General features: G+C 44.1%; 239 protein-coding genes and 2 pseudogenes (2 of these 241 cut by a window edge). 199 read left to right on the forward strand and 42 right to left on the reverse strand.

From position 1 onward, the window contains the following. The 44 genes from fliI to IGI78_RS00730 form a co-directional block, all read left to right on the forward strand. A protein-coding gene (fliI, locus tag IGI78_RS00515; RefSeq protein ID WP_195265588.1) for a flagellar protein export ATPase FliI crosses the window boundary here: on the forward strand, positions 1 to 178 show its final stretch. Its footprint begins 1,175 nt before the window's first position; only the last 178 of its 1,353 coding nucleotides appear in the window; its start codon lies off the left edge, out of view; its stop codon occupies positions 176 to 178. A gap of 22 nt (positions 179 to 200) precedes the next feature. After that, positions 201 to 620 (forward strand): flagellar export protein FliJ, encoded by a 420-nt coding sequence (fliJ, locus tag IGI78_RS00520; protein WP_005226592.1) that lies wholly within the window; start codon positions 201 to 203, stop codon positions 618 to 620. Positions 621 to 685: 65 nt separating this feature from the next. After that, a complete protein-coding gene (locus IGI78_RS00525; protein WP_195265586.1) occupies positions 686 to 2,023 on the forward strand; it encodes a flagellar hook-length control protein FliK in 1,338 nt (445 codons plus the stop codon). 12 nt (positions 2,024 to 2,035) lie between these two features. Continuing rightward, entirely contained in the window at positions 2,036 to 2,467 is a 432-nt protein-coding gene (locus tag IGI78_RS00530; protein ID WP_003129052.1) for a flagellar hook capping FlgD N-terminal domain-containing protein, read from the forward strand. After that, entirely contained in the window at positions 2,464 to 2,826 is a 363-nt protein-coding gene (locus tag IGI78_RS00535) for a flagellar protein (RefSeq protein WP_081117651.1), read from the forward strand. The genes IGI78_RS00530 and IGI78_RS00535 overlap by 4 nt, the downstream gene beginning before the upstream one ends. Positions 2,827 to 2,904: 78 nt before the next feature. Further along, positions 2,905 to 3,801 carry a flagellar hook-basal body complex protein gene (locus IGI78_RS00540; RefSeq protein WP_005232786.1) on the forward strand — a complete coding sequence of 299 codons (897 nt, stop codon included), beginning with the start codon at positions 2,905 to 2,907 and terminating at the stop codon, positions 3,799 to 3,801. Positions 3,802 to 3,836: 35 nt separating this feature from the next. Beyond that, positions 3,837 to 4,034, forward strand: a complete 198-nt coding sequence (locus IGI78_RS00545; RefSeq protein ID WP_005226609.1) for a flagellar FlbD family protein — start codon at positions 3,837 to 3,839, stop codon at positions 4,032 to 4,034. 11 nt (positions 4,035 to 4,045) lie between these two features. Next, positions 4,046 to 4,549 (forward strand): flagellar basal body-associated FliL family protein, encoded by a 504-nt coding sequence (locus IGI78_RS00550; protein ID WP_142426398.1) that lies wholly within the window; start codon positions 4,046 to 4,048, stop codon positions 4,547 to 4,549. A 14-nt stretch (positions 4,550 to 4,563) separates the two neighbouring features. Beyond that, entirely contained in the window at positions 4,564 to 4,929 is a 366-nt protein-coding gene (locus IGI78_RS00555; RefSeq protein ID WP_005231716.1) for a flagellar biosynthetic protein FliO, read from the forward strand. Next, positions 4,926 to 5,690, forward strand: a complete 765-nt coding sequence (gene fliP, locus IGI78_RS00560; RefSeq protein WP_005232783.1) for a flagellar type III secretion system pore protein FliP — start codon at positions 4,926 to 4,928, stop codon at positions 5,688 to 5,690. Before IGI78_RS00555 ends, fliP begins: the two co-directional genes overlap by 4 nt. A 25-nt stretch (positions 5,691 to 5,715) precedes the next feature. Beyond that, positions 5,716 to 5,979, forward strand: a complete 264-nt coding sequence (gene fliQ, locus IGI78_RS00565) for a flagellar biosynthesis protein FliQ (RefSeq protein WP_005226613.1) — start codon at positions 5,716 to 5,718, stop codon at positions 5,977 to 5,979. Between the two features lie 12 nt (positions 5,980 to 5,991). Further along, on the forward strand, positions 5,992 to 6,741 hold the full coding sequence (fliR, locus tag IGI78_RS00570) for a flagellar biosynthetic protein FliR (RefSeq protein WP_005232781.1): 750 nt from the start codon (positions 5,992 to 5,994) through the stop codon (positions 6,739 to 6,741). A gap of 30 nt (positions 6,742 to 6,771) precedes the next feature. After that, positions 6,772 to 7,839, forward strand: a complete 1,068-nt coding sequence (locus IGI78_RS00575; protein WP_081117653.1) for an EscU/YscU/HrcU family type III secretion system export apparatus switch protein — start codon at positions 6,772 to 6,774, stop codon at positions 7,837 to 7,839. Between the two features lie 19 nt (positions 7,840 to 7,858). Beyond that, complete coding sequence (flhA, locus tag IGI78_RS00580) at positions 7,859 to 9,934, forward strand: flagellar biosynthesis protein FlhA (RefSeq protein WP_195265584.1); 2,076 nt, start codon at positions 7,859 to 7,861, stop codon at positions 9,932 to 9,934. 30 nt (positions 9,935 to 9,964) lie between these two features. Further along, positions 9,965 to 10,672 carry a FliA/WhiG family RNA polymerase sigma factor gene (locus IGI78_RS00585; RefSeq protein ID WP_195265582.1) on the forward strand — a complete coding sequence of 236 codons (708 nt, stop codon included), beginning with the start codon at positions 9,965 to 9,967 and terminating at the stop codon, positions 10,670 to 10,672. Continuing rightward, positions 10,669 to 11,370, forward strand: a complete 702-nt coding sequence (locus IGI78_RS00590; RefSeq protein ID WP_077453119.1) for a flagellar hook-basal body protein — start codon at positions 10,669 to 10,671, stop codon at positions 11,368 to 11,370. Before IGI78_RS00585 ends, IGI78_RS00590 begins: the two co-directional genes overlap by 4 nt. A gap of 10 nt (positions 11,371 to 11,380) precedes the next feature. Further along, positions 11,381 to 12,163 carry a flagellar hook-basal body protein gene (locus IGI78_RS00595; protein WP_142426403.1) on the forward strand — a complete coding sequence of 261 codons (783 nt, stop codon included), beginning with the start codon at positions 11,381 to 11,383 and terminating at the stop codon, positions 12,161 to 12,163. 12 nt (positions 12,164 to 12,175) lie between these two features. Continuing rightward, positions 12,176 to 12,886, forward strand: coding sequence for a cell division ATP-binding protein FtsE (locus IGI78_RS00600; protein WP_005226626.1), 711 nt, complete (start codon positions 12,176 to 12,178; stop codon positions 12,884 to 12,886). A 154-nt stretch (positions 12,887 to 13,040) separates the two neighbouring features. After that, the gene (locus IGI78_RS00605) at positions 13,041 to 14,336 is read left to right on the forward strand and encodes a methyl-accepting chemotaxis protein (protein WP_005226627.1); all 1,296 of its coding nucleotides are present in this window, start codon (positions 13,041 to 13,043) and stop codon (positions 14,334 to 14,336) included. Between the two features lie 18 nt (positions 14,337 to 14,354). Then, positions 14,355 to 14,858 (forward strand): chemotaxis protein CheW, encoded by a 504-nt coding sequence (locus tag IGI78_RS00610; protein ID WP_159161152.1) that lies wholly within the window; start codon positions 14,355 to 14,357, stop codon positions 14,856 to 14,858. After that, entirely contained in the window at positions 14,842 to 15,339 is a 498-nt protein-coding gene (locus IGI78_RS00615; RefSeq protein WP_005232766.1) for a chemotaxis protein CheD, read from the forward strand. Before IGI78_RS00610 ends, IGI78_RS00615 begins: the two co-directional genes overlap by 17 nt. A gap of 15 nt (positions 15,340 to 15,354) precedes the next feature. Beyond that, on the forward strand, positions 15,355 to 16,365 hold the full coding sequence (locus tag IGI78_RS00620; protein ID WP_016609024.1) for a protein-glutamate methylesterase/protein-glutamine glutaminase: 1,011 nt from the start codon (positions 15,355 to 15,357) through the stop codon (positions 16,363 to 16,365). A 5-nt stretch (positions 16,366 to 16,370) separates the two neighbouring features. Then, on the forward strand, positions 16,371 to 17,144 hold the full coding sequence (locus IGI78_RS00625; RefSeq protein WP_195265580.1) for a CheR family methyltransferase: 774 nt from the start codon (positions 16,371 to 16,373) through the stop codon (positions 17,142 to 17,144). Between the two features lie 21 nt (positions 17,145 to 17,165). After that, complete coding sequence (locus IGI78_RS00630; RefSeq protein ID WP_195265578.1) at positions 17,166 to 19,217, forward strand: chemotaxis protein CheA; 2,052 nt, start codon at positions 17,166 to 17,168, stop codon at positions 19,215 to 19,217. Beyond that, entirely contained in the window at positions 19,214 to 19,801 is a 588-nt protein-coding gene (locus IGI78_RS00635; protein WP_005226634.1) for a chemotaxis protein CheC, read from the forward strand. The genes IGI78_RS00630 and IGI78_RS00635 overlap by 4 nt, the downstream gene beginning before the upstream one ends. 14 nt (positions 19,802 to 19,815) lie before the next feature. Further along, entirely contained in the window at positions 19,816 to 20,178 is a 363-nt protein-coding gene (locus IGI78_RS00640; RefSeq protein ID WP_003129084.1) for a response regulator, read from the forward strand. 19 nt (positions 20,179 to 20,197) lie between these two features. Then, on the forward strand, positions 20,198 to 20,587 hold the full coding sequence (locus tag IGI78_RS00645; RefSeq protein ID WP_430618192.1) for a chemotaxis protein CheW: 390 nt from the start codon (positions 20,198 to 20,200) through the stop codon (positions 20,585 to 20,587). 17 nt (positions 20,588 to 20,604) lie between these two features. Further along, positions 20,605 to 21,615 carry a flagellar motor switch protein FliM gene (gene fliM, locus IGI78_RS00650; RefSeq protein WP_008376586.1) on the forward strand — a complete coding sequence of 337 codons (1,011 nt, stop codon included), beginning with the start codon at positions 20,605 to 20,607 and terminating at the stop codon, positions 21,613 to 21,615. Beyond that, positions 21,612 to 22,670, forward strand: coding sequence for a flagellar motor switch phosphatase FliY (gene fliY, locus IGI78_RS00655; protein ID WP_086293583.1), 1,059 nt, complete (start codon positions 21,612 to 21,614; stop codon positions 22,668 to 22,670). Before fliM ends, fliY begins: the two co-directional genes overlap by 4 nt. Positions 22,671 to 22,765: 95 nt before the next feature. After that, a complete protein-coding gene (gene flgM / locus IGI78_RS00660) occupies positions 22,766 to 23,041 on the forward strand; it encodes a flagellar biosynthesis anti-sigma factor FlgM (protein ID WP_086293585.1) in 276 nt (91 codons plus the stop codon). Continuing rightward, entirely contained in the window at positions 23,042 to 23,398 is a 357-nt protein-coding gene (locus IGI78_RS00665) for a hypothetical protein (RefSeq protein WP_016609029.1), read from the forward strand. An 11-nt stretch (positions 23,399 to 23,409) separates the two neighbouring features. Next, positions 23,410 to 24,933 (forward strand): flagellar hook-associated protein FlgK, encoded by a 1,524-nt coding sequence (gene flgK, locus IGI78_RS00670; protein WP_016619540.1) that lies wholly within the window; start codon positions 23,410 to 23,412, stop codon positions 24,931 to 24,933. A gap of 3 nt (positions 24,934 to 24,936) precedes the next feature. Beyond that, positions 24,937 to 25,857, forward strand: coding sequence for a flagellar hook-associated protein FlgL (flgL, locus tag IGI78_RS00675; RefSeq protein ID WP_016619541.1), 921 nt, complete (start codon positions 24,937 to 24,939; stop codon positions 25,855 to 25,857). 136 nt (positions 25,858 to 25,993) lie between these two features. Further along, a complete protein-coding gene (locus IGI78_RS00680; protein WP_005226642.1) occupies positions 25,994 to 27,076 on the forward strand; it encodes a flagellin in 1,083 nt (360 codons plus the stop codon). 102 nt (positions 27,077 to 27,178) lie between these two features. Beyond that, complete coding sequence (locus IGI78_RS00685) at positions 27,179 to 27,592, forward strand: flagellar protein FlaG (protein ID WP_077453101.1); 414 nt, start codon at positions 27,179 to 27,181, stop codon at positions 27,590 to 27,592. A 4-nt stretch (positions 27,593 to 27,596) separates the two neighbouring features. Further along, positions 27,597 to 29,018, forward strand: a complete 1,422-nt coding sequence (gene fliD, locus IGI78_RS00690) for a flagellar filament capping protein FliD (RefSeq protein WP_195265687.1) — start codon at positions 27,597 to 27,599, stop codon at positions 29,016 to 29,018. A gap of 75 nt (positions 29,019 to 29,093) precedes the next feature. Further along, positions 29,094 to 29,423, forward strand: a complete 330-nt coding sequence (locus IGI78_RS00695) for a hypothetical protein (protein WP_195265576.1) — start codon at positions 29,094 to 29,096, stop codon at positions 29,421 to 29,423. A 13-nt stretch (positions 29,424 to 29,436) separates the two neighbouring features. After that, positions 29,437 to 29,805, forward strand: coding sequence for a flagellar export chaperone FliS (gene fliS, locus IGI78_RS00700; protein WP_008376567.1), 369 nt, complete (start codon positions 29,437 to 29,439; stop codon positions 29,803 to 29,805). Positions 29,806 to 29,970: 165 nt separating this feature from the next. Continuing rightward, on the forward strand, positions 29,971 to 31,722 hold the full coding sequence (locus IGI78_RS00705) for a hypothetical protein (protein WP_288362208.1): 1,752 nt from the start codon (positions 29,971 to 29,973) through the stop codon (positions 31,720 to 31,722). A gap of 166 nt (positions 31,723 to 31,888) precedes the next feature. Continuing rightward, positions 31,889 to 32,329: a MarR family winged helix-turn-helix transcriptional regulator gene (locus IGI78_RS00710; RefSeq protein WP_195265572.1), complete on the forward strand. Its 441-nt coding sequence runs from the start codon at positions 31,889 to 31,891 to the stop codon at positions 32,327 to 32,329. Next, positions 32,326 to 34,068 carry an ABC transporter ATP-binding protein gene (locus tag IGI78_RS00715; protein ID WP_288362207.1) on the forward strand — a complete coding sequence of 581 codons (1,743 nt, stop codon included), beginning with the start codon at positions 32,326 to 32,328 and terminating at the stop codon, positions 34,066 to 34,068. The genes IGI78_RS00710 and IGI78_RS00715 overlap by 4 nt, the downstream gene beginning before the upstream one ends. After that, positions 34,034 to 35,800: an ABC transporter ATP-binding protein gene (locus tag IGI78_RS00720; RefSeq protein WP_195265568.1), complete on the forward strand. Its 1,767-nt coding sequence runs from the start codon at positions 34,034 to 34,036 to the stop codon at positions 35,798 to 35,800. The genes IGI78_RS00715 and IGI78_RS00720 overlap by 35 nt, the downstream gene beginning before the upstream one ends. Positions 35,801 to 35,967: 167 nt before the next feature. Then, a complete protein-coding gene (locus IGI78_RS00725; protein WP_195265566.1) occupies positions 35,968 to 37,404 on the forward strand; it encodes a glycoside hydrolase family 1 protein in 1,437 nt (478 codons plus the stop codon). A gap of 262 nt (positions 37,405 to 37,666) precedes the next feature. Then, positions 37,667 to 40,129 carry a heavy metal translocating P-type ATPase gene (locus IGI78_RS00730; protein ID WP_195265565.1) on the forward strand — a complete coding sequence of 821 codons (2,463 nt, stop codon included), beginning with the start codon at positions 37,667 to 37,669 and terminating at the stop codon, positions 40,127 to 40,129. Between the two features lie 73 nt (positions 40,130 to 40,202). On the opposite strand, the gene IGI78_RS00735 is transcribed toward IGI78_RS00730, so the two are convergent. Together IGI78_RS00735 and celB are read right to left on the reverse strand one after the other, a co-directional pair. Continuing rightward, on the reverse strand, positions 40,203 to 40,919 hold the full coding sequence (locus IGI78_RS00735; protein WP_142426412.1) for a GntR family transcriptional regulator: 717 nt from the start codon (positions 40,917 to 40,919) through the stop codon (positions 40,203 to 40,205). 108 nt (positions 40,920 to 41,027) lie between these two features. Beyond that, positions 41,028 to 42,299, reverse strand: coding sequence for a PTS cellobiose transporter subunit IIC (celB, locus tag IGI78_RS00740; RefSeq protein WP_005226670.1), 1,272 nt, complete (start codon positions 42,297 to 42,299; stop codon positions 41,028 to 41,030). A 159-nt stretch (positions 42,300 to 42,458) separates the two neighbouring features. On the opposite strand from celB, the gene IGI78_RS00745 reads away from it, so the two are divergent. The 3 genes from IGI78_RS00745 to IGI78_RS00755 all read left to right on the forward strand — a co-directional run bounded on the left by IGI78_RS00745 (position 42,459) and on the right by IGI78_RS00755 (position 46,301). Beyond that, positions 42,459 to 43,847, forward strand: a complete 1,389-nt coding sequence (locus IGI78_RS00745; RefSeq protein ID WP_010748556.1) for a glycoside hydrolase family 1 protein — start codon at positions 42,459 to 42,461, stop codon at positions 43,845 to 43,847. Positions 43,848 to 44,093: 246 nt separating this feature from the next. After that, positions 44,094 to 45,374: a PTS sugar transporter subunit IIC gene (locus IGI78_RS00750; RefSeq protein WP_061053571.1), complete on the forward strand. Its 1,281-nt coding sequence runs from the start codon at positions 44,094 to 44,096 to the stop codon at positions 45,372 to 45,374. A 186-nt stretch (positions 45,375 to 45,560) separates the two neighbouring features. Beyond that, entirely contained in the window at positions 45,561 to 46,301 is a 741-nt protein-coding gene (locus tag IGI78_RS00755) for a GntR family transcriptional regulator (RefSeq protein ID WP_008376546.1), read from the forward strand. A 74-nt stretch (positions 46,302 to 46,375) separates the two neighbouring features. Here IGI78_RS00755 and uvrC read toward each other — a convergent pair whose 3' ends face one another. Next, complete coding sequence (uvrC, locus tag IGI78_RS00760; protein WP_015508751.1) at positions 46,376 to 48,166, reverse strand: excinuclease ABC subunit UvrC; 1,791 nt, start codon at positions 48,164 to 48,166, stop codon at positions 46,376 to 46,378. A gap of 233 nt (positions 48,167 to 48,399) precedes the next feature. Continuing rightward, positions 48,400 to 49,251, reverse strand: a complete 852-nt coding sequence (locus IGI78_RS00765) for a LysR family transcriptional regulator (RefSeq protein ID WP_140965215.1) — start codon at positions 49,249 to 49,251, stop codon at positions 48,400 to 48,402. 65 nt (positions 49,252 to 49,316) lie between these two features. Between IGI78_RS00765 and IGI78_RS00770 the strand changes: the two genes are divergently transcribed. Then, positions 49,317 to 50,339 carry a YeiH family protein gene (locus IGI78_RS00770; protein ID WP_060791641.1) on the forward strand — a complete coding sequence of 341 codons (1,023 nt, stop codon included), beginning with the start codon at positions 49,317 to 49,319 and terminating at the stop codon, positions 50,337 to 50,339. A 165-nt stretch (positions 50,340 to 50,504) separates the two neighbouring features. Here the strand turns inward: IGI78_RS00770 and IGI78_RS00775 are convergent, their stop codons facing one another. After that, on the reverse strand, positions 50,505 to 51,272 hold the full coding sequence (locus tag IGI78_RS00775; protein ID WP_081117676.1) for a DeoR/GlpR family DNA-binding transcription regulator: 768 nt from the start codon (positions 51,270 to 51,272) through the stop codon (positions 50,505 to 50,507). Between the two features lie 329 nt (positions 51,273 to 51,601). Here IGI78_RS00775 and ulaG point away from each other — a divergent pair, with 329 nt between their 5' ends. Genes ulaG through araD form a run of 7 tightly spaced genes read left to right on the forward strand, consistent with a single transcriptional unit; the run spans position 51,602 to position 57,225 of the window. Continuing rightward, a complete protein-coding gene (gene ulaG / locus IGI78_RS00780) occupies positions 51,602 to 52,666 on the forward strand; it encodes an L-ascorbate 6-phosphate lactonase (protein WP_195265563.1) in 1,065 nt (354 codons plus the stop codon). Between the two features lie 45 nt (positions 52,667 to 52,711). Further along, positions 52,712 to 53,185, forward strand: a complete 474-nt coding sequence (locus tag IGI78_RS00785; RefSeq protein ID WP_081117734.1) for a PTS sugar transporter subunit IIA — start codon at positions 52,712 to 52,714, stop codon at positions 53,183 to 53,185. Next, on the forward strand, positions 53,186 to 54,652 hold the full coding sequence (locus IGI78_RS00790) for a PTS ascorbate transporter subunit IIC (protein WP_142426415.1): 1,467 nt from the start codon (positions 53,186 to 53,188) through the stop codon (positions 54,650 to 54,652). A 23-nt stretch (positions 54,653 to 54,675) separates the two neighbouring features. Beyond that, on the forward strand, positions 54,676 to 54,969 hold the full coding sequence (locus IGI78_RS00795; protein ID WP_008376531.1) for a PTS sugar transporter subunit IIB: 294 nt from the start codon (positions 54,676 to 54,678) through the stop codon (positions 54,967 to 54,969). 56 nt (positions 54,970 to 55,025) lie between these two features. Then, positions 55,026 to 55,664 carry a 3-keto-L-gulonate-6-phosphate decarboxylase UlaD gene (locus IGI78_RS00800; protein ID WP_010748564.1) on the forward strand — a complete coding sequence of 213 codons (639 nt, stop codon included), beginning with the start codon at positions 55,026 to 55,028 and terminating at the stop codon, positions 55,662 to 55,664. Between the two features lie 6 nt (positions 55,665 to 55,670). Next, complete coding sequence (locus IGI78_RS00805; protein ID WP_142426416.1) at positions 55,671 to 56,570, forward strand: L-ribulose-5-phosphate 3-epimerase; 900 nt, start codon at positions 55,671 to 55,673, stop codon at positions 56,568 to 56,570. Continuing rightward, positions 56,542 to 57,225 carry an L-ribulose-5-phosphate 4-epimerase AraD gene (gene araD / locus IGI78_RS00810; RefSeq protein WP_140965243.1) on the forward strand — a complete coding sequence of 228 codons (684 nt, stop codon included), beginning with the start codon at positions 56,542 to 56,544 and terminating at the stop codon, positions 57,223 to 57,225. Before IGI78_RS00805 ends, araD begins: the two co-directional genes overlap by 29 nt. Before the next feature lie 46 nt (positions 57,226 to 57,271). Here araD and IGI78_RS00815 read toward each other — a convergent pair whose 3' ends face one another. The 7 genes from IGI78_RS00815 to IGI78_RS00845 all read right to left on the reverse strand — a co-directional run bounded on the left by IGI78_RS00815 (position 57,272) and on the right by IGI78_RS00845 (position 64,106). Next, positions 57,272 to 57,775, reverse strand: coding sequence for a GNAT family N-acetyltransferase (locus tag IGI78_RS00815; RefSeq protein WP_195265559.1), 504 nt, complete (start codon positions 57,773 to 57,775; stop codon positions 57,272 to 57,274). A gap of 205 nt (positions 57,776 to 57,980) precedes the next feature. Then, positions 57,981 to 59,420 carry a 6-phospho-beta-glucosidase gene (locus tag IGI78_RS00820; protein ID WP_279612815.1) on the reverse strand — a complete coding sequence of 480 codons (1,440 nt, stop codon included), beginning with the start codon at positions 59,418 to 59,420 and terminating at the stop codon, positions 57,981 to 57,983. A gap of 32 nt (positions 59,421 to 59,452) precedes the next feature. After that, positions 59,453 to 60,763, reverse strand: a complete 1,311-nt coding sequence (locus tag IGI78_RS00825; RefSeq protein WP_140965210.1) for a PTS sugar transporter subunit IIC — start codon at positions 60,761 to 60,763, stop codon at positions 59,453 to 59,455. Between the two features lie 158 nt (positions 60,764 to 60,921). Continuing rightward, positions 60,922 to 61,680 (reverse strand): MurR/RpiR family transcriptional regulator, encoded by a 759-nt coding sequence (locus IGI78_RS00830; protein ID WP_081117684.1) that lies wholly within the window; start codon positions 61,678 to 61,680, stop codon positions 60,922 to 60,924. A 57-nt stretch (positions 61,681 to 61,737) separates the two neighbouring features. Then, complete coding sequence (locus tag IGI78_RS00835; RefSeq protein ID WP_081117685.1) at positions 61,738 to 62,664, reverse strand: ROK family protein; 927 nt, start codon at positions 62,662 to 62,664, stop codon at positions 61,738 to 61,740. Between the two features lie 75 nt (positions 62,665 to 62,739). After that, positions 62,740 to 63,291, reverse strand: coding sequence for a GNAT family N-acetyltransferase (locus tag IGI78_RS00840; protein ID WP_195265556.1), 552 nt, complete (start codon positions 63,289 to 63,291; stop codon positions 62,740 to 62,742). 161 nt (positions 63,292 to 63,452) lie between these two features. Continuing rightward, positions 63,453 to 64,106, reverse strand: a complete 654-nt coding sequence (locus IGI78_RS00845) for a GntR family transcriptional regulator (protein ID WP_195265554.1) — start codon at positions 64,104 to 64,106, stop codon at positions 63,453 to 63,455. Between the two features lie 142 nt (positions 64,107 to 64,248). On the opposite strand from IGI78_RS00845, the gene IGI78_RS00850 reads away from it, so the two are divergent. The 9 genes from IGI78_RS00850 to IGI78_RS00890 all read left to right on the forward strand — a co-directional run bounded on the left by IGI78_RS00850 (position 64,249) and on the right by IGI78_RS00890 (position 71,784). Next, complete coding sequence (locus tag IGI78_RS00850; RefSeq protein ID WP_015508762.1) at positions 64,249 to 65,169, forward strand: phosphate/phosphite/phosphonate ABC transporter substrate-binding protein; 921 nt, start codon at positions 64,249 to 64,251, stop codon at positions 65,167 to 65,169. Between the two features lie 2 nt (positions 65,170 to 65,171). After that, entirely contained in the window at positions 65,172 to 65,990 is an 819-nt protein-coding gene (gene phnC / locus IGI78_RS00855; RefSeq protein WP_140965206.1) for a phosphonate ABC transporter ATP-binding protein, read from the forward strand. Next, positions 65,977 to 66,771, forward strand: coding sequence for a phosphonate ABC transporter, permease protein PhnE (gene phnE, locus IGI78_RS00860; RefSeq protein WP_195265552.1), 795 nt, complete (start codon positions 65,977 to 65,979; stop codon positions 66,769 to 66,771). The genes phnC and phnE overlap by 14 nt, the downstream gene beginning before the upstream one ends. Before the next feature lie 15 nt (positions 66,772 to 66,786). Next, on the forward strand, positions 66,787 to 67,572 hold the full coding sequence (locus tag IGI78_RS00865) for a PhnE/PtxC family ABC transporter permease (RefSeq protein ID WP_195265550.1): 786 nt from the start codon (positions 66,787 to 66,789) through the stop codon (positions 67,570 to 67,572). A gap of 14 nt (positions 67,573 to 67,586) precedes the next feature. Further along, positions 67,587 to 68,303: a tyrosine-protein phosphatase gene (locus tag IGI78_RS00870; protein ID WP_195265548.1), complete on the forward strand. Its 717-nt coding sequence runs from the start codon at positions 67,587 to 67,589 to the stop codon at positions 68,301 to 68,303. 188 nt (positions 68,304 to 68,491) lie between these two features. Then, positions 68,492 to 68,860 carry a YxeA family protein gene (locus tag IGI78_RS00875; RefSeq protein WP_195265685.1) on the forward strand — a complete coding sequence of 123 codons (369 nt, stop codon included), beginning with the start codon at positions 68,492 to 68,494 and terminating at the stop codon, positions 68,858 to 68,860. Between the two features lie 296 nt (positions 68,861 to 69,156). Beyond that, positions 69,157 to 70,503, forward strand: a complete 1,347-nt coding sequence (locus IGI78_RS00880; protein WP_195265546.1) for an amino acid permease — start codon at positions 69,157 to 69,159, stop codon at positions 70,501 to 70,503. Positions 70,504 to 70,610: 107 nt separating this feature from the next. Then, entirely contained in the window at positions 70,611 to 71,039 is a 429-nt protein-coding gene (locus IGI78_RS00885) for a DUF1761 domain-containing protein (protein ID WP_086293648.1), read from the forward strand. 244 nt (positions 71,040 to 71,283) lie between these two features. Further along, positions 71,284 to 71,784 carry a hypothetical protein gene (locus tag IGI78_RS00890; protein ID WP_195265544.1) on the forward strand — a complete coding sequence of 167 codons (501 nt, stop codon included), beginning with the start codon at positions 71,284 to 71,286 and terminating at the stop codon, positions 71,782 to 71,784. A gap of 109 nt (positions 71,785 to 71,893) precedes the next feature. Here the strand turns inward: IGI78_RS00890 and IGI78_RS00895 are convergent, their stop codons facing one another. After that, positions 71,894 to 73,030 carry a serine protease gene (locus IGI78_RS00895; RefSeq protein WP_195265542.1) on the reverse strand — a complete coding sequence of 379 codons (1,137 nt, stop codon included), beginning with the start codon at positions 73,028 to 73,030 and terminating at the stop codon, positions 71,894 to 71,896. Positions 73,031 to 73,450: 420 nt separating this feature from the next. On the opposite strand from IGI78_RS00895, the gene IGI78_RS00900 reads away from it, so the two are divergent. Both IGI78_RS00900 and IGI78_RS00905 read left to right on the forward strand, forming a co-directional pair. Further along, positions 73,451 to 74,836: a hypothetical protein gene (locus tag IGI78_RS00900; RefSeq protein WP_195265540.1), complete on the forward strand. Its 1,386-nt coding sequence runs from the start codon at positions 73,451 to 73,453 to the stop codon at positions 74,834 to 74,836. 4 nt (positions 74,837 to 74,840) lie between these two features. Further along, entirely contained in the window at positions 74,841 to 75,593 is a 753-nt protein-coding gene (locus tag IGI78_RS00905; RefSeq protein WP_195265538.1) for a hypothetical protein, read from the forward strand. A gap of 82 nt (positions 75,594 to 75,675) precedes the next feature. On the opposite strand, the gene IGI78_RS00910 is transcribed toward IGI78_RS00905, so the two are convergent. Next, positions 75,676 to 76,605: a methyl-accepting chemotaxis protein gene (locus tag IGI78_RS00910; protein WP_081117692.1), complete on the reverse strand. Its 930-nt coding sequence runs from the start codon at positions 76,603 to 76,605 to the stop codon at positions 75,676 to 75,678. Positions 76,606 to 76,823: 218 nt separating this feature from the next. On the opposite strand from IGI78_RS00910, the gene IGI78_RS00915 reads away from it, so the two are divergent. The 3 genes from IGI78_RS00915 to budA all read left to right on the forward strand — a co-directional run bounded on the left by IGI78_RS00915 (position 76,824) and on the right by budA (position 80,424). Continuing rightward, on the forward strand, positions 76,824 to 77,783 hold the full coding sequence (locus IGI78_RS00915; RefSeq protein WP_086293658.1) for an alpha/beta hydrolase: 960 nt from the start codon (positions 76,824 to 76,826) through the stop codon (positions 77,781 to 77,783). 253 nt (positions 77,784 to 78,036) lie between these two features. Then, positions 78,037 to 79,689 (forward strand): acetolactate synthase AlsS, encoded by a 1,653-nt coding sequence (gene alsS, locus IGI78_RS00920; protein ID WP_142424709.1) that lies wholly within the window; start codon positions 78,037 to 78,039, stop codon positions 79,687 to 79,689. 18 nt (positions 79,690 to 79,707) lie between these two features. Further along, the gene (gene budA / locus IGI78_RS00925; protein ID WP_081117695.1) at positions 79,708 to 80,424 is read left to right on the forward strand and encodes an acetolactate decarboxylase; all 717 of its coding nucleotides are present in this window, start codon (positions 79,708 to 79,710) and stop codon (positions 80,422 to 80,424) included. A 143-nt stretch (positions 80,425 to 80,567) separates the two neighbouring features. Here the strand turns inward: budA and IGI78_RS00930 are convergent, their stop codons facing one another. Further along, the gene (locus tag IGI78_RS00930) at positions 80,568 to 82,055 is read right to left on the reverse strand and encodes a helix-turn-helix domain-containing protein (RefSeq protein WP_195265536.1); all 1,488 of its coding nucleotides are present in this window, start codon (positions 82,053 to 82,055) and stop codon (positions 80,568 to 80,570) included. Positions 82,056 to 82,507: 452 nt separating this feature from the next. Between IGI78_RS00930 and IGI78_RS00935 the strand changes: the two genes are divergently transcribed. Further along, complete coding sequence (locus tag IGI78_RS00935) at positions 82,508 to 84,001, forward strand: helix-turn-helix domain-containing protein (protein WP_349702066.1); 1,494 nt, start codon at positions 82,508 to 82,510, stop codon at positions 83,999 to 84,001. A gap of 234 nt (positions 84,002 to 84,235) precedes the next feature. Here the strand turns inward: IGI78_RS00935 and IGI78_RS00940 are convergent, their stop codons facing one another. The 5 genes from IGI78_RS00940 to IGI78_RS00960 all read right to left on the reverse strand — a co-directional run bounded on the left by IGI78_RS00940 (position 84,236) and on the right by IGI78_RS00960 (position 89,023). Next, positions 84,236 to 84,613, reverse strand: a complete 378-nt coding sequence (locus tag IGI78_RS00940) for a DUF7006 family protein (protein WP_096742070.1) — start codon at positions 84,611 to 84,613, stop codon at positions 84,236 to 84,238. Positions 84,614 to 84,909: 296 nt separating this feature from the next. After that, positions 84,910 to 86,109, reverse strand: coding sequence for a sensor histidine kinase (locus IGI78_RS00945; protein WP_430618197.1), 1,200 nt, complete (start codon positions 86,107 to 86,109; stop codon positions 84,910 to 84,912). Positions 86,110 to 86,215: 106 nt separating this feature from the next. Beyond that, positions 86,216 to 86,884, reverse strand: a complete 669-nt coding sequence (locus IGI78_RS00950) for a response regulator transcription factor (protein WP_195265532.1) — start codon at positions 86,882 to 86,884, stop codon at positions 86,216 to 86,218. 19 nt (positions 86,885 to 86,903) lie between these two features. Then, positions 86,904 to 87,533 carry an ATP-binding cassette domain-containing protein gene (locus IGI78_RS00955; RefSeq protein ID WP_195265531.1) on the reverse strand — a complete coding sequence of 210 codons (630 nt, stop codon included), beginning with the start codon at positions 87,531 to 87,533 and terminating at the stop codon, positions 86,904 to 86,906. Between the two features lie 83 nt (positions 87,534 to 87,616). Continuing rightward, positions 87,617 to 89,023: an ABC transporter permease gene (locus IGI78_RS00960; protein ID WP_195265530.1), complete on the reverse strand. Its 1,407-nt coding sequence runs from the start codon at positions 89,021 to 89,023 to the stop codon at positions 87,617 to 87,619. A gap of 310 nt (positions 89,024 to 89,333) precedes the next feature. On the opposite strand from IGI78_RS00960, the gene IGI78_RS00965 reads away from it, so the two are divergent. The 18 genes and pseudogenes from IGI78_RS00965 (at position 89,334) to IGI78_RS01050 (ending at position 105,619) form a co-directional block, all read left to right on the forward strand. Next, on the forward strand, positions 89,334 to 90,821 hold the full coding sequence (locus tag IGI78_RS00965) for a phytoene desaturase family protein (protein ID WP_195265529.1): 1,488 nt from the start codon (positions 89,334 to 89,336) through the stop codon (positions 90,819 to 90,821). Between the two features lie 11 nt (positions 90,822 to 90,832). After that, the gene (locus tag IGI78_RS00970) at positions 90,833 to 91,939 is read left to right on the forward strand and encodes a glycosyltransferase (RefSeq protein WP_194194988.1); all 1,107 of its coding nucleotides are present in this window, start codon (positions 90,833 to 90,835) and stop codon (positions 91,937 to 91,939) included. A 12-nt stretch (positions 91,940 to 91,951) separates the two neighbouring features. Next, positions 91,952 to 92,464 carry a glycosyl-4,4'-diaponeurosporenoate acyltransferase gene (locus IGI78_RS00975; protein ID WP_228078839.1) on the forward strand — a complete coding sequence of 171 codons (513 nt, stop codon included), beginning with the start codon at positions 91,952 to 91,954 and terminating at the stop codon, positions 92,462 to 92,464. 294 nt (positions 92,465 to 92,758) lie between these two features. After that, positions 92,759 to 93,822 (forward strand): annotated as a pseudogene (locus IGI78_RS00980) (bifunctional transcriptional activator/DNA repair enzyme AdaA). A gap of 296 nt (positions 93,823 to 94,118) precedes the next feature. After that, positions 94,119 to 94,547, forward strand: a complete 429-nt coding sequence (locus IGI78_RS00985; protein ID WP_016611544.1) for a MarR family winged helix-turn-helix transcriptional regulator — start codon at positions 94,119 to 94,121, stop codon at positions 94,545 to 94,547. A gap of 10 nt (positions 94,548 to 94,557) precedes the next feature. Then, positions 94,558 to 95,520 carry a ring-cleaving dioxygenase gene (locus tag IGI78_RS00990; RefSeq protein WP_195265528.1) on the forward strand — a complete coding sequence of 321 codons (963 nt, stop codon included), beginning with the start codon at positions 94,558 to 94,560 and terminating at the stop codon, positions 95,518 to 95,520. 13 nt (positions 95,521 to 95,533) lie between these two features. Beyond that, a pseudogene (locus tag IGI78_RS00995) lies at positions 95,534 to 96,426 on the forward strand (VOC family protein). Positions 96,427 to 96,443: 17 nt separating this feature from the next. Next, entirely contained in the window at positions 96,444 to 97,052 is a 609-nt protein-coding gene (locus IGI78_RS01000) for a flavin reductase family protein (protein WP_195265526.1), read from the forward strand. Positions 97,053 to 97,065: 13 nt separating this feature from the next. Continuing rightward, complete coding sequence (locus IGI78_RS01005; protein ID WP_195265525.1) at positions 97,066 to 97,662, forward strand: alpha/beta hydrolase; 597 nt, start codon at positions 97,066 to 97,068, stop codon at positions 97,660 to 97,662. 646 nt (positions 97,663 to 98,308) lie between these two features. Next, entirely contained in the window at positions 98,309 to 98,740 is a 432-nt protein-coding gene (locus IGI78_RS01010) for a PTS sugar transporter subunit IIA (RefSeq protein ID WP_195265523.1), read from the forward strand. 2 nt (positions 98,741 to 98,742) lie between these two features. Further along, positions 98,743 to 99,018 (forward strand): preprotein translocase subunit YajC, encoded by a 276-nt coding sequence (yajC, locus tag IGI78_RS01015; RefSeq protein WP_195265521.1) that lies wholly within the window; start codon positions 98,743 to 98,745, stop codon positions 99,016 to 99,018. A 19-nt stretch (positions 99,019 to 99,037) separates the two neighbouring features. After that, positions 99,038 to 99,520, forward strand: coding sequence for a PTS N-acetylgalactosamine transporter subunit IIB (gene agaV, locus IGI78_RS01020; protein ID WP_195265518.1), 483 nt, complete (start codon positions 99,038 to 99,040; stop codon positions 99,518 to 99,520). 26 nt (positions 99,521 to 99,546) lie between these two features. Continuing rightward, a complete protein-coding gene (locus IGI78_RS01025; RefSeq protein WP_005226770.1) occupies positions 99,547 to 100,353 on the forward strand; it encodes a PTS mannose/fructose/sorbose/N-acetylgalactosamine transporter subunit IIC in 807 nt (268 codons plus the stop codon). Continuing rightward, a complete protein-coding gene (locus IGI78_RS01030) occupies positions 100,343 to 101,371 on the forward strand; it encodes a PTS system mannose/fructose/sorbose family transporter subunit IID (RefSeq protein ID WP_077453025.1) in 1,029 nt (342 codons plus the stop codon). The genes IGI78_RS01025 and IGI78_RS01030 overlap by 11 nt, the downstream gene beginning before the upstream one ends. Before the next feature lie 214 nt (positions 101,372 to 101,585). Continuing rightward, complete coding sequence (locus tag IGI78_RS01035) at positions 101,586 to 102,320, forward strand: GntR family transcriptional regulator (RefSeq protein ID WP_195265516.1); 735 nt, start codon at positions 101,586 to 101,588, stop codon at positions 102,318 to 102,320. Between the two features lie 179 nt (positions 102,321 to 102,499). Further along, positions 102,500 to 103,669: an SIS domain-containing protein gene (locus IGI78_RS01040; RefSeq protein WP_195265515.1), complete on the forward strand. Its 1,170-nt coding sequence runs from the start codon at positions 102,500 to 102,502 to the stop codon at positions 103,667 to 103,669. Positions 103,670 to 103,854: 185 nt separating this feature from the next. Then, positions 103,855 to 104,850 (forward strand): tagatose-bisphosphate aldolase, encoded by a 996-nt coding sequence (gene lacD / locus IGI78_RS01045; RefSeq protein ID WP_288362199.1) that lies wholly within the window; start codon positions 103,855 to 103,857, stop codon positions 104,848 to 104,850. A gap of 280 nt (positions 104,851 to 105,130) precedes the next feature. Then, positions 105,131 to 105,619, forward strand: coding sequence for a GNAT family N-acetyltransferase (locus IGI78_RS01050; RefSeq protein ID WP_195265511.1), 489 nt, complete (start codon positions 105,131 to 105,133; stop codon positions 105,617 to 105,619). Positions 105,620 to 105,789: 170 nt separating this feature from the next. On the opposite strand, the gene IGI78_RS01055 is transcribed toward IGI78_RS01050, so the two are convergent. Further along, positions 105,790 to 106,737, reverse strand: a complete 948-nt coding sequence (locus IGI78_RS01055) for an HNH endonuclease (RefSeq protein WP_195265509.1) — start codon at positions 106,735 to 106,737, stop codon at positions 105,790 to 105,792. 455 nt (positions 106,738 to 107,192) lie between these two features. Here IGI78_RS01055 and IGI78_RS01060 point away from each other — a divergent pair, with 455 nt between their 5' ends. The 4 genes from IGI78_RS01060 (at position 107,193) to IGI78_RS01075 (ending at position 112,864) form a co-directional block, all read left to right on the forward strand. Continuing rightward, positions 107,193 to 108,959, forward strand: coding sequence for a DUF2264 domain-containing protein (locus IGI78_RS01060; protein WP_195265507.1), 1,767 nt, complete (start codon positions 107,193 to 107,195; stop codon positions 108,957 to 108,959). Then, positions 108,934 to 109,761, forward strand: coding sequence for a hypothetical protein (locus IGI78_RS01065; protein WP_195265505.1), 828 nt, complete (start codon positions 108,934 to 108,936; stop codon positions 109,759 to 109,761). Before IGI78_RS01060 ends, IGI78_RS01065 begins: the two co-directional genes overlap by 26 nt. 150 nt (positions 109,762 to 109,911) lie before the next feature. Continuing rightward, the gene (locus IGI78_RS01070) at positions 109,912 to 111,075 is read left to right on the forward strand and encodes a glycoside hydrolase family 88 protein (RefSeq protein WP_195265503.1); all 1,164 of its coding nucleotides are present in this window, start codon (positions 109,912 to 109,914) and stop codon (positions 111,073 to 111,075) included. A gap of 13 nt (positions 111,076 to 111,088) precedes the next feature. Continuing rightward, positions 111,089 to 112,864 (forward strand): glycoside hydrolase family 35 protein, encoded by a 1,776-nt coding sequence (locus IGI78_RS01075; protein WP_195265501.1) that lies wholly within the window; start codon positions 111,089 to 111,091, stop codon positions 112,862 to 112,864. A gap of 24 nt (positions 112,865 to 112,888) precedes the next feature. On the opposite strand, the gene IGI78_RS01080 is transcribed toward IGI78_RS01075, so the two are convergent. After that, the gene (locus IGI78_RS01080) at positions 112,889 to 113,596 is read right to left on the reverse strand and encodes a GntR family transcriptional regulator (protein WP_195265499.1); all 708 of its coding nucleotides are present in this window, start codon (positions 113,594 to 113,596) and stop codon (positions 112,889 to 112,891) included. A gap of 190 nt (positions 113,597 to 113,786) precedes the next feature. Between IGI78_RS01080 and IGI78_RS01085 the strand changes: the two genes are divergently transcribed. The 3 genes from IGI78_RS01085 to IGI78_RS01095 all read left to right on the forward strand — a co-directional run bounded on the left by IGI78_RS01085 (position 113,787) and on the right by IGI78_RS01095 (position 116,471). Beyond that, positions 113,787 to 114,749 (forward strand): PTS mannose/fructose/sorbose transporter subunit IIAB, encoded by a 963-nt coding sequence (locus tag IGI78_RS01085; protein WP_195265497.1) that lies wholly within the window; start codon positions 113,787 to 113,789, stop codon positions 114,747 to 114,749. Positions 114,750 to 114,889: 140 nt separating this feature from the next. Continuing rightward, positions 114,890 to 115,678, forward strand: coding sequence for a PTS mannose/fructose/sorbose/N-acetylgalactosamine transporter subunit IIC (locus IGI78_RS01090; protein WP_195265495.1), 789 nt, complete (start codon positions 114,890 to 114,892; stop codon positions 115,676 to 115,678). After that, the gene (locus tag IGI78_RS01095) at positions 115,662 to 116,471 is read left to right on the forward strand and encodes a PTS system mannose/fructose/sorbose family transporter subunit IID (protein WP_005226799.1); all 810 of its coding nucleotides are present in this window, start codon (positions 115,662 to 115,664) and stop codon (positions 116,469 to 116,471) included. Before IGI78_RS01090 ends, IGI78_RS01095 begins: the two co-directional genes overlap by 17 nt. Positions 116,472 to 116,936: 465 nt before the next feature. Here the strand turns inward: IGI78_RS01095 and IGI78_RS01100 are convergent, their stop codons facing one another. Beyond that, positions 116,937 to 117,410, reverse strand: coding sequence for a hypothetical protein (locus IGI78_RS01100; protein WP_430618201.1), 474 nt, complete (start codon positions 117,408 to 117,410; stop codon positions 116,937 to 116,939). A gap of 315 nt (positions 117,411 to 117,725) precedes the next feature. On the opposite strand from IGI78_RS01100, the gene IGI78_RS01105 reads away from it, so the two are divergent. The 11 genes from IGI78_RS01105 (at position 117,726) to IGI78_RS01155 (ending at position 125,294) form a co-directional block, all read left to right on the forward strand. Then, positions 117,726 to 117,899 carry a hypothetical protein gene (locus IGI78_RS01105; RefSeq protein ID WP_430618202.1) on the forward strand — a complete coding sequence of 58 codons (174 nt, stop codon included), beginning with the start codon at positions 117,726 to 117,728 and terminating at the stop codon, positions 117,897 to 117,899. A 98-nt stretch (positions 117,900 to 117,997) separates the two neighbouring features. After that, the gene (locus IGI78_RS01110; protein WP_430618203.1) at positions 117,998 to 118,330 is read left to right on the forward strand and encodes a hypothetical protein; all 333 of its coding nucleotides are present in this window, start codon (positions 117,998 to 118,000) and stop codon (positions 118,328 to 118,330) included. 18 nt (positions 118,331 to 118,348) lie between these two features. Next, positions 118,349 to 118,582, forward strand: coding sequence for a hypothetical protein (locus tag IGI78_RS01115; protein ID WP_430618204.1), 234 nt, complete (start codon positions 118,349 to 118,351; stop codon positions 118,580 to 118,582). A 384-nt stretch (positions 118,583 to 118,966) separates the two neighbouring features. Then, entirely contained in the window at positions 118,967 to 120,343 is a 1,377-nt protein-coding gene (locus IGI78_RS01120) for an FtsK/SpoIIIE domain-containing protein (RefSeq protein WP_430618206.1), read from the forward strand. 464 nt (positions 120,344 to 120,807) lie between these two features. After that, complete coding sequence (locus IGI78_RS01125; protein WP_430618208.1) at positions 120,808 to 121,353, forward strand: hypothetical protein; 546 nt, start codon at positions 120,808 to 120,810, stop codon at positions 121,351 to 121,353. Then, positions 121,337 to 122,353 carry a replication initiation factor domain-containing protein gene (locus tag IGI78_RS01130; protein ID WP_430618209.1) on the forward strand — a complete coding sequence of 339 codons (1,017 nt, stop codon included), beginning with the start codon at positions 121,337 to 121,339 and terminating at the stop codon, positions 122,351 to 122,353. The genes IGI78_RS01125 and IGI78_RS01130 overlap by 17 nt, the downstream gene beginning before the upstream one ends. A 196-nt stretch (positions 122,354 to 122,549) precedes the next feature. After that, positions 122,550 to 123,017 carry an HD domain-containing protein gene (locus tag IGI78_RS01135; RefSeq protein WP_430618574.1) on the forward strand — a complete coding sequence of 156 codons (468 nt, stop codon included), beginning with the start codon at positions 122,550 to 122,552 and terminating at the stop codon, positions 123,015 to 123,017. Between the two features lie 4 nt (positions 123,018 to 123,021). Then, on the forward strand, positions 123,022 to 123,240 hold the full coding sequence (locus tag IGI78_RS01140) for a DUF3173 family protein (RefSeq protein WP_349706774.1): 219 nt from the start codon (positions 123,022 to 123,024) through the stop codon (positions 123,238 to 123,240). Next, the gene (locus IGI78_RS01145) at positions 123,230 to 124,432 is read left to right on the forward strand and encodes a tyrosine-type recombinase/integrase (protein WP_430618211.1); all 1,203 of its coding nucleotides are present in this window, start codon (positions 123,230 to 123,232) and stop codon (positions 124,430 to 124,432) included. The genes IGI78_RS01140 and IGI78_RS01145 overlap by 11 nt, the downstream gene beginning before the upstream one ends. A 93-nt stretch (positions 124,433 to 124,525) precedes the next feature. Beyond that, entirely contained in the window at positions 124,526 to 124,954 is a 429-nt protein-coding gene (locus IGI78_RS01150) for a hypothetical protein (RefSeq protein WP_349706772.1), read from the forward strand. Continuing rightward, on the forward strand, positions 124,947 to 125,294 hold the full coding sequence (locus IGI78_RS01155; RefSeq protein ID WP_430618214.1) for a hypothetical protein: 348 nt from the start codon (positions 124,947 to 124,949) through the stop codon (positions 125,292 to 125,294). Before IGI78_RS01150 ends, IGI78_RS01155 begins: the two co-directional genes overlap by 8 nt. A gap of 87 nt (positions 125,295 to 125,381) precedes the next feature. Here the strand turns inward: IGI78_RS01155 and guaA are convergent, their stop codons facing one another. Beyond that, the gene (gene guaA / locus IGI78_RS01160; RefSeq protein WP_195265493.1) at positions 125,382 to 126,947 is read right to left on the reverse strand and encodes a glutamine-hydrolyzing GMP synthase; all 1,566 of its coding nucleotides are present in this window, start codon (positions 126,945 to 126,947) and stop codon (positions 125,382 to 125,384) included. An 80-nt stretch (positions 126,948 to 127,027) separates the two neighbouring features. Then, the gene (coaA, locus tag IGI78_RS01165) at positions 127,028 to 127,951 is read right to left on the reverse strand and encodes a type I pantothenate kinase (protein ID WP_005226828.1); all 924 of its coding nucleotides are present in this window, start codon (positions 127,949 to 127,951) and stop codon (positions 127,028 to 127,030) included. 337 nt (positions 127,952 to 128,288) lie between these two features. Between coaA and IGI78_RS01170 the strand changes: the two genes are divergently transcribed. The 13 genes from IGI78_RS01170 (at position 128,289) to IGI78_RS01230 (ending at position 142,043) form a co-directional block, all read left to right on the forward strand. Further along, positions 128,289 to 128,894 carry a class I SAM-dependent methyltransferase gene (locus IGI78_RS01170; protein ID WP_140965163.1) on the forward strand — a complete coding sequence of 202 codons (606 nt, stop codon included), beginning with the start codon at positions 128,289 to 128,291 and terminating at the stop codon, positions 128,892 to 128,894. A gap of 249 nt (positions 128,895 to 129,143) precedes the next feature. Further along, entirely contained in the window at positions 129,144 to 130,163 is a 1,020-nt protein-coding gene (locus IGI78_RS01175; protein WP_005226832.1) for a LacI family DNA-binding transcriptional regulator, read from the forward strand. A 123-nt stretch (positions 130,164 to 130,286) separates the two neighbouring features. Next, positions 130,287 to 131,588, forward strand: a complete 1,302-nt coding sequence (locus IGI78_RS01180; protein WP_005226834.1) for a pyrimidine-nucleoside phosphorylase — start codon at positions 130,287 to 130,289, stop codon at positions 131,586 to 131,588. A 13-nt stretch (positions 131,589 to 131,601) separates the two neighbouring features. After that, entirely contained in the window at positions 131,602 to 132,264 is a 663-nt protein-coding gene (deoC, locus tag IGI78_RS01185; RefSeq protein WP_005226835.1) for a deoxyribose-phosphate aldolase, read from the forward strand. Between the two features lie 46 nt (positions 132,265 to 132,310). Further along, a complete protein-coding gene (locus IGI78_RS01190; RefSeq protein WP_005226837.1) occupies positions 132,311 to 132,709 on the forward strand; it encodes a cytidine deaminase in 399 nt (132 codons plus the stop codon). 64 nt (positions 132,710 to 132,773) lie between these two features. Further along, on the forward strand, positions 132,774 to 133,892 hold the full coding sequence (locus IGI78_RS01195; RefSeq protein ID WP_194194971.1) for a BMP family lipoprotein: 1,119 nt from the start codon (positions 132,774 to 132,776) through the stop codon (positions 133,890 to 133,892). Between the two features lie 137 nt (positions 133,893 to 134,029). After that, positions 134,030 to 135,640: an ABC transporter ATP-binding protein gene (locus IGI78_RS01200; protein ID WP_005232559.1), complete on the forward strand. Its 1,611-nt coding sequence runs from the start codon at positions 134,030 to 134,032 to the stop codon at positions 135,638 to 135,640. Continuing rightward, a complete protein-coding gene (locus IGI78_RS01205; RefSeq protein ID WP_005226844.1) occupies positions 135,633 to 136,784 on the forward strand; it encodes an ABC transporter permease in 1,152 nt (383 codons plus the stop codon). Before IGI78_RS01200 ends, IGI78_RS01205 begins: the two co-directional genes overlap by 8 nt. After that, positions 136,784 to 137,737: an ABC transporter permease gene (locus IGI78_RS01210; RefSeq protein ID WP_005232556.1), complete on the forward strand. Its 954-nt coding sequence runs from the start codon at positions 136,784 to 136,786 to the stop codon at positions 137,735 to 137,737. Before IGI78_RS01205 ends, IGI78_RS01210 begins: the two co-directional genes overlap by 1 nt. Positions 137,738 to 137,931: 194 nt before the next feature. Next, positions 137,932 to 139,098 (forward strand): phosphopentomutase, encoded by a 1,167-nt coding sequence (gene deoB / locus IGI78_RS01215; RefSeq protein WP_005232555.1) that lies wholly within the window; start codon positions 137,932 to 137,934, stop codon positions 139,096 to 139,098. A 10-nt stretch (positions 139,099 to 139,108) separates the two neighbouring features. Further along, a complete protein-coding gene (locus tag IGI78_RS01220) occupies positions 139,109 to 139,927 on the forward strand; it encodes a purine-nucleoside phosphorylase (protein WP_008376402.1) in 819 nt (272 codons plus the stop codon). 25 nt (positions 139,928 to 139,952) lie between these two features. Beyond that, a complete protein-coding gene (gene deoD / locus IGI78_RS01225; protein ID WP_005226852.1) occupies positions 139,953 to 140,657 on the forward strand; it encodes a purine-nucleoside phosphorylase in 705 nt (234 codons plus the stop codon). Positions 140,658 to 140,855: 198 nt separating this feature from the next. Continuing rightward, positions 140,856 to 142,043: an iron-containing alcohol dehydrogenase gene (locus IGI78_RS01230; RefSeq protein WP_201705640.1), complete on the forward strand. Its 1,188-nt coding sequence runs from the start codon at positions 140,856 to 140,858 to the stop codon at positions 142,041 to 142,043. A 53-nt stretch (positions 142,044 to 142,096) separates the two neighbouring features. Here IGI78_RS01230 and IGI78_RS01235 read toward each other — a convergent pair whose 3' ends face one another. From IGI78_RS01235 to rpiA, 4 genes are all read right to left on the reverse strand, one after another. Continuing rightward, complete coding sequence (locus tag IGI78_RS01235) at positions 142,097 to 142,744, reverse strand: SGNH/GDSL hydrolase family protein (protein ID WP_429967606.1); 648 nt, start codon at positions 142,742 to 142,744, stop codon at positions 142,097 to 142,099. Positions 142,745 to 142,845: 101 nt separating this feature from the next. Further along, positions 142,846 to 143,532, reverse strand: a complete 687-nt coding sequence (gpmA, locus tag IGI78_RS01240) for a 2,3-diphosphoglycerate-dependent phosphoglycerate mutase (protein ID WP_005226871.1) — start codon at positions 143,530 to 143,532, stop codon at positions 142,846 to 142,848. A gap of 192 nt (positions 143,533 to 143,724) precedes the next feature. Beyond that, complete coding sequence (locus IGI78_RS01245; RefSeq protein ID WP_077453912.1) at positions 143,725 to 144,306, reverse strand: recombinase family protein; 582 nt, start codon at positions 144,304 to 144,306, stop codon at positions 143,725 to 143,727. Positions 144,307 to 144,458: 152 nt separating this feature from the next. Next, positions 144,459 to 145,133 carry a ribose-5-phosphate isomerase RpiA gene (gene rpiA / locus IGI78_RS01250; protein WP_194194968.1) on the reverse strand — a complete coding sequence of 225 codons (675 nt, stop codon included), beginning with the start codon at positions 145,131 to 145,133 and terminating at the stop codon, positions 144,459 to 144,461. A gap of 304 nt (positions 145,134 to 145,437) precedes the next feature. Here rpiA and rpsL point away from each other — a divergent pair, with 304 nt between their 5' ends. From rpsL to tuf, 4 genes are all read left to right on the forward strand, one after another. Further along, positions 145,438 to 145,851: a 30S ribosomal protein S12 gene (rpsL, locus tag IGI78_RS01255; RefSeq protein WP_003127956.1), complete on the forward strand. Its 414-nt coding sequence runs from the start codon at positions 145,438 to 145,440 to the stop codon at positions 145,849 to 145,851. A 70-nt stretch (positions 145,852 to 145,921) separates the two neighbouring features. Then, complete coding sequence (gene rpsG / locus IGI78_RS01260; RefSeq protein WP_003127957.1) at positions 145,922 to 146,392, forward strand: 30S ribosomal protein S7; 471 nt, start codon at positions 145,922 to 145,924, stop codon at positions 146,390 to 146,392. Between the two features lie 80 nt (positions 146,393 to 146,472). Next, the gene (gene fusA / locus IGI78_RS01265; protein WP_077453910.1) at positions 146,473 to 148,557 is read left to right on the forward strand and encodes an elongation factor G; all 2,085 of its coding nucleotides are present in this window, start codon (positions 146,473 to 146,475) and stop codon (positions 148,555 to 148,557) included. A gap of 148 nt (positions 148,558 to 148,705) precedes the next feature. Beyond that, on the forward strand, positions 148,706 to 149,893 hold the full coding sequence (gene tuf, locus IGI78_RS01270; RefSeq protein ID WP_005226902.1) for an elongation factor Tu: 1,188 nt from the start codon (positions 148,706 to 148,708) through the stop codon (positions 149,891 to 149,893). Between the two features lie 129 nt (positions 149,894 to 150,022). On the opposite strand, the gene IGI78_RS01275 is transcribed toward tuf, so the two are convergent. Then, a complete protein-coding gene (locus tag IGI78_RS01275) occupies positions 150,023 to 150,748 on the reverse strand; it encodes a nitroreductase family protein (RefSeq protein WP_430618216.1) in 726 nt (241 codons plus the stop codon). Further along, positions 150,732 to 152,177, reverse strand: a complete 1,446-nt coding sequence (locus tag IGI78_RS01280) for a PLP-dependent aminotransferase family protein (RefSeq protein ID WP_430618217.1) — start codon at positions 152,175 to 152,177, stop codon at positions 150,732 to 150,734. The genes IGI78_RS01275 and IGI78_RS01280 overlap by 17 nt, the downstream gene beginning before the upstream one ends. A 107-nt stretch (positions 152,178 to 152,284) precedes the next feature. On the opposite strand from IGI78_RS01280, the gene thiD reads away from it, so the two are divergent. The 34 genes from thiD (at position 152,285) to truA (ending at position 171,123) form a co-directional block, all read left to right on the forward strand. Then, entirely contained in the window at positions 152,285 to 153,115 is an 831-nt protein-coding gene (thiD, locus tag IGI78_RS01285) for a bifunctional hydroxymethylpyrimidine kinase/phosphomethylpyrimidine kinase (RefSeq protein WP_430618220.1), read from the forward strand. A gap of 340 nt (positions 153,116 to 153,455) precedes the next feature. Further along, positions 153,456 to 153,764 carry a 30S ribosomal protein S10 gene (gene rpsJ, locus IGI78_RS01290; protein ID WP_003127966.1) on the forward strand — a complete coding sequence of 103 codons (309 nt, stop codon included), beginning with the start codon at positions 153,456 to 153,458 and terminating at the stop codon, positions 153,762 to 153,764. A gap of 22 nt (positions 153,765 to 153,786) precedes the next feature. Next, positions 153,787 to 154,416 (forward strand): 50S ribosomal protein L3, encoded by a 630-nt coding sequence (gene rplC, locus IGI78_RS01295; protein ID WP_003127967.1) that lies wholly within the window; start codon positions 153,787 to 153,789, stop codon positions 154,414 to 154,416. A 29-nt stretch (positions 154,417 to 154,445) separates the two neighbouring features. Further along, positions 154,446 to 155,069 (forward strand): 50S ribosomal protein L4, encoded by a 624-nt coding sequence (rplD, locus tag IGI78_RS01300; protein ID WP_005226910.1) that lies wholly within the window; start codon positions 154,446 to 154,448, stop codon positions 155,067 to 155,069. Further along, entirely contained in the window at positions 155,069 to 155,362 is a 294-nt protein-coding gene (locus IGI78_RS01305) for a 50S ribosomal protein L23 (protein ID WP_005226911.1), read from the forward strand. The genes rplD and IGI78_RS01305 overlap by 1 nt, the downstream gene beginning before the upstream one ends. Before the next feature lie 39 nt (positions 155,363 to 155,401). Continuing rightward, the gene (rplB, locus tag IGI78_RS01310) at positions 155,402 to 156,235 is read left to right on the forward strand and encodes a 50S ribosomal protein L2 (RefSeq protein ID WP_005226912.1); all 834 of its coding nucleotides are present in this window, start codon (positions 155,402 to 155,404) and stop codon (positions 156,233 to 156,235) included. 42 nt (positions 156,236 to 156,277) lie between these two features. Next, positions 156,278 to 156,556 carry a 30S ribosomal protein S19 gene (gene rpsS / locus IGI78_RS01315; protein WP_005226914.1) on the forward strand — a complete coding sequence of 93 codons (279 nt, stop codon included), beginning with the start codon at positions 156,278 to 156,280 and terminating at the stop codon, positions 156,554 to 156,556. Between the two features lie 23 nt (positions 156,557 to 156,579). Further along, positions 156,580 to 156,927 (forward strand): 50S ribosomal protein L22, encoded by a 348-nt coding sequence (gene rplV / locus IGI78_RS01320; RefSeq protein ID WP_003127973.1) that lies wholly within the window; start codon positions 156,580 to 156,582, stop codon positions 156,925 to 156,927. Positions 156,928 to 156,940: 13 nt separating this feature from the next. Next, positions 156,941 to 157,597, forward strand: coding sequence for a 30S ribosomal protein S3 (gene rpsC, locus IGI78_RS01325; protein ID WP_005226916.1), 657 nt, complete (start codon positions 156,941 to 156,943; stop codon positions 157,595 to 157,597). 2 nt (positions 157,598 to 157,599) lie between these two features. Beyond that, on the forward strand, positions 157,600 to 158,034 hold the full coding sequence (rplP, locus tag IGI78_RS01330; protein WP_005226918.1) for a 50S ribosomal protein L16: 435 nt from the start codon (positions 157,600 to 157,602) through the stop codon (positions 158,032 to 158,034). Further along, on the forward strand, positions 158,024 to 158,212 hold the full coding sequence (gene rpmC / locus IGI78_RS01335) for a 50S ribosomal protein L29 (protein ID WP_002288664.1): 189 nt from the start codon (positions 158,024 to 158,026) through the stop codon (positions 158,210 to 158,212). The genes rplP and rpmC overlap by 11 nt, the downstream gene beginning before the upstream one ends. A 24-nt stretch (positions 158,213 to 158,236) precedes the next feature. After that, positions 158,237 to 158,503 carry a 30S ribosomal protein S17 gene (gene rpsQ / locus IGI78_RS01340; protein ID WP_003128005.1) on the forward strand — a complete coding sequence of 89 codons (267 nt, stop codon included), beginning with the start codon at positions 158,237 to 158,239 and terminating at the stop codon, positions 158,501 to 158,503. Positions 158,504 to 158,563: 60 nt separating this feature from the next. Then, positions 158,564 to 158,932 carry a 50S ribosomal protein L14 gene (gene rplN / locus IGI78_RS01345; protein ID WP_003128006.1) on the forward strand — a complete coding sequence of 123 codons (369 nt, stop codon included), beginning with the start codon at positions 158,564 to 158,566 and terminating at the stop codon, positions 158,930 to 158,932. A gap of 35 nt (positions 158,933 to 158,967) precedes the next feature. Next, positions 158,968 to 159,279: a 50S ribosomal protein L24 gene (rplX, locus tag IGI78_RS01350; protein ID WP_003128007.1), complete on the forward strand. Its 312-nt coding sequence runs from the start codon at positions 158,968 to 158,970 to the stop codon at positions 159,277 to 159,279. 27 nt (positions 159,280 to 159,306) lie between these two features. Beyond that, positions 159,307 to 159,846, forward strand: coding sequence for a 50S ribosomal protein L5 (gene rplE, locus IGI78_RS01355; protein ID WP_005227088.1), 540 nt, complete (start codon positions 159,307 to 159,309; stop codon positions 159,844 to 159,846). A gap of 18 nt (positions 159,847 to 159,864) precedes the next feature. Next, positions 159,865 to 160,050, forward strand: a complete 186-nt coding sequence (locus IGI78_RS01360; protein WP_003128010.1) for a type Z 30S ribosomal protein S14 — start codon at positions 159,865 to 159,867, stop codon at positions 160,048 to 160,050. Between the two features lie 32 nt (positions 160,051 to 160,082). Then, positions 160,083 to 160,481 (forward strand): 30S ribosomal protein S8, encoded by a 399-nt coding sequence (gene rpsH / locus IGI78_RS01365; protein ID WP_005227093.1) that lies wholly within the window; start codon positions 160,083 to 160,085, stop codon positions 160,479 to 160,481. A 31-nt stretch (positions 160,482 to 160,512) separates the two neighbouring features. Next, positions 160,513 to 161,049: a 50S ribosomal protein L6 gene (gene rplF, locus IGI78_RS01370; protein ID WP_005227095.1), complete on the forward strand. Its 537-nt coding sequence runs from the start codon at positions 160,513 to 160,515 to the stop codon at positions 161,047 to 161,049. A gap of 57 nt (positions 161,050 to 161,106) precedes the next feature. Further along, positions 161,107 to 161,463, forward strand: coding sequence for a 50S ribosomal protein L18 (rplR, locus tag IGI78_RS01375; RefSeq protein WP_081118833.1), 357 nt, complete (start codon positions 161,107 to 161,109; stop codon positions 161,461 to 161,463). Positions 161,464 to 161,483: 20 nt separating this feature from the next. Further along, entirely contained in the window at positions 161,484 to 161,984 is a 501-nt protein-coding gene (rpsE, locus tag IGI78_RS01380) for a 30S ribosomal protein S5 (protein ID WP_003128014.1), read from the forward strand. A 13-nt stretch (positions 161,985 to 161,997) separates the two neighbouring features. After that, positions 161,998 to 162,177, forward strand: a complete 180-nt coding sequence (gene rpmD, locus IGI78_RS01385) for a 50S ribosomal protein L30 (protein WP_003128015.1) — start codon at positions 161,998 to 162,000, stop codon at positions 162,175 to 162,177. 40 nt (positions 162,178 to 162,217) lie between these two features. Continuing rightward, on the forward strand, positions 162,218 to 162,658 hold the full coding sequence (gene rplO, locus IGI78_RS01390) for a 50S ribosomal protein L15 (protein ID WP_003128016.1): 441 nt from the start codon (positions 162,218 to 162,220) through the stop codon (positions 162,656 to 162,658). Beyond that, positions 162,658 to 163,953: a preprotein translocase subunit SecY gene (secY, locus tag IGI78_RS01395; protein WP_005227099.1), complete on the forward strand. Its 1,296-nt coding sequence runs from the start codon at positions 162,658 to 162,660 to the stop codon at positions 163,951 to 163,953. Before rplO ends, secY begins: the two co-directional genes overlap by 1 nt. 60 nt (positions 163,954 to 164,013) lie before the next feature. Further along, positions 164,014 to 164,658 carry an adenylate kinase gene (locus IGI78_RS01400; protein ID WP_005227100.1) on the forward strand — a complete coding sequence of 215 codons (645 nt, stop codon included), beginning with the start codon at positions 164,014 to 164,016 and terminating at the stop codon, positions 164,656 to 164,658. A 188-nt stretch (positions 164,659 to 164,846) separates the two neighbouring features. After that, positions 164,847 to 165,065 carry a translation initiation factor IF-1 gene (gene infA / locus IGI78_RS01405; RefSeq protein WP_002288695.1) on the forward strand — a complete coding sequence of 73 codons (219 nt, stop codon included), beginning with the start codon at positions 164,847 to 164,849 and terminating at the stop codon, positions 165,063 to 165,065. A 32-nt stretch (positions 165,066 to 165,097) separates the two neighbouring features. Further along, positions 165,098 to 165,214: a 50S ribosomal protein L36 gene (rpmJ, locus tag IGI78_RS01410; protein WP_002288710.1), complete on the forward strand. Its 117-nt coding sequence runs from the start codon at positions 165,098 to 165,100 to the stop codon at positions 165,212 to 165,214. A 17-nt stretch (positions 165,215 to 165,231) separates the two neighbouring features. Next, positions 165,232 to 165,597 carry a 30S ribosomal protein S13 gene (gene rpsM / locus IGI78_RS01415; protein ID WP_005227102.1) on the forward strand — a complete coding sequence of 122 codons (366 nt, stop codon included), beginning with the start codon at positions 165,232 to 165,234 and terminating at the stop codon, positions 165,595 to 165,597. A 27-nt stretch (positions 165,598 to 165,624) separates the two neighbouring features. After that, positions 165,625 to 166,014, forward strand: coding sequence for a 30S ribosomal protein S11 (gene rpsK, locus IGI78_RS01420; protein ID WP_005227104.1), 390 nt, complete (start codon positions 165,625 to 165,627; stop codon positions 166,012 to 166,014). A 79-nt stretch (positions 166,015 to 166,093) separates the two neighbouring features. Next, positions 166,094 to 167,032, forward strand: coding sequence for a DNA-directed RNA polymerase subunit alpha (locus tag IGI78_RS01425; RefSeq protein ID WP_008376367.1), 939 nt, complete (start codon positions 166,094 to 166,096; stop codon positions 167,030 to 167,032). A 70-nt stretch (positions 167,033 to 167,102) separates the two neighbouring features. After that, complete coding sequence (gene rplQ, locus IGI78_RS01430; protein ID WP_003128038.1) at positions 167,103 to 167,483, forward strand: 50S ribosomal protein L17; 381 nt, start codon at positions 167,103 to 167,105, stop codon at positions 167,481 to 167,483. Positions 167,484 to 167,755: 272 nt separating this feature from the next. After that, positions 167,756 to 168,592: an energy-coupling factor ABC transporter ATP-binding protein gene (locus tag IGI78_RS01435; protein WP_077453906.1), complete on the forward strand. Its 837-nt coding sequence runs from the start codon at positions 167,756 to 167,758 to the stop codon at positions 168,590 to 168,592. Then, entirely contained in the window at positions 168,568 to 169,434 is an 867-nt protein-coding gene (locus IGI78_RS01440; RefSeq protein WP_142424739.1) for an energy-coupling factor ABC transporter ATP-binding protein, read from the forward strand. The genes IGI78_RS01435 and IGI78_RS01440 overlap by 25 nt, the downstream gene beginning before the upstream one ends. Beyond that, positions 169,424 to 170,221 (forward strand): energy-coupling factor transporter transmembrane component T family protein, encoded by a 798-nt coding sequence (locus tag IGI78_RS01445; RefSeq protein WP_005227113.1) that lies wholly within the window; start codon positions 169,424 to 169,426, stop codon positions 170,219 to 170,221. Before IGI78_RS01440 ends, IGI78_RS01445 begins: the two co-directional genes overlap by 11 nt. 155 nt (positions 170,222 to 170,376) lie before the next feature. Then, positions 170,377 to 171,123 carry a tRNA pseudouridine(38-40) synthase TruA gene (gene truA / locus IGI78_RS01450; RefSeq protein ID WP_077453904.1) on the forward strand — a complete coding sequence of 249 codons (747 nt, stop codon included), beginning with the start codon at positions 170,377 to 170,379 and terminating at the stop codon, positions 171,121 to 171,123. Positions 171,124 to 171,181: 58 nt separating this feature from the next. Here the strand turns inward: truA and IGI78_RS01455 are convergent, their stop codons facing one another. Then, a complete protein-coding gene (locus IGI78_RS01455; protein WP_195265481.1) occupies positions 171,182 to 172,495 on the reverse strand; it encodes an MFS transporter in 1,314 nt (437 codons plus the stop codon). A 303-nt stretch (positions 172,496 to 172,798) separates the two neighbouring features. Between IGI78_RS01455 and IGI78_RS01460 the strand changes: the two genes are divergently transcribed. Beyond that, positions 172,799 to 173,785 (forward strand): Rgg/GadR/MutR family transcriptional regulator, encoded by a 987-nt coding sequence (locus IGI78_RS01460; protein WP_195265479.1) that lies wholly within the window; start codon positions 172,799 to 172,801, stop codon positions 173,783 to 173,785. A gap of 201 nt (positions 173,786 to 173,986) precedes the next feature. Here the strand turns inward: IGI78_RS01460 and IGI78_RS01465 are convergent, their stop codons facing one another. Together IGI78_RS01465 and rpmB are read right to left on the reverse strand one after the other, a co-directional pair. Then, on the reverse strand, positions 173,987 to 176,635 hold the full coding sequence (locus IGI78_RS01465; protein ID WP_288362195.1) for a YfhO family protein: 2,649 nt from the start codon (positions 176,633 to 176,635) through the stop codon (positions 173,987 to 173,989). Positions 176,636 to 176,797: 162 nt separating this feature from the next. Beyond that, positions 176,798 to 176,986, reverse strand: coding sequence for a 50S ribosomal protein L28 (gene rpmB / locus IGI78_RS01470; RefSeq protein ID WP_003128045.1), 189 nt, complete (start codon positions 176,984 to 176,986; stop codon positions 176,798 to 176,800). Between the two features lie 266 nt (positions 176,987 to 177,252). On the opposite strand from rpmB, the gene IGI78_RS01475 reads away from it, so the two are divergent. The 14 genes from IGI78_RS01475 to ftsY all read left to right on the forward strand — a co-directional run bounded on the left by IGI78_RS01475 (position 177,253) and on the right by ftsY (position 195,500). Beyond that, positions 177,253 to 177,615 (forward strand): Asp23/Gls24 family envelope stress response protein, encoded by a 363-nt coding sequence (locus tag IGI78_RS01475; protein ID WP_005227125.1) that lies wholly within the window; start codon positions 177,253 to 177,255, stop codon positions 177,613 to 177,615. Positions 177,616 to 177,661: 46 nt separating this feature from the next. Next, the gene (locus IGI78_RS01480) at positions 177,662 to 179,344 is read left to right on the forward strand and encodes a DAK2 domain-containing protein (RefSeq protein WP_086293769.1); all 1,683 of its coding nucleotides are present in this window, start codon (positions 177,662 to 177,664) and stop codon (positions 179,342 to 179,344) included. A 77-nt stretch (positions 179,345 to 179,421) separates the two neighbouring features. Continuing rightward, complete coding sequence (recG, locus tag IGI78_RS01485; RefSeq protein ID WP_267472746.1) at positions 179,422 to 181,488, forward strand: ATP-dependent DNA helicase RecG; 2,067 nt, start codon at positions 179,422 to 179,424, stop codon at positions 181,486 to 181,488. 45 nt (positions 181,489 to 181,533) lie between these two features. Beyond that, entirely contained in the window at positions 181,534 to 182,553 is a 1,020-nt protein-coding gene (gene plsX, locus IGI78_RS01490; RefSeq protein WP_430618222.1) for a phosphate acyltransferase PlsX, read from the forward strand. A 110-nt stretch (positions 182,554 to 182,663) separates the two neighbouring features. Continuing rightward, entirely contained in the window at positions 182,664 to 182,906 is a 243-nt protein-coding gene (gene acpP / locus IGI78_RS01495) for an acyl carrier protein (RefSeq protein WP_005227129.1), read from the forward strand. Positions 182,907 to 183,229: 323 nt separating this feature from the next. Further along, complete coding sequence (locus IGI78_RS01500) at positions 183,230 to 184,237, forward strand: ABC transporter ATP-binding protein (protein WP_060791587.1); 1,008 nt, start codon at positions 183,230 to 183,232, stop codon at positions 184,235 to 184,237. Continuing rightward, complete coding sequence (locus IGI78_RS01505; RefSeq protein WP_074934440.1) at positions 184,238 to 185,182, forward strand: ABC transporter ATP-binding protein; 945 nt, start codon at positions 184,238 to 184,240, stop codon at positions 185,180 to 185,182. Further along, positions 185,182 to 186,138, forward strand: coding sequence for an oligopeptide ABC transporter permease (gene opp4B / locus IGI78_RS01510; protein WP_086293775.1), 957 nt, complete (start codon positions 185,182 to 185,184; stop codon positions 186,136 to 186,138). The genes IGI78_RS01505 and opp4B overlap by 1 nt, the downstream gene beginning before the upstream one ends. 63 nt (positions 186,139 to 186,201) lie before the next feature. Then, entirely contained in the window at positions 186,202 to 187,071 is an 870-nt protein-coding gene (locus IGI78_RS01515; protein ID WP_153883525.1) for an ABC transporter permease, read from the forward strand. Positions 187,072 to 187,087: 16 nt separating this feature from the next. After that, positions 187,088 to 188,875 carry an oligopeptide ABC transporter substrate-binding protein gene (locus tag IGI78_RS01520; protein ID WP_195265472.1) on the forward strand — a complete coding sequence of 596 codons (1,788 nt, stop codon included), beginning with the start codon at positions 187,088 to 187,090 and terminating at the stop codon, positions 188,873 to 188,875. A 213-nt stretch (positions 188,876 to 189,088) separates the two neighbouring features. Then, positions 189,089 to 189,781 (forward strand): ribonuclease III, encoded by a 693-nt coding sequence (gene rnc / locus IGI78_RS01525; RefSeq protein ID WP_005227136.1) that lies wholly within the window; start codon positions 189,089 to 189,091, stop codon positions 189,779 to 189,781. Between the two features lie 15 nt (positions 189,782 to 189,796). Beyond that, a complete protein-coding gene (smc, locus tag IGI78_RS01530; RefSeq protein ID WP_195265470.1) occupies positions 189,797 to 193,375 on the forward strand; it encodes a chromosome segregation protein SMC in 3,579 nt (1,192 codons plus the stop codon). Between the two features lie 12 nt (positions 193,376 to 193,387). Next, a complete protein-coding gene (locus IGI78_RS01535; RefSeq protein WP_005227138.1) occupies positions 193,388 to 194,206 on the forward strand; it encodes a Cof-type HAD-IIB family hydrolase in 819 nt (272 codons plus the stop codon). A 1-nt stretch (position 194,207) separates the two neighbouring features. After that, on the forward strand, positions 194,208 to 195,500 hold the full coding sequence (gene ftsY, locus IGI78_RS01540) for a signal recognition particle-docking protein FtsY (RefSeq protein WP_430618224.1): 1,293 nt from the start codon (positions 194,208 to 194,210) through the stop codon (positions 195,498 to 195,500). A 282-nt stretch (positions 195,501 to 195,782) separates the two neighbouring features. Here the strand turns inward: ftsY and IGI78_RS01545 are convergent, their stop codons facing one another. Next, positions 195,783 to 196,151, reverse strand: a complete 369-nt coding sequence (locus IGI78_RS01545; RefSeq protein WP_077453891.1) for a BlaI/MecI/CopY family transcriptional regulator — start codon at positions 196,149 to 196,151, stop codon at positions 195,783 to 195,785. Between the two features lie 246 nt (positions 196,152 to 196,397). On the opposite strand from IGI78_RS01545, the gene gshAB reads away from it, so the two are divergent. Beyond that, the gene (gene gshAB / locus IGI78_RS01550; RefSeq protein ID WP_430618226.1) at positions 196,398 to 198,662 is read left to right on the forward strand and encodes a bifunctional glutamate--cysteine ligase GshA/glutathione synthetase GshB; all 2,265 of its coding nucleotides are present in this window, start codon (positions 196,398 to 196,400) and stop codon (positions 198,660 to 198,662) included. 71 nt (positions 198,663 to 198,733) lie between these two features. Here gshAB and IGI78_RS01555 read toward each other — a convergent pair whose 3' ends face one another. Both IGI78_RS01555 and IGI78_RS01560 read right to left on the reverse strand, forming a co-directional pair. Continuing rightward, positions 198,734 to 199,153 (reverse strand): hypothetical protein, encoded by a 420-nt coding sequence (locus tag IGI78_RS01555; RefSeq protein WP_005232469.1) that lies wholly within the window; start codon positions 199,151 to 199,153, stop codon positions 198,734 to 198,736. A 14-nt stretch (positions 199,154 to 199,167) separates the two neighbouring features. Beyond that, positions 199,168 to 199,620, reverse strand: coding sequence for a YueI family protein (locus IGI78_RS01560; protein ID WP_081118846.1), 453 nt, complete (start codon positions 199,618 to 199,620; stop codon positions 199,168 to 199,170). A 107-nt stretch (positions 199,621 to 199,727) separates the two neighbouring features. Here IGI78_RS01560 and IGI78_RS01565 point away from each other — a divergent pair, with 107 nt between their 5' ends. The 6 genes from IGI78_RS01565 to IGI78_RS01590 all read left to right on the forward strand — a co-directional run bounded on the left by IGI78_RS01565 (position 199,728) and on the right by IGI78_RS01590 (position 203,234). Continuing rightward, positions 199,728 to 200,297, forward strand: coding sequence for a GNAT family N-acetyltransferase (locus IGI78_RS01565; protein WP_081118847.1), 570 nt, complete (start codon positions 199,728 to 199,730; stop codon positions 200,295 to 200,297). Between the two features lie 15 nt (positions 200,298 to 200,312). Then, entirely contained in the window at positions 200,313 to 200,690 is a 378-nt protein-coding gene (locus IGI78_RS01570) for an iron-sulfur cluster biosynthesis family protein (RefSeq protein ID WP_005227145.1), read from the forward strand. A 1-nt stretch (position 200,691) separates the two neighbouring features. Continuing rightward, positions 200,692 to 201,585, forward strand: a complete 894-nt coding sequence (locus tag IGI78_RS01575; RefSeq protein ID WP_081118848.1) for a metallophosphoesterase — start codon at positions 200,692 to 200,694, stop codon at positions 201,583 to 201,585. Positions 201,586 to 201,669: 84 nt separating this feature from the next. Then, entirely contained in the window at positions 201,670 to 201,891 is a 222-nt protein-coding gene (locus tag IGI78_RS01580) for a DUF2829 domain-containing protein (protein WP_430618227.1), read from the forward strand. After that, entirely contained in the window at positions 201,888 to 202,637 is a 750-nt protein-coding gene (locus IGI78_RS01585) for a 3-oxoacyl-ACP reductase (protein ID WP_081118849.1), read from the forward strand. The genes IGI78_RS01580 and IGI78_RS01585 overlap by 4 nt, the downstream gene beginning before the upstream one ends. Positions 202,638 to 202,667: 30 nt before the next feature. Beyond that, complete coding sequence (locus IGI78_RS01590; protein ID WP_081118850.1) at positions 202,668 to 203,234, forward strand: nucleotidyltransferase family protein; 567 nt, start codon at positions 202,668 to 202,670, stop codon at positions 203,232 to 203,234. 91 nt (positions 203,235 to 203,325) lie between these two features. On the opposite strand, the gene IGI78_RS01595 is transcribed toward IGI78_RS01590, so the two are convergent. The 4 genes from IGI78_RS01595 to acnA form a co-directional block, all read right to left on the reverse strand. After that, positions 203,326 to 203,865 (reverse strand): biotin transporter BioY, encoded by a 540-nt coding sequence (locus IGI78_RS01595; protein WP_081118851.1) that lies wholly within the window; start codon positions 203,863 to 203,865, stop codon positions 203,326 to 203,328. 106 nt (positions 203,866 to 203,971) lie between these two features. Further along, positions 203,972 to 204,826: a helix-turn-helix domain-containing protein gene (locus IGI78_RS01600; protein WP_430618229.1), complete on the reverse strand. Its 855-nt coding sequence runs from the start codon at positions 204,824 to 204,826 to the stop codon at positions 203,972 to 203,974. Positions 204,827 to 204,930: 104 nt separating this feature from the next. After that, positions 204,931 to 206,181, reverse strand: coding sequence for an NADP-dependent isocitrate dehydrogenase (icd, locus tag IGI78_RS01605; protein ID WP_430618231.1), 1,251 nt, complete (start codon positions 206,179 to 206,181; stop codon positions 204,931 to 204,933). Then, the gene (gene acnA / locus IGI78_RS01610) at positions 206,174 to 208,870 is read right to left on the reverse strand and encodes an aconitate hydratase AcnA (RefSeq protein ID WP_081118854.1); all 2,697 of its coding nucleotides are present in this window, start codon (positions 208,868 to 208,870) and stop codon (positions 206,174 to 206,176) included. The genes icd and acnA overlap by 8 nt, the downstream gene beginning before the upstream one ends. 234 nt (positions 208,871 to 209,104) lie before the next feature. Between acnA and IGI78_RS01615 the strand changes: the two genes are divergently transcribed. The 4 genes from IGI78_RS01615 to spx all read left to right on the forward strand — a co-directional run bounded on the left by IGI78_RS01615 (position 209,105) and on the right by spx (position 213,350). Beyond that, on the forward strand, positions 209,105 to 210,466 hold the full coding sequence (locus tag IGI78_RS01615; RefSeq protein WP_185932301.1) for a citrate/2-methylcitrate synthase: 1,362 nt from the start codon (positions 209,105 to 209,107) through the stop codon (positions 210,464 to 210,466). A 253-nt stretch (positions 210,467 to 210,719) separates the two neighbouring features. Beyond that, positions 210,720 to 212,162, forward strand: a complete 1,443-nt coding sequence (locus IGI78_RS01620) for a peptidoglycan DD-metalloendopeptidase family protein (protein WP_430618232.1) — start codon at positions 210,720 to 210,722, stop codon at positions 212,160 to 212,162. Positions 212,163 to 212,448: 286 nt separating this feature from the next. Beyond that, entirely contained in the window at positions 212,449 to 212,850 is a 402-nt protein-coding gene (locus tag IGI78_RS01625) for an Asp23/Gls24 family envelope stress response protein (protein WP_005227156.1), read from the forward strand. A 50-nt stretch (positions 212,851 to 212,900) separates the two neighbouring features. Continuing rightward, positions 212,901 to 213,350 (forward strand): transcriptional regulator Spx, encoded by a 450-nt coding sequence (gene spx, locus IGI78_RS01630; RefSeq protein WP_010748641.1) that lies wholly within the window; start codon positions 212,901 to 212,903, stop codon positions 213,348 to 213,350. A 154-nt stretch (positions 213,351 to 213,504) separates the two neighbouring features. On the opposite strand, the gene rpsD is transcribed toward spx, so the two are convergent. Next, positions 213,505 to 214,116, reverse strand: coding sequence for a 30S ribosomal protein S4 (rpsD, locus tag IGI78_RS01635; RefSeq protein ID WP_005227158.1), 612 nt, complete (start codon positions 214,114 to 214,116; stop codon positions 213,505 to 213,507). A gap of 368 nt (positions 214,117 to 214,484) precedes the next feature. Between rpsD and IGI78_RS01640 the strand changes: the two genes are divergently transcribed. The 16 genes from IGI78_RS01640 to IGI78_RS01715 form a co-directional block, all read left to right on the forward strand. Then, positions 214,485 to 215,282: a formate/nitrite transporter family protein gene (locus tag IGI78_RS01640; protein WP_077453877.1), complete on the forward strand. Its 798-nt coding sequence runs from the start codon at positions 214,485 to 214,487 to the stop codon at positions 215,280 to 215,282. Positions 215,283 to 215,499: 217 nt separating this feature from the next. Continuing rightward, positions 215,500 to 216,276: a Cof-type HAD-IIB family hydrolase gene (locus IGI78_RS01645; RefSeq protein WP_081118860.1), complete on the forward strand. Its 777-nt coding sequence runs from the start codon at positions 215,500 to 215,502 to the stop codon at positions 216,274 to 216,276. A 119-nt stretch (positions 216,277 to 216,395) separates the two neighbouring features. Next, on the forward strand, positions 216,396 to 216,818 hold the full coding sequence (locus IGI78_RS01650; protein WP_008376307.1) for a methylglyoxal synthase: 423 nt from the start codon (positions 216,396 to 216,398) through the stop codon (positions 216,816 to 216,818). 37 nt (positions 216,819 to 216,855) lie between these two features. Beyond that, positions 216,856 to 218,091, forward strand: coding sequence for a peptidase T (gene pepT, locus IGI78_RS01655; protein WP_220426291.1), 1,236 nt, complete (start codon positions 216,856 to 216,858; stop codon positions 218,089 to 218,091). Between the two features lie 150 nt (positions 218,092 to 218,241). Continuing rightward, positions 218,242 to 219,039, forward strand: a complete 798-nt coding sequence (locus IGI78_RS01660) for a TIGR00282 family metallophosphoesterase (protein ID WP_005227163.1) — start codon at positions 218,242 to 218,244, stop codon at positions 219,037 to 219,039. Between the two features lie 7 nt (positions 219,040 to 219,046). After that, positions 219,047 to 219,436 (forward strand): YlbF family regulator, encoded by a 390-nt coding sequence (locus tag IGI78_RS01665; protein ID WP_142424756.1) that lies wholly within the window; start codon positions 219,047 to 219,049, stop codon positions 219,434 to 219,436. Next, positions 219,420 to 221,972, forward strand: coding sequence for a DNA mismatch repair protein MutS (mutS, locus tag IGI78_RS01670; protein WP_096742126.1), 2,553 nt, complete (start codon positions 219,420 to 219,422; stop codon positions 221,970 to 221,972). Before IGI78_RS01665 ends, mutS begins: the two co-directional genes overlap by 17 nt. 15 nt (positions 221,973 to 221,987) lie before the next feature. Continuing rightward, positions 221,988 to 224,096: a DNA mismatch repair endonuclease MutL gene (gene mutL / locus IGI78_RS01675; RefSeq protein ID WP_096742127.1), complete on the forward strand. Its 2,109-nt coding sequence runs from the start codon at positions 221,988 to 221,990 to the stop codon at positions 224,094 to 224,096. Then, a complete protein-coding gene (locus IGI78_RS01680) occupies positions 224,093 to 224,653 on the forward strand; it encodes a Maf family protein (RefSeq protein WP_195265436.1) in 561 nt (186 codons plus the stop codon). Before mutL ends, IGI78_RS01680 begins: the two co-directional genes overlap by 4 nt. A 2-nt stretch (positions 224,654 to 224,655) precedes the next feature. Next, the gene (locus tag IGI78_RS01685) at positions 224,656 to 225,054 is read left to right on the forward strand and encodes a GFA family protein (RefSeq protein ID WP_195265434.1); all 399 of its coding nucleotides are present in this window, start codon (positions 224,656 to 224,658) and stop codon (positions 225,052 to 225,054) included. A gap of 88 nt (positions 225,055 to 225,142) precedes the next feature. Continuing rightward, positions 225,143 to 225,574: a peptide-methionine (R)-S-oxide reductase MsrB gene (gene msrB / locus IGI78_RS01690; protein ID WP_195265432.1), complete on the forward strand. Its 432-nt coding sequence runs from the start codon at positions 225,143 to 225,145 to the stop codon at positions 225,572 to 225,574. A gap of 181 nt (positions 225,575 to 225,755) precedes the next feature. Beyond that, complete coding sequence (gene ruvA, locus IGI78_RS01695; protein ID WP_005232405.1) at positions 225,756 to 226,346, forward strand: Holliday junction branch migration protein RuvA; 591 nt, start codon at positions 225,756 to 225,758, stop codon at positions 226,344 to 226,346. Positions 226,347 to 226,360: 14 nt separating this feature from the next. Beyond that, complete coding sequence (ruvB, locus tag IGI78_RS01700; RefSeq protein ID WP_005227171.1) at positions 226,361 to 227,362, forward strand: Holliday junction branch migration DNA helicase RuvB; 1,002 nt, start codon at positions 226,361 to 226,363, stop codon at positions 227,360 to 227,362. Positions 227,363 to 227,714: 352 nt separating this feature from the next. Continuing rightward, on the forward strand, positions 227,715 to 228,626 hold the full coding sequence (locus IGI78_RS01705) for an ABC transporter permease (RefSeq protein ID WP_005232388.1): 912 nt from the start codon (positions 227,715 to 227,717) through the stop codon (positions 228,624 to 228,626). Between the two features lie 11 nt (positions 228,627 to 228,637). After that, a complete protein-coding gene (locus IGI78_RS01710) occupies positions 228,638 to 229,519 on the forward strand; it encodes a carbohydrate ABC transporter permease (protein WP_005227173.1) in 882 nt (293 codons plus the stop codon). Positions 229,520 to 229,533: 14 nt separating this feature from the next. Further along, positions 229,534 to 230,686, forward strand: partial view of a sugar ABC transporter substrate-binding protein gene (locus IGI78_RS01715; protein WP_195265430.1) — the 5' portion only. The gene runs 449 nt beyond the window's last position; only the first 1,153 of its 1,602 coding nucleotides appear in the window; it begins with the start codon at positions 229,534 to 229,536; the stop codon falls past the right edge of the window.

Consider the following 230,686-nt stretch of genomic DNA (forward strand, 5'->3'; position numbering starts at 1 on the left):
TGCTTACAAAAGCGGCAGTAATGCGTTGACCGACCAAGCGATCGCGCTGCATCACCCCATCCTGCGGTTTTTACAGCAAAAAGTGGATGAGCGGATCCCATTTGAACAAACGATTTTTGAACTGGCGCATTTGTTCAGTGAAGAAGCGCTGATCGAGCGCCAGCGTTCGACCATGTAAAACAGATCATAAAGGAGCAGCTATGCAAGCATTTCACTTTTCCTTAGAAAAAGTATTGGATCACCGAAAAACCATTGAGCAAGAAGCCAAACGGGCGTACGCCCAAAAACAACAATTGTTGATTCAGCAAGAACAGCACCTGAATACGCTGACACAGGAAAAAGCCCAGCTTTTTGATGTCAATGAGATGACCATTGGGCGGATGCAAGTGCAGCAACGCTATTTGCTTGCTTTGAATGCCACCATCGATGAGGTTCAGAACAAAATGTTTCACGTGAAGCAAGAATTGGCAGAGTCTTTATCGGTGGTGGTAGAAGCGCAGCAGGAACGCAAGATCGTGGAAAAGCTGCGAGAAAAACAATTTGCTGAATACACCTATGAACAGCAATTGGAAGAGCAAAAACAATTGGATGAGTTCGGCAATCGCGCCTTATTTTCTTAAAGCACTAATGGTTTTAGTGATGAGAAGACTTTGGTTTCAAAGCATCAGCTGAGAGGAGGTGAACAATGAAAGAGATCACAACAAGTGCCGCAACCGCTGTACCTGTCGGTAGCAAATCAAAAAAGACGGAGGCGTCACCAGAAGTCTTCAGTTTGCTGATGCAACAGCTGACGGAACAGAGCGAAAACAACCTGCCAGACCCTATCGAAACATCAGGGATGACGGAGCAAACTGCCGCCGCACCAGAAATGGGCACGGCCAGCAGCATGGAACATCTGCCGCAGGAGCCAGAAATCACTCCAGCAGTCGAACAACCTGCAACGACACAAGCGCCAGGAATGAGCCAGATCAGCCAGGCACCTTTTGCAGGCTTGGTTCAAGAAGCGCCACAGGCATCAATGGCAACGACGGAGCAGAACCAAACGAGCGCCACAGCAACTTTAGCACCAATAGACGTAGCCACCACAGTCATCGACCCCTCCGAGTCTACGCTTGAAGGTCTGGATTTGATGACAAATGACAGAAGTGAAGCCGCAGCACCAACCCTTGAAACGCCTTTGCCAGAAGACTTAGTAAGCGAAGAGCAGTCCACGGCAAAAGGGATCGCGACTTTCAAGGAAATCGATTTAGTAACAAAAGCCGCGATTGCGCAGACGACAGAAGCACAGCGGAAACAGTCCACCGAAGGGACCGCGCAATTGGGCCAAACGGGACCATTAAATCAAGTGTCGCCAGTGACCAACCAAGCGACGGATACGACTAGCACCTTGCAACGCACGAATGAAACAGTCGCCAAAAAAGCGGAAGCTGTTTCTGCACAAGCCATTGCTTCTTCGGCAGTAACCGACAATGAAATGGCGACACCAGCACTGCAGCTGCTTGATGTTTCTCCCCTTTTGACCAAGCAAGGACCAACGCCAACAAAAGCGAATATGGAGCAAGCGGTCCTGCCCTTAGCAAAAGCGACTGCCCAACTCGTCCAAACGAGCAGCACGGCAAGCGAGAAAAAAATCACGCTGCAATTCGTTCCCGAAAAATTAGGCACGATCCAGCTTTCCCTAGAAACGAATGCCCAAGGCAGCCGCTTAGAACTGACCGTTCAGCAGCCGCAAGCCAAAGAATTATTGCTGTCCATCAAGCATGAGCTAGAGCAAGTTTTGCAAAAGCAAGAGCAGCCGATCCTAGCAATCAAAGAACCTACGTTAGCTTCTGTCCAGCAGGCTGGTCCGCTGGCAAATCAATCCTTTGCCGGCAGTATGATGGCAAGTGACAGTCAGTTAAACCAACAGCGTTTTTTACAGGCTCAAAAAGGACAAAGCAAAAAGCCGTTTCATCAAAGCAATACGGCTGAAGAAGAGCCGCAATTAGCACCGATCGATCATGCGATCAGTATTTTAGTGTAAAGGAGGAGACCTATGGCAGATGAAATTACAGCAGCTGCGGCCGGTATTGCCAATACATCGGCATTAACGCAAACAAAAAAATCTTCAGATATCTCCATGGATGATTTTTTGAAGATCTTAGCAGCATCTATGAGCAACCCATCGATGGGAGGCAGCGATTCTTCTGGTGGTGGTAGCACCGACTATATCTCGCAACTGGTTCAATTTACGACCTTAGAGAGCTTGAATGAATTGAGCGAAACGTTGACGACCTCGGTGATTTTACAGCAACAGCAGCAAGCCTTTAGCTTGATCAATAAACAAGTCACCCTGATGGACGGCACAGAAACATTGTCAGGAACCATCGAAAAGGTCCGTTTTGCCAATGGCTACGCCACGATCGTCGTAAATGGCAAAGAATACAGTATGAGTGCGATCCAAGAGATTGGCGGCGAAGCAAAATGAGTTTGACGATTCAACAGGGGCTGCAAAAAGTTGCCGGGGAGCCTTATCAAAATCCCCGCAAAGCCGTGGACAAACAAGCCTTTTCTGCAATGCTTGAACAAAAACAAAACGACATCAAAGTCTCCCATCATGCGCAAAAGCGTTTGACTGCAAGGGAATTGACCTTACAAGACGATGATTACCAATCCCTTTCAACGGCGCTTAGCGAGCTAGCGGAAAAAGGCAGCAAAGAATCACTGCTTGTTTACAAAGATATGGGCTTGATCGCCGATGTCCATTCACGAACCATCATTACGGCGATGGGGATGAATGAGCTTCACACCGTCACCAATATTGACAGCGCCACATTTATCAAATAGCAGCTGGACTGAAAAGGGGCTGCAAGTATTTTCTGAATGACAGAGGAAAATACGCCAACCATAAGGAGGAAAATAAGCATGTTACGATCATTATATTCAGGTGTCAGTGGAATGAAAAATCTTCAAACGAAAATGGACGTGGTTTCCAATAATATCGCCAACGTCAATACGGTCGGGTTCAAATCAAGTCGAGTCCTTTTCCAAGACATGATGAGCCAAACGATGTCTAACGCAACTGCACCAGGCAACGGCTTAGGCGGGATCAATGCAACGCAGATCGGTTTAGGGGTTCAGACGGGCTCCATCGATACCATCAATACAGTCGGTGCCCCGCAATCGACTGGTCGCAGCATGGATTTTTATATCAGCGGACAAGGCTACTTTATGGTACAAGGACCAGGAGCAAATGGCGAAACCTATTACACACGAGATGGCGCATTCGTTCGCGACAGCAACGGAACCTTGACCAATAGTGATGGGATGCAAGTCTTAGGTCGTTCAGTCAATGGCGGTCAACCAGTTGTCTATGATGACAACTTTGATGAAAACACGGCATTGAGCGGACAAGGTGCCGTATCTCCCTTGTCGATCCCAAGCACACTGACCGTCAATGGGGAAACCTTGACCTATAACTCCATGGCGATCGATGCCAATGGCTTAGTGTTGGCAAAATACGGCAATCAAACCTTTGTGATGGGAAAAGTCGGTGTTGCAACCTTCAATAACCCAGAAGGTTTAGAAAAAGTCGGCGGCAACAACTATATCCAAACCAGCAACTCAGGAAATGCGATCGTTGCAGGCCCTGGCAATAATGGAGCGGGAACGCTGCAAGCAGGTGCCTTGGAAATGTCGAATGTCGATCTTTCGACAGAATTTACCGAAATGATCATTGCGAGCCGTGCCTATCAAGCAAATTCAAGAAGTATTACGACTTCTGATGAAATGCTGCAAGAATTATTGAATCTAAAACGTTAAGAACGTGACGCTTCACCATTGAGAGGAGTTTGACCATGATTCTAGTGACAGCATTGAATGGCAAGCCATTCTATTTAAATCCAACATTGATTTATCGGATCGAAGAAATGCCGGATACATTGATCACACTGACAGACGGCAAAACATTAGTGGTGACGGAAGCTGCGCAAGAAGTTGCGCAGCGGGTGATCGAGTATCATACGGTGATCCATTCGAACCAAGTGAAAACGTAAGGGTGGGAAAGATGGCAAAAGAAGAAAAAGCACCAAAAGCAGAAAAAGAGAAAAAAGGCTTGAGTATGGTTGTTTTACTGCCGATCCTCTTGATCGTGGTAGTCGGCGGCAGTATCGGTGGGACCTTAGTGACGAATCACTTTTTGACGGGGGAAAAAACAGCAGCTGCTGAAACAGCAAAAGACAGCAGCAAAATCTCCTCAGACGAAGCGATCGTGGCATTGGATGAATTTTTAGTCAATCTGGCCAAAGAAGACAACCAAGAGCAGCAATACATGAAGGTCAATTTATCGATTTTAGTGGCAGATGAGGAAAAAAGCACGGAAGCCACGAAAAATGTGGCGGTCATTCGTGACAGCGTCGTAAATTTATTGCGCCAACAAAAGGCTAGCGGTATTTTGAGCTCCGCCGAAAGTGTACCGAATTTAAAAAAAGCATTGAAAGAAACAATTAATCAGGAATACGGATCAGAAATCGCCAAGGATGTTTATGTGACGGATTTAGTGATCCAATAGAAAGAGGCATGTTGATGGAAACATTTTTATCGCTGGTCAAAATGATTGGGTTTTTGCTGCTTATTCTTTATTTGATCAACATCAGTTTGAAATATTTGAATCGTTACACGAACCAGCACAATCACCAGCTGCGTATTTTGCAAAAAATCGCCGTCAGCAAGTCGTCTTCGATCGGGATCGTCCAAATCATGGACAAATGTTATGTCATGAGCTTTTCTGAACAGCAAAACCAAATCATCAAAGAGTTGACGCCAGAAGAAACGGCCGCTTTTTTACAGCAAAGCCTAGAAAGCACCCAAGTGCAAGCTGGCAAAGACTTTTCTGAATGGCTCAACAAAGCCAAAGCGGAAATTGCTGGAAAACGAGGCAAGCAAAAATGAAGATCAAAGGCAGAGATATCAAGATCATGGCTGCGGTCCTTTTCAGCAGTCTGATGCTTCCGCAGACGGCGTTTGCGCTAGACACGGAAGACGTCAGTTCCACCATCAACAATTTATTGTCGAATGGGAATGGCTCAAGTGATACGATCAATACCTTCTTGTTGCTGACGCTGCTTTCCCTTTTACCAGTCTTGCTGATCATGATGACTTCTTTTACTCGTATCATCATGGTCTTGTCCTTTGTGCGCAGTTCGTTAGGTACACAGCAAAACCCGCCCAATCAAGTGTTGATCGGGTTGGCCTTATTCTTGACATTTTTTATTATGAAACCTGTGTATACCGACGTCTACCAGCAAGCGATCGAACCGTTTGATCGACAAGAGATCAGCCAAGCCGAAGCCTTTGACCGCTCAGAAAAACGGATCAAGGCCTTTATGATGGTACAGACACGGGAAAAAGACATTGCCTTGTTTGCGGAAGCTGATGGGGAGACCGAAAAATATCATTCTTCTGACGATGTTCCTCTGACCGTTATGGTACCGGCGTTTATTATCAGTGAGTTACGAACGGCTTTCAGTATCGGCTTTTTGATTTTTATCCCCTTTTTGATCATTGATCTGGTCGTCTCCAGTATCTTGATGTCGATGGGGATGATGATGCTGTCGCCGATCATGATCTCACTGCCCTTCAAGATCTTACTATTTGTTTTAGTGGATGGCTGGTATCTGATCGTGGAGTCGCTGATCAAGAGCTTTCAATAGCCGCTAAGAAAGGAGCCAAGAGGAAATGACAGTAGAAATGGTACTTGATGTGCTAAGGGAAGCCTTTCTTCGAATTTTAGCGATATCTGGCCCTGCCTTATTGGTTGGCATGCTCGTTGGATTGGTGATCAGTATTTTTCAAGCCACTACCCAAATCCAAGAACAAACGTTGAGCTTTGTGCCGAAACTATTAGCGATTTTTTTGACCTTGATCTTGGCGGGGAATTTTATGCTGAATCTCTTGTTGAATTTTACCAAAATGATTTTCAAGATGATTGCGGCAATGTAAGGAGGAAACCTGATGGCGCCGATTCAAGCGACGGTGTTGATTTTTTGTCGAATATTGGCGTTTGTCGTCCTTTGTCCGATCTTCTCACAGCAAAATTTTCCGTCACTGGCAAAAATCGTGATCGGCATGGCGTTGACGGTCCTATGTCTGCCGACGGCACCTGCGATTCCCGAGCTTTCCCTCTTTATGCTGACGGTTTTCGTCATCAAGGAAGTACTGTTTGGGATGGCGATGGGCTATTTGAGTCAGCTGGTCTTTACCGGTGTAGAAATTGCGGGTCAACTGATCGACTTTCAAGTAGGCTTTTCGATGGCGCAAGCCTATGATCCGACGTTGCAAATCGCCTCTTCCCAGTATGGCAAAACGTACTATTGGCTGACGATCGCTGTGTTTTTTGGACTTGATCTGCATCATCGACTGATCACAGCACTGCTGTTGTCTTTTCGGATCGTGCCCTTAGGTTCTGTGGTGATCCAAGGCACGACGGTTGAAGGCATCGTTAAACTTTTCAGCCAAATGATGGTGATGGCTGTCAATCTTGCGGCACCAATGATCATTGCGCTGCTGTTGGTGGACCTGGTGCTAGGTGTGATCTCTCGTTCGATCCCCCAGATCAATATTTTGATGATGAGTCTCTCGATGAAAACTGCCATCAGTTTTGTGGTGTTTCTCTTGCTATTACCCAATGTCCTTTCGTACTTAGGCAAACACTTGCCAGATACAGTCCGCTACTTGCAGGAGTTTATCGAGTCCTTTCAATAAAGTAACAGGTAGCCAGTAGGAGGTGAGAAGATGGCAGAAAAAGATGGCAAAACCGAACTACCCAGTGCCAAGCGGCTGCGGGATGCCCGCAAACGCGGGGAGGTCCCTAAGACCCAGGAATTAGCAGCAGCTGTTTCGCTATTGGTCTTCTCGTTTTTGATCCTGTCTTTATGGCAGTTTTTCGCCGCTTCTTTTTTGCCTTATTTTTCCCGAAGTTTGGCGCAGCTGGCTGATTATCAAACCAGTTTGGCGGATCTGCCGAAACTAGGGGTGCAGAGTATCTTGCTGCTGCTTTTGTTGTGTGCACCCGTCTTTCTGGTCGCGCTCGGAGTCGGGCTTCTCACGAATTATGCCCAAGTCGGTCTGTTGTTTTCTGGCAAGACCGTCAAACCAGACTTTAAAAAGCTGAACCCTATCAGCGGGATCAAGCAGCAATTCAGTTTGCGCTCGTTGATGAATTTAGGCAAAACATTGGCGAAATTCGGCGTGATCGTCTACTTGTGCTACCAACAATTTTTAGCCGCCGTCCCTGTTTTACTGGGTTTGAGTGAAGTGGGGTTGGAAAAAACGATCCTGTTCATGCTGCTGCGGGCCAAAGAATTGTTTTTACAGATCTCGATTTTTTTGATCATTTTGGCCGTAGTCGATTACGGCTACCAACGCTATAGCCATCGCAAGAACTTGATGATGAGCAAGCAGGAAGTCAAAGAAGAGTTCAAGCAAATGGAAGGTGATCCGCAAGTCAAAGCACAGCGCAAAGCGAAGTACCGTGCGATGACCCAAAATGCCATCGCCAACGTCAAAGAAGCGACGGTTTTGATCACCAACCCGACCCATTTCGCCATTGCGATTCGGTACGATGCCAGCAGTGAAGGGGTGCCGCGGGTCTTGGCCAAAGGGGCAGATCAGCTGGCGCAGCGGATGAAAGCAGAAGCCCTGAAAGAAAATATCCCACAGATCGAGAACCGTGAAGTGGCACGGGCCCTTTATCGTCAAGTAGAACCCGGGGATCTGATCCCTGTTGAAATGTATGAAGCCATTGCCGAAATCATCGCTTTGGTCTATCAGTTAGAAGAAAGCCAACGCGGCAAGATTTAAGGAAACAGGAGGAACAAAAATGAATGAGGCTGCCTCAAAACCGAAAAAAGGCATTGGTCTGGCGGATATCTTAATCTCGGTAATCGTCCTAGCTATTATTGGTTTAATTATTATTCCATTACCGAGTGCATTATTAGATATTTTGATCATTATCAATTTGACGATCGCGATCAACATTTTACTGATCACCCTGTTTACCAAATCAGTGTTGGAATTCACTACGTTTCCAACCTTGCTGCTGATCACAACGATGTTTCGTTTAGGTTTGAACTTATCTTCCACTCGTTTGATCTTGACCCAAGGAAATGGCGGACACGTGATCGATGCCTTTGCCAATGTCGTTGCCGGCAGCAATTATATCGTGGGGATCATTTTGTTCGTGATCATCATGGTGGTTCAGCTAGTCGTCGTGACCAATGGTGCAGGGCGTGTCTCAGAAGTGACTGCTCGCTTCACATTGGATGCGATGCCCGGCAAGCAAATGGCGATCGATTCCGACCTAAATGCCGGTTTGATCACGGAAGCGGATGCCCGCAAACGACGAAAAGATCTGCAGCGAGAAGCTGACTTCTTTGGTTCGATGGATGGTGCCAGCAAGTTTGTCAAAGGGGATGCGATCGCAGGGATCTTGATCACTGTCATCAATTTAGTCGGTGGGGCGATCATTTTCTCCATGGCCGGACAAATGACCGTCATGGAAGCCTTCGCCCAATTCGGGAAACTGGCGATCGGGGATGGCTTGGTCAGCTCGATCCCCTCTTTACTGATTTCGATTGCTTCTGGGGTGATCGTGACTCGTTCCGATAACGATAGTTCCTTTGGTTTGGATATTGCGGCAGATGTGATGCGTAATCCCCAACTGTTTCGGATCGTGGGGGCGATTCTCTTCGTTTTAGCCTTAGTTCCCGGGTTTCCTTTTGTGCCTTTTGTGTTGATTGGCTTAGGCCTTTTCGCAGCCAGCTTTCTGGTGACGCAAAAAGAAGAAAAGCAGCGAGTGGAACAAAAACAATGGGAACAAAAACTGGCACTGGAACGCAAAAAAGAAGCACAGGAAGAAGACGATTCCGTGGCTTCCTTCCAAGTGGAACCAATCTCAGTGGAAATCGGTTATGGTCTGATCCCTATCGTGGATCGTTCGATCGACAACAGCTTGATGAACCGCATCGTGGCAATCCGTAAACAGAGTGCTAGAGAATTAGGGATCTTAGTCAGTCCCGTTCGTATTCGCGACAATCTCTATTTGGATGCCAACGATTACGTGATCAAGATCCGCGGCAACGAAGTCGGCCGCGGCGATATTTACCCGAATAAAGTCATGGTGATCAGTCCGAATGAAGAGCCGTTTCCTTTTCAAGGAATCGCAACAAAAGAACCAGCCTTTCATCTGGATGCTATGTGGATCGATGAATCCGATAAGGAGATGGCGGATCTGCAAGGGTTTACGATTATCGAGCCGTTGACCGTGATCGCAACACACTTAAAAGAAATCATCTATGCCCATGCACCAGAGCTGTTAGGTCGCCAAGAAGTCAAGAAATTATTGGAAGGCATCAAAGAGCAGTACAATGTCGTGATCGATGAATTGATCCCCGATATTTTGCGGCTCGGCGAGGTCCAAAAAGTTTTACAAAATTTATTGGATGAACAAATTCCCATCAATGACTTAGCAACGATCTTAGAAACCTTAGCCGATTACGGCGTTGTCACGAAAGACGTAGAAGTTTTGACAGAATATGTCCGCCAAGCATTGAAACGGACGATCGCTGCCAAGTATGCCAATGAAAACCACGAGCTGCAAGTGGCGGTGATCCAGCCGAAACTAGAAGAAATCATCGCTCAAAGTATCCAAAAAACCGCAACTGGCTCGTACCCGGTCTTAAAACCTGATACCGTGACCAAGCTGTTGGATGCCATCAGTGGGATCCAACATGCGGCGATCGCTCAAAATATCAATTTCGTGATTCTAGCATCGCCTAAGATCCGGTTAGCATTCAAAAAAATGATCGTTTTTAATTTCCCAGATATCGCCGTTCTTTCTCTGAATGAGATTCCCAATGAAATTGCGATCGAAACGGTGGGCAGTATTGACATTTAAGCAGAATTTTCTTAGGAAGGGGCATCGCCGATGTATGAAGTCGATCGAGAAGCGGAGATCATCAAGTATCTGCCGCTAGTGGAACGGGTGGTTCAGCGCCTGTCTATCAAAACCGCCGATTATGAATCAGGCGATCTCTACAATATTGGGGTGATTGGGTTGATGGATGCCTTGCGGAAATTCGATCCCTCAAAAAAAGTTCCTTTTGAAAGCTATGCAGCGATTCGCATCAAAGGGGCTATCATTGATGAAGTACGCAAGCACGCTAAAATCTCCCGTTACAAAATGGCGGCAGTCAATCAGTTTTATCAAGCGCGGCAAGAGTTGGAGCAACGCCTCAAAAGAGAAGCGACCGACACCGAGATCTGCAAACAGTTGGGAATCAACCAAAGTCAACTAGCGGATATTTATGAGAGTCTGCACTACTTAGCCAGCGTCTCTTTGGAAGATACCTTGTTTGCTTACCAAGAAGAAGGCATGACGTTAAAAGATATGGTTCGGGATCCTGCCGAGAATGTCGAAGATATCTTGGTCGCCGAAGAAAAACGCACCGCCTTGGTGGCGTGCATCAAAAAATTAGGGGAACGAGAACAATTGATTTTAAGTTTGTACTATACCGAAGAACTGACGTTAAAAGAAATCGCTGAAATCTTAGAAGTCTCGATTCCGCGAGTTTCACAAATTCACGGCAAAACGATTGCCAAATTGCGCACATTGATTGAGGAGGAACTGGCATGATTCGAGGATTGGATGTCTTATCACGGAACATTTCATTATTACAAAAGCGACAAGAGACGACGAGCGGCAATATTGCTAATGTCAATACAACAGGGTATCAAGCAAAAACTTTGTTCCAGTCGGCGCTAGATGAAGTGGCATTGCATAATTACCAAAGCGGGCCCAATGCGGATACCCGCCGTGACATCGGTGGATTGTCTTTAGGGACCCAATTGGCAGGCAGTACCATCAGTCAAGACCAAGGTGCCGTCAAACAGACGGGACAAGCCAGCGATTTTGCACTGCTTTCCGAAGGCTACTTTGTCGTTCAAAACAATGCGGGGCAGCGGTTGTATACGAGAAATGGCGACTTTACCGTCAATCAGCAGAATCAATACGTAACACAAGAAGGCTATCTTGTCTTAGGTGCCAATGGACAAGCAGTCAGCGCCTTAGGACCAGCGAACTTTCAGATCCAAACATTCCCCCAAGAAGCATTGACTACAGCTGGTCAAAACTACGTGACTAGCAACGCAGCAGGAACCACGGTGAATGCACCCGTGATCCAGCAAGGTGCCTTAGAACAAGCCAATGTAGCGGTTGCCGATGAAATGGTGGCGATGATCCAGACTTCTCGGGAATTTGAAGCCAATCAGAAAGTCTTGAGTTCAACGAATCAAACATTGCAAAAAGCGGTCAACGAATTAGGAAAGATTTGAGGATGAGTCAATGAATATCAGTGGATTATTAGGAATCAGCCGTTCTGGGTTGAATCATTTGCAGACAAACTTAGACACGACAGCCAACAACATCGCCAACGTCAATACCAATGGCTACCAAGCACAAACGACGCACTTTCAAGCATTGATGGAAAATGCCATCGGTGCAGAAGAAACGCTATTTAATGGCAACGCCGCCCAATATGGTGCGTCAATGGGGGCAAAAGCGACTACGACTACCAGTTTTGCCCAAGGCAATCTGGCGGGCACTGCTCAGCCATTAGATCTCGCGATTCAAGGCAATGGCTTTTTCGGGGTTCGGGACCAAACCGGTCAATTGCTGCTGAGTCGAGCAGGCAATTTTCATTTAAGTGAGAACAAGCAATTAGTCAATAGTGAAGGGTACCCTGTGGCAATGACCACAAACGTACCAACCGCGCAGTGGCCAGATGCGCAGCAAATCGCAATAGATGCCAGCGGTCAGTTGACGACGGAAGAAAATGGTCAGACTCGCGTGTTGGGACAGCTGACCCTTTATCAGCCGACGAATACAGAAAACATCACGCCAGTGGGCAACCAACTGTATAGTGCCGGTGATCAAGCGTTGCTTACTTCGCAAACCAATCCGGCAGCCTTTGGCAGCGTCTTGCAAGGACAGTTAGAACAGTCGACGGTGGATCTAGCGACGTCCATGACAGACTTGTTAACGACCCAGCGTGCGTATGGATTGAATACGAAAGCCATGCAGACAGCCGATGAGATGTGGTCCGTGATCAATCGTTTTACAGATTAGAGGAGAAAGAACATGATTCGCTTAACCAAGGTCAGTAAAAAATTCAGCAATGGCACGTTGGCATTGGCCGATATTTCTGTTGCGATCCCTCAAGGAGAATTTATCTATGTGGTGGGTCCCAGCGGTGCGGGCAAATCGACCTTATTCAAATTACTCTTGAAAGAAGAAGAGCTTTCGGCTGGTTCTATCCAAGTCGGCAATGTCTTGTTGGAACAACTCAAAGACCGTCATCTCTATATGGTTCGACGACAAGTCGGTATCGTCGGACAAGAAGACCTTTTGCTTCCTTATCTGACGGTTGCCAAAAACGTTGACTATGCGCTGCAAGTACTAGGCACTCCCCGTAAGCTGCGTCAGGAAAAAACCGCCAAAGCGCTGCAACTGGTGGGCATGTTTCCTCAAAAGGATCATTATCCCGAGGAGCTTTCCGTGGGACAGCGCAAAAAAGTAGCAATCGCGCGGGCGATCGTCACAGAGCCAGCAGTCTTGATCGCCGATGAGCCCACCGCCAATCTGGATGCCAAATCAGCCGTCGAAGTCATGAAACTACTCTTGCGGATCAATCAAGTCGGTGCCACGATCCTCTTGGCGACCCACGACAGCACGATGGTCAATACGGTCCGTAATCGGGTAGTCGAACTGCAAAACGGTCGTTTGGTTCGTGATGAATACCAAGGCGGCTATACGCGCTTTGCTGATCCAAAAGATACATATGTCTGGTGAAGATGCTTAACTTTTCTAGCAAAAGATCCGATTAAAGAACTAGAAGATTGTTTTCATAATCGGATAAAGAAGGAGTGACCCAACGATTATCAAGTGAAGAGCGAATCTTGATAAACAGCACGACTGATCATTTTGCATAGGAAAGGATACTGTTATGAAGAAGAAGGTACAAGCTATCATCAAAAAAATCCGCTTGGCGGCGTTGATTCCGCTAGGATTTACCCTGATCGTATTATTAGGATGCTATTTCTTCGTGATCCGCACCCACGGAGACGGACAAGCAGCAAAAAGTTTCTTTATTTTTTCAGTGATCGTACTGCTGCTAGAAATCGCAGTGTTAGTAGGAATGACCTATTTGGTAAAAAAAGAGACCCACTCAGGCATGGATACGTTATTGACAGAACTAGAAGCAGTCGGTTCTGGCGATCTGTCGCATATCGATGAGATCGGCAGCAGCGATCAGACTTCTCTTTTTGGGCAAGTTCAAAATCGTTTTCAAGGGGTTTTAAACACCTTCAAAGCGGTGATCGTTGGCATGCACGAAGAAAGCAGCCGAATGGAAAAAATGGTAGGCGGCCTAACGACAACCTCAAAAAATGCCAAAAATTCAATTGAAAATGTGCGTCAGACGATGAATGCCATCGCAGATGCCACTAGTTCACAAGCCTCCGAAGCGGAACAAACCTCCTTTGATATGGACGAGCTAGCCTTAAGTATCGAAGAGATCCACAAAGAGATCGAATTGATGAATGGCTATGTCGGTCAATCCCAAAGCAGCAATGTCCACAATTCGGAAATGATGTTCCATGTATTTGAAAGCTGGGAGATCGAACGGCAAAACCAAGCAGAATTAGTAGAAAGCATGAACGACATGAACGAAGATGTCCAAAGCATCGGTAAGATCGTTCAGCTGATCAATGACATTTCTGATCAGACCAACTTACTGGCATTGAATGCATCCATCGAAGCAGCTCGAGCTGGAGAAGCAGGCCGAGGGTTTGCCATCGTTGCGGAAGAAGTCCGTAGCTTGGCGGAACAAAGCAGTCAATCAACGAAAAGCATTCGTTCGATCATTGAAACGATCCGCAAAAAATCGGAAAAAGTGGTCTCTGCAGTGACGGATTCCTTTGAAAGCGGCGAAAAACAAACCAACAATATCAACAAAGCGATCGAGTCAGCCAATGAGATCTCTGATATTGTCGAAAAATTGGTTTCAAGTATTCAAGCCGTGGAAGCCCATATTACGGGGATCGTTGAGAAAAAAGACATGGTTCAAGTTTCCGTCAGCAACATTTCGGCTGCTGTTTCGGAAACCTCCGCCGGCACCCAAGAAGTAACGGCAAACTTAGAAGACTTCTACTTAGTCATCGAAGACTTTGAACGGAATGTGCAAGAGATCGAAACGATCGCCACTATCCTTAAGTTCCAAGTGGATAGTTTCAAATTCTAAAAAGGAGCAGTGACGCCAATGGAACAATACGTTGTATTTAAAAGTCATCAACAACTCTTTGCCTTGCGTATCGACTATGTGGTACGGGTCATTGAGGCTGCTTCTTTTACACAGCTGCCAGAAGTGGCGGATTTCGTGCTGGGGATCCAGCCTTTTGAAGAGGCGATGGTGCCGATCATTGACATCCGCAAAAAGCTGTTTGATGAATTTACACCGGAAACTGGGCAAAATGTGGTCTTGTTGTGTCACTGGCAAGAGCAGGCGATCGGCCTATACGTGGAAGAGATCGTCGGCATTTTACCGCTAGTTGAAAGTCCTAGCAATGCGGAACTAAATACATCAGGACTCAAGCAAAACTATATCGAAGCCTTTCTGAAAAAAGACGATGAACTTGTGTTGGCATTGGAGCTGCCGTTTCTCTTCAGCTATGAACAAGCCGCTGAGATGACGGCGGAGTTAGACGCCTATCAGACAGAGGAATTGGCAGCCGCCAAAGACCATGACAATGATGACCGTGAATGAGGAACTGCATGTGGGGATCTCGGAGTATAAGATCGCCCAAGCGCCGACGCGTTTGATCACGGTGGGTTTAGGTTCTTGCATCGGCACGATCATTTACGATGAAGCCAGTCATATCGGCGGCTTGAGTCATATTATGCTGCCAGATAGTCAGCCTTTTTTGCACAAGCGGGAAATCAAGCCCGAGAAGTTTGCGGACTTGGCATTGCCAGCGATGGTGGCTGAGCTGGAACAAAAGATCCGTCGGCCTCGCTTTCAAGCGAAAATCGTTGGCGGCGCCAATATGTTTCAGTTCCAGACGCTTAACGCTGCCAGCAATATTGGTCAGCGCAATATTGAAGCCGTCGAGGAAGTCTTGGCTCGGCTAAACATTCCGATCGTAGCCAAACATGTTGGCGGCAGCGCTGGTCGAACGATGATCGTGGATCTTCAGGATTTCAAGACCATGGTTCGGCAAGTCAAACAAGAAATCGTTTATTTGTAAAAGGAGTACAGGGACATGAAAAAAGTAATGATCGTCGATGATTCGGCATTCATGCGGAAAGTAGTGACAGATTTATTGAATCAGCTGCCTGATATCGAGGTGACCGTCGCTGCCCGCAATGGCAAACAAGCATTGGACTATCTGACCAAAGAAGCGATCGATTTGGTAGTAATGGATGTGGAGATGCCAGTGATGAACGGATTAGAGACCTTGCGGAGGATGAAACAGCAATCAGCCATTCCCGTCATCATGCTTAGTTCATTAACCAATCAAGAAACCACGATTGAGGCTTTGGCGCTTGGCGCCCGAGATTTTGTGGAAAAACCCGTCAGTCTATCGATGATCGAAAAAGAATGGATTGCTGAATTTCATCAAAAGATTTTGGCGATGGATCATGAAGTCGGTACGGTTCACCCGCCAGTACCAACGATTGCCCAGCCCACTAAGCTGACGCAAAACAGCTTGCCGGTATCACTTGATGCGCTAGTCATTGGTGCTTCAACAGGCGGACCGCGTGCCTTGCTGGGGATAATCCGCCGTTTGCCTGCGCGTTTGCGTTGTCCCATTTTGATCGTTCAGCATATGCCGGCGGGCTTCACGGCTTCCTTTGCAAAACGCTTAGACACAGAGACAACCGTCCGAGTACAAGAAGCAGTCGACGGCATGCGGATCGAAAATCAAGTGTATCTTTGTCCAGGGGATTACCACATGACGGTCCAACAAGGGCACCTGCAGCTGGACCAGCGAGAAAAACGGCATGGGACGCGGCCAACCGTCGATTATCTTTTTTCCTCAGCAGCTGACTACTATGGCCCGCAACTAGCGGCAGTGGTTTTGACGGGGATGGGAAAAGACGGCACCGCTGGCTTACGACAGATCCAAGCGGCTGGGGGCTATACGATCGTTCAAGACAAAGAAACGTGTACAGTCTTTGGGATGCCGCGGTATGCCATTGAACAAGGAGTCGTGGATGAAGTCCTGCCATTGCAGGGCATTGAAGCAAAAATTGCACAGATGGTCAGGTGAAGAAGATGGAAGAAGAATTTGCCTTATTTAATGCGTGGGTGGATCGCCGATTAGGGATTCCCTTAGCCGCATACAAAGAAAATCAAATGCAGCGCCGCATCCTTACGATCATGGAAAACAGCGGGGCAAAGACGTTGAGGGAATACCAGCAATTGATCGAAGGCGATGAAGGGGTGCGGGCGGCTTTTTTAGCCCATATCACCATTAACGTAACGGAATTTTATCGCAACAAAGAACTGTTTGACGCCTTTGAACGCGTCTTGAAAACCATTGTTCTCCCGAAAACCACGCTGCCCAAAATCTGGAGTGCCGCATGTTCGATTGGGGCAGAACCCTATACGATCGCGATGCTGCTAGAAAAAAACCAAATTGCCACAGCCAATGTCTTGGCTACCGATATCGATACGCAAATTTTGGCAAAAGCCAAGCAAGGACTCTATCGAGACCACGAATTGCGGAATGTCTCAGCGGCAGAACGTACCCGTTTTTTTGATGCAAAAGAAAAGAACCAGTTTCAGATCAAACCAGAAATCAAACGGCGGGTTCATTTTAAGCAACACGATCTTTTGAAAGACCCGTACAATGGGCCTTTTGATGTGATCGTTTGCCGTAATGTGACAATTTATTTCAAAAGTGATGCTCGGGATGCCGTCTATCAAAAATTCAGCGATGCATTGGTCCCAGGGGGCATTTTGTTTACGGGAGCGACAGAAACGATCAATTTTGCGGAACAATTCGGTCTCAAGAAAATCGATTCGTTTATCTATCAAAAAGTATAATTTTGTAAAGGAGGGACCCATTTGGATGACAATAGTGTCTATCGTACCCTTTTCTTTGAAGAAACAGACGATCATTTAGCGCAGTTGAATGATCATGTCTTGCAATTGGAAAACGATCCACAAGATAGCGCCTTGCTGAATGATATTTTCCGTTCTGCCCATACCCTTAAAGGGATGGCGGCAACGATGGGCTATGACGTCATGACGCAGCTGACCCATAAAATGGAAAATATTTTTGAGTTATTTAAAACTGGGACCTTGCAAGTGACCCAGCAATCGATCTCATTGATTTTCAAATGTCTGGATCGCCTGTCAGAACTTGTGGAGGACTTGCGGGAAGAACGAGACCTGCAGCCAGCTCAAATTGCCGATTTATTGGCCGAACTTGACCAAACGGAACATTCTGGCGGTATATCAACCGAGACAGAAGTAAGCCAAAAACCCACCGCAGTAGGCGCGTTAACCCCACAGCTTCAACAGATCGATCCTTCTGATCTGTATGTGATCGAGCAAGCGGCTGGAGATGGCTATCAAGCGGTCCAAATTGCTGTTCGCTTAGATGCCCAATCCATGTTAAAAGGTGCTCGTGCCTTCTTGATCATGGAAAAGCTTGGCCAAGCAGGGGATGTTCTTTATACAGAACCAGATGCCCAAACACTCGAAGAAGGCACCTTTGAATCAGATTTTTCACTGCTGTATTTGACGCAGCAAACACTGGCTGATGTCGAGCAAAACATCGCCAGCAATAGTGAGATCGAAGCCTTCGTGGTGGCACCGTTTGATCCATCAGCCGCTGTGTTGGAGGAGGCAGAAGAGCTGCTTCAACCAGTGCCGACCCCAGAGTCAGAGACTTCTGCTCTTCAACAAGCGACAACAGAAACGAAAGAAAAATCGCCGGCGCCCGCGCATCATGCGTCCGCCCAAAATCAATCGATCCGAGTCGACTTGAATCGCTTAGATTCATTCTTGGATCTCGTGTCCGAATTGGTGGTCTATCGCAATCAATTGGAAGATGTCAGTGAGCGGGAAAACATCGAAGCAGTCAAAGACCCCTTAGAGCAAGTTTCGCGATTGACCTCTGAGCTGCAAGATTTGGTCTTGCGGATCCGCATGCAGCAAGTCAATGTCGTCTTTAGTCGCTTTCCACGAATGGTTCGGGACTTATCCAATGAACTGCAAAAGGAAATGGAACTTGTCATTTTTGGGGAAGAAACGGAATTGGATAAAACAGTGGTTTCTGAGTTGAGCGAACCTCTGGTCCATCTGTTACGTAATTCTGTCGATCACGGCATCGAAGCACCCGATGTTCGGGAAAAACTGGGCAAACCGCGCAAGGGCACGATTCGCTTGGCGGCCTATCAAGAAGGCAATCGCGTGATCATTACTTTAGAGGATGATGGCAAAGGCCTTGATCCGCAAGTAATCAAAGCAAGTGCTGAAAAGAAAGGCTTAGCAACGGAAGGCCTTTCCGATGAAGCGTTGCAGCAGTTGATTTTCCATCCTGGTTTTTCAACGGCACAAGAAGTGACTAACATTTCTGGGCGCGGTGTCGGGATGGATGCCGTGCAATCCAAGATCACCCAACTAGGGGGTACGATCGAAATGAAGAGCCAGCCAAATAAAGGCACGCAGTTTGTGATCAAATTGCCATTGACTCTGTCGATCATTCAAGCGTTGATGGTTCGCGTCGGAGCAGAAACCTTTGCGATCCCACTAAATCTCGTCGAACGCGTGGTGATGGTCAAAGAAGAAGAGATCATCCAGACGGTCTCAGATGAGGTCTATCGTTTTCAAGAGGAGTTGATTCCCTTGGTTCGGACCGATCAACTCTTAGCGATCGAAGGCGATCCATCTGAGAAAAAATTCGCCATCATCGTCAACAATGACCAGCAGTTTCACGGCATTTTGGCAGATGAGCTGATCGGCCAGCAAGAAATCGTCATCAAGAAAATCGATCCATTGCTGCAAAAGCTGAATCGCTATCAAGGGGCAACGATTATGGGCAACGGCTCGATCGCACTGATCCTAGACATTCATGCCATCTGTCAGGAAAAAAAGGATGACCGCTTATGAGCTATACAGCGCTGCAGATCGATGGCCTAAAAGAACTGATCAATATCGGCGGTGGTCACGCTGCGACTAGTTTATCAAAGCTCGTCCAACAACCGATCGATATGCGGGTACCGGAAGTCGAGATTCTAGCTTATGAGGACCTGTATCAGCAGATCATGGCGGAAGACAAAGAAGTTCATGTGGTGATGAGCCAGATCGAAGGGGCATTTCGAGGGATCTTCTTGTTTGTCTTAACGGATGAATCCGCCGCAAAATTGCGTCAGTTGATGATCCAAGAAAGCGATCCGTCTGAAGAATTGAAGCAATCGGTCATCAACGAGTTGACCAACATCCTTACCAATTCTTTTTTGATCGCGATCGGGCAACTGTTGGAAACCCAACTGAGTGCGTCTTTACCAAGCGCCAGCTATGATTTCTTTGGCGCAGCGATCAGCTCCATCTATTTGGCGATGGCCCAGTATGATGAGCAGGTGATGGTGATCCGTAATGAGTTCGTCTACGCCAAAGAAACATTAGAGGCATCGTTATTTTTGATTCCAGAAATCGGTGTACTAGAAAACATATTTGATTCATTAGGAATTTGAAAGGGGCAAATACAATGTCAAAAAAAGTATTGATTGTTGATGATGCGGTATTTATGCGCATGAAATTAAAGGATATTTTAGAAAAAAACGGCTATGAAGTCGTGGGGGAAGCCCAAAATGGCCAAGAGGCTTTTGAAAAATACCAAGCAACGACACCAGACTTAGTGACCATGGATATCACGATGCCAGAAGTGGATGGCTTAGAGGCATTAAAAATGATCCGCACGTTTGATGCGCAGGCCAAAGTCGTAATGTGCAGTGCCATGGGACAACAAGGAATGGTGATGGATGCGATTCGCGCCGGTGCGGTGGACTTTATCGTGAAGCCCTTTGACACGGACCGCGTAATCACTGCCATCGACAAAGCCTTTGCCTAATGCCTAGGAGGATAGCGACATGCAGATGATTCTTTTCAAAATAGCCCAGCAGTACTATTTGATCTCGGCGGACTCGGTGGACGAGGTCATTGATGCCCCTTCCTTTACGAAGGTGCCATTAGCACCGGAGTGGGTGGAAGGGTTGATCAATCTGCGGGGGTCTGTCGTAACGGTGATTCGTTTGGCAAAATTGATTCCCATCATGGAACCAGCCTACGAAAAAAACATATTGATCATGAAGAAGCAAGAGGAGACCAAAGGGGTCCTCGTAGAAGAAGTAATTGAAGTACTTGATATCACTGAAGACGATATCCAACTGGGCAATCAAGAGACAGAACATGCCGTTGGGGTCGTGACGATCGGTGAAAAAGTAGCCAGTGTGATTCAAATCGATCACATGATTTTTTAAAAAAATGGGGGATTAGTGTGGATCAGGTATTGACGCAGCAAGAGATTGATTTATTGTTGAATGCGATGAGCAGCGGAGAGATCGATCAAGAAATTATTGAGATAGAAGACAAACAAGCCAAAGTGAAAGCCTACGATTTTCGCCGACCAACAAAGCTGTCGAAAGAATACGTCAATACCCTGCACATGATCTTCGAGGATTTCTCGAAGATGAGCAGCAGCATGCTTTCTACCCAACTGCGAACCAATGTTTCTTTGCAGTTGGCAGCTATCGAACAAGTCAGTTATGACGAATTTATCCATTCGATACCAAAATTTACTTTGTTGGGGCTCTTTCATTCTCAGCCTTTGAGCGGGATCCAGATGATCGAGATGAACCCACAACTGTGTATGATGTTGGTGGAGTTGTTGTGCGGCGGCTTGGATGTTTATCAAAACAAGCCGATCGAAATGGATTTTAGCGAGAAAAAAAGTTTTACTGATATTGAAACAGCGATCTTGGAAGAAGTAGTAGCACAATTTGTACGGGTCTACCAAAATGTTTGGAAGGACATCGTTGCCTTGGATTCAGTTTTGGATGGAATCGATACGAATCCGCAATTGATGCAAAACATGTCGCCCAACGAACCCGTCGTATTAGTGACCTTTACTATCAAAATTTTTGAAGTGAAACATTTCATCAATCTATGTATCCCCTATGTCTTTTTTGAAGGGATCATTGATAAATTAAGTTTCCGCAATTGGTTTGATAGCAATCAGCCAGTCAACCAAGACGATAGCCGCGAGTTGCAAAAAAGTTTGAATGGGGTCGGATTGAATCTAGAAGTTCTGCTGGGTCATGCTCAAATGAGTCTTTCAGAGTTTCTCCACTTAGAAGAAGGCGATGTCATCAAACTAGACAAAAAAATTACTGAACCATTAGAGACCTTCATCGATGGAAAACCTTACTTCCGAGCAAAACCTGGGAAGCAAGAGGACCATTTAGCCATTGAATTATTAGACAAGTTAGAAGAGGAGCAAGAACTATGAGTGAACGTTTATCCCAAGCAGAAATCGATGCATTGTTGAATCAAAGTGCCCCAACCCAGCCGCAAGGATTAGAAGAGCAAGTCAAAGTCGACATTATCGGCGAAGTTGGCAATATCTCCATGTCGCAAGCGGCGACGACGTTGTCTTCCATTCTTGATCGTCGGGTCAGCATCACGACTCCCCGGGTGTCTAAAATCAAATTTGGTGAGATCTTAAACGACCTCGTTGCACCAAAAGTAGCGACGACAGTTGAATTTAAAGAAGGCCTTTTAGGCAGTAATTTGATGCTGTTAGAAGTCAAGGATGCCATCGTGATCGCTGATTTAATGATGGGTGGAACCGGTGAAACCAGCAACACTCAATTTACAGAATTAGAGCTAAGTGCTGTGGCCGAAGCCATGAACCAAATGATTGGGACGGCCTCGACTTCGATGGCAACGATGATCAGCCGCAAAGTGGATATCTTACCGCCGATCGTCAAACTATGGGAGACGCCAGAAAACATTGAGTATAGCGGGATCGAGGCAGAGGAAGAGATTTATTGTATCTCATTTTCTTTGCGCGTCGAAGGTTTGATCGAAAGCAAAATCATGCAGATCTTTACGGATCCGGTGGTCAACGATATCGCCAGTGCGATGCTGTCCGATGAAGCGACTGTCGTTACTCGGGAAACACCAACACCGCAGCCAACGGCACCCGTTGCTGCACCTACGCCAGAACCAGCGGCTGCATCAAAGCCCGTAGAAGTCAGCAAACCGGCGTTTCAAACATTGACCTCCAGCGGAGTGAGCGATGGGGATAATTTGGACTTGATCCTTGATGTGCCATTGGATCTAAGTGTCGTGTTAGGCCGCAGCAAAAAAACCATTAAGGACATTTTATCTTTCAATACAGGGTCCGTCATCGAACTGGAAAAACTGACGGATGAACCGCTAGAGATTTTGTTGAACGGCAAACTGATCGCCACTGGGGAAGTCGTGGTCATCAATGAAAACTTCGGTGTGCGGATCACCAACATTCTTTCGCAAAAACAACGCATCCACAATTTGCATTAATTTGAAGAAATCGCAAAAAGTTAAACATATGGGTTTAACTTTTTTGTGATTTGACCGATAGTAGAGGGTAGAAGAATGAGAACGGAGGAGAACCTATGAAAATCGAAAGAGGTTACGCAGAATACAGCGACAAGGCCATCAAACGTGAAGCGGTCAAACAAGAAAAGCCAACTGCTGCTCAGACAGAAAAAACCGTCGATGTTCAATTGTCCGAAACAGCTCAAGCCATTCAAAAGAGTGCCAATCAAATAGCCAGTCGCAGTGAACGAGTGGCAGAATTGAAACGAGCGATCAAAGAAGGCACCTACCAAGTATCTGCCGAAACAATCGCCGATAAAATGCTGCAACAAGATGAAAAGCAGGTCGACTAGATGACAGAACGGGAATTTGAGCGTCAGCTACAGCAGTTCTTGCGGTTGCTGCAAAAAGAAAAGACCTGCTTGATCAAAAATCAAGCAGAAAAATTACCAGAACTCGTCGAGAAAAAAACCGCCTTCGTACCCGTTTTTTCCACGTATGAAGGAACTCTTTCAGTGGCGATCAAAGAACTCATCCGCCAGATCCAAGTGCAGCAAGCCGAGAATCTCCTGCTGACGGAACAAGCCATTAGTTTCCAAACTGTTTTGATGGATGCAGTCAAAGAAAATATCAAGACACCGGCAAATACTTATTCGAAATATCAAGAAAAACAAGCAGTCTCAACAGCGATCATCGATCAAAAAATGTAAGGAGTACTTCTATGACAGGACTATTTGGTTCATTAGGCACCGCAACCCGGGGCATGACCGCCAATCAAGCAGCGTTGCAAACCAGCAGCCACAACATTGCAAATACCAATACAGACGGCTACTCAAGACAACGAGTCAACTTGCAAGCTGAAGCGTCTTACCATCTAGCGGGTGTCGGCAGCATCGGTATGGGTGTGAAAGTCGGCAGTGTCGAACGGATCGTCGATGATTTTGTCATTGGACAAGTACGCAATGCCAATTCTACCTATACATATTATGAACAAAAAGCAGACATATTAGGACAGCTGGAAAGTTTAATGAATGAGCCTTCTGACAACGGACTGTCCAAACAGCTGGCAACGATGTTTGATTCTTGGACCGCATTAGCCAACAATCCTGAACTGGATACGTCTAAGACCCTCGTGCTGGAAAACAGCAGTACGTTTGCCGATACCATCAACCAAATGGGCAAACAAATGACGCAGTTGCAAAGCGATACGCTGGATACCATCGAAAAATCCGCGCTGGACTTCAATGAGAAGGTCAAACAGCTACAATCCTTGAATGAACAGATCTATGGGTTGACGACGAGTGGTGAGACACCCAATGATCTTTTAGATCGTCGAGACAGTCTGTTGAAAGATCTCTCGGGTCTAGCAGGGATCGAAACCAAGACCGATCAATATGGCCGTGGGTTTGTATCCATGAGCGGACAGACGATCTTAAGTGCGGAGGAACGCAATACCCTTAGTGTGGTGGTGGGACAAAGCGACACAGGCGCCTTAGTTTCCAAAGACGGCAACGCCTTGAATCCTGCCGAAACCATCACAGGGTCTTATCCAGCAGGAACCGTCTTGTTGACGAAAACCACCGACAATGGCGACACCGCCTATACAGAATTGCCGATCAAAGAAGGCGCGATCGGGGGCCTGCAAGCATCATCTAGTGAAATCGGCAGCCGCTTGACGGAATTGAACAACTTTACGACGACGATCGCGCAAGCCATGAACATGGTCTTTACCGGCGGCGCTTCTCGTACAAGCGGACTATTTGAGATCGGCCAAGATGATACCGGCACAGCGACGACGATTCGGGTCAGCCAAGCACTGTTAGATAACCCAAGTCTGGTGACCGGCGGAACGAGCAATGCAGCAGGAGATGGTTCAAGAGCTGCTGCAATGGCGAAACTCAGCAGTGCCAAATTGGATTTCCCGTTGTCAGAAAAGACGATCGCTTCTTTTGATTCTGAGACATTGACGTTTGCCAATGCAGCATCTGGCATGAGTGTCAGCAGCTATTTTAACAGCATCGTCACCAAAAACGGGATCTCAAAACAGCAAGCCGACAATACAGTCAGTGCCCAATTGTCGCTGCTGAATCAACTAGAATACAAAAATCAATCGGTGTCTGGGGTTTCATTAAATGAAGAAATGTCAGATGTGATTCGTTTCCAACAAGGATTTCAGGCCAATGCCCGCATATTATCGGTCGTTTCTGAAATGTTAGACACATTGATCAATCGAACAGGAGTGTAGACCATGCGTATTTCCAATTCAATCACCTACAATGATTTTTTACGAAATCTAGGAACCAACGCCTCCAAAGTCCAATCCACGTTGAATCAGCTATCGAGCTTGAAAGAAGTCAGCAAGTCCTCGGATAATCCACTGCTGGTTTCAAAAATCATGGATCTCAATGTGTCGTTAAATCAAAACAAAACTTACAATAATACGATTAAAGACAGTATTTCTTGGACAAAAGCCCAAGATTCTGCTTTAGAAAGCGTCAGTACCTCGATGCTGCGGATTCGCTCATTGGTTCAATCTTCTGCCAATGCGACAGCTGGCAGTGAGGAATTAGGGGCAAATCGTTCAGAGATCGAGCAAGAGATCGAAGGCATCGTTGAATCATTAAACACCAACTTTGATGGCCGCTATCTATTTAGCGGAACGAATACAACGACGGCGCCTTTTGAGATCGTCAAAGAAAATGACGCCATCGTCGGTATCAAATACAATGGCACCAGCGAAGACTTGCCGCGAGAAATCGCAAACGGGGTCTCGGTGGATCTGTTAGCCAGCGGTGATCGACTGATGAACGAGACGGGCACCGCTACGGATCCCCAAAATTTAAGCACCTACTTCAATGATTTATTGTCTGCGTTGCGCAGTGATGATAAAGATGCCTTAGGGGGCGAGCTTTTAACCGCTCATGACCAGCATGCCACTAATGTGGTGAATGTACGGGCGCAGATCGGCACCCTCTACAATCGCTTGGAGGCGGCAGCTGATCGAAATGAGACGGAAAAGCTGAACTTGACCGAAACACTGTCTAACAAACAAGACGTCGATATTGCGGAAAAGTATATGGAATATCAAAATCAAATGACTGCCTACCGTTCAACACTAGCGATGGGAACAAAGATCATGCAGATGTCCATTCTAGATTATTTAAATTAACCCAAAAACTTTTGTTCTTTGCTGAGAGCAAAAGTTTTTTATTTTTTTTAGAAAAAAGGCTTAACCCTGAACGGTTTCTTCCGATAAATAGTAGCAGAGGGAAACCTTAGCGAATAAAAATTAGGAGGAACTACACATGAGAATCAATACAAACGTTTCAGCATTGAATACTTACTCACGCCTAACGGCAGCAAATGCTTCTAAAAGCAATTCTTTGTCTAAATTATCTTCAGGCTTACGCATCAACAAAGCTGGGGACGACGCAGCTGGCTTAGCAATTTCTGAAAAAATGAAAGGCCAAATCGGCGGTTTGTCACAAGCAAAAAGCAATGCACAAGATGGTATTTCATTGATCCAAACAGCAGAAGGTGCATTAAATGAAACCCACAGCATCTTAGGTCGTATGCGTGATCTTGCGGTTCAAAGTTCAAACGGTACGTTAAGTGATGACGACCGCAGTGCGATCAACAAAGAATACACTGCATTGTCTGATGAAATCGACCGTATCAGCAATACCACTGAATTCAATACAAAAAGCTTGTTAACTGGTGAAGGCGATGATGCGAAATCATTCACTTTCCAAATCGGTGCCAACGCAAACCAAACAATGAGCGTTTCAATCAACAACATGAGCTCATCTGCCTTGAAAGTAAAAGGCTTAGATTTAACACAAGCCATTGACACAAGCGATGCTAAAGCTGTTGCTGCAGCAAAAGATAAAGCAGTAGCGACTGCCTTCAAAGCAGATGCTACAACAAAATATGCAGCGGACGGCACAGTTGATGCGGCAGCTGGTAAAACAGTTGCTGAATTACAAACAGCCATCGATACAGCAGCGGATGATACAGCAAAAGCAACAGCTCAAAAAACATACGATGATGCTTTAGCAACATTTACCGCTTCTGATGAAGGCAAAGCAGCAGCGGCAACTGTCAGCGTTGAAAACAACCCAATCACAAAAATCGATGAAGCGATCAAAGCAGTTTCTGCACAACGTGCGGATCTTGGTGCGGCGCAAAACCGTCTAGAACACACAATCAACAACTTAGGTACAACACAAGAAAACCTATCTGAAGCAAACTCACGTATCCGTGACGTTGATATGGCGCAAGAAATGATGAGCTTTACGAAGAGCAACATCCTTTCTCAAGCAGCAACTTCAATGTTGGCACAAGCAAACTCAATGCCTAACAGCGTATTGAGCTTGTTACAAGGATAATTTTTGATCAAGTGAACCACTGACACAAGGACTGCCTAGGGGAAGCGCAGTTCTTGTGTTTTACATAGCAGCACAAAAACGTTTAGAAATGAGGAAGCTCTGATGGATATTCAGCCAATGTCAGGAATACACCCGATCGAAGCCGTTGCGTCGGTCGCTAAAACACGTCCGATCGAATCCCTAGATCAAGAGACCGCTAACCTTCAGCCGCAACAGCAAGAGGGGAAACTGGCGGAGAAAAAGGAACGGACAGTGGCAACCGAACCGCCGATCCACTATTTTTCAGTAGCCGATCAGCACAAGATCGCAGCCTCCGTGGCGGAAGTGAATCAGCGACTACTTGGCAAAGATATGAAATTGGCTTATGAAGTACATGAGCGCACAGGGCGTACGATGGTGCGTTTAGTGGATATGCAGACCAACGAAGTGATCAAAGAGATCCCACCAGCCAACATGCTAGATGTGATTGGAAAAATATGGGATGACATGGGCATCGCGGTCGATCGAAAGGGATGAAAACATGGCAAGTGTAACCAGCAGTTCAGGAATCAGTACAACGCTAGGGAGTTATTCTGGCGTGACTTCAGAAGATATTGAAAAATTATTGGCGGCAGATGCGATCAACAAGACCCGCGCTGAGAATAAAATCACGTCGCTAAAAGCACAAAAAACGGCGTGGAGTGATATCAGCACTCGCTTGTCTAACTTTTTGTCAAAAGTCGATGCATTACAAAAAGATGATGCTTATCAAACGAAAAAAGCGACGACCACCAATAGCAGCATCGCTTCAATTGCAGGAACAACGGAAGCTCCAGAAGGCACCTATGATCTAAAAGTCAACCAACTAGCAACAGCCACGAAGGTGACGGGGAGTCAAGTAGCTCAAAGCAGCAAAACGGCCCTAAATGTCAGTGGTCAGCTGTCATTGACCAGTTCGGAAGTCGATGAAGATGGCAAACCGATCACCGCTTCGATCGAGATCACGGCCGAAGACAGCTTAAAAGATGTGGCAGCCAAGATCAATAGCCAAAGCAAGACGACCTTCGTCGCGGCGAGCATCGTGGATAACCGTTTGATTTTAACGAATACCAAAATGGGCGACAAGAACTTTTTGATCGACGGCAATGCCGCCGAAGGGTTAGGGATCGGTTCAACTGCGACAACGACGCAGGGCCAACCGGCTATTTTTGAGCTAGACGGCATGAAGATCACTCGCGACAGCAACAGTGTGACGGATGTTATCGATGGTGTCACGTTGACGTTAGCGAAAAAAAGCGAGGAGCATGTAACGCTTTCTTTAGCCAATGATACCTCGAAAGTCGTTGATGCAGTGCAAGGATTAGTGGATCAATACAATAGCTTGATGAGTTTTATCGGCGACAATTTGACCGTGGGAGATCCTAGTAGTGAAAACAACAAGACGGGGACCTTGGTGGGAGACAGTGCGTTGACCCGTCTACAGACCCAATTGCGAAATTTGATCACCATTCCAGCCGTCAGCGGCTCAAAGCTGACCGCCAATAAGCTAGGCATCTCCACCGTCGATAATGATGGTACATTGGGATTGGATACGACAAAGTTAAAAGAAGCCTTAGCGGAAGATCCCGCTGCTGTGAAGTCTTTCTTTTATGCAAGTACGAAAACCAAAGAAGCTGATGGCACTGCGAGCACGAAAGAGACTGGCTATACACTAGCCCTAAAAGAATTAGCCAACAGCTATGTCGTCAATACTTCAGCCAATAAAGGGATCATTGCCACCAAATCTGCGACCTATGACAGTACCATCAAGGATTTAAACAAACAGATCACACGGTTTGATGATATTTTAACAATGAAAAAAGAACGTTACATCACAATGTTCACCAAATTAGACTCCGTGATGATGGAGGCTGAAAATCAGCTGAGCTACCTAAGCAATCAGTTTGCCAATACGTCAAACTAGGCAGGATAGCCGATTAAAGCAGTCATTTTTTTCATTCGCATAAGAAACCCTCGTCAACATGAAAGGAAACAACCTATGGAGCCACACGTATCATTAGATGAACGTTTGAATCAGATCTTAACTGGTTTTGCCCAATGGCGCGGCGACAGCGAAGAAGCCAGTCGTTTGATGGCAGCCAATGCAGCGGTCATAGCAGCCATGCAAGCAGAAGAACAGAGCCATAGTCCACAAACCAGTGTATTGGCGCAACAAGTGATCCAAGCGTATCAAGCGTTCTTAGACCAGGTCAAAGCCCAGCAGCAAGAGATCAAACAAGAATTGGGGCGTTTGAACCGCAAAAACAATCTTGTCAAAACGTATTTGCAGCAAGAAGACAGTGCCGCCTTCGTCGAATTTGATTTATAGTGAGGAAAAAAAGATGAATTATCAAAAAATGCAAAACAACTATTTGCAGAACCAAGTAATGAGTGCCTCCCCCAACAAACTGATTGAAATGCTGTTGCAAGCAGCGATCAAAAATATCAAATTAGCAGTGATCGCATTGGAAAAAGAAGAGTTGAGCCAAGCTCATCAGCAATTTGTCAAGGCGCAGAATATTTTATTGGAATTACGGGTCTCTTTAGACCGTGAGCAAGGCGGCGCTATCGCTGAAGATCTCGATCAGCTGTATGGCTATATGTACGATCAGCTAGTCAGTGCCAATGTCCAAAAAGAGGCAGCCCCTGCAGAGACGGTCGTCCCGCTTTTAAGCGAACTACTGGAAAGCTGGCAAACGATCACCCAATAAATTTGAGAAAAAGCAAAGAAACGACCACCTAAAACCTAGAAAAGTTTAGTAATTGGTTAAATTTTTACCATGTATCCCTTTTCACTAAGCTTTCTTTTTCCCCTCCTCGTCCCTATCTGGTACTCTTTTTATGAGCGTACCGAAAAGGTGCAAGGAGGTTTTTTTTTGAAACAAAAAATAGTACAAAAGCCGCTTTTCTGGCAAGTGGTGATTCTGATTACAATGAGTGGTGTTTTTTTATTACCGCAGATTTTAGGCCAAGGCATGATTTTGGGCTCTGATGTGGTCTTTCACTTCAATCGTTTTTATGAGACTAGCCAGCAGATCAAAGAGGGCAATTTTCAATATTTTCTTTCTATCTACGGGTTTCAGCAATCTGCTCGTATCGTCAATGCATTATATGGTCCCTTTTTTGCCTATTTCCAAGGACTGCTGGTCTTGCTGAGTCCTTCGTGGTTTTCTTACCAACTGCTCGCCAATTGGCTGCTCTATCTGCTAGCAGGGTTTTCGATGTTTGGCTTATTAAAGAAATTACGAGTCAATGGCTGGCTGTCAGTGGGGATGAGCATCCTGTTTATGGCGACCTATTCTGTCCAGTATTGGATTGAGCGGCAGGGCTTTTCTGCTTGGGGGGCGGCTGTGCTTCCGCTGTGCCTGATTCCTCTGATCGCACTAGGGGAACATAAACGGTTACGGCCTTTTGCGGTAGGGGTTTCCGTGGCGGTCTTATTTCAAATCCATGTGTTTTCAAGCATCTTGTTAGTGTTCTTATACGTGCCCTTTTTCTTACGCGCCTTTTTTGTTGGGACTTCTGGCGAAGAAAAACGACAATTGGTGCTGCGCTTAGCAGGAGCGATCGGGATCTTCTTGCTACTGACCGCCAATATTTGGTTAGGGATGTTGGATCTTTATACGAGTAACACGTTGATCGCGCCTTTTGTGAATCGCAACATGCAGAACAATACCATTACTGGAACCAGCAGCTATTGGTGGACGACTCCGTATCTGCTGCCCATCTTATGTGCTTTGTTCTTTTGCGGTGCGATCCGTGTCTGGCCGCGTCTATCTGGCGGCTTCAAATTAATGACGGCAGCTGCAGCAGTCTTTTTCGTTTTATCATCGAACGCTATTCCTTGGCAATGGCTAGGTAGTCTGGACAACGGTGTGATCAATTTACTGCAATTTCCTTTTCGGTTCTTTGTTCCGGCCACGATTTTGATTTTAGTCGGTTTGTGCTTGCTGGTTCCTTATTATCGGGGCAAGCCATTGGCAAATCCGCGTTGGTTCGTCCTCGTTTTAGTCTTGAGTGTTGGTCAAATCCTGATCCAAAACACGGTCAAAATGCAGGACTGGCACTCCGATGAAGCGGCGGTTTCACTGCGAAACCACACCTATCTGTCGGCGGAATCTGAAGCGCAATTGAAGGAAGCCTATTTTAGTAAAGACAAGTCCTTAGCATTAGCGCTGTATCAACGTTCTACCCCAGATTATCTGCCCCTCTATCAAGAGACCAAGAAGAACAAGTACAATTTGTACGGGGAAGAAATCATTGAAAAAAATGATACCGTGGCAAAAACCGTGGAAAACGGGAAACTTACTTTACGTTGGCAAGGTGATCAAGAGGCGTGGAAGGCGTTACCGATCATCAATTACCGATATACTGAATTGACCCTCAATCAGCAGCCACTAACTGAGAAAGATGTCTCTTTGAGTGCTATTGGTGCTGTTTCTGTCCAACAGCAAGCAGGGGAGAATGTCTTAGTCGTTGATTACGACGCACCTTGGTTTTTCGACGGAGCTTTATGGCTGACGATCATTTCTTGGCTCGCTTTGCTCATCGGCTTTATCAGCTGGAAAACCAGACAGCTGTATCGTCGTCGTAAGGTCGTACAAGCTTTATTGAAAGAATCTGAATAAAATGAATCAAAAAAGAACTTCAGCGAGAGGGCTGAAGTTCTTTTTTTGTTGATCAGCAACAGTGTACCTATTTTTTTCCGAGAGAAATAATAATCGTTGCGTGCGCAACGATTATTCCTTATAATAGATAAGACACTTTGAAGAACCAAGAAAGGCAGGAGTGCTCATGGAAGCCATTATCCGCTCAATCAATCATATTGCCCGTCTCGCCACCCTTTATCGGGAAAAAGAACTGAAAAAATTTGGTTTAGGTGGGATGCATCATACCTATATCTTAAACATTTGCCGCCAACCGGGGATCAGTCAAGAAGCCTTAGCCAAGAAGATTTTTGTGAATAAAAGCAATGTTGCCCGTCAACTAGCGATCCTAGAAGAACGAGGATTTATCACTAGAACCAGCAGTCCCACCGACAAACGACAATTACTGGTTTATCCAACCGAAAAAGCACTTGTCGTCCAACCAAAGATCCAACAGCTGCTTCAAAGCTGGAATGAACAAGTCGTAGCAGGTTTTTCTGCTGCCCAACAGCAGCAGTTGATCGCCGATCTGGAAATCGTCAAAGAAAATTCCCAGCGGCTTTTAGCGAAAGATGAGGCGATGGAATGAATCTTTTGACTCAATATTTAAAACCCTATATCGGACGCATTTCCCTTGGCGTCAGCATCAAATTCTTCGGGTCATTGATGGACTTGCTATTGCCTTGGATTTTGGCGTATATCATCGATTCTGTGATTCCCACGAAGCAAGTATCTGCGATTTTTGCTTGGGGTGGGGCGATGGTGGTCTGCTCCATCATCGCAGTTGTCACCAATATCATCGCCAATCGGATGGCCTCTAGTGTTGCTCGCGATACCACCGGTAGTATACGCCATGACTTATTTGAAAAAGTTTCCTATCTGTCGATTCCGCAAGTCGAAGAAGTCGGGATTCCTTCCTTGGTGTCTCGCTTGACGACAGACACTTACAACATCCATCAAACGGTAGGGATGATCCAACGGATGGGGATTCGTGCCCCGATTCTGTTATTAGGGGGAATCATGATCACTGCTACATTAGATCCCGTTTTGACACTGGTCTTAGTAGGCGTCTTGCCCTTCACTTTAGTGGCAGCAGTCACCATCTCGAAACGGGGGATCCCCTTGTTTGCTTCATTACAAAAGCAAGTGGATGTGTTAGTGCGAACTGTTCGTGAAAATGTGACTGGGGCTCGGGTGATCAAGGCCTTGTCCAAAGCAGATTACGAGAAAAAACGCTTTGACCACGTCAATCAAGACGTAGTAGCTGCGGAAACCACTGCTAATCGAACGATGGCTGCGACACCACCCCTGATGGACCTCTTTTTGAATATCGGGTTGACATTGGTGATCGTTGTCAGTGCCTTTCGCGTCAATCAAGGGTTGACCCAACCAGGGGTCATCATCGCTTTTTTGACCTATTTTACGATCATTTTGAATGCCATGCTCAGCATCACTCGCATCTTTGTAATCGTGTCGAAGGGGCTGGCTTCTGCCGATCGGATCCAATCTGTCTTGCGCCTGCCGCAAAATATGCAAGTCATTGAGGCGCCTGTCAAAGAAGAGCCGGCGCATATCGTTTTTGAAAAAGTTTCCTTCACCTATCCTAATGGCACTCGGGTGCTGAAAGACATCGATTTTTCCTTGCAGCCGGGAGAAACCTTAGGGATCATCGGGGCGACTGGTAGTGGAAAATCAACAATCGTCAAACTACTGCTGCGGCTCTATGACCCAACGAAGGGTATGATCCGCATCGCTGGTCGCGACATTCGCTCCATCGATCCGACGGAGTTGCATCAGTTATTCGGTGTCGTCTTACAAAAAGACGTGCTTTTTGCGGAAACGATCGAAGAAAATATCGCTTTTGGCCGGCGGTTTTCCAAAGAGCAGATCGAAGAAGCGGCGGCTCGCGCCCAAGCCAAGGAGTTTATCAATCAACTGCCCAAGCGCTTAGCTCATCCACTGCATGCTAAAGGCAGCAATTTAAGCGGCGGTCAAAAGCAGCGGGTCTTGTTATCGCGGGCATTGGCGGGGGATCCGGAAATTTTGATTTTGGATGATTCTGCTAGTGCGCTGGATTATCGGACTGACGCTCAGTTGCGCAAGGTCCTGAAACAGCAGTTTCAACAGACGACGACGGTCTTGATCGCGCAGCGGATCAGCTCGATCCAGCATGCCGACAAAATTTTGGTACTGGAAAACGGTCAAATGAACGGCTTTGGCAGTCACCAAGAATTACTAGCAGAAAATGCGATCTACCAAGCCATTTATCAAGGTCAGACAGGAGGTGCCGACGATGCCGAAGAAAAAAACGGAAAAACCCAAGGATAGCAAGAAAACACTCCGGCGTTTGTGGGGCTATCTCTACGAGTACAAAGGTCTCCTGCTGGCAGCCGCTGTATTGATGATGGCCAGCAACATTTTCGCCTTGGTGGGACCGTTGCTTTCAGGGTACGCCATTGATGCCATTCAACCGGGTCCCGGCAAGGTCATTTTTGAACGAGTCTTCTTTTATTGTGGGCTGATGCTGCTGTTTTATCTTGCGTCTTCCCTTCTTAGTTATCTGATTTCGCTCATGATGATCCGCTTGAGTCAGCGGGTGGTGGCAGCGATGCGCAAGGCGATTTTTGATAAAATCACCGAACTGCCGGTGGGGTATTTTGACCGAGTCGCCACTGGGGATATCATCAGCCGCATCAGTTATGACGTCGATACCATCAATACGTCATTGGCCAGCGATGCCATTCAAGTCCTCAGCAGTCTTGTGACGATCATTGGTTCGTTTGTGATGATGGTTTTGATTTCGCCGCTGCTGGTGCTGATTTTTGTCGTAACGGTTCCCGCTTCGATCTTTTTGACCCGCTTTTTGATGAGCAAATTTCAACCATTGTTTCGCCGTCGTTCCCGCAAATTAGGCGAACTGAACGGTTTTGTGGAAGAGATTATTTCTGGTCAGCAAACGATCAAGCTGTATAACCAAGAAGAAGCGATCATCAGCCGTTTTGACGAAAAAAACCAAGAAGCGGTGGATGCCTATTACAATGCCGAGTACTACGGTAGTATGACTGGTCCTTCCATCAACTTTATCAACAATCTGTCGTTGTCCTTGATCAGTATGTTTGGCGCCTTGCTGTTTTTGTTCGGTCATCTGACACTCGGAAATGTTTCTTCCTTTGTTCTTTACTCCAGAAAATTCTCAGGACCAATCAATGAGTTAGCCAACATCTTCAGTGATTTGCAATCGGCGTTGGCGGCGGCAGAACGGATCTTCCGTTTGCTGGATGAAGAACCGGAAGTTTCTGATGTTCCTGGAGCCTACGAATACCACGAGGTGTCTGGTGATGTCGCCTTTGACCATGTGACCTTCGGCTATCAAGCACAGCAGCCCATCATCAAAGATCTTTCGCTACAAGTACCAGCTGGCAGCTTGGTCGCGATCGTCGGACCGACCGGAGCCGGGAAAACCACCATCGTGAACCTCTTGATGCGGTTTTATGACCCTGACCAAGGAGCGATTCGGTTAGACGGTAAAAATATCCGCCAAGCGACACGCCGCAGCTTACGGCAAAGCTATGCGATGGTGCTGCAAGATACCTGGTTGTTCACGGGAACGGTTTTCGACAATTTGGCCTACGGCAAGGCGAATGCGACGTTGGCAGAAGTCCAAGCTGCTGCACAAGCCGCCCATATCCATGACTTTATTATGAGCCTGCCAAAAGGCTATGATACTTTGATTTCAGAAGACGGAACCGGTATTTCACAAGGACAAAAACAACTGTTGACGATTGCACGAGCGATGCTGTTGGATGCCGATCTATTGATTCTTGATGAAGCCACATCGAATGTCGATACGCAAACAGAGCTGCTGATCCAAGCAGCGATGACCAAATTGATGAAAGGCAAAACCTCCTTTGTGATCGCCCATCGCTTGTCCACGATTCGACATGCCGACACGATCCTCGTGGTGGAACAGGGCAATATCGTAGAGCAAGGGACCCACGAAGAGTTAGTAGCTAAAGAGGGGCGTTATGCCGCACTCTATCAGGCACAATTTGACGCATGATCCATAGCTAGCCTGCATCCTTGCAAGGAGAACGCCACTGCTTGCAAGGATGTTTTTTGCGTGCCATCGGCTTTCTTGGCATAGGTACAAAATCTTCTTATGACAAATCAGGCAATTATCGGTATACTTAAGAAAGGGGTATCATCAAACAGAAAGAAGGGAAACAATTGGATCATAAACAACTAAAAGAATTCCCCAATGATTTTTTATGGGGTTCAGCATCAGCAGCCTATCAAGTAGAAGGCGCATGGCAAGAAGACGGCAAAGGCGCTTCGGTTTGGGACGATTTTGTCCGCATTCCAGGAAAAACCTTTAAAGCAACGAACGGAGATGTCGCAGTCGACCATTACCACCGCTTCAAAGAAGATGTTGCCTTGATGAAAGAACAAGGATTGAAAACCTATCGTTTTTCTATTGCTTGGACACGGATTTTTCCAGAAGGACGAGGAGAAGTCAATCAAGCAGGGTTAGACTTTTATTTAGCATTGATCGATGAACTGATAAAAGCAGGGATCGAACCGATGGTGACCTTGTACCATTGGGATCTGCCACGAGCTTTGCAAGAAGAATACGGTGGCTGGGAATCTCGCAAAATCATTGAAGATTTCACCAACTATGCGGCCGTATTGTTTGAAGCCTTTCGCGGCAAAGTCCACTATTGGGTCAGCTTGAATGAACAAAATATCTTTACTTCTTTAGGCTATCTTTTAGCTGCCCATCCACCAGGAGTGACCGATCCTAAACGGATGTATGAAGTCAATCATATCGCTAACTTGGCGAATGCTTCGGTGATCAACAAGTTCCATGAGATGAAAATCCCAGGGAAAATCGGACCAAGTTTCGCCTACTCACCAAACTACCCAATCAACAGCGACCCGAAAAATATTTTGGCAGCTGAAAACGCGGAAGACTTGATGGCGCATTATTGGTTAGACGTCTATCTATGGGGCGAATACCCGATTGCTGCAATGAAATACTTGAAAGAGCAAGGGATCGCTCCTACGATCGAACCAGGAGATATGGACTTGCTGCGTTCAGCAAAACCAGATTTCTTAGGGATCAACTATTACCAAACAGCAACAAATGCCTACAATCCATTAGATGGTGTCGGTGCGGGGAAAATGAACACCACTGGGAAAAAAGGCAGCTCCGAAGAAACCGGGACACCAGGAATGTTCAAAAAAGCTGAAAATCCATTTGTGGAACGGACGAATTGGGATTGGGAGATCGATCCTCAAGGGCTGCGGATCGCTTTACGCCGAATCACTAGCCGTTATCGGGTGCCTGTGATCATTACGGAAAACGGACTTGGTGAATACGACAAATTAACCGACGATCATCAAATCCATGACCAATACCGCATCGATTATTTAGCAGAGCATGTCCATGCCATCAAAGAAGCGATCAGCGACGGCGCGGAAGTTCTTGGCTATTGCACCTGGTCCTTCACTGATTTGCTAAGCTGGTTAAACGGCTACCAAAAACGCTATGGCTTTGTCTATGTCGACCAAGATGAAACGCAAGAAGGATCTTTGGCACGCTACAAGAAAGACAGCTTCTACTGGTACCAAGAGCTGATCAAAACCAACGGGCAAGAGTGCTAGCCTTCTAAAACCAATACCTGAATAAGCGAAACGACCCCTGCAACGGCAGTGATCGTTTCCTAGAAAAAAGTACGTTCCACCTGTAGCGACCGCCCAAAGGTAGACCAAAAGTCTCGCTTTTTGGGGTGCTTCAAAGGAGAACGTCCTTTTTTTGAGTATTATCGTTGACAAGTGTAAACGATAATTGTAAAGTAGAATAAGATTACAACTGTAAACATAAAAGGTTAATGGGTTTGCCTAGCAAGCAAGGAGGAAGGAAACAATGATCGAAAAGAATTATGGGGTAAAAGGGATGACCTGTGCGTCTTGTTCCCAGACAGTCGAAAAAACAGTCAACAAGCTGGCGGGGGTCGACCAAGCAGCGGTCAATTTGGCTACTGAAAAATTACATATTCGTTATGATGAGCAGCAGCTCACCGAAGAAACACTCGCTGCGGCCATCAAAGCAGCGGGCTATCAACTGATCGGCTCTCAAAGACAAGAGACCTTTGCCATCTCGGGCATGACCTGTGCGTCTTGTGCCCAAACAGTAGAAAAAGCTGTCCAAAAATTAGCCGGTGTGGAGCAAGCCTCCGTCAATCTGGCAACAGAAAAACTGACGGTCAGCTATCAACAAGATCAAGTGACCGCCGCGAAGATCGCAGCTGCCGTGAAAGAGGCGGGCTATGATGCACAGCTGCCGACCGCTTATGCCGACAAGGTGGATTCAAAACAGGCAGAGATTCGTGCTTTATGGCAACGGTTTTGGCTTTCAGCGCTCTTTACGATCCCCTTGTTCTATTTGACGATGGGGGAAATGATCGGTTTGCCGATCCCTGGCTTTTTAGATCCGATGGCCTATCCAGTCAATTTCGTTACCACTCAATTGCTTTTGGTCTTACCGGTGATGGTCCTCGGTCGCGCCTTTTACATTGCTGGTTTCAAAGCGCTTTGGAAAGGCCATCCCAACATGGATTCCCTCGTCGCATTGGGAACCAGTGCTGCCTTCTTTTATAGTATTTATGGGACCGTGATGGTCTACCTGGGCACGACCCACTATGCGATGCACTTGTACTATGAAACGGCCGCCGTTATTTTGGCATTAGTAACCTTAGGAAAATACCTTGAGTCGGTCTCGAAGGGCAAAACCTCCGAAGCCATCAAGAAGTTGTTGGATCTCGCACCGAAAAAAGCCCGCGTGCTTCGCGGCAGCGGGCATCAAGTCGAAGAAGTCGAAGTGGGTATTGAAGAAGTCGCAGCTGGCGATATCTTAGTCGTACGACCTGGTGAGAAGATTCCTGTGGATGGGATCGTTACCCAAGGCCGCTCTGCCATCGATGAATCAATGATCACCGGAGAAAGCTTACCTATCGAAAAACAAGTCGGTGATCGGGTGATCGGCGCCAGTATCAACAAAAATGGCTCGTTTCAATACGAAGCCACCAATGTGGGAGAAGATTCAACGTTAGCGCAAATCATTCAGTTAGTAGAAAATGCCCAAGGCTCCAAAGCGCCAATTGCTCGCATGGCTGACAAAGTTTCGGGTGTGTTTGTCCCGATCGTCATGGTCTTGGCGGTTTTTGCAGGACTTGCCTGGTTTTTCTTAGGACAAGAAACCTGGATCTTCTCATTGACCATTACGATCTCTGTATTAGTGATTGCTTGTCCGTGTGCCTTAGGATTAGCGACACCGACCGCCATCATGGTGGGTGCGGGCAAAGGGGCAGAAAATGGCGTCTTGATCAAAAGCGGCGATGCGTTAGAAACAGCTAGAAACGTAACGACGATCGTCTTTGATAAAACCGGCACGATCACAGAAGGCAAACCAGTCGTAACCGATCTCCTGCCTGCAGGTAATCACACGCCGACGGAATTGCTGCAACTGGCGGCTTCTGTTGAAAAAGACTCAGAACATCCATTAGGCGAAGCCATTGTGATCGAAGCCCGCACGCAAGCCCTCGCCCTACAAGAAGTTGACGGGTTTGAAGCGATTCCAGGGCATGGGATTCAAGGAACGATCGCTGGCAGTCCAGTCCTATTAGGCAACCAGAAATGGTTGGAAAAACAAAACGTTGCCATCGATGGCCTGATCGAGCAAGCCCAACAATTGGCTCACGAAGGGAAAACACCGATGTATGTTGCCAAAGACGGCGAAGCGATCGGGATCATCGCTGTGGCAGATACTATCAAAGAAAGCAGTCGAAATGCTATTGAACGGTTGCATCAAATGGGCTTGTACGTAGCAATGATCACGGGGGACAATGCCCGAACGGCCCAAGCCATCGCCAAACAAGTCGGTATCGATGAAGTGATCAGTGACGTCTTGCCAGAAGATAAAGCCGCCAAAGTAGCTGGCCTGCAAGCCAAAGGCCAAAAGGTTGCGATGGTAGGTGACGGGATCAACGATGCGCCGGCGTTAGCCCAAGCCGATGTAGGGATCGCGATCGGATCCGGTACCGATGTCGCCATCGAATCGGCAGACATCGTACTGATGCGCAGCGATCTGATGGACGTCCCATCAGCGATCGAGTTAAGTCGGGCAACCATCAAAAACATCAAAGAAAATCTTTTCTGGGCTTTTGCTTATAACGTCTTAGGCATCCCTGTCGCAATGGGTGTGCTACATCTTTTCGGTGGCCCCTTGCTCAATCCAATGATCGCTGGGGCGGCCATGAGCTTCAGCTCGGTATCCGTTTTATTAAATGCCTTGCGGCTGAAACGATTCCAACCCTCAGCGAAAAAATAACCGAAGTAACGAATGCACCAACAAAAAGACCTGCCCACGGTTTCTGATGGAAGAAAACCGTGGGCAGGTCTTTTTAGTGCTGGACATCTAAATAAGAGTAGGCCCGCACGTCATAACGGTTGCGACTACGGGAAAATTCAATGGGTGAACCATTTTTCTGATAGACTATCTGTTCGATCTCTAAGACCGGATCATCGGCTTTACAGTCCAAATACTGTTGATCGTACGCGGTACTTTTATCAGCGGCGATGGTGCGGTAAGCGCCAGCAAACTGGACCCCTAGTTCCTCTTTGACATAACGGTAGATAGAACTTTCTAAATGGCCACGAGTTAAATTGGGCACCAAATGGACCGGCATATAGGTATATTCTAAAATAAACGGTTGGTCTTCAAGAATCCGCAAGCGGACAATACTATAGATCGGCTGTTCTTCCGTCAACATCAACTTTTCTTGGATCGTTTGGTCAGGAAATTCGACTTGAAAATCGATGACCTGACTGACTAGCTTGCGGCCAGCTTTGCCCATTTCCGTTGACAAGCCTTCATAGACCGTTAAAGCAGTGGTGTCTTTTTTTAAGAATGGGTGGTTCAATATTTTTGTTCCAGCGCCCCGCTGAGAATAAACCAGTCCTTCCATGGCTAAAATACCGATGGCTTTTTTGACGGTCATCCGGCTGACTCCGAATTCCTCGACTAAATCAGTTTGATTCGGCAGTAAGCTGTCAGGCGGATACGTGTTGTTTTTGATACGTGTGCGTAAAATATTGGCAATTTCTTGGTATTTTGGCATCTGATCACCTCGCAAGAAGTATAGCTGAAAAAAGCGGTTTCGACAATCAAACCTTGGTTTTTTTATAAAAAGAACGGCTGACTGAAAAAATTCAGCCAGCCGTTGCGCTTAATCGATCGATGGTTCTGCTTGACGATCTAAAACACGTAAGAATGGATACCAGATCAAGCCGACGATCACCACGTCAATGACTTGCAGCAAACCACCTAACCAAGAGTTGGTTGCTAAGACACCACTGAAGACCACTGGAACGGTCCAAGGAACAGAAACACCAGTTGGTGCAGGAACAAGTCCAGCCGCCATCACTAAGTAGTTGAAGGTCGTTACCACAAGAGGTGCCACGACCCAAGGAATCAGGATTGTCGCATTCAAGACGATCGGCATACCGAAGATTGCTGGTTCGTTGACGTTAAAGATCCCTGGTGCTAAAGCCAAACGACCAACATCGCGGTATTGTTTTTTCTTCAATACAAAAGCCATCAAGATAACAACTGCTAACGTCATACCAGAACCGCCTAATCCAACGGTGAAGGTTTCCATAAATGGTTTTGTGACGATATGCGGCAGTGCATCCCCATTTTGATACGCCTCTAAGTTGTCTAACATTAATGTATTCCAAATCGGGTCCATCACAGAGTTGACGATGATTTGACCATGTAGACCGAAGAACCAAAGGAATTGAACAAAGAACAAAGCCAATAGAGTTGCTGGCAAGCTGCTGCCTAGTCCAGTCAATGGTTTTTGGATCAATTCATAAACCAAGTCATGCAAGTTGGCATTGAAGACACCCGTCATGATGGCATTGATCACTAAGAATACCGTTAAGGTGATAATTGCTGGAATCAAAGCGGCAAAGGATTTAGAAACTGCTGGTGGCACCCCATCAGGCATTTTGATCTGCCAGCCGCGTTTTGTGATGCGGCAATAGATTTCAGCTGCCAAAAATGCTGCGATCATCCCGATAAACATCCCTTTTGCGCCAAGACGATCAAGAGACAGCACACCGGAGATCGTTTCGCCAGATTCAGTAGTCATAAAGAAAGGAGTCAAGATCAAAAAGCTGGCAAACGAAACGGCACCACCAAAAATCCCTTCCACATCATATGATTTTGATAAATAATAGCCAATACCGAAAGTAACGAAAACAGTCATGATACTCATTGTTGCATTTTGCCCATTGCCAAACAGTGTTCCTAATGTTCCTTTAGTGGCATCACTGAAGAAGGGCAGGTTGTTTAAAACGACCACGATCGATCCAAACATAGTGATTGGGAACGAAAGCATAAACGCGTCCCGCAAGACGGTCAGGTAGCGATTTTGTCCTAAGGCATTCGCCAAGGGCAAAATCTTTTCAGATAACTTGTCCATAAAACCATTCATTATTAGTTCACTCCTTAAATTTCTTTTTGCAATCGATTACATTGATAATGTATCATGTTTTATTTTAAATGTCTATACATTTATTTTAAAAAAGATTGATTTTTGTAACTGCTTCCTTTATGATTAGGGCAGCAAAGAAAAAATGAGGAGTGAAAGAAGATGGATTATCAATTTCCAGCAGGCTTTTGGTGGGGGTCAGCCGCTAGTGGCCCACAAACAGAAGGTGTATTTGAAGGCGATGGCAAAGGGGCAAGCATCTGGGATTACTGGTATCAGCAGGAACCAGAGAAATTTTTCAATGGGGTAGGTCCTGAAAAAACCTCGCAAGTCTATACACGCTATCAAGAAGATATTCAACTAATGAAAGAAACCGGCCATACGACGTTTCGGACGTCGATCCAATGGAGTCGTCTCTTCCCGCAAGGCAAAGGAGAAGTCAATCAAAAAGCCGTTGATTTTTACAATGCCTACATTGATGAGTTGATCGCCAACGGGATCGAACCTTTCATGAACCTTTACCACTTCGATATGCCGATGGCGCTGCAAGAAAAAGGCGGCTGGTTGAACCGAGAGACCGTGGATGCCTATGTCGCATTTGCGCAAACCTGCTTTACATTATTTGGTGATCGTGTCAAGAAATGGTTCACTCATAATGAACCGATCGTCCCTGTTGAAGGCGGCTATCTTTACCAATTCCATTATCCGAATGAGATCAACATGAAACATGCAGTCCAAGTTGGGTTCCACGAAACGTTGGCGAGTGCTAAAGCCATCAAAGTCTATCATGAGATGAACCTTGATGGGGAGATCGGCATCATCTTGAACTTGACGCCAAGCTATCCAAGAGATGAGAACGATCCAGAGGATGTCAAAGCAGCGCAAATCGCGGATGCCTTCTTTAATCGTTCTTTCTTAGACCCTGCGGTCAAAGGCACGTTCCCAGAAGAATTAGTGACCATCGTCAAGGAATTGGATATGGTACCAGCGATGGAAGCCGATGATTTACAAACGATTCGCGAAAATACGATCGACTTGTTGGGGATCAATTATTACCAACCTCGTCGTATCATGAAGAAAGAATCACCGATCGATGAAGCGAAAAGTCCAATGCCTGATGATTACTTTGATAACTATGATATGCCAAACAAGAAAATGAACCCGTATCGCGGATGGGAAATCTATGAAAAAGGGATCTATGATATTTTGACGAACACGCGAGAAAACTATGGCAATATCAAGTGCTACATTTCTGAAAATGGCATGGGTGTCGAAGGAGAAGAACGTTTCGTCAATGCTGATGGCGTGATCGAAGATGATTACCGCATCGAATTTGTCTCTGACCACTTGAAGTACGTCCACCAAGCGATCCAAGAAGGAACCAATTGTGTTGGCTACCATATGTGGACCTGCATGGACAACTGGTCATGGACCAATGCTTACAAGAACCGTTACGGATTTATCTCCGTTGACTTAGCAAATGATGCTAAACGAACGGTGAAAAAATCAGGTCGTTGGTTTAAAGAAGTTTCAGATAATAACGGCTTTTAATAACAATGAAAAAAGCAATGCTGTAGGAATCAGCATTGCTTTTTTTTTGTAAAATCGCGGATTTTTCTGTCTAATTTCAATGGGGGTATTCTATTAAAAAACCACCTGTTTTTGCAAATGATAAGCTGGGTTAAATAAAAGAACAGTTTTGATAAAGAAAAGACTAGACATGGAAACGTTCTCGTGGTATTCTTTAGTAGAAATCGGTTTCATTATTTTGTTTAGGGTTTGAAAGGAGAAAAAACAATGGATAAATTTATTGGATTTATGGAGAAGCACTTTATTCCGATCGCTTCTAAAATAGGCTCTCAAAGACATCTAGTGGCCATTCGTGACGGATTTATCGTAACGATGCCGTTGATGATCTTAGGCTCTTTTGGGGTATTGATCAACAACTTACCAATTCCTGCCTATATTGATTTTATGAATGGCATTTTTGGTGAAGGGACATGGCAAGCCTTTGGGAACAACTTGTCAGCAGGTACTTTTTCAATACTTGGTCTGTTAATCGCTTTCACAGTAGCGTATAATTTAGCTAAAAGCTACAATCAAGACGCATTAGGTGCTGGGGCGATCTCAGTTGCAAGTTTCTTCGCATTAGGTGCAATGGCGACAGGCCCAGATGGTTTGTTAACAGCTGCCGGACTTGGTTCTCAAGGATTATTTTTAGCATTAATCGTATCGATCATTTCTACTGAGATCTTCCGTCGTCTAGCTGGCAACCCACGCTTAGTCATCAACATGCCTGATGGAGTACCACCAGCAGTATCACGTTCATTTGCTGCGTTATTCCCAGCAATGATCACCGTATCGATCTTTGCTTTGTTTACAGCAATTTTCCAAGCATTTGGTGTGACAAGTATCGTATTGTCCTTCTATGAATTGGTGCAACAACCATTCATGGGCTTGGCAAACTCTTACCCAGCTGCTTTGCTATTAGGTTTTATCTCTGCATTCTTATGGTTCTTTGGTTTGCATGGTGCCAACATCATCGACCCGTTCATGCAAACGATCAATGTGCCAGCGATCGAAGCAAACGCACGAGCATTAGAAGCAGGCACAGATTTGCCTTATATCGTCAACAAACCATTCTTTGATTCTTTCGTGAACATCGGCGGAACAGGCGCGACACTAGGTCTTCTGATTGCGATCTTTTTAGTTGCTCGTCATCATAAAGCGTATATGACTGTCGCAAAACTATCCGTTGCACCAGGTGTGTTCATGATCAATGAACCAGTGATGTTTGGGTTACCCGTTGTCTTGAACCCAATCTTGTTCATTCCATATGTGTTGACACCACTTGTTTTAGTAACGACTGCTTATTTTGCAACTGCAACTGGTTTAGTTCCTGCAAGTACCGTCATCGCACCATGGACGACGCCACCAATCATCGGCGGTATTTTGTCGACACAAAGTATTGCTGGCGGAATCTTGGCAGCTGTTAACTTGATCTTATCGGTCGTTATCTACTTGCCATTCGTGAAAATGGCGCAAATTCAAGAAACACGCCGTTTAAAAAATGCGTAATGTCTGATCGAGTTGATTAGAAACAAGCGCCAAACGTAATAGACCTTATCCGGCCGCGATCAGAGTGCAATACCCCTTATCACACTGCTTCATTGGAAGGTGCAGTGGTGTGATGACACTCTTTTCGTTTGGCCGGTTCTTTTCTCGTTTTCCAATCAATACAACACACGTTTTGGAGGTGGCAAAATGCCCAAATATATGGAGATCGCAGATGTTCTGCGTAAAAGAATCAAGGACGGAACTTATCCGAAAGACAGTCTTTTACCTTATCAAACAGAGTTAGTGGAAGAGTTTGGCGTCAGCCGAATGACGATTAAAAATGCGGTGAATATCCTGATTATGGAAGGCTTGCTGCTGACAAAGCGCGGCTTAGGGACCAAAGTTTTGAATCATTCCTTTTGGGGCAAAGATACCTCATCGGTGACAGAATACAAAGGCCTGAGCTATCAAATGAAACAAGAAAAACGGACGTTGACTAGCCAAGTCATCACCTTTGAAGTCTGTTTTCCTACAACAAGAATTCAAGAGATGCTTCAGATCACTGCTGAACAACCAATCTACCATGTGATCCGTTTGCGGATCTTAGAAGGTAATCCATACATACTTGAGCATTCCTATATGCCATTGGATCTGGTCAGCGGTTTGACGAAAGAGATCTTGGAAGAATCCGTCTATGACTATCTGTTGCAAGATTTAGGCTACAAATTTGCTGGTGCTTATCGGACCTTTCAGGCTGCCAAAAGTGATGAATACGATCAAACCTATTTAGCGTGCCAAGCAGATGATCCAGTATTGGAATTAGAACAGATCATCTATTTAGAATCGGGACGTCCAGTGGACTATTCCTGCAGCCGCAATCGGTATGATGTTCGTGGCTATTCCATGTTAGACATGAAGCCTGATCTGTTACAGCACCGCAAAAAGTAACGGCTTACAAAATGCTTCTTCAACGAAAAAACGCTTCATAGCTACTGTTGGCTATGGAGCGTTTTTGTTTTGACTTAAGAAGTGGGTTGGTTTTGATCACCTAGTTTGGCTAAGATAGTTTCCGCAACGGCTTTGGGGATGCCAGCTTGCTGGATCTCTTCCACGGAAGCTGCTTGGATGTTTTTTAACGACTTGAAGGTTTTCATCAGCTGTTGCTTGCGTTTTGGTCCTAAGCCAGGAATTTCATCCAGTTTGGAAGAAAAGCTGTTTTTGCTGCGCAGTTGGCGATGGAAGGTGATCGCAAAACGATGGACCTCATCTTGGATCCGTTGCAGCAAAAAGAATTCCACAGAATTGCGTTCCAGCTGGATCGGATCTAAAAATTCCCCGAAAATCAACTCGCTGGTTTTGTGTTTGTTGTTCTTCACTAAACCGGCAACAGGAATATCTAAACCTAGCTGGTTATGCAGCACTTCTTGGGCGGCACCGACTTGGGCTTTCCCACCATCGATGATGATCAGATCAGGAAAAGGCAGGTTTTCTTTTAGGACACGAGAGTATCGGCGATAGATGACTTCTTGCATAGAGCCATAATCGTCGCCGCCTTGTGCAGTACGAATCTTATATTTCCGATAATCATCTTTAAACGGCTTCCCGTCGACAAAAACCACCATTGCAGAAACCGGATCGGTCCCCATGATGTGGGAGTTATCGAAGGCTTCGATCCGATAAGGTGTCGCGATCCCCATGGCTTCGCCTAGACGATCCACTGCACCGATCGTCCGTTCTTCAGTACGCTCGATCAACGCAAATTTTTGTGCCAAGGCGATGCGGGCATTTTTATTGGCCAAATCGACTAATTTCTTTTTGTCGCCTCGTTGGGGCTGCAGGACTTTGGTTTCCAGCAGCGCTTCTAATGGGGCAGCATCGACATTTTGCGGAACAAAGACTTCTTTGGGAATGAAGTGTTCATTCTTTTGGTAAAACTGGCCGACGAAGGTCAAGAAATCCTCATCCGCTTCATTGTAGAAAGGAAACAAAGAGACTTCTCGTTCGATCAGCTTTCCTTGACGGATAAAGAAGACTTGGACACACATCCAGCCTTTGTCGACACTGTAGCCAAAGACATCACGGTCCATTAGATCGGTCAGGGTCATTTTTTGTCGCGTCATGACGGTATCGATCGCTTGGATCTGATCCCGCAGCTCAGCCGCTCGCTCAAACTCTAACGTTTCAATGGCTTCGCCCATCTTCTCTTTCAGATCTTTCAAAATATCGACATGACCGCCATGGAAAAAGTGTTTGACTTGATCCACGATCTTCTGATAATCCTTAGGGTCTACATTGTTGACATAAGGACAGACACATTGACCCAAATGATAATAAAGACAAGGCCGCTTTTGAGAAGGACCGCATTTTCGCAAAGGAAAGAGGCGATCCAGCACCCGTTTGGTTTCGTTGGCTGCTCGTGCATCAGGATAAGGGCCAAAATATAAAGCCCCGTCTTTTAAAACTTTACGAGTGATGATCAGACGCGGATAGCGCTCTTTAGTCACTTTAATAAAAGGATACGACTTGTCGTCCTTTAACATGATATTGTATTTTGGTTTATTTTTTTGAATCAAATTGATTTCCAGCAGCAAGGCTTCCGTATTTGATTCGGTAACGACGTACTCAAAATCATTGATTTCTTGAACGAGCCGTTCGGTTTTCGTATCGTGACTGCCGGTAAAATACGAACGGACACGATTTTTTAAAATTTTGGCTTTCCCAACATAGATGATTTTGTTATTTTTATCTTTCATTAAATAACAACCAGGTTGATCAGGAAGCAGCGCTAATTTGTTCTTGATTTGTTCGTTCATTTCAAGATCCTTTCTTACTGGTTTGCTTCACGAACTGCAAAAGTAGTCAAAGGGTGGTCTAAGCTCTCCTCAAAAAGGGGAACATTAGAGCCCATAGCCAGTACTCTTCATTTTAGCACAAATTTCTTAAGAAACAATCAAACGGACCAGATCGGCAGCGAGGAAGCGTAATCGTAAGAAAAGGTTAAGAAATCCCACGAGGCGGTGGTTCCCCCAAAAAAATCAGTTTGTTTTTATACGCTTGCCACCTGTGAGGGATCGTTTTGCGACCACTCCTGAATGAAGGTTCGCAATCCCTCGATGGCTGGTTCTGTGACTACTTTGCGCTGGATGAGGTAAAATTGGCGCTCAAAGTTTTTATCCAGCAGTTGATAGCCAATGCCGTGGGCGGCTCGTTTGGAAAGGATCGAACAGCCAAAGCCTTGTTTCAGCAAAGCGACGATCAATTCATTGCTGGCGATCTCAATGATCGGTCCTTGAATATTCTGTTCCTCCAGATAGCGTTTAGTGTAATAGTAGACACCAGAACTCGCTTCACGGACGAGCCAAGGACCGGCTTGGGGATCACCGGCTAAGACGAGCTGATCTTTCAAAATCGGGAAACGCAAAATACTTGGTGCAGATAAGGGTTTTTCAATGATCCCTAAATCTAGTTGATGTTGTTCAAGCGCTGTTAAGACTTCAGCGGAGTTCATCATCGATACCCGAAAACGCACCGTGGGAAAGGCGTTGTATAAAGCAATCATCAAGTCAGGCATCAACGCCATCGCATAGGTATGAGAGATGCCTAGGGCACAGTGACTTTGATGCTGTGTGTTGGTATGGATCTCGCTGGCGATTGTCGACCACTCATCCAATAAATTCAGTGCCTTTTCGTAAAGGTACTCTGCTTGGGGCGTGGCGATCACGTTTTTGCGACCATTGCGTAAAAAAAGCGGTGTATCCAGGTCTTGTTCCAACTGCTTGATTTGAGCAGAAACCGTGGGCTGCGAAATAAACAGCAGTTCGGCAGCTTTCGAAAAATTTTTCGTTTCATAGACCATCTTAAAGGTCTCCAGTAATTTTAGCATTGCAATCCCTTCCATTAGAAAATTCAATCATAACTATTATACCAATAAATCCTACTGATCGGTCAATCTGTGTATAATGGATGTTATATGAAAGGATGAAAGCAATGAAGCAACGACAAACAGCTTTGATACTTCCCGGTTTGTTCCTGTCCTTTTCGGTAGCCGTCATCGCCCGAATCATGGCTTTGGCTGTGCCAAAATTAGGGGGAGCAACCCTTGCAATTTTATTAGGAATCATTTTAGGAAATACATTGTTCAAGCAAGAACGCTATCAAGTCGGGACGAAGGTTGCGGAAAGTCGGCTCTTGGAATATTCGGTGGTTTTGCTGGGCTTTACCGTCACTTTCCAGACCATCAGTGAAATGGGCCTTCGGGGCTTTCTCTTTATTTTGCTGATGATGAGTTTGGTCATTACCGCTGCTTATTTGATAGGGAAAAAAATGGGCTTTAATCAAAAGATGAGCCTGATGATGGCAGGCGGCAACGCTGTCTGCGGGTCCTCTGCGATTGCGGCGATCGCACCAGCCATTGATGCCGATGATGAAGAAAAAGGGCAGATCATCACCTTGGTCAATCTTTTAGGAACAGTGATGATGCTGACGCTGCCGTTTTTAGGCTTGGCCTTATACGGCGATGATCTGTTGCAAAAAAGCGCCTTACTTGGTGGCACGCTGCAATCCGTCGGACAAGTCGTGGCGGGGGCTAGTTTGATTGATGCCGACACCGTCAAATACGCGATGCTCTTTAAAATCGCGCGCATCATCATGTTGGCAGTCGTCGTCATTGTTTTTGAACGAATGACGACAAAGACCCCCACCAAAACCAAAGCCAAAGGCAAGCTGCGGCTGCCGATCCCTTGGTATGTGTTGGGCTTCTTGACCATCTGTATCTTGAACAGCTTCTTGCCGCTGCCTAGCTGGTTGAATGAGGGCGCTCATTTTATCAGTACGTGGTTTGAAACGACGGCGTTGGCAGCCATTGGTTTGCGCTTGGATTTCCGCAAGTTTTTAAAAGAAGGCCCGCGCTTTTTATTCTATGGTCTTTCCGTTGGTGCTGTCCAAACCGTGGGTGCTGTTGCATTGATTTGGTTGCTGCGGCTCTAATTCACAAGAGGCACGACCCATAAAGCACGTTTGAAGCGCACGATTGTTTAACGAAAAAAGCCACGACGGTTGATCGAAGGGCACGCTTTGCTGTTTCTGTTGGAAGAGGCAGCAAGGCGTGACTTTTCAGATCAACTGTCGGGCTTTTTTTAGCGGCAAAGAAGGTTAGACGGGTACTTGGATGACTTGAACACCTTGTTGCTCAATCAAATCGATGACTTTGGGATCAGAATAATGATCGGTGATCAGCAGATCGATAGCCGCAATTGCGCCAATCGTAAAATTGGATTGCTTACCGATTTTGCGATAATCCGCGATAACGATCAACTTGCCAGAATTTTCGATGATTTTCGCATTGACTTTGGCTTCGTGGATCACTGAAGTGGAAATGCCGGTCTGTAAATCTAACCCACTACAGCCAATGATCGTAACATCAGAACGAACGTGAGAAAATGACTCCACGGCGATGTCTCCTGACAATGCCGCTTTAGGGTAACGTATTTCGCCGCCACTTAAAACAATCGTTGATTTTGGATGGTGTTCCATTTGGATCACACTCGTGTTGTTCGTCAGCAAACTGATTCGTTTGTCTGTGAGATGGCGCAACGTTTGAGCCGCACTGGTACTCGTATTGACGAAAAGGGTATCGCCATCTTTTACTTGGCGAGCCGCTTCTTTGGCCAGTCGATCTTTGATGTACTCGATCGAGTCGGTGGGATGCGCTTCATCTTCATAAGCTTCACAGTATTCGATTTTTCCGTGGGTTTGTTTGATCTGACCCATCTCACTGAGGACAGTACAGTCTCTGCGGATCGTCATCTCTGATACTCCCAACTGATGACTGAGGGTCCTCACATCAGAAAGACCAGATGCTTTTATCAAATCGATCAATTGTTTTCTTCTTTGCCTCACTTCTTCATTGGAACGTTTCACGATACTTCCTCCTCACATGCGCTTTTTTCTATTATTGTCTTCTATCATTTGTCTAGCTTGCAATTATCCTGTGCAGCAAAATCACGTGTCTCTTTCTCACGAATTCGCGGGAAAATCGCACAGCTGTCGTTTAGAAACTGCCATTTTTTTATCGTTTCTGCTTTCGAACTCATTTTAACATATCACAGAAACATTACCATATATATTAAATAATCACATTTATTTCTCGGTAAATTAACATATAATAAGATAAATTAACATAAAACTTGATTGAAAGCGTTTTTCTATATGTTAGAATCAAGGTGTAAATAAGCAAGGGAGGAACAAATATGGTACACGTAAATGATGTTTCGAAAGAGAGTTGGCTGTTAAATACGTTTCCAGAATGGGGAACCTATTTAAACGAGGAGATCGAAAATGAACTTGTGAAAGAAGGCACAGTTTCCATGTGGTGGCTAGGCTGTACGGGTATTTGGTTAAAGAGTGCGGAAGGAACCAACATTTTATGCGACCTTTGGTGCGGCACTGGCAAGCGCAGCCATGGTAATGGGCAAATGAAAAAAGGCCATCAAATGATGCGGATGAGTGGTGTACAGGAAATGCAGCCTAACTTACGGACGCAGCCCTTTGTGATCGATCCATTTGAAATCAAAGGAGTGGATGCGTTAGTGGTGACCCATATTCATTCCGATCATTTAGACATCAATACCGCAGCTGCAGTCCATCAAAATTGTCCAGAAGCAAAATTCGTCGGTCCCCATGAAGTCGTTGCAACTTGGTTGAAATGGGGAATACCAGAAGAAAAAACCATCGTGGTCAAACCAGGGGATGAAGTGATCATTGGGCAGGTGAAAATCGTCGCTTTAGAAGCATTCGATCGAACCGCTCTGATTACTTGTGAAGATCCGGATACCAGCTTGAAAGGAAAAATGCCACAGGACATGGATCGTATCGCAGTCAATTACTTGTTTGAGACTTCCGGTGGGGCGATTTATCACGCTGGAGATTCTCATTATTCGAATGTATTTGCCAAGCATGGAAATCAGTACAAGATCGATGTTTGCTTAGGTGCATATGGCGAAAACCCGCGGGGCATCACCGACAAGGTTACTTCAGTCGATATGTTGCGGATGGCAGAATCTCTCAATGCCAAAGTAGTGATACCTGTACACTATGATATCTGGTCCAATTTTATGGCTGATCCAAAGGAGATCACTGAGATTTGGAAGTTTAAAAAAGATCGTTTGAACTATGAGTTTAAACCGTACATTTGGCAAGTTGGCGGTAAATTCACCTACCCAACGAATAAAGATGATCTTGAATTTAATTTCTATCGCGGCTTCAAAGATGTATTTTCGGTCGATAATGATACGCCATTCCCTTCTTTCTTATAAAAGAAGGGGATGCTGCAAAAGCCAAATTTGAAAGGAGCAAAGGTAATGCTGCGTTATTTTTATGAAAATGAGTTGGTTGCGATCAATCATGAACAGCCCGAAGATTGGGAAGCCGCTATCTGGGCGAGTGGCGAAGGATTAAAGCAAAAGGCGTTGATCACGGATCAGTATATTGAAGATGTCATTCGGGATGTTCATCAATACGGTCCTTATATTGTGATCATTCCCAAAGTAGCCATGCCCCATTCTTCAGCAGAAAGCAAAGGCGTCTTAGGAACGGGGATCGGATTGACGATTTTTCCAGCCCCCGTTTCATTTCAAGATGATGACCCCGACAAAGAGGCGCAGTTGTTCTTTATGCTTGCTGCCAAAAACGCTGAAGCACATATGAACAATATCGCTAGTTTATCCGAGATGCTGATGGAAGATGGGCTGGTGGAAGATTTACTAGGTGTAAAAACGATGGCAGATTTTGAAGCGGTGATGGAGAAATATGACCAAAAAGAAAGCAGGGATTAGATGGAAATGGTAGGAGATTTCTTATTGAGATGCTGGGATTACTTTGCTCAGAATATTTTGATGCAGCCAGCTTTTTTGATCGGTTTTATTGTACTGATCGGTTACTTACTATTGAAACGGCCGTTTGTTGAATGTGTCGCAGGTTTCTTAAAAGCCACCGTTGGTTACTTGATTTTGACGATTGGCTCTGGTGGATTGGTCAATAATTTCCGTCCGATCCTGGTGGGGCTTAAGGAGCGTTTTGAATTAGATGCGATGGTCACTGACCCGTATTTTGGTCAAAATGCGATCACCGCCGGCATTGAAGAACGATTTGGACGCACCTTTGGTGACACGATGCTCTTATTATTGATTGCCTTTGTTTTTAATATCTTACTCGTTCGCTTCAAAAAATATACGAAGCTGCGGGCCGTCTTCACTACTGGAAATGTGCAAGTACAGCAAGCCGCAACGGCCTTTTGGCTGCTGCTATTCTGTTTCCCAGACTTGGGTCGAATCGAAGTCTTACTTGTCATGGGCTTGATCTTAGGCTGCTATTGGGCGGTTGGGTCCAATTTGACCGTTGGCATCTGTCAAGATTTGACGGAAGGTGCTGGTTTTGCGATTGCCCATCAACAGATGTTTGGTGTTTACTTCTTTGCACGACTTGCGGAACGGTTCAAAAAGAATAAGTCTAACCGAAAATTGGAGGATGTGGAACTACCGGGTTTTTTATCGGTCTTCAATGAAAACATGGTATCGACTTCGATTTTGATGCTCTTTTTCTTCGGTATCATTTTGTTAACGCTTGGACAAGATTATTTAATAACAGCAGGATTTATGGCAGAAGGACAAAGTTTCTTATTTTATATTTTACAAACATCACTAATGTTTGCCGTCTATTTAGCAATTCTTCAATTAGGTGTTCGCACCTTCGTTTCTGAATTAACCGAGTCATTCCAAGGAATCTCGAATACGATTTTACCAGGTGCTGTTCCAGGGATCGATATCGCCGCAACCTTTGCCTTTGGATCGCCAAATGCCGTGACGGTGGGCTTTTTATTCGGTGCATTAGGACAATTCTTAATGATTGCTTTACTGATTTTGTTCCGTTCACCAACGATCGTCATTGCTGGGTTTATCCCACTGTTCTTTGATAATGCAGCGATCGCCGTTTTTGCCAACAACCGCGGAGGCATCAAGGCGGCTTGTCTCTTCCCATTCTTATCAGGCATTATTCAGATCGGTGGTTCGGCCTTGATCGCTACTTGGGTAGGATTGTCTCAATATGGCGGCTATCTTGGGATGTTCGACTGGGCGACCGTCTGGCCATTCTTTACAGTATTGATGAAATTCTTAGGCATCATTGGTGTGGTTCTTGTAGTGGTGATCTTATTAGTGATTCCACAGTTGCAGTACCGCAGAGATCCAGAAGGGTATTTCTTGATCGTAGATGATTATGATGCGTATGTAGAAAAACAAAAATAATGAATTCTTAGGAGGAAAAGAAGATGAGAGTATTGGTATCTTGTGCAAATGGATCAGGAACAAGTTTGATGATGATGCGGAGTGTCGAAAAAGCTTTGAAGTCAGAAGGGATCACGATCACCTCTATTCATCATTGCGCGATTTCTGAAGGCAAAAGCACCGCCAAGAATTACGATGTGGTCTTTACGCCAATGAACTTTGTCAATATGTTCGATAAAGCCAAAGAAAAGGGCGTAACAGTGATCGGGGTCAGAAATGTGATGTCCCCCAAAGAAATTATTGAGCGGGTCAGAGAAGCGGGTCTTTCGAAGGAGTAGTGCATCAGGACGTGACAAGAACAAAAAGATGATCGAATAAAAGAGAGGGGAATTTCATGAGTATACCAAAACTGCAGATCGCTTGCGATCACTCCGATTTAGCTGGTGCACTGGCTGATATCAAAAAAGTCGGCGATGTGGTGGATATTATTGAAGCAGGGACTATTTTATTGTTGCAAGAAGGAGCACAGGTCCTACGCTGCTTCCGAGCAATGTATCCGGAAAAGTTGATCGTAGCAGACACAAAATGTGCCGATGCCGGTGGGACGGTCGCCAAAAACTGCCAGCAAGCTGGCGCGGATTATATGACCGTGATTTGCGCAGCAACGATCCCAACAATGAAGGCAGCGGCAAAAGAAATTGCTGAGATCCAAGTAGAATTATATGGTGACTGGACCTACCAGCAAGCACAGCAGTGGCTAGATGCCGGCATCTCACAAGCCATCTATCATCAAAGTCGTGACGCATTGTTAGCTGGTGAAACATGGGGAGAAAAAGATTTAACGAAAGTCCGTAAATTGATCGATATGGGTTTTCGAGTGTCAGTCACGGGAGGATTGAGCGTCGAGACGTTGGCTCTGTTTGCCGGCATTGATGTGTATACCTTTATCACAGGACGAGGCATTACTGCCGCTGACGATCCGCAACAAGCAGCAGTTGATTTCAAGCAAGAGATTTTACGGATTTGGGGGTAGTTTTCTATGAGTTTGATCGGTCTATATGAAAAAGCAACACCCAAAGCTCTCTCTTGGTCGGAACGATTGCAGTTTGTCAAAGACCGAGGTTTCGACTTCATTGAAATGTCCATCGATGAATCCGATGAGCGCTTGGCACGCCTAGAGTGGAACCAAGCACAGCGTAAAGAGATCGTCGAGGCAATCTATGCCTCGGGGATCAAAATCTTGTCTTTATGTCTCAGTGGACATCGGCGGTTTCCCTTCGGTTCGATCGATGAAAAAAAGCGCAAGCACGCGATGCATCTGATGGAAAAAGCCATCGACCTGGCTTCAGATTTGGGTATTCGCTGCATCCAATTAGCCGGATACGATGTGTACTATGAGGAAAAAAGTCTTTGTAGCCGAGAATGGTTCATTGCCAATCTAAAAGAAGCCGTCGCTAGGGCATCTGAAAAGGGAGTCGTTTTGTCACTAGAGATCATGGATGATCCGTTTCTAAATTCTATCTCAAAGTATTTACGGATCAAGGAGCAGATCCCTTCGCCCTATCTACAAGTCTATCCAGATGTCGGGAACCTGTCTGCCTGGCCAGAAAATGATGTCGGTTATGAATTAGAAAAAGGTATTTGCGAGATAACCCAGATTCATTTGAAAGATACATTGGCGGTTTCAGATAAGTTTCAAGGAAAGTTTAAAGAAGTACCGTTTGGTACTGGGTGTGTTGATTTTGATGGCTGCTTACGCACGCTGAAGCGGTTAAATTATAACGGTTCTTTTGTCATCGAGATGTGGAGTGAGACGAGCGCTGACCCGATTGGGGAGATCGAACAAGCCAAAGCATTTTTATTACCAAAACTAAAGGAGGTCGGATACCTTGATCAATCAGCTTCAATTGATGAAAGAGCGAGTTTATCAAGCCAATAAGAGACTGCCTGAGGAAGGGCTAGTAAAGCTGACTTGGGGAAATGTCAGTGAGATTGATCGAGATTTAGGGATCATCGTCATTAAACCCAGCGGTGTTGATTATCAGACGATGACGGTTGATTCAATGGTGGTTTGCGACTTAGCGGGAACACCGAAAGAGGCGAAGACGTTGAAGCCTTCCTCGGATATCAAAACCCATGCGCTATTGTATAAGCACTTCGAAGGCGTCAAAGCGATCGTTCATACGCATTCGACAAATGCGGTAAAATGGGCGCAAGCACAGCGAGACATTCCTGCATATGGAACGACGCATGCGGATACTTTTTATGGTAGTGTCCCTTGTACACGACCGTTACGGGCCTCTGAGGTAACGGCAGACTATGAAAAAGAAACCGGCAAAGTCATTGTCGAGACGTTTGAAAAGCGGGGATTAGATCCGCTTGCATGCCCAGCTGTCCTCACAGCGGGACACGGTCCTTTTACTTGGGGGCAATCTGCGGAACAAGCGGTCAGCACTAGTATTGTTTTAGAAGAGGTTGCACAAATGGCATTAGGTACCGAAGCTTTGACCTTGGATCGAACACCGATCGCTGATTATTTGCTGGATAAACATTATTTCCGCAAGCATGGCGAACATGCTTATTATGGACAATGATAACGTAAAAGCAGCCATTCCTAGCGATCAAGGAATGGCTGCTGTTCTATTCGTTTTCTTCAACGAGTGTTTTCACATAAAAGCGATCCATCGTGGTATGCTGTGCCGCCAATAGTGGCCGGGGCAATGCGCGATAGCTGGCTTTTTGATAGACATGCAAGGCTGCTTCTAAAGAATGATGGGATTCTAAATAGAGTTGCCGATAGCCTAGTTCAAAAGCTTTGGCCTCGATTTTCGCCAGCAGAGGATAGCTGAGACGCTGCCCTTTGGCAGCATCACTGAGATAAAATTTTTGCAGCTCGGCGATTTGCCCTTCTGAATCATAAGCGGCAAGACCACCGCCACCTAAAAGGGTCCCTGATTCATCGGTGACGACAAAATAATGGCGGCTAGCAGGATCTGCTGCATAAAATTCACTTAAGTGGTCTAACTCGGGATCAAAATAGGCAGTTCCTGGAACCGCCAACTGGTGGTCGGTCAAGCTTTTGCGAATGATAGCGGCTAAGGGCGCATCATCTTGAGATTGGATCGGACGAAATATCGGCTTCATTCAGTTCCTCCTTAACGTAAAAGTAAATGAATAGCTATAGTGTACCACAGCATCGAGGTAGTGTTTAGTGATGATAAGAAAAGCCATCCTCGCAATGGCGCCCCTCTTTAATAAGAAAACCGCCCCCTCGTTGCCAGGCTCCTAATGTGAAAAGGAGTATGGCGCAACGAGGGGGCGGTTTTTGTGTTCGTCATGGAAGCAGTAATTAGAGCGTTTCACCATTAGAGGCGATCACTTGCTGGTACCACGCAAAGGAATCTTTTTTCAAACGATTCAAGGTTCCTTTGCCGGTATTGTCTTTGTCGACATAGATCATGCCATAGCGTTTTTCCATTTCGCCGCTGCCGAAGCTGACGATGTCAATGATCCCCCAAGGCGTATAGCCTAATAGCGGTACACCATCTTCAACCACCGCTTTTTCCATCTGTTCGATATGCTCTTTCAGGTAAGTGATGCGGTAGTCATCATGGACTTGCTGTTCATCGGTTAATTGATCGTAAGCACCAAAGCCATTTTCTACGATAAATAGCGGCAAGTCATAGCGTTGATAGATCGTATTTAACACATAGCGCAACCCGACTGGATCGATAGGCCAGCCCCAATCAGAAGCACTAATATAAGGATTCCTCACGATTTTTGCTCCCGGGATATCCTCAGTTGGTGTGCCAGCCACTTCATCAAGGGTTGAGATCGTTCCTGACATGTAATAGCTGAACCCAATATAATCAACGGTTCCCCCTTTTAATAGCGCTTGTTCCTCGGGCGTGATCTCAATCGTGATGCCTTTTTTTGCCCAATATTTTTGCACATAGGTTGGGATCTTGCCTCGTACGTGGACGTCGCTGTAAAAATAGCGCCGTTCATTGGCTTTGACGGATGCCATCAAATCAGCGGGTGCGCAAGAGTAGGGGTAGACCGGGACATAGGCCATCATACAGCCAATCTGAAACTCTGGATTGATTTTTTTGCCTTCGATCACGGCTGCCGCACTGGCAATCAACTCATTGACGCCCGCTTGAAAGACGAGTGCTTCTTTTTGACTGTCATCCTCGATGATCATGGCAGAATTGGTCCAAACGTGCAGCGGCTCTTGCCCATCTGCTTGATTATTGATCTCATTGAAAGTCATCCAATACGTCACTTTGTCACGATACCGTTGAAAGACAGTCTTAGCGAATTTGACAAAGAGGGGAATCACTTCTTTGTTAGCAAACCCACCAAATTCTTCATAGAGGGCGTAGGGCATTTCAAAGTGGGACAAAGTGATCACGGGTTCGATGCCATTTGCCTGCAATTCGTCGAAAAGATCATCATAGTATTGGAGACCGGCTTCATTTGGTTCTTCTTCTGTTCCAGTTGGATAGATCCGGCTCCAAGAAATCGATGTCCGTAGACATTTCAAGCCCAGTTCTTTGAATAACTGGATATCTTCTTTGTAGCGGTGATAAAAGTCAATGGCTTCATGGTTCGGGTAATATTCCCCTTCAATGACGCCTTTGGTGATTTTACGGGGAATACCGTTGCCGCCGGCAGTCATGACATCGGCGGTACTCATTCCACGACCAGCAACATTCCAAGCGCCTTCCGCTTGATGGGCAGCGATCGCGCCGCCCCATAAAAAATCTTTTGGCATTTTTGCGGACATAAATTTCATTCCTCCTCGACTCATTCGTTTGCTTATAATTCTACTTTTTGGGAACGGTTAGAGGCGATCACGAATGGCAAATAGATCAAGACCGAAATCGCAAGACAAACGACACCGACAACCGCAGCGATCGCATTTCCTCCAGTTCCTAAAAAGAGATTAATGATTCCGGGGGTCGTCCATGGTACCCCAATCGCTGGGGTCGGTATGATCGGCCAGATAACGGTGACAAAATAACCCACCAAAATATTGACCATTGGCGTTAAAATAAACGGAATGATCATGATTGGATTCAAGACGATCGGCAGACCGAAGATCATCGGTTCATTGATTTGGAAAATTCCTGGAACTAAGGACATTTTAGCGATCTCACGTTGTTCGGGACGTTTTGAGGCGATAAAAATCGCAATGATCAAGCCCAATGTCATACCAGTACCGCCCATATTTGCGAACATATCATTTAAAACGCCCCAAGTTTCTTTGTAAGGAACATCCCACAAGGAGCCGCCCTGGTTGATAAAATCTAGGTTAGCTAGGTCCTGTTCGGTAAAAATCGCTGAACGAACCGCATTCAAAGTATTTGGTCCATGGATCCCGATCGCAAACAACGTAGTTTGCAAGAACGCCAAGATCAAGACACCGACGACATTGCCCCCCAGATCCCGCAATGGACTTTGGATCCCATTGTAAATCAGTTCATTGATGCCTTCCGGTGCAATCATTAAAACTAAGAAATTGATCAAAGCAGTGACTGCCACGATGATCACGATCGGAATCATGCCAGAAAAGGAACGGGAAACAGCTGGTGGTACCATTTCAGGCATTTTGATCTGCAATCGTTTGACCTTGAAAAGCTTCGGTAAGAATTCACCGACCAAACAAGCCACGATCATAGCTACGAACAACCCTTGGGCGCCTAAATATTGTGTAGAGATCACATTGACATCATCTACTGCAAAGGAGGTCGGGTACAAGATCATAAAGGCAGCGACACTTGTCAAACCAACTAGCGTAGCATCTGCTTGGAAATGCTTGGCTAAAAGCTGAGCAACAAGAAACGCAATGAATAAACTCATGATGTTGATGGTCCCGTTCGCCACGGAAGCTAGGACTTGCTGAGCACTTTCCAGATTAGGGAAAAGCCGATTCAGTTGAAATAATTGCACGATGAAACTCTCATTGGAAAATAAAATATTGTTGACCAAAATAACGAGAGAAGAAGCGATGGTCAGTGGGAAAATCAGCATGAACGCATCCCGGATCGCTGCTACGTGGCGTTGATTGTTCAACTTTGTTGCGATTGGTACCAACGAGCGGTCTAACAGGTCATTGAATTTTTGCATAATAATAACACCTTTCCTTAATTGATGCCATCATTATAGCGAATGAAAGCGGCTAAAAGTAAGCGGATACGGATTCCGTACATATCTCTCAAGAAATGAAAAAAATTCCGCAGCCGGAACACAGTGTTACAAAAAAGATGGTTCAGTAAACTGAACCATCAAGGGTTGGAACGATAATCTTGCAAATAGCCGATCAGTGTTTCTAAAATCGCTACTGAAGGCAATTGACTAGTCAAATCAAGAAAGATGTCTTTGCGTTCCTCTTTGATCGCATACTCGATCGAATAATCGCACAGGCGTGCCAACGTACTTTCCCGATTGGGGGTAATGCAATATTTTTGCACGATTGCCTGATTCTCTAAGCCAGTAATGACTTCGATCAGTTCTTTGGTTTCACCAGAGACACTCAGAAAAACCAAAACATTTTTTTGATCTTTTCGCAAAAAGCTTTTGATCGGGTAGGTCAGCTCATCAATGCTGATACTAAAGTAACCGAGACTGGCTAGCTTGCGGGCAACGTATTGCGCGATCGCACCGGATGCCCCCATCCCCATAAATAAGATCAAATCGGCATCCCGCATCGCTTCGGCAAGTTTTCGTATTTGGTATTCCGCATCAGGGTGGAAGATCTGCATATTCAAGCCTTTGATGCGCGCTTCTAAACCTAAGTGTTCAGGATGCGCGTCAAAATGGGCTTTTTCTAAATGATTTTTGATATAGAAGCGAAATTCTGGAAACGACTGAAAGCCGACTTTTTGAATAAAACGAAAGACCGAAGTCGAAGAGACATGAGCATCATCGGCAATGTCGCGCACACGCATATATGGGATCTTTTCTAAGTGATTGACGATAAAACGGTAGATTTCTTGTTCTACCGCAGAGAGCTTGTTCAAGTTTAATTGTTCAAAAAGCGCCATGCTGGTTCCTCGCTGTCCTAGATAATCAATTTACACCAGTATAGCATATCCGAACTTTTAACGGTGCAGCTGTTGGTGGATCTGATAGACTGCGCCGATCAAGCCGGCATCGTTTTTTAGCTTCGCTGGACGAACAGGCGCGATAGTTTGTCCGCGCAAATAATTGATCGCTTCATGCCGTGTTTCCGTGATCGTTAAGCGAGCCTGCAGGCGTTCCCAGAAATAAGGATTGGCACTGATGCCGCCGCCGATCAATACCAATTCTGGGTCAAAACAGCTAATCAAATTGATCAGTCCTACAGATAAATCCGTTAGAAATTGGTCCGTCAGCTTCAGCGCCAACGCTTCGCCTTGCTGCGCGCGGTCAAAAATCTCTTTGGCGTCTTGGGTGGGTTCAAAGCCAGGAACTGCTGCGCCAGCTAAATTGTAGAGGCGAATCAAGCCGCCCACGACGGCAGTTTTTTTATTGATGGAACTTTCCTCGATATTGCCTTCTTCTGGTAGCTGATCAATCACCATCCAGCCAAATTCACCAGCCATGCCATGAGCACCTCGGTAGACTTGGTTATTGATCACGATCCCACCGCCTACACCAGTGCCTAGGACAAGACACAAATAGTTGGCAGCCTCTTGCGCATTGCCGATCCATTTTTCAGCAATCGCTGCTGCATTGGCATCATTTTCCACCGCCACAGGCAATCCTGTACGCGCTTCCAAGACTGCTTTAAAATTTTCACCATACAACGATTTGATAGCGCCCGCCGTTAACATAAACCCGTCTTTTTGAACGATCCCTGGGGCACTGATCCCAATGCCATCAATCGTGTGGCGGCTCTGGGCATCTTCGATAATCGTGAGTAGATCCTGATAAAACTGCGCTGGCTCATAACTTGTGGGGATCGCTGATTTTTCAAGGATCACGCCGGTTTCATCTAAAACCCCATATTTAATACTTGTTCCGCCAATATCAAATCCTACGTACATTCTTCTTCCTCACCTTCTAAAACATTGTTGCCTTAAGTGTACCATCTGGCAGGAGGAATTTTTTTCTTTTTTCAGCTATTTTTTGCCTGCCGTTTCCGCTGCATCCAAATAAAACAAAATGTCACTTTTGCCTTCCTGATTGGTGCCTTTGTATACCTCCGTATCCAGACCTCCGATGCGAAAGCCTGCCCGCAAGTAGAACAGACAGGCAGAAGGATTGTTGTCCTGCGCTTGCGTGTAGATGCCGCGATAGCCCTTGGCAAGGGCCGCTTTCAGTGCCTGTTGGATCAGCAGTTGACCGACTCCTTGCTGGCGGTAGTCTGTGTTGACTTTTAAGTCATAGAGGTACAGATACTTGAAAAAAGCGTCTTGAACGATTGCTAAGCCGATGCATTTTCCATCATCATAAGCACCGATAAACAGACTGTTTCGGCTCATTTCATCATAGCAATAATTTTCATCTGGGAAACGCATCGTCTGAATGTCTTCAGGTGCAAATTTACAGATTGTGTACTGCCAGTTGCCCTCATTATAAGTCGGCAGCATTTTCCCCCATAAGGAGAAGGGTTCGTTTTTTAAGCGGATGTCAGCTTGGTGTTCTTGATCGATCAGTTTGATTTCTAGCATGAGGCACCTCGTTATCTTTTATAAAAGCAGTTGTTTGGTTTGATGCGGTTGTGAGCAGTGTATATGTCAATGTTTCGCTACTAGGGGAACATTCCCATGTACTTGTTAGCAATTTCAAAGCAGAATTCAATCGATATCGTTAAGGTATAGGCGTTTCGATTTTACAAATACCCATAATAAAGAATCTGATGATTGGCATATTGCTGGTAGTCTTTTAAGCAGCGGATGGCTTGGCTATAATCTTCTGCTCGGAGATGGTCGATATAAGCTTGGAAAAATTGAACCGTCGACAGTGTTTTTTTAGGCGAATTTTTAGGATTTGCCATTTTTTTATAGATTGAGGCACTAATGACACGGCTGCTCAACCATTGGTAGGTGCTGACCAGCAGATCATTGGGGCTGGCCGCCATAATCGCCATGTAGACTTCTGGCATCTTGTTCATATAATTGACGTAATCCATCTGCTGTCGGTACGTTTTGGCTTCATTCAGCAGCTGTTGAATGTCGTCAATTGCAAAACTCCCCAAGCCATCAGCAACCTGCTCAGTAGTTAAAATCAGCCAATTGACACAGATTTGCGTGATATCGGCCAGTTCTTTGATTGAAGCTTCCCGCAAAACGACCCCGCGGTTTTTCTTATAAGTGACCAATTTTTCGTGTTCCAGCTGTTTTAAAGCAGAGCGGATCGGGCTGCGGCTATAGCCGGTCGTTTTGGACAAAGAAGCTTCCGAAAATGCTTCGCCGACTTTGATATTTCCTGTGAGGATCTCACTTTTTATTTTTTTATAGACAATGGTTTCGATGGTTTCTTCCAACGTCGTTTCCTCCATTTGTGGGTTTACAAGACCTTTACGTAGTTTTTACCCGTTCTTGATGACGCCTTTGTTTCAATCAAAGTATACTACATATTGTTAGTAGTATACTACTAAACAAAACGAAAAGTGAGGATTTTTTATTATGAATAAAAAACAGTGGGCTTTGGTTGGTCTCATTCACATTTTTGCACTAGGCATGCTGGCAGGCTGCGGGAAATCAGCAGCATCGGCGGATGCTAAGGATGGACAGTCAGTTGATAAACTGACGATCGTTCAAATACAAGATGAAACAAATCCAGACTCTGGTCAGAAAAATGAGCAGTTCCGTTCAGACATGTCAGAGGCGTTAGGAATTGAAGTGGAAGAATTAGAAGGTGCTGACTATTCAGTCGGGATCGAAGCCTTGAAAGCAGGGAAGCTGGATGTTTTACTGGTTAGTCCAATGAGTTATTATCAAGCCAAAAAAATCGCAGGGGCAGAACCACTAGTGACAACGACTTCAATGGGCCAAGAAGAATACAAAACGCTTTTCGTTGTTGGAAAAGACGATACCACGACGCAGTCATTGGCTGATTTAAAAGGAAAAAGCTTTGCCTTTGTTGATCCTGCTTCTTCTTCTGGCTATATGTACCCCAAGGCGAAATTAGTCAAAGAGTTGTCATTAGATCCGAATCAATTAGAAAATCCCGGCTACTTTTTTGATACTGTCGCCTATTCAGGCAAGCACGATTCCAGTTTGATGGGGGTAGCCAAAGGAGATTACGATGCCGCAGCAGTGGCTGGACAAGTCATCACCTCACTCGTAGATGCTGGGATGATCCAAGAAGACGATATCCGAGTGATTGGAGAAACAGAGACGATCCCGAATGCCCTCTTCGTCGTTCGCTCCGATTTGCCAGCAGAAACCAAAGCGGCATTGAAAGACTTTTACCTTACCTATGAAAACGAAGAGTATTTTGAGACCTTCTATGGCAGCAAAGAGGTTCGTTTTACCGAAGCAAAAGATGAAGATTATGAAGTGGTACAAGAAATGGTCGAGATCCTTAACTTAGAGGAGGAATAGTCATGGCGAATAACTTATTAGAAATCAAGCAGTTGAGTAAAACCTATGATGGAAAAAAATACGCGTTGTCGCAAATTGATCTGACGGTGGCAGAAGGGGAATTTATCGTCGTGATCGGTCCATCGGGTGCTGGGAAATCGACCTTTATCCGCTCAATCAACCGCATGATCGAACCTTCTGAGGGGCAAGTGATCTTTGCGGGGACGGACATCACCCGTGCGAAGAAAAAGCAGCTGCGACAGATTCGTTCAGAAATCGGCATGATTTTTCAACATTACAATCTGATTGGCCGTACCAATGTGCTTAAGAATGTCCTGCATGGGCGCTTAGGGAAAATTCCTTTTCGCAAAACGGCTTTCGGGCTGTATCCTGAAAAAGACAAACAAGAGGCGGTCCAACTATTAGAAAAAGTCGGTCTACAAGAGCAGATGTACCAGCGAGCCAATGCGTTGTCTGGAGGACAGATGCAACGAGTTGGTATATGCCGCGCCATCATGCAGCAGCCGAAGCTGATCTTGGCGGATGAACCGATCGCTTCTTTAGACCCTAACGCTGCGAAAGTCGTCATGAAACAGTTGCAAGAGATCACCCAAGAACGCCAGATCACCTGCATCGTCAATTTGCATCAAGTTGATTTTGCCAGGGCATATGCCACTCGGATCATCGGTGTCAAAGAAGGGAAGATCGTCTTTGACGGAAAGCCCCAAGAATTGACAGAAGCGATGATCGCACATATCTATCAAGGAAAAGAAGAACAGCAGAGGTTAACGCAAGCAACGATTCCCGTAGGAAAGGAGCAGTTGACCTATGGAGAAGCCTAGATTCGTGATTCCGTTGAGGGTTGAGTCAAACAAAGGACGAGTCTTGAACGGCTTGTTGGTAGTAGTAGCTGTCCTATTGTCGTTTGCCTATTTGCAAATCAATGTGGTGGAAGCCTTTCGGTCACTTCCAGCATTCGTGGGATTTTTTGTGCAAAACTTTTTCCCAGCAAATTTTGCAAATATCCGTAGTTACTTGCCTTTGGTGGCAGAGACCGTCTTGTTTGCGATCGTTGGCACCTATCTCTCGGCTTTTTTGGCTTTTGTCTGCGGGTTGCTGATGTCAGAGCAGACAAATCCCTATCCTTTCGTGCGGACGAGCGTCCGCATGGTGATCTCTTTTCTGAGAAATATCCCAGTACTGGTTTGGGCATCGCTGTTCGTTTATATTTTCGGCATTGGGAATATGGTGGGGCTATTGGCATTGACCGTTGCGACCTTAGGTTTTCTGGCTCGTTCTTATGCGGATTCGATCGATGAGATCGGCAGCAGTAAATTAGAAGCGCTGCGAGCAGCAGGCGCCTCTTATTGGCAGATTCTTTTTCATGGATTGATTCCTGAATTTATTCCTTCTTGGATCAATTGGACCTTGTTTTCTTTCGAAATCAATATTCGTGCGTCTTCCATTTTAGGAATGGTAGGGGCAGGAGGAATGGGGATCATGATTCAGACCAATATTCGTTTATTTAAATACCGCGAAGCGTTTGCCCTAATTATTCTTTTAGTTTTGCTGGTGCTATTGACTGAATTTACAGTCAATCAGCTTAGGAAACGAATTGCCTGATTGAAGGAGGAAGCGATGACAACAAAAATTGCATTATCTACGAAAAAAGAACGACTGCTGACTTTAGGCACGATTTGTGGCCTCGTCTTGTTGCTGATCACAAGTGTGGCTTTGCTGGACTTGGAGGTCGCGCGCTTTTTAAGCCGTTGGCAAGATGCTGGGACGATTTTGGCAAAATTTATGACCCTCGACTTTTCAAAAATCATTCCAGCGTTGGGCCAATTGTTTGTTTCCTTGTGTATGGCGATCTGCGGTTTATTTATCGGGTTGCTCATTGCACTGGTATTAAGCTTTCTCGGAGCTGCCAACACCACACCGCATCTTTTCCTTTCAATGTTTATCAAAGGGAGTGTAGCGGTAGTACGGGCCGTTCCAGCCCTTGTGTGGATCTTGATCGTGGTGGCTAGTTTAGGATTTGGGAATACCTCGGGGGTTTTAGGACTGGTTTTCCCGACGGTGGGGTATTTAACAAAATCCTTTATCAGTTCGATCGAAGAACAAGACGCGGCAATCATTGAAACGATGCAAGCCACCGGTGCCGGCTGGCTGCAAATGATTACAGAAGGCCTGCTGCCTAACTTGAGCAGCCGCTTTCTAGCCTGGACGTCGATTCGTCTAGAAGGCAATATCGCTGAATCGATCTCACTCGGAATGGTAGGCGCCGGTGGAATCGGCATGCTCTTGACGCGGGCGATCGGTCAATACAACTATGGTGAAATTTCGATGTTGATTTTGCTGATCTTTTTCATGATGATCAGTGTCGAATTAGGGATCGGACAAGTCAAAAAACGAATGAGATAAGGAGACGATCAAGAATGTACACACGATTGCCATTAAAAGGAACCTATAATACAAGAGATTTAGGCGGTTATGCCGCAAAAGACGGAGCAACTGCCTGGAAGCGTTTCTTAAGAAGCGACAGCCTAGCCAATCTACATCCAGAAGATATCGCTTTTTTACAAAGGTATCAGCTGACGACCATCATTGATCTACGGACGACCTTAGAGATCGAAAAGGAGCCAACACCTGTGATCGACGGTGTGGAGAACTGGCCGATCTCCTTGATTTCAGAAACGATGGGGGATGTGACCCAACTGGAGCAGCCGCTGATTTTCAATATGGCGGAGCTGTATATCCAGATGATTGAAGACCGCAAAGAGCAAATCAAGCAGATCATGGAAACGATGGCGGCTGCCGAAGGTTGTGTGTTATTTCATTGTGCGGCGGGCAAAGATCGGACGGGTGTGATCGCTATGCTGCTGCTTCAACTGGCAGATGTAGAAAAAGCCGATATCATTGCCAACTATCAAACGACGCACACCTATTTAGCTGCTAACCCGCTGGTAGCTCAGCAAGTCCAAACAATCACGAATGAGATGTGGCTGTCAGCACCTGAGTATCTGTTGCCCGTTTTAACGTATCTTGAAGAAACCTATACCGATGCGTATCATTATTTGCGGACGATTGGTGTCGCGCAAGAGACCCTCGTTCATTTGCAAAGCAAGCTGATCGATGTGGCAGTGACGGTTTAAGGACACGAACAAACGGAACATCTAAGTGAGGGACCACCGCTTCTTTTTAAAAAGTGGTCCCTTTTTGTCTTAGTCACAATGACCGACGGAAAAATACGTCTTAAGTTTGATTATATTTATCGCTTGTTTTTTTATACTGAAGGTAGATAGAAAAAACGGAGGATAATCACTTGAAGAAAGCAATTAGTATGATCCTGCTCGTGTTAACGATCGGGACCGTCACATTGGTTACATGGTCTTATTTTACGAAAGATGATTCCGGCGAACTGGTTCAGCTGGTGGATCGTTTCAATCCTTTCGTACCGGAGAAAAAGGTTTATGTCAAAACATCAGACGAATACGGCGTGCCGCAAGAACACGATGCCTATGAATATACGCAAGAAGGAATCAATGAAGATGGACACAAAATAAAAATCACGTTTTGGGCACCACAAAAATTAAAAGAAAATGCCTACCTAGAGCTTGATGCAAAAGGTAAACATGTGGAGTCGTATCAAGAGGTGACTGAGCAGGATCTCCCTGACGCTATCAAAGACGAGTTGCTTGCGACCCATTGATCATCGAGCCTGCTTGAAAAAACGGACAGAAAGTCATTTCCCACAAGTCGGGAGATGGCTTTTTTTAGTGCCTTCGCCTAAAGAAAAGCTCGCCAATATTTGATTTAGGTGAAAAAGATTAGAGGAAGATAGAATTTTCAGAAAAAATAGATAATTTTTTCAATTCTTAGTTGCAATAGAAGAAACGTCTGGTATTCTCTATGAGGTAGTTAAAAAAAATCATTCATATAATTAAAAATAATTACGGTGGGAGAACCACTATGTATGAAGGATCAACGGTTTTCGAGGAGGAACGTATGACAGAAAAAAATCAATTAAAAAAACAGATGAAAACCAGACACATCACTATGTTGGCACTAGGTGGCGCAATCGGTGCCGGCATATTCAAAGGCAGTGGGGAAGCGATCCAGTTAGCGGGGCCTGCGGTCTTGCTGGCGTTTATTTTTTGCGGGCTGATCTTATTTGTCGTTATGACAGGGCTGGGTCAGTTGGTCTTATCTGACCAAAAACAACATGGTCTTTCGGGCTTAGTCCAGCCGTATCTCGGCGTGCATACAGCTGATTTCATTGATTGGATCTACTGGTCGATGTGGATGATCAACATCATCGCCGAAGCAGTTGCCGCCGCAAGCTTTTTGCAGTTGTGGTTTCCCAATATTCCAGCTTGGATCTTTGTTTTGATTTTGGCACTACTCACGACCATCATCAATTTGTTTTCGGTCCGCTTGTTTGCAGAAACGGAATACTGGCTTTCGTGGGCCAAAATCAGTGTGGTGATCGCGCTGATCTTGGTGGGTCTCTATCTGGTTGCCACGCAAGTTTTAGATCTGGGCTTTTTACCGACGATGAGACAAATGACAGACTATGGTGGTTTTGCCCCTCATGGTCTCAAAGGATTTATCAATTCGTTATTGGTCGTAATCTATTCGTACGGCGGTTCTGAATTAGTAGCCATTACGATCAGTGAAGCGGAAAATCCCAAAAAAGCGATCCCGCAAGCAATCAAAGGAGTAATGACTCGGATTGCCGCTTTTTACATCATTCCCTTGTTTCTTTTACTGATCATTTATCCGTGGAATCAATTAGCAGATCCAAATGTCAGTCCCTTTGTAATGGTGTTTCAAAAAATCCATGTGCCTTTTGCTTCCGACATCGTTAATTTAGTGATCATTTTGGCTTTGTTTTCCTCCATCAATTCTGGGGTCTATGCTTCTTCAAGAACGTTGTTTTTCCGGTTAAGCAACAATGGCCAGAAAAAAAGCCGCTTCACGATGCTGAATAAAAACAGTGTGCCCCAACGAGCGATCATGTTTTGTAGCGGCACCTTATATCTTGGGGTCGTTCTTTCTTACTTCTTAGGCGACAAACTCTTCAATTATCTGGCAGGCTCCCTGTCGTATACTGTATTACTGATTTGGTTGTTGATCAGTGTGGCGGCGTTTGTTTTGGTACGCAAGCAGAAGAAAATGGGATATACGATTTTCTTGAGTGGGGCGATCCTTGCTCTGATTTTGCTGTTTGTCGGTATTTTGATCACTAACCCATTGGCGGTCACTGGCTTCACCGCACTATTGTATACGATCATTTTTCTTAGTTTTTATTGGAACCATCGAAAAATTGAGAAAACCAGTGAAAAAAGTTGAAGAAACGTCCCTTAAGACATAAACTGATGGAGAAGGAACCCCGCGTTCGGTTGTTTCTTCGGTTCTCAGGAATGTGACGATAAAATAAAGTGTAGGAGAAAACGATAATGGTTAATTTTTGGACATTGATTTTCGGTACCCTCAGCTGGGTCGTGGTGGAAAGTCTGCTTTACAATCCGATGCATAAGTGGGGCAAGTTTTGGGCGAAAGAATCAGGAATGGCAGAGAAGATGAACGGTCAGCAGATGACGACCGGAGACATGCTCTTTACCTTTGGCGGAACGATCGTTGGTGGGATTCTCTTATCGGCAGCGACCTATCAAGTCGTCTATTGGTTTGCCACATTCGATCATGATGGCTGGCTGATGACCTCCTTGCAAGTCGCTTGCTTATTATGGCTAGGGGTGTATGGGGTCGCCACCTTCGTGATGGCTGTTTACTCGGGACAGTCCCGTAAATTAGTTGGGCTGCACCTTGTGAATGGGTTTCTAGGAGTGATCGTTTTAGGACTTGTTGTCGGACTAATTGGACAATAGGCAGCGATCATATCCCAGCGAGAACGTTCAAAGATCTCAACGAATCAATCCTAAAGAAAGCCGATCTTGTCTCGACAAGGTTGGTTTTTTTTTGCGCGTGGAATTAATCTCATTATAAAAAAAAGCTATAAAAGCAAATTGTTTATGCTATACTGAAAATAACTCAATTTGACAGGGAACACAAACCCACGGGTTTGCGAAAAATCATGAAAGAAGGAAACTGAGGCACAACGAGGAGGGGGAAATGAAAGTGAAAAGCAAGTTAGGTAGGGGAATATTTGCTACCGTTTGTTTAGCGGCGTTATTTTTTTTGGCAAGCTGCAGCCGCTCAGGGGTTGACTCTGCAGCTGCGAATCAAGTATTGACCAATAGCAACAGTCATCAACAATATGCTTTGTATCTATTTGAAGATGGAAAGATCACTGTCAATAAAACGCTGACTTTTTTTACCAATCCGAATCAATCACCTGCGGATATCGCGGAGGAACAAGAAGAACAGTTAGCGCAGATCAATGAACATCTACAAGCAGAGTTTCCCAAAAGCAAAGCACTGACTGCGGCAGACATTGGTCCTATGCACACTTTTGAAGTGACAAAGGCCCAAGTGATCATTGATCAAGAGAAAAAGGAAGTGCGCATGACTGGTGATGATTTTGAGAAAGTATTCAAAATGGCGGACAACAATGACAAGCGTCTGATCGATGACGAACAAAACGAGTACGAGTTTTCTTACGATGAGAAATAGCAAGTGATAAAAAAGCGGCTGTCTCCGACGAGACAACCGCTTCAGACTGTAGACAAACCTTAGACAAAAATGAGGTTTGTTTTTTTTCGTTGCAAAATATTAGTGGCTATTACGGAAAACATTTTGCGCAAGGAGTAAGTCCGCGACTTTGCGCTTCTGCTAAAGTGGCAGGCGTGTAGGTACCGTTGCCGCATTTTCTCGTATGATATTTCGAACCTGTTGGTGTAACGAGGACCGACGTTTGGGCTTGATTGCTAGCAGCGGCTGGCTGACTTTGTTCTGGCACAGCGGCGGCTGCCTGCCGTTCTTCCTCCGCCTTGGCTTGAGCGGCTGCTTGTTCGTTGGCAGCGATTGTTTGCGCCACTGTTTTTGTTCGAGTAGCTAATTCCTCATCGGGGGTCTTGAGACGAGCGACAGCATCTTCTGCACGAGCAAGGGTATCTTTTGTCGGCTCCGCCTCTGCCGCTTCCACCGCTTGGACAGCTTCTGCAACGAGTGCTTCTGCTTCTTTCTCAGAAATCTTAGTTTCTACAGTGGATAACCGACCTTCAAATGTTTCCTTGTTCAAAACCGCTTGTGCGACCAATTCTTTTGCCTGATCGAAATCACTGCGTTCAAGAGAAGCTTCAGCGGCATCGAGGGCTTTGCCGATGGCAAGGTGTTCTTCAACTACAGTTAGCCGAGTAGCGAGATCTTCGTAGGTTTTACTTAAAGCATGAATCAGCGTCACGGCTTCGTCGTAATTCTTTTGGTTTGGCTGGGATTCGGCAAGAGCCAGTGCCGTCTCAGCTTTTTCCAGTGCTGCTTGTTCTTGTCTTTCAGCTTGCAAACTCGCTAGAAATGCGCGAGAAGGTTTGACGGTGACGACTTCTTCTTTGGTGCTTCCACCCATTGAGGCTTGGAGGGTAAATTCCTGTTCCTCTTCATCTTCAAGTTGCACGGTGTAAGAAAATGTTTCGTCCGCCAGTGAAACCTCCACCCCGTTGATCGTCAGTTGCGCTTCTGGATTGGTTTGCCCAGTGATCGCTGCTTCACCTTGCTCATTCGTAACCAGTTCTGCTTCATCTACGTGAAGCTCCGGTGTTGTTGCAGGAGTCAATAATACCCCGCCGATCAATAAGAGAAAACCACCCATAAAAATAACGATTTTGTTGCGAAGCGGTTTTTTCTTGATCAAACTAAGAACAAAAAAGATCCCGCTTACAACCATTGTCAAAAAACCAACAACAAAAATAAATATCCCCATACTTTTTTCATTTCCTTTCTTGTGAATAATTTAATTATAACATTTTTCCTAACTTATAAGCCATTCATAACCGGTAATCAATGCTGATAAGAGTAGAAGGGAGTAGCAATCGCAAATCAATATCTATTTTTATCAATAATAAATAGATTTCCTTTATTTTTTGTTATAATATGATACGTAACTGGCTGTTTTATCTGTATTGTCTTTTTCGAAAGGGCACTTAGTTTCAGTACGTTTTTTTGCTTCATCACTGAAAAAAGATGTTAAGATCATACATAATGAAACGAGCAAACATCTGTAAATCAGCAGGTTCCTGTGGTATCTTCCCCCAAAAGCCGCCATAAAAATAGACGGTTCTCCCCTCTAAAAAATCAACTAGGGTATCAACAAGAAAATATGTATTCAAAAAAAGGAGTAAAAATGAAAATCACCCAAATTCAATGTCCCAGCTGTTTGGGACGTCTAGAAGTTGATTGGGACTCAGGAAAAGCTGTCTGTCAGTATTGTTTGAACGAGTTGCTGATCAAACCGGAACAAATAAACCAGGAACAAACAAAACAAGTCGTCTCGCTTAAAGAGTTGCCACGCATTCAAGGGACCGTCAAAGAAGGATTTTATCCGTTTACCTATGATGAAAAGGCATGTGAAGCGGCGTTGAAAAATCAACTAGCATGGCAAGAGACCATCTCGGAAAGTATCTTTTTTGAGCTCGAATTAGTTCAGCTGAAACGTGTATTTATCCCCCTGTATTATTTTCAGATCGACTATGAAGCCCAAGTAAGAGGGGCTTATGTGCATCAGGAACAGCAGAGGGGACAGGGGCGTATCAGTGCCAGTATTCATTTACATAGCAGTGGCAACACCACGGTTTTCAGTGAAGTGTTTCCGACGGATGCCCAAAAAGAGGCTGACTACAGTATCAATGGCAAACTGCCGCTGCATATTAAAAAAGGAGCCGCTTATTGCACAGAGATGCAGCAGTTTTCGGCACATAACCAAGACGTCCAAGTGCTACCTTTTGATATTTCTAGAGAAACGGCACTCGCTGATCCCCATTTATTGGAAGCCTTTGAAGCGGGAGCGAGAGACTATTTGATTGGAACAGAAACCCCAAGCGAGCTTCAACTAACCCTTTTTCCTAAGCATTGCGATACGGAAAAACTGTATTTTCCTTATTATCTTGGCGAATTCAGGTACGGAAACCAAACCTATTCTTTCGTGGCTGATGGTACCGATGCTGAACGGCTCTTTCCAACCGAGCTTCCTGAATGTGAACAGCTGGTGCAAGTCAAGAAAAGTTTTTCTAGGACCAGCAGTGTTCTTTGGCGGTTCTGCTATACCTTCTTTTTTGTGGGATTTTTTTCTGGAATTACTTCGAATCTTCTATTTGATGGGTTTTTATTACCGGCCGTTGCCTTTAGTCTGCTTACCTCATCGATCGTCCTGTTGCTTGCTTGTCTTGCGACTTGGTATTTCTTGCTCGTACCAGAGGTCAAGTTTTTCTCAGAATACGGCAGATTCAAAGCGGAACTTTCTCAAGCATTGAGTCAGCCGGATGCATCAACAGCTGCCGTGAAGAAAGCTTTTGAAGCGCGTAGGAAGAAACTCGTCCGGAAAACAGTATTTTACAGCAGTCTCGAAAATATGGCGTTTGAATTCGCCTTGATCCTTTTTTTAGCATTCCTGATTTGGTATTTCGGTTTTTATGGCTTATCGCTTCTAGTGCTGCTGGCGTTTGTCAGCTGGAATACGATCCGTATTTATACAACGAATAGCTCTGATCGATGCATCGAAACGAAAGGATGATCCTATGGATATCATTCCCATTCAATGTCCCCATTGTTTAGGGGAACTAGAAGTAAACTGGGGTGTTGGCACGGCAGTCTGTCTGTATTGCCGCGGCAAAATGGTCATCAAATTGCCCTTTGACCACGCCAAAATTGCCCAGTCCAGTCCCCTGACGGACAAACAGCTTGCGCTGACCCAGCTGGCTGCTCTCTTGAAGAAAATCAGTTTGTCGTCTGCTGCTCTTAGGGAAAATGCACCAACAGCCGGCGTTTTCGTTGGACAAGAACAGCTAAAACCAACGTCAGGAAACCAGGTGTCTCCGATTCAAAGGGCGCCCATCCATCAGCACAACCAGCGACAAAACCGTTTGACTGCCTTTTTTCAAAAACAAAATTTTTTGTTCTATTTCTCTGGAGAAAGACAAGTGCTGCCACGGCAATGGCAAAGCCAAGTTCTTGCTAGTTTTCAAGTGCCTGAAACGGAGACACCTCTGGCACTGCTAACGGCAAAGATGACGGGCAAAAAAGCGAACGCGGGGCTGCTTTTTGGCGTTGAACGAGTGTATTTGTGCACGTACGAAAAAAAAGAAAAACGAATAGCCAGTTTTTCCTGGAGTGTTTGGACGAACCTTGCCTTTGAGATCCAGCATAAAATGTTTAGTAGCTTTTTGGTGATTCAACAGGAATACCGCATTCCTCTCCAAGCATTGGGCTTTGCGACCCAATCATTTTTGCAAGAATTACAGCAGTTGTTGCAAGAGATGGAGGCTGGCTAGTACTAAGTATCAATAAAATCAAATAAGGGATCAAATTATTGGTCAAAAAAAAGAGCGTCGCAAACAGCGGCGCTCTTTCACTTCATGTGGTTTCCAACTCAGCATCGTTGGTCTCTGTTAAATACTCGGCTTCATCGTTTAAAAGACTGGCCGTCGTTCGCAGTGTGTCGTAAGAATGCAAAACGGCAGCGAGGCTTTTTTGCGAATCACTGATTTTCATGGTCGTCGAATCGGTACTATCTAACACGACTAAGGCTTGTTGATTGATGGCTTGCATGGTTGCGGCAATGGTTTGGGTCAACTGCTTGGTCTGTTCGGCTAATTTTTGCATTTCATCGGCAACTACCCGAAAGCCAGCTGCCTGTTCGCCGATGCGTGCTGTTTCGATGGAAGCGTTGAAGGATAGCAGTTTGGTTTGTTGTGCAATGCGGTCGATGTCATGCAGCACCGCTGTCACCTGTTGGCTATCCATTTCTAAGGCATGGGTCGTTGCTTGATTTTGATCAGACAGCCGTTTGACTTGCGCCAAGTTCTCTGACAAATGATCGACTTGCTGATGCCCGTTGGCAGAAAGTCGTGTCAGGGAGGCAGCACTTTCTTGCACTTTTTTGATAGTGACCGCTAAGGCTTGTTCTCTTTGGGTAATGTCAAAAGCGATTTTGACGACGTTGACGACTTCTTGCTGCTCATCGAGGACAGGGAAGTAGATCCCTTCTAAAATCAGTTTTTCTCCTTGTTTGTTTTTCCGAATGATTTTGTCTTGAAACCGTTGCTTTGAGTAAAGCAGTTGATTCCAGAAAGCTTGGTAATCCGTACTGACAGCATAATGGTCAAAACAAAAGGTCCGATGCGGTAAGCCAATGATTTCTTCTTGGCTGTACCCTAGGATATCAGTCATGTTGGCATTGGCGAAAACAACTTCTTTTTGCGGATCAAAGACTATGACAGCGAGTTCTTGAAAAATAGCAGCGAGCAGACGGTTATTTTGTGTTTCATCTAATGTGAATTTCATACGTACTTACCTACGCCTTTCAGTTTTTTGGGAAGTTTACACAGCGAGTGTCTTACAGTTATCGGTCATGAAGGTAAGGCAGTTAAGAGTGCAAAAACCACCTTTTTTGTCGAACAAAATGCTTGGAAACAGAAGAAAGCAAGATTCTTTGCATCAGAATGACTTGGTGGTACCCTTAAGGTCAACACGAACGATTTCAAACAAAAGGAGAGAATCGTATGACAGATAGAATTTCGTTGGAAAAAGCAGCCGTTGAATTTAGTGAGGCAAATGCACCGCACCCACGGATCTATGAATTACCGCCAGAAGAAGGGCGCGCATTATTGGAACAAGTCCAAGAGTCACCCGTCAATAAATTGGCGGTTGAGATAGAAGATCAGACCGTTGATACAGGCGAATGGGGGACCATCAATGTTCGTTTTGTTCGTCCTGAAGGAAATCATGCGATTCTCCCTGTCATTTATTATCTCCATGGCGCGGGTTGGGTCTTCGGCAGTGCCGCGACTCATGATAAATTGATCCGTGAATTGGCGGTACGAACCAACTCGATCGTCATTTTTCCTGAATATAGTCGTTCACCAGAAGCAAAATACCCAACGGCGATCGAACAAAATTATGCGGTCTTGCAGCAATTACCGGGATTTGTCGATGTCAAAGGCTTAGACCTTAGCCGTTTGACCGTGGCTGGCGATTCCGTAGGTGGGAACATGGCGACCGTTATGACCTTGTTAACGAAAGCCCGTGGTGGCATTCCGATCGCACAACAATTATTGTTCTATCCTGTGACAGATGCCCGCTTTGATACGCCTTCGTATGAAGCATTCGGTGAAAATTATTTTCTGACCAAAGAAGGGATGCAATGGTTCTGGGATCAATACACGACGGATGAAACACAGCGGAATCAAATTACCGCTTCTCCACTACGCGCGACCAAAGAGGAGTTAGCCGATCTGCCGCCAGCGTTGATCATTACAGGCGAAGCAGATGTCTTGCGGGATGAAGGGGAAGCCTATGCGCAGCATTTACGAGCAGCTGGCGTGGAAGTCACCCAAGCACGGATGCAAGGGATCATCCATGATTTTGTGATGGTCAATGCGATGGATCAGACCCAAGCCGCACGAGCTGCCATGATACTGGCTGTCGGTTGGTTGACGGAAAAAAATGTCCCCGCAGAATAAGAAACCGACGAAAGAACTTCTTTTTTAGCGGTGTTCTGATATAGAAAAGGATGTATGGAGTGGAGCGATCCACTCCTTTTTTTGTCGGAAAAATTGAAGGAGGTACACCTGCAGTCTGAAGCAGATGCAAACGCTCTCTAAAAAAATGCGTTTTTATAGTACAGATATTAATAAGTGTTTTTCGTTGATAAATAAATAAAAAGTGCTATTATATTTATTGTGATTAATACAGTTTTTGAAAAGAGGTAATACAGTGAGTGCAAAAGGATCAGAAATCATTGTTGAAAGTTTAGAAAATCATCGGGTGCCTTATATCTTTGGGATTCCTGGTGCAAAAATCGATGGCGTCTTTGACGTGTTGAGTGATCGGGGACCAGAGTTGATTTTGGCACGACATGAACAAAACGCGGCATTTATGGCACAAGCAATCGGTCGCCTGACAGGAGAGCCAGGAGTCGTCATTGCAACAAGTGGACCAGGAGCCAGTAATTTAGCGACTGGGTTGGTCACGGCAACTGCCGAAGGTGATCCCGTCTTGGCACTAGCAGGCCAAGTGAAGCGTTCTGACCTTTCAAAATTGACCCACCAAAGCATGAATAATGCGGCATTGTTTGCGCCGATCACGAAATTCAGCAGTGAAGTCCAAGATCCTGAAACCCTTTCTGAAAGTATTGCCAACGCCTTTCGCATCGCAAAAACAGCCAAAAAAGGGGCGAGCTTTTTATCCATTCCTCAAGATGTGACAGACGGAACTGTCCAAGGGGCAGCGATCAAACCACTATCTTCGCCTAAATTAGGCAGTGCCGATGCAGAAGATATCCAGGCACTCGTCGATCGGATCAAAGAAGCCAAACTGCCTGTCTTACTCTTAGGGATGCGGGCTTCAGGCGTCAAAGAAACACAAGCGATTCGTCATTTAGTTGCAAAAACTGGGTTGCCTGTCGTAGAGACCTTCCAAGGTGCTGGGATCATTTCTCGTGAATTAGAAGAGCATTTCTTTGGCCGCGTCGGCTTGTTCCGCAATCAGCCCGGTGATATGCTGTTGAAACGCAGCGACTTAGTGATCGCTGTGGGGTACGACCCGATCGAATACGAAGCTCGCAACTGGAATGCGGAAAAAGATGCCCGCGTGATCGTCATCGATGAAGTACCGATGGAGATCGATCCATTTATGCAGCCCGAAGTTGAACTGATGGGCAGTATCGCGAAAATTATTGAACAGCTATCAAAAGCCATCGATCAGTATCACTTGAGCGAAGACGCTCACAACTATTTAACGACGCTGCAAACCAAACTCAATGAAAAACCAGCGGATGTCGAAGGCAGCAACAATACCTTACATCCCCTAGAAATCATTGATGCTTTGCAACAAGAAGTGACCGATGACATGACGGTGACGGTGGATGTCGGCAGCCACTACATTTGGATGGCCCGTCATTTCCGCAGCTATGAGCCACGGCACTTGCTCTTTAGTAATGGCATGCAGACCTTAGGAGTCGCTTTGCCATGGGCGATCGCTGCAGCGCTCGTGCGACCAAATACTCAAGTGATCTCTGTATCTGGCGATGGTGGCTTCTTGTTTTCTGCCCAAGAGTTAGAAACAGCCGTCCGTTTGAAACAAAACATCATTCACTTGATTTGGAATGACGGTACCTACAATATGGTGAAATTCCAAGAAGAAATGAAATATGATCGTGCTTCTGGGGTTGATTTTGGACCAGTTGATTTCGTAAAATATGCCGAAGCATTTGGTGCCAAAGGCCTACGGGCAACCACTAAACAGGAATTGATGGCAGCCATCGAAGAAGGGTTTGCAACGGATGGTCCAGTGATCATTGACATCCCTGTGGATTATTCAGACAATGCCGATCTGGGCAAAACGATCCTACCTGATCAATTTTATTAAGACCAAAGGAGCAGCAAGATGAAAGTGAAAAACAAAAGTTATTTATATCAGCATGGCACCCTAGGTGGGTTGATGCAGGATTTAATGGATGGCACGGAGCAAATCGGCAAAATGCTTGAATATGGCAATTTTGGGATCGGTACGTTGGCTGGTTCCAATGGGGAAGTAATCATTTTAGATGGTGAAATCTACCATGTAGACGAATCGGGCAAGGTGCAAGTGCTCCAAGGAAATGAAGGAACCCCTTATGCGGCAGTCGTCGATTTTTCTGCGGCGAAGCACCTACAGATCAGTCAAGAGATGACCGATGAAGAAGTGAAAAATCACGTCCTGACAGAAGTCAGTCCGAATTTGTTTTCCGCTGTCAAAATCCATGGGGTATTTGCCAAGATGCACGTCCGCGTTGCCCCAAAGCAAGAAAAACCGTACCCAAAATTCATTGAGATCATCCAGCATCAGCCGGAATTTCAAGCAGAAGATATCAGTGGTACGATCGTCGGGTTCTTTACCCCGTTGTTGTTCCACGGTGCTGCGGCCGCCGGTTTCCACCTGCATTTTATTAGTGATGACCGCACATTTGCTGGTCATGTCTTGGACTTTGAAGTGGCGGCAGGCGAAGTCGAATTGATGGAACTAGCTGAATTTCGTCAGCATTTTCCTATTGATAATCAAGATTACTTGCAGCGGGAGATCGATGTTGCAAAAATCGCCAAAGATATTGAATCAGCGGAATAAGTAAAGGAAGATTTCTTAATAGACAAACGATAAAAAGCAAGCTAGAATCGCATTCTAGCTTGCTTTTTGTTATGGACGGTTTTTTGTAGCATGACAAGCTACCCGTGTTCCCTTGAGATCTCCTTTGATTCAGAAATCGCAAATCAATTGTTATCTAATACGACTAAGCGTAATATTCGTGTGTTGATTTTATTCAATAATCGATTCCAGTCGGAGGCATCGGGGATCGGTTTTAGCAAGATGCTTTCGACGTCCAATAAATACTCTGTGGCATATTCAGAGTAATTAGTAATCAAAAGCTCAATATTTTTTTCCTTCAAATATTCGTGTGACAGTTCATTCGAATCAGGATAGTACATCGTATGATAGGCACCTAGGTAGCGACGAATAATATTTTCAGCATACTCGCAGACATATTCATTGCCTTCAAAAATCACGGCAATCGTCCGTGGGGAGCCCCAGTTTGCTTCCTTGATGGATTCCATGTACATAGTGAGACTGGCACAAAAGTCATCTAAGTATTTTTGAGAATAGAGCTTTTTCACTAAGGTGTGTGTAAAGAGGAAATCATAATTTTTTTGATACTCTTTTGCGAACTTCTCTTTGACAAATTGATTTAAATCATCAATGTTTATGTTCATGGTCAAAGAGAGCAACTCTCGTAACTTTACTACGATGAAAAAAGACTCAAGCCAAAGGAAGTCTTTTCGTTCATCGAGACTGTTGCCTTGGTTTTCTGCATAAAAATCGCTGACGATCTGTTTAATTTCAGGCCAATAGTTATATGTTCGACAAAATTCTTCGCAAGAAGGACTATTGATTTTACGACGGCAAATAATACAGGTGAAAATATAAACAGCTTCCGCCTTAGGAAGTTCATAATTAAAATGTCGTTGCATGATTTTTTGCAACTCTTGATATTGTGATAACAAATTATTTTTCTTGATCAGTTCATAGAGCTCAGAAGATGGTTTTGCCAAAAGACCTCGTTTGCTGCGCTCGATGCTGATGTAAAGAACATAGGCAAAATAGGAGAAGGAAGAAGACTGCATTTGTTTTGCTTGCAGAAGAGTAGTGATCTCCTTGATCGCTTCTTGTACATTGATTGAAGGAAATATCGTGTTGATGTTGATGTCAGACTCATAGTAAAAAAGACAAAAAAATTTACGGATATCAATTTCAGATCCTGCAAATGTCACTGGATTAGTCTTAAGACGAAGGTTAAAAGGATGTAAGTAAATTTCGATTTTTTTAAAATAACTAAGCAATGACTGCTCAGAAAGGTTGAGTGAAAGGCTCCAATCCATCAATGATTGGACCTCATTAAAAAAGATACTTTCGAAAATCAAAAAAATTGGTTCATCCTTGACCATGGCTTGTTTTTTTCTGCGATAAGATTCGTGATCAAGCTCTTCGAAGAAATACCCGACTTTAGCCGCATGGATTTCGATTGAGTCACTAAAATAGTTCCGAATACTGGCGATATCTGAGATAACCGTCCGCGTACTACTTTTGGTTATTTTAGCCAAGTCGTTAAGAGTACAAGTGGGATTTTTTTCAAATTCATCTAATAATTGTAACCAACGAACAAGAGAACGATTTTTCATGAATTTTAATTGAAATGTTTTCATAGTAGTCTCCCATCATATAAAATAGCCGTTTATAAAAAAGGTGTGCAATCCTTTGGTTTGTGTCGGTCATCGATGGCCTTTTAGCAAGAATAACGCAAAGCGACTCATGGAAGCAATCTGACGCTAAAACGGAGCTTTCATGCAATTTCCATGATAGCCAAAAGATGCCTCCTTCGTTGTCAGATATGTATCAACTGAAAGAGTTTCGACTGTCAAATCAAAGAACCATCCTGAAATTTATTATTTTTCTTAAATAAACGCAAATTCCTTGCACTATTTTAATCAATAGTTACAATTATTGTTGTACAACAGAATGGGGGAAAGCAACTTTTTTCACCCGTCTATGAAAAAACAAATTTTTTAGCTGAAAGAAAACCCGGTATAATGACATCTCCTAGGCGCCTTCTTGCGCAAATCAGTAAAAACGATGTTTTTCAGTAAGGAGCTTATTTTTGAAGAATTTCCAGTTAAGTTTTGTCACAAATAAATCAACGGCTAGATGGTTCCAAATTCTCAATGCCTTTGAAAAAAGTGAGATCTGCAGTGCGAGTAGCTTGGCAGAAGTCACAGAAAGTACTACAAGAACGATTGGAAAAGATATTGGCGGAATCAATGAGTACTTTGCTGGCTTATTGCAAATCTCTTCGACGAATCAAGGGTATTTATTTGAATTGAACAACTACCCAAGTTATGAAAAGAAAAAAGCATCCCTGCTAGCGAATGAGCCCTTGTTTCTTATGCTGGAAAATATTTTTATGGGTGAGTTGAAATCTATTGATGAGTGGACCGACTGTCTTTTTCTATCTAAAAGCACCTTATCGAAATATTTGCGGCGTATCCATCAACAGCTTACTCATTTTGATTTGACCTTAACACTGGATCCTGTGAATATCGTAGGCGAGGAAGCAGATATTCGGAATTTCTTCTGTACCTTTTTCTACGAGACAGACATTACCCCTCACACGGTTTTTCCGACGGTAGCGGTTCAACAGGCAGTCACTGAAATCAGTGGGATGTTTGAAAAAAATAGCTATCATACCGCCTCATTTTCTCAATACAGTTATCTACTGCATATTTCGATCGAGCGATTTTTACAAGGGCAAAGGATTCAGGTAAAAGAAGAGTTATACCATGCTTTGAGACATAGTATCCAACTGATGCACTTTCAACGGATCAATGAAGTGATAGAAAAGTATTTTGAGTTTCAGTTTCCTCACGATGAGTTGGTCTTTTTGTTTGTGAGTATTATCACTAAAAGGAAATTGCAAAATGTCATCGTAGAGCAAAAATTCTGTCTCTCGTATAATCACTGGCCAAAAATTCGCGAATTGACCAACAGTTTTTATCAACTCTTGAATGTCACCAGTCCAAACCCAAAAAATGATTTGATTTTGATTGAATCTTTTTTTACTACTGCTAAATTGAGGGAATGCTTATCGACTTCAGCGAATCGCAATATTTGGGACGTCAATACTTTTATTCGTAAAACATTTCCGAAAGAATTTGCTTCTTATCAACGATTCTTAGAGAACAATCCTTTTTATCAAGAGTTGTATTCTCCTCAATATTTGCCGGATTTTTGCGCGAATTTAGTTATTTATATCGAGTCTGTTCGTGAGCGCTATTGGTTTCCCCGAAAAAACATTGCCTTTATTTTCGAGGGCAATCACCATATCGTTCAGTACATTGAAGGGTGGTCCAATCGGTATTTCAGCTGCTCTCACCGAGTATTTTATCCGGATTCTGGCGAAGTCACCCCCCACTATTTGAAGCAAAATCAGATCGACCTGATAGTTACGAACTATGCAGAGCATGCGTCCGCTTTTCGCGATACCATCGAATGCATTGTCTTCAAAACGATTCCTTCTTCCTCTGATTGGAATCGGCTATTGGAAAGGATCAACCCGGATGTCACGCGACAGTTCGCGCTAAAAGACCTCTTCTAATTTCTCTTCATCTGCAATTATGAAGAGTCGCTAGAAAAGGTCTATTCCAATTCTATGCGAAGAGCATAAGCAAAGCCCAGTTCCTTCAAACTATCTAGCAGTCAAGGAATTGGGCTTTGGTTTTAAAGGCTTGTTTTTACACAAAAAACATCGATTTTGGGGATGGGGAAGTGTCAATGATAGTGAGTGCAAGCCTTTTAAAACAAATGAGTTAGGGAGAACCAGTTTAGCTATTTACTGTGCTTCGCTTAAATAAATCAAGCTCCAAGGAGCTTTTTGATTCAGTTGAATTCCGGTCAATTCCCGATAAAAACAGGTTTTGTCTTTGACAGTCAGCTGAATGATCTCTTCTTGCGTGTATTCGTTTAAAGCACTTTTTTTTAAGTTGTACAGCTCTTTTAAGATCTGCAACTGAGCATCAATGTCCAGCAACAACGACATCTTTTTGAAAAAACTATTATCGGAGTCGTTGTAGATGTTTAGAAAACGTTGGCGCAAGGATAAATAAAAGTTAAAGATCTTAGGGTCTTCGCTAGAACAGCTAGAATGAATAAATTCTTCATCGAAAAAGTTTAAATATTCTTCAGCTGATTGAATCGTTTTTAAGTTCATATCGATACTCCTTCATTATAGTTGACTTGTAGTGAAACCTATTTGATTCGATCATCGAAAGCATTTGCGGCAACTGGGTATCTGACAGGAGGCACTCGTATTTACAGGAGCGTTTTGCAGTCGCAGTATCAACGAGGACTTTCGTTACATCCAATGTACTTGATTTCTCATGGAGTCTCAAACGCGTTTTTTCGCATCCATACGAAGAACTTTTTTTCGTTGATGAATCAGTCAATAACGTCGAGAATATACGATATCTTTTGTTATAAAAAATAAAAGAGGGCGAGTACAGCGGCTTAGTCCTGTTTTATATATATGGATACGGTGAAATCTTTTTGACAGTCAAATGTAAAACCATAGTGCGAGTGTTTTAGCATTGTTTTGACGATATACAGACCTAAACCTGTACCAGCCTCTTCTCCATAAGAAAAGAAGGGTTTGGCCAAATCTGAGTGTTTCAGCGGCCCAGTTTTTTTGATAGGGTTTTTGATCGTTAATTGTTTGTTAGTAAGAATGATCGTGACGACGCTGTTGGGTGGGGAATGAAAAATCGCATTGCTCAAAAGGTTTGAGAAAATTTTCTTTGCCAATTTCGGGTGGTAGAAAAACGTCAGCTCTTGTTTTTGATCAATTTCGATCCGCAAACCTTTATCACTCCATAAAACTTCATATTCTTCGATCAAGTGATCGATCATTTCCCGCACAGAAAGTGGTTGGTCGTCATGGGCCTGTTGGTTATGAAAAACGAACAGGATTTCTTTGATCAACTGCTGCAGCTTTTTCAATTCATTTTCTGTGGCTAGAAGGGACTCTTGCTGTTCTTCAGATAAAGAGTCATCTCTGACATTCGCTAATAGCAGTTGGCTTGCCATGATCGGTGTTTTCATCTCATGGGTGAATCCTTCTAGCAATGTTTTTTTCTCTAACTCCAGCTGTTTGATCTGCTGAACTTGTTCCAAGGCGGCCCGCTGGGCACATTGGAGTTGTTGATATAGGGCAGTTACTTGAGTTTCGATCACTAGATAATCATGCAATTTGATCATGGTATTTACGTCATGAATCTCCTCATACGGAATATTTTTTTCCATCATGTGGAAGACAGACGCCAGTTTGCTCTTTTCGTTTCGATATAAGTAGGTATACAAGCCGCTTCCAGCCAAGGTCAATAGGCTAACTAGCAGCAAAACAAAAGGCGTTGCTAGCCAAATGATCTCTTTTACATCAACGGCACTGATTTGGACAGGGTAACTAACATAAACTTTGTAGCCATTAGTGTCAAACGTCGATTGATAACCATTGGTGAGATGGATCAGCTCACCATTTTTCGCGGTGATGGGTTGCTGGATGGGATAGATGGTATTTTGCTGGGCATCAAAAATGATTATGGTATAGCCATCGATTCGATAACTGTCCAAACGTTGGAAAGAAAGTTCATCGTCATTGACAATATCAAAAATTTCCCGGACTACAGTGTCAAAGACCGCTTGTTGTTTCATTTCGATCCGAGGACCGATATTTAGTAAGAAAAAACCTATCACGCTCACAAAAGTCACGAATGACATTGTCAATGTAAAGAAGTAGATGATGCGAGTCGTTTTCCATTTAATTCGTTTCTTTTTCAATTCGGTACCCGATCCCTTTAACAGTTTGGATGATGTCTTTGCCTAATTTGCTGCGGAGGTTTTTAATGTGAACATCGATCGCCCTAGAGTCGACAAAGGAGTCATAGCCCCAAATTGTGTCTAAAAATTCTTCACGGGAAAAGACTTTTCCTTGACTTAAGAGCATCATTTGCAAGAGCTCAAATTCTTTTGAAGTCAATTCGATCGACTGGCCTTGCCTGTGAACTTGATAGTTATTGATCTCCAATGTCAAGTCGTTATACGTGACCGCCGCATTTTCTTTGTGACCGACTCTGCGCAAAATCGCATCGATTTTTAAAGCGAGGATGTTGGTAGAAAAAGGTTTGATTACATAATCATCGATCCGCTTGCTGTAAAGGTTGATCTGAGTGAATTCATCGTTCAATGCGCTGATCACGATCACCGGGATCGGGTTGTTTTCGCCTAACTCATTTAAAAACATTTCTCCGCTCATTTTAGGTAACATCAAATCGAGTAAAATCAAAGCAAAAGTTTTTGTCTCTAGGGCGTTCAAAGCAGCTTCCGCTTCATCAAAGGCTGTGACTTGATAGCCTTCTTTTTGTAAACTCAACTGGATGCCTCTTCTGATTTCATCGGTATCTTCAATAAGAAGAATTTCTGTGGCCATGGATTACTCCTTTCTATTACTAAAGAAGGGTCAATCGTCCGTTTTTGATCGTATATACATAGTCTGAGATTTCTTTAAAAGTTAAGTCATGGCTGACGATGATGATACACTTGCCTGCATCCCGCAAGTCTTTAAAGATCGTCATGACATTTTCACTGTTTGCCAGATCCAAGCTGCCAGTCGGCTCGTCGGCGATGATCAGATCAGAATCTAAGGCGAGAGCTCGGGCGATTGCCACCCGCTGCTGTTGTCCCCCAGACAACTGGTGACATTTTTTGTGCTGTATGTCGCCACAAATCCCTACTTTGTTTAAATAGCTGCTGGGAGACTGAGGGTTTTTAACTTTGTGGATATTTGTGGCGATCGTGATGTTTTCCAACGGTGACAAATAAGGGATCAAGTTGAGAGACTGGAAAATGTAACTGATTTGCCGGCGATAGGAGACTAAATTCGTCATTGACTGGCCTTGGAACTCGATTGAACCGCTTTGCAAAAATTCAAGACCGGAAATCAAAGACAAAAAAGTGCTTTTTCCAACACCAGATTGACCAATAATCGTGTGGATCTTGCCAGCGTCAAACACTTGACTGACATTTTGCAAAATAGTCTCATCTTTGTATGAGTAACTGATATCTGTAATTTTGAGCATTTGATCTTCTCCTTTAGTATTCATCAAATCTGTGAAGGTTTCTTTAAAAAAATAGGTATTTTTAACTTTTTTTAACATTTTGCTTATTCGTTATTGGACAAGATCTCTTTGGGACTTCTCTTAATGATCTTCATAGTTGGCAGGATCGTTGTGACACAAGTGATGACTGCCAATAATGAAAAGATGACTGAAGAAAAAATGAGCGACTCTTTGAAATCAGTTTGCTGGATAGAGACCTCGGTGTTGAGTTTGGTGCTTTCATCTTCCACATAATTGTCTCCTCGCGGCATGCTCAAGCTACTATTGGCACTAAGTTCCCCCATAGAAGCTTGCATTTGTTCATTGACGACTGTACTTGCTTGAGGTGCGATCACTGTGGTGGATAAGGCGAAACTGATACCGAAGCTGACGACCAAAACGATTGCGACTTCTAAGAACATCTGCAAAAGGATGTTGATTTTTGTTTCTCCCAATGACAGTAACAAGCCGACTTCGTATTTACGCTCTCGTAACGAGAGCATCATAATCAACCCGATGACGATCAAGGCAAAAAGGATCAAGAAAAGCTGAATGAAGTTCAAGATCGAAGAAAAATCTGTAATCATTGATTGGATCGTTTTGTATTGCTCGTAGGAGCTTTTGAATGCGACCTGCTGGTATTTGCTGTTTTCAGCATCTATTTCATTCAAGAACTTTTGAGTATCCATCGGATCTTTCAAGCTGACTTTGATTTTGTCATAACCCGCCATCAAAGGAGTGTTTTCACCAAATTGCAGTTCTTTGACTTCTTTGAGAACCCTTCGTGTCGAAAAAAATAACCGCTCTTCATTATCTTTGTGGGGGCGAGGACTATTGGCAGCTAACTCATAAATACCAGTGATAACTCCGCTTTTTTTCAAAGCTTCTTGTTCTTCATCGAAACCCGAATTGAAATCCAACGTTAAAGGGTCACCAATGCTTAGTTTGTGTTTTTCCGCATACTTTTTCGAGACCATGATTGGATAAGTCTCTTTGTTATTGGTAGTAAGATCGCCCTCAATGATCTGCAGATTGTATTTTGCCAATTCAGGATCGTTGCTGTCATAAATTTCGATTTCATTGGAAGGTTCGATTATACCTCCCGGCACCTTGTCTTCATGTTTTGGTGTCCGGTCAGCATACTGGGTGAATAGCTGGGTCGCAGCGCTGACGGAAAAATCTTCGACATAACTGGATTTTTCAATTTTCTCCAGCAATTCTTCATTCAACACATCGGTACCAGATTGCAAATCGCCGGAATACATGGACTGAAGGATTTTCTCATAATCCAGCTCGATGGTTACTATTGAATTCAAGTCTTTTTGGACATTTTCCAATACTTTTTGCAGTTCGTATTGGGTCAGCCTTGCCGTGATCAAAAACGTTGAGACGACCAGAAACAACCCGCCAATGATTGCGGTCCGTTTTTTGAGACTGGTGATACTTTTGATGATACGAGTAAAAAAGTTCATAAAATTCCTCCTTTGATATGCGAAAGTATACAGGAAGAAGGTTAGCCGAATATGTGGCCAATATGTGTTTCGTGTGAAGTTGGCGGACGCTTGAAGGCTTTCCTGTCATCCCATGGGCGCTAGGCTCATCCCCGTCATTTTTTCAAAGGTGTGATACTATAGAATTATCTAGAAAAACGATCCTTTGATTTAAGTCGCCAATACCAAAACAGTGTCAAGACACGCAGTTGCAGTGAGACACAACCGTCTGTTTTGACGAGAAGGTTCGGCTAAATAGGGACGTTCATTAAAGCAAACGAGGAGCAATTCAATGAAAGAGAAAAAAACAGTTGTAGTGATCGGCGGCGGACTTGGTGGTCTATCAGCGGCGGTCTCATTAGCCCAAAATGGCTTTGATGTATCATTATATGAAAAAAATCACCATTTAGGCGGCAAGTTGAACCGACTGGAAACAAACGGCTTCGGCTTTGACTTAGGTCCTTCGATTTTGACGATGCCGCAGATTTTCGAAAAATTATTTACTGGCAGCAATCGCGATATGGCGGATTATGTTGCGATTCGCCGATTGCCATTGGAATGGCGCTCCTTTTTTCCTGACGGCACCAAGATCGATCTCTATGGCGATCTTGCCCGCACGGCAAAGGAAAACCCGCACTTGTCGGAAAAAGACATGGCCGAGTACCAAGACTTTTTGGACTATGCGCAAAAGATTTATGCAATCACGGAAAAAGGCTATTTCGAGAAAGGCTTAGATACCACGAAAGAAATCTTGAAGTATCATGGCGTGATCAAAGCGTTGAAAGGTTTTGATTATTTCTCTTCGATGCATGATGCTATTCAAAAACGTGTCAGCAATCCGCAGCTGCAAGACATGCTGAGCTATTTTATCAAGTATGTCGGCTCGTCTCCTTATGACGCCCCAGCCGTCTTGAACATGATGATCTATATGCAGCATGCCCAAGGTGTCTGGTACGTGCCAGGCGGGATGCACCGTTTAGCCGAAGGCATCGTTCGCTTAGCAAAAGAGATCGGTGTGACCTTCCACACGGGACACAAAGTGGAAAAATTGATCGTTGAACAGGAACAAATCCGTGCCGCTCGTTTGGATGATGGCACGTTGATTGAAGCCGACTATTTTGTTTCCAACATGGAAGTGATCCCGGCTTATGAAGAGCTGTTAGAAGAAGCGCCGACCTTTACTCAAAAACTGGAAGAAAAATTTGAACCAGCAAGTTCTGGTTTCGTCTTGCACTTAGGGGTCAAAACCTCCTATCCGCAACTGGCGCACCACAACTTTTTCTTTTCCAATGCCTCAAAAGAAAACTTTGATCAAAATTTCCATCAGCATCAGCTGCCGGAAGACCCAACGATCTACTTGGTCAATGCCAACAAAACCGATCCTTCGCAAACAGTGGCAGGGCATGAGAACATCAAAATCTTGCCTCATATCCCTTATTTGCAGGATAAACCCTTTACGGAAGCGGAATACGATGCTTTTCGTGAACGGATCTTGATCAAGCTGGAAAACATGGGCTTAACGGATCTACGTAAGCACATCGTGTATGAAGACCGCTGGACACCCGAAGACATCCAAAAGAATTATTTGTCACATCGCGGTGCCATCTACGGCACGGTCTCTAATCGCAAGAAAAATCATGGCTTTAAACACCCGAAACACAGCGAACGCTACGACAATCTATACTTCGTTGGCGGTACGGTCAATCCCGGTGCCGGCATGCCGATGGTGACCCTTAGTGGCCAGCAAGTCAGTGAGATGATCACCAAAAGAGAACACTAAGACAAGAAAGGATGATGACTGTGTATCTACTGCTCGCTGGTATTTGCGCTGCTTGGCTGGCAGGCTGGCTGATTTTTTTCCGCCTGCCGACCATACCCACCCGCAAGGAGACAGCCGCATCCAAAGACTTGAAGGAGAGGGGAGAATTGTCGATCATCATCCCCGCCCGCAATGAAGCAGAAAACTTGCCGCAATTGTTGGCATCCTTGCAGCAGCAAACCCTTCATCCTGTGGAAATTTTGGTGGTTGATGACGGATCGGAAGACGAGACGATCGCTTGTGCCAAGGGCTTCGGTGCGACGGTCTTACAAACCGCTGCTGATTCTGCTGGGAAAGCGGCGGCTTGCTGGGTAGGCGCCTCACAAGCGGTGGGCAAGTATCTATTATTTTTGGATGCCGATACCTTCTTTCTAGCAGAAGATGGCTTAGAGGGCCTTTTCGTTGCGTTTGAGGAGCGATTGGGACAAGGACTGCTCTCGGTGCAGCCCTATCATCAAACGAAGCGCTTGTATGAACAACTATCTGCCGTCTTTAATGTCGTCTTACCTGTCGGGTTGAACCGTTTTTCTATTGTAGGCGAAAAACTCTCAGCCGGTGGCGCCTTTGGTCCGTGTATCTTGTGCAGCAAAACAGCGTACCTTCAAGCCAATGGGCATCAGGACATGCCACAAGGAATCTTAGATGATCTAGCACTAGCGAGACGTTTTAAGAAAAAACGCTTGCCGATCGCCTTGTATGGTGGAAAAGACCTGTTGGCCTTTCGGATGTATCCAGCTGGTGTTCGTCAACTTGTTCAAGGCTGGACGAAGGACTTTGCCACTGCTTCGCAATTCACTCACCCTTTGATTATGGCAGGGGTCATCTTGTGGATCAGCGGCGGCATTGGGGTACTGGCGGCACCGTTTCTGATGAAACCGCTTTGGTTAGGCCTGCTTTTTTATGCTGCTTATTTTGGACAAACCGTGTGCTTTGCCCGCCGTGTCGGCAACTTCAACCGAATCCTGCTGCTTTTTTTCCCATGTTACTTTCTTTTTTTCCTAGGCTTATTTGGTTGGTCATGGATCCAAACCCATTTGTTGAAATCCGTGACCTGGAAAGGACGCAAAATCAATTTATAGGAGGCGATGCACATGCCGCTGATCACCTTATCTCCACTGCTCTTGCTCATTACAGACAGCTTGGCTTGGCTGCTGTTTCATCTAGGCATCTCCTTTGGCTTGCGCAAAGTCAGCGATGCTTTTTTTGAACGTCATGCCAACTGGTTCCGTTCTTTTGCCTTTGAAAAAGGCGGTAGGATCTGGGCGGAGGTATTTCGTATTCGTCAGTGGAAAGACAAATTGCCCGACGGCACTGTGATTGCCAAAAAAGGCTTTGACAAATCTCGCTTGGCTCAGCAACAAAAGGACTATCTGGAAAAATTCGTCATCGAGACACGCCGAGCAGAGCTGACCCATTGGCTGCTGATGGTTCCAGCACCGTTCTTTTTCCTCTGGAATCCTACGTGGGCGGGCTGGGTGATGATCGTCTATGCGTTATTGGCCAACTGCCCGTTCATTATGATCCAACGCTATAATCGTCCCCGTTTAGAGCGAGTCTTGCGGAAAAAAAGTGCCCTGCAAGTCAAGCGAAAGGCGACGGTCTAGGTTCCTGTAGGTGTCGCTTTAAGATTCGCTGAAAAATAGGTCAACGGGAAATCAAAAGGATCGGAGGATAACTACCTTCGATCCTTTTTAAAAAATTGGTGTTAATTTTTATGGGATGTGCCAAGACCATTCTTTGTACACTAAGGTCATTCAGAGGAAGGGGTGATCGTATGTCATCAGAAGGATGTGGGCAAATTTTCGAACTGCCAATGCAGGCTGTTGCATTGGTTGGTCGTGTGTTTGGACAGGCACGAAGTATTTTTGTAAGTGTAGAAAGGAAGGAGGGTGCGCAAGATGATTGAAGATAGCCGACAACGGGACCACTATTACGACATGCTGATTGAAAAAAATTCCCAATATGAAGGGATCTTTTACGTTGGGGTAAAAACCACCGGCGTCTTTTGCCGTCCCACCTGCCCAGCGAAAAAACCGCTCAAAAAAAATTGCGAGTTTTTTCAGACAGCACAAGAAGCGTTGCTGGCGGCGTATCGTCCCTGTAAACGATGTCGCCCGCTCAGCTCACCTAGCCACTTATCCCCTGACGTGAAAAGCCTGGTAGAAGCCGTGGAGAGTAACCCAGAGAAAAAGTGGACCGACAAAGATTTTGAAGCACTAGCGATCCATCCCAATACCGCACGCCGACAATTCAAAAAATATTTTGGCATGACCTTTATCGAATACTCCCGTGCACGCCGTTTAGGGTTAGCGTTAAGCAGATTCGTGAAGGAGAACCGCTGATACAAGCGCAATTAGAAGCCGGTTTCGATTCTGGCAACGGCTTTCGAGATGCGTTTTCTCGGATTATGGGGGAGCTGCCTTCCAACAGCCGCGAAAAAACGATTCTTTCTTCTGCTTGGCTTGAGACCAAGCTTGGGTCGATGTTGGCGATCAGCGACCAGCAGCAGCTTTACTTGTTAGAATTCGTGGATCGCAGAGGGCTAGAAACGGAGATTGCTGTTTTGAGAAGCCGCTTGAATGCAGTGATTATTCCCCAGCAAACGGCAATCATTCAGCAACTCAAGCAAGAATTGACGGAATATTTTGAAGGAAATCGAACTGCCTTCACGGTACCCATCGCATTGATCGGCTCTGATTTTCAGAAAGCCGTCTGGCAGCAGCTGTTGGCGATGAAGATCGGAGAAACATACTCTTACAAACAATTGGCACAGCGAATCGGCAATGAAAAAGCCACCCGAGCTGTTGCCAATGCCAACGGAAAAAATCAATTGGCGTTGATTGTTCCATGCCACCGCGTCATCAATAGCGATGGCAGCATCGGCGGCTATGGCGGCGGTGTCGAACGCAAAAAGTGGTTGCTGGCTTTGGAAAAGCAGGTGCAGCCGACCACAATGATCTAAAAAGGACAAGTATGCGTCGGAATCAGCGCTTCATCGATCAGTACATGGAATGGATCGAATCCTCTTCAGTAAAATATATATTTAACGGAACTTATGGAATCTTTCATGAGTTCCGTTTTTTATTAGATTTGAAGGGGACGTAGAGAAAAGGTGGACCTTCGTTAGTGTCTAACCGTTCTTAACCTCTATAAAAATAAGCATTGAATGATTTTCTTAAACAACCAAAGCATATCCTTTTACAACTTACAAAAAGTAAGTTATGATTATCTCGAATTCGAAATAAAGAGGTGAGGAAAATGGCGCATCAAGAAGAAGCGCTCAAAGCGTACATCGGTTTGCTGCGTACGGCGAGTCGTTTGGAACAAGTGGCAAAAAAAGATGTTCGTTGTTATGGCTTAAATATTACAGAGTTTTCTGTACTGGAATTGCTTTACCATAAAGGCACCCATACGACGCAAGCCATCAAGGAAAAAATCTTGATCGCCAGCAGCTCGACAACCTATGTAGTCGATCAATTAGTCAAAAAAGGCTGCGTGCGCCGGGAACCTAGCCAAGAAGATCAACGGGTAACTTACGTCAGTATTACGGAAGCAGGCAGGGCATTGATGGAGAAAATTTTTCCCAGTCATGCACAAAAGATTGCGGCGAGTTTTTCCGAACTCAGCAGTGAAGAATTGCAACAATTAAAAACAATTTTACGAAAAATAACTTACGATCAGAAATGAGGAAAAGAAAATGAGAAAACAAGATCAATTATTAGGGGTACACCATGTGACGGCCATGACAAGTGATGTGGAACGGAATTACCATTTCTTTACAGATGTGTTAGGGATGCGTTTAGTGAAAAAAACCGTCAATCAAGATGACATTTATACGTACCATACCTACTTTGCGGATGATTTAGGGTCACCGGGAACGACCATGACGTTCTTTGATTTTCCCAATACCGCTCGCGGCAGCAAAGGAACCAACTCGATCACCCACACCAGTTTCCGAGTACCCAGTGATGCTGCCCTTGATTATTATGCCGCACGCTTTGATGAATTTGAGGTAAAACACGAAGCAATCACCACCGAATTTGGGAAAAAAGTGTTGCGCTTTTGGGATTTTGATACGCAAGCCTATCAATTGATCTCTGATGAACACAATACTGGCGTGAAAGCTGGTACTCCTTGGAAAAAAGGACCGGTTCCTACTGAATTTGCGATTTATGGCTTAGGTCCTGTCGAAATGTCTGTTTCTTACTTGGCAGATTTCAAAGGGCTGCTGGAATCCGTTTTTGATTTCAAAACCATTGATCAAGTAGACAATCGCTATTTGCTAGAAGTCGGTGAAGGCGGCAATGGCGCTCAAGTCGTTTTAGTGGAAGATACCACGAGCCCGCAAGCACAACAAGGCGATGGCGAAGTGCATCATGTCGCTTTTCGTTTAGCTCACCACGACTCATTAGCAGTTTGGCAAGAAATCTTTGATAACTTGGGATTGGCCAACTCCGGCTATGTGGATCGCTACTATTTTGAATCCTTGTATGTGCGCATCGGCCATATTCTTTTTGAACTAGCAACAGATGAACCAGGGTTCATGGGGGATGAGCCATACGAAACATTGGGTGAGTCCTTATCATTGGCACCATTTTTAGAAAATCGCCGTGAATACATCGAAGGAGTCATCAAACCCTTCAATACAAAACGCGCCTAAGGAGGCACATAGTATGCAACCCATTCAACAGATCCACCATATTTCAGCCATCGTAGGCGATCCGCAAACGAACGTTGCCTTTTACCGTGACGTGTTGGGGTTGCGCCTCGTCAAACAAACCGTCAATTTTGATGATCCCTACACGTATCATCTTTATTACAGCAATCAAGGGTTAGAAAATGGGACCATCATCACCTTCTTCCCTTGGGCAAATGCCCATCCTGGCCGAGTAGGAAGCGGACAAGTCGGCACGATAGCGTTTCGCATTCCAAAAGACAGCAGTGCCTATTGGCAAGATCATCTGGCGAAACATCAAGTAACTGTTCAAGAAAGTACATTGTTTGATCGGCCAACGTTAGAACTTCATGATCAGCATGACCTTTCTTTGGCGTTAGTCGAAGCCGAAGAGTCGGCAGAAACACCAGCGATTTTAGGTTTTCATGGGGCCGTCTTGCTTTCGGCACAACCAGAAGCGACCATTCAAACGTTGGCAGATGATCTAGGTCTGGACATTTTTAACAAAACAGAGAAAAGCAGCCATCTTCATACCGCAGGCACCCTCGCTCATGAGATCGTCGTGCCCCATGAAGCAATGCCAGCAGGGCGCTGGGGTGTCGGCACCGTCCATCACATCGCGTGGTCTGTGCCAACGGAAGCAGTGAAAAAGAGTGGCAAGAGTACTTGTACGATCAAAGATACGGCGTCACTGAAATCAAAGATCGCAACTATTTCAAAGCCGTCTATTTCCAAGAGCGGGGTAACATCGTCTTTGAGATCGCAACAGAAACCCCAGGCTTTTTAGTTGATGAACCATTAGAAACGTTAGGACAGCAGTTGATGCTGCCCGCCCAATTTGAAAGCCGCCGTGCAGAGATCGAGGATCGCTTGCCAGATTTATCGGTTTAGAAAAAAGGAGACGCTGTATGCACAATTTAGATCCCAAGGATTTGACCCAACGAGAAAATTATAAACTACTGATCGGCTCCATCATTCCACGGCCAGTGGCAGTGGTCAGTACGCAATCAGCCGACGGTATCGTCAACATCGCCCCATTCAGTTTTTTTAACATCGTCAGCTCAGAACCCGTGATCCTCTCGTTGGCTATCCAGCGCAAAGAGGGGGAACTGAAAGACACTGCCCGCAATCTGTTGGCGACGAAAGAAGCCGTCGTGCATATTTTGGATCAAACAAATGTCCAAGAGGCCAATAAAACCGCGGCATTATTGCCCGCAGACCAAAGCGAGTTGACGGTTTCTGGATTTACGACAACGACATCGAAAACAATTGCCGTTCCTGGCTTGAAAGAAGCCAATGTACGCTTAGAAACGACTCTGCATCAGCATATACCCATCAAAAAAGACCAGCAGACCACTGCCGATCTCTTATTGTTGGAAGTCGTCGGCTACCAGATTGCAGAGGATGTCTATCAAGATGGCAAGATCGATCCCCGTGCCTTACAAGCAGTCAGCCGGCTAGCGGGAAATTCTTACGCAACGATTGGGGAGATTTTCGATATCAAACGACCAAGTTAAAGGAGGAACTTCGATGAAAGCAATCTACCAACAAGGAGCAGCTGACGCACCAGTTTTGGTACTGCTCCACGGCACCGGTGGCGACGAACAGTCGCTGCTAGAAGTAGGCAAAGCCCTTGATCCCCAAGCGTCACTATTAGGTATTCGCGGCAATGTCTTAGAAAACGGCATGCCCCGTTACTTCAAACGCCTAGCTGAAGGGGTATATGATGAAGCCGACTTAGCACTTCGCGGCGACGAATTAGCCGAGTTCATTCGGCAAGCCGCCAAAGAATACCACTTTTCGCTAGCCCAAGTGGTACTGGTGGGTTATTCCAATGGCGCCAACATTGCCATTCGCTTATTACTAAATGATAGTGACCACTTTAAAAAAGCGATCCTCTACCACGCCATGTATCCAGTCGAGAATGTACCGACGAATTCCTTGCCTGACACTCATGTGTTTCTGAGTTTTGGCAGAAACGACCCGATCGTTTCCCTAGCTGACAGTGCTTACGTCCAAGAGATCTTCACCTCACGGGGTGCAGTCCTTTCAACCGTTTGGACCCCAAGTCATCAGTTAACGTATGAAGAAGTCGAACACTCGCGCACGTGGTTGACCGAACAATAAAGCAGTGCCTCTTTCCTAATCAAACAGCGATCCTGCTGGTTGGTTAGGCTTTTTTGTTTCACGTGAAAACATTGAACAGAGAGTACATCAGCTCCACCAAGATATGCTTTGCATTAGTTCTGTTAGTATGGGTGGTTTTTATATTCTTAAAGCTTCTGGATTATACGGTAGCTTGTTATCTCTAACCTGTTTAAGTTAATAACATGAATTTTTCTTAAAAAAATGGCAATAAAATTTAATAAAACGCATAATGGAAAATGAGTTTGGTGATGATCAAAACCAGTTAGGGATTATACCTAGCTGGTTTTTTTAGTAAGGAAGCAAATTTGTTGATAGTTCCTTTATTTAACAACGTTGATTGTTGTATCGGTGAATAGTGAGTGACTTGTGGTTCTTTAGATACCAGAAATCGAAAACGAATGTGTTTATTTGTTTAAAATAACGTTGTACACATTCTGTTGATGGATTTCAATACTTTTTGCAGTTAGTTTTTTGTTTGATAATCATTGTTTTGGCGCTTTTTTGCGTATTTAAAGATAACAAAGATATTTTTATATAAAAACAAAAAATTTGTTGACAGACAAAATGAAAGCGTTTATATTGGATGTGTGGTTACTACCAGTTGAGAGTAAGGGGAGGACATAAGATGCTTGGTTTGGTTTTAACAGGTCATGGGGAATTTGCGCAAGGGATGGAAAACGCGCTTGCGATGATTGCAGGGCCGCAAGAACAGTTTCTAGCAGTGCCGTTTTTAGAGGAAAATCCGTTAGCTGACTTTGAAAAAGAGTTGCAAGGAGCAATCGATCAATTAAAGGAAACCTGTGATGGGGTCGTGATTTGTGCAGACCTTGTGGGCGGAACCCCTTTTAATGTTGCGATGACCGCTGCCAATGAGGATCCGCAAATCGAGGTCATCGGTGGCAGCAATCTGCTGATGCTAGTAGAAGGTTCGTTGACTAGATATACAGCAGCTGATCCAGAGGGTTTTTGCCAAGAACTGGCAGAGATTGGCAAGAGCGGTATTTTTCACGGAAAGATCAAAGGCCATGAGGAAATCAATGAGGAAGAAGGGATTTAACGATGTGGGAAATGATCTTAGCAGCCTCAATCGTGATGCTTGTTTTTCTCTTTCTCTTTTTGGCGGTCTCTTCTTTCTTGAATGGGAAAAATCTGAAAAAGCAAAAAGGCTATTTCGCTGAATTGCAGCAGTCCTTGAAAAAGGGACAGAAAATCAAATTGTACGGCGGCATTATTGGGGAGATTCAAACACTGGGGAAAGAGACAGTGGATCTAAGGGTGAAATCGGGAACGGTGATCGAAGTAGAACGTAGTGCGGTTGCAGAAATCATGCAGTAAATAGAAGGAGGACATATTTATGGGAGAACCAAATATTTTGTTGACGCGAATCGACAATCGGTTGATTCATGGGCAAGTTGCCACACAGTGGAACGGTACGTTGGGGGCAAATCTAATTTTAGTGGCAAACGATAAGGTCGCCAAAGACAAAGTCAGACAAGGGTTGATGGATATGGCGGCGCCAGCTGGCGTCCAAACGAGGTATTTCTCGCTTCAAAAAACCATCGAGATCATTCATAAAGCATCGCCAAAACAAAAGATTTTCATGGTGATTGAAAATCCTCAAGATGCCTTGAAATTAGCTGAAGGTGGAGTACCAATCAAGAAACTGAACATTGGGAATATGCATATGTCAGAAGGGAAAAGACAGGTTGCTACAACAGTTGCCGTCGATGAAGCAGATGTCAATGCCTTTAAAAAACTGAAGGAAATGGGGGTGCAATTAGTGATTCAGCGGGTTCCAACGACACCTGTTGAAGATGAAAAGAAATTATTTCAGTAATGCAGAGGTAAGGAAGGAGAAAGAAAATGGATTACACGATTTTTCAAATCATTTTAGTCTTCATAGTTACATTCATTGCCGCAATCGATCAATTTAGTTTTTTAGAATCATTGTACCAACCCATTGTTACTGGGATGGTTATCGGACTTATTCTTGGAGATCTTCAAACCGGCTTGATCGTTGGCGGAACGTATCAGTTAATGACGATCGGCAATATGCCGGTGGGCGGCGCGCAACCGCCAAATGCGGTGATTGGCGGAATTATGGCAGCAATCTTAGCGATCACGCTGCAGCTAGAACCGACAGTAGCGGTTGCTACGGCGATTCCGTTTTCTTTGCTGGGGCAATATGGGGTGACGATTATCTTCTCACTAATGTCACCAGTAATGTCAAAAGCCGACAGCTACGCCCATGATGCCAATACGAAGGGCATTGATCGAATCAATTATTTAGCGATGGCGGGTCTTGGAACGATCTTTGGCTTGATCGTGGTCTTATTCTTTATCGGCGGTGCTGCCTTCGGGAATCAGGCGGTCGCAGCGATCCCTCAATGGTTGATGGGTGGGCTCGGCGCAGCTGGGGGCATGATGCGGTATGTCGGTTTTGCGATTTTACTAAAAGTGATGGTTTCCAAAGAAATGTGGGGCTTCTTCTTTATGGGGTTTGGTTTAGCCACGATCGTAATGGCGGCACCTTCTTTGCAAGGACCAGCCTTGATCATTCTAGCCTTTATCGGTTTTGCATTAGCCTTTTGGGATTATCAAATCCAGTCCAAATTTAAAGTAGCAGCAGCCAATACCTATGATTTCGGAGGCGACGAAGATGGCATATAATATTCCCGATTCTTATAGCGAACAAGCGCCCGCAGAACAACTGGATAAAAAGACCTTGAACAATATGGTCTGGCGGTCCTTATTTCTACAAGCCTCTTTCAATTATGAGCGAATGCAAGCAGGAGGCTGGTTATTCAGTATTTTACCGGGGTTGAAAAAGATCCATAAAAATGAAAAGGACTTGGCTGCTTCAATGAGCCATAACCTAGAGTTTTTCAATACCCATCCGTTCTTGGTGAACTTTGTGATGGGGATCATTCTATCGATGGAACAAAACAAAGCCGACATTCCCATGATTCGGGCAGTGCGAGTTGCCGCGATGGGACCGCTAGGCGGGATCGGTGACGCGTTATTCTGGTTCACTCTGGTACCGATAACAGCTGGTATCACAGCCAATATGGCGATCAATGGAAACATCGCTGCACCGTTTATTTTCTTACTGGTATTCAATGCGGCCCAATTCGGCTTACGGTTCTTCTTGATGCATTGGTCCTATCGTTTAGGGACAGATGCCATTGGGATCTTAACGGAAAATGCCAAAGAGTTTACCCGAGCAGCGAGTATTTTAGGAATTTTTGTTGTCGGTTCCTTGACCTGCGTGTATGGGGCGACGTCTTTGGATATTCAGATCCCTAACGGCACTACCAATGAAGTGACACAAGCGACGACGATCGTGGATGATCAAGCAGCCATTGCCGCTTATGGAGATATGCTGTATACCACGGATGAGAATGGTCAATTGACCGACACATTGCAAGAAAATGCGGCGGTCAACGAACTGGCTAACGGCAAATATGAATTGACGTTTAACAAAGTTAACGAAGTACCCGTGACGATCGATATTCAAAAAATCCTCGATGGGATCTTGCCGCAAGTGATTCCATTGACTATCACACTGATGCTGTATTTCTTCTTATCAAAACGCGGCTGGACGCCGTTGAAATGTATCGCTTTGCTGCTAGTGATCGGCTTGATCGGTTCTGGCTTTGGTCTGTATCCATCCATTTGGCCGCAATAAGCAAGCTAGCAGAAGAAACGGCGCAACACGCAGGAGGAGTTTTTCTAAGCAAGCAACAGCTGACTTTTCAGCTTAGCTCGTACTGGCAATTGGTTCATTTTCCTGCGTGAAAAGACGCAAATTCAGGAAACAGAGCCCCTGTAGACGATTGTTTGACACGCCTATCGGGAAATAGTACACTCGTTATGTGGTAGTAACCAGTTTGGAGGGGCTTATGAATATCAATAAAAATCGACAACCATTATACGATCAATTGTTAAATTTACTGATTGAAAAAATCGAAAATGAAATGGAAGCAGACACAATGCTTCCCTCAGAAAGAGAGCTGTCAAAGCGCTACGGATTAAGTCGGACCACCGTTCGCTTGGCACTACAGGAGTTAGAAAAATTAGGCTATATTTATCGCCAACATGGCAAAGGCACCTTTGTCTCGGATATCCGCAAGCAGGCAACCAATTTATCAGGTTCGTATAGTTTTACCGAACAGATGAAAGCACTAGGGAAACAACCAGAAACTAGAGTATTGGCATTCAAAAAAATGGAAGCGACAAAATATTTTGCCACTCAGTTGCTAGTTTCCATCGGCGAGCCGATCTACAAGTTAAAACGATTGCGTCTTGCTGATGGGCAACCGATGATGATTGAGCGTTCTTATCTGCCGGTCAAACGCTTCATGCATTTAACGAGTGAGATGATCGAGCAAAAACCATTGTACGATATATTTCATGAAGACTTTCATCAAGTGATCCGCCTCGCGGACGAAGAATTTTTTGCCAGCATTGCCAGTGCAAAAGATGCGGCATTGCTAAAAATCCACGAAGGTGCGCCAGTGTTGAACCTGGTACGCAGCACGTTCAATATTGAAAATGAAGTGATCGAATACACCTTGAGTGTTGCTCGAGCAGACCAATTTAGATACAAAGTCCGCCACTTGCGTAACGACGAGTAGCGCATTTCCTAGACAGTCTGAAATGATCCACTCGAGCAAAGAAAAGGCATGTATTCAAAACCAGTGAGGTCGGGGAAGTTTGCCCTTTGGGTGATCGCTAAGCATTCATCCAAGACAAGCGCTCCTCGCACCGTCACTGGGAATACATACTGGAAAAACAGTAGCTAGGAGGAAGAAAGATGTTTCAACTGTCAACAAAGGAATTAGCAGAATTAGGTGCGGAGATTACAACAAGAGAAATCAAACAACAGCCAGAACTTTGGCAAGAAACCTTGACGATCTATCAAGAAAAGCAAGAGGCGATCGCGACTTTCTTACGTGCCATCAAGCAAAAGACGGATAAACGCATTCGGGTGGTCTTCACGGGAGCGGGGACGTCGCAATATGTTGGAGATACGATCGTTCCTTACTTGAATAAGACGGGCGCAACTGCGGATTATCTTTTTGAAAGTATTGCTACGACGGATATTGTCGCAGCTCCAGAACAAGTTTTATTTGCGGATGAACCAACACTGCTCGTTTCTTTTGCTAGAAGCGGCAATTCACCAGAAAGTTTAGCAGCGGTCAAAATCGTCGATCAATTCGTTGCCGACAGTTATCATTTGACGATCACTTGTGCAGCCGACGGATCTTTGGCACAACAAGCTGCCGCTGATGAAACGAGCTATCTGTTATTGATGCCTAAGAGGTCAAATGATGCTGGCTTTGCAATGACGGGAAGTTTTTCTTGCATGGCTCTTTCCGCACTGCTGATTTTTGACCAGACGCCTCTGACAGAAAAGAGGCATTATGTTGAAACCCTTAGCCGATTGGGGCAAGAAGTGATCGACAGAGAAACAGAACTCCAAGTACTGACGGACCGTTCCTTTAAGCGGATCGTTTACCTTGGGTCAGGCACGTTGTCGGGGTTGACCAGGGAAGCACAGCTAAAAGTATTGGAACTGACTGCGGGAAAAATCGCCACCGTGTTCGATTCTTCGATGGGCTTCCGTCATGGACCTAAATCATTCGTAGATGATCAAACCCTCGTCTTTGTCTTTGTCAGCAATACGTCCTACACGCGGCAGTATGATCTTGATATGTTGGAAGAATTAAAGAGCGACGGCATCGCCGCCGCAGTGACTGCTATCGGACAGCCGACAGCTGTGAATTTCTCAGGAACAAACTTTTTCTTTCCAGATGACACATCATTGCCAGACGGTTATCTTGCCTTAGCAGACATTGTTTTTGCGCAAACGATCGCACTGTTGGCATCGATCAAAGTCGGGAATACACCCGACACCCCTTCGCCAACACGTACCGTCAATCGGGTGGTCAAAGGCGTGACGATTCATCCGTATAACAACTAACGATGACTGAGAAAGCCCACCACGAGCACGTATCTTTTCGTGTACGAAGTCGATACGTGCGGTGGCCAATCAGTCGAACGGCTTCATCAATAAACATTTTTATACGTGCTGACAACCGTTTCGCCAACGCTGAAAAAAGTGAAAGCGGTTGATTCTTTGGCATGGACAAAAAAGGAGGAATTTTAATGAAAGCAACCGTAACGAAAGCCAAAAAAGCAGCGATGGATCGCCTGTCAACGAAAGAAGGAGTGATCGCAGCTTTAGCAATCGACCAACGAGGTGCCTTGAAAAAAATGATGGCAGCACTTGGCGTGGAGGCTGATGCAGAAAAAATCAGCCAGTTTAAAAAGCTAGTCTCACAAGAATTGACCCCTTACGCGTCTTCCATTTTATTAGATCCCGAATATGGGTTGGCAGCTGCGCAAAGTCGTGATCCAGAGGCGGGGCTTTTGCTGGCGTATGAAAAAACCGGCTATGATGCGACTAAGCCGGGACGTTTGCCTGATTTATTAGAGGAATGGTCGGTTGAGCGATTAAAAGCAGCAGGCGCCGATGCCATCAAATTTTTGCTTTATTATGATGTAGATGAAGCTACCCAGATCAATCAGTTGAAACACGTCTTTGTGGAACGACTCGGCAGCGAATGCCAAGCCGCTGATCTGCCCTTCTTTTTAGAAGTCCTTTCCTATGATGCTAAGCTGCCTGAAGTCGACTCAAAAGCATATGCGCAACGCAAACCAGAAAAAGTCATCGGATTGATGAAGGAATTTTCGAAACCACAGTACAAAGTTGATGTGTTAAAAGTGGAAGTACCAGTCAACATGAATTATGTGGCAGGTTTTGCCAAGGAAGAAGCTGTGCATACCAAGGAAGAAGCTGCCGCGTATTTCAAAGCGCAAAGCGATGCGACGCATCTGCCGTTTATTTTTCTCAGTGCAGGCGTATCAGCCAGCTTATTCCAAGAAACACTGGTTTTTGCCAAAGAAGCCGGTTCCACCTTCAATGGCGTCTTGTGCGGCCGGGCAACGTGGAAAGATGGCGTTGAACCCTTTGTAAAACAAGGAACAGAAGCAGCCAAAGAATGGCTAGCAAGTACCGGAAAACAGCACATCGAAGACTTGAATGAAGTGATCCAAAAGACCGCCACTTCTTGGTGGGACAAAGTCACGGTCGAAGAATAGCTTTTTTCGCTGTTTGACAAGAGAAATGGCCAATAATCAGACATCTTAAGGGCTTTTGAGAAGAAGTGGCAGGCTTCTGACTTAAGGCTTTAGGGTGTCTTTTTATACCTTGACAAGTTCGGTTATCATCGTAGGAATGAAACGTAAATAGGAAGAGGTTGCGAGAGTAATTTACGATGGGACTTGAATAGGATAAACTAGCAGTAAGAGCCATCAAATCCACCTGCTTCACTTTTGGTCGAAATAAGGTTCAATAAACCTACAAATAAAGGAGTTCCTTATGAACGAGTATACGTTTCATTCCGTCACGTCAGAAAACCAACAAGCTGCCTATAGCATTTATCAGAAAAACCAGGCCTATTTTGCTTTAACGAAAGAGACACCTTCCATTGAACAACTCATGCGAGACATGACTGTTCTACCGCCATCCGTGGCTCAAGAGCAAAAGATATTTTCTATCATTTATTATGATCAAAAACCAATTGCTGTTATGGATTATCTTGTTGATTATCCGCAAGAGGGTACTGCTTATATTGGGTTGCTGCTGGTTGGCGAAAGGCGTAAGAGACACGGGCAAGCTATTTATCAGCAAATAGAACAAGACTGGCGCTTAAAAGGGATTTCTCTCGTTTCTCTCGCTGTTATTGAAGAAAACACAGCCGGTAGATCTTTCTGGGAGAGTCAAGGATTTAAAGAGACACGAAAAGCCGTGACAACAGTCAGTGATCAGGAGGTAAGTGTGGTCTGCTTTGAGAAAAAGATGAAATAGATACCTAAAATAGAAGCAGCTAGGATAAAAGTAAATAACGTCCAATAGTTACCCTAAAGAGAATTATTAAACGTTATATCAAAGATACTTAACTAAATTGAATTATAAAAAAGAATTTAGATTTTCAGCAAAGGAATAAAATCCTATTTTAAACACTCCATTTATGGGGCTTATCCTATAAATATATTTTTTAAATGGTATGTTAAAAATTCTTTATTTAAATCTCCTCTTTTATATGCTAATTCCTTATTATGAAAAGGATTGTGCGGGTCTGTATGAATAATTTTTTGTGAGTGAACGTCTATTGCAATTGCCCCATAATCAAATTCAACATGGTGGTTGGGACAAAGTATAATAATGTTACTCTCAATATCTGGCCCTTGATGAATACCCCCAAGTTTTTTTAAATGATGTCCTTCGGAGTAATATTTTTGTTTGGACAATGAAATGGATTTACCGCAAATTTGGCATTGATTATTGTATTTTTGCTTCATTTTTTTAACAAGAGACGTGTCCCTAACAATCCTATCGATAGTTGTTTGAATCCGGGCAACCTGCCCACCACTTCCCACACTAAGAAGTTCTTCTGAATCACCTTCACGTACAATATTTTCTGATCTCTGCTTGTTTTCGTTATAGTAGACCGGTTTTTTTATATAAGGAGTTAAGATTTCTAATAGCTCATTACTAACAGGCGCCAAGTATTTCTGTGCGGGTTGCATTCGCACACCTGTTTCCGTATAAAAAGATTTTTGAGGCGCTATCGCTTTTAATGCGTCTTTGTTCTGATCGATAACTTCCTGTAAAAAAACTTTGTCCTGAAATTCTGTGTAGTACTTTAAGGGGATTTGATAGTATTCGTCATATCCATCCCAATTAGCTGGGATCGGTGGCGGACTTGATAAGATTTTATAGGAACCAGCAACTTGAGAACATCCCCATAATCTATGATTGACATTTCGTTTTTTGTCTTTGATAGAATGTAAAATCATATCCCCCTCTTTGGGTTTCCTCATAATTGTGTTCCATGATGAAGCAACGGGACTCCATAAAACCTCTCCTAGCTCCCAACCTTCTCCTCCATGGATGGGATTAGACAATTCAATATATACGGCCATCTGCGCACTCCTTTCTGCTACTATGGGTATTTATTCAAATAACGAATTCTATTTTATTATAGACAATCATTCTTCTTTCGTCATGTCTATTTGAATCAAAGTTTTTTGTCTTTAGTATATTATCAATACTTAGAAATATTCGAACTGAAAAAATGTAAGAAATGTTTATCATGTGATGGATATCTATAGTATAATTTCAGGGAAATTTTTTATGAAAAAAAGTCACGAAATCAATGTTGATTTATAATAAATTCCTCATTTTATCTAAGTTAACTTTCGCCATTTCTCCAATCACTTTCCCATAGCTTCAATTCCTCTTTTTTTCTTAATAGGTTAAGTCAAAAATTCCACAAAATCTTTTCTCATTTTTCAGCAGTATTGCCAGCAGAAGATCGCTTGATAAAAAAGCCGTGGCTTGCTATTCTGTTCTGTAAATTGATAGAAGGAGATGGCGTATGAAGCAAATGGCAATCAAAGAGAATCCGTTTTTGACGCGTCTGGATTATCGGCGGGCATTGGAAGACATGATCGCTCCTTTGCGAGAAGCGATCTTGGCAGATGACTATCCAGGATTGAATCTAGGTAGCAGTGGGGCCGTGTATGACCGAACACGGGCTGAGATGGAAGCGCTTGTGCGTCCTTTGTGGGGGCTGGCGCCTTATTGGAGGGGTTGCCCAGATGATCCGTTACGAGCAGCTTACGTAGAAAAAGTGATAGCAGGGACAGATCCTGAACACGCATTTTACTGGGGAAGGATCACGGATTATGATCAATACATCGTGGAAGCAGCCGCATTGTCATTGACCCTATTGTTGCAAAAGGACGCTTTTTGGACAGCATTGCCGCAGAAGAACCAGCGAAAGCTAGTGGCTTGGCTATCCCACGCACTTGAGTGCAAGATTCCTAAGAACAACTGGACATTCTTCAAAGTGTTGATACGCGTTGCCTTGTTTCACTGTGGGGAACCGTTGGCAAAAGAAGCATTGTCCCAAGAGTTGGCATTGATCGATTCCATGTACATTGGCGATGGTTGGTATGTAGATGGGAAAACCACGCAACGAGACTACTACATTCCTTTTGCGTTTCATTATTATGGCTTGATTTACGCTACATTTATGCAAGACGAAGACCCAGAATGGGCGCAGCGTTTTAAAGAGCGAGCCACGCTATTTGCCCAAGACTTCGTCTATTATTTTGATGAAGACGGCGAAGCCTTGCCCTATGGCCGCAGCTTGACTTATCGGTTTGCGCAAGGGGCGTTTTTCTCGGCGCTGGTTTTCGCAGATGTCGAAGCGATCCCATGGGGACAGGTGCGAGGACTACTGGCGAAACACTTGCGCAATTGGATGGCGCAGGAGATTTTCACTTTCGATGGTCGCTTGTCCATAGGGTACCACTATGAAAATCAAGTGATGGCAGAAGGGTACAATGCACCAGGCTCGCCTTACTGGGGGCTTAAGACCTTTTTGCTTTTAGCGGTCGCAGAAACGCATCCTTTTTGGCGGGCTGAACCTGAGCCAATCAAAAGAGAGCCACAAAAACGGATGGAAAAAGGCAATATGTTGCTGGTGCACAATGAAAAAAGCCATCATCTATTAGGGTATCCTGCGGGCTTGATGCTGGAGCAGCAAGCCCATGCTCAAGCAAAATACAGCAAATTCGTCTATTCGAGCAAATTTGGCTTCAGTGTGCCGAAAGCCGGCGTCACGTATGCCGAAGGCGCCTTCGATAACACATTAGCTATTGCTCGAGATGGCAGCTATTTTCGCACGAAGGGCGCAGTCATGGATTATCGAGTGACGGAAAAAGGCGTCTTTTACCAATGGGCGCCCTTTGAGGAGGTAGTGATTGAAACTGAGATTTATCCATTTGGTCAGTGGCATGTGCGCGTGCACGAGTTGACGACGACGATTTCGTTGGACCTTCGTGAGGGCGGATTTAGTGTACCGCTAACTGGACGGTTGCCTCAGGCCCAAACAGGACCGACCTGGAGTCGAGTCAGTGAAGAGGGCTTTTGTTCTCAAATCATCAACATCGAAGGCTATCAACAAGCCAGTATTGTTCAGCCAGAAGCCAATACCTCCGTCTTTTTTCCAAGAACCAGTTTTCCATACTTAGCACAACATATTCCGCCAGGGAAGCACCGTTTGATTTGTTTAGTCGGTGGTATCGTAGAAAAAGAAAGGATCGATCCAAATGATTACGCTAGCAATAAAAAATAAGCAGGACCAGGTGATCGTCGGTCGCATCGACCATGAAAAAGAACCCGCGCCATTTCAAGTTTCTGGTGATGATTTGGCCGTATTAGCCATTAAAAACTATCCCTATGAGGAAGGGGATAAGATCGTCGTTGAGGTGACGGGGGAAAATCCATATTATGTCCTTCAGCTTGATGAAACCTTAGCACCATCACTGATCTATCTTTCCCAATCCACTTGGGAATATCAGATCCCTTGGACGGAATCTCATCGAAAGTCCTCGGTGGAAACGGCCTTTGCCTCGCAGCGCCATCACCTGATGGTGCGTAAAGCCCAGGCGTTTGAGATCACGAATTATCAAAATTTATCTTTCAATGCCCATGATCAAAAGTCAGCGACAGGGGCGTATCCTCATGCTTCAGCGAATGTGGAGACGCGAGATGATTCCGTCTTTTTTGCCAAGAATGCGATCGATGGAAAATATGGCAACCGATCCCACGGGTCGTATCCGTTTGCTTCTTGGGGCATCAATCAGCAAGCCGATGCTGCATTGACCATTGATTTTGGTCGTCCCGTCTTGATCGATCGGGTTCGTTTTCTATTACGGGCAGATTATCCCCATGATAGCTATTGGACCAAAGGGACCTTGGTCTTTGCTGATGGAGAAGAGCTGGTGGTGGAAACGACAAGTACGGCGTCTTTTCAAGAAGTTCGTTTTCCGAAAAAAGAAACGACTAAGCTGACCTATAAAGAGCTGCAAAAAGCAGAGGATGATTCCCCGTTTCCAGCTCTTACACAAATCGAAGTATTTGGTTGGAACTGTTAAAAAAAAGGACAAGAGCATGACAGGTCTGCATTTGTGGGCAGCTGTCATGCTCTTTTTTTTTAGGAATCAAGGAAGGAAGGTCGCTTTTTTTGTGCGTTTACGTTATAATGATTTCAGTTAATATGTTAACAAGTTAAGGAGAGGGTAAACATGCGTCTGCAAGAGAACAAACAACGCTTGATCCTGTTAGGAGAAAAAGTGACCGATGTGTGGCTAGCGGATAAAATCACCGCGTGCATCCAACAGATCGAAAAAAATAGCCGGCGCTTTGGCGCACAGTTTCCTTCAGCCTGTGCCACCAATGGCAAATATCGGCTGAAAGGCAACGATGATTGGACCAATGGCTTTTGGACCGGGATGTTGTGGCTCGCCTATGAGTGGACCAAAGAAAAGAACTTTTTGACTCGAGCTATGGAAAATATCGACAGTTTTCAAACGCGCTTAGACGACCATTTTGTATTAGATCATCATGATATTGGATTTTTATATAGCTTATCTGCCGGTGCGGGCTACAAGATCACTGGCGATGAACACTGCAAGCAAGAAGTCATTCAAGCAGCAGATGTTTTGCTGGCACGGTTTCAAGAAAAGGGGGAATTTATTCAAGCATGGGGCACTTATGGCGACCCACAAGAATACCGCTTGATTATTGATTCGCTACTGAACTTGCCGCTTTTATTTGCAGCAACCCAATTGTCGGGAGAGCCTCGTTACGCAGAGGCCGCGAGTAAGCATTATCAGACAGTCCGAAAGACCGTCATCAAAGATGACGCCACCACCTTTCATACGTATTATTTCGATGCTGAAACGGGGCAGCCAAGTCACGGTGCGACGCATCAAGGAAACAGCGACCAATCGATTTGGGCACGAGGGCAAAGCTGGGCGATTTTAGGGCTTCCTTTGAACGAAAGCTACCTGCATAGCCAGCCTTTTCCAGAAAATTATCCGCAGATCGTGGAGGTGTTCTTAGCACATTTACCCGCAGATCTCGTGCCGTATTGGGACTTTGATTTTAACGACCAACATCCTGCTGAAAAAGACAGCTCTGCTTTAGCGATTGCGGCTTGTGGCTTGTTGGAAGCAGAGAAAATGGGGGCGTATCCTGATGCCCAAAAAATCGCTAAAGGGATGCTTTACCAATTAGGTGAGCAGTATGCAGCGAGCCAAGTGCCAGAAAATGAGGGCTTATTGCTGCATGGTGTGTATGCTCATGCGGAAGGCAAAGGCATCGATGAACCCAATCTTTGGGGGGATTATTTCTATTTAGAAGGATTGATCCGATTGGCATTGCCTGATTGGCAAAGATACTGGTAAAGGGGAAGACGACATGCGAACGTTTGAGATAAAAGAAGATTTTTTGTTAGATGGAAAACCAATCAAATTGATCAGCGGAGCGATCCACTATTTCCGCATGACACCGGCGCAATGGACAGATAGCCTCTACAATCTAAAAGCACTGGGAGCTAACACAGTTGAGACCTACATTCCTTGGAATCTCCACGAACCTCGTGAAGGAGTCTACGACTTTGAAGGAATGAAAGATATCTGTGCTTTTGTAAAGCAAGCCCAAACGCTTGGCTTGATGGTCATTTTGCGGCCTTCCGTCTACATTTGTGCTGAATGGGAATTTGGCGGGTTGCCAGCTTGGCTGTTAAATGAACCGATGCGGTTGCGCTCAACCGACCCACGCTTCATGGCAAAGGTGCGCAACTATTTCCAGGTCTTGTTGCCAAAGCTTGTGCCGTTGCAGATCACCCATGGGGGACCCGTGATCATGATGCAGGTGGAAAATGAGTACGGCTCTTATGGAATGGAAAAAGCGTATTTGCGCCAGACCAAGGAGTTGATGGAAGAATACGGCATCGATGTACCCTTGTTTACCTCAGATGGGGCATGGGAAGAAGTACTGGACGCTGGGACATTGATTGAAGACGACATCTTTGTCACAGGCAATTTCGGCAGTCGTTCCAAGGGAAATGCGGCTGTGATGAAAGAGTTTATGGCAAAACATGGCAAAAATTGGCCCATCATGTGCATGGAATATTGGGATGGCTGGTTCAACCGCTGGGGCGAGCCGATCATCAAGCGAGACGGTCAAGACTTAGCTAATGAAGTCAAAGAGATGTTAGCGGTCGGCTCCTTGAATCTCTACATGTTCCATGGAGGCACGAACTTTGGCTTTTACAATGGCTGTTCCGCTCGGGGAGCGCTGGATCTACCACAAGTGTCCAGCTATGATTACGATGCTTTACTGACAGAAGCAGGAGAACCTACCGACAAATACTATCAGGTACAAAAAGCCATAAAAGAAGCCTGTCCCGAAGTGTGGCAAGCCAAACCACGGACCAAGCAATTAGCGGCATTAGGAACCTTTCCCATCGAAAACAGTGTCTCATTATTGGCTATCAAAGATCAGCTGATGGCACCGCAAGAAAACATGTATCCACTAACAATGGAAACTGTCAGCACAGGCTACGGCTATTTGCTCTATTCGGTTCAGTTAAAAAACTATCATCGAGAAAACAAACTAAAAGTGGTAGAAGCTAGCGATCGGCTGCATGTTTTTACCGACGGCCAATTACAGGCGATCCAATACCAAGAGACGCTAGGCGAGGAGCTGTTGATCCAAGGGGCACCAGGTAAAGAAACCATCGAGCTAGATGTCTTAGTGGAAAACTTAGGGCGCGTGAATTACGGGTTTAAATTGAATGGGCCTACACAAGCCAAAGGCATCCGTGGGGGCATCATGCAAGATATTCATTTCCACCAAGGCTATCGTCATTACCCAGTGACGCTTTCCGCAGAGCAGCTACAAGCCATCGATTATCAAGCAGGAAAAAATCCGACACACCCCTCCTTTTATCAAACGACCTTCACGCTGACAGAGGTAGGAGATACGTTTATCGATTGCCGTGGGTATGGCAAAGGCGTCGTTATCGTCAATGGCATCAATCTTGGTCGCTATTGGCAACGTGGCCCCGTGCATTCCTTATACTGTCCGAAAGAATTTTTGAAAAAAGGCAGCAACGAAGTCGTGGTATTTGAAACCGATGGCGTTGAGATCAAGGAACTCGTTTTCTGTGATCAACCTGTCGTAGAATAAAAAAATAGAAGTAGAGACCCAAATTTACGCGGGCTCTACTTCTATTTTTGTTTTGAAATATTTCCAGTGCTTGTAGCTGACGATGTATTCAGCGACACTTCCATCTGCTAAATAGGAGTGCTTGACTTGTTTGACCGCAGGCTCTCGGAAGCTCAGTTGCAATAAGTTCAACAATTCAGCGTCATCAGGAAAGACGATTTCGTTGGTTTCAACAGAAGCCAATGAGAAAAGATCGATCGCAAAGTCTTTTCGGACCCGCTCATAAACACTGGCATATCGGTTGAGGTTTTTGGCGATCGGTTCTTTCATCAGCTTCTTCGGCAGATGAGTGATATGAACCAAGAAAGGAACATCGCTAAAATAGCGGACCCGTTTGATTCGGTAGTAGGAAGCACTGGCAGCCAATCCTAATTCTTTCAAAATCTCTGGGTCATTTCCTTCTTCCACCGCAAGGACCTTGACCTTTTCTTGGTCCAGTGAATGCAGCTCAATGTCGGAAAACTTCACACTCTGAGATACTTTTGCTTTTGAAACAAAGGTCCCTTTGCCTTGGATGCGATACAGATAGCCAGCACTCGTCAATTCATTCAACGCTTTGACTGCCGTGATCGAACTAACAGAATACATCCGCTTGATATCCGCCTCTGAATAAAACTTATCCCCAGGTATGAATTTATGGTCTTTGATTTCTTGTAAAAGATCTTGCTTGATCTGCTCATACTTTGGCAACACAGTGGTTTCCCTCCATTCCATATGAATACATCAAGCATAACATGTTAAATCCTTTCCTGCCACTTAATTAGTGTAGAAAATTCGTTGTTTTCCAGTCCGTATAGGCCTGAAAAATAAAATTCAATATGTTAAGATATTAGGTTTACGAATAGCCTGCCATGTGGTATAGTATGCTTACAAGGAACATAACATGTTAAGTGGGGCGACCTGCGGAGTAGGAGGGAAATTAGTGGAAAACATTGTATTGATCAGCCATGGCGGCATGGCAGAAGGGGTCAAAAGTAGTCTGGAGATGATCGTAGGCCAGCAAGCAAACGTTCACACCGTTTCATTACGACCAGATAGTGACAATCTGCAATTTGAGAAAGAATTGAACGAGAAAATGAAAGCCCTTAACGGTTCAACATTGATTATTGCGGATCTATTAGGAGGAACCCCGTGCAACGTTGCAGTCAAGAATTATTTAGAGGATGACGAAGTGGCGATTTTCGCTGGAATGACATTGTCCGTAGTGATCGAGGCAGTCGTCAATCAACGAGCGACGATCAAAGAGCTGCTTTGCTTAGCCAAAGAAAACATCGTTGATGTCAAAGCAGGGATGAACCAAGCAGAACAAGAGATGTTAGAAGAAAAGCAAGAGGAATTAGGTGATTACAGTGCGTATGCTGGGCAAGAAAATATCGTCAATAGTCGGATCGATGAGCGCTTGATCCATGGACAAGTCGCCGGTATCTGGTCCACCAGTTTAAACACACAACGGATCATCGTAGCCAATGATGAAGCCGCCGCAGACCCATTACAAAAATCTTCTTTACGAATGGCAGCGCCAACTTCGATGCGACTTTCCGTCCTTCCAGTGGCAACGGCAGCCAAAAATATTCGTGCCGGTCGTTATGGCAAGCAACGGTTGTTTTTGCTTTTCAAAAATCCCCAAGATGTTTTGCGTTATATTGAAGCAGATGGACCAATCAAAGCGATCAACGTCGGCAACATGAGCTACAAAGATGGTGCACGGGAAGTAACCAAAAGTATTCAAGTGCTGCCAGAAGAAGAACCAATCTTTGAAGCGATCGCCGCAAAAGGCATCACCGTCACGGCACAGCTTGTACCCAATGAACCATCGATCGACTTTATGAAGAAATTACGAGGATAAACCAGGCAGGGATTGAATCGAGGAGAATATGTAGCGGAAGATTTGTCAAAAAACGAGTGTTTTTCACGATTTATCTGAGGCGACATAACGATCGATAACTAGCCAGTTAAGACTCGTTCATACAATTAGGAGGAAAATTCATGCATTTAGCAGCGTATCAAATCATTCTTATTACTGTTTATGCTTTTATTGCTATTAATGATTCACTTATTTCCAATACGTTGACCCAACCAGCAATCGCCGGAATGATTTCTGGAATGATCATGGGGGACTTAAAGACCGGTTTGATGGTCGGTGGGACCTTGCAGTTGATGCGTTTAGGGATCGCCGCATTTGGTGGTGCATCCGTCCCAGATTATTTTACTGGCGCAGTACTGGGGACAGCGTTTGCCGTGATCTCAGGAAACGGCGCGGAATACGGCATCGGCTTAGCAGTTCCAGTGTCCTTACTGATGCTACAACTGGACGTCGTGGCCCGTTTTTGTAACGTATTTCTACTACACCGGATCGATAGAGCCATCGACAACATGCAAGTCAAACGAATCCCACGGTTAGTTTTATCGGGTTCTTTCTTATGGGGATTGTCACGGGCGATTCCGATTTTATTGATGCTTTTAGCTGGAGATGCAGTCGTTACGACGATTACCGATAACACGCCAGAATGGCTGATGACCGGACTAAAAACCGCTGGTGGCGTCTTGCCAGTCGTCGGGGTAGCGATCTTATTGCGCTACTTGCCAACCAAGCACTACATTCCTTATTTGTTATTAGGCTTCTTTTTAGCTGCGTATCTGCAAGTACCAATGCTCGGCGTTTCCATCATCGGACTTGTAGCAGCAATGTTAGTCTTTAAACGTGATAGCGAAAAAGGCACGGTTGCAACGGCAGCTGTCGGAGATTTTGAAGGAGGATATGATGGCGATGAGTGATCAAAAACTGACAAAAAAAGAGTTGAATACCATTAGCTGGCGCTATATTTTGGCAAGCCAATTAAACTGGAACTATGAGCGAATGATGAGTTCAGGCTACCTTTACGGCATCCTGCCCGTCTTGAAAAAATTCTATGGCCATGATGAAACCCAGCTGCAAGATATGCTGCGGACCCATAATCAGTTTTTTAATACTAATGCGATCTTTGGGAACTTGATCATGGGGATCGATGTCGCGATTGAAGAACAAGACGGACACAAAGCCAAAGAAACGATCATCGCCTTGAAAACGGCCTTGATGGGTTCCTTAGCCGGTGTCGGTGACTCCTTGTTCCACGTGATTTGGGGAACGATCTTTGGTTCTGTTGCTGGCACATTGGCACAAAACGGTTCCGTCGTTGGTTGTGTCATCTGGATCATCGCCAACATCGCGTTACTTTTTGGTCGGGCAGCGTTGCTTCCCCTAGGTTACAAACAAGGGGTCAAATTAGTGACGACCTTGAAAGACAAATTATCTGCCTTCACCAATGCCGCAACCGTTTTAGGGGTCACAGTGATTGGTGCCTTGATTCCCTCTGTCGTTAAAGCGACCGTTCCTTTTGTCTATAAAAAAGACGGCGTCGAATTAGTGATCCAAGACACGTTGGATGCCATCTTGCCATCCCTTGTACCTATCTTGCTCGTCTTGCTGACCTACTGGATGCTAGGCCAAAAGAAACTAAATTCCACTCGAGTGATTTGGATCATCTTGATCTTATCGATCGTTTTGAGTGCGTTTGGTATTTTGGGTTAGGCTTCGCAGTAACAACTGATAGATAAGAATAGGTAAATAGAAAAAGAGTGTGGAATATTTTTCCGCACTCTTTTTTTATAAAATAATTTGTACGTTTTTACTCGTAAAGAATTTAATTCAATCGGAAACATAGAAAAAAATAAATTTGGTCATTCCCTTTTTGCTCGTCTACTAATATTTTGATGTGTATTGAATATCTGTTGGACAGAATCAAAATAAAAAAAGACAGAAACCAATGATACATAAGGTTTCTGTCTTGTTGAAGATTACTCCCACTCGACTATTAGCAAATAAATGATGTGGACACTTTTATTGGGTAAGGCTATTTTGATTTTTTTGAAGTACACTGAAAGTACTTAATATGTCATGGTTGGTTACCGAGTGGTTACCATCAATGATAAATTTCATTGGTAAAAAAATAGAATTAATTGAAAGTCTGATATTATCAGGCTTTTTTTTATTACATTATTCTCCACCGAAGCTGAAATATTCCTTGAGTGGAGCAAAATGAGCGTACACTTCATTTCCTTTTTCTTCATATGCATCAAAAAGTAAGTCAACATCTTGTTTACTATAGTTGTAATTGGTTTTGTTACTTAAATTAGCAATGAGTCTCATATCTTTAAATACTCGATTCATTCTTGTTTCTGCAATTCTTCTGAACCTTGCTCGTTTTATTTCATTTATCTCATCGATATCTGATGAGTTTTCAAAATGAAAACTGGTTTTTACGTTATTTGATATAGTCAGCTCTGATTGGAAATAAGATTTCACTTCATTTCCTTTTTGATGATATTTAGTGAAAAGCTCATCAATATCTTGAGAGGTGAAATAATACTGTCCTCTGTTAGATAAATTTGCAATTAGATTCATATTTTCAAATATTCGATTCATTCTTGACTCTGCAAGCCTTTTAAATTTTTGGTTTCGTGTCTCCATAATATCCTCCAAAGTATATGTATGCGTACCTTATTATATATCTATAAAAATATATGGTCAATTAAAAGTATCTTAAAGTATATATAACTATATATACATAATAAAATGACTAATATAATAAAAAGGTTTGAATCGCAAGGTTATATATGATAATATTGTGTCGTAGTAAAAAACATCTTATTTTTAAAATATATAGAAATATATACTTAAAAAGCGGATGAAAATCGCCTTATATAATTGGAGGAGTGTAGAGTATGAAGGATTACAAGTTCATTAAGCAAATCATTGAAGAAGAATTAGAGGAAGGTGGAGGCAATGGCATTTGAAACACAAGATGGTAGAGAGATTAAAGTTATTTCGATTGAAGTTACTCGACTACAGGAACTTTTTAATGATTATTCAAAAGATTTCCCATATGAGTTGTTATCTGTGTTGGACTTCCTTGAGCTTGATATCGTAAATTCATCGACTGTTTTAGAAGTACAATAAGATTGATTATGTATACAACTTCTTGCAGGGGCTCACCCATAAAATCAATTAAAAAATGTTAATTTAAAAAATAATCGCTAAAGAAAGTAGGAACTATAATGAAAACATTCATCGAACTATGTAAAGAAGAAGAAATTGATATTCCTAGAGATATTAAAACTGCTAAACGATTACAACGTTTCTATACTGGCTACTCAATAGCCTTTGTATTAGACGAGGCTAGTTTACTTTTATTGCAAGCTACTTTGCCATTTGAAAAGTGCCAGTATACCTTTTTGAAGAGGATGGCAGAAAATATACTGATTGCCCATCGTCAAAGACATCGTAAGACTGATGAGTCAAGACTCGATTTGATGAAAAAAGAAGATTATCATGGATACCGCAATAAATCATTTTACTATTCAAATCATAAAAAAAATGATGTTGATTAAATTTGTGGGGGAAGAAAAATGAAAAAACATATTTGGAAGTGGATGACCATCATATTGCTAGTTTTTATCGTGGGAGTGTCAGGATTTAGCTACTATACGGGATATATCATGCCGGATACTGGTGGCAAAGAAAAGATACTAGATACCTATTATCACTTTGATACTATTATCCCTATTGGGTTGTTATCAATCTTGGTATACATGATATCAAGTCAAATAGAAGGGAAGGAAAAAAATGAAAAACTTTTATAGAAATTCAACGTGGGTGCTGTTACTTTTAATAGCATCCTTTGCTTCACTGAGTGGAAATGTTACGTGGACTATCCAATCTTTTAATGTCATAGAGGGATTGGAGGCTATGTTAATGTTGTCACTGATATTGCTAGTCGCAAATCTACCAGAGATAATTTCAAATGCATTAATAATTAGAAAAGGTGAATTAAATGAGTGATAAATTTAAGGCTAACCTTCTGTTCATTCTAGGAATTGTACTTTTACTAATATCAATTGTTGTAGAGTCCCTTCAAATGCCACTGCTAATCCTAGGTGCTTTAATACTCTTTGTTTCATTGTACTTCGAGGTAAAACTAAGATTTGCAGCTTTGATAGCATTTTTTAAAAGAATGTAGGTAAAACATGTTGAATATTACAATTGAGATTTTCAGAAAAATAAAAGGTTTTCGATCGGTTGTATCATTAGAGAATAAAAATGCTTTCCTGAATTATCCAGAATTATTAAAAAAAGTACGTATAGCAATCTTCTTTTTAATAGTTATTACATTGTTCTTCTCACTTACATTAAGTAACTCGATAGCTATTTTAATATTGTGGGTTTTGAGCTTTGCTATGGCGATAAAACAACATGGATGGATTAAGAAAATGCGACATTGGTTTCAAAGAACGTTTGATTACGACTTAATGCTGTTGGATTTTCTCCTTTCAAATAATCTATACTCTGAGAAGGGTGGAACAATGGAATCAGCTGGATTTTCCTATGAGGAAAAAGAGAATGAAATTATCATTTATGGGATAAAGAATGGAGATCGATTTTCCAGTAAATTAGAAACTCTGGATACTGAGCTGTCAGCCCTTCTTAATCTACCGATAACTGAGAAAATCATTCGTTCAGGTATTGTCGAATATCATTTCCAGACAGTCAAACCAACACGTTTGCATTTAATTTCAACAGGTGAAACTACTTACAATGATAGTCATAAAATCGATTTAGGTTATGGAGTAGTTTATGATCCAATCAAGACACCTCATATTCTTGTAGCAGGTGGTACAGGTAGTGGAAAAAGTGTTTTCATAAGCTTTTTAATTTTAGAAATTTTCAGAAAAAGAAGTAAAAAATCCAGAAAAAACAGCGAAGTTTTCATTTGTGATCCAAAAAATTCAGACCTGGGAAGCCTCTCAGTTTATTTAGGCACCGAAAAAGTTGCAACTACTCCTAATAATATCGCTCGTGTTATAAGAAGCGCTGTAGAAGAAATGCAAAAGAGGTATGAATATATGAATGATCCTGCCAACTTTAAATATGGTTCTAACTTTATAGATCATGATATGAAACAGATTTGGGTAATTTTCGATGAGATGGGGGCATTTGTTGCAACTGCTACAGATAAGCGATCTAAGGAAGTGGTTAACGAGGTAATGGATGGAATCAAACAATTAATTTTGCTTGGCAGACAAGCAGGTACTTTTGTCCTTATAGCAGGTCAACAGATAAACGCTTCCAATTTAAGCACGGAATTACGGGATAATCTTGGATTACGTATAGCCTTAGGTGCTAATTCTCATGAAGGCTATAGAATGGTATTTGGTTCTGCCATGCCTGAAACTATCCCTCCTATTGATGTAAAGGGCTCAGGATTGCTCTATATGCAAGGATCAGGTAAGGAATCAGCACAATATTATGAAGCGCCTTATATGAGTCCAGATGAATTTGACTTTATCGAAGAGCTAAAATTGTATATTGGTAGTGATGAAAAATATAGTAGCAGTCAAGCGTAAATCATATAAATATTTTCTTTATGCTGATTTACGCTTGACTGCGATAAGCTTACACACTAAAGCACTGAAAACAATGCCCATTGTTTTCCTGCCTAACGGCGAGTGATTAGATGGTTGAGCTGATTCAGCTCATGGGTTCGGGTAAAACCCGAGAACTTTTATTAGGAAATATGTGTATTGTTAGGTAATTGATTAAGAAACTCAACGAGTGTTCTAGGCAGTCTTGGAAAGACTGAGCAGAGCGACCAGTGGAACGGTAGGACGCTCGTTGAGTTGAGCTTGAGCAATTGCGAAAGCGAATAAATAACGAATAACAAAAATAGCGGAGCAACCCTGTTAGTAACACAGGGGAATTAAACTCAAACGGTTTTTCTGAATGTCTTGTGCGAGTATGCGGGAGGCCACTTTTGAAATCCCGAGAGTTCGGGATTATAAAATAACGAAAATGAGAGAAGGAACTATCTATGTCAAAATTAATTTTAAAACAATCAAAATTACAAGCTTTAAACGATTCAGAAGCGGTTGAACTATCGAACTTTTATTTCGATATTAATCAATTTAATGTTCCGAAAGCAATGGTGACCTTGAAGGAAGATATTACTATCAAAGCTGAAAAAATACGCAATTCTGTTGGTGAATTAGTAGAGACTGGGTTGTACAACCTGACATTTAAAATTTACGATCGAAATTTCATCGAACTAGTGGTTAATAATGGTGGTACGGAAATCGGTTCTCCAATCACTATCGTTGTAGAAAAATATGCAAACAATAATGGCTTTATAGCTGTAGATCAATCTAATGAATTATCACTTCCGCAATTAGAAAAATTTGAAGCAGATGAATTTATCCCGCTTCATTTCGACAGTCTTATGGTGGTCCCAAAGAAAATCGAAAAAAAAGTTTTCGTGAAACAAGGAAGTCCAATGGCTTCAACATGGGCTTATTCAGAGCTTAAAGTAATTGCCAAAAGTTTTGTAGTTGGTGATAGTATTGATGAAAAGGCAAAGTAATGAATGCCTAATAGATTTTTTTCGATTTTCAATGCCTGATTATGATTTGCCTAAGGTTGCCCAACTATTAGGTATATCAATCTATCATTTTAGTTCTGAAAACTTAGGCAGTCCGTTTCCGAATTATCATAAAAAAGTTTGCTTCGCCAATATTGAGGTACATTTTTCAACAACTCATTCTAATGCCCTGATAAATCTGTCAGGGCAAGCTTGTAGACAATATGAGGAATACATGAACAAAGGTGAAGGATGGCAGTGGCAAAAATTTTTAAAAACAATCATTGAGTTAAATGGAAAAATCACTAGAATTGATTTAGCGTTAGATATATTTGATGATTTATCGCCAAGTGTCAAAACGATTCAAGACTATATTAAACGAGGACAGCTATCAACTAAAGCTCATAAATTTGTTGAGATAAATAGTGGAAGAATATCGGATGGTGTTCTCACAGGTTTTACTATTTATATAGGATCAGCTCCTCAAATTCTTAGAATTTATGATAAAGCAAACGAACGATTAGTCAATGCGGATGAAATCATCATAGGAAAATGGATTCGTTGGGAGTTAGAATTGACTGATAAAAAAGCTCAACAAGTTGCTGTGCTGATAGGTGAGGGGAAGCCATTAGGGTATGTTATTCGAGGGATTTTAGCAGCACACTACAGTTTCAAGACACAGAGTAAAAAAATAGAAATTCACAATAAATCTCGTTTGCCTAATATGAAGTGGTGGGATAATTTTATTTGTCAGGCAGATAAAATTCCACTCAGAATCAAGAGGGAAAAGCTAACTTTAATAAAAAAAAAGAGCTGGCTTGAAAAATCTACTTCAAAGTCCTTAGCAATGGTTTATCAAACTTTGGAAAATGTTCATGGAATAGAATTAGCGAAAGTTTACCTTAATGAATTAGTTCAGGAAGGAAAAGAGAAATTTACAGAAGCCGATAAATCAATGATAGAGCAGAGAGTAATTGAGTTGTCTAGCGAAGATAATTATTAAGGAGGGGGATATTAAAATGCAGGAACCGATTTTTAGTATAGGAGACTATGTAGAATTACTTTATAACGATAAAAAATATATTGGTTTTATTGTTGGTAAAAAACAAGGTGCACAAGAATTAATGTACGATGTTTTGGTAGAGAGAAATAATAAATCTATTAATACATTAAGTAAGAATAGAGTTGATACGAATAGAATGGTATTGCTAGCTAAAGCAAATACTAGGGCTAGTAGAGCATTAAAACTGGCATTGGATGCACATGAAGGACAGGTTGATAAAGCTGGGATAGATTATGCAGAGCATATTGTTATGGTTGGAAAATTCACAAAATTGGTAACGGAAAAAGATGAAATTTTAGCAGTAGCATACTTGCACGATGTTCTTGAAGATACACAGGTAACTGAAGAAAATTTGAAAGAAATATTTTCTGACGAAATAGTGAAGGCCGTAAAAGCTTTAACAAAAGAAAAATATGAACCTTATCAATTTTATTTAGAAAGAGTAAAAGCTAATAAATGGGCTAGGATGGTTAAGCTAGCTGACCTCAAACATAATAGTGATATGGATAGAATAAAAAAGAAGTTAACGAAACCATTAGGATTGAGAGACTTTAAACGAATGAAGAAATATCAAGATGCTATACGATACTTAGAAGAGGAATGATTCAATGAATTTAAAAACTATAAATAAAGATGACCTTATTGCGTTAGGTTACCCAAAGGCAACTTCTCAAAATATAATTCGTGAGGCGAAAGTTCAACTTGTTAATGAAGGTTTGACTATTTATCTAAATAGGCGGTTGGGCGTGGTTCCTAGGGAAAAAGTTGAGGCAATAATTGGTGTATCTTTCGATAGTTTAAATGTAGGCGATAAAGATGTCATATGAAAAACCAAGGAAGACTAAATATGTAGGCGTATATCAAGATATGTCCACCAAAAGATATGGTTACAGAGTTAAGCTAGGGACAGATAGAGTAACAGGTAAAGCCATTCATGAACACCGTAGAGGTTTTCCTACCGCCAGAGAAGCAAATGAAGCAAGAACAACAGCGCTCAAAAAGAAACATGATTTAGGGGCACTGTCTGATGCTCAAATGACCGTTTCTGAATTTTTAGACAAGTATTATATACCTGAGTATAAAAATAATGTAGAAGCTTCAACTTGGAAAAGCCGATCAGGAGTTTTTATTGAAATAAAAGATAAGTTTGGAATGAAAAAACCTAGGAACATAACTACATTGGATATATTAGATTATAAAAATTTTCTCTTAGAAAAACACTCTCAAAATTACGCTCGTCTAAAATTTGGTATGTTTTCAAAAGTTTTGAAACATGCAAAAAAACATGGCTTGTTAAAGGAAAATTTGGTTGAGATTGTTGGAGGTATATCCAAGCAAAAGCCTGAAACACAGTTTTGGACGAAAGATCAATTTCAAAAGTGCATACAAACGTTCAATATTGAAGATTTTTATGAGCACATGGGTTTTGTCATTGTATGGCTATATTTTATGACGGGAATGCGGGTCAATGAAGCAACTGCTTTATATTGGGAAGATAATATTGATTTTGATAATCAACAAATTAAGATTTGGAACAATTTGGACTTCACCAATGGGAAAGTCTGGACAAGAAAAACAAAAATGAAAACAGAAGCAGGTCGAAGAATCATTTCTATTGATGATGATACTATTTCTGTATTAAAAGCATGGAAATTAAGGCAAAAAAAGTATGGTAATTTCGATTTTGTAATTTCATATACTGGAGAACCAATAGGTAAGTCTACTATTGGAAGAATTATAAAAAGGCATGCACGTCTTTCAGGAATTCCTGAGATTCCTCCCAAAGGATTACGTCATTCTCACGCGTCCTTATTAATAAATGCTGGAGCTAATCCCTTAGCCGTTCAAAAGCGATTAGGTCATTCCGATATTCAGATCACGCTCGGCACATATTCACATCTTTACCCTACAGTTGATAGGGACGTTGCTGATAAATTAAGTGGTATAATTAAAATCGAAACTGCTAAAGACAGTCTGATAAATTGGAATGGGAATCAAGTGTATAAAAAAAATAGGTGATAAATTAAGAAGACTTTTTCTTGAAGCAATTAGTTAAGGGTAAATCCTAACATTAGAAAAGGAGAAAATAAACAAGATAAAGGAGCATAACAAATGAGAGCCAACCAAGTAAGTATCAGCTTAGAAAGATTTCTTGATAAAGAAGAGCTAGGAGTTAAGGATTTGCATATAAGCGTATATGCAGACGCAAATAATGTTTATGAAGCACTTGCCGCTGCTTATTTTGAAACGTTGCAACAGCTACAAAATGAAGGTGGGATTGAGCTTCCAAAATTTGGTCGCCGAGAGCATTATCCTTCTCGAAGTTTCGTTTACAACAATAGTTTTTCGGAATTTCTGGAAAAACGTGACCTTGAAGATGACTGGAGAGATTTCAGAGAATCACGTTTGGCTATTCAAGATCGATTCCTTGAAAAAATGGATTTAGTTGCAGAGTTTGAAGCGTACCAAAATGAAAAGATGAAAAAATTTTTAGAGAGAAAAAAGAATAGCAATGAAAGTGTGAATGATAAAGATGAATGACAATTTAGTTTTTAGCAAAAAACTATCAGTTGGTTTTCTGGATATTTCTACAATGGAATTGTCTAGAAAGGAGAATATAAATAAAGATCACTTGCTATTTGAGAGAATTAAACCACCATTTGATTTTTATTATCATGACAAAATACTAATCATTCCTGATCCCATAGCAACTGCAAGTGAAAATTGGAACAGGGTTGCTACCGTATGTAATCAAAAAATTGAATGTATTGGAGAATTTATCTGTTTTTTTCATTTTGATGAATTAGAAAAAGTAAGCTTGGTATCTTCATTAACATTGCCAGAATATGACCACATTAAACGAGGGCTTGAAATAAGATGAATATCGAATAGTTACCAAAAGGGTTACCGAATCAAAATTAAAAGCCTAGAAATGCTGAATAATCAGCTTCTAGGCTTTTAATCTATACTATTCCCACTCCACAGTAGCAGGTGGTTTGCTCGTAATATCGTACACGATCCGGTTGACGTGTGCGACTTCGTTGACGATGCGGACGCTGATTTTTTGTAGGACTTCCCATGGGATGCGGGCAAAGTCAGCGGTCATGCCATCGATAGAAGTGACTGCACGGATGCCGACGGTATAATCGTAGGTCCGGCCATCACCCATGACACCGACGGAGCGGATGCCTGGTAAGACGGTAAAGTATTGCCAAATGTCGCGGTCTAAGCCGGCATTTGCGATTTCTTCCCGCAAGATTGCGTCCGAGTCGCGGACGATCGTCAGTTTTTCTTCTGTCAATTCGCCAAGGACACGAATGCCTAGACCTGGTCCAGGGAATGGTTGGCGCCATACGATGCTGTCTGGCATGCCAAGTTGAGTCCCTAATTCACGGACTTCGTCTTTGAACAAGGTGTTCAATGGTTCGATCAATTTGAATTGCATGTCTTCAGGTAAACCACCCACATTGTGGTGTGATTTGATGGTTTGAGCAGTTTCGGTTCCTGATTCGATGACGTCGGTATAAAGGGTTCCTTGGGCAAGGAAAGAAACGCCTTCTTCGCCAGCTAGTTTGGTTGCTTCATCATCGAAGACGTACACGAATTCATTCCCGATGATCTTGCGTTTTTCTTCAGGATCAGATACCCCAGCAAGTTTTGATAGGAAACGTTCTCTGGCATCAACTTTGATGATGTTCAAGCCGAATTTGCCGCCTAAGCTTTCCATTACTTGCTCGGCTTCGCCTTTACGCAAGAGGCCGTGGTCAACAAAAATACAAGTCAGTTGATCGCCAATCGCTTTTTGTAAAAGAACACCAACGACAGAAGAATCGACCCCGCCGGAAAGACCAAGCAAGACTTTTTTGTCGCCCACTTGTTCGCGGATTTTTGCGATTTCCATATCGATGAAGTTGTCCATTGTCCAATCACCTGTACATTGACAAACGTCAATGGCAAAGTGACGCAATAAGTCGTTGCCGTATTCTGAATGGCGAACTTCTGCGTGGAATTGGATACCGTACATTTTGCGCTCGGCATCTTGGATAGAAGCAATCGGGCAATCTTTGCTCGTCGCCACAACGTCAAAGCCTGCAGGTGCTTGAGTGACCAAATCCCCGTGGCTCATCCACACGGTTTGGGTTGCGGGCGTGTTTTGGAAAAGGGCCGCTGCATCAGAAGTTACTTCCAATTCTGCTTTGCCGTATTCACGGTTTTTGGCTGGTTCAACTGTTCCGCCTAATTTATAAATAATCAACTGCATGCCGTAACAGATCCCTAAAACTGGGATGCCTAAATCAAAAATTTTCTCGTCGATGCCGAAAGAGTTCTCGTCGTAGACGCTGTTTGGTCCGCCAGATAAGATGATCCCTTTTGGGTTCATCGCTTTTACTTCTTCAGCGGTAATGCGGTGGCTCAATAATTCTGAGAAAACACCGAACTCACGAATACGGCGTGTAATCAGCTGGTTGTACTGACTACCGTAATCAAGTACGATAATTTTTTCGACGTTTGGCAAAGTGTCAACGTTTGTCACAATAAATTACCTCAATTCTTTTAGTTTTTATTGAAAAAAGGCTGGGCCTTTTCAACAGCATAATGATAAAAATGAAGCGGTCAATACTTGCGCAAGAACACTTCATCGATCAAATGGTGCTTTGTTTTATGAAGAATTATATCGGCTCTGCTGCGTGTAGGCAAGATATACTCGTGTAAATTCTTTAAATTCACATTTTTCCATACTTCTTTTGCCATTTTAATCGCTTCCTTGCGATCCCCGATCGCATATTGGTAATAATAATTGCTGGGATCTTGAAAGGCAGTGTCTAGTAATGATTCAAATCGTTCCAAATACCATTTTTCGATCAGTGCTGGTTGGGCGTCCACGAAAATTGAAAAATCAAAAAAGTCACTGATATAGATTTGTTGGTTGGCAGGCAGCTGCAGGGTATTGATGCCTTCCACGATCAAGATATCTGGTTGACTGATCGTTTCATACGTATCAGGAATAATATTGTAGACTTCATGGGAGTAGACGGGGATCTGAATGTCTGGTTCTCCTGACTTGACCGCATTCAAAAAGTTGATCAAGGCTTCCATGTCATAACTTTCTGGAAATCCTTTGCGATTCAAGCTGCCGCGTTCCTCCAAGACTTCGTTCGGGTACAAAAAGCCGTCAGTGGTGATCAGTTGGACGGTTCTGCGGGGAAACAAACGGGCCAACAAATTTTGGACGAGCCGTGCGGTGGTGCTTTTGCCGACGGCGACACTTCCAGCGATGCCAATGATAAAAGGCGGCATTTTGACGTAGCGGTGTAAAAAGAGTCCCTTGCTGAGGGTCAATGATTCAAACTCTTTCATATAAAGATGGATCAGATGGCATAAAGGCACGTAAACATCTTCCACATCTTGGACCGAGATCCGGTCGTTCAAACTTTTGATATTATCCAATTCTTCTTGAGTGAAAGGCATCATGCCGTTCGTATAAAACCCTTGCCATTGCTCACGAGGAATTTGATAAAAATTCATGGTTTCTTGCATAGTAGGCTCCTTTTTTGCGGCATCATCGGTTTCTATTAGAAGCGATAGGCCACTGTTCGAAAGTATTTTACCATAGAAACCCGCGGAACTTGGAAAAAAGACATGATTTCCTTTGCAGAAACAACAAAAAACTGTTTTTTCGTTGTTTTTTTTGCTGGGCGTTTACTTCTGTCTGTTTTTCGGTATGATTAGAAAGAAGCAGCAGGCAAATCTTGCACGGCTTTTTTACTGGTGTTTTCACTACGTTCACTCGTTCGAATAGAAGAAACAAGGAAAAAACCAGTAGAAGCCAGTAGAAAAAACAGGTGAAGAGGAAATAGAAGAAAGGAGCATAAACATGAGTAATCATTACTATACAGAAAATCCTGATACGGCCCATGATTTTGAACAGTGGTCGTTTGAATTAAGAGGAAAGAACTTTCATTTTGTGACAGATAGCGGGGTGTTTTCCCGAGACACGGTGGACTACGGCTCGCGGGTGCTGATCGATGCGTTTGAGTGGGCGGAGCTGCCAGAAGGAAGTCTGCTAGACGTTGGGTGTGGCTATGGTCCTGTTGGTTTAGCGTTGGCTTATGCAAGTCAGCGGCCTGTCGAGATGATCGATATCAATCAGCGGGCAGTGGATTTGGCAAAAGGCAATGCCCAGCGTAACGGCATTGAACAGGTAGATATCCATCAATCCAATATCTATGCCCAATTAAATCAACCTGCTTATGCGGCGATCCTCAGCAATCCACCGATTCGGGCAGGAAAAGAAGTCGTCCATGAGATTTTGACAGGGGCGTTTCCGCTGCTAAAAGCAGGGGGAACCTTAACGATCGTGATCCAAAAGAAACAAGGGGCGCCGAGTGCTCAAAAGAAAATGCAAGAGACCTTTGGCAATGCCGAAATCATCAAAAAAGACAAAGGCTATTACATCATTCAAAGCGTAAAAGAAGCGTAGCTGCTCTTTGATTCTCAACAGATCAAAGGCATCGCCAAGGCAAGCGCTGATTAGCAGCAACTGGGCAGTTGGTTTCTCAAAAAGCCTGTTGTCAGCAGCCTTTGGAGCAATCGCAGCTCCGCTAAAAGAGCTGTCTGTATCATCGGGCCATTTTTGATCAACGAAAAAGAAAGTCGCACACTTGTTGAAAGTGTGCTATTTTTTTTGAGAAAAATTTGCTACACTTTAGGCAAGAGAGGAGAGAAGCAGATGAAATTGACGATTAAACAGATTGCTGAAATGGCTGGCGTCTCTGTCACGACCGTGTCGCAGATCCTAAACAATAAAGGCAGCCGTTTTAGTGAAGAAACCCGAAAGCGGGTCTTAGATATCGTAAATAAATATCACTATAAGCCGGATTTTTTTGCTTCGAATCTTATCAACCGCCATTCAAAAACGATCGGAATGATCGTGCCTGATGTGACGGATTTCTTTTTCTCTAAAGTCATTGAAGGGGCGGAAAGTTATTTCAATCCACTAGGTTACATGCTAGTGTTATGCAATTCGCGCCACAGCCAAGAAAAAGAGGTTCAATATTTGAATGAACTGTCTCATCGTTCGGTAGATGGCATCTTATTAGCGACGCCGCATTTGCTGCCAGAGGATTATTCCTTGAAGAGCGGGTTCTTTGATGACCGACCAATTATTTTAGTCGATCGTGGGATCAATCAACGGGACAATGGTCGTTTGATCGTGAAAGAATACGAAGGCGCCTACCAAGCCGTCAGCTATTTGATCAAAAATGGTCACCGCAACATTGCGATGCTCAAAGAAATCACTGGCTACTATCAATTAGAGGAACGGTTCAATGGCTATCGCCATGCCTTAAAGGATCATCAGATCCCTTTTAAAGGCCGATATGTAGAAAATGCTGAATTAACGGTTACTGGTGGGTACGAAGCAACGAAGGAATTATTGAAGTACAAAGAGATCACAGCGTTCTTCTGCGGCAACGATGCCATGGCGATCGGCTGTTATCAAGCGATTTATGAGGCGGGCAAAAAAGTACCGGAAGACTACTCGGTGATCGGCTTTGATGCCTTGAAATTATCGGAATACATCACACCACCGCTTACCACGGTCATGCAGCCGACCTTTGAGATCGGTTTTACCGCAGCGAAGTTTTTAGTGGACGCCATTGAGTTTCCGACACGGCGAATTCCAAATAAGATTTTTGATACAAAATTAATTATTCGTGAGAGCGTGAAGACATTGACAAGCGAGAAATAATGCGGTATATTTCTTCTTGTAAGTGTTTTCATAGTTTTGCGATATTTAGTAAACTGTTTTACTAAAGTGGTTTACCCTACGAAAAATTATTGTATAATGTTAAAGGAAGCGAGGGTCATTTCGATGCGAATGGTGGATTTAATTGAAAAGAAACGTGACGGCAAGTCATTGACGAAGGAAGAAATTGACTACATTGTAACTGCGTATACTGAAGGAAGTATTCCAGATTATCAAATGAGTGCCTTGTTGATGGCTATTTTTTATGTAGATATGACAGATGAAGAGATCACGAACTTAACGCTAGCAATGGCAAATTCTGGTGAAGTGATCGACCTATCCTCAATTGAAGGAATCAAAGTCGATAAGCATTCGACGGGCGGTGTTGGTGATACGACCACATTGATCTTAGCGCCCTTAGTGGCTAGTGTTGGCGTACCGGTTGCGAAAATGTCTGGGCGCGGCTTAGGCTATACTGGTGGGACGTTAGACAAGCTTGAAGCGATCCCTGGATTTAAAATCGAGCTTTCTGAAGCCGACTTTATCCGATTAGTCAATGAAAGCAAAGTGGCCGTGATCGGTCAATCAGGAGATTTAGCTCCTGCAGACAAAAAACTGTATGCCTTACGAGATGTGACGGCAACGGTTAGTTCGATCCCATTGATCGCCAGCTCGATCATGAGTAAAAAAATCGCGGCAGGTGCCGATGCGATCGTGTTAGATGTAACCACAGGCGATGGCGCCTTTATGAAAAACTTGGAGGATGCCAAACGCTTAGCCCAAACGATGGTCCGCATCGGAAAATTGGCAAATCGCCAAACGATGGCAGTCATTTCTGATATGTCACAGCCTCTAGGGGAAGCGATCGGCAACAGTTTGGAAGTGGTGGAAGCCATTGAGACACTGCAAGGAAAAGGACCGAAAGACTTGGAAGAAATGTGCTATGCACTGGGCAGCCAAATGGTCGTTTTAGCGAAAAAAGCTGATTCATTGGAAGAAGCACGCCAACTGTTGGAAGAAGCCCTGCATTCAGGCAAAGCGTTAGAAAAATTCAGACAGATGATCACAGACCAAGGCGGAGACGCTACAGTGATCGATGACCCGAGCAAGATTTTGACAGCGAAATATGAAGTGGAAGTCCCAGCGAAAACTAGCGGCGTGGTGACGAAATTAGTTGCCAATGAGCTAGGGATCGCGGCGATGATGTTAGGGGCAGGTCGTAAGACCAAAGACGAAGACATCGACCATGCCGTGGGCATCAAATTGCATAAGAAAGTTGGCGAATCCGTAAGCAAAGGAGAATCGCTATTGACGATCTATAGCAATACCGAAGCAATCGAGGATGTCAAAGCATTGATCGACCAAAATATTGAAATTGGGGAAGATGGCGCAGAACCGCCATTGATCCATGACATTATTACAGAATAAGGAGCGAATAAAAATGGAATTGAATCGCATGATCGACCACACGATTTTGAAAGCAGACGCAACGGAGGAAGATGTTTTACGAATCATCGAAGAGGCAAAAACCTATCACTTCTATTCTGTCTGCATCAATCCAACGTGGGTTTCATTAGCAGCAGAAAAATTACAAGGCGAACCAACGGCTGTTTGTACCGTGATCGGTTTTCCTTTAGGGGCAAACACATCTGAGGTCAAAGCTTATGAAACAACAGATGCGATCAAAAACGGCGCAGATGAAGTCGATATGGTAATCAACGTAGGTGCCTTGAAATCAAAACAATACAAAAAAGTTCAAGCAGACATCGAAGCAGTCGTTGAAGCAGCCAAAGACAAAGCGCTTGTCAAAGTAATCATTGAAACAGCGTTATTAGACAACGAAGAAATCGTCAAAGCCTGTGAATTAGCCAAAGCAGCCGGTGCAGATTTCGTGAAAACCTCAACTGGCTTTTCAACTGGTGGGGCAGTCGTTGAAGATGTTCGCTTGATGCGTGAAACAGTAGGACCAGAAATGGGTGTCAAAGCTTCCGGTGGTATCCACAACGAAGCAGAAGCTGCAGCTATGGTCGAAGCGGGCGCAAACCGCTTAGGAACAAGCGCAAGTGTTGCCATCGTGACTGGCTCAACAGGTGCTGGCTACTAAGACTAGCATCAAGTAGCAAAAAATAAAAATAAGAGCGGGGAAGACAATGACAATAGCGAAAAAAGAGTGGATCGACACCGCCGTTTCCGCCTTAGATAAAGCGTATGTGCCGTACTCTAAGTTTCCGGTCGGTGCTTGTCTCGTTGCCAAAAATGGTACGATATATCAAGGGATCAACATTGAAAATGCCTCATATGGCTTAACAAATTGCGCAGAACGAACCGCTTTTTTCAAAGCCGTTTCTGAAGGCGAAAAAGAGTTTCAACATTTGGTTGTGGCGGGTCATACGCCAGAACCGATCTCTCCTTGCGGTGCTTGCCGCCAGGTCATGGTGGAATTTTGTGCGCCAGATATGCCGGTGACCTTAGTCGGCGATGATGGTGTCATCAAAGAAACCACGGTAGAAGGCCTATTGCCTTATTACTTCACGAACAAAGATTTATAAACCATGTTCATTCAGTCGATGCGGCTGTTGAAAAAAAACTATATTTTTAGGGGGCTTTACAGCAATGAAAAAAGCAAAATTATTTAGTTTAGGTATTGTTGCAGTAGCTGGGTTGACTTTACTTGGTGCTTGTGGCGGAGGAAATTCAGGTTCAACTGATTCAACTGGCGGAGGTTCTGCAGACGGTACGACTGATGCAGCGCATAGTGTCGCAATCGTTACCGATATCGGCGGGGTGGATGACCGTTCATTCAACCAATCCGCGTGGGAAGGCTTAGAAGCATGGGGAGAAGAACACGGGATCGCTCGCGGTGCTGGTGGATATGACTACGTGCAATCAAACGAAGCATCAGAATACACAACAAACGTAAATGGTGCCGTGCAAAATGGTTTCAAAACAGTGTTTGGTGTTGGTTACCTATTGAAAGACGCAATCTCAGCAGCTGCTGACCAAAACCCTGATACACAATTCGGGATCATCGATGATGTGATCGAAGGCAAAGACAACGTCGTTTCAGCAACATTTAAAGACAATGAAGCAGCTTACTTAGCTGGTTTTGCTGCAGCTTATACAACCAAAACAAACAAAGTCGGCTTCATCGGTGGTGAAGAAGGCGTCGTTATCGACCGTTTCGAAGCTGGTTTCACGAAGGGTGTTCAAGACGCAGCTGAAAAATTAGGCAAAGAAATCACAGTTGATCCTCAATATGCAGCATCATTTGGTGATCCTGCAAAAGGGAAAGCATTGGCAGCTTCAATGTACCAAAGCGGCATTGACGTAATCTTCCACGCATCTGGCGGTACTGGTGCAGGTGTCTTCCAAGAAGCAAAAGCAATCAACGAACAATTGAACGAAGCAGACCTAGAAGACAAAAAAGTTTGGGTCATCGGTGTAGATAGCGATCAACAAGACGAAGGGAATTTCACAACTGCTGACGGCAAAGAAGATAACTTCACATTGGCTTCAACATTGAAAGGTGTTGGCGCAGCGGTACAAGATATCTCAACTCGTGCGTTAGAAGACAACTTCCCTGGCGGCGAACACATTGTTTACGGCTTGAAAGATGGCGGTGTAGACATTACTGAAGGGTTCCTTTCAGATGATGCCAAAGCAGCGATCGAAACAGCGAAACAAGACGTAATCGACGGCAAAGTAGAAGTACCAGAAACACCTGAAAAATAAAGTTATGCTTTTCGGTTATCTTGCCCTAGTTTAGGGCAAGATGATCGTTGTTGGATTACTATGTTGATGAAAGCTATGGGTTTTCATGAGGATAGTAATCATCCTAAGCAATAGCAATTATTTTTTTGACATGACGAATGGTTTGTATAAGCGAATTAGAAAGTAAGGATGTGAGTAATTTGGCTGAGGAAAAATATGTTGTAGAAATGCGTCATATCACCAAAGAGTTTGGAACGTTCAAAGCCAATGACGATGTCAACTTGCAAGTAAGGCCAGGAGAAATCCACGCATTGCTTGGTGAAAATGGAGCGGGCAAGTCGACCTTGATGAATATGCTGTCAGGATTATTGGAACCAACATCTGGTGAAATCTGGATGAATGGTGAAAAAGTGAATATCACGAGTCCGACCGCAGCAAACAAATTGGGGATCGGTATGGTGCATCAGCATTTCATGCTGGTAGACGCCTTTACTGTAACAGAAAATATCATTTTGGGAAGCGAACCACATCATCTCGGTGTGTTAGATCGCAAGAAAGCCCGCAAAGAAATCAAAAAAGTTTCTGAACAATATGGTTTATCGGTTGATCCAGATGCTTATGTGCGTGACATCTCTGTCGGGATGGAGCAACGGGTAGAGATCTTGAAGACTCTTTACCGCGGCGCAGATGTACTGATTTTTGATGAACCAACGGCAGTTTTGACACCGCAAGAAATCGAAGAGCTGATCGAAATCATGCGCGGATTGGTGCGTGAAGGCAAATCGATCATCCTGATCACCCACAAACTGGATGAGATCAAAGCGGTGGCAGACCGTTGTACAGTTATCCGTCGGGGACAAGGGATCGGCACTGTCAATGTCAAAGACGTCAGCTCGCAACAGTTGGCCGATATGATGGTTGGTCGTTCTGTGTCCTTCAAGACACCGAAGAAAGAAGCGTCACCAAAAGAAGTCGTGCTTTCTGTTGAAAACTTAGTTGTAAAAGAAAACCGTGGCTTAGAAGCAGTCAAAAACTTAAGCTTAGAAGTACGTGCAGGTGAAGTATTGGGGATTGCTGGGATCGATGGCAATGGGCAATCAGAGCTGTTACAAGCCATCACTGGTTTACGGAAAGTCGAAAGCGGCAAGGTCTTGCTGAATGGTGATGACATCACTAACTTCAAGCCTCGGAAAGTCACCGAAGCCGGCGTTGGTCATGTGCCAGAAGACCGCCACAAATACGGACTTGTCTTGGATATGATGTTATCAGAAAACATCGCCTTGCAAACCTACTACAAAAAACCTTTGAGTAATGCAGGTGTCTTGGATTACGGAGAGATCAACGAGTTTGCTCGTGACTTGATTCAAGAATTTGACGTACGAACAGTCAACGAGATCGTACCAGCACGGGCATTGTCCGGCGGGAATCAACAAAAAGCGATCATCGCACGAGAAATCAGCCGCGATCCTGATCTATTGATCGTTGCCAATCCGACCCGTGGGTTGGATGTTGGAGCGATCGAATTTATCCACAAACGCTTGATTGAACAGCGGGATAAGTTCAAAGCGGTATTGTTAGTCAGCTTTGAATTAGATGAAATTTTGAATGTATCAGACCGCATTGCTGTTATTCATGCTGGTGAGATCGTTGGGGTCGTTGATCCGAAAGAAACATCAGAGAAAGAGCTTGGCTTGTTGATGGCAGGGTACTCCTTGGAGGAAGCAAGACGAGAGCTGCAAATGGAGGAAGTAGGTGGTTCGGTTGAATAACCGCAAAGAAAAGATCCGCAATATATTAGTGCCGATCATCGCTGTCTTGTTGGGATTCGTCCTTGGCGGGATCATCATGGCGGCCTTCGGCTACAGCCCAATCACAGGGTATACACAAATGTTTCGGACCGTTTTTATCAACGGACAAACAGGTGGGTTAAATGCCCGCAACATTGGTGAGATTTTTGTTACAGCAGGACCCTTGATCTTTACTGCTCTGGGGTTTGCCGTTGCAAACTCAGCCGGATTCTTCAATATCGGTCTTTCTGGTCAAGCGCTAGCAGGTTGGGTTGCCAGTATCTGGGTCGCACTGGCGATGCCGGATGCACCTCGTTTAGTGGTCTTGCCATTAGCCGTGATCGTAGGGGCTTTATGCGGGGCGATCGCAGCTGCGATTCCTGGGTTCCTCCGGGCATTCTTTGGAACAAGTGAAGTCATCGTGACGATCATGATGAACTATATCTTGCTTTATACGGGGAACCATTTAGTCAATAATGTGATGAGTGAATCCATGATCACGACAAAAGGGGTCACGAAAATGGTGGGGGAAAATGCCTCCATGCAGACGCCGTTTCTAGCAAGCATCACGAGTAACTCTCGCTTGAACTTAGGGATCTTCTTAGCCTTGATCTTCTTAGTTTTGGTTTGGTTCTTGATGAAAAAAACCACTCTTGGTTATGAGATCCGCGCGGTGGGCTTGAACCCAAGCGCTTCTGAATATGCTGGGATGAGCAGCAAACGGACGATCATTATCTCCATGATCATCTCTGGGACACTTGCCGGATTAGGTGGAGTTGTTCAAGGACTAGGAACGTTTGAAAACTTCTTCGTTCAAGGGTCATCATTAAGCATCGGGTTTGACGGTATGGCTGTATCCTTGTTAGGAAGCGGCTCATCGATCGGAATCTTGCTTTCAGCCCTCTTGTTCAGTATTTTGAAATTAGGTGGACAAGGCATGCAGTTTGCAGGTATTCCATCTGAATTAGTTGATGTTAATATCGCAATTATTATTTTCTTCGTAGCGATCAGTTTTGTGATTCGTTTCTTGTTGGCAAAAATCTTTGACGGCAAAAAAGAAGCGCTGGTCGTACAGGAGATTGAAGCCCAACCAAACGATCAAGATCAGGAAGGAGGAACCATCTAATGGATATTAGTTTAATTTCTTCGATCGTCACTCAAACATTGATTTATGCGTCTCCTCTGATTTTGACGGCGCTAGGTGGCGTGTTCTCAGAGCGAAGCGGGATCGTTAACGTGGGTCTTGAAGGAATCATGGTTATGGGTGCTTTTAGCTCGATTGTTTTCAATATTGAATTTGCGTCACAATTCGGTGCGTGGACACCGTGGTTAGGGATGCTCGTCGGCGGACTTGTCGGTGTGGTTTTCTCCTTGCTGCATGCGGTGGCAACCATCAACTTCCGTGCCGACCACATCATCAGTGGTACGGTGATGAACTTGATGGCACCAGCTTTGGCCGTGTTCTTAGTCAAAGCGATCTACAACAAAGGGCAAACGGATAACATCCAACGGACATTGGGGTATTTCAATTTCCCGATTCTTAAAGATATTCCTATCATTGGCCCGATTTTCTTTAATCAAACATTCTTACCGGCGTACTTCGCTATTTTGATCTCAGTGATCGCGTGGTTCGTGATTTTTAAAACACGCTTTGGGTTGCGTCTTCGTTCTGTCGGTGAGCATCCACAAGCAGCGGATACCTTAGGGATCAATGTTTACGTGATGCGCTACTCAGGTGTCTTGATCTCTGGTTTCCTTGGCGGGATGGGCGGTGCCTTGTTTGCTCAATCGATCGCGGGTCGCTTTGCTGTGACAACGATCGCCGGTCAAGGATTTATCTCGATGGCTGCGATGATCTTTGGTAAATGGAATCCACTTGGTGCGATGGGCGCAGCGATTTTCTTCGGTTTCGCGCAAAACATCAGTATCGTAGGTGGCCAGCTGCCAATCATCTCTTCCATTCCAGCGGTTTACTTACAAGCTGCGCCGTATGCCTTGACGATCATCGTGCTCGTTCTTTTCCTTGGAAAAGCTGCTGGTCCGAAAGCTAACGGGAAGAACTACATTAAATCTAAATAATTTTTTCAGTATGAAAGGGTGGGGCTATGGGACATGAATGTGTTGCTGTGTCCTGCCCTTTTTCTATCCTCTGGGTGAAAGGAAAGCGTCAGGAAATTTCCAAAGCAACCCAGCGCAATTTTTGCTTAAGTTTAGTATGATAGAGGTAGTAGATCCGCTTGTAAAAGCATAAAATAAAGAAAGTAGGGAATAGAATGTTTAAACGTGTACACTTGATCGTGATGGATTCAGTCGGAATTGGTGAAGCACCTGATGCGGCAGCTTTTGGTGATGTCGGTTCAGATACATTAGGCCATATTGCAAAAGAAGCAGGCTTAACGATCCCTCACTTGGAACAATTAGGCCTAGGTACGATTCGTCCTTTAGAAGGCGTAAAGGCGGTAGCTGACCATGATGGGTATGCAACCAAATTGGAAGAAGTTTCTGTTGGGAAAGATACGATGACGGGGCACTGGGAGATTATGGGCTTGAATATCCAAAAGCCTTTCCGTGTATTTCCAGATGGGTTTCCCGATGAATTATTGCAACAGATCGAAGCGTTCTCTGGACGCAAAATCGTCTGTAATGCGCCGTATTCTGGGACAGCAGTCATTGATGACTTTGGCGAACATCAAATGAAGACCGGCGATCTGATCGTTTACACTTCGGCTGACCCAGTGTTGCAGATTGCCGCACATGAGGAAATCATTCCATTAGAAGAATTGTATCGTATTTGTCAGTACGTTCGGGATATCACGAAAGATGAGCCATATATGATCGGCCGCATCATCGCGCGTCCATATGTCGGTGAGCCTGGAAACTTTACTCGTACGAGTAATCGTCATGACTATGCACTCGATCCATTTGGCCATACAGTGTTAGATTCATTGAAAGAAGCTGGAAAAGACGTGATCGCTGTTGGGAAAATCAATGATATCTTCAACGGGCAAGGTATCACCGATTCTGTACGGACGAAGAGTAATATGGACGGTGTGGATCAATTACTGAAAGTGATGAAACAAGACTTTACGGGTCTAAGCTTTACGAACTTGGTTGACTTCGATGCGCTTTATGGTCACCGTCGCGATGTCGTAGGGTATGCCCACGCCATTGAAGATTTTGATTTGCGTATTCCAGAACTCTTAGAAGCAATGGGAGATGAGGATCTGTTATTGATCACAGCTGACCACGGCAATGACCCAACCTTTACGGGAACGGATCACACGAGAGAATATGTGCCATTATTAGCCTACAGCAAGAAATTCCAAGGCCAAGGAAAATTGCCACAAGGCTACTATGCGGATATTTCCGCAACGATCGCTGAAAACTTTGGTGTTTCAGCTACAGAAAACGGAACTAGCTTTTTAAAACATTTAAACTAGAGGTGATGAAATGACAACGTTACATGAGAAATTACAAGAAACCACGGCATTTATCAAAGGAAGCGGCGTCGGTGAAGTGGAATTTGGCTTGATTTTAGGTTCTGGCTTAGGGGAATTAGCCGATGAGATCGAAAACCCAATCGTGTTGCCTTACAACGATATCCCGCATTTTCCTGTTTCGACAGTGGTCGGTCATGCAGGACAATTGGTCTATGGAACACTAGCTGGGAAAAAAGTCTTAGCGATGCAAGGACGATTCCATTATTATGAAGGCCATTCGATGCAGACGGTCACTTACCCCGTCCGTGTGATGGCGGCATTGAAAGCTCACTCTTTAGTCGTGACCAATGCCTGTGGCGGTGTGAACGAAAGCTTCCAACCTGGAGACTTGATGTTGATCACCGATCAAATCAACTTTATGGGAGACAACCCACTGATTGGTGAAAACGAAGAAGAAATGGGGCCACGTTTCCCAGATATGAGCCAAGCCTACCATTTGCCTTATCGGGAAGCGGCACAAAAAGTTGGCGCATCAAAAGGATTGCACTTAAAAGAAGGCGTCTATATGGGCTTCTCAGGTCCTACGTATGAAACGCCAGCAGAGATCCGCTTTGCTCGGACGATCGGTGCCGATGCTGTCGGTATGTCGACTGTCCCAGAAGTGATCGTTGCTGTTCACAGCGGCTTGAAAGTCTTAGGTGTTTCTTGTATCACAAACTTGGCTGCTGGTATGCAAGCGAGCTTGAATCACGAAGAAGTCGTGGAAACGACGGAACGGGTCAAGGCAGAATTTAAAGCGTTGATCAAAGAAACGTTAGCAGTACTATAAAAAGCAGACCAAAGGAGAAAAACGAATGAGCGTTCATATCGAAGCAAAAGCAGGCGAGATCGCAGACAAAATCTTGTTACCAGGTGATCCACTGCGGGCAAAATATATTGCTGAAACATTTTTAGAAGACCCGATCTGTTACAATAATGTTCGGGGGATGCTGGGCTATACAGGCGTTTATAAGGGCGAGCGGGTCTCTGTCCAAGGAACTGGCATGGGCATGCCTTCAGCGAGCATCTATGCCCATGAATTGATCAACTCTTACGGCGTGAAGAAATTGATTCGGGTCGGTACGTGTGGTGCCATCTCAAAAGATGTCCACGTGCGTGATCTTGTGATTGCCCAAGCGGCAGCAACAAGTTCATCGATGGTGGCAAAAAACTTCCAAAGTTTCCATTTCCCACCAATCGCTGACTTTGCACTGTTGCGTAAAGCCTATGATACAGCGATTGAATCAGGATTTACGACCCACGTCGGCAACATCTTATCTGAAGATACCTTCTACAAAGATGACATGACGGAAACGTTACAGTTGGCAGACCTTGGGGTGATGGGTGTTGAGATGGAAGCTGCAGCCTTATACTATTTAGGGGCGAAATTCCACGTTCAAACCTTAGCAATCTGTACCGTCAGCGACCACATCATTACTGGAGAAGAAACAACGCCAGAAGAAAGACAAACGACGTTTAACGACATGATCAAAGTTGGCTTGGAAACAGCGATCGCTTAAAAAAGATACCACAGGATCGGTGTATGAACGATGCGAAGGCTGCTTGCTTTTGATAGAGCAAGCAGCCAAATCGTATTGGTTTGCATGCAACCGAGAATGTGTTATCTTTTTTTGTTGGCAAAAAGCCACGAAGAAGCGTTGCACTTTTGCCAGAAAATGGTTTAATGGAAAGAAAAGGTGTAAAAAGGAGACGAGACAATGAATAATTTTACGTTTCATGTAACGACGGACATTCGTTTTGGGAAAGACCGTCTGAACGAATTGCCAGAAGTACTGAATACATTTGGAAAAAACGTCTTGCTAGTCTATGGTGGCGGCAGTATCAAGAAAAACGGTTTGTACGATGCAGTCATGGCGCAATTGACTGCCAACGGCAATCAAGTCACTGAATTGACTGGTGTCGATCCAAATCCACGAATCGAAACCGTTCGTCAAGGAGCCGCTCTTTGTCGTTCAGAAAAGATCGACGTCATTTTAGCTGTTGGCGGCGGTTCTGTAATTGATTGCAGCAAAGTGATCGCCGGGGCGGCTTGCAGTGAGCAAGAGCCTTGGGACTTAGTGCTTTCCCGCAGCTATCAAGGACCAGCGATCCCATTAGTAACGATCTTGACCCTTGCGGCTACCGGCAGTGAAATGAATCGCGGCGCAGTGATCTCTAATCTAGAAACGAAACAAAAACTTGGCGTTCACGGACCCGAATTTTTACCGAAAGTATCCTTTTTAGATCCAACAACGACTTTTAGTGTCAGTCGCTATCAAACCGCTGCCGGCTCAGCGGATATCATGAGCCATCTGATTGAAAATTATTTCAGTAAAACAGAAGGAACAGATGTCCAAGACGGTGTAGCAGAAGGATTGCTAAAAGCAGTCATTAAAAATCTGCCCATCGCATTAAAGGACCCCACGGACTATGATGCACGGGCGAATTTGATGTGGGCGAGCACCTTAGCCTTGAATGGTTTGACTGGAAGCGGCAAAGGTGGAGCATGGTCTTGTCATGCGATGGAGCATGAGTTGAGTGCGTTTTATGACATTACTCATGGCATCGGCTTAGCGATCCTGACTCCACGCTGGATGCTTCATGTATTGAATGAAGAAACGGCGCCGAAATTTGCGCGTTTTGCCAGAGAAGTCTTTGGTGTCCAAGAAGCAGTGCCAGAATTAGCTGCCCGAATGGGGATTCAAAAACTCTATGACTTTTTTGCTTCTTGCGATATTCCGATGACTTTGCCAGAAGTAGGGATCGCCGATGACACCCATTTTGCTGAAATGGCGGCTCAAGCAGTTCAATTCAGCTCGATTGCAACAAATGCCTATGTACCGCTGCAAGAAGAAGACGTGATTGCAATCTACCAAGATTCATTGACTCCTTCAACCTATCTCTAATCATAAAAAAAGACCGTTCCTGCGACTTAGTTGTCGCGGAGCGGTCTGTTTATTTACCCTTCAGAAGAAAAAGCCAAACGGGTCATTAGCTGATCTGCAATCAAGGCGTGTCCAGCAGGAGTGGGGTGCACACCGTCATCGCCTGTCAGAGCCTGTGGGGAGCTAGCAACGGCTGCTTCGGCAAACAAGCCATCCAGCGGCAGCAGCTGACAATGAAAGGCGGCAGCTAAGCGACGAACGATTTGGATTTTTGGATCAAGATCGATGCGCCAGGTTTGGCGATCTTCAGGATATGGCAAAACAAAAGGTTCCAGTAAGAAAATGCGTGTGATCCCCTGTTGGGTCACTTGTTCCAGAATTTGACGGTAGGTTGCCTCAAAGGACGTTGCGGCCTCTTCTGAACCAAAATCGGGACCACCGGCATTGTGCCACGTGTCGTTGATCCCAATCATAAAGACCAGAACGTCAGGCGCTAATTGGAGGCAATCTTCTTGGAGACGGGCTAAGACATCGGCAGCTTTGTTGCCGCCGATCCCCCGATTATAAAAGGTAAATCCTGCAGTGGGGAATGTTTCTGCCAGCTGATCGGCAACGAGACGGGCAAACCCATGTCCTAAATCGTGGGGATCTTGGCGATTACGATCGCAATCTGTGATGCTATCACCTAAAAATAAAACGGTATCATTTTTGACTAGTTTCATAATAAGCTCCTTTCGAGTACGCCCTCAATTATAAGAGAGGGGGGAGCAAATGCCAATAAAAAAACTGCCCTTTTTTAAAAAAGGGCAGCGATAAGCGAGGCTTATAAGTAGTATTTTTTCGCAACAGTCAAATCATCGTTCAATTCATAAACAAGTGGTTGACCAGTTGGGATCTCAAGATCCATGATATCTTCGTCAGAAATACCTTCGATATGTTTTGCTAATGCGCGTAGAGAGTTTCCGTGAGCCGCAACTAAGACAGTTTTGTCGTCTTTTAATGCTGGGGCAATTTCATCTTGCCAGAAAGGCAATGCACGTTCTAAAGTAACTTTTAAGTTTTCGCCACCAGGTACGTCGCGAGGGTCAAGCATTGCATAACGACGGTCGTTTGCAGCAGAACCTTCATCTGAAGCTTCCATCAATGGAGGTAAAACATCGTAAGAACGACGCCAGATGTGTACTTGTTCGTCACCGTATTTTTCAGCAGTTTCTTTTTTATTTAAACCTTGTAATTTACCGTAATGACGTTCGTTTAAGCGCCATGATTTGATCGTTGGTACCCAAAGTTGATCAGAATATTCTAAAATGTAATTACAAGTTTTGATGGCACGAGTTAAAACAGATGTGTAAGCAACGTCAAATTCGATGCCTGCTTCTTTGATTTTACGTCCGCCTTCGATTGCTTCTTCGACACCTTCTGGCGCTAGATCAACATCAGCCCAACCGGTAAACTGGTTTAATTTGTTCCATTCGCTTAGTCCATGACGAGAAAATACTAATTTTGGCATGTAAAACTCTCCTTTAGATATTCGATATTTTTCTGAAATTTTCAATTCCGTATTTATTGTACACTCTTTCTCAAAGAATTTCCATGGTTTTGGAGGAAAAGCTGGGGAAAACGCCATTCTTAAGGAAAAACAAATGAGGATCTTTAAAAAACGGACCGCTTTTGTTTTATGCTGTTCTAGGAGAGTCGACAACTATGAACGTAACTTGCGCCATTCTTCTTCGGATAATTTTATGTATTTGTAGCAGGTACCTACAGAAACACCGCATTTCTCAGAAATATATTGAATCGTTTCTTTTTTCTCGTAGTACAAATGACGGATTTTTTTGATCGTCTTCGGATCGATCTTCGGACGACCGCCAATTTTGCCTTTTTTGCGGGCTTTGTTTAAGCCGACTAGCGTGCGCTCTTTGATCAATGAGCGTTCCATGATCGCAAGTCCTTCCATCAAATTGAAGTATACTTCACCCATCGGTTCACGCGTGTCGATGTTTTCTGCTAACGAAACCAAATGTAGTTCTCGCTGCTTTAATAGATCAGTAAGCTCGGTCAGCTGTCGGGTCGTTTTTCCTAAACGATGCAGTTCCGTAACAACTAAAGTGTCGCCGGGCTGCATCTGGGCCACCACTGACTCCAATGAATGATTTTCTTCACTTTCTTCCAAGCTATAGGTTTCGTGGAAATAGTCATTACAACCGAATTCCTTAAGTTTGTTTATTTGTTCACTTGTGGAGTTATCGGTAATCGTTGAGCGAGCATAACCTATGATTTTCATAAAACCCTCCTACCTTTCCCTTTTTATTGAATGTATCATAATTACTTCTTAAATGATAGGGTAATTTGCACAAAAAAGCATAAAAACAAGTATGGTTGAAGATAAATAACAAAAAAAGAAGAAGCGGCGAGGCTTCTTCTTTTTTGTTATTCTTAGCGGACCTGCTTTGTACTTGGTCCTGTAGGTAGACCAATGATGATGGTGTGAACCATATCCAAAAACAAACCGTGTTCCACCACGCCGACCGTAGCATCTAATTCTTGTGCCAATTCGTTAGGTGCTGTGATGGTTTCTAGATGGAGATCGATGATGTAATTGCCACAATCTGTTTTCAATGGTTCGCCTTCTTCATTTAAACGTAGTTTTGGACGATAGTTTTTCTTATCGAAAAGACGTAGCAGTTGCTGACTACCATAAGGAATCACTTCCACTGGAAGGGGAAAGGCACCAAGGGACTCGACCATTTTGGATTCATCGACGATCCACAAGACTTTCTTAGAGTTAGACGCCACGATTTTTTCAAACAAAAGAGCCGCACCGCCCCCTTTGATCCCATGGTAATCCTGGCTGATCTCATCTGCACCGTCGATCGTAAGATCCACAGCATCCACTTCATCAATGGTGCGAATCGGGATGCCTAGCCCTTCTGCTTGTCTTTTCGATGCCCAAGAAGTGGGGACACCAGTGATCGATAGACCCTCTTCTTTTACACGTCGACCCAGTTCTTCAATCATGTAGTAGGCTGTTGAGCCAGTGCCCAAACCAACCACCATGCCGTCTTTTACATAACCAGCCGCTTCAATGCCGACCATTTCTTTTAGGTTCATTTTCTTCCCGCCTTTTTTTAATAGATGCTTTGTTTCTATTATATAGGAAGAAGTGTAAAAATTGCGGATTTTTTCGTAACAGATTTCTTTTGAAAAAAGCTCGGGAGGATACTTGACAGGTAAGAATAAGCATGATATTCTATCAAAGGTGCTTTATCTACAGGTCTCTCGTTGGAGACGTGCTGACTGTCTATCAAAGCATAGTTGATATGAATGCAGAGAATGCATTATTTTTTATCGCAAAAAAAGAACCACCTGGATGTGTGGGACTATAAAGCGAATCAAGGAAGGAGGACAACTAGGGATGCCTACAATTAATCAATTAGTACGTAAACCTCGTAAATCCAAGGTTGAAAAATCAAATTCACCAGCATTGAACAAAGGATATAACAGTTTCAAGAAAGCTCAAACGAATGTTAACTCACCTCAAAAGCGTGGGGTAGCTACTCGTGTGGGAACTATGACACCGAAAAAACCGAACTCAGCTCTACGTAAATATGCGCGTGTTCGTTTGTCAAACTTGATTGAAGTGACAGCTTATATTCCAGGTATCGGACACAACTTACAAGAACACAGCGTGGTCTTGTTACGTGGTGGACGTGTAAAAGACTTACCAGGGGTACGTTACCATATCGTTCGTGGTGCATTGGATACTGCCGGTGTTAACGATCGTAAACAATCTCGTTCTAAATATGGTACAAAACGTCCTAAAGCTTAATCTTTAAGACAAACAGATCAAATGAATCTTATTTAAATCAGAACTGATATCTCGGAAGGAGGAGTTACGGATGCCTCGTAAAGGTCCTGTTGCAAAACGTGATGTTTTACCAGATCCTATTTATAACTCAAAATTAGTAACTCGTTTGATCAACCGTGTAATGGTTGATGGTAAACGCGGTGTTGCTGCAAATATTATCTACAATGCTTTTGGCATTATCAAAGAATCTACAGGAAATGATCCATTGGAAGTTTTCGAACAAGCAATGAAAAACATTATGCCTGTATTGGAAGTTAAAGCTCGCCGTGTCGGTGGTTCTAACTACCAAGTACCAGTAGAAGTACGTCCTGAACGTCGTACAACTCTAGGTCTTCGTTGGGTGGTAAACTACGCTCGTTTGCGTGGCGAACACACAATGGAAGAACGTCTTGCAAAAGAAATCATGGATGCAGCAAACAACACTGGTGCTTCTGTGAAAAAACGCGAAGACACACACAAAATGGCGGAAGCCAACCGCGCATTTGCTCACTATCGTTGGTAAGATCCTCACTGCTTTTTATTGGAAGGTACTGAGACAACCTTAGCTTAAGTTAAGTAAGAATGAGAGGGGAACAACCTAGAATGGCAAGAGAATTTTCGCTAGAAAAAACTCGTAATATCGGGATCATGGCCCACGTTGACGCTGGTAAAACAACGACAACTGAACGTATCCTTTATTACACAGGTAAAATCCATAAAATTGGAGAAACACATGAAGGTGCTTCTCAAATGGACTGGATGGAACAAGAACAAGAACGTGGGATCACAATCACTTCTGCTGCGACAACTGCGCAATGGAAAGAAAACCGCGTAAATATCATCGATACACCAGGACACGTGGATTTCACGATCGAAGTTCAACGTTCATTGCGTGTACTTGATGGTGCTGTAACTGTATTGGACTCACAATCAGGTGTAGAACCTCAAACAGAAACAGTTTGGCGTCAAGCGACAGACTACCGCGTACCACGTATCGTATTCTGTAACAAAATGGACAAAATTGGTGCAGACTTCTTATACTCTGTATCAACTTTACATGATCGTTTACAAGCAAATGCTCACCCAATCCAATTACCAATTGGTGCGGAAGATGACTTTACTGGTATTATCGACTTAGTAAAAATGAAAGCTGAAATCTACACAAATGACTTAGGAACTGAAATCCAAGAGACTGAAATTCCTGAAGAATACGTAGAATTAGCTGAAGAATGGCGCGAAAAATTAATCGAAGCTGTTGCGGATACTGACGAAGAACTAATGATGAAATTCTTGGACGGTGAAGAAATCACTGAAGAAGAATTGAAAGCTGGTATTCGTCAAGCAACATTGACTGTTGACTTTTTCCCTGTTCTTTGCGGATCTGCCTTTAAAAACAAAGGGGTTCAATTGATGTTGGATGCAGTCATCGACTACTTGCCTTCACCACTTGATGTTCCTGCGATCAAAGGGGTAAATCCTAAAACAGACGAAGAAACTGATCGTCCGGCTGACGATGAAGCACCATTTGCTTCATTAGCATTTAAAGTAATGACTGACCCATTCGTAGGTCGTTTGACATTCTTCCGTGTGTATTCAGGTATCTTGAACTCTGGATCATACGTATTGAATGCTTCAAAAGGCAAACGCGAACGTATCGGTCGTATCCTACAAATGCACGCCAACACTCGTGCTGAAATCCAAACAGTATACTCAGGCGATATCGCCGCTGCTGTTGGTTTGAAAGACACAACAACTGGGGACACGCTTTGTGATGAAAAAGCACCAGTAATCCTTGAATCAATCGAATTCCCAGAACCAGTTATCGAAGTCGCTGTTGAGCCTAAATCAAAAGCTGACCAAGATAAAATGGGGGTTGCTTTACAAAAACTTGCTGAAGAAGATCCATCATTCCGTGTGGAAACAAACGCTGAAACAGGCGAAACTGTTATCGCTGGTATGGGAGAACTTCACTTGGACGTCTTAGTTGACCGTATGCGTCGCGAATTTAAAGTTGAAGCAAACGTAGGTGCGCCTCAAGTTTCTTATCGTGAAACATTCCGTGCAGCAACACAAGCGGAAGGTAAATTTGTACGTCAGTCTGGTGGTAAAGGTCAATACGGTCACGTATGGGTCGAATTTACACCAAACGAAGAAGGTAAAGGCTTCGAATTCGAAAACGCGATTGTCGGTGGTGTGGTTCCTCGTGAATACATCCCAGCAGTTGAAAAAGGACTTGAAGACTCAATGGCGAACGGTGTCTTAGCCGGTTACCCATTAGTAGACATCAAAGCAAAACTTTATGATGGTTCATACCATGATGTCGATTCAAGTGAAACTGCCTTCCGTGTTGCAGCCTCTATGGCTTTACGTGCTGCAGCGAAGAAAGCAAACCCAGTAATTCTTGAACCAATGATGAAAGTAGTTATCACTGTACCAGAAGATTACTTAGGTGATGTTATGGGTCACGTAACTGCTCGTCGTGGACGCGTAGAAGGAATGGAAGCACACGGTAACTCACAAATCGTGAACGCAATCGTGCCATTAGCTGAAATGTTCGGTTACGCAACAACACTTCGTTCATCAACACAAGGTCGCGGTACGTTCATGATGACATTTGATCACTATGAAGATGTACCTAAATCTGTTCAAGAAGAAATCATCAAGAAAAACGGCGGCAAAGCTGAATAATTGATGGAAGTATAGGAAATTAAGTAAAAAGCTATATTTTTTTCTGAGTTTCGTGTACAATATTATCGATGATAAGGGATGGGGAGCTGCGGCTCCCTACCTATCAAATATAAAAAATAAACTGCATTTTTAGGAGGAACATTTTAAAATGGCAAAAGAAAAATTTGACCGTTCTAAACCCCACGTAAACATTGGTACGATCGGACACGTTGACCATGGTAAAACTACACTTACAGCTGCTATCACAACTGTATTATCTAAAAAAGGTTTGGCTCAAGCTTCAGCTTACGACCAAATCGATGGCGCTCCAGAAGAACGCGAACGCGGAATCACTATCTCAACTGCTCACGTTGAGTACGAAACTGAAGCACGTCACTATGCTCACGTTGACTGCCCAGGACACGCGGACTACGTTAAAAACATGATCACTGGTGCTGCTCAAATGGACGGCGCGATCTTAGTAGTATCTGCTGCTGATGGTCCTATGCCTCAAACACGTGAACACATCTTGTTATCACGTAACGTTGGTGTACCATACATCGTTGTTTTCTTAAACAAAATGGATATGGTTGATGACGAAGAATTACTAGAATTAGTTGAAATGGAAGTTCGTGACTTATTGTCAGAATATGACTTCCCAGGCGACGATGTTCCTGTAATCGCTGGTTCTGCTTTGAAAGCTCTTGAAGGCGATGCTTCATACGAAGAAAAAATCATGGAATTAATGGCTGCAGTTGACGAATACGTTCCAACTCCAGAACGTGACACTGACAAACCATTCATGATGCCAGTCGAAGACGTATTCTCAATCACTGGACGTGGTACTGTTGCTACAGGCCGTGTTGAACGTGGACAAGTTCGCGTTGGTGACGAAGTTGAAATCGTTGGTATTGCTGAAGAAACTGCTAAAACAACTGTAACTGGTGTTGAAATGTTCCGTAAATTGTTAGACTATGCTGAAGCAGGGGATAACATTGGTGCATTGCTACGTGGTGTTGCTCGTGAAGACATCCAACGTGGACAAGTATTGGCTAAAGCTGGTACAATCACACCTCATACAAAATTTAAAGCTGAAGTTTACGTTTTAACAAAAGAAGAAGGTGGACGTCATACACCATTCTTCACTAACTACCGTCCTCAGTTCTACTTCCGTACAACTGACGTAACTGGTGTTGTTGAATTACCAGAAGGAACTGAAATGGTTATGCCTGGTGATAACGTAACAATCGACGTTGAATTGATCCACCCAATCGCTATCGAAGACGGAACTCGTTTCTCAATTCGTGAAGGCGGACGTACTGTTGGTTCAGGCGTTGTAACTTCAATCCAAGCTTAATTTGATTGATCGAAGAGCAAAAGCGTACGCGCTTTTGCTCTTTTTTTCGACTCTTGTAGAAAAAAAGCCGCGCTCTCTAGCGTTGATGAATCCGTTACGGTTCATCGAAGCTAAAGAGCGCGGTGCTTTTTATTTTATTAGTTTTTGCTTCTTCAAGAAGGCGTCAAATCCTTGGTCAGGGCGATTGCTGTAAAACCCAGCAAATTTTTCTGACCATGGTTTGGTTTCACGGGCTTCTCCAAAAGCAGTCATCGTTTGATCGTAGGCTTCGATCGCATCATAAGAATAGTCCTGGTAGTGGTTGTAATGAATGACCGCTTTTTCTGGCAAGCGAGGTTTGACCTTCATTTCTACGATTGGTTTACCGATGCTCAAGCCAGCCACAGGATAGACGTATTCCGGTAAGTGCAGCAATTCAGCGATTTTGGCGCTGTCTTTGCGGACACTGCCAGAAATGACGGTGCCTAAGCCCAGTGATTCAGCAGCGATCGCACCGGATTGCAAAGCGATGCTGGCATCAGTGGTGGCGATCAATAATGGCTGATAGCCCTCATCGATTGGATAGGGGGTCTGTTTTTTGTCAGCAACTTTTTTGGTTCGGTTTAAATCTGCGAGAAACAGCAGAAAGAGCGAACTTGCTGCGATATGAGGATTGCCGGGATTCCATTCGACCATTTGTTGGCGGATCTGCGGGTCGTCGATCACCAGGATCGAATAGGCTTGCCCATTCATCCAGCTTGGTGATCGACGAGCGGCAGTCAAAATCGCGGTTACTTGCTCTTGGCTCAAGCGATAGTCAGGGTCAAATTGTCGGTAAGTGCGGTGGTTGTGCAAAAGCTCAATGGTTTCGTTCATAGGTTTGCTCCTTTAACTGTTGGGTGATTTTTGTGAATCGTTCTTGAAATCGTGGTAAATCATCTTTGGCTAAGCGGGTATAGTTCAAACGCAAGCCATTCGTATCGTTACTGAAAAGAAAAGCAGGTGCTACTAAGCAATCGTTCGCCAAAAAGAGCGACCAATCTTTGCGAGTCAATGTGCGGTGACGCCAAGTCAACCACAGGTAAAGACCGCCTTTCGTCGACTGCCATTGCCAATCCTCCTGAAATGCCAGTAAGAGTTGATGTAGGTCTTGCTGGCGCTGGGCCATTTCTGTAAGCAGTGTCCGCTGCTGCTGGTGGTAATCAGAGGAGCGTAGGGCGATATTGGCAAGGACTTGCGGGAAGATCGTGGTATCGATCGCCATCCGTTTTTTCGCTTGGGCAAATTGGTCGGCTAACGCTTCTGGCACCAAAAGCCAGCCGATTTTGATTGATGACCCAAGTAATTTTGAAAGCGAGCCTAAATAAATGACGGTTTCGGGAGCCATGGATTTTAGCTTGGGCGGTACTTCCTCAAAAGCCAACTCGCTAAAAACATCATCCTCAATGATCGGTACTTGGTAGGTCTGGCAAAGGCGGATGATCGCTTGGCGCCGATGCTCACTCATAGTATGGCCCGTTGGGTTTTGGAAGGTGGGGTTCAGATAGACGAATTTGATCTTCTTTTCCTTCAGCACTTTCTCCAACGCGGCGGGTCGCATCCCTTCGCTATCTTGTTTGATCCCAATCAACTGGACATTCATCGTGGAAAACAAGGGGAGAGAGAACAAGAAAGAAGGATCCTCTGTCGCGATACAGTCCCCCGCTTGCAGCAGCACTTGCATTAGTAACGTAATTCCTTGTGTCGAACCGGCAGTAATTACTAGTTTTTGACCGCTAGTGGGCAAATTGAAGGAATCCGCAAGGTGCTGCAATAAGATTTCTTGCAGAGGCTCGTAACCAGTTGGCAAAATTTTGGTGCTTTCTTTGCGAATCTCTTCCCATGTAAAGGCAGGAAACGTGAAGTCGGGGATCAGATCGGCAGGTAGATCACCTGTATACAGATCCAGCACATCTTTTTCAGCACGTAAATGTTGGATTTGTTGAAGGTAAGGGTCTTGCTGCAAGTAAGGGCTGCTTAAAGACGAGCGTAAATAAGAAAGTGGGGTTTGGCGGTTCCCCCAGCGACCTTCTAACACACGAGAACCACTGCCTTGTTTTCGTTCAATCCATCCTAAGCTTTTCAATTCATCTAACGCTTTGACGACGGTGGAACGGTTGACGTCAAAAGTCTGAGCAAGGCTGCGCTCTGGTGGTAAACGATCCCCAGGCCCATAGGTTCCTGCTTGGATCTCTTCAATAAAATGGGTCACGATCTGCTGGTAAATCGGTTGTTTCTTTTGCTTGTCGATACTTGATGAAGCCATCCTACACCACCTTTTTCAATTGGATGGTTTAAAAATAAGCCAAATGGCTCTTTTCGTCAAGGGGAAGATTGACTATACTTAGCAAAAAGCACAAGGAGATGAAGAAGATGGAAAAAGTCATATCAATTGCCGGGTCTGATTCAACCGGTGGTGCCGGGATCGAAGCAGATTTAAAAACGTTTCAGGAGTATGGTGTCTTTGGTTTTGCTACGATTGCTTCGATCGTCACGATGGATCCACAAGCGGGTTGGAGCCATGAAGTAACAGCAATGGAACCAGCGCTTGTCGAAAAACAATTGATCTCCGCCTTTGCAGGTGATCCGATGGATGCCCTTAAAACGGGGATGTTAGGCAATGAAGACAATATTGTACAGGCAGCGCAGATGATCCAACAGCAGCAAGTCAAAAATGTGGTGATCGATCCCGTCATTGCTTGTAAAGGGACTGCAGAAATCTTACAGCCGAAAAGTGTCGATGCCATCATCACGCATTTGTTGCCTTTAGCAGATGTTGTCACTCCTAATTTAGTAGAAGCGGGGATTCTTTCAGGTTTGGGTGATTTGACGAGTGTGGAAGCCATGAAGCAAGCTGCTGAAAAAATCCATCAATTAGGTGCTAAATACGTCGTGATCAAAGGCGGTCATCGATTGCCAGGAGCAAAAGCCATCGACCTTGTTTATGATGGAGAATCCTTCCTCCTGTTGGAAAGTGAAAAAATCGCTACTGATTTCAATCATGGGGCAGGCTGCACCTTTTCAGCGGCAATCGCTGCTGGTCTTGCAAAAGGCAAACCCGTCGTGGAAAGTGTTCGTTTAGCAAAAGCCTTTGTCACAGCGGCGATCAAAGAAGGAGTGGTCATCAATCCTTATGTGGGCCATGTGTGGCATGGTGCCTATACTCACGCCCAAGACCGTATGAAGGAAGAAGCACCGCAATAGCAGGTTTTCTTCTATATTAATAGGAATTGAAGAAGCGCTTAAAAGAAGCGGTCAACGCTTCTTTTTTTTTGTTTCGAAACTAAAAGAAAATTTTCTGAAAGAAATGCAAAAGAATCCCGGTTTTTCCATAAAAAAAGCTTGCAATCAATGTTTATCCGTAATATAATCATAAAGGTGCTGTTTACGTAAATACGTAAGTCACACTGGCAGCAAAGAAATTTTCTGCCGGCTACGAAACGAGAGGTTGCGACACGCCCGGACGCTTTGCCATGGACGAGCGTGACGGAAAATTTTCGTGGAGCTATGTCTACTTTTCAAAATAGGCGAAGGAGGGAAAACAATGGCAAAACAAAAAATTCGTATCCGTTTAAAAGCGTATGAACATCGTATTTTAGATCAATCAGCGGATAAAATCGTAGAAACTGCAAAGAGAACTGGAGCTGGCGTATCTGGTCCAATTCCATTACCAACTGAACGCAGCTTGTACACGATCATCCGTGCGACGCACAAATACAAAGATTCACGCGAACAATTCGAAATGCGTACACACAAACGTCTAATCGACATTGTGAATCCAACACCAAAAACTGTTGATGCTTTAATGAAGCTAGACTTGCCAAGCGGTGTTAATATCGAAATCAAACTATAATAATTAAGATGGAGGTGTAATCATGACCAAAGGAATCTTAGGGAAAAAAGTGGGAATGACTCAAATCTTCACTGAATCTGGCGAATTGATTCCAGTAACTGTAGTAGAAGCTACACCAAACGTAGTGCTACAAGTGAAAACAATCGAAAATGACGGCTACGAAGCAATTCAAGTCGGCTACCAAGATATGCGTGAAGTTTTGTCTAACAAACCTGCGAAAGGTCATGTTGCAAAAGCAAACACGGCTCCTAAGCGCTTCATTCGCGAATTCAAGAATGTAGAGCTAGAGGGCTTAGAAGTAGGATCAGAAATCAAAGTTGATATTTTTGAAGCAGGAGACATCATCGATGTAACCGGCACTTCGAAAGGTAAAGGATTCCAAGGCGTTATCAAACGTCACGGACAAAGCCGCGGACCAATGGCTCACGGTTCTCGTTACCACCGTCGTCCTGGATCAATGGGTCCAGTTGCACCTAACCGTGTATTCAAAAACAAACGTCTTGCTGGACGTATGGGCGGAAATCGCATCACGATCCAAAACTTGGAAATCGTACGCGTAGACGCAGAACGCAACGTTATCTTGATCAAAGGTAATGTACCTGGCGCGAAAAAATCATTGATTACAATCAAATCAGCTGTGAAAGCTAAATAAGTAGATAGGAAGAAAGGAGGAACTAAGGAATGCCGAATGTAGCATTATTCAAACAAGATGGAAGCCAAAATGGCGAAATTACATTGAACGAAGAAATCTTCGGAATCGAACCAAATGAATCAGTTGTCTATGATGCAATCATCATGCAACGCGCTTCATTAAGACAAGGAACACACGCTGTGAAAAACCGCAGTGCCGTTCGTGGCGGTGGCCGTAAACCATGGCGCCAAAAAGGAACTGGACGTGCCCGTCAAGGTTCAATCCGTTCACCACAATGGCGTGGAGGTGGCGTAGTCTTCGGACCAACACCACGTTCATACAGCTACAAACTTCCTAAAAAAGTTCGTCGCTTAGCAATGAAATCTGTATTGTCAGAAAAAGTTGCTTCAAATAACTTGGTAGCAGTAGAAGGATTAAGCTTTGATGCTCCAAAAACAAAAGAATTCAAACAAGTTTTAGCTAACTTGACAATTGACTCTAAAGTATTGGTAGTTTTAGAATCTGAAAACGACTTTGCCGCTTTATCTGCGCGCAACTTGCCAAAAGTTTCTGTAGTTACTGCTGATAACATTAGTGTTTTAGACATCGTTTCTAACGACAAAATGTTAGTGACACAAACTGCTCTTACTCAGATCGAGGAGGTGCTTGCATAATGAACTTACTAGACGTTATTAAACGCCCAGTGATCACTGAAAAATCAATGCTTGCCATGGATGACAAGAAATACACTTTTGAAGTGGACACAAAAGCTAACAAAACTTTAGTAAAACAAGCTGTAGAAGCTGCCTTTGACGGAGTGAAAGTGGCAAACGTGAACATCATCAACGTTCGTCCGAAATTCAAACGCATGGGTAAATATGCAGGATATACAAAAAAACGTCGCAAAGCTGTTGTGACTTTAACTGAAGATTCTAAAGAAATCCAAATTTTCGAAGCTGCTGAATAAGCAACTCACGCATAAACTTTACATGGGAGGGAAAAAGACGTGGCGATTAAAAAGTACAAACCTACCACGAACGGCCGTCGTAATATGACAAGTTCTGATTTCGCTGAAATCACAACTTCAACACCAGAAAAAACATTGTTAGCTCCTTTGAAAAACAATGCTGGTCGTAACAACAACGGACGTATCACGGTTCGTCATCAAGGTGGCGGTCACAAACGTCAATACCGTTTGATCGATTTCAAACGTAACAAAGACAACGTCGTTGCTACGGTTAAAACGATTGAATATGATCCAAACCGTTCTGCTAACATTGCGTTAGTACATTACGAGGATGGAGTAAAAGCATACATCTTAGCACCTAAAGGATTAGAAGTTGGCATGACTGTCGTTTCTGGTCCAGATGCAGATATTAAAGTAGGGAATGCATTACCACTAGAAAACATTCCAGTCGGTACTGTTATCCACAACATCGAAATGAAACCTGGTAAAGGTGGACAATTGATTCGTTCAGCTGGAACAAGTGCTCAAGTACTTGGTAAAGAAGGCAAATACGTATTGATCCGCTTGAACTCTGGTGAAGTACGGATGATCTTAGCATCATGTCGTGCAACAATCGGTTCTGTTGGTAATGAACAACACGAATTGATCAACATCGGTAAAGCCGGTCGTTCTCGTTGGATGCGCAAACGCCCAACTGTACGTGGTAGCGTAATGAACCCTAATGATCACCCACACGGTGGTGGTGAAGGTAAAGCACCAATCGGACGTAAAGCACCAGTTTCTCCTTGGGGACAACCTGCACTTGGTTACAAAACACGTAACAAAAAAGCAAAATCAGACAAACTTATCGTTCGTCGTCGTAAAACTAAGTAATATACTTGACCGTGTGTCGCACATTTTGAGAGGAGGTACACCATGGGTCGTAGTTTGAAAAAAGGACCTTTTGTCGATGACCATTTGATGAAAAAGGTCGAAGCACAAGAAGGCGCTGAAAAGAAAAAAGTGATCAAAACTTGGTCACGTCGTTCTACAATTTTCCCTAATTTTATCGGATTTACAATTGCTGTGTATGATGGACGGAAACATGTACCAGTTTACATCCAAGAAGACATGGTAGGACACAAATTAGGTGAATTTGCACCAACAAGAACTTATCGCGGACATGCTGCCGATGATAAGAAAACAAGACGCTAATTTTGAGGGGAGGATATCCAAAAATGGCAGAACAAATCACATCAGCGAAAGCAACTGCTAAAACAGTCCGCGTTTCTCCTCGTAAATCTCGTCTAGTTATTGACTTAATCAGAGGGAAAAGCGTTGCTGAAGCAATCGCGATCTTAAAGTTCACACCAAATAAAGCAGCTGGAATCATCGAGAAAGTCTTGATGTCAGCTATTGCCAATGCAGAAAATAATTTTGACTTAGATGTTGAAAACTTGATTGTTTCTGAAGCATTCGTAAACGAAGGACCAACGATGAAACGTTTCCGTCCACGTGCGAAAGGTTCAGCTTCACCGATCAACAAACGTACAAGTCATATTACTGTAGTCGTATCAGAAAAATAAGGAGGGACAATCAGTGGGTCAAAAAGTACATCCAATTGGAATGCGTGTAGGCATCATCCGTGACTGGGATGCTAAATGGTATGCTGAAAAAGAGTATGCTGAATTTCTACATGAAGATTTGAAAATCCGTAAATTTATCGCATCTAAACTTGCTGATGCCGCTGTGTCTACAGTTGAGATCGAGCGTGCAGCAAACCGCGTGAATATTTCAATCCACACAGCTAAACCAGGTATGGTTATCGGTAAAGGCGGATCTGAAGTCGAAAACCTAAGAAAAGAATTAAATAGCCTAACTGGCAAACGAGTTCACATCAACATCGTTGAAATCAAAAAACCAGATTTAGATGCTAAATTAGTAGGCGAAGGAATCGCACGTCAATTAGAAAACCGTGTTGCTTTCCGTCGTGCGCAAAAACAAGCGATCCAACGCACAATGCGTTCTGGCGCTAAAGGAATCAAAACACAAGTTTCTGGCCGTCTAAATGGTGCGGATATCGCTCGTTCAGAAGGTTACTCAGAAGGAACCGTTCCACTTCATACATTACGTGCGGACATTGATTACGCATGGGAAGAAGCAGATACAACATACGGAAAACTAGGAGTTAAAGTGTGGATTTATCGTGGAGAAGTTCTTCCAACTAAAAAGAACACTGAGAAAGGAGGGAAATAAACATGTTAGTACCTAAACGTGTAAAACACCGTCGTGAGTTCCGCGGAAAAATGCGTGGCGAAGCGAAAGGCGGAAAAGAAGTAGCATTCGGTGAATACGGCTTACAAGCTGTTGAATCACACTGGATCACAAACCGTCAAATCGAAGCTGCCCGTATCGCAATGACTCGTTATATGAAACGTGGCGGGAAAGTATGGATCAAAATTTTCCCTCACAAATCTTATACTGCCAAAGCTATCGGGGTACGTATGGGTTCTGGTAAAGGGGCTCCTGAAGGATGGGTATCACCAGTTAAACGTGGTAAAATCATGTTTGAAATTGCCGGTGTACCTGAAGAAGTTGCGCGCGAAGCGCTACGTCTTGCTTCTCACAAATTACCAGTGAAAACGAAGATCGTAAAACGTGAGGAAATGGGTGGTGAATCGAATGAAGGTTAAAGAAATCAGAGAATTAACCACTGCCGAAATGCTAGATCAAGAAAAACAATTGAAAGAAGAATTGTTCAATCTTAGATTCCAATTAGCAACAGGTCAATTAGAAAACACTGCACGTATCAAAGAAGTACGTAAATCGATTGCACGCATTAAAACAGTATTGCGTGAACAAGCTAAGTAATAGTGGAAGGAGGCCATTTAGCGTATGACTGAAGAAAGAAATCAACGCAAAGTTTACCAAGGTCGCGTGGTATCAGACAAAATGGATAAAACTATCACTGTTGTCGTTGAAACAAAGAAAAACCACCCTATCTACGGCAAACGTCTGAACTATTCTAAGAAATACAAAGCACACGATGAAAACAACGAAGCAAAAGTTGGCGATATCGTGAAAATTATGGAAACTCGTCCATTATCAGCTACGAAACGTTTCCGTCTAGTAGAGATTGTTGAAAAGGCAGTGATTATCTAATCACACGAGATTTTCCTATATAGATTGTGAATTGCAAAATCTGAAAGGAGGATACACATCGTGATCCAAGCAGAAAGCCGATTAAGAGTGGCGGACAACTCAGGTGCCCGTGAAATTCTAACGATCAAAGTCCTTGGCGGATCTGGTCGTAAAACTGCCAATATTGGTGACGTGATTGTTGCTACGGTTAAACAAGCAACGCCAGGTGGGGTTGTCAAAAAAGGTGACGTCGTTAAAGCCGTTATCGTTCGTACTAAATCAGGAGCTCGTCGTACAGACGGTTCATACATCAAATTCGATGAAAATGCTGCGGTTATTATCCGTGACGATAAGAGCCCTCGTGGAACTCGTATCTTTGGCCCAGTTGCCCGCGAATTGCGTGAAGGCAACTTTATGAAGATCGTTTCCCTAGCACCAGAAGTATTGTAATAGTGATTCTTATCTAAAGGAGGTGCGAAACAAACATGTTTGTTAAAAAAGGCGATAAAGTTAAAGTTATCACTGGTAAAGACAAAAACAAAGAAGGCGTTGTGCTAGCAGCGTTTCCTAAAAAAGACAAAGTCGTTGTTGAAGGTGTCAATGTTGTCAAAAAACACCAAAAACCTTCTCAAACTGCTCCTCAAGGCGGAATCGTTGAAATGGAAGCACCAATTCATGTTTCTAACGTGATGGTGGTTGATCCATCGAACGGTGAAGCTACGCGTGTCGGTTACAAAGAAGTTGACGGCAAAAAAGTCCGCGTTTCTAAGAAAACCGGAGAAGTTCTTGATAAATAATCTGATGAAGGAAGGAGGGGCTAACAGATGAACCGCCTTAAAGAAAAATATTCAAAAGAAGTTGTCCCATCATTAATGGACAAATTTAACTACAGCTCAATCATGGAAGCACCAAAAGTTGATAAAATCGTTATCAACATGGGTGTCGGTGACGCTGTTTCTAATGCTAAAAACTTGGACAAAGCTGTTGAAGAATTACAATTGATCTCAGGTCAAAAACCATTGATCACAAAAGCGAAAAAATCTATCGCAGGATTCCGTTTACGTGAAGGAATGCCAATCGGTGCGAAAGTAACACTACGCGGCGAAAGAATGTATGAATTCTTAGATAAACTAGTAAGTGTGTCATTGCCACGTGTCCGTGACTTCCACGGTGTGAGCAAAAAAGCGTTCGACGGACGCGGAAACTACACTTTAGGTATCAAAGAACAATTGATTTTCCCTGAAGTAGATTATGATTTGATCGACAAAGTACGTGGTATGGATATCGTGATTGTAACAACAGCAAACACAGATGAAGAATCTCGTGAATTGTTGACACAATTAGGCATGCCATTCCAAAAATAAAAAAAGGAGGCGAACTACGTGGCTAAAAAATCAATGATTGCTAAAAACAAACGCCCTGCTAAATTCTCAACGCAAGAATACACTCGTTGTGAACGTTGCGGACGTCCACATTCAGTTTATCGTAAATTTCATCTTTGCCGTATTTGCTTCCGCGAACTTGCCTATAAAGGACAAATTCCCGGCGTGAAGAAAGCTAGCTGGTAAACTATACTCGCATAAAGGAGGTAAATTATCCCATGGTCATGACAGATCCAATTGCAGATTTTCTAACGCGCGTGCGTAACGCAAACATGGTTAAACACGAAAGCCTAGAAGTACCTGCTTCAAAAATCAAACGTGATATCGCTGAAATCTTGAAACGTGAAGGTTTCGTCCGCGATGTTGAATACATTGAAGATGACAAACAAGGCGTGATCCGCGTATTTCTTAAATACGGTAAAAACGGTGAACGTGTTATCACAAACTTAAAACGTATCTCTAAACCAGGCTTGCGTGCTTATGTCAAAGCTGACGAAGTACCAAAAGTATTGAATGGTCTAGGAATCGCGATTATCTCAACTTCTGACGGTGTAATCACTGACAAAGAAGCTAGAGCAAAAAATGTTGGCGGCGAAGTAGTCGCTTATGTATGGTAATTTAAAATATTCCACAAGGAGGTGCCTCTAAGTGAGTCGTATCGGTAATAAGATCGTCGTTCTTCCTGCTGGTGTTGAAATCAAGCAAAACGGAAACGACATTACAGTTAAAGGACCTAAAGGTGAATTAACACGTACTTTCTCTTCTGATATCACAATGAATATCGAAGGAAACGAAGTAACATTCACTCGTCCAAATGATAGTAAAGAAATGAAAACTATCCACGGAACTACCCGTGCAAACTTCAACAACATGGTTGTTGGTGTTTCTGAAGGTTTCCAAAAAGCGTTAGAATTAATCGGGGTTGGGTACCGTGCTCAATTACAAGGAAAAAAACTTGTATTGAACGTTGGTTACTCTCATCCAGTTGAAATCGAAGCGCCAGCTGGAATCGAAATCGAAGTTCCTTCAAACACTTCTGTGATCGTTAAAGGATCAGATAAAGAAGTCGTTGGCGAATTGGCTGCCAATATCCGTGGCGTTCGTCCTCCAGAACCTTACAAAGGCAAAGGAATTCGTTATGTTGGCGAATTTGTACGCCGTAAAGAAGGTAAAACTGGTAAATAGTCGTAATTCTTTACGACTAGCAGCTTAGGCTAGCAAAATTAAAAGAGGTGACAAATTGTGATTACAAAACCAGATAAAAACAAGACACGTCAGAAAAGACATCGTCGTGTACGTAACAAAATCTCTGGTACTGCTGAGTGCCCACGCTTAAACGTGTTCCGTTCGAACAAAAACATCTACGCACAAGTAATTGATGACGTAGCGGGTGTGACGCTAGCAAGTGCCTCTGCCTTAGACAAAGAAGTTTCAGGTGCAACAAAAACTGAACAAGCACAAGCTGTCGGTAAATTAGTCGCAGAACGTGCAGCAGCAAAAGGTATTAAAGAAGTAGTCTTTGACCGTGGTGGATACCTTTACCATGGCCGTGTAGCAGCTTTAGCTGAAGCAGCTCGCGAAAATGGACTGGAATTTTAAGAGAAGGAGGAACACCATTCATGGTTTATATTGATCCAAAACATTTGGAATTAGAAGACCGCGTTGTTGCGATCAACCGTGTAACTAAAGTTGTTAAAGGTGGACGTCGTCTACGTTTTGCTGCATTAGTTGTTGTCGGTGACAAAAACGGACACGTAGGTTTCGGTACTGGTAAAGCACAAGAAGTACCAGAAGCAATCCGTAAAGCAATCGAAGACGCGAAGAAAAACTTGGTGGAAGTACCAATGGTTGGTTCTACAATCCCTCACGAAGTTATCGGTGTATTCGGCGGCGGACGCATCCTTATGAAACCTGCTGTAGAAGGTTCTGGGGTAGCTGCTGGTGGACCAGTTCGTGCCGTATTGGAATTAGCTGGGGTAGCTGATATCACATCTAAATCTTTAGGTTCTAACACACCAATCAACGTTGTTCGCGCAACAGTTGAAGGTTTAAAACAATTAAAACGCGCTGAAGAAGTGGCAGCACTTCGCGGCAAATCAGTAGAAGAATTAATCGGTTAAGGAGGACACTATAATGGCTGAATTGAAAATTACTTTAAAACGCAGTATTATCGGACGTCCCCAAAACCAACGTGATACTGTAAAAGCGTTAGGTCTTACCAAGTTGAATTCAACAGTTGTAAAACCTGCTAATGATGCAATCAAAGGCATGGTTAACACTGTTTCTCACTTAGTGGACGTTGAAGAGGTCTAAGGATCAGCAGATCTAGTTTGATTAAGGAGGTGCCAAACCTATGAAACTTCATGAATTAAAACCATCAGAAGGCTCACGCCAAGTACGTAACCGTGTCGGTCGAGGAACTTCATCTGGTAACGGTAAAACAGCTGGACGTGGACAAAAAGGTCAAAAAGCTCGTTCAGGCGGCGGAGTACGTCTAGGATTCGAAGGTGGACAAACACCATTGTTCCGTCGTTTACCAAAACGTGGCTTTACAAATGTGAACCGCAAAGAATATGCAGTCATCAATCTTGATGTCTTGAACCGCTTTGAAGACGGTGCTGAAGTAACACCTGTTGCTTTACACGAAGCTGGAATCGTCAAAGACGAAAAAGCTGGAATCAAAGTATTAGCTAACGGAGAATTAACGAAGAAATTGACTGTGAAAGCAGCTAAATTCTCAAAAGCAGCTGAAGAAGCAATCGTTGCTGCTGGTGGATCAATCGAGGTGATCTAATGATCAGACTATTGAAGGATGCCTTTAAGGTTAAGGATATTAGATCCAGAATATTGTTCACCGTCTTAATCTTGTTTGTCTTTCGTCTGGGAACACATATTACTGTGCCAGGCGTAGACGCAAGTCGCCTAAACACCATCGCAGATCTACCATTTTTAAACATGTTAAACTTGGTAAGTGGTGGCGCCATGCAACAATTTTCGATTTTCTCGATGGGGGTTTCGCCTTACATCACTGCCTCAATTGTCATTCAGTTGTTGCAGATGGATATCGTCCCTAAATTTGTTGAATGGTCGAAGCAAGGTGAAGTGGGTCGTAAGAAATTAAATCAGGCAACACGTTACTTGACGTTGGTATTGGGCTTTGTCCAATCCATGACATTAACGGCTGGATTTAACTATTACACTCAACTCGGGTTTGTAAACAATCCTAATATGGCAACCTATATCGTGATCGGTCTGATTTTAACAGCCGGAACGATGTTAGTCACTTGGTTAGGAGAGCAGATCACCGAGCGTGGTATCGGAAACGGTGTGTCAATGATCATCTTTGCAGGGATCATTTCACGCTTACCAGCAAGCATCAAAGAATTGATTGAAGATTACTTCATTAACGTGGATCAATCGGATATCTGGCTGAATGCTATCTTTATGGCGCTGCTTGTGATCGCTGTGTTGATCGTCATTACTTTAGTAACGTATGTTCAACAAGCGGAACGCAAGATTCCGATCCAATATACAAAACGGGTAGCAGGAGCGCCTACCAGCAGTTACCTTCCTTTGAAAGTAAATGCTGCCGGGGTTATCCCAGTTATCTTTGCCAGTTCTTTTATTACAACACCAAATGCGATCATTCAAGCATTAGGTAGTTCATATAGAGGAGAAACTTGGTACGAAGTGGTGCAAACGATCTTTAGTTACAACACTGTACCGGGTGCGATCATCTACACTGTCTTGATTGTTGCGTTTACCTTCTTCTACGCATTTGTTCAAGTGAACCCTGAGAAATTAGCGGAAAACTTGCAAAAACAAGGAAGTTACATTCCGAGTGTGCGTCCTGGTAAAGGAACCGAAGAATATGTATCGCGTTTGTTGATGCGATTAAGCACGGTTGGATCGATCTTTTTAGGATTGGTTGCTTTACTTCCAATCATCGCTCAGATGGCTTGGAATTTACCGCAATCGATCGGACTAGGTGGAACGAGTCTATTGATCATTATCGGTGTGGCACTTGATACTGCCAAGCAGTTAGAAGGGCTTATGCTGAAACGGAAATATACTGGTTTCATCAATTAAAGTTATTGAAGTGTTGAGGATTTCCTCAACACTATTCAAAAACTTACAGGAGGAATTAGAATGAACTTCATTTTAATGGGATTACCTGGTGCTGGAAAAGGTACTCAGGCAGAACGTATCGTTGCTGAATACGGTCTTCCTCATATTTCAACAGGCGATATGTTTCGGGCTGCGATGGCGAACGAAACAGAACTAGGCCTTAAAGCAAAATCATACATGGATCAAGGCGCATTAGTTCCTGATGAGGTTACAAATGGGATCGTTAAAGAACGTTTAGCTGAACCTGATACCGAGAAAGGTTTCTTATTAGATGGTTTTCCTCGTACATTGGATCAAGCAAAAGCGTTAGATGAGATGCTAGCTGACCTTAACAAAAAACTTGATGCCGTTATTGATATTCATGTTCCTGAAGAAGTTCTTGTAGAACGTTTAGCCGGCCGCTTCATGTGCCGCAATTGTGGGGCAACTTATCATAAATTGTTCAATCCTCCAAAAGAGGAAGGAACATGTGATCGTTGTGGAAGTCATGACTTCTACCAGCGTGAAGATGATAAGCCTGAGACGGTCAAAAATCGTCTAGCTGTCAATATCAAAAGCAGTGAACCAATTTTGACTTATTACAAAGACAAAGGGTTATTGCAATCGATTGATGGGGATCGCGACATCGACGCTGTATTCGAAGATGTTCAAAAGATCATTGACTAATCATAGATTGCCCGAGTCCAACTTGCAGCTTAAAACTTTCTCTTGAAATCTTTGACAGGATATGATAGAATATGTCAGTCCGACTTCTACTTTTTATTAAGTAGGAGCATAGTTTGAGAATATCAGGTGGGAACCGAGTTTCCGCCATTTTATCGTGTGAAAATCACAAGTACAAGGAGGTACTGTGCGTGGCAAAAGAAGATATGATTGAAGTCGAAGGTACAGTCGTCGAAACTTTGCCGAATGCAATGTTTAAAGTAGAATTGGAAAACGGACACCAAGTTCTAGCGACCGTTTCTGGTAAGATCCGGATGCACTACATTCGTATTTTACCTGGAGACAAAGTGACGGTGGAATTATCCCCGTATGATCTGAACCGTGGCCGCATTACTTATCGCTTTAAATAATTGTACTCCGTAAAACCACAGGAGGTATTATCATGAAAGTAAGACCATCAGTAAAACCAATGTGCGAACATTGTAAAGTAATTCGTCGTAAAGGACGCGTTATGGTGATTTGCCCAGCAAATCCAAAACATAAACAACGTCAAGGATAATCGGAGGTGTAACAAATATGGCTCGTATTGCAGGAGTAGATATTCCTCGTGATAAACGTGTGGTCGTTTCACTTACTTATATCTATGGTATTGGTAACACGACTGCAAAACAAATTTTAGCTGACGCTGGCGTGTCTGAAGAAGTTCGCGTTCGTGATTTAACGAATGAACAAACAGATGCTATCCGTGCAGAAGTTGATAAATTAAAAGTTGAAGGTGACCTTCGTCGTGAAGTGAACTTAAACATCAAACGATTGATGGAAATCGGTTCTTACCGTGGGATCCGTCATCGCCGTGGATTGCCAGTTCGTGGACAAAACACGAAAAACAATGCACGTACTCGTAAAGGCCCGTCTAAAACAGTCGCAGGCAAGAAAAAATAATTCCTAAGTGAAGGAGGTTAAAACTTCATGGCAGCAAAAAAAGTGAGTCGTAAACGCCGTGTGAAAAAGAATATTGAAGCGGGTATTGCACATATTCACTCAACATTCAATAATACAATCGTAATGATCACTGATACTCATGGTAATGCATTAGCATGGTCATCAGCTGGTTCATTAGGTTTCAAAGGAAGCAAAAAATCTACTCCTTTTGCCGCTCAAATGGCAGCAGAAACAGCTACCAAAGCAGCAATGGAACACGGATTAAGAACTGTTGAAGTAACAGTTAAAGGACCTGGTTCTGGACGTGAAGCAGCAATTCGTTCATTACAAGCAGCAGGTTTGGAAGTGAGTGCGATCCGTGACGTGACTCCAGTCCCTCATAATGGATGCCGCCCTCCAAAACGCCGTCGTGTTTAATGAGTGCTGCTCATTTTGAGTGTAACAAAAACGTCATTGAACAAGACACTTTTCGTTTTGAAAGGGGTAATAGATAAGAATGATTGAATTCGAAAAACCAAGAATCGCAAAGATTGATGAAGACAAAGATTATGGCAAGTTCATCGTGGAACCTCTTGAAAGAGGCTACGGAACTACACTAGGAAATTCCCTACGTCGTATTTTATTATCTTCTTTACCTGGTGCGGCAATCACCAATATTCAAATCGATGGAGTTTTACACGAATTCTCAACTGTTAAGGGTGTTCGGGAAGACGTTGCTCAAATCATCTTGAATATTAAAGGTCTTGCATTGAAAATGTACGGGGATGAAGAAAAGACCCTTGAAATTGATATTTCAGGACCTGCTACAGTAACTGCTGGCGATATCATCGTTGATAGTGATGTAGAAATCCTTAACAAAGATATGTATATCTGTACCGTTTCTGAAGGTGCTACGTTCCATGCTCGCTTAACAGTGAAACCTGGCCGCGGCTACGTTCAAGCGGACGAAAACAAAAAAGAAGACATGCCAATCGGTGTTCTTCCAGTCGATTCAATCTATACACCAGTACGTCGTGTCAACTACCAAGTAGAAAACACACGTGTCGGTCGTCGGGATGATTTCGACAAATTAACGATGGAAATATGGACTGATGGCTCAATCGAACCATTGGAAGCAATGAGTTTGTCTGCGAAGATCATGACTGAACATTTAGACATCTTTGTAAACCTAACGGATGAAGCGAAAAACGCTGAAATCATGGTTGAAAAAGAAGAAACACAAAAAGAAAAAATGTTGGAAATGACGATCGAAGAATTAGACTTATCTGTTCGTTCATACAACTGTCTAAAACGTGCAGGAATCAATACTGTACAAGAATTGACAAACAAATCTGAACCAGAAATGATCAAAGTAAGAAACTTAGGCCGTAAATCTCTTGAAGAGGTCAAAGTGAAATTACATGATTTAGGTTTAGGACTACGTAAAGACGATTAAACCGTTTTCGATTACGTTAGTTCGGTTCGTCTGACCGATACAACATTCGAAAGTGAAGGAGGGAAACCACGTGAGTTATCGTAAACTAGGACGCACATCTAGCCAACGTAAAGCGATGTTGCGTGATTTGACAACTGATTTATTCATTAACGAACGTATCGTTACGACTGAAGCTCGTGCGAAAGAAGTTCGTTCAACTGCAGAAAAAATGATCACTTTAGGTAAACGTGGTGATTTGCATGCACGTCGTCAAGCAGCAGCATTCGTTCGTAATGAAGTTGCAAGTGTACGTGAAGAAAACGAAGAAGTAGTTATTGAATCAGCATTACAAAAATTATTCAATGATATCGCTCCTCGTTACACAGATCGCCAAGGTGGATATACTCGTATCTTGAAAACAGAACCAAGACGCGGAGATGCTGCACCAATGGTTATCCTAGAACTTGTTTAAAATCACACTTATCATCACTTTATAGATGTTTACTAAGAGTGTTATGATGTTGGAAGAAACTTTCCGAGTCTAGCTCAGCGCCTACACCTCGATGTATTTCGAGGTGTACGCACTCATCATAAAGTGCTTTTTTTTTTACTTTCGATTACCTGTCAAGACAGGTGATGGCAAGTGAAAAAAAGATCTGGAGACAAATCGTGCGTGAATCATTGAAAAACGTGCGCTTTTTTGGTAGTGTTAGAAAGAATTAATCGCAAATGAAGGAGTCTATCATGAAGCCAATCATTGAATTGAATGCTATTACTGTGCGTTATAGCGAAGAAGAGCGTGCCGCGTTAAATAACGTATCCTTTTCCATCAACAAAGGGGAATGGGTGGCGTTGATCGGCCATAACGGCTCTGGTAAATCAACTTTAGCAAAAACCATCAATGGCTTGATCTTGCCACAAGAAGGCAGTGTTTCTGTCGGCGAATTGCCTTTGAATGAAGAAAATATCTGGAATATTCGAAAAATGGTCGGTATGGTCTTTCAAAACCCTGACAATCAATTCGTTGGTTCGACGGTGGAAGATGATGTGGCTTTCGGTTTAGAAAATCAAGGAATCCCGCGAGAAGAAATGCTGGTTCGTGTCAAAGACGCTCTTGAACAAGTACGGATGAGCGAGTTTGCGACCCGGGAACCCGCGCGTCTTTCTGGTGGTCAAAAACAGCGGGTAGCCATTGCCGGCGTCGTTGCATTGCGCCCAGATATCATCATTCTTGATGAAGCCACTAGTATGCTAGATCCAGAAGGCCGTGAAGAAGTGATCGCAACGATCAAAAAAATCAAAGAGAAAAACAATTTGACCGTGCTATCGATCACCCATGATATCGATGAAGCAGCCAACGCCAATCGGGTGCTGGTGATGCGTCAAGGAGAGCTCGTTCGCGAAGGGACACCCGCAGAGATTTTTTCTGCAGGTCCGGAACTGATTGAGCTAGGCTTAGATCTGCCGTTTCCTGAAAAATTAAAGGCGGCACTAAAACAGCGGGGCATCACGGTACCACAAGCGTACTTAACTGAAGAAGGGATGGTGGATTGGCTATGGACATCCGTTTTGAACAAGTAGGATTCACCTATCAACCGCATTCTCCGTTTGAACAACGGGTTTTGTTCGATATCGATTTAGAGATCAAAGAAGGCTCTTATACCGCCTTAGTCGGTCATACTGGGAGCGGAAAATCTACGTTGCTGCAGCACTTGAATGCATTATTAAAACCAACGACTGGCACGGTCACGATCGGTGAGCGAGTCATCAAACCCGAGACAGACAACAAAAATCTAAAACCGTTACGTAAAAAAGTTGGGATCGTTTTTCAATTTCCTGAATCCCAATTATTTGAAGAAACCGTGGCGAGAGATATCGCTTTTGGACCGAAAAACTTTGGGGTCTCCGAAGAAGCAGCCAGAGTATTAGCCCAAGAATACATTCAATTGGTAGGTTTAGATGAAAGTTTTCTGGAACGTTCACCATTCGACCTTTCAGGGGGCCAAATGCGCCGTGTAGCGATTGCTGGGGTCTTAGCTATGGAACCAGAAGTTTTGGTCTTAGACGAGCCGACAGCGGGCTTAGATCCACAAGGACGCAAAGAGATGATGGAAATGTTTGATCGCCTGCATCGGGAAAAGAACATGACGATCATTTTAGTGACCCACTTGATGGATGATGTGGCGAACTATGCTGATTATGTCTATGTGCTAGAAAAAGGCCGTCTCGTCAAAGCCGGCACGCCGTCCGTTGTGTTTCAAGATACTGCCTGGTTGCAAGAAAAGCAGTTAGGGGTACCGACAGCAACCGCATTTGCGGAACAACTCCAAGCCAGAGGATTGGCATTTGAGCAGTTGCCGCTAACGGCTGATGAACTGGCAGATGTTTTAGTAGCAAAGGGGGCGACTGCCCATGATGAATAAATTGATTTTCGGTCGTTTTATTCCCGGGGACTCCTTGATCCACCGTTTAGATCCACGGGTCAAATTGATTGCTAGTTTTTATTTTATCGCGATTATCTTTTTGGCGAATAATTGGCAAAGCTATTTATTAGCGGGTGCTTTTACGCTCTTTTGTATTTCCTTTTCAAAAATCGATTTTGGCTTCTTTATTCGCGGCGTTCGTCCTTTGATTTGGCTGATTTTGTTTACCGTGGCGTTACAGATTTTGTTTACTACCGGCGGCGACGTCTACTGGTCTTGGTGGATCTTTAACATTACAGAATTTGGTGTCCAAAACGGGATCTTTATTTTTTGTCGTTTTGTTTTGATCATTTTCATGTCGACCTTGTTGACGTTAACGACACCCCCATTAGAGCTTTCAGATGCGATCGAATACATTTTGCGTCCTTTAAAAGCGATCCGGTTCCCTGTCCATGAAATCTCACTGATGCTGTCGATTGCGTTGCGCTTTGTGCCAACCTTGATGGATGAAACAGAAAAAATTATGAATGCTCAGCGTGCCCGCGGGGTCGATTTCGGCGAAGGGGGACTGTTGCAGAAGATGAAGGCGATCGTTCCTTTATTGATTCCTTTATTTGTCAGCAGCTTTAACCGTGCGGAAGATCTAGCTACCGCTATGGAAGCCAGAGGCTATCAAGGCGGCGAAGGGCGTACCAAGTATCGTATTTTGCACTGGCATCAACGGGACACATTGGTTGTCATCGTTTTTGCGCTCTTCACAGTAGCATTAGTGTTCTTAAGAGGATAAACGAAGACCTATGATTGAAGTCAACCCACGAAAGGTTCTTAACGAAGCAACGAGACTGCTGGCAATCCCAGCGGCTGGTTCGAAAAGGCCTGTCGATCGATCAGACTTTTCTCATAGGCCTTTTTTTGAAAAAATAGAAAGAAACAGGTGATTCAATGGTCCGCTATAAAGCGACGATCGCTTATGATGGTACGAATTTTCAAGGATTTCAGCGTCAACCCAATGGACGAACGGTTCAAGAAGAGATTGAAAAGACATTAACGAAGATGAACAATGGGCAACCGATCCAGATTCATGGCTCTGGCCGCACCGATGCGGGGGTCCATGCGCAAGGGCAAGTGATCCACTTCGATTTCCCTCAAAAGCGTCCACTGGAAAAAATGCGCTTTGGTTTAGATACCCAAACGCCAGAAGATGTTGCGGTAAAATCGGTGGAGATCGTTGACGATACCTTCCATGCCCGCTACTTAGTCATTGAAAAAACCTACCAGTTTCGGGTCGACATTGGGAAACCCCGCAGTCCTTTCCGCCGCCATTATGCGAGCTATTATCCGTATCCGCTAGATTTGGAAAAAATCCAACGGGCGTTGCCAGATTTTTTAGGCACCCATGACTTTACCAGTTTTTGTGCGACGGGCAGTTCCGTCGATGATAAAACACGGACGATCCATGAAGCGTCCATGGCGGTCAATGACGCTGGAGATGAGTTGATTTTTACCTTTCGCGGTGATGGATTTTTGTATAAGATGATTCGGATCATGGTGGGCACATTGCTGAAAATCGGCAATGGACGCCTCGCACCTGACAGTATTCCTGCAATCATTGCGCAAAAAGACCGAAATGCGGCAGGACCCACAGCTCATCCAGAAGGATTGTATTTGGTTCATGTTGCCTATGAATAAGGAAAAAACACAAGCTTCGCTGCTCTTGTCCAACAAGAGAAAGCGAAAGCTTGTGTTTTTATTTTTTCTCAGGCAAAACAGGGGTAGTTTCTTGCCAATCTTCAGTCCTTTCCGTCGCGATTTTAGGCGCAGCAGTGGTGGGTGTTTTTTCCAAGGTACTGGCAGCGACTAAGGCGGCGATGGCTACCAAAAATGCAAAAAGCAAGTAAAGCAGCCAGCTCCAAGCAACGTGATAGCGATTGCCGATGCCTAAAAAGACCATTTGACCGACGGGTCCCCCTAGCATCACAATGGTGGAAAAGATCCCGCTGCTGATGGCGAGATGCTCTTCATCGATCTCACGAATCAGATGTGCCGAAAAGCGGGGATTGATTTTCCCAATCAGGTAGCCTTCAGCAAAGAGTAGCGCAATCATGAGCCAACGGTTATGCAGGAAGAGAAAATTCAAGGTCAACAGACATAAAACGAAAGAGGTATACGCAATCAAACGAACCAGACCGGTATTCTTGAACCAGTCGGCAGCAAACAAGGCACCGGCGACCATACCGATCGAAGTAGCGATACCTGCCATCGCAACGGTGTTGCCATAAGTGGCAAACCAAAGCGCAAGGTCATCCAACAGCTGGAGATTTAGTAGACCGCTCGTACTAGCTGCTAAGGTATTGATCAGTAAGGCAAAGAGGATCATCTTTTTAAGAAAAGCCGTACCAGTCAATAATTTAAAGGTTTCCGAGAAATTCTGAAAGAGTGGTGTGGGTGCTTGATTGATTTTCCCTGGCACCGCATAAAAAAGCGAGCGGTTCCAGAAGATCACGATGGCGGCTAAGAAAAACGTCACGGCATTGATCAAACCAAAAGCGGCAAAATTATTATTCAGTAAAATGATCCCCCAAGCACCGATGCCTTGAAAGACGATTTGAACGGTGGTTTGACACGCCATTTGAAAGCCCATGGCACTGTCTAAGGCGTCAGCAGGCACAAGACGGCGAACATAGGGCAGCTGCAACCCAGAACAATAAGCGCCCAAACAATCAGATACAATGTTGATGCCTAGCAAAAGGAAGAAAGACCATAAACTAGGCGGTAGTTGGATCAAAAAAGCGAGTGCCACAAAAAGGACGCCTTGTAATAGTCGACTGCTGATCATCCATTGCACTTTGTTTTTGGTACGATCGGCTAGATAGCCAGTCAGGATCCGTAAGAGATCAGGGATCAGCAGGGCCATGGAGGCTAAGGAAACAGCAAGGGCATTAAAGGGTAATGTACTGGCGTAAACTACAAAGACGATATTAAATAAACTCATGCCGATGCCACTGAGCAAGGCGGCGTTGACTAAGGCACGATAGCCTTTGTTTTGTTGATATTCTTTCATCGAAATCATCCTTTCACGTTCTACGTTGTAAAATCAGTATAGGATGCTTTATACTAGGAAGAGAAAATATTCCACTATAGTGGAATTAAAATGTACTACGAGCATACCAGAGGTTACTGTCACGAGTGGCTAACAGCTAAAAGAGTGGCATATAAATAGGGTACCGTAGATTTTGTTCCTCAATATTTTATAGGGTTGAATCTAAATTTGAATCTAAATATAGTAGCATTTAATTGCAGAGTTTCATTCGTAAAGCAAGATTGGTTTGGCGTTTGCAGATCGATCGCTGTGAGGAGGATGGTTATGGAAGAAGGAAAACTGTACCGACAATTGCGCAAAGAGCGCGGCTATACGATCGCTCAAGTGGCGGATGAACAAAACAGTCGCTCGTTTATCAGTAAATTTGAGCAAGGTGCTTCAAGTATCAGTATTCATCGATTGGAACGCCTATTAGAAAATATCCATGTTACGGTGGAGGAGTTTTATTATTTACGTGCACAGCAAAAGGGCGTAAAAAGTCACGACAACCTGATGAGCTTTCCCAGCTATATGACGAGCGAATTTATGGATTTACTGGATCGAATCTTAGGGATCAACAAAGAAGCTTACTTGAGTAACGCCCACGCCCAGCGAAGCAAAGAAGGGCTGGAGGAAATGCGCAGCGAACTGATCGCCGCTTCCAAACAGCATTCTTTTGTTTTTCTGTACCTTGAGATTACAAAGGAGATACATGAAATCAATCTCTCAGGTTCTAAACTCGACCGCTCACCCGATGAATATATGGAAAAGCTACGCATCAAAACCCGCCCCGTCATCTCCTACCTTATGAAAGTAGACAACTGGGGCGTCTATGAGATTTTGCTGTTTCGCTATTTTCAATTCTTGTTTCCTGTCGAAGCCTCCTATCACTTACTGCAGGTTGCTATTTCACGGACCAAAAAAGAACAAGGTTTGTCCTTGATGCGAGAAATACAAATGGATTTGATTTTTAGTTGTTTTACGACGTTTGTCAATTTTCGCCGTCTGGAGTGGGCAAAAGAGGTGTTGACCATTGCGGAGGAATTATTGGCAGATCGCGGAGACATGCTAAACAGTACGCATCTCCTTTGCTATCAAGGATGGTATTGGTATATTTATGGCAATCAAGAAAAAGGACTGTTGAAATTCGACCAAGGGCTTTCGATCTTTCGCGTCTTGAAACAAACCAAAATGGTTAAATTATGGGAGCGATCGTTGCACTCCATCAAGAAAAATGCGGAAGAACCTAACAGTTATCTTATGTTTCGCTAAACGCTCTAAGGGCTAGGTATTTGGCCCCGAATCGAAGGGGACCTAGTCGGTAGTGGATGCTAAGACCACTAGAGCGAACAGCTGCGGAACCCCAGCACAAAAAAAGAACCAAACTCACCGATCATTGAGGGACACCCATAAGTCAGCGTTTGCTCTAACTTAAGGGGATCGCCTCAAAGGGACGAATTGGTTCTTTTTCGATTAGTTTTCTGGCGCTTGATCCATGAGTTGACGTTGTTCGGCCAAGACTTGCTTTTTGGCTACTTGTTTCTGGTAAAACCAAGCAAACAAGATAAACAATGCGATGCAGCCGAAGAACAAGCAAACACCGATAACAAAGCCTTGCGGCAAGAAGGACAGTTCCAAGTGATGGCTACCACTTGGGATCGTTACACTGATAAAGCCGTCTTGAAAGGCCGTGATTGGAACTTCTTTGCCGTCAAGCGTAGCAGTCCAGCCCTTGTCATAAGGGATGGTCGTTACAAGCTGCTGCTCTTTTTCAGTCGTGATATCGGCTTTAGCACTGCGTTTGCCGACCGTCATAGCGACCCCTCGTTCTTGGATCGCATCAATTGCTTGTTGGTAGGCGTTGGTATCCAAGGTCACGACTTGCGGGTTTTGGAAGGAGATTTCAGGCGTTCCGTAGAAGCTGACGGTGAATTGAACCGTCGTATCGGTCTCATAGTGCCCTAAGTCGTAGTATTGACCGTTGATACTGATTTGCGTTTCTCGCTGCTGACCGTTGACTGTCACGGTGGCAGATGAGCTTTCCAATTCCCCAAAGTTGGCAGGGAAGAGACTCAAGTACGCTTGCGAGTTCGCCGGAACCTCCACTTGCCAAGTCACTTCTTTTGCGACATTGCTTTCTTGCTCGGTAAATTTCATATACATGCCGTCATTGGTGATATCTGTATTTTTACTATGGATCACCGTGATCGGCTGAAAGGCAAAATACTCTAAATTTAAATCGGCCAAGCCATTGAAAAGATTTTTCTGGCTCGTCAAGTTGTCGTTTTGCGGCTGTTCAATCGATTCGATGGTCGGTTCAGCCAAGAAACCTAGCGGTAACGCATTTTGATTTTCATAAAGCTTGTATTCACCAGATTCCCCGACTCGTTGAAAGCCATATTTGGTGAGATTTGGCTTGGAGATATTGTATTTGATCCCTGTAAAAGCATCCATCAGCAAGGTATTGTTCGGATAGCGGATATTTAAATTGGTGCCGCGGGACCGAAAGCCTAGCTTATCCAGGTAGCTTGAGGAATTGCGGTTACGGATCGAAGAAAACATGCTGACCCCGCTGTAGCCATAATTGATACTGTCGTTGGAAGAAACAGGATCAAGGTTTTCTAATCGGAAAAAGGCATCATTGTCTTCGTTGGCTTGAGTGACTAGTTTTTTGATGTCCGGATAAGGTTCTGTATACAAACTGCGAGAAGCATAGTTCCAATCATTCAAAATTCCGCGAACCATGCCGCTGGTATTGACGGCCATTTCTCCGCAAACGAAGATCAGCATCAAGATCGTCACTCGTTTTTGTGTTAAAAGCCCTAATTGCCCGAACCCAATACATAACAAGTAAAGAACAAAGAATACGATCGTTAGCGCAAAAGAAGTAGCGGAAACATATTCATAGGTTCCAGGTCCTTTCAATGCGTAGGAGAGGGCAAACACCACGATCGTAGAAAGACCAATAATGAGAAACAATCCACGATCTTTTTGCTGCAGCTGCTCCCACCCGTATCCCGCCAGCATGATCACTAAGAAGGAGAACAAATAGGCATAACGGAAAAGGAACATATTTGGGGCATGCATCCCGTGCCAAAAAAGATTCATCGGCACGATATAAAAACTGGCGATCAAAACAGCAAACATGCCAGCGTATAAGAATTTATCCTTCAAGCGGATTTTCTTCGAAACAAAATATAAAATACACAACAGCAACGGCAATAAGCCGATATAGATGAAGGGAATGGAGCCGTATTTTGTTGTATCGTATACTCCAATCATGTTTTTCATTACAAGGTCAAAGACATCGGTGGCTTCGGTTTTAAAGGAAGAAATCGTCGTCAACTCTTCCCCGTTCGACCGCAAATCCAGCAGGGCAGGTAAGATGATCACCATTGAGGCGCCCCCTGCTAACAAGGAGGTGATGCCGTAAGGGATGATCGCCCCGCGAGCTTGTTTCCAGTTGCGGCCCAATTGGACCAAGAAATACATCACGGAAAAGAGACCAATCATAAAGCCCATGTAAAAACTGGATAAAAATAACAGCAAGTAGCTGATAAACAGCACGACTGGTTTTTTCTTTTTCACTAAACGGTCAATGCCTAAAATCACCAGTGGCAGATAGATCATGGCATCAAGCCACATGATCAGTTCCGAATGGGCGGTGATGAAGGACATCAAGGCATAACAGACGGCTAAGGTCACGTGTTGCCAACGTTGGATCTTAAAGGTTTGGCTGGCATAAAACCAAAACGCCAAGCCCGCACTGCCGATCTTGATCAAGGTCAAAAAGTACAGCGCATCTGGCATCAGCTGATTCGGGAATAACAAGACCAGGGGAGTGAAGATCCCGCCTAAGTAATAGGAGATCAATGCCAGATAATTTAAGCCTAAGGAGGCGTTCCACGTATAAAAGATACTTTGCTTGCCTAAGAGCATATTGCGGAAGCTGGCATGGAAGTTTGAGAATTGCGAAAAGGCATCACTGGCTAAGACGCTGCGGCTGCTGCCGGGGTAGATGCCAATGGTCAAATAGATCACTGCCATGATAAGAAACGGCAAGAAGAAACTAGCAAGCATATAAGGCCAATGTTGTTTGGCAAATGTTTTTATTTTCGTCACAAGAAGTCACCTGTTCTTTATCAATTTTTTCTTAGTTTACCACAGGTGAATCGATTAAAAAAACAAAGACCTATTTTCTTTAATGAAAACCTAAGTGAAAGCGCACCAAAGAAAAAAGGGCACAAAAAAAGCCGTTCAAAACGAACGGCCGAAAAGGTCTAATTATACGCGCTCAACTTTTCCAGATTTCAAAGCACGAGTTGACACCCAAACTTTTTTAGGTTTTCCGTCAATCATAACGCGAACTTTTTGCAAGTTAGGTTTCACAGTACGTTTTGTCGCATTCATTGCGTGAGAACGATTGTTTCCACTTGTAGTTTTACGTCCAGTAAAGTAACAAACTTTAGCCATGTGGTTATTTCCTCCTTTGCCTTGATGTTGGAGCGCTATTTCAGCTCATACCATCTGAATTTATCACAGAAAGGTGAAAAAAGCAAGAGTAATTTTCAAGAAACATTGACTTTTCCCGGTAAACATTGTAAATTAAACAAGGTCGAAATGCAAGACGTTTGGTCAGAAAGCCCCTTTTAATATGTCTCATCCTTTTATTTGCGGTACAGCTATGATAAAATATGTAAGAAGAAAGATGGGTCATACCCATTGAAGGAGGCTATAAAATGGCTGTAAAAATTCAAACCTCATCAGGTATTATTGAAATCAGCAATGAAGTCATTGCAACAGTGGTCGGAGGCGCAGCAACAGATGTGTTCGGCATTGTTGGTATGGCTAGCAAGAAGCAAATCAAAGATAACATCAATGAAATTTTACGAAAAGAAAATTATTCTCGCGGTGTCGTTGTCCGCCAAGAAGAAAACGGCATTGCAGTGGATGTATACACGATCGTCAGCTATGGAACAAAAATTTCCGAAGTTTCCCGCAACGTGCAGGAAAAAGTGAAATACAACTTAGAAACGATGCTAGGTGTATCTGCGAACTCGGTAAATGTATTTGTTCAAGGCGTACGTGTACTGCCAGATTAGGCAAGGGATCCGTTCATGGCGGATGATTTTAAGGAGGACTATCTAAGTGAAGGTAACGAATATCAGCGCAAGTCAGTTTCAAGAAATGGTGCAGGCAGGCGCGGCTCGTCTACAAGTTAATGCAGAGTTTGTCAACTCATTGAATGTGTTTCCTGTTCCAGATGGAGATACCGGGACAAACATGAATCTATCCATGACCAGTGGAGCAAAAGCGGTCGCAGATGCGACTTCAGAAAACGTCGGCGATCTTGCCGCTACACTTTCAAAAGGACTATTGATGGGCGCACGTGGGAATTCCGGCGTCATTTTGTCTCAATTATTCCGCGGTTTTTCTAAAGCAATTCCAACCGTAGAAACACTCACTGCACCAGAATTGGCTCAAGCCTTTACTCATGGAGTAGAAACCGCCTATAAAGCAGTCATGAAGCCTGTGGAAGGAACCATCCTGACTGTGGCACGCATCGCCGCTGAATATGGCGAGAAAAAAGCCCAAACCACTGATGATTGTATCGAAGTCATGAAAGCAGTGGTTCATGGCGCAAAACGGTCATTGGCGAAAACCCCTGATCTATTACCGGTTTTAAAAGAAGTCGGTGTGGTAGATAGTGGCGGTCAAGGCCTGTTGTTTATCTATGAAGGTTTCTTAAATGCATTGACCGGGGAATACCCAGCCGATGAAATTTTTGAACCATCTCCAGCTGCAATGGATGAAATGGTCAATGCGGAACATCATCGCAGTGTCCAAGGGCAATTAGCGACTGAAGATATCACTTTTGGTTATTGTACAGAAATCATGGTGAAAATTGGTGAAGGTCCGACCGTTGATAGTGAATTCGATTATGAAACATTCCGTAATTACTTAAACGAGTTGGGAGATTCCTTATTAGTGGTCAACGACGATGAGATCATCAAAGTCCATGTTCACACGGAACATCCCGGCGAAGTCATGAATTATGGGCAAAAATTTGGTTCATTGGTGAAAATCAAAGTCGACAACATGCGCCTTCAGCATGAAACGATCTTGGAACACGATCAGCAAGAAGCAAAACCAGCACCAGTAAAACGTCCGCGGACACCATTTGCGATCATTGCGATCGCGGCGGGGGAAGGCTTGAAAGAATTGTTTACTAGCCTAGGGGCTTCTTATGTCATCAGTGGTGGCCAAACGATGAACCCAAGTACAGAAGACATTTTGGTGGCAATCAATGAAGTCAATGCTGATCAAGTGATCGTCTTACCGAACAACAAAAATATCTTTATGGCGGCGCAGCAAGCAGCGGAAGTTTCCGAGATTCCAGTAGCGGTTGTTGAAACACGGACGATCTCTCAAGGGATGACGGCGATGCTGGCATTCCACGAGCAGTCCACGCTAGCTGAAAATCAGCAAGCCATGACCGATGTCTTAGCAAGTGTTGTCAGCGGATCGGTGACTCATGCGATCCGTAATACATCAATCGATGGCATCGAAATCACAGAAGGCGACTTCTTAGGAATGGTCGACGGCAAAATCGTTGTTTCTGTTCCTGATCGTTTCTCTGCTTCTATGACTACCTTAGAAAAAATGATCACAGAAGATACTGAGATCGTGACCATCATTATCGGTGAAGAAGGCAAAGCCAAAGAAGCAGCCAAAATCGAAGAAGCGATCGTTGAACTGCATCCTGAGATCGAAGTAGAGATCCATCAAGGAGATCAGCCGGTTTATCCGTATCTTTTCTCAGCAGAATAAACAAATTAGGCGGCGGGGGCAAAAATCGTAGATGATTTTTGGCTCCGTCTTTTTCTATGAATGCAGGAACCCATGCAATGAATCAAAATCACTTTTGGAAAAGGAGGGTACCTATGCTGAATCAGCCACTTACGGTATTAAAGGGTGTCGGAGAAAAACGCGCCCAAGACTTGGCGAGTTTAGGAATCGAAACCATCGAAGACCTGCTAAAGTATTACCCGTTTCGTTATGAAGACATTCAAGAACGGCAATTAGCGGAGATTCAAGACCAAGAAAAAGTAACGATCAAGGGGATCGTCGTTTCCCCACCGGTCGTCAATCGCTTTGGCTACAAGAAAAGTCGGTTGCAATTTCGCATGATGCAAGACCACGATGTCTTTAATGTCTCCTTTTTCAATCAGCCTTATTTGAAGGACAAAGTAGAGGTCTCAGAAGAGATCGCCGTCTATGGCAAATGGGACGCCAAACGCAAAGGGCTGACGGGTATGAAAATTCTTGGCAGCAAAAGTGGCGAGGACTTTGCCCCGATTTATCATGTCAATAAAGCCGTGCGTCAAAGTGTGTTGATCGAACTGATCAAACAGGCATTCCTTGATTTTGGTGATCAGATCCCCGAGATCTTGCCTTTGTCATTGATCGAAAAATATCGCTTGTTGGATCGGAAATCCGCGATGTTTGCGATGCACTTTCCCAAAGATCCCCAAGAGAGCCATCAAGCGAAGCGGCGGGTGATTTTTGAAGAGTTCTTTTTGTTCCAAATGCAGATCCAAGGACTGAAGAAAAGTGAAAAAGCCGAGAAAAACGGCTTGGCGATCGATTACGATGTGCAACGCTTGAAAGAATTTACTCGTAAACTGCCCTTTGAATTGACGAATGCGCAAAAGCGCGTGACCAATGAAATCTGCCATGACCTGAAAAGTCCGCAGCACATGCAGCGGCTCTTGCAAGGAGACGTAGGAAGTGGGAAAACAGTTGTGGCGGCGATCGCCCTCTATGCTACGATGACGGCTGGCTTTCAGGGGGCGCTGATGGTGCCGACTGAGATTTTGGCCCAACAGCACCTAGAGAGCTTAAATCAACTCTTTGACCCCTTAGAAGTGACCACCGCTCTTTTGACAGGCTCGACCAAACCAAAAGAACGGCGGGTCATCTTAGAACAATTAGCAGCTGGGGAGATCGACATCATCGTTGGGACCCATGCGCTGATTCAAGAAGGGGTAGACTTTGCACATCTTGGCTTAGTCATCACCGATGAACAACACCGTTTTGGGGTCAATCAGCGAAAAGTCTTAAGGGAAAAAGGCTATCTTCCTGATGTACTCTTTATGACCGCCACGCCGATCCCTCGTACGCTAGCGATCACGGCTTATGGCGAAATGGATGTTTCGGTGATCGATGAGATGCCGGCAGGACGGATTCCTGTAGAGACGCGCTGGGTCCGACCGCCGCAGTTTGAATCGATCTTAGAGTGGGCGCAAAAAGAATTGGCCCAAGGGCACCAGATGTATGTCATCTGTCCTTTGATCGAAGAATCCGAAATGCTGGATGTCAAGAATGCCACGGAGATTTATGAGCAGCTGCAAAGTTATTTTTCCCCAACCTATCAAGTAGGGATGCTGCATGGGAAAATGAAGAATCAAGAAAAAGACACTATTATGGAAGCCTTCAAAGAAAATCAACTGCAGATCTTGGTTTCCACGACAGTCATCGAAGTAGGGGTCAATGTCCCTAATGCGACAGTGATGCTGATCATTGACGCTGATCGCTTCGGGTTAGCCCAGCTCCACCAATTACGTGGACGGGTAGGGCGCGGTGCTGATGCTTCTTACTGTATATTGATCGCAAACCCGAAAAATGAGACGGGGGTCGAACGAATGAAGATCATGACAGAAACCACCAACGGCTTTGTAGTCAGCGAAAAAGACTTGCAGTTGCGGGGGCCAGGAGAAGTCTTCGGCAATCGACAATCGGGCTTGCCAGAGTTTGCGGCTGCCGATTTAGTCGCGGATGCCCACATTTTAGAAGTGGCTCAAGTCGAAGCTACCCAGCTTTGGCAAAAAAATGGCTGGCAGCTATTGCCAGAATTTTCGGCGTTGGCGAACTATTTAGCAGCAAAAAAAGCAGACAACCAATTTTTTGATTAAAGAATATGCTATACTGATTGGGAAAATGAAGGGAGTGGCAGCGAGATGCGGATTGCTGTTGATGCAATGGGCGGAGACAACGCCCCAAAAGCGATCGTAGAAGGGGTCATGCTGGCGAAAAAAGATTTTCCAGAGATTGAATTCCTCCTTTACGGAAAAGAAAATGAAATCAAAAAATACATGACGGATGATAAAAATGTCACTATTATCCACACAGATGAAAAAATCAATAGTGATGATGAACCTGTTAAAGCAATCAGACGAAAAAAAACCGCTTCAATGGTCTTAGCGGCACAAGCAGTGAAAAATGGCGAAGCAGATGCGATTTTTTCAGCCGGAAATACCGGTGCTTTATTAGCGGCCGGGTTGTTCATCGTTGGTCGGATCAAAGGGATCGACCGTCCCGGATTGATGTCCACAATGCCAGTGATCGGCAAAGATGCTGGCTTTGACATGCTGGATCTAGGCGCTAATGCCGACAATAAACCAGAACATTTGGCAAACTATGCCGTCTTAGGGTCCTTTTATGCCCAAAAAGTTCGCGGGATCAATCGACCAAGGGTCGGCTTGTTAAATAACGGAACGGAAGAAACCAAAGGTAGTGAATTAACGAAAAAAGCCTTTGAACTGCTTTCGCAAGACCCTACGATCCATTTTATCGGCAATGTCGAGGCTCGGGAATTATTGGATGGTGCAGCTGACGTCGTCGTGACAGATGGCTTTACTGGAAATGCTGTTTTGAAATCGATCGAAGGAACCGCCTTGAACTTGATGGCGTTGTTGAAACAATCGATTCTTGATTCAGGTACCAAAGGAAAATTAGGCGCATTGTTACTGAAAGATGCATTGCGGAAAGTGAAAAATGAAATGGATTATGCGAAACATGGCGGGGCCGTATTGTTTGGTTTGAAAGCACCAGTCATCAAAACCCATGGTGCGACAGGACCAGAAGCGGTAGCGTACACCATCAAGCAGATCCATACGATGCTAGCAACAGATGTTGTGGCACAATTGGTCGCCCACTTTGAAGAAATGCCGACTGCACAAGACGAAACGCAATCATAATGCAATCATTGTAATGAAATTGCAAAAATATCTAGACAAAAAGCATAGAAAGCAGTACAATGTTTGTTAGCCATTCTATGTTTTGTGCAAACGCGTGGAGGTGAAGCCAGTTGACACGAGATGAAGTATTCAAGAAAGTTGCGGTCGTGATCGCCAATCATTTTGAAATTGACGCAGAGAACGTAACGGATACGATGAGCATTAAAGACGACTTGAACGCTGATTCGATCAGTGTGATGGAATTCGTCCTTGAACTAGAAGATGAATTTGGTACCGAGATTTCTGATGAAGATGCCGAGCAGATCGAAACAGTCGGTGGAGCGGTTGATTATATTTCAAGCCATCTTGCTTAAGACAGACATAAGAGCTAAGTCCTAGATGACTTAGCTCTTTCTTTCTCATAATTGATCCGCCGTGATTTGGGCGGCTTTTCTTTAAAATCAAAATCTAAAAAACGATGGTTAAACCTGACATAACGGCGTTGGAAGCGTAATGTAAATTTTCTGAAAATTCAGTGTTTTAAGTTTTCTGGGACTTGCATTATTGTTAGCATTTCTATATAATTATTAAGAATATATTATACAATGTTAAGAAAGCTTTTGGAAATGAAATGCATGTTCCTTCTTTTTTTACATTAAAACGCAAGACATCTTAGAAAGTAGAGAGGGGTATTCGATTGTCCAGAGATAATCAATTACTAGATGTTCAAAACCTTCACACAGGTTTTCGTATCAAAGACGATTACTATGACGCAGTAGATGGTATTTCTTTTACACTAGATCGTAATGAGATCTTAGCAATCGTAGGAGAATCTGGTTGCGGAAAAAGTACGTTAGCTACAACGATCATGGGGCTACATGACCCAAACAACACGAAAATCACTGGAGAAATCTTATATAAAGATTTAAACTTGTCAAACTTAAACGAAACGTTATACAACAAAATTCGCGGAAATGATATTGGGATGATTTTCCAAGATCCGTTGTCTGCACTGAATCCGTTGATGCGGATCGAAGACCAAATCAAAGAAGGCTTGTCTTATCATACAGATATGAATGCCGAACAGCGCCAAGCACGGGCATTAGAATTATTAGAACAAGTTGGGATCCCGAATCCACCGCGAGTAGGACGTCAATACCCTCATGAATTGTCAGGTGGGATGCGTCAGCGGGTCATCATTGCGATCGCGATTGCTTGTAAACCACCAATCATTATTGCCGATGAGCCAACGACCGCGTTGGACGTGACGATCCAAGCACAGATCCTTGATCTACTAAAAGATTTGCAAGAAGAAACGCAAACGGGGATCATTTTGATCACCCACGATTTAGGTGTCGTAGCAGAGATGGCCGACCGAGTAGCCGTAATGTATGGGGGACAGTTTGTGGAAGTCGCAACAGCCGAAGAGTTGTTTGCCAATCCGAAACATCCATACACCCGCTCACTGCTTAACTCGATCCCTCAAGAAAACTCACAAGACAGTGAACTGCATGTGATCGAGGGCGTGGTTCCTTCCTTGAAAAATATGCCTCGGACTGGTTGTCGGTTTGCTGCACGGATTCCTTGGATCCCTGAAAGCGACCACGAAGCAAACCCAGTCTTGCATGAAGTAGCACCTGATCATTTGGTCCGTTGCACATGCTACAAGCATTTTCATTTTAGAGACGAAGAAGGAGAAGTGTAGATGACAGAATTAATTACAATCAAAGATCTGAAAGTCCACTATCCTATTCGCAGCGGATTCTTCAACCGCGTCACGGACCATGTGTATGCCGTTGACGGTGTGGACTTCATCATTGAAAAAGGAAAAACCTACGGATTGGTTGGTGAGTCTGGTTCTGGTAAATCCACGACGGGAAAAGCTATCGTTGGGTTAGAAAAAATCACTAGCGGTGAAATCATTTATGATGGGCAAGACGTGACCAAACGTTCCGTCCGCAAAAAAATGAACTACAACAAAGATGTCCAAATGATTTTCCAAGATTCAATGTCCAGCTTGAATCCTAAAAAACGCGTGGTAGACATTATCGCCGAACCATTGCGCAACTTTGAACGCTTAAGCGATCAAGAAGAGAAAAAACGAGTGAAAAGTTTGTTGGATATCGTTGGGATGCCAGAAGATGCCCTATACAAATATCCTCACGAGTTCTCTGGTGGACAACGTCAGCGGTTAGGGGTTGCCCGCGCGGTAGCTTCCAATCCAAAACTGATCGTCGCCGATGAGCCGGTTTCAGCCCTTGACTTATCCGTTCAAGCGCAGGTACTGAACTTTATGAAACGGATCCAGCAAGAATTTGGCTTAAGTTTCTTATTTATCTCTCATGACTTAGGGGTCGTAAAACACATGTGTGACAATATCGCCATCATGTACAAAGGCCGCTTCGTTGAGATCGGGACACGGGAAGATATCTACCAAGACCCGCGTCACATCTATACAAAACGTTTATTATCAGCGATTCCTCAAATCGACGTAAAAAATCGCGATGCTCACAAAGAAAACCGCCGCAAGGTCGAGTTGGAATATGTGACCCATCAAAAAGATTACTACGACGAATCTGGCAGAGTGTATGACTTGCGTAAAATCACCGAGTCGCACCAAGTCGCATTGAAAAACGGGGGTGCTGAATAATGTGGAAAACAATTCTACGTCGTTTGTTGTTGATGATCCCGCAAGTCATTATTTTGAGTATCTTGATTTTCTTGATCGCACAAGCAATGCCTGGGGATCCATTTACTGGTTTGATCAATCCAAACCAAGATCCAGCTGTTATTGAGCGGATGCGTGAAGCCGCTGGTTTGAATGACCCATGGTATACCCAGTATTTCCGTTGGATCGGAAATGCCTTAAAAGGGGACTTTGGACAAAGCTTTATCTATAAATTGCCTGTTTCAACATTATTAGCAGGACGTATCAGCAATACATTGTGGTTATCTTTATTGACGGTCATTTTGACTTACGTGATTGCCATTCCTTTAGGGATGTGGGCAGGACGTTACCAAAATTCATTGCTTGATAAAGTCGTCGTTGTTTACAACTTCTTCAGTTTCGCCGTACCGTTGTTTATCTTTGCGTTGATCGCATTGTTCATCTTCGGTTACCGATTGGCTTGGTTCCCAACGGGTGGTTCCGTTGCACCGGGGGTCAGCGGCATGGCTGAGTTTTGGAGTCGTTTGTATCACCTACTATTACCGGCAATCACTTCTGCATTATTAGGAACAGCAGTGACGATCCAATACTTGCGAAGTGAAGTCATTGATTCGAAATCATTGGATTTCGTTCGTACCGCTCGTTCAAAAGGGGTACCAACGAACAAAGTCTTCTCACGTCACGTTTTCCGGAATGCATCGTTGCCGATCGCATCACAAATGGGCTACGAGATCACGTCATTGATCGCTGGTTCTGTGGTCATTGAGAAAATCTTCGCCTACCCAGGTGTCGGAAAACTGTTTATCGATAGTATCGTCCAACGGGACTATGCCGTGATCACTTCACTGACATTGATCTTAGGACTAGCGACCTTGATCGGTACGCTACTGTCAGATATCATCATGAGTATTGTCGATCCAAGAATCAGAATCCAGTAATAGGAGGGGATAAATGTGTCTGAAAAGAAAGAAAAAGTACTAAAACAAGAGAGCATCCCGCCTATGGGATTGAAAATGATTTTTCGCGAATTCTTAAAAGATAAAATGGCGATCTTTTCATTAGTTTTGTTAGTCGCAGTTTTATTATTCGTGTTTATCGGCTCGGCAGTTATCGATCAATCACAAGTGATGCGTGTCAGCATCCTTGATAAATACGCTGTACCTGGCGCGATTTCGCCAAACGGCGGCACCTACCTTTTAGGGGCGGATGAAGGTGGCCGTGATGTTTGGGGACAATTGATCATCGGTGCGCGTAACTCAATCTTGATTGGTTTTTCAATCACGATCATTACGTCGATCGTTGGGGTCGGACTAGGGATCATCTCAGGTTACTACGGCGGCATCATTGATAACATTTTGATGCGTATCGTTGACTTCGTTATGATTTTACCGATCATGCTGATCATTATCGTTATCGTATCGATCGTACCTCGTTATAACGTTTGGACCTTTATATGGGTCATGAGTGCCTTTTACTGGGTCGGAAAAGCAAGGCTCTTCCGAAGTAAGACCCTTTCAGAAGGCCGTCGCGACTATGTTAGTGCATCGAAAACTCTCGGAACCAATGACTTTGTCATCATGTTCCGCGAAATCATGCCGAACCTTAGCTCATTGATCATCACCAACTTAACAATGAACTTTGCAGCGAATATCGGTATTGAAACGACACTAACATTCTTAGGTTTTGGTCTGCCGACCAATGTTCCAAGTTTGGGGACACTGATCGGGTATGCCAGCAGCGGTGATGTGCTGGTCAACAGACAGTGGATCTGGTTACCCGCATCAATTCTAATTTTAGTCTTGATGTTGAGTATCAATTACGTTGGTCAAGCATTTAAGCGTTCAGCGGATGCGCGTCAACGACTAGGATAAACAAGGAGGATACAGGATGAAGAAAAATATTTTTGGTATGGTCACTCTTTTGTCAGTGTTAGCATTGGCAGCGTGTGGCAGCAACGGCGGCGGAACCGATTCTTCTGGTGGCGGCAGCAATGCAGCAAACGATACGGAAGATGTAAGCAACTTCCCAATCGAAGTTAGCAATGATGCAGAGGCAATCGAAGGTGGTACTTTGGATGTTGCAGTAGTGATGGATACGCAATTCCAAGGGTTGTTCCAAACAGAATTTTATCAAGATAACTATGATGCACAATTTATGTTGCCAAGTAATGAAAGTTTATTCGTCAATGACGCTGATTTCAAAATTGTTGACGGCGGAGCTGCAAACCTTGAGCTAGATGAAGACAACAACACAGCAACAATTACTTTACGCGACAACCTGAAATGGTCTGATGGCGAAGATGTTACGGCAGATGATATCATCTTCACTTACGAAGTAATTGGTAACAAAGATTATACTGGTATTCGTTATGATAGTAACTTTACTAACATTGTTGGTATGGAAGACTACCATGATGGCAAAGCTGATACTATTTCTGGTATCACCAAAGAAAGTGACAAAGTTGTTAAAATCCAATACAAAGAAGTTCACCCTGGTATGTTGCAAGCCGGGGGCGGTATTTGGGCTTCTGCGTTACCAAAACACGCCTTTGAAGGAATCGAAGTCAAAGATATGGAATCAAGCGATCAAGTTCGTAAAAATCCAATCGTCTTCGGACCATATGTAATGTCAAATATCGTAGCTGGTGAATCCGTAGAATACGTTCCAAATGAATACTATTATGGAGATAAGCCGAAACTAGATAAATTATCATTTAAAGCAGTTCCGACTTCATCTATTGTTGAAGCGATGAACGCAAAACAATATGATATGGCTTTATCAATGCCGACCGATACGTATCCTACTTATAAAGATACTGACGGTTATCAAATCTTAGGCCGAACAGATACTGCTTACACTTATTTAGGTTTCAAATTAGGTAAATGGAATGCCGATGAAGGAAAAGTAGAGTATAATCCTGATTCAAAAATGGCTGACAAGTCATTGCGTCAAGCAATGGGCTATGCAATCGATAACGATGCGGTCGGAAGCCGTTTCTACAATGGCTTGCGTACAAATGCAACGACATTGATCCCACCAGTATTTGGCACATTACACAATACAGATGTTGAAGGTTATACTTTAAACATCGACAAAGCAAATCAATTACTTGATGATGCTGGCTACAAAGATGTTGATGGTGATGGCATGCGTGAAGACAAAAATGGTGAGAAATTAACCATCAACTTTGCTTCAATGTCCGGTGGCGAAACAGCACAACCATTAGCAGATTACTACATCCAACAATGGAATGAAATTGGACTTGATGTACAATACACCACAGGTCGCTTGATCGACTTCCAAGCATTCTATGACAAATTGGAAAATGATGATCCTGAGATTGATGTTTATCAAGGTGCATGGAATACTGGTTATGACCCATCACCAATGGGCTTGTATGGACCTAACTCTGCGTTCAACTACACTCGTTTTGAATCAGAAGAAAATACGAAGCTATTAGAAGCAATCGATTCAAAAGATTCCTTTGACGAAGCAAAACGTAAAGAAGCATTTGATGCATGGCAAGCATATGCGGCAGATGAAGCGTTTGTTATCCCAACACTTTATCGTAGTGCGGTGTTACCTGTATCAAACCGCGTCAAAGACTTCACATGGGCCTACGATGTGAATTACAATCCTTGGGCAACAATTTCAGTTACAGCTGAATCTCGTTAATCAATGATCGGTGAAAAGACGTCCTTTCTGGGACGTCTTTTTTTTCTGTTTTTTTGCGGGTATCTGAGGAAAACAGGCTTTTTTATACAGGAGAAGATTAAGTAGATAAATTTTTATTACAGTCTTTCCAAGAATTTGGAGGAAACATTTCATAATTCGGCAAAAACCAGTATAATAGGGAAGTGTCGATAAACTAATGAAGGAATGTGACAAATGAATACACAATTAACGAAAGAACTAAAAGAAAAGTTTGATATTGTGTTCCATGATGTAGATCTGCTTGAACAAGCGTTTACGCATTCATCTTATGTGAATGAGCACCGCAACTTGCACTTGTCAGATAACGAACGTTTAGAGTTTTTGGGCGATGCTGTCTTAGAGTTGATCGTTTCACGGTATTTGTATCGTGAATTGCCAGATCTGCCCGAAGGTAAGCTGACGAAGCTACGGGCGGCAATCGTTCGCGAAGACAGTTTATCCATGTTTGCCAAAGATTGCCGATTCGATGAATACATTCGTCTAGGCAAAGGGGAAGAAAACTCTGGCGGTCGTAAACGACCTTCTTTGCTTTGTGATCTATTTGAAGCCTTTTTAGGTGCGTTATACTTGGATCAAGGACTGGAAAGTGTCAGCGGCTTTTTGACGAAAGTTGTTTTTCCAAAAGTAAAAGCAGGTGCTTTTTCCCATGAGATGGATCACAAGACCCGCTTGCAAGAAGTCTTGCAGCGTGGCGGCGATGTTTCCATCAATTATCGTTTGATCAAAGAAGCAGGCCCCGCCCATGAACGGATTTTTTGGACGGAAGTCTATTGCGATGATACCTTGATCGGAAAAGGACAAGGAAAATCGAAGAAATTATCAGAGCAGGACGCCGCGGCGAATGCCTTGGCAGATCTTGAACAGTAAGAGAGGACTGGCGGAGTGTATTTAAAACGAATAGAGATTGCCGGCTTTAAATCCTTTGCCGACCGCACAGTCATTGATTTCGAACATCGTGTGACTGCAGTCGTCGGACCAAATGGCAGCGGCAAGAGCAATATTACCGAAGCGATTCGTTGGGTTTTAGGAGAACAATCTGCCAAAAATCTACGTGGTGGCAAAATGCCTGATGTTATTTTTGCAGGTTCTGACACCCGCAGAGCGCTAAATATAGCGGAAGTGACGATCGTTTTAGACAATAGCGATCATTATTTGCCGATGGATTACAGTGAGATCAGCGTGACTCGCCGCTTGAGAAGAACCGGCGAAAGCGACTTTTTCTTAAATAAACAAGCTTGCCGCTTAAAGGATATCCAAGAGTTGTTTATGGACTCTGGGTTGGGGAAAGAATCATTTTCGATCATTTCCCAAGGCAAGGTAGAAGCAATTTTTAGCAGCAAACCAGAAGACCGTCGTGGGATTTTTGAAGAAGCGGCGGGGGTATTGAAATACAAACAGCGGAAAAAGAAAGCTGAGCAAAAGTTGTTTGAAACGGAAGACAATTTAAGCCGTCTACAAGATATCATTTATGAACTAGAAGATCAGTTGGTGCCTTTGGCAGCCCAAAGTGAAGCAGCCAACCGTTTTTTAGCGTTAAAAGAAAAATTGACGACGGTTGATGTGGCCTATGCGGTCTTAGAGATCACGAAAGCAAAAGAAGCGTGGGAGACAGCCAAAGCTCAACTGAGTACCTTTAACCAAGAACTGGCGCAGATTTCCGAAAAGATCAATCAAGGGGAACTGTCGCTACATTCTTTGCGGCAACAACGTACTGCTTTTGATGAAACGTTGGAGCGTTTGAATCAGCAGCTTTTAGAGGTCACCGAAGGACTGAAGCAAGCCGAAGGACAAAAAGAAGTCTTGGATGAGCGATCAAAACATACGCAAAAAAGTTCTGCGGAATACCAAGAAACCTTAGAGGAAGTCACAGAACGGGTCACACTTTTAAATGAAGAAAAAACGGAACTGATCGGCTTGCTTTCACAAAAGAATCGTAGTGTGCAGGAAGTTGAAGCAGCGATGCTGGCGTGTCAGCAAGAGCAGGAAAAGTACCAACGTTCAGCAAAAGAAATCATTGAAGAATTGCGTAGCCAATATGTCGAAGCCATGCAGGGGCAGGCAACGATCGGAAACGAATTGAAATACTTGGAGCGTCAATACCAGCAAGAAGCTGCGAAAAATCAAACGGCGTTAAGTAAGCAGACGCAAATGAATACGTCGTTGAAAGAAAAGACGACGGAAGCGCAAATCGTGGAAGAACAACTGACGCAGGCTAAGGCGATTTTAGAAGAACAACGCAAGCAATACATCCATCTTCAAGAAAAAGCTCAGACCAACAAAAAACGCTTTGATGAAGAACAAAAGAAAATGTATCAGTTAATGAGTCAAGTGCAGCAGGTACGAGCGAAACAGCGCAGTCTGCAAGACATTCAAGAAAATTATAGCGGCTTTTATCAAGGCGTTCGCTTGATTTTGAAAAACAAACAGCAGATCAGCGGCATCGTTGGCGCAGTAGCGGAGTTGATCGATGTACCGCAAGATTATACCGTGGCGATCGAGACCGCATTAGGCGCCGCTGCACAGCATGTCGTCGTTGAAAATGAACGAGATGCTCGGGCAGCCATCACGTATCTGAAAGAAAATCGCGGCGGTCGTGCCACTTTCTTACCGCTGACGACTATCAAAGCCCGTCATTTGCCAGATTATGCCCGCAATCAAGCCAAGCAAGTGTCCGGCTTTATCGGCGTTGCCAGCGAATTGGTCCAGTCGCCGGAACACGTCCAAACCATTACGGATAACTTGTTAGGCAGTATCTTGATTGCCGAAGACTTGCAAAGTGCTAATGCGTTAGCACGAGCATTGAACTATAGCTATCGGGTCGTTTCTTTAGAAGGGGATGTCATGAATGCTGGCGGTTCCATGACGGGTGGCGCAACGAAGAAAAATGCCGGTAGTTTGTTTAGCCAAAACAATGAGCTACAACAATTGACGGCACAAGCGGCGCAATTGGATGAGCGGCTTTTAAAAACAGAAAAGCAAGTCCAGCACTTTGAAGCAGCGACTAAAGAAGCACAAGCAGCACTAGAAGAATTGCGGACGCAAGGCGAACAGGCTCGCATGACGGAGCATGAGCTGCAAAGCCGCTTACAAAATCTTGAGAATGACCTGAGCCGCTTGAAGCAAGAGCAGCAAGTGTTTGATTTTGAACATCGCGAAGTGCAAGCCTTCTTTGAGGAATACGATGAGAAGAAGACGAGTTTGGAAGAACAGCAAAAGAATATTGCGGCGCAATTGGCGAAAATCGATCAAGATATTCATCAAATGAATGCTGAAGAAGACTTGATCGAGGAAAAACGCCAAACCTTAGCACAAGAAAGTGCACGCTTGCAGGCAGCTTTCGCCGTTCAAAAAGAACAAGTGGCGCATTTGCAGCAAAAAATTGCCGCTACGAATCAAGCATTGGAAGAAAACGAAGCGCGTCAACAATCCTTAGAACGGCAGTTAGCTGCCTTGACAAGCAACGTCAGCGATCATGAGTTTTCAGAAGAAAGCATTCTTCAGCGAATTGAGGCCTTCACAACCACCAAGCAGCAGGTAACAGCGGAATTGACGGTGATTCGGGAACAACGTCAAGTCGTTCAACAAGAAATCGGCGCATTAGACGAAGCCCTGAGTGCTGAAAACTTAACGCAAAAAGAAAAGCTGTCAGAAAAAACCGAAGTTGAGATCGAAAAAAATCGCGCAGAATTGGTGATGGATAATCGTTTGTTGTATTTACAAGAAGAATACAATCTCACCTTTGAAAAGGCAGCGCAAGATTTCCCTGAAATCGAGGATGCAGAACAAGCCAAAGTCGACATTCAGGAACTAAAACATGCGATCGAGCAAATTGGTCCAGTCAATTTAAATGCGATCGAACAATATGAACAAGTCAATCAACGGCATTTGTTCTTAACGAGTCAGCGAGATGATCTGCTGTCGGCTAAAGCACAGCTGTTTGATACGATGTCTGAAATGGATGAAGAAGTCAAAACCCGTTTTGGCGAAGTCTTCGATGCGATCCGTCTGCAATTCAAACAAGTATTTCCTAATATGTTTGGCGGCGGTCATGCGGAATTAGTCTTAACAGATCCGAAAGATTTATTGAACACTGGGATCGAGATCGAAGCCCAACCGCCGGGCAAGAAATTGCAAAACCTCAGCTTGCTATCAGGGGGCGAACGGGCACTGACTGCGATTGCGTTATTGTTTTCCATTATTCAAGTTCGTCCAGTACCGTTTTGTGTGCTTGACGAAGTGGAAGCAGCATTGGATGAAGCCAATGTCTCTCGTTTCGGTCATTACTTGAGTGCTTTCCAAAATGATACACAGTTTATCGTCGTAACTCACCGTAAAGGAACGATGGAGGCAGCAGATGTGTTGTATGGTGTGACCATGCAAGAATCTGGAGTGTCGAAGACCGTGTCCGTGCGCTTAGAAGAAGTGCGTGAAGGCGGTAGTTTTGCAGCAGATCAAGCATAGAGGAGGAATGATATGATTAAACTGATTGCGATCGATTTAGACGGAACGTTATTGAATGACAAAAAAGAAGTGACTCCTCGCAACAAAGAGGTACTTGCTCGTGCCAAAGCACAAGGCGTAAAAATCGTCATTTGTACGGGACGTCCATTACGGGCGATCCGTCCGTACTTAGAAGAATTATCGCTGAAAGAACCCGGCGACTATAGCATCACCTTTAACGGCGGTTTGGTTCAAAAAAATGAGACTGGCGAGATTATTGAAAAAGCAGCGATGCAGCTGGCAGATATCCATGAATTGGTTTCAGTGGCGGAAGACTTGAATTTGCCTCTAGACGTGGTATCCGAAGAGATCGTCTTGAGTTTACCCACTTCAGCAGCGCATCCATCGATTTATGGCTCGTTGAATCCTTTATTGGATTGTCGTCCTTTTGCCGTAGCTGATCTGGATGAATCGATGCTCTATAATAAAGCGGTGATCGCCTACCATCAGGAAGTCTTGGATCCTAAGATCCCTGAGATTTCCTCAGAGATCCGCGAGAAATATGAAATCATCAAAAGCCGGAATAACCTGTTGGAATTTATGCCTAAAGGAATCACCAAAGCCTATGGCATCAGCCTATTGGCGCAAGATTTAGGGATCAAGCAAGAAGAAGTGATGGCGATCGGTGATGAAGAAAATGACTTGCCGATGATTCGCTATGCAGGGATTGGCGTAGCGATGGCCAATGCCGTGCCAATCATTAAAGAAGCGGCTGACGTTGTCACCGTTTCAAACCAAGAAGACGGTGTGGCAGCAGTGATTGAAGAATATGTCTTAAAAGGAGGTGCGTAAGATGGGATTTTTTGACAAAATCAAAAAAGCGCTGATTGGAGAAACCAAAGAAGCAGAGCAAGAAACCGACAAACCGTTAGTCGATGCTGACTCACCAGAGAATCAGCCTTCAGAAGAAAGCCAGCCAGCACAAACACCTGCTGAACAAGAAGCTTCAGAAGCAGTGGCACCTACAGCTGCCGCCGACGCCAGTGATTTGAAGGCAGAGCAAGAAACTGCCGAAGCGTCCCCACAGCAAGAAGCAACGGTAGCGAATAAAGGAGAAGAAGCACCAAGTGTTCCAGTAGAAGTGACCGAAAACACACCATCAGAGGATGCACCAGCTTCTGAACCAATCCTTCAACCAGCGCCAGAGACGGAAAGTGTGCAGGACAAATATACCAAAGGATTGACGAAATCACGAAAAACCTTTGGGCAACGGATGAACGAATTGTTCGCCAATTTCCGTACGGTGGACGAAGACTTCTTCGAAGAAGTGGAAGAAACGTTGATCGGTGCAGATGTTGGCTTTGATGCGGCGATGAAGATCGCGGATGCATTGAGACAAGAAGTCAAACTACGTAATGTAAAGAAAACAGCGGATGTCCAAAATGTCATCATCGAGAAATTAGTTGACCTGTATGGGGAAGCGGGTGTCGGTGAAGTCAACGAATTGAATATGCAGCCGGGGTTGACCGTCATTTTATTTGTTGGCGTGAACGGTGTTGGAAAAACCACCAGTATCGGGAAATTAGCCCACCAATTCAAAGCCGAAGGTAAGAAAGTCTTATTGGCTGCAGCGGATACTTTCCGTGCCGGTGCCATCGATCAATTAGTGGTCTGGGGTGAACGGGCCGGTGTTGAAGTCGTTCGTGGCAATGCCGGAGGCGATCCAGCAGCGGTTGTGTTTGATGCGATGGAGCGCGCAAAACGAGAAAATGCTGACGTTTTATTAGTAGATACAGCTGGTCGTTTGCAAAACAAAGTCAATTTGATGAACGAATTAGAAAAAATCAAACGGATCATTCAGCGAGTGGACCTAACGGCCCCTCATGAAGTCCTGCTTGTGTTGGATGCAACAACGGGTCAAAACGCCATGAATCAAGCAAAACAATTTAAAGAAACGACGGATGTTTCTGGTCTCGTCTTAACGAAACTTGATGGAACAGCCAAAGGGGGGATCGTCTTGGCGATCCGTAACGAGCTACGGCTGCCAGTCAAATTAGTGGGACTTGGAGAAGGCATCAATGATTTAGAGCCATTTGATCCAAATGAATTTGTTGTCGGCTTATTCAAAGGCTTGATCAAGGAATAAAAAAGAAGAGCCCTGTGTCAGGTAAAATACCTGCACATGGCTCTCCTTTATTGTTGCTTTTATTTCAAATGAAGGCAATAGCAAACGATTTGCCGTTCAGCTATTGCCGATCAATCTGGGGCGGAAAGGTTACAATGTTTAGCTAGGTCAAATACGGATACAGCGATGTACGAATTTGCCTTAAAGCATAAAACGATTTTTTTTGAGTGGCTAACATTTTTCGTTCTTCTAAAGTCTGGGAAGTATCAGATAGAATAAAATGAAAAGCTCAGCTACAAATAATTATTTTTTTAGCTCCCCTTGGCGCTCGATGATCATTTTTTCTAAGTTGTTCAACGTATCGATATCTTTATTGGTTTCGATAAAGTTCGTAATCAAATTCAATAACGATTGATCAGACAACTCTGCTGCTAAGAAGTCTTCTTGGGTCACATTCGGAGAATACAACCGAGTCAAAACAGTACCGCTGTAGCCGATATCTGCTACTTTCAATAAGTCGTGGTTTTTTAGTTTACGTACGACTGCTTGAATGGTATTCTTGCTTAGATCTTGCTGTTGGACAGCAATGTCATTTGCAGAAAGAGGTTTGTCTGAATTCCAAAAGATATTCATGATTTGACGTTCACGTTTGGTAAGATTAAGTGGCTTCATTCACTATTCTTCCTTTCAAAAAAGAGTAATATGGACATAATATTTTACTGTTCTATAAGCAGTATACTTTATTTTGAAGGTAAATATCAAATTTATTCAAGTATTTTATAAATTCTTGGTAATTTTATTCAGAGATACTACAAGTGAAGAGCAAATTCCTGCTTTTTTCGCCATTTTTCACTATAATGGATGGAAAGAAACAGATTATAAGAAAAAATCTAGTAGAAGAACATAGAGGGCATTCGCATGAAAATAAAAACACTATTATCACATAAAGAGCTTTTTCCCTATTTATTGAAAGGGCGTTACGGGATTGAGCGAGAAGCACAGCGGGTACGATTAGACGGAACCTTTGCTGGAACGAATCATCCTGAAAAGCTAGGTAATCGTCGCTTCCATCCCTATATCCAAACGGATTTTGCGGAAAATCAACTGGAACTGATCACGCCGGTCGCGGATTCAGTGGATGAATTGTTCCGTTTCTTAGGGGCCATCCACGATGTGGCATATCGTTCAATGGCAGCAGAAGAAATGCTCTGGCCTTTGAGCATGCCACCAGCTTTACCAGAAAAAGAAGAAGACATCGTCATTGCAAAATTAGACCAATTTGAAGATGTGCTCTACCGCCGCTATTTGGCCAAAACGTATGGTCGCCGTAAGCAAATGGTCAGTGGGATACATTTCAATTTTGAATTTGCGGAAGACTTTTTGCAGCAACTGTATGCTTTATCTGAAACGAATGAAAGCTATCAAGCCTTTAAAACGGCGCTTTATTTAAAAGTAACTCGCAATTATTTGCATTATCGCTGGTTTTTGACGTATTTCTTTGGGGCGACCCCTGCATCAGAAGCCAATTATTTTACGACAGGAAACGGACCGCAAGAACCAGTCCGCAGTATTCGCAATAGCCGTTATGGCTACACGAATCACGAAGACGTCAAGGTATCTTATGCTTCGTTAGAGACCTATCTTGCAGATATTGCCAAATTAGTGGAGACAGGAAAGCTTTCAGAAGAAAAAGAATTTTATGCGCCAGTGCGTTTACGTGGGGGAAAACGGGTCGCAGATCTAGCCTCAGCTGGTATCCGTTATATTGAGTTAAGAAATATCGATATCGATCCCTTTGCCCGCTATGGCATTTCCAAAGAGCAAGTCGCGTTCTTACATTTCTTCTTATTGTTTTTAAGTACAAAAGAAGAAGGCAACGATGCCGATGCGTGGATCGAAGAAGGCAATCAGAAAAATGATCAGGTCGCATTAGAGCACCCCTTAGCACCATTAACGTATCAGCAAGAAGCGCAAGCACTGATTGCTGAAATGATGGACTTTGCCCAAGCCCTTGAGCTGCCGCATCCACCATTTTTGGATCAGCTCTCAGAAATGCTGGCTGAACCAGAAAGAACCTTCGCGGGACGTCTTTTCTCAGCAAGTCAAGCAACCAGTCAAGCGCAGACAGCAACATTGCTGGGACAAAAGTATCATCATGCTGCTTGGGAAAAACCGTATCAATTGGCTGGTTTTCGAGCAATGGAGTTGTCGACCCAGATTCTCTTGTTCGATGCGATCCAAAAAGGTATCGAAGTGACGGTACTGGATGAAACGGATCAGTTCTTGAAATTAGCCGTGAAAGACCACGTTGAATATGTTAAAAATGCCAATATGACCAGTAAGGATCAGTACATCGTCCCATTGATCATGGCGAATAAAACGGTCACCAAAAAAATCTTAGCCGAAAATGGCTTTCATGTACCAGGTGGTGCTGAATTCGCTTCGGCAGAAGAAGCGATCGCGTTTTATCCGCAAATCGCCCACAGCGGGTTTGTGGTAAAACCGAAAACCACCAACTATGGGATTGGTATCTCGATTTTCAAAGAAGGTGCTTCTTTAGCGGATTATCGGGCGGCGGTCGCCATTGCCTTTGCGGAAGATGATTCGATCCTCGTTGAGACCTTTTTATCAGGGACGGAATATCGGTTCTTCGTGATCGATGGGCGAGTTGATGCGATTTTATTACGTATCCCAGCCAATGTCGTGGGTGACGGCAAGCGTACGATCACGGAACTCGTCGCAGAGAAAAATCTCGATCCATTGCGCGGCACCCATCATCGGACCCCATTAGAGTTGATTCAATTAGGGGAACTGGAACAACTGATGTTAAAAGAGCAAGGGTATCAAGTTGATTCAGTGCCAGAAGAGGGGCAGATCGTTTATTTGCGAGAAAACTCGAATATCAGTACTGGCGGTGATTCTATCGATGTAACGGATGACTTCAACGATGACTACAAACAAGTAGCAGTCGATGCGGTAGCCGCATTACAAGCATCTATCAGTGGAATCGATCTGATTATTCCAGATAAAACCAAGCCAGCCAATGAACCGGGGGCTTATGGAATCATTGAAGCCAATTTCAACCCAGCGATGCATATGCACGTTTATCCATACAGCGGGAAAGGCCGACGCTTAACTATGTCTGTTTTACGCCTGTTGTTCCCTGAAGTCTTCGAAAGCTGATGGAAGCTTAGAGAGCAAAGAACTGCACACTCTGGAAGGTGATTCCCTTCGAAAGTGTGCAGTCTTTTTTATTAGGATTCAAAAGCAGCGATCTCAATCGTTTGTTTTGTTTCTTCCACCTTGAGACCTGTTCGGGCTTCCCACCATTGTTTCATTTCTTTTTCATACGTGGTAGGAAAACGTTGGATCAAGGTCAATAACGGTACGCCTTGAATCGAGGCATAGGGAAAGTTTAAAACGAGATTGTACTTCAGTTCCGACAGGAGGCTATAATATTGAAACATCATAAAGTTCATTTCATTCTGATCCTCCAGTAGGAGTACTTTCGGAGCGCGATCCAGCATAAAACCCAAGCTGCGCATCATGAACAATACGCCATCCAGATGGCTCGATTCGATCGTAGGTGCCGTTTTCAACAAATCGATATGCAAATCCAAAGCATCAAGCAGTTCTTTCTTTAATGAAAGGTAGGGCGGTGTTGATTGTTCCATGATAGTTCCTCCTTTTAATGGAAAAGACGTTTCCAAAATGACGTTTTCTCTGGTTGTTCGTGCTCTTTATCCGATTGCGTAGTAGCTGCAGGGTATTTTTGTTCGATATCGATGACGTCTTGATTGACGGCTTCTTTCCCGGCAATCAGCAAGCCGATACTGTCTGGCCCGGCATCTTGGGCATCGGAGACGATCCGAAATTCCATCTGTTGTTTGGTCAGTAAAGTGATGTAATCGGTCTGGATCGATTCTGGCAATTTTCCGTTAAGCAGCACGAGCGCTCCTTGATAATCTGGTAAGGCGTTCAAGAGCGTTTTCTGGTTGTCCTTCTTCTTCATTTCTGTTACTGTCATACTAAGATAACACCGTTCACGAAACGTGCCTAAATACTTGCGCTGTTCATCTGGGTTGACGCGAGGCGTCCCATACATTCCTGTATCAAGGCGTTTTTCTAATTCGTCTGACATTGAAGTATCCTCCTCAAAGCGTTTACTTATGCTTATTATAGCATATCCAGCAAATAGCAAAAGAGGGGTGCGATCGTGAGAGAGTTTTGATAGAAAGTAGGGATCCTATGACAACAAAAGAACGACATTTGCTATTATTAGCAGAAAATCAACGGTTGGAGACACCGAGGCTGCTCTTGCGCCCCGTTTCCTTGGCGGATGCAGCGGACATGTTTGCCTATGCAAATGATGAAGAAACGACGACCTTCGTCTTTGCTAGACATGGGTCGGTTGACGAAACAAAACTGCGCATTGCCGAGTATTTTGTTGCTGCACCCTTAGGAAAATATGCGATCGAAGAAAAAGACTCAGGCAAAATGATTGGGACCATCGATTTGCGAGTAGAATCAGAAAAAGAGATCGCTGAGCTCGGTTATACATTAAGTCGCGATTATTGGGGACAAGGGATCATGCCAGAAGCGGCAATGGCACTGCTGCATTTTGGTTTTGAAACACTCGAATTGATTCGAATTTTTGCTCGACATGATGCTCGAAATCCCAAGTCTGGACGGGTCATGGAGAAAATTGGGATGAAATTGGAAGCAACGATCCCAGCTGCCCGCAAATCGGGTGAAGAAATCATCGATGAAGTCACGCGCGGCATCACCCTAGAGGAATGGAAAAAACGTATCATGTAAAGGAGGGCTCTCGTCATGGAACTGAACATTGAGCCAGCAGCAATTGAAAAAATAACCCCTTATGTACAGCCAGATGATCGTCTCTATTTGGATTTTGAAGACGGCGTCGGTCCGTTTCCTGCAACGGAGATCACCTGCCGTTTGGACATCCATTTTCGCCTGATCATCGTGCCACAGAGCTATCCAGAAGAAGGATTGGCGATCTACGACACCCCTTTAACGACACCATTAGGCACGATTTGGTTGAAGCAAGGGGCTCAGGTGTATTTAGAAGAACAGACTCGGATGCAGGTGGAACCGACCTATCAACGGTTGCAATTGGTGGGAAATAGCGGGATCTTAGCTAATGATGTCCAATTGTTACGGATCGAAAAGCAGACGGCAGGCCGCTGATATGGGCACGCTGGCGGTTATTAGCGACTTGCACGTCGATATCAACCAATTATTCGACCCCCATCTGCAGCTGATCGCTGATTATTTGCAGCAAAATCAGGTGACCCATCTGCATCTGGCAGGAGATGTGGCGAATAAAAAGCAACGGCTATTAGACGTGGTCGCTTTTTTTCAAAGTCGACAGGTGCCAACGACCTTTCACTGGGGCAATCATGAAATGGTGGACTTGACGGAACAAGAGATCGAGGCTTTCGATGATCCCGCCTTTCTTAATTTTCAGACGTGTCGCTTATCAGAAAAAACACTGCTGTTGGGAATCAATGGCTGGTATGACTACCAATATTCTGATTTGACCAGTGAAGCTGAGATCTTGCGGCTGAAAAATTTGTTTTGGTATGACCGCATGATTCAACGAAAGGGATCGGATAAGGAAATCAGCCAAGCCATCAATGAGCGTTTAGCGGAAACATTGGCCCATTTGCCGCAAGACCAAGAAATTCTTCTTTCTACCCATTTTGTGCCTCAAGAAGCGTTTATTGTGCGGCAGACCGGCAAGTATGCCCGCTGGAACCACCTAAATGCGTTTTTGGGGTCGCCTGATTTTGGCGCAGTGATCGATCGGTACGCCAATGTGCGGGCAGTCGTCTTTGGGCATACCCATCGACGCTTTGAGAAAAAAGAGCTTGCGGGAACCAGCTACTATTGCCGTCCCTTCGGCTACTATTATGAATGGCAGTTGACCCGACGCTTCGTTTTGGAAAACCACTTAGCAGAAGCATATTCGCCAACGAAAGTTCGGACGCTGCTGCGAAACCATCATGAGGCATTTGAGGACTATAAAACGGCGCATCTTGTAGAGGAATTGGCGCAAGCGATCACGCTGCTGCCGTATTAGCGCAGCAACCGAGTCCTGCTTGGTTTCGTAATTGAATTCCCACGCATTTTAAAACACAAAAGAAACACACAAAGGAGAAAAATCATGACATTTGAAGAAATCTTACCAGAATTAAAAGCCGGCAAAAAAATCATTCGCGAAGGTTGGGGCGGCTTTGAACTTTATGTGACATTCGTTGAAGGCGAAGTGTACGAAAATGCCCCAGTCACCCCTTACTTTTTGATCAAAACAGCAGATGAGGGATTCTCGAGTTTCGCACCGACTGTTTGCGACATTCTTGCGGAAGATTGGAAAATCGTGGAATGACGGCAGCGTGGATCGATGACAAAACGATTGTGTTTGTCACAGGCGCTGCTTCAGGTATCGGTAAAGCGCAAGCAGAGGCGTTTCTTGCAGAAGGTGCTCAAGTATTTGGTGTTGACTGCCAATCGTTTCCTGATACGCTTTTAGCCCAACCCCGCTTTTTCGGCACGTGTTGTGACTTAGCGGTGAAAGAAAATTGTTTTGCAGCGGTCCAAGCTTGTGTGAAGCACTTTGGCGGTATTACGGTCTTGTTAAATACAGCTGGGAAACTTGACGGCTATCATACGATCGCTGAGACGACCTCAATGGAGTGGGAGGAGATATTTCAAACCAATGTCTCCAGCATGTTTTATTTAACGAAAGAAATCTTGCCACTGATGCAAGCCAATGGCGGCGGAACGATCATTAATATGGCGTCGATCGCTGGAATGGTCGCAGGTGGAGGTGGGATCGCTTATACAACCGCAAAACACGCGATCGTCGGGTTTACCAAACAGTTGGCATTGGATGTTGCAGATCAAGGGATCTCGGTGAAGGGCATCGCGCCAGGTGCGATTCAAACGCCGATGAATGCGGCTGATTTTGCCGGTGACGGGAAAATGGCGCAATGGGTGGCAGAAGAGACGCCAGTCAAGCGTTGGGCGCAACCAGAAGAAGTTGCAGCACTGACCCTTTTTCTTGCCAGTCCGCAAGCTAGTTACTTGCAGGGGGCGATCGTGCCCATCGACGGTGGTTGGACCTTGAAATAACTAGCCTGAACCCATTAGAGGAGGACGCCAATGAAGGAACAAGCGATCCAGCACTTGCTTGCAAAAAATCGTGAATGTCGACAACTGCTTACGATCATTGAAGCGTTGCAGCTGCCGGATTGCTGGCTCTGTGCCGGGTACCTGCGGAATTATTTATGGGGTTTTCTCAGTGGAAAAATAGCGGAGGTGCCAATAACCGATATTGATGTCGTGTTTTATGATCCGACTGTAAGCCTAGAAGAAACAGCGGCGATCGAAGCGCAACTGCGCCGTTCGTTTCCCGAATTTCCTTGGGAGGTTCGTAACCAAGCGTTGATGCACCAGCACAATTTTGCCGAGGAGCCGCCTTATACAAGTACCTTCGATGCTTTAACGAAATTTCCAGAGCGTTGTACAGCGGTGGCGGCACGAATGAATCAAGGCAAGCTTGAATTGATGGCGCCTTTTGGTTGGCAGGATGTTTGCAGTTTTCGGGTGCGGCCAACACCGCATTTCGCCCAAAATGAACAGTACCTTGCGGTTTACCGACAACGCCAAGCGATCAAGCAGTGGCAGAAAATTTGGCCGCAGTTGTCGATTGAAGAGATCGACAACTAAAAAAGAACACTCGCGTGATGCGGCGATTTCCAAAAGTTAGACGAAAAAGCTAACTGAGGGGAATCGCTGCATATGACGCGAGTGTTTTTTATTAACGCAAAGCCAATGGTTGCGCCAAGCGGTTTCTTAAAAAGATACCTAGATAAGCTGCGGCAACGGCTTTGATGATCCCGGGGATAATAAACAAAACAAAACCACCGTTAAAAGCAGCCGGCCATGCCATGCCCGTGCTCCATTTCAGCCATAATGTACCAAACAACAAAGTTGCCAGCGCACCGACAATGTTGCCGATCACTGCTCCTGTGTAGCGAAACGCCGTTTTTTCTACGACCAATCCAGTAAGCAATCCGTTAAAGAGGAAGCCGACTAAATAGCCGCCAGTTGGTCCTAACAAAACACCGATACCGCTGGAAAAACCAGCGAAAACGGGCAAACCGATCAATCCTAACAGCAAGTAAATGATGATCGCCATTGTTCCTGTTCGCGTGCCAAGGAAAGACACCGCCAGGCCGATCGCAAAGGTTTGTCCTGTCAATGGGATCAAACCTAACGGAATCGTCAATTGGGAAAGACCAGCAATAATGATCGCAAATAATGCGGCATGGATTTGTTCACGTAATGATAATTTCATCGAATCCTTCTCTCTCATAATAATTTCGTTAACCTGAAAAAAGATTTATTTGGTTAACGAAATTATAAACGGTGGTTTACCAAAAGTAAAGAAGAATCTTGTTTTTTTAGTGTCCTTTTTTTAATAGGACAAGTAAGTTCTTTGAGGAGAGGAAAGGGGCGATCTCTTCCAGCTCATCTGTTGAGAAGGGCAGTACTTGAACGAGCCGGCAGATCGTTGCTTCTGTCAGAAACGGCAGCAGTTCTTCGATTTCATCATAAGCCAAGCGTTCTGCTGCGGCAACGTTTGGCTGTTCCAGGGTGGTCAGCAGGAGCTCATCCAGATACGGTGCAGGTAAAAAGGGCAGCAGCTCTTCAATCTCAGAAAAGCGGAAGTCAGGATTTTCAAGCCAGCCTTTGATTTCTCCCGCCAAAAAGCTGGGGGGTAAAAAGGGCGCCGCCTCTTCCCAAAAAGCCATGGAATAGTGGTTGCCTTTAAGGAGCTCTTCTATTTGGGGCTTTTTCAAAAATGGCAAGAGTTCTTCCATGACATCTTCTGGGATATTCTCGGCGCCGTTTAACAGGTGTTGTAAGTCGGCGCTGGTCAAATGAGGTGCTAGCCTAGGCAATAAGTCTAGATCTAAAGAAGTTTCTTGAAACGGTTCTTCTTGAATCAACGCTGACAATTCTTGCGGTTTGATCAGCGGAGCTAGTTCGGCGATTTCTTCTGGCTGTGCGGTTCCTGCTTGATAATGTTGCACCGCAGCTGCGGGCTTCCCTAACAGCTCATCGATGGATAGGTCTAAAATCGCTGCTAGCTGCGGCAATTTTTCAATGTCCGGCAGTGAGTTGCCCCGCTCCCAATTACTGACCGCCTGATAGCTGACGAGTAACTGGTCTGCCAAGTTGCTTTGGGTCAGATTTTTTTTTTTGCGTTTGGCAGCGATCTGCTGACCAATTTTTCTCATGTTGAATTCACTCATAAATGAATTCCCCCTTTCATGCTCTAAGTATAGTTTCTCAGAAGGTGGAAACGCAATCAAGCTGTGGTTGAGCAGGCGAATGCCGACTCAATCACAGCTTGAGTTTACGAATGGATAAGCTGAAGGAGGTGTTCACCAAACGCTTGTGTCGTTAAACAGATCGCTTCTGGCATCAACTGTGCGAAGTCGGCAGTGACGTGCTGACTTTGCAAGGCTTGTTCAATGGCTTGCGTCAGTATCGCAGCAGCTTCCGGCCAGTTCAAATGTTCTAATAGCATGCACGCCGATAGCAACAGGGAACAAGGATTGGCTTTGCCAAGTCCTGCGATATCCGGTGCCGTTCCGTGGGTAGCTTCAAAGATGGCTGCTCCGGTATCGTAGTTGATATTGGCGCCGGGGGCGATCCCGATGCCGCCGACTTGTGCAGCCAGTGCATCAGAGATGTAGTCGCCGTTTAAATTACAAGTGGCAATGACGTCGAATTTTTCTGGATACAAAAGGATCTGTTGTAAAAAGTTGTCGGCGATCACGTCGTTAACAACGATTTTCCCAGCCGCTTTTGCCGAGGCAAGGGCGGCTTCGGCTGCCTTTGAGCCGTTTTCTGCTTTGATTTTGTTGTATTGATTCATTGTAAAACACTGGGCGGCATACGTGGTCTCTGCAAGCTGATAGCCCCAGTTTTTAAATCCGCCTTCTGTAAATTTCATGATATTGCCTTTATGCACCAGTGTCACCGTGGGCCGCTTTTGAGTGATCGCATACTCAATGGCAGCAGCGATCAAGCGCTGACTGCCTTCTAAAGAGATCGGCTTGATGCCAATAGCGGCAGTTTTAGGAAAACGAATCGCCTTGACGGCAAAGTCTGCTTGCAGTGTCTGGATCAAACGCTGTGTTGCGTCGTCGTCTTTGGCAAATTCGATGCCAGCATAAACATCTTCAGTATTTTCTCGAAAGATCACCATATCGGTTTTTTCTGGCTGTTTTAAAGGCGAAGGGACTCCTGTAAAATAGCGAACAGGTCTGACACAGGCATAAAGATCTAGCGTTTGCCGCAAGGTGACATTCAAGGAGCGAAAGCCTTCGCCAATTGGGGTAGTCAACGGTCCTTTTAAGGCGTATTGCTGGGCTTTGATCGTATCGATGGTTGCTTGCGGCAGCCATTCCCCCGTCTGTTCAAAGGCGGCTTCTCCAGCTAAAACTTCTAGCCATTCGATGTGGCGCTGATTGTCATAGGCTTTATTCACAGCTGCATCAATCACAGGTTGCGCAGCCTGCCAAATCTCGGCACCAATGCCGTCTCCTGCAATGTAAGGAATGGTGATCGTCGTTGCTTGATGGGTTGTTTGGTTAGGCATGGGCAGCTCCTCCTAATTCCGCTTTTTTTCGAATGACCATTGGCAAAATACCTTGATGCTTCCAATAGCGAATATCTGCAGGGGCATCAAAGCGCAGGCGGCTCATAAAGGAAACAGTCTTTCCGTCGGTCCGTTGAGCGGTGACTTCGATCAGCTGCTTGACCACTGGCTCTTCTGGCAAAGCGATCGAGAATGCTTCGCTGCCGTCCAAATCAAACGAGGCGGCACTTTCACCAGCCAGATATTCAAGAGGAATGATCCCCATCATGACCAAATTGCTGCGATGGATCCGTTCGAAGCTTTCTGCTAAGACGACTTTAACGCCTAACAATTTTGTTCCTTTGGCGGCCCAGTCGCGAGAAGAACCCATGCCATAATCTTTACCGGCTAAAATGATACAGCTTTGGCCGGCTTTTTGGTAATTCATAGCGGCGTCAAATATCGACAAGGTTTCCCCAGTTGGAAAATAATGCGTGACACTGCCAGTGCTGCCAGGAACCAGCTGGTTTTGCAGACGGATGTTGCCGAAAGTCCCCCGCATCATAATCTGATGATTGCCGCGCCGCGAACCAAAGGAATTGAATTCACGATACGGAACCTCTTTTTCTTGTAAAAATTTTCCAGCTGCAGAATCCATACTGATGCTGCCAGCAGGAGAAATATGGTCAGTGGTGACCGAATCACCCAATTTTGCCAAGACTTTCAGATCGGCTAAGACATCTGGTTTAGGCAATTCTTTGGTCAATGTTTCAAAGTAGGGTGGATGAGCAATGTAAGTGGAATGTTCCTCCCATTCATAACATGCGCTCGTGGTGGTTTCGATCGCATTCCAGCGTTCATTGGCATCAAAAAGATGCTCATAGGCAGCGCGAAATGCTTCTGGTCCGACGTATTCTTGAACGTAAGCATTGACTTCTTCATTGCTAGGCCAAATATCAGATAAATACACCGGCTCGTCATTGACGATAGCTAATGGTTCTTTTGTCAGATCTTTGCGAATGTTGCCAGCAATCGCATAGGCAACAACTAACGGCGGCGAAGCCAAATAGTTGGCTTTGATCTGTGGATGGATTCTTCCTTCAAAATTCCGATTGCCTGACAGAACCGATGCTACCAATAGATTTTCTGCCTCAATTGCTTCAGCGACCGGCGCTTCTAAAGGACCGGAATTTCCGATACAGGTAGTACAACCGTAGCCCACTAAATAAAAGCCGAGTTGCTCTAAATACGGCAATAAACCACTGTTTTGCAAATAGGTGGTCACGATCTGGGAGCCAGGTGCAAGGGAGGTTTTGACCGTACGCGGAACAGTCAGACCTTTTTCAACGGCCTTTTTGGCCAATAAGCCTGCAGAGAGCATGACGAAAGGATTGCTAGTATTCGTACAGCTAGTGATTGCCGCCAAAACGATATCGCCGGTCGCTAATTTGTCTGCTGCAGCATCTGGCCAAGCAACGGTGGCTTCTTTTTGCCATTCGTCCTCCGAAAGTCCAAAGCCCTTGGGTCCGACGGCTGCCGTGACAGATTGCTCAAAATCCTGCTGGACTGCTGGAAGCAAAATCCGATCTTGCGGGCGTTTGGGGCCCGCTAATGCCGGCTGAACTTCTGCTAGATCAATGGTGATCGTCTTAGTATAGGTTGGCACGGTCGTTTCATCATAAAAGAAATGGTTGGCTTTGGCGTAAGCGGCAACGAGTTCGATCAGCTTGGTGGAGCGACCGGTCGTTGCTAAGTAGTTCAAGGTCTCTTGATCGATCGGACAAAAGCCGCAAGTCGCACCGTATTCGGGAGCCATGTTTGCTAGCGTTGCTCGATCAGCTAAACTTAAATGACGATAGCCAGGACCAAAATATTCGACAAATTTTCCAACCACTTTTTCGATTCGCAGCACTTCAGTTACTTTTAGTGCTAAATCGGTAGCGGTGGTACCTGCAGGCATCTCGTTGATAAACTTCACTCCAATGACTTCAGGTGTAGGGAAGAAAGAAGGCTCGCCAAGAATCGCAGCTTCCGCTTCAATACCGCCAACCCCCCAACCGAGAACCCCCAGACCATTGATCATCGTGGTGTGAGAATCGGTTCCTTGCAATGTATCAGGAAACAGCAGACGTTGATCTTCGTGTGTTTTTTGCAAGATCACATCAGACAATGATTCGATGTTGACTTGATGAATGATCCCTGTTTCAGGCGGAACGACTTCGAAATTGTCGAAAGAACCTTGCGCCCATTTCAAGAATTGATAGCGTTCTGCGTTGCGTTCAAATTCCCGCTCCGTATTAAAAGCGATCGCCCCAGGCGTACCAGCTTGATCGACTTGCACAGAGTGGTCGACGACGAGTGTGACGGGGATCTCAGGATTGATGTCTTCTGCGGCACCGCCTAAAGCGACCATCGCATCCCGCATGGCAGCCAAATCAACGACTGCCGGCACCCCAGTAAAGTCTTGCAAGACGACCCGCTCTGGTTTGAATGGCACGACGCCAGTAGGGCTTTCTGCCTGCCAATTCGCTAAAAATGGTAAATAATCCTCTGTAATTTCCTCGTCTTGATGACGAGCAACACTTTCCAATAAAACTCGAATGGAGTAGGGCAAGCGAGATAAATCAGCCCCTAAGTCTTGGGTGATTTTCGCTAAGTCAATATACGTGTATTGCGTGTCATTGACGGTTAATTGAGTTTGCCACTTCATAAGAATCCTCCTTTTACGAAGATAATCGTACTTATTAGGAATAATTATACGTTGATAATTTAAAAAATCAATTAAATTTATGAAAAATATTTCATTTTCTCGACATCATGCTATAATGTGTGAAAGTTTGTTAAAAAGCAGCGATTCTTTCGGATGGTTATTTTAACGATGTTTGTTTACGGTTAAATAACATTGAAGTAGCTGGTTCGGAGAAAGATTGGAGGTAACATCACCGTGGAAAGATTAGAAAAGAAAGAGAAAATGGCATATCTGGCATCGCAATGTGAGAAATACAATTTGATCGATGTGAATCTTTATTCAGAATATGATGTTAAGCGTGGTCTAAGGGATTTGAATGGAACTGGTGTATTAGCTGGATTAACGACAATCTCGACTATTTATCCAGAAAAAATCATTGCCGGGAAGCCAATCGAGGCTTGCGGCGAACTGCGTTATCGCGGAATTGACATCAACGAGTTAGTTGCAGGCTTCGTCAATGAAAAACGCTTTGGCTTTGAAGAGGTTGCATATTTATTACTTTTTGGAGAACTGCCAAATAAAACAGATCTTGCGGCGTTTCATTGCCTATTAGCAGAAAAACGTACTTTGCCGACCAATTTTGTTCGTGACGTCATTATGAAAGCACCTTCTTCTGATATCATGAATAGTTTATCTCGCAGTATCTTGACACTGGCAAGTTATGATCCACAAGCAGATGACATCAGCATTGAAAATGTATTGGAACAAAGTCTGATGCTGATCAGTGTCTTTCCGCTCTTGGCAATCTACGGCTATCATGCCTACAATCATTATAATCAAGGGGAGAGTATGTATATCCACCGCCCGACCGAAGAGTTGAGTACAGCTGAAACGATTTTGACTATGCTGCGCCCAACGAAAGAATATAGCTTCCAAGAAGCCCAAACATTGGATATGGCACTTGTTTTGCATATGGAACATGGCGGCGGGAATAATTCAACCTTTACGACACGAGTCGTTACCTCCAGTGGGACGGATACCTATTCAACGATTGCTGCAGCGCTAGGTTCTTTGAAAGGACCTAAACACGGTGGCGCCAATATCAAAGTGACGGAAATGATGGGGGATTTGAAGCGCAACGTTGCTGACCTTACCGATGAACAGGCAATCCGCAGCTATTTGGAAGCAGTCTTAGATAAAGAGGCGTTTGACCGTAAAGGCTTGATTTATGGCATGGGTCACGCGGTATATAGCGACAACGACCCCCGTGCGGCGATTTTTAAAAATTATGTGGCAAAACTGGCGCAAGAAAAAGGATCAGAAGCTTGGCAAGAATATCAATTGTATACGATGGTGGAACGTATTGCTCCTCAAGTCATCAATGAAAAGCGCAAAATCTACAAAGGAGTCAGTGCCAATATCGACTTTTTCAGCGGGTTTGTTTATAACATGTTGGATCTACCAGAAGAACTGTATACACCAATGTTTGCTATTGCACGGATCGTCGGTTGGTCCGCCCATCGGATCGAAGAGCTGGTCAACGCACAAAAAATCATGCGCCCCGCCTATAAAGAAGTGTCCAGCGATCGCGAATATATCGATATTGAATCAAGGTAGAGCAAAACAGCAGGGAGGACGCTCGCTGCTGTTTTTCATAGGAAAAGCACATTTTACATAAATAAAGCAGGTTTTTGGCGTATTTTTTATAGAAGAAAAGAGAATAAAATGCCAGATTTGGTGAAGGAAATTGTTATAAACGTCACTATATCAGTGTTTTCCTTTTTTTCACACAGAGATGCAAAAAATGATTATAAAATTAGGTGCTTTTTAGGTATGATAGAAGGTGTGACAAAGGAGGATGACTTATTTAATGAAAATGAAAAAATGGATGGCAATCTCTGTCATTTCCAGTCAATTGTTGACCCTGTTGCCGGTTTCTGCTGCGGCTTCTGCTGTGAGTCGTGAATCAAATGTTGATCAAACGAGTGCATTGATGTCTGTGTCAAGTGAAGACGGAGGAGCAACTACAGAAGCATCGACCGGAGAGTCTGACGTGCCAAGAACGCCAGCTGAAAATGATGAAGCTGTTCCGGCACAACCAGCACCGGCGCCGGAACCAGAGCCCAGCCCGGAGCCAACACCAGAACCGGAGCCGAGTCCGGAACCAACACCGGAACCAGAGCCAAGTCCAGAACCGTCAGAACCAACTGAGCCTGCTCCGGAACCGACACCAGAACCCGAGCCTACGCCAATTCCGGAACCGGCACCGGAGGAACAAGATCCAGAGGGAGAACCAAGTCAACCGACAAAACCAGAAACGAACCCGAGCCAGCCAACGCCTGAGATCAAGGAAGTGCCCAATGTACCTGAATTGACAATCACAACACCTCAGACTGGTGGCACGTCAAAATTTGAAGTCACCCCAGTCAAAGAAACATGGGACTTTATTATGGAGATTGGTGAGGATGCCCGTAAAGTCGGCTTAGAAGAAGATCTTTACGCATCTGTGATGATTGCCCAAGCAATCTTAGAATCCGGTAGTGGGCAAAGTCAGTTGAGTCAGGAGCCGTTCTATAATCTTTTTGGGATCAAAGGACTATATGAAGGAAATGGGGTTTCTTTCCCAACACAAGAAGACGATGGAAACGGCAATTTGTACACCATCCGTTCGACCTTCCGTCAGTATGACAGCATCGAATCTTCTTTAAAAGATTATGCGAAATTGTTGAAAGAAGGATTGGCTCACAATCCGAATTTTTATAAAGGCGCTTGGAAGTCAGAAACCGAAACCTATGAAGATGCCACGGAATATTTGACGGGACGGTATGCATCAGATACGCAATACAATGAAAAATTGAACGCTTTGATCGAAGCTTATGCGTTGACGAGTTATGACAAAGAGAAAGCAGAGTTGCCAACGGGTAATGAAAAAATGATTTATCCGGTTAGTGATCCGGTCATCTCATCAATGTTTGGTCCACGGGGTAGCGGGTTCCATCGTGGGGTCGACTTTGCAGCACCTCAAGGAACCCCGATCATGGCTAGTCTTTCAGGAACGGTGATTCGCTCAGAATATCATGCTTCCTGGGGGAATTATGTAGCGATCGAACATCAAAATGGCTTGACGACACTGTATGCTCACAATCACCGCAATTTAGTAGGGGTTGGGCAGACGGTGGAACAAGGCGAAGTGATTGCTTCCATGGGAAGTACGGGGAACAGTACAGGTCCTCACTTGCATTTTGAAGTTAGTCTTTCACCTAGTTTAGCCCGGCATCAACTGATTGATCCATTAGATGCCTTGTCAAAATAACAAAGAAAAAAGGAGAGCAGTGTAGCTGCTTTCTTTTTTTTGTCAAGAAAAACGAATCATTTCAAGAAAATTATGCTTTGAGATTTTTTTAGCGCATTCATTTTATTTCGCATGATAAATTTATTCCGAAAACAAGTGTTTTTCTTTGTAAAAAAAACAAAAAGAATTTATGCTAGAAAGGTAGGGAAAAAAATTCCCAAGAGGAATGTCCACTTTAGACAAGGTCGTATGTGCGACTTTGCGATGTCTCTAGTATCCTTTCTTATTTAACCAAGGAGTGTGAAAAATGACTGACGATCAGCAAACAACGAATGTGTCTAATGAAGCAGCGCAAGCAAGTCCACTGTCCTTTGAAGAGAAAGTCATTGAAACAATTGTTGGTGTCGCTTTGCAGTCAATTGATGGCTTGATTAGTGTAAATGGCAGATTTCTTTCAGATATGACCGAAAACCTTGAAGAACAGCCGCAAGTCGCGTCTGGTATTGATGTGGAAGTTGGCAAAGAAGAGGTTGCAGTTGATTTGGAAGTAATCGTGGCTTACGGCAAAGATATCCCCAAACTCTTTGCACAAGTCCAAGAAGTGGTCTTAGAAGAAATTAGCCGCTTGACTTCTTTGAAAGTCAAAGAGATCAATATTCGAATCGCCGATATCGTCAAACAGGAAACGATCGATCAAATCGAAGGTTGAGCACCAGATAAAAAATCGAAGTACATCAAAGAGAAAGGAAGAATGAACAAATGATATCACTATATACAACACCCAGCTGTACGTCATGTCGTAAAGCCCGTGCATGGTTGACCGAAAATGAACTACCATTTAAAGAGAGAAACATTTTTAGCGATCCATTAAATAGTGATGAACTAATGGAGATTCTTTCTTTAACGAAAAATGGAACGGAAGACATTATATCTACTCGTTCGAAAGTGTACCAAAAGTTAGACATTGATTTAGAAGAGTTGAAGCTAGAAGAGCTACTTTCATTGATCGAAAAATACCCGAACTTATTGAAACGACCAATTATCTTAGATGAAAACAAGCTCCAAGTGGGGTACAATGAAGAAGACATCCGTAAATTCGTGCCACGAAACTTACGAAAGATCATTTTCAAACGACGCCAAACAGAGCTGCTCATGTTTAATTATCGCCAAAAGCAAGAAGAAGGCGAATCTGTTGCGAACTTTATCTAATAAAATAATAGGAACAAAACCGGCAAATGAATACAGCGATGTATCATTGTCGGTTTTTTTAGTATTTTTTCAAGGGTCTTCTTAAGAGGATCCGTAAATCCGTTGATTCCACAAAAAAACACGATTCCCAAAAGGAATCGTGTCGGTTGAAATCTTAAAGTTTTTGGTTGTAGAATTCAACGACTAGTGCTTCGTCAACTTCTGCAGACAATTCATCACGCTCAGGTAAACGAGTTAATGAACCTTCTAATTTTTCGCTATCAAAGCTTACAAATGACGCGCGGCCAGCTGTTGCTTCAACTGCTTCTTTGATTGTTGAGATGTTTTGTGATTTTTCACGAACGCTGATGACTTGTCCAACTTCAACGTGGTATGAAGGGATATCAACGCGTTTGCCATCAACTAAAACGTGACCGTGGTTTACTAATTGACGTGCTTGACGACGAGTAGTTGCTAAACCTAGACGGTAAACAACGTTATCTAAGCGTTGTTCTAACAAGATCATGAAGTTAACACCGTGTTTACCTTCTTTGATTTTGCTTGCTTTGATAAACAATGTACGGAATTGACGTTCGTTCATACCATACATATGACGCAATTTTTGTTTCTCAGTTAATTGCATGCCGTATTCTGATTTTTTGCCACGGCTGTTTGGTCCGTGTTGACCTGGAGCGTAAGGGCGACGTGCCAATTCTTTTCCAGTTTCTGATAAAGAAATTCCTAAACGACGAGAAATTTTCCATGATGGTCCTGTATAACGAGACATAATTTAGTTCCTCCAATAAAATAGTTTGGAGTAAAATAATCCGTTGAAAAACTCACATTCGTGCAGTTCGTTCTTCAATCTTCACCTTTGCAGCCGCGGTTACGCAATTGCACCCGAGGGGCAACGAACTGGTGACGAGCTGTTATTTTCCTGCTGCATTATTTTACACAAGGAATAGTATACGACAAACTAGGGGCAAAAGTCAAGATGGAACTGACTTTGGATTTGATGAAAACAAATCTTGAAATTTTTCATTAATTACTTATATTTTCAAATATCTCTTTACAAAACAGCTTTTCGTCATTAGAATATGAAAGTATTGTGCAAATGATAACGAAGTGAAATTATTCATAAAAGGAGTAGAAAAAATGAATCCAGTATCCCCATTATTTGAGAAGATCGATTCTTCCATAGAAAAGAAAATCGATCTGATCAAGAGTAGTTATTTGCGTTACGCTGTACGTGCGATGATGGCTTGTTTATTCTTGACCCTCGGAACAGCTATTGCTTTTGCGATCGCTATGAAAGGTGAATCGATGGTTCACGGGTTAGGAAAAATTTTGTATGCATTTATGTTTAGCTGGTCTTTAGTCATGATTCTTTATATGAACGCAGAATTAGGAACATCGAATATGTTATATATGACTGTTGGGGTTTACCGGAAACGTCTAAGTATTCCTTTGGCATTGAAAATTTTGTTTACGTGCGTCTTATTCAACTTGATCGGCGGCGTGATCTTTGGCTCGATCGTTGCGCTGACAGGTCCGTTCCAAGGACTGACAGCAGATAACTTTATGCTGACCTCGATCACTGCGAAATTAGAAAAATCCACTATCCAAATTTTAGTAGAAGCGATGTTTGCCAATATCGTAGTAAACACAGCCGTGTTAGTAAGTATGCGGATGAAAGATGACGCCGGAAAAATAGCGGCCATCATTTTCATCATCTTTATCTTTGCTTTCTTAGGCTTTGAACACGTTATTGCTAACTTCCCAGCATTTACTTTAGCTTTCTGGGCTTCAGGCGGACACTTGGCAGGTATGACTGTCGGCAGTGTGATCCATAATTTAGTCTTTGCCTTTATCGGCAACTATATCGGCGGTGGCTTGGTCATGGGACTTGGCTATGCATGGTTGAATAACTCAAAATCGACCTATGTCGACTAATCAGAACCTATAAAAAGAAGCAGCGATGCTTCTTTTTTTCTTTTCTCTAACATTTCTCCAGGAAGAAGCTATCATCCCTTAACGGAGCGTTGAAATCAGCGCCTATTTGTGTTAAGAATAAGTATGTACGGTTTTTCTTGCTGTTTTTTGTAAAAATGACCGCAACCAAGACCAAAATCTTAGTTACTTCTTAATAGAAAGCGAGCCTTAACCTTTTATGAATCGGAAATTCTTTGCCTTTGATATTGATGGAACCTTGCTTGACTCGAACAAACAGCCACTAGACAGTACGCTAAAAGCCCTTGACCTTCTGCGAGATGCCGGCCATTTCGTGACCGTTGCCACTGGGCGCAGTCGTTTCCACGCCCAAGATATTATTCGTTCGTTGTCCTTTGATAATTACATTTTATGTAATGGGGCAGCTGCTTTTCTTTCGCATCAGCAGGTATATAAAAACTTACTCGATGAAACGCAATTGGCTGCTTTCGTGGCAGAAGCCCAAGAGCTTGGGATTGACACGGCATTTGTCGGGATGGATACAGCGAAACGAGCGTCTTCGTTGGATATTGCTAAAATGGAAGCAGCGATGCATTCCTTTGGTGCCCAACTTCCTGAGTTGGACATGGATTTTCCCGAAGAAAAAGAAGTCTATCAAGCATTGGCTTTTTACGGAAAAGAGTATGAGCATTTCTTTGACGAGAAATACAGCAAACTGCGTTTTGTGCGTTGGCATGAAAACAGTGTGGATGTCGTTCCAAAAGAAGGCTCCAAAGCAGCAACGATCCTGTGTGTCGCGGAACAATTAGGGATAGCGCAAGAAGATGTGATCTGCTTTGGTGATGGCCAAAACGATCGTGAGATGCTGACCGCCGCAGGTGTCGGTGTGGCCATGGGCAATGCGGTCTCTGAGATCCAACAAGTCGCAGATATGGTGACCGCTAGCAATGATGAAGATGGCATCTGGTTAGCCTTAAAAGAATTACAATTGATTTAAAAGGAATCCTTTAGACATAGCACAGCCGGTTTGCGGCATCTGTGCTATGTTTTTTCTGTTTTTTCTCGGTCGCAAAGAAAATAAATTGGTACAATAGAAAAAAAGGGGGAATGCAGCAAATGAAAATCGCATTGATTGCTCATGATCGAAAAAAGGATGTAATGGTAAAATTAGTGACTGCCTATCGAGAAATTTTAGCGCAGCACGAACTTTTTGCAACAGGAACTACGGGAAAGAGAATTGAAGAAGCAACCCAGTTGCCTGTCCACCGCTACAAATCAGGACCGCTGGGAGGAGATCAGCAAATTGGCGCCATGATTTCGCAAGATGACTTGGACATGGTGATTTTTTTGCGCGATCCTTTAGCCGCACAACCCCATGAACCAGATGTAACGGCATTGATTCGCTTGTCGGATGTATACGAGATTCCTTTAGCCACCAATATGGGAACGGCAGAAATCTTGCTGCGCGGGTTAGCAGCTGGCTTTGCTGATTTTCGACAAGTGATCCACGAAACGGACAATCGACCCTTGTCGTTATAGGGAGAACAAAATAATTGAAGAAAAAGGACGTGCAGAATTGAAAGCAATCTTAAAGGATTTTTTGACCTATGCAAAAATGAATACTCGCTCGGACGCGACGAGTCAGAGCATCCCAACGACGCCGGGACAAGTTGAGTTGGCTCTTTTATTGAAAGATCAGTTGATCGAGATGGGGGTAGCGGATGTTGCTTACTATGAAAAGAATAGTTTTGTGATCGGACGTCTACCTGGTAATCCTGAAAAAACGGCGATTGGCTTTATTGCCCATGTAGATACGGCAGATTTCGAAGCTGAAAATATTCAGCCGCAGATCCATGAAAATTACGATGGCAAGGATGTTTGTTTAAATAAAGAAAAAGCCATTTATATGACAACTGCTGAATTTCCGAACCTCAAAGACTATATCGGCGAAACGTTGATCACAACGGATGGAACGACCCTGCTGGGGGCAGATGATAAAGCTGGTATCGCAGAGATCATTGACGCACTGCGCATCCTACAAACGATGGATGCGCATAAACGTGGCGATGTCTGGGTTGCTTTTGGTCCTGATGAAGAGATTGGGACTGGCGCTGATCGCTTTGATGCGGCGGATTTTCCAGTGGCATTTGCTTACACGATGGACAGTGGTCGTGTGGGGCATATGGAATATGAAACCTTTAATGCTGCTCGTATTGATATAACAATCGATGGTACGAGTGTGCATCCTGGGACTGCCTATGGTCGTTTGGTCAACGCTTTGAAAATCGCGCATCAAATCGACGATGCATTACCAGCAGAGGAAGTTCCTGAACGCACTCGTGGGTATGAAGGTTTTTACCTACTGCACAATTTGACGGGACATATTGGTCGAGCAGAAGTTTCTTATATCATTCGTGATCATGACCATGCGCTTTTTGAACAGCGAAAAGCCAACATCGTGGGAATCATTGACGAATTGAACACAGTTTATGGGCAAGAACGTATCACCTATACGCTGTATGATCAATATTACAACATGGGGGATTTGATCAAGAAAGATCCCCGCAGTATCGAAGCTGCCCGAGCAGGGATGCAAGCGATTGGTGTGACGCCAATCGAAGCGCCGTTTCGTGGCGGGACCGATGGCTCGAAAATCACCTATAAAGGCATTCCAACACCGAACTTATTTGTCGGTGGTGAAAACTTCCATGGCCAGTATGAATTTATTACCGTTGAAGCGATGGAAAAAGCCCGTGATTTGATCGTGGCGATCGTGGAACATGTAGGACAAGAGGACACCACTGTTTCCTAAGAGAATCGAGCGACACGCTAGACCCATGCGAAAGAGTCTAGCGTGTTTTTTTGTTTTGTTGCAGGGAAGAACCGCAAGTGAAAGAACCTTTTTTTTCTGGACCAAAACCCTTATAATAGAAAAGAAGCTAAAAGAGAAGAGGAAAAATGTGTGCGGGTATTATTCATTGGAGATGTAGTTGGTTCATTAGGAAGAGAAACGATCACGGAGTACCTTCCAAAATTAAAAAAGGTGTATCGACCACAGGTGACGATTGCGAACGGCGAGAATGCGGCGGCGGGTCGTGGGATCACTGGAAAAATCTATAAGAAATTTTTGCAAGATGGTGTCGATGTCGTGACATTAGGCAATCATACATGGGACAACCGTGACATTTTTGAATTTATTGGCGATGCGAAGAAAATGATTCGTCCAGCCAATTTTCCAGAAGGAACACCGGGCGTCGGCATGGTATTTGTGAAAGTCAACACCATTGAATTGGCGGTGATCAACATGCAAGCTCGCTCGTTCATGGTCGACCTTGATGATCCGTTTCGCAAAATGGATGAACTGGTTGCGATTGCCCGCAAACGTACACCGTTTATCTTTGTGGATTTTCATGGGGAAACCACCAGCGAAAAACAAGCGATGGGCTGGTATTTGGATGGCCGTGTTTCGGCAGTCGTCGGCACGCATACCCATGTCCAGACCAATGATGCGCGGATTTTGCCCCAAGGAACGGCTTATTTGTCAGATGTCGGTATGACTGGTCCTTATGATGGAATCTTGGGAATGAAACGCGAACCAGTCATTGAGAAATTTTTGACGGCGTTGCCGCAACGATTTGAAGTGATTGAAAAAGGCCGCAGTATTTTGTCGGCTTGCTTGCTTGAGATTGATGAAGCCACTGGTAAAGCAAAATCGATCCGTCCGATCCAAATCAGTGAAGATCGCCCGTTTACAGAATAGGAGAAGCATGGAAGAGCAATTAGTCAAAGAACCACACGTTGTCCAAGAGCTGGCTGCTTTGCAAAAGCTCTTGTCTGATCATCCGATCGTTCAAGAATTTCAAGAAATCCAAGCACGAGCCTTGCAAAACCAAGGGCTATTGGAGCTGGAAGAAGCGCTGAAGCAAGCGCAAAAAGAGATCGTTCAATTTGAGCATTATGAGAAACCCGAAGCAAAAAAAGCTGCCGAGCAGCGTTATGCGTCATTGACAAACGAATACGAGCAGCATCCTTTAGTGGTTGCTTATCGTCAAGCGTTACTGCAAGCAGATGAATTGCTGCAATATGTCACGACGGAGATCCAAAAGAAAATGAATAAAGCCATCGAGGAGGATGAAACCAATGCCTCAAAAAACTAAAAATACCCCGATGATGGAACAGTATTTAAGCATCAAGGCTCAGTACCAAGATGCTTTTTTATTCTATCGTTTAGGGGATTTCTATGAATTATTTAATGAGGATGCTGTCAAGGCAGCACAAATTTTAGAACTGACGTTAACCAGCCGCAACAAAAATGCGGAGGAACCGATCCCTATGTGTGGGGTGCCTTACCACGCCGCCAGCAATTACATCGACACCTTGATCGAGCAAGGCTACAAAGTAGCGATTTGTGAGCAAGTGGAAGATCCAAAAACCACCAAAGGAATGGTCAAACGCGAAGTCGTTCAACTGATCACGCCGGGAACGGTGATGGACAGTAAAGGCCTATCCGCCAAAGAAAACAACTTTTTGACAGCTGTTTTGCAGCAAGGGGAGCGTTTTGGCTTTGCCTATGTCGATCTAAGTACCGGTGAATTAAAAGCAGCGCAATTGGAAGATGAAGAAGCCGTCGTCAACGAGGCAGCCGCTCTGCAAACGAAAGAAGTCGTTTTGTGCAGCGAGATCCCTGAATCATTGCGAACAACACTGACCAATCGCTTGAATGTCGTGTTTTCTAAGCAAGAAACGTTGGAAGAAAATGCTGAATTTCAATTTTTAACAGAACCTCTCTCCCAAGAGTTAGAAAAAGTAGTCACAGGGAAGTTGCTAAGTTATTTGGCGATCACCCAAAAACGCAGTTTAGCGCATATTCAGCAAGCCGTTGAATATCAGCCGGATCATGCCTTGAAAATGGATCATTATTCCAAATTCAACTTAGAATTGACGCAGTCGATTCGAACCGGCAAAAAACAAGGGACTCTTTTGTGGTTGTTGGACGAGACAAAAACCGCAATGGGTGGCCGTTTGTTAAAGCAATGGTTGGATCGTCCCTTGATCCAGCCAAAGAAAATCACTGCCCGCCAAGAAATGGTCCAATCGTTACTGGACAGTTTCTTTGAGCGAGCGGATCTGCAAGAAGCGTTGACGAAAGTCTATGACATGGAACGCTTAGTCGGACGGGTCGCCTTCGGAAATGTCAATGGCCGCGATTTGCTGCAGTTGAAATCTTCTTTGGAGCAAGTGCCTTTGATCGCGCAATTGCTGCAAGGGATCAACCGTGGCGAGTGGAATGACTTGCTGCTGGAATTAACGCCCTTAGATGATTTGGTTGCACTGATCGAAGCGGCGATCGATGAAGATGCCCCGTTGCAGATCACAGAAGGCAACATCATCAAAGACGGGTTCCATCAACAATTAGATGAATATCGTACGGCGATGCGTAACGGCAAGCAATGGCTGGCGGAATTAGAAGCCAACGAACGCCAAGCGACAGGAGTCAAAAACCTGAAAGTTGGGTTCAACCGCGTCTTTGGCTATTACATTGAGATCACGAAAGCCAATCTAGTGAATTTAGATACCTCTCGCTACGAGCGCAAGCAAACGTTAGCCAATGCGGAACGCTTTATTTCACCCGAGTTGAAAAAACTGGAGACTTTGATTTTAGAAGCCGAAGAGAAATCGGTGGATTTGGAATACCGCCTGTTTCTTGACGTTCGTGAAGAAGTGAAAAAGAGTATCACCCGTCTACAAAAGTTAGCCAAAGCCGTCAGTGCGGTCGATGTCTTACAAAGTTTCGCCACGGTTTCGGAACGCTACCAATACGTGCGGCCGACAGTAGCGAAAAAACGTGCGGTATCGATCATCGACGGCCGTCATCCTGTAGTGGAAAAAGTCCTTGGTCACCAAGAGTACATTCCGAATAGTATCGTGATGGATGAAGAAACAGAGATCTTGTTGATCACAGGACCAAATATGTCTGGGAAAAGTACGTACATGCGGCAGTTTGCCTTGCTAGTCATTATGGCGCAGATTGGCTGCTTCGTACCGGCACAATCTGCAGAGATGCCGATTTTCGATCGGATTTTTACTCGCATCGGTGCCAGCGATGATCTGATCGCCGGTCAAAGTACGTTTATGGTGGAGATGATGGAAGCCAACCAAGCGCTGCGTCATGCAACGCCTAACAGCTTGATTTTGTTTGATGAGTTAGGGCGTGGGACTGCTACCTATGATGGGATGGCATTGGCACAAGCCATCATTGAATATATCCACAAAGAAGTTCATGCCAAAACACTTTTCTCCACCCATTATCATGAGCTGACGGTTTTAGATGAGGAATTGGCACACTTGCGTAATGTCCATGTTGGTGCCGTTGAAAAAGAAGGCGAAGTCGTCTTCTTGCATAAGATGATGGAAGGGCCCGCAGATAAAAGCTATGGGATCCATGTAGCCAAAATCGCTGGACTGCCAAGTGCACTCTTACAGCGCGCAGCCACGATCTTAAAAGCGCTGGAAGAACATGAACCGACGGTACAACCAAAACCAGTCGTCGAAGAAAGTCAGCAGTTGTCGTTGTTTAGCGAAGTATCTACGGAAGAAATCGGCGTTATCGATCAATTGAAGAAATTGAATCTGTTGGAAATGACCCCGATGGATGCTCTGAATACATTGTACGAGCTGCAAAAACGAATTTAGAAAGAAGGTCAGCAGATGGGAAAGATCCAAGAGTTATCCGAACGTCTGGCGAACCAAATCGCGGCAGGAGAAGTCGTTGAGCGACCGGCTTCTGTCGTCAAAGAATTAGTTGAAAATGCCGTGGATGCCGGCAGTACCCAAATCGATATTTTTATTGAAGAAGCGGGCTTGCGTAAAATCCAAGTCATCGATAACGGCGAAGGAATTGCAGAAGAGGATGTCTTGACTGCCTTTAAACGCCACGCCACCAGTAAAATCCACAATCGGGATGACTTGTTTCGAATACGTACCCTCGGGTTTCGCGGGGAAGCTTTGCCTAGTATCGCTTCGGTTTCAATCCTCTCGATTGAAACGGCAGTCAAAGGCGCCCAACAAGGCTCCTTTGTGCGCTTAAAAGGCGGCGCTGTTGAAGAGCATTTGCCTGCCAACTTGCGGCAAGGAACCAAGATCACTGTCGAAAACCTCTTTTACAATACACCGGCACGCTTGAAATATGTCAAGACGCTGCAAACGGAACTAGCAAATATCGGCGATATCGTCAATCGGATCGCTCTGAGCCATCCAGAAGTGGCTTTTCGTCTCGTTCATGAAGGCAATAAGATGTTGAGCACCACTGGAAGTGGGCAGTTAAAACAAACCATCGCCGGGATCTACGGAGTGGAAACCGCCAAAAAAATGATCGCGATCGATACTGAGGACCTCGACTTTAAAGTCACTGGCTTTGTGTCACTGCCAGAAGTCACCCGAGCTAGCCGCAACTATTTATCCACGATCATCAATGGTCGTTATATTCGCAACTTTGCTTTGAATAAAGCGATCGTTGCTGGTTACGGGTCAAAATTGATGGTCGGTCGTTTTCCATTAGCTGTTCTTGAAATCAAAATGGACCCCTTGTTAGTCGATGTTAATGTTCATCCGACTAAGCAAGAAGTTCGTTTGTCAAAAGAAGAAGAACTGACCAAACTAATCAGTAAAGCCATCAATGAGGCGCTGAGGGAAATCAATTTGATTCCTAACGCGGCTGACAATCTGCGTTTTAAGAAAAAAGTTGCCGATCAGCCAAAAGCCCAGCAGCTTGGCTTGGAACTGGAGTCAGCAGGAAATTCGACTTCTGGGTTGTCTTATAATCGCGAAACCGGGAAATTTGAGGTGCAGGGCAGTACTTATCAACAGACTGTGGATAACTCTGTGGAAAAACCTGTGGAGGAAGGTGGAAAACTTCCAGAAATGCCACAGGAATCTAGCGAAAACTTGTTGGAAGAAACTGAGGAAACCTTTCGCAGTTTGGAAGAGACGTTGCCAAATAAGCCTGTCCGAAAACCATTTGTGGAAGAACAGACGGAAACAAAAGCGCCGCTGCCAGAAGCGCCTGCCTTTCTTCCAGATGAGACGCCAGAGCTTACGGCGCAAGATCTGCAAAGTCAAGCGACTCTTCACCCGGAAATGCATGGGGATGACCGCAACTACCTGAAAACGGTCGAACGGTTGCTGGAAGAAGAACCAGCGAAGGAGCGTTTTCCCCAACTGGATTATTTTGGGCAGATGCATGGGACTTATTTGTTTGCCCAAAGCGAGGCGGGGCTATATATCGTCGACCAGCATGCGGCACAAGAACGAATCAAATATGAGTATTACCGCGAAAAAATCGGCGAAGTGACCAATGATCTGCAAGAATTGTTAGTGCCGATCGTTTTGGATTATCCCAACAGCGATGCACTGCAATTGCAGGAACAAAGTGACAAGCTGGCAGAAGTCGGGATCCATCTGGAATCTTTTGGGACCAATAGTTTCATCGTCCGGGCGCACCCGACGTGGTATCCTAGCGGTGAAGAAGAAGCCATCATCCGCGAAATGATCGATATGTTATTGACGACAGGAAGTGTCAGTGTCAAAAAGTTTCGTGAAGCAACCGCGATCATGATGAGCTGCAAACGATCCATCAAAGCCAATCACTATTTGAATGAAGCACAAGCGCGAATCTTGTTGCAAGATTTAGCGAAATGCGAGAATCCCTTCAACTGTCCCCATGGCCGTCCGGTGCTGATCCATTTCACCAACAGCGACATGGAGCGGATGTTCAAACGAATTCAAGATCCTCATCGAGCAAGGAGTGGCATGGAATGATTATTTTGGCTTCACAGTCGCCGCGGCGCAAAGAATTATTAGCGGAGTTAGTCCCGGAATTTGCGGTCATACCAGCGGATATCGACGAGTCGGTCCGACCGAACGAAGCGGCGATCCCTTATGTCCAACGGATGGCAGCAGAAAAAGCGGCGGCTATTGCGCAAGCATATCCTGAAGATCTGGTGATTGCGAGCGATACGACGGTCGTGGTGGATGAAGAAATCTTAGGAAAGCCAGTAGACCGTAAAGATGCTCGGTCGATGTTGCGAAAAATGAGCGGACGGACCCATTGGGTGCATACCGCCGTCGTTTTGCAAAAAGGCAAACAGCAACGCCAAGCAGTGGTTTCGACGGAAGTTGTGTTTCGTCCTTTGACGGATCAAGAGATCGACAAGTATCTTGTCTTAGATGAGTACCAAGACAAAGCGGGCGCCTATGGGATCCAAGGGGCGGCCAAAGTATTTGTCTCATCGATAAGCGGCGATTTTTATACAATCGTAGGGTTTCCTGTCGCTACGGTCTATCAGTTGTTGCAAGAGTTTACGAAGGAGGAATAAGGATGGATGTTTCTGGTAGTTGTCTTTGCGGCAAAGTCACGATCAACTTGACGGGAGTTGCGAAAGAAATCACGGTTTGTCATTGTAGTCTCTGCCAGAAATTTCACGGCGGACCAATGGTTGCTCTTGCGCCATGCGCTGAGGACCAGATGGCTCTTCAAGGAGCGAAGTGGCTGCGACGTTACGATTCTTCTGAGTGGGCACAGCGAGGATTTTGCAGTCAATGCGGCTCGAGTCTGTTCTTTTACCTCAAAGAAACACACACCTATTTTTTTGCGGCTGGGTTATTTGGCAACTTGCCAGAAGCTGTCTTAACCGAAGAAATCTATATAAAAGACCAACCGCAGTTTTACCATTTTGCGGAACCAACGACTCGTTGGGAAAAGCTACAAAACCCTTAAATAATTTGAGCAAGTCATTTTACATTCGCTAAGAAAAAAGGCATGATAGAGCATACAGGATGAGTCTAGAGGAAAAGCAGGTGAAAAAATGACAGATAAAAAAGAATTAAAAGAAAAATTGTCGCCGATCGAATATGCGGTGACCCAAGAAAATGCAACCGAACGCCCCTTTACTGGCGAGTATGATGATTTTTATGAAAAAGGGATCTATGTTGATATCGTCAGCGGAGAACCATTGTTTGCTTCTACTGATAAATATGACGCTGGTTGTGGCTGGCCGTCCTTTTCGAAGCCGATCAGTCGCCAAGATATTCAAGAAAAAGCCGATTTTTCTCACGGCATGCATCGAGTAGAAGTCCGCAGCAAAGAAGCTGACTCTCATTTAGGACATGTTTTTTCAGACGGTCCTCAGGACAAAGGCGGTTTGCGCTATTGTATCAACTCGGCAGCATTGAAGTTCATCCCTTTAGCAGAAATGGATGAAAAAGGCTATGGCGAATTCAAATCACTCGTTGAGTAAGTATTAGGAACTGTGTGCGAAAAAAAGACGCAGCAGCATGTCTCGTTTGAAAAAATGCGACTGAAACAACGGTTTTTCCTCCGTTTGTTTCCTGCTAAGCCTTTTCCTTCGTTCACAGTCCTTTTTTTGCCCTCTCGTCTGTGCTACAATAAAGGGAACATATGTACAGAAAGGAAAGCACATGTACGAATATATCATAGGAAAAGTAACGGATATCTTTCCGGCGTATATCGTCGTTGAGACCCATGGCATCGGCTATCAGATCGCTTTTGGCAATCCGTATTCATTTAGCGGCAAGTTGAACCAAGAAGTAAAAATCTATCTGCACCAAGTGATTCGTGAAGATGCTCATAGTCTCTACGGCTTTGCCACGATCGAAGGCAAGCAGTTGTTTTTAAAATTGATCAGTGTCTCAGGTATTGGACCAAAGAGTGCATTAGCAATCATGGCCAATGAAGACCATACAGGGTTGATCACGGCAGTCGAAAATGGGGACGTCAACTATTTGACTAAGTTCCCAGGTGTCGGTAAAAAGACGGCGCAGCAAATGATCCTAGACTTGAAAGGCAAAGTGGCTGAACTGGTTGGAGAAGAAGCGATCGTTCCTCTAAGCGTAGCAACGACTGCTTTAGATGAAGCGATGGAAGCCTTGAAAGCATTGGGTTATAGCGAAAAAGAAGTCAAGAAAGCCGAAAAACAATTAGCGGCGAATACCACAAAATCGACGGATGAGTACTTGCGGGAAGCTCTCCGATTGATGATGAAAAAGTAAGGAGCAAGTAGACGATGGATGAACGAATTGTTTCGCCAGAAAGCACTGAACAAGAAGAGATCATCGAAAAATCCTTGCGTCCGCAAACCCTTGCCCAATATATCGGACAAGACAAAGTCAAGCAGGAGCTTTCGATTTATATCCAAGCGGCGAAAAATCGAGAAGAAGCGTTGGATCATGTCCTCCTATATGGTCCGCCAGGCTTAGGGAAAACAACGATGGCAATGGTGATCGCCAACGAGATGCAGGTCCAAATCAAGACGACCAGCGGTCCTGCGATCGAAAAACCAGGGGATTTGATTGCGATCTTGAATGAGCTGCAGCCGGGGGATGTTCTGTTTATCGATGAGATCCATCGCTTGCCTCGTGTCGCCGAAGAAATGCTTTATTCGGCAATGGAAGATTTTTATGTGGACATCATGGTGGGGCAAGGGACAACGGCTCACCCAGTTCATTTTCCGCTCCCGCCATTTACCTTAGTCGGCGCAACGACGCGGGCGGGGATGCTCTCGGCGCCACTACGGGATCGCTTCGGGATCATTTCTCATATGCAATATTATGAAGACCATGATTTAAAAGAGATCGTGCAGCGGACTGCGTCGATCTTTGAAACGGATATCGTGGAAGAAGGGGCGATCGAAATCGCCCGCCGGTCCCGAGGCACCCCGCGGATCGCCAACCGGTTGCTTAAACGAGTTCGCGATTATGCGCAAGTGCAAGCAGATGGCTTGATCGATCGCACCGTTGCTGACCAGGCATTGGCGCTTTTGGCAGTCGATCATGCTGGCTTGGATTATATCGATCAGAAATTGATCCGCACGATGATCGAATTGTACCAAGGCGGCCCGGTGGGATTAAGTACGATCGCTGTCAATATCGGGGAAGAAACCGAAACAGTGGAAGATATGTACGAACCGTTTTTGATCCAAAAAGGATTTTTGAAACGCACCTCGCGTGGGCGGATCGCAACGCCGTTAGCCTATGACCATTTTGGTTATCCGCAAAGAAGTGAATAGAACGAAGCAGCAATCAGCGATGGTTGCTGCTTTTTTGTGTTTTTGGTGAAACGTTTCTTTTTGTTTTTTAATGATTTCTGTGAATTAATCGATGTTGAAAAAATACAATATTTGTGAAATTTGATTAAAAGGAAATGTTTGTAAAAATGATTTCTTCTGAAAAAGCTGATATGAAAGCTTTTTTATTTGTGAGGAACCCAACGAAATTTGTGAAAAAAGAAAAGCTGAAAAAAATAATTGGAAAGGCTTGCATTTTCGATTGGCAGCGGATATAATCTTTTTGTAGAAACGTTTCACCAAAGTGTGGAGATATACGTAGTGTTGCGAGGATAGAAAGAAGGAGATTTTGTGTATGAGTAAACTGCAAAAGTTTTATAGTCAACGGCAGCTTCACTGGATGGTTTTTCCCGGCGTGGCATTTATGATCGTATTTAATTATATTCCGATCTACGGAATTATAATCGCTTTCAAAAACTATACGGTGATTGACACGATTTCATCAGCACCATGGGTCGGGTTAGAGAATTTCCGTATCATTATGAATGACAGTTTTTTCTGGGAAGCGGTTAGAAATACGTTAGCCATCAGCTTATTGAAATTAGGTTTAGGTTTTGCGATCCCGATTGTGTTAGCCATTATGATTTTTGAAATGCAAGATGGCCGCTTGAAGAAATTTATTCAAACGGTTTCATACATTCCCCATTTTTTCTCATGGATCGTGCTAGGTGGGATGATGATTTCTTGGCTGTCAACGAACGGCTTTATCAACCAAGTGCTGATGTCTGTAGGATTGATGGACAAAGGGGTCAATCATCTATTGGATCCAAGCAAATATTGGTGGATCGCGGTCCTTTCTGATCTATGGAAAGAAGTCGGCTGGGGAACGATCCTTTACTTGGCAGGGATGTCGCGGATCGATCCAACGTTTTATGAAGCCGCACGAATCGATGGTGCCAGCAAGCTAAGACAAATTCGTTCGATCACATTGCCTTTACTGACACCGATCATCTCCTTAAACTTGATTCTGAATGTGAGCGGTATCTTAGGGTCAAACCTAGATCAAACATTAGTTTTGATGAATTCACAGAACCAAAACCGTTCAGAAGTCATCAACTCCTTTGTTTATAAAATGGGGTTGACGCAAGGTGATTTCTCTTATGCAACTGCTGTCGGCTTGGGGATCGCGGTCATTTCCGTCATCTTATTGGTGATCACGGATCGAGTGACCCGCAAGTTGAACAACGGCAATTCAGTTATCTTATAGGAGGAAAAAACATGATCAAAAGAAAAGCAAAAGAAAACACATGGTTTTACTTCTTCAATACCGTGATCTTGATTTTATTCTCATTGATGATCATCGTACCGATTTGGAATATCTTGGTTTCCTCCGTGTCTTCTAGTTCTGGATTAGCGGGCAACGGCCTCGTGTTATGGCCAAAAGGCTTTACCTGGGAAAACTATCGGAAAGTTTTTTCCGATGCAAGTATCCCTCGTGCCTTCTTGATCTCAGTGTTAAAAACGGTTCTTGGGGCTGCGACCCATACCTTGTTTTGTGCGATCGTGGCTTACGGATTGAGTAAATCACGCTTGGTTGGCCGCAACATCTATACAACGATGGGGGTCATCACCATGTACTTCAGTGGTGGGATGATTCCAACGTACTTGCTGATTCGCTCGCTAGGATTACTGGATTCTTTCTGGGTCTACATTATTCCAGCTTTGTTCAGCTATTATGATGTCGTGATTTTAATGAACTTTTTCCGTGAGATTCCGCCTTCACTCGAAGAATCGGCGAAGATAGACGGTGCAAGTGAATTCCAAATCTTCTATAAAATCTTCTTACCATTAACGAAACCGGCATTGGCAACCATCATCTTGTTCAACGGGGTTGGCCAATGGAATGATTTTATGACGACAAAACTGTATATCACAAAAGAGTATCTCTATCCGCTGCAAATGAAGATTTATGAAATCATCGTCCAATCCAACTTGAGTACGATGACTGAAAGCGGTAGTACTGACTTTATCGTCCAAGCAACGACCCGTGGGGTTCAGTTGGCTACGATCGTCATCACGACAGTGCCAATTTTAATTATATATCCATTGCTTCAAAAACACTTTATCGGCGGTATGATGGCCGGTGCAGTAAAAGAATAGAAAGAGGGATAGACATGAAAAAAGTAGTAGGCGGTTTATTGGCAGCATCAGCATTACTCAGCTTAGCAGCATGTGGCGGCAGCTCAGACAATGCTAGCAGTTCGGATTTTTCTATCAAAGATCGGTATGAGTTAGATGAAAAGACACCAGCATGGAAACTCGATACCAAAGAAGAACCAACCAAGATCACATGGTACATCAATTCAGACTGGACGGCTTTGCCATTTGGTGAAGATGTGACGACAGCCCAAATCAAAAAAGATTTGAACATTGATATTGAATTTATTTCAGGGGATGATTCGAAATTAAATGCCTTGATTTCAAGTGGTGATATGCCTGATATCGTGACGTTGATGGATAAAACCAGTCAAGCAGCCACAAAAGCTGATAGCTGGGCATACTCATTAAACGATTTAGCGGAACAATACGATCCGTATTTGATGAATGTCGTGACCGAAGATACCTTCAAATGGTTTGCTTTAGATGATGGCAAAACTTATGGCTATCCGAACTATTCCAACACTGCAGCGGACTACGAAAGCGGCAATATTCCCGTCAATGACAACTTTGTGATCCGTGAAGATGTCTATGAAGCATTAGGCAAACCAGATGTTTCGACTCCAGAAAACTATGTGAAAGTCATGAAAGAAATCAGCGAGAAATTCCCTGATTTGACACCAATGGGCTTCACAACGATCGGCGAAACAGCAGGACCATTCTTAGATAAATTGCAAGATTTCTTAGGTGTTCCATTAGAAGATGAAAATGGTGCTTTCTACGACCGTAACTTAGATGAAGAATATATCTCATGGTTGAAAACCTTCAATCAAGTGTATCGTGACGGCAACATCAGTGATGACAGCTTTACTGATGACGGCCCAACCTATGATGAAAAAGTAAAACAAGGGGACTATGCAACGATCTTAGTCGCAGGAACGAGCGGACAAGGTGGGAACTTCACTGAATTCATGAAAAACTCTGACACACGCTACATCGCAATCGATGGCCCTGCCAGCACGTCTGGTCGTGAAGCAACCTTGAACCAAACAGGAATCTCTGGCTGGTTGATCAACTACATCACAAAAGATGCGGCGGATCCAGCAAAAGTAACCCAACTCTTCACGTACTTGATCGATGAACCAGGACAAATTTTGACAAAATTCGGTG

This window comes from Enterococcus sp. DIV1767 (genome assembly GCF_050542585.1).
Lineage (GTDB): Bacteria > Bacillota > Bacilli > Lactobacillales > Enterococcaceae > Enterococcus_D > Enterococcus_D innesii.

Bases quoted from the DNA above. Each gene is read 5' to 3' on its own strand.
- fliJ (WP_005226592.1), top strand. From the start codon at position 201: ATGCAAGCATTTCACTTTTCCTTAGAAAAAGTATTGGATCACCGAAAA.
- IGI78_RS00525 (WP_195265586.1), top strand. From the start codon at position 686: ATGAAAGAGATCACAACAAGTGCCGCAACCGCTGTACCTGTCGGTAGC.
- IGI78_RS00530 (WP_003129052.1), top strand. From the start codon at position 2,036: ATGGCAGATGAAATTACAGCAGCTGCGGCCGGTATTGCCAATACATCG.
- IGI78_RS00535 (WP_081117651.1), top strand. From the start codon at position 2,464: ATGAGTTTGACGATTCAACAGGGGCTGCAAAAAGTTGCCGGGGAGCCT.
- IGI78_RS00540 (WP_005232786.1), top strand. From the start codon at position 2,905: ATGTTACGATCATTATATTCAGGTGTCAGTGGAATGAAAAATCTTCAA.
- IGI78_RS00545 (WP_005226609.1), top strand. From the start codon at position 3,837: ATGATTCTAGTGACAGCATTGAATGGCAAGCCATTCTATTTAAATCCA.
- IGI78_RS00550 (WP_142426398.1), top strand. From the start codon at position 4,046: ATGGCAAAAGAAGAAAAAGCACCAAAAGCAGAAAAAGAGAAAAAAGGC.
- IGI78_RS00555 (WP_005231716.1), top strand. From the start codon at position 4,564: ATGGAAACATTTTTATCGCTGGTCAAAATGATTGGGTTTTTGCTGCTT.
- fliP (WP_005232783.1), top strand. From the start codon at position 4,926: ATGAAGATCAAAGGCAGAGATATCAAGATCATGGCTGCGGTCCTTTTC.
- fliQ (WP_005226613.1), top strand. From the start codon at position 5,716: ATGACAGTAGAAATGGTACTTGATGTGCTAAGGGAAGCCTTTCTTCGA.
- fliR (WP_005232781.1), top strand. From the start codon at position 5,992: ATGGCGCCGATTCAAGCGACGGTGTTGATTTTTTGTCGAATATTGGCG.
- IGI78_RS00575 (WP_081117653.1), top strand. From the start codon at position 6,772: ATGGCAGAAAAAGATGGCAAAACCGAACTACCCAGTGCCAAGCGGCTG.
- flhA (WP_195265584.1), top strand. From the start codon at position 7,859: ATGAATGAGGCTGCCTCAAAACCGAAAAAAGGCATTGGTCTGGCGGAT.
- IGI78_RS00585 (WP_195265582.1), top strand. From the start codon at position 9,965: ATGTATGAAGTCGATCGAGAAGCGGAGATCATCAAGTATCTGCCGCTA.
- IGI78_RS00590 (WP_077453119.1), top strand. From the start codon at position 10,669: ATGATTCGAGGATTGGATGTCTTATCACGGAACATTTCATTATTACAA.
- IGI78_RS00595 (WP_142426403.1), top strand. From the start codon at position 11,381: ATGAATATCAGTGGATTATTAGGAATCAGCCGTTCTGGGTTGAATCAT.
- IGI78_RS00600 (WP_005226626.1), top strand. From the start codon at position 12,176: ATGATTCGCTTAACCAAGGTCAGTAAAAAATTCAGCAATGGCACGTTG.
- IGI78_RS00605 (WP_005226627.1), top strand. From the start codon at position 13,041: ATGAAGAAGAAGGTACAAGCTATCATCAAAAAAATCCGCTTGGCGGCG.
- IGI78_RS00610 (WP_159161152.1), top strand. From the start codon at position 14,355: ATGGAACAATACGTTGTATTTAAAAGTCATCAACAACTCTTTGCCTTG.
- IGI78_RS00615 (WP_005232766.1), top strand. From the start codon at position 14,842: ATGATGACCGTGAATGAGGAACTGCATGTGGGGATCTCGGAGTATAAG.
- IGI78_RS00620 (WP_016609024.1), top strand. From the start codon at position 15,355: ATGAAAAAAGTAATGATCGTCGATGATTCGGCATTCATGCGGAAAGTA.
- IGI78_RS00625 (WP_195265580.1), top strand. From the start codon at position 16,371: ATGGAAGAAGAATTTGCCTTATTTAATGCGTGGGTGGATCGCCGATTA.
- IGI78_RS00635 (WP_005226634.1), top strand. From the start codon at position 19,214: ATGAGCTATACAGCGCTGCAGATCGATGGCCTAAAAGAACTGATCAAT.
- IGI78_RS00640 (WP_003129084.1), top strand. From the start codon at position 19,816: ATGTCAAAAAAAGTATTGATTGTTGATGATGCGGTATTTATGCGCATG.
- IGI78_RS00645 (WP_430618192.1), top strand. From the start codon at position 20,198: ATGCAGATGATTCTTTTCAAAATAGCCCAGCAGTACTATTTGATCTCG.
- fliY (WP_086293583.1), top strand. From the start codon at position 21,612: ATGAGTGAACGTTTATCCCAAGCAGAAATCGATGCATTGTTGAATCAA.
- flgM (WP_086293585.1), top strand. From the start codon at position 22,766: ATGAAAATCGAAAGAGGTTACGCAGAATACAGCGACAAGGCCATCAAA.
- IGI78_RS00665 (WP_016609029.1), top strand. From the start codon at position 23,042: ATGACAGAACGGGAATTTGAGCGTCAGCTACAGCAGTTCTTGCGGTTG.
- flgK (WP_016619540.1), top strand. From the start codon at position 23,410: ATGACAGGACTATTTGGTTCATTAGGCACCGCAACCCGGGGCATGACC.
- flgL (WP_016619541.1), top strand. From the start codon at position 24,937: ATGCGTATTTCCAATTCAATCACCTACAATGATTTTTTACGAAATCTA.
- IGI78_RS00680 (WP_005226642.1), top strand. From the start codon at position 25,994: ATGAGAATCAATACAAACGTTTCAGCATTGAATACTTACTCACGCCTA.
- IGI78_RS00685 (WP_077453101.1), top strand. From the start codon at position 27,179: ATGGATATTCAGCCAATGTCAGGAATACACCCGATCGAAGCCGTTGCG.
- fliD (WP_195265687.1), top strand. From the start codon at position 27,597: ATGGCAAGTGTAACCAGCAGTTCAGGAATCAGTACAACGCTAGGGAGT.
- IGI78_RS00695 (WP_195265576.1), top strand. From the start codon at position 29,094: ATGGAGCCACACGTATCATTAGATGAACGTTTGAATCAGATCTTAACT.
- fliS (WP_008376567.1), top strand. From the start codon at position 29,437: ATGAATTATCAAAAAATGCAAAACAACTATTTGCAGAACCAAGTAATG.
- IGI78_RS00710 (WP_195265572.1), top strand. From the start codon at position 31,889: ATGGAAGCCATTATCCGCTCAATCAATCATATTGCCCGTCTCGCCACC.
- IGI78_RS00715 (WP_288362207.1), top strand. From the start codon at position 32,326: ATGAATCTTTTGACTCAATATTTAAAACCCTATATCGGACGCATTTCC.
- IGI78_RS00720 (WP_195265568.1), top strand. From the start codon at position 34,034: ATGCCGAAGAAAAAAACGGAAAAACCCAAGGATAGCAAGAAAACACTC.
- IGI78_RS00730 (WP_195265565.1), top strand. From the start codon at position 37,667: ATGATCGAAAAGAATTATGGGGTAAAAGGGATGACCTGTGCGTCTTGT.
- IGI78_RS00735 (WP_142426412.1), bottom strand. From the start codon at position 40,919: ATGCCAAAATACCAAGAAATTGCCAATATTTTACGCACACGTATCAAA.
- celB (WP_005226670.1), bottom strand. From the start codon at position 42,299: ATGAATGGTTTTATGGACAAGTTATCTGAAAAGATTTTGCCCTTGGCG.
- IGI78_RS00745 (WP_010748556.1), top strand. From the start codon at position 42,459: ATGGATTATCAATTTCCAGCAGGCTTTTGGTGGGGGTCAGCCGCTAGT.
- IGI78_RS00750 (WP_061053571.1), top strand. From the start codon at position 44,094: ATGGATAAATTTATTGGATTTATGGAGAAGCACTTTATTCCGATCGCT.
- IGI78_RS00755 (WP_008376546.1), top strand. From the start codon at position 45,561: ATGCCCAAATATATGGAGATCGCAGATGTTCTGCGTAAAAGAATCAAG.
- uvrC (WP_015508751.1), bottom strand. From the start codon at position 48,166: ATGAACGAACAAATCAAGAACAAATTAGCGCTGCTTCCTGATCAACCT.
- IGI78_RS00765 (WP_140965215.1), bottom strand. From the start codon at position 49,251: ATGGAAGGGATTGCAATGCTAAAATTACTGGAGACCTTTAAGATGGTC.
- IGI78_RS00770 (WP_060791641.1), top strand. From the start codon at position 49,317: ATGTTATATGAAAGGATGAAAGCAATGAAGCAACGACAAACAGCTTTG.
- ulaG (WP_195265563.1), top strand. From the start codon at position 51,602: ATGGTACACGTAAATGATGTTTCGAAAGAGAGTTGGCTGTTAAATACG.
- IGI78_RS00785 (WP_081117734.1), top strand. From the start codon at position 52,712: ATGCTGCGTTATTTTTATGAAAATGAGTTGGTTGCGATCAATCATGAA.
- IGI78_RS00790 (WP_142426415.1), top strand. From the start codon at position 53,186: ATGGAAATGGTAGGAGATTTCTTATTGAGATGCTGGGATTACTTTGCT.
- IGI78_RS00795 (WP_008376531.1), top strand. From the start codon at position 54,676: ATGAGAGTATTGGTATCTTGTGCAAATGGATCAGGAACAAGTTTGATG.
- IGI78_RS00800 (WP_010748564.1), top strand. From the start codon at position 55,026: ATGAGTATACCAAAACTGCAGATCGCTTGCGATCACTCCGATTTAGCT.
- IGI78_RS00805 (WP_142426416.1), top strand. From the start codon at position 55,671: ATGAGTTTGATCGGTCTATATGAAAAAGCAACACCCAAAGCTCTCTCT.
- araD (WP_140965243.1), top strand. From the start codon at position 56,542: ATGAAAGAGCGAGTTTATCAAGCCAATAAGAGACTGCCTGAGGAAGGG.
- IGI78_RS00815 (WP_195265559.1), bottom strand. From the start codon at position 57,775: ATGAAGCCGATATTTCGTCCGATCCAATCTCAAGATGATGCGCCCTTA.
- IGI78_RS00820 (WP_279612815.1), bottom strand. From the start codon at position 59,420: ATGTCCGCAAAAATGCCAAAAGATTTTTTATGGGGCGGCGCGATCGCT.
- IGI78_RS00825 (WP_140965210.1), bottom strand. From the start codon at position 60,763: ATGCAAAAATTCAATGACCTGTTAGACCGCTCGTTGGTACCAATCGCA.
- IGI78_RS00830 (WP_081117684.1), bottom strand. From the start codon at position 61,680: ATGGCGCTTTTTGAACAATTAAACTTGAACAAGCTCTCTGCGGTAGAA.
- IGI78_RS00835 (WP_081117685.1), bottom strand. From the start codon at position 62,664: ATGTACGTAGGATTTGATATTGGCGGAACAAGTATTAAATATGGGGTT.
- IGI78_RS00840 (WP_195265556.1), bottom strand. From the start codon at position 63,291: ATGCTAGAAATCAAACTGATCGATCAAGAACACCAAGCTGACATCCGC.
- IGI78_RS00850 (WP_015508762.1), top strand. From the start codon at position 64,249: ATGAATAAAAAACAGTGGGCTTTGGTTGGTCTCATTCACATTTTTGCA.
- phnC (WP_140965206.1), top strand. From the start codon at position 65,172: ATGGCGAATAACTTATTAGAAATCAAGCAGTTGAGTAAAACCTATGAT.
- phnE (WP_195265552.1), top strand. From the start codon at position 65,977: ATGGAGAAGCCTAGATTCGTGATTCCGTTGAGGGTTGAGTCAAACAAA.
- IGI78_RS00865 (WP_195265550.1), top strand. From the start codon at position 66,787: ATGACAACAAAAATTGCATTATCTACGAAAAAAGAACGACTGCTGACT.
- IGI78_RS00870 (WP_195265548.1), top strand. From the start codon at position 67,587: ATGTACACACGATTGCCATTAAAAGGAACCTATAATACAAGAGATTTA.
- IGI78_RS00875 (WP_195265685.1), top strand. From the start codon at position 68,492: ATGATCCTGCTCGTGTTAACGATCGGGACCGTCACATTGGTTACATGG.
- IGI78_RS00880 (WP_195265546.1), top strand. From the start codon at position 69,157: ATGACAGAAAAAAATCAATTAAAAAAACAGATGAAAACCAGACACATC.
- IGI78_RS00885 (WP_086293648.1), top strand. From the start codon at position 70,611: ATGGTTAATTTTTGGACATTGATTTTCGGTACCCTCAGCTGGGTCGTG.
- IGI78_RS00890 (WP_195265544.1), top strand. From the start codon at position 71,284: ATGAAAGTGAAAAGCAAGTTAGGTAGGGGAATATTTGCTACCGTTTGT.
- IGI78_RS00895 (WP_195265542.1), bottom strand. From the start codon at position 73,030: ATGGGGATATTTATTTTTGTTGTTGGTTTTTTGACAATGGTTGTAAGC.
- IGI78_RS00900 (WP_195265540.1), top strand. From the start codon at position 73,451: ATGAAAATCACCCAAATTCAATGTCCCAGCTGTTTGGGACGTCTAGAA.
- IGI78_RS00905 (WP_195265538.1), top strand. From the start codon at position 74,841: ATGGATATCATTCCCATTCAATGTCCCCATTGTTTAGGGGAACTAGAA.
- IGI78_RS00910 (WP_081117692.1), bottom strand. From the start codon at position 76,605: ATGAAATTCACATTAGATGAAACACAAAATAACCGTCTGCTCGCTGCT.
- IGI78_RS00915 (WP_086293658.1), top strand. From the start codon at position 76,824: ATGACAGATAGAATTTCGTTGGAAAAAGCAGCCGTTGAATTTAGTGAG.
- budA (WP_081117695.1), top strand. From the start codon at position 79,708: ATGAAAGTGAAAAACAAAAGTTATTTATATCAGCATGGCACCCTAGGT.
- IGI78_RS00930 (WP_195265536.1), bottom strand. From the start codon at position 82,055: ATGAAAACATTTCAATTAAAATTCATGAAAAATCGTTCTCTTGTTCGT.
- IGI78_RS00940 (WP_096742070.1), bottom strand. From the start codon at position 84,613: ATGAACTTAAAAACGATTCAATCAGCTGAAGAATATTTAAACTTTTTC.
- IGI78_RS00945 (WP_430618197.1), bottom strand. From the start codon at position 86,109: ATGAAACAACAAGCGGTCTTTGACACTGTAGTCCGGGAAATTTTTGAT.
- IGI78_RS00950 (WP_195265532.1), bottom strand. From the start codon at position 86,884: ATGGCCACAGAAATTCTTCTTATTGAAGATACCGATGAAATCAGAAGA.
- IGI78_RS00955 (WP_195265531.1), bottom strand. From the start codon at position 87,533: ATGCTCAAAATTACAGATATCAGTTACTCATACAAAGATGAGACTATT.
- IGI78_RS00960 (WP_195265530.1), bottom strand. From the start codon at position 89,023: ATGAACTTTTTTACTCGTATCATCAAAAGTATCACCAGTCTCAAAAAA.
- IGI78_RS00965 (WP_195265529.1), top strand. From the start codon at position 89,334: ATGAAAGAGAAAAAAACAGTTGTAGTGATCGGCGGCGGACTTGGTGGT.
- IGI78_RS00970 (WP_194194988.1), top strand. From the start codon at position 90,833: ATGATGACTGTGTATCTACTGCTCGCTGGTATTTGCGCTGCTTGGCTG.
- IGI78_RS00975 (WP_228078839.1), top strand. From the start codon at position 91,952: ATGCCGCTGATCACCTTATCTCCACTGCTCTTGCTCATTACAGACAGC.
- IGI78_RS00985 (WP_016611544.1), top strand. From the start codon at position 94,119: ATGGCGCATCAAGAAGAAGCGCTCAAAGCGTACATCGGTTTGCTGCGT.
- IGI78_RS00990 (WP_195265528.1), top strand. From the start codon at position 94,558: ATGAGAAAACAAGATCAATTATTAGGGGTACACCATGTGACGGCCATG.
- IGI78_RS01000 (WP_195265526.1), top strand. From the start codon at position 96,444: ATGCACAATTTAGATCCCAAGGATTTGACCCAACGAGAAAATTATAAA.
- IGI78_RS01005 (WP_195265525.1), top strand. From the start codon at position 97,066: ATGAAAGCAATCTACCAACAAGGAGCAGCTGACGCACCAGTTTTGGTA.
- IGI78_RS01010 (WP_195265523.1), top strand. From the start codon at position 98,309: ATGCTTGGTTTGGTTTTAACAGGTCATGGGGAATTTGCGCAAGGGATG.
- yajC (WP_195265521.1), top strand. From the start codon at position 98,743: ATGTGGGAAATGATCTTAGCAGCCTCAATCGTGATGCTTGTTTTTCTC.
- agaV (WP_195265518.1), top strand. From the start codon at position 99,038: ATGGGAGAACCAAATATTTTGTTGACGCGAATCGACAATCGGTTGATT.
- IGI78_RS01025 (WP_005226770.1), top strand. From the start codon at position 99,547: ATGGATTACACGATTTTTCAAATCATTTTAGTCTTCATAGTTACATTC.
- IGI78_RS01030 (WP_077453025.1), top strand. From the start codon at position 100,343: ATGGCATATAATATTCCCGATTCTTATAGCGAACAAGCGCCCGCAGAA.
- IGI78_RS01035 (WP_195265516.1), top strand. From the start codon at position 101,586: ATGAATATCAATAAAAATCGACAACCATTATACGATCAATTGTTAAAT.
- IGI78_RS01040 (WP_195265515.1), top strand. From the start codon at position 102,500: ATGTTTCAACTGTCAACAAAGGAATTAGCAGAATTAGGTGCGGAGATT.
- lacD (WP_288362199.1), top strand. From the start codon at position 103,855: ATGAAAGCAACCGTAACGAAAGCCAAAAAAGCAGCGATGGATCGCCTG.
- IGI78_RS01050 (WP_195265511.1), top strand. From the start codon at position 105,131: ATGAACGAGTATACGTTTCATTCCGTCACGTCAGAAAACCAACAAGCT.
- IGI78_RS01055 (WP_195265509.1), bottom strand. From the start codon at position 106,737: ATGGCCGTATATATTGAATTGTCTAATCCCATCCATGGAGGAGAAGGT.
- IGI78_RS01060 (WP_195265507.1), top strand. From the start codon at position 107,193: ATGAAGCAAATGGCAATCAAAGAGAATCCGTTTTTGACGCGTCTGGAT.
- IGI78_RS01065 (WP_195265505.1), top strand. From the start codon at position 108,934: ATGATTACGCTAGCAATAAAAAATAAGCAGGACCAGGTGATCGTCGGT.
- IGI78_RS01070 (WP_195265503.1), top strand. From the start codon at position 109,912: ATGCGTCTGCAAGAGAACAAACAACGCTTGATCCTGTTAGGAGAAAAA.
- IGI78_RS01075 (WP_195265501.1), top strand. From the start codon at position 111,089: ATGCGAACGTTTGAGATAAAAGAAGATTTTTTGTTAGATGGAAAACCA.
- IGI78_RS01085 (WP_195265497.1), top strand. From the start codon at position 113,787: ATGTTAAGTGGGGCGACCTGCGGAGTAGGAGGGAAATTAGTGGAAAAC.
- IGI78_RS01090 (WP_195265495.1), top strand. From the start codon at position 114,890: ATGCATTTAGCAGCGTATCAAATCATTCTTATTACTGTTTATGCTTTT.
- IGI78_RS01095 (WP_005226799.1), top strand. From the start codon at position 115,662: ATGATGGCGATGAGTGATCAAAAACTGACAAAAAAAGAGTTGAATACC.
- IGI78_RS01100 (WP_430618201.1), bottom strand. From the start codon at position 117,410: ATGGAGACACGAAACCAAAAATTTAAAAGGCTTGCAGAGTCAAGAATG.
- IGI78_RS01105 (WP_430618202.1), top strand. From the start codon at position 117,726: ATGGCATTTGAAACACAAGATGGTAGAGAGATTAAAGTTATTTCGATT.
- IGI78_RS01110 (WP_430618203.1), top strand. From the start codon at position 117,998: ATGAAAACATTCATCGAACTATGTAAAGAAGAAGAAATTGATATTCCT.
- IGI78_RS01115 (WP_430618204.1), top strand. From the start codon at position 118,349: ATGAAAAAACATATTTGGAAGTGGATGACCATCATATTGCTAGTTTTT.
- IGI78_RS01120 (WP_430618206.1), top strand. From the start codon at position 118,967: ATGTTGAATATTACAATTGAGATTTTCAGAAAAATAAAAGGTTTTCGA.
- IGI78_RS01125 (WP_430618208.1), top strand. From the start codon at position 120,808: ATGTCAAAATTAATTTTAAAACAATCAAAATTACAAGCTTTAAACGAT.
- IGI78_RS01130 (WP_430618209.1), top strand. From the start codon at position 121,337: ATGAAAAGGCAAAGTAATGAATGCCTAATAGATTTTTTTCGATTTTCA.
- IGI78_RS01135 (WP_430618574.1), top strand. From the start codon at position 122,550: ATGGTATTGCTAGCTAAAGCAAATACTAGGGCTAGTAGAGCATTAAAA.
- IGI78_RS01140 (WP_349706774.1), top strand. From the start codon at position 123,022: ATGAATTTAAAAACTATAAATAAAGATGACCTTATTGCGTTAGGTTAC.
- IGI78_RS01145 (WP_430618211.1), top strand. From the start codon at position 123,230: ATGTCATATGAAAAACCAAGGAAGACTAAATATGTAGGCGTATATCAA.
- IGI78_RS01150 (WP_349706772.1), top strand. From the start codon at position 124,526: ATGAGAGCCAACCAAGTAAGTATCAGCTTAGAAAGATTTCTTGATAAA.
- IGI78_RS01155 (WP_430618214.1), top strand. From the start codon at position 124,947: ATGAATGACAATTTAGTTTTTAGCAAAAAACTATCAGTTGGTTTTCTG.
- coaA (WP_005226828.1), bottom strand. From the start codon at position 127,951: ATGCAAGAAACCATGAATTTTTATCAAATTCCTCGTGAGCAATGGCAA.
- IGI78_RS01170 (WP_140965163.1), top strand. From the start codon at position 128,289: ATGAGTAATCATTACTATACAGAAAATCCTGATACGGCCCATGATTTT.
- IGI78_RS01175 (WP_005226832.1), top strand. From the start codon at position 129,144: ATGAAATTGACGATTAAACAGATTGCTGAAATGGCTGGCGTCTCTGTC.
- IGI78_RS01180 (WP_005226834.1), top strand. From the start codon at position 130,287: ATGCGAATGGTGGATTTAATTGAAAAGAAACGTGACGGCAAGTCATTG.
- deoC (WP_005226835.1), top strand. From the start codon at position 131,602: ATGGAATTGAATCGCATGATCGACCACACGATTTTGAAAGCAGACGCA.
- IGI78_RS01190 (WP_005226837.1), top strand. From the start codon at position 132,311: ATGACAATAGCGAAAAAAGAGTGGATCGACACCGCCGTTTCCGCCTTA.
- IGI78_RS01195 (WP_194194971.1), top strand. From the start codon at position 132,774: ATGAAAAAAGCAAAATTATTTAGTTTAGGTATTGTTGCAGTAGCTGGG.
- IGI78_RS01200 (WP_005232559.1), top strand. From the start codon at position 134,030: ATGGTTTGTATAAGCGAATTAGAAAGTAAGGATGTGAGTAATTTGGCT.
- IGI78_RS01210 (WP_005232556.1), top strand. From the start codon at position 136,784: ATGGATATTAGTTTAATTTCTTCGATCGTCACTCAAACATTGATTTAT.
- deoB (WP_005232555.1), top strand. From the start codon at position 137,932: ATGTTTAAACGTGTACACTTGATCGTGATGGATTCAGTCGGAATTGGT.
- IGI78_RS01220 (WP_008376402.1), top strand. From the start codon at position 139,109: ATGACAACGTTACATGAGAAATTACAAGAAACCACGGCATTTATCAAA.
- deoD (WP_005226852.1), top strand. From the start codon at position 139,953: ATGAGCGTTCATATCGAAGCAAAAGCAGGCGAGATCGCAGACAAAATC.
- IGI78_RS01230 (WP_201705640.1), top strand. From the start codon at position 140,856: ATGAATAATTTTACGTTTCATGTAACGACGGACATTCGTTTTGGGAAA.
- IGI78_RS01235 (WP_429967606.1), bottom strand. From the start codon at position 142,744: ATGAAACTAGTCAAAAATGATACCGTTTTATTTTTAGGTGATAGCATC.
- gpmA (WP_005226871.1), bottom strand. From the start codon at position 143,532: ATGCCAAAATTAGTATTTTCTCGTCATGGACTAAGCGAATGGAACAAA.
- IGI78_RS01245 (WP_077453912.1), bottom strand. From the start codon at position 144,306: ATGAAAATCATAGGTTATGCTCGCTCAACGATTACCGATAACTCCACA.
- rpiA (WP_194194968.1), bottom strand. From the start codon at position 145,133: ATGAACCTAAAAGAAATGGTCGGCATTGAAGCGGCTGGTTATGTAAAA.
- rpsL (WP_003127956.1), top strand. From the start codon at position 145,438: ATGCCTACAATTAATCAATTAGTACGTAAACCTCGTAAATCCAAGGTT.
- rpsG (WP_003127957.1), top strand. From the start codon at position 145,922: ATGCCTCGTAAAGGTCCTGTTGCAAAACGTGATGTTTTACCAGATCCT.
- fusA (WP_077453910.1), top strand. From the start codon at position 146,473: ATGGCAAGAGAATTTTCGCTAGAAAAAACTCGTAATATCGGGATCATG.
- tuf (WP_005226902.1), top strand. From the start codon at position 148,706: ATGGCAAAAGAAAAATTTGACCGTTCTAAACCCCACGTAAACATTGGT.
- IGI78_RS01275 (WP_430618216.1), bottom strand. From the start codon at position 150,748: ATGAACGAAACCATTGAGCTTTTGCACAACCACCGCACTTACCGACAA.
- IGI78_RS01280 (WP_430618217.1), bottom strand. From the start codon at position 152,177: ATGGCTTCATCAAGTATCGACAAGCAAAAGAAACAACCGATTTACCAG.
- thiD (WP_430618220.1), top strand. From the start codon at position 152,285: ATGGAAAAAGTCATATCAATTGCCGGGTCTGATTCAACCGGTGGTGCC.
- rpsJ (WP_003127966.1), top strand. From the start codon at position 153,456: ATGGCAAAACAAAAAATTCGTATCCGTTTAAAAGCGTATGAACATCGT.
- rplC (WP_003127967.1), top strand. From the start codon at position 153,787: ATGACCAAAGGAATCTTAGGGAAAAAAGTGGGAATGACTCAAATCTTC.
- rplD (WP_005226910.1), top strand. From the start codon at position 154,446: ATGCCGAATGTAGCATTATTCAAACAAGATGGAAGCCAAAATGGCGAA.
- IGI78_RS01305 (WP_005226911.1), top strand. From the start codon at position 155,069: ATGAACTTACTAGACGTTATTAAACGCCCAGTGATCACTGAAAAATCA.
- rpsS (WP_005226914.1), top strand. From the start codon at position 156,278: ATGGGTCGTAGTTTGAAAAAAGGACCTTTTGTCGATGACCATTTGATG.
- rplV (WP_003127973.1), top strand. From the start codon at position 156,580: ATGGCAGAACAAATCACATCAGCGAAAGCAACTGCTAAAACAGTCCGC.
- rplP (WP_005226918.1), top strand. From the start codon at position 157,600: ATGTTAGTACCTAAACGTGTAAAACACCGTCGTGAGTTCCGCGGAAAA.
- rpmC (WP_002288664.1), top strand. From the start codon at position 158,024: ATGAAGGTTAAAGAAATCAGAGAATTAACCACTGCCGAAATGCTAGAT.
- rpsQ (WP_003128005.1), top strand. From the start codon at position 158,237: ATGACTGAAGAAAGAAATCAACGCAAAGTTTACCAAGGTCGCGTGGTA.
- rplX (WP_003128007.1), top strand. From the start codon at position 158,968: ATGTTTGTTAAAAAAGGCGATAAAGTTAAAGTTATCACTGGTAAAGAC.
- rplE (WP_005227088.1), top strand. From the start codon at position 159,307: ATGAACCGCCTTAAAGAAAAATATTCAAAAGAAGTTGTCCCATCATTA.
- rpsH (WP_005227093.1), top strand. From the start codon at position 160,083: ATGGTCATGACAGATCCAATTGCAGATTTTCTAACGCGCGTGCGTAAC.
- rpsE (WP_003128014.1), top strand. From the start codon at position 161,484: ATGGTTTATATTGATCCAAAACATTTGGAATTAGAAGACCGCGTTGTT.
- rpmD (WP_003128015.1), top strand. From the start codon at position 161,998: ATGGCTGAATTGAAAATTACTTTAAAACGCAGTATTATCGGACGTCCC.
- rplO (WP_003128016.1), top strand. From the start codon at position 162,218: ATGAAACTTCATGAATTAAAACCATCAGAAGGCTCACGCCAAGTACGT.
- secY (WP_005227099.1), top strand. From the start codon at position 162,658: ATGATCAGACTATTGAAGGATGCCTTTAAGGTTAAGGATATTAGATCC.
- IGI78_RS01400 (WP_005227100.1), top strand. From the start codon at position 164,014: ATGAACTTCATTTTAATGGGATTACCTGGTGCTGGAAAAGGTACTCAG.
- rpmJ (WP_002288710.1), top strand. From the start codon at position 165,098: ATGAAAGTAAGACCATCAGTAAAACCAATGTGCGAACATTGTAAAGTA.
- rpsM (WP_005227102.1), top strand. From the start codon at position 165,232: ATGGCTCGTATTGCAGGAGTAGATATTCCTCGTGATAAACGTGTGGTC.
- rpsK (WP_005227104.1), top strand. From the start codon at position 165,625: ATGGCAGCAAAAAAAGTGAGTCGTAAACGCCGTGTGAAAAAGAATATT.
- IGI78_RS01425 (WP_008376367.1), top strand. From the start codon at position 166,094: ATGATTGAATTCGAAAAACCAAGAATCGCAAAGATTGATGAAGACAAA.
- IGI78_RS01435 (WP_077453906.1), top strand. From the start codon at position 167,756: ATGAAGCCAATCATTGAATTGAATGCTATTACTGTGCGTTATAGCGAA.
- IGI78_RS01440 (WP_142424739.1), top strand. From the start codon at position 168,568: ATGGACATCCGTTTTGAACAAGTAGGATTCACCTATCAACCGCATTCT.
- IGI78_RS01445 (WP_005227113.1), top strand. From the start codon at position 169,424: ATGATGAATAAATTGATTTTCGGTCGTTTTATTCCCGGGGACTCCTTG.
- truA (WP_077453904.1), top strand. From the start codon at position 170,377: ATGGTCCGCTATAAAGCGACGATCGCTTATGATGGTACGAATTTTCAA.
- IGI78_RS01455 (WP_195265481.1), bottom strand. From the start codon at position 172,495: ATGAAAGAATATCAACAAAACAAAGGCTATCGTGCCTTAGTCAACGCC.
- IGI78_RS01460 (WP_195265479.1), top strand. From the start codon at position 172,799: ATGGAAGAAGGAAAACTGTACCGACAATTGCGCAAAGAGCGCGGCTAT.
- rpmB (WP_003128045.1), bottom strand. From the start codon at position 176,986: ATGGCTAAAGTTTGTTACTTTACTGGACGTAAAACTACAAGTGGAAAC.
- IGI78_RS01475 (WP_005227125.1), top strand. From the start codon at position 177,253: ATGGCTGTAAAAATTCAAACCTCATCAGGTATTATTGAAATCAGCAAT.
- recG (WP_267472746.1), top strand. From the start codon at position 179,422: ATGAATCAAAATCACTTTTGGAAAAGGAGGGTACCTATGCTGAATCAG.
- plsX (WP_430618222.1), top strand. From the start codon at position 181,534: ATGCGGATTGCTGTTGATGCAATGGGCGGAGACAACGCCCCAAAAGCG.
- IGI78_RS01505 (WP_074934440.1), top strand. From the start codon at position 184,238: ATGACAGAATTAATTACAATCAAAGATCTGAAAGTCCACTATCCTATT.
- opp4B (WP_086293775.1), top strand. From the start codon at position 185,182: ATGTGGAAAACAATTCTACGTCGTTTGTTGTTGATGATCCCGCAAGTC.
- IGI78_RS01515 (WP_153883525.1), top strand. From the start codon at position 186,202: ATGGGATTGAAAATGATTTTTCGCGAATTCTTAAAAGATAAAATGGCG.
- IGI78_RS01520 (WP_195265472.1), top strand. From the start codon at position 187,088: ATGAAGAAAAATATTTTTGGTATGGTCACTCTTTTGTCAGTGTTAGCA.
- rnc (WP_005227136.1), top strand. From the start codon at position 189,089: ATGAATACACAATTAACGAAAGAACTAAAAGAAAAGTTTGATATTGTG.
- IGI78_RS01535 (WP_005227138.1), top strand. From the start codon at position 193,388: ATGATTAAACTGATTGCGATCGATTTAGACGGAACGTTATTGAATGAC.
- ftsY (WP_430618224.1), top strand. From the start codon at position 194,208: ATGGGATTTTTTGACAAAATCAAAAAAGCGCTGATTGGAGAAACCAAA.
- IGI78_RS01545 (WP_077453891.1), bottom strand. From the start codon at position 196,151: ATGAAGCCACTTAATCTTACCAAACGTGAACGTCAAATCATGAATATC.
- gshAB (WP_430618226.1), top strand. From the start codon at position 196,398: ATGAAAATAAAAACACTATTATCACATAAAGAGCTTTTTCCCTATTTA.
- IGI78_RS01555 (WP_005232469.1), bottom strand. From the start codon at position 199,153: ATGGAACAATCAACACCGCCCTACCTTTCATTAAAGAAAGAACTGCTT.
- IGI78_RS01560 (WP_081118846.1), bottom strand. From the start codon at position 199,620: ATGTCAGACGAATTAGAAAAACGCCTTGATACAGGAATGTATGGGACG.
- IGI78_RS01565 (WP_081118847.1), top strand. From the start codon at position 199,728: ATGACAACAAAAGAACGACATTTGCTATTATTAGCAGAAAATCAACGG.
- IGI78_RS01570 (WP_005227145.1), top strand. From the start codon at position 200,313: ATGGAACTGAACATTGAGCCAGCAGCAATTGAAAAAATAACCCCTTAT.
- IGI78_RS01575 (WP_081118848.1), top strand. From the start codon at position 200,692: ATGGGCACGCTGGCGGTTATTAGCGACTTGCACGTCGATATCAACCAA.
- IGI78_RS01580 (WP_430618227.1), top strand. From the start codon at position 201,670: ATGACATTTGAAGAAATCTTACCAGAATTAAAAGCCGGCAAAAAAATC.
- IGI78_RS01585 (WP_081118849.1), top strand. From the start codon at position 201,888: ATGACGGCAGCGTGGATCGATGACAAAACGATTGTGTTTGTCACAGGC.
- IGI78_RS01590 (WP_081118850.1), top strand. From the start codon at position 202,668: ATGAAGGAACAAGCGATCCAGCACTTGCTTGCAAAAAATCGTGAATGT.
- IGI78_RS01595 (WP_081118851.1), bottom strand. From the start codon at position 203,865: ATGAAATTATCATTACGTGAACAAATCCATGCCGCATTATTTGCGATC.
- IGI78_RS01600 (WP_430618229.1), bottom strand. From the start codon at position 204,826: ATGAGTGAATTCAACATGAGAAAAATTGGTCAGCAGATCGCTGCCAAA.
- icd (WP_430618231.1), bottom strand. From the start codon at position 206,181: ATGCCTAACCAAACAACCCATCAAGCAACGACGATCACCATTCCTTAC.
- acnA (WP_081118854.1), bottom strand. From the start codon at position 208,870: ATGAAGTGGCAAACTCAATTAACCGTCAATGACACGCAATACACGTAT.
- IGI78_RS01620 (WP_430618232.1), top strand. From the start codon at position 210,720: ATGAAAATGAAAAAATGGATGGCAATCTCTGTCATTTCCAGTCAATTG.
- IGI78_RS01625 (WP_005227156.1), top strand. From the start codon at position 212,449: ATGACTGACGATCAGCAAACAACGAATGTGTCTAATGAAGCAGCGCAA.
- spx (WP_010748641.1), top strand. From the start codon at position 212,901: ATGATATCACTATATACAACACCCAGCTGTACGTCATGTCGTAAAGCC.
- rpsD (WP_005227158.1), bottom strand. From the start codon at position 214,116: ATGTCTCGTTATACAGGACCATCATGGAAAATTTCTCGTCGTTTAGGA.
- IGI78_RS01640 (WP_077453877.1), top strand. From the start codon at position 214,485: ATGAATCCAGTATCCCCATTATTTGAGAAGATCGATTCTTCCATAGAA.
- IGI78_RS01645 (WP_081118860.1), top strand. From the start codon at position 215,500: ATGAATCGGAAATTCTTTGCCTTTGATATTGATGGAACCTTGCTTGAC.
- IGI78_RS01650 (WP_008376307.1), top strand. From the start codon at position 216,396: ATGAAAATCGCATTGATTGCTCATGATCGAAAAAAGGATGTAATGGTA.
- IGI78_RS01665 (WP_142424756.1), top strand. From the start codon at position 219,047: ATGGAAGAGCAATTAGTCAAAGAACCACACGTTGTCCAAGAGCTGGCT.
- mutS (WP_096742126.1), top strand. From the start codon at position 219,420: ATGCCTCAAAAAACTAAAAATACCCCGATGATGGAACAGTATTTAAGC.
- mutL (WP_096742127.1), top strand. From the start codon at position 221,988: ATGGGAAAGATCCAAGAGTTATCCGAACGTCTGGCGAACCAAATCGCG.
- IGI78_RS01680 (WP_195265436.1), top strand. From the start codon at position 224,093: ATGATTATTTTGGCTTCACAGTCGCCGCGGCGCAAAGAATTATTAGCG.
- IGI78_RS01685 (WP_195265434.1), top strand. From the start codon at position 224,656: ATGGATGTTTCTGGTAGTTGTCTTTGCGGCAAAGTCACGATCAACTTG.
- msrB (WP_195265432.1), top strand. From the start codon at position 225,143: ATGACAGATAAAAAAGAATTAAAAGAAAAATTGTCGCCGATCGAATAT.
- ruvA (WP_005232405.1), top strand. From the start codon at position 225,756: ATGTACGAATATATCATAGGAAAAGTAACGGATATCTTTCCGGCGTAT.
- ruvB (WP_005227171.1), top strand. From the start codon at position 226,361: ATGGATGAACGAATTGTTTCGCCAGAAAGCACTGAACAAGAAGAGATC.
- IGI78_RS01705 (WP_005232388.1), top strand. From the start codon at position 227,715: ATGAGTAAACTGCAAAAGTTTTATAGTCAACGGCAGCTTCACTGGATG.
- IGI78_RS01710 (WP_005227173.1), top strand. From the start codon at position 228,638: ATGATCAAAAGAAAAGCAAAAGAAAACACATGGTTTTACTTCTTCAAT.